The following is a 230,686-nucleotide window of genomic DNA, read 5'->3' on the forward strand; positions in this document are numbered from 1 at the left end:
ACTCGCGGACCCGGTTGCCCTTGACCAGATCCTGCACAATCTGTTGCTCAATGCGCTGCAGGCAATGGAAACAAGTGCTGTCGGCAATCGCCATCTGCATATCGGGATCAGCCATCGCGGTAGCGAGGTCATGCTGGCGATCGCGGACTCCGGGCCGGGCATACCGCAGCATCAGCTCGCACAACTCTTCGAGCCCTTCTTTACGACAAAGACCGCCGGCCTCGGGCTCGGACTCACACTGTGCGAACGCTTGATAGAAAGCATGGGTGGACACATTATCGCGACCAATCGTGAGGCGGGCGGCGCTGAATTCATTGTCCGTTTTGTTCAACCTGCGATGGACGCACAAACATGAGCACTATCCTTCCCGTGGTTCATCTTGTGGATGACGACGATGCCGTCCGCCGCGGACTGTCCTTGCTGTTGTCGACTGTAGGCATGCGCGTGCTGCCGCATGCAAACACCGATCAGTTCTTGCGCGAATTCGATCCGGATCGTCCCGGTGCGATCGTCCTTGATGTACGCATGCCTGGTGGAAGCGGCATGGCACTCCTTGACCGGCTGGCCGCGATGGGTGTGACGCAACCCATCATCATCCTGACCGGCCACGGCACGGTGGATCTTTGCCGGAGAGCTTTCAAGGCCGGAGCAACCGAGTTTCTTGAAAAACCGGTCGACGATGAAGTCTTGATCGATGCCTTGCAGCGAGCGCTCAGCGATCACTTGCTGAACCGCAGTCGCAAGGAAGCGGAGCGAACAGCGCGCGAACGGTTTGCGCGTTTGTCCGCGCGTGAGCGTGAAGTGCTCGAACTGCTGGTGGCCGGCATGACCAATCGGGAAATCGGCCATGCGCTCGACTTGTCGCCGCGCACCGTGGAAGTGCATCGTGCCCATGTCATCGAAAAGCTGGAAGCGGAAACCCTTGCACATCTCATTCGCCAGTATGCGCCTTTGATAGAAAGCTGAGGTTGAGGCAGCGGCTGAAGTTGGGCCCGAGACAGAGAAAGGAACGTGCACTACGTAGAGTTACGTAACAAATCACGGTGCTTACCGGATTGGGCGGTACGCCAAAAATCTCTACACTGCGGTCACGGCTCGAACGAGCCGATTGCCAATCTATTCGTGGAGATTTCAATGATTACTTCCAGCAAAGCCCTGTGCGCCGTTCTGCTCTGCAGCGCCGTCACCACCGCATTTGCGCAGGTCCGTACGGAACGCAATATCAGCCTCTCGCTTGCCAGCCAGATTGCCTCGGCGGGTGTCGCCGCCTGTGCCGAAAAAGGCTATGCCGTCGCAGTCACGGTGGTTGACCGCAGTGGACAGGTGAAAGCCATGCACCGTGCAGATAACGCAGGGCCGCATACGCTCGCATCGAGCCAGCAGAAGGCGTACACGTCGGCTTCAGCAAAAAGCGCCACGCTCGCAATGATGGAAGGCGCCCAAAAGAACCCGGGTGCTGCGAATCTCGTCTATCTGCCGGGATTTCTGTTGCTGGGTGGCGGCTTGCCGATCAAGGCAGGCGATGAAGTGATCGGAGGAATCGGCATCGGTGGTGCGCCCGGAGGACATCTGGATGACCAGTGTGCGCAGACGGCGCTGGAAAAGGTGAAGGATCAGTTGAAGTAACGCCACACCCGTACGAGCGAGGTGCGCTCATCATGAACGCACCTCGTGGATGATGAATCAGAACCGGTGACGCACGCCAATACCAAAGCTTTCGGAACGGCTAAACGCAGTGATCTTGTCCGACATCAGCACCGTGTAGATATCGGTACGCTTCGATACCAGGTAGTCGTAACCCACCGACACGGTATCACGCTTGAGTTCGGTGCCTACCAGGCTGCCATCGCGCCTGGTGTTCGCGTAGCCAAGCAGGACCTTACCCGGACCGACCGGTGCGCTCATGCCGAGACTGAAGGTCTTGTCTTTCATGCTGGCAGCGGTGGCGGTGTCATCGTCATTGATCTGGTAGGTGGCAAACAGCTTGGCGATATTGAAGTCGTAGCTGCCGCCAACAAAGAATGCTTTCTGACGCGTGATCGCGCGGTAGTTGACCGGTGCCGCAGTTGCATCGATCAGCGCCGCGCCGGGATTCGGATTGCTGGCTTCGGCATCGTGATAGAAGGCCGACAACCCGAGCGGTCCCTTGAAGTACAGCAGGTTGAGCGCGACATTGTTGGTGCTGTTGCGACCCGCAACTTCGCCGAACTGATAATGAACGTTCGCGCGCAAGCCATTGAAGTCGGGTGTCGAGTAAATGATCTCATTGCTCCAGCCGCTGTCGGACGCGTTCGATGCAATCCAGTTGCGTGCGCCAAACGCGCCGGCCGGCACATAAGCATGCAGCACCAGCGGCGAAAAGGTGAACGAGTCGGCGAAGGGATTGAACAATACGGTAGGGAGGAAGCTCGGCGCCAGACCACGTCCGAACTGAATCTTGCCGAAACTTCCAGCTAAGCCGACGTTGGCATCTCGCGAGAACAGGTTGTCGCCGCCGAAACGACCGGACGTGCCGGTATCGCCCTGAAAAAATCCGTTGAGCGCAAATTCCGCCCTCAGTCCGCCGCCCAGGTCTTCACTCCCCTTGAAGCCGAAGTAAGACGTGGTCATGCCGCCGCTATTGACAACGGAGCGGCGGCTCGGGTCGCCACTGTATTTCAGCGAACCGGCGAACAGGTCGACCGCGCCTTGCACGGTCACGTTGGTTTGGGCAAATGCGCCCTGGATGGCGAGGCAACCGACGGCTGCCGCAATTGCGGTGGTTTTTTTCATTTTGTCTCCCGAAAAGAAAGGTGGTTATGCGCCTACCCGACATGCGGTTTTTCAACCGCATGCCAAGATTGATATTGTTATTGTTTTCTGGTCCTGCGTCGTGTTCTTGTTGAACACGCTTATTGCACAGCGTCCGCAAGGCGGAATCCGCCGATGCGAATGATCTGTTCTATGCATTCCTTTGCTTCCACATCACGTTCATTGGCAAGGCGCCTTTCAAAGTTCTGCAGAATGCTTTGGCGATTGTGTCCCTTCACGGCAATCACAAACGGAAATCCGAATTTCTCGTTGTAGCGATTGTTGAGGTCTTGCAGCTTTGCGAATTCCTCGGCGCTGCACTGGTCGAGTCCCGCACCCTTTTGTTCACGCGTCGATTCCTCGGTGAGCTCGCCGCGCACCGCCGCCTTGCCTGCCAGTTCGGGGTGGGCACGGATGAGCTGGATGCGTTCCGCCTCACTGGCGTTGCGGACTGCATCGGCCATGGCAGCGTGCAACTGCTCGACGCTGGCAAATGGCCGTTTGGCCGCTGCGCGCTCCGCCACCCAGGGCGAGTGTTCAAAAATTGCGCCGAGGGCCGACGTGAAATCGGCGGTCGACATGGTATTCAGGCTGTCGAGAGAAAAATGTTTGGTCGTCATTTTGCTTGGTATGGATGAGTGTTGATCCAGTGGTTGGCGATATCGATGCGGCGGCAGATCCAGACATTGTCATGGGACTGCAGATAATCAAGGAAACGTTGTAGCGCGCGGAAGCGTCCCGGCCTGCCAAGCAACCGGCAGTGCATGCCGATCGACAGCATCTTCGGCCTGTCCTGCCCATTTGGATCGCCTTCCGCGTACAGCACGTCGAAGCTGTCCTTCAGGTATTGATAGAACTGCTCGCCGGTGTTGAAGCCCTGTGCCGTTGCAAAGCGCATGTCGTTGCTGTCAAGCGTGTACGGCACGACCAGGTGCGGCCTGGTTTCACCTGCGGAGGTGTCGACTTCGGTCCAGAACGGCAGATCGTCGCCGTAGTAATCCGAGTCATAGGTAAAGCCGCCCTGCTCGACCACGAGCCTGCGCGTATTGGGCGAATCGCGGCCGGTGTACCAGCCGAGCGGCGCGCTGCCCGTCAACTGGCGCTGGATATCGATCGCAATCCGCATATGCTCGCGCTCGGTGGCTTCATCCATATGCTGGTAATGAATCCAGCGCCAGCCGTGGCAGGCAATTTCATGACCAAGTTCGACGAATGCCTGTGTCAGCTCGGGATGCCGCTGCAAGGCCATTGCGACACCGAATACGGTCAGCGGCAACTTGCGCTGCTCAAACTCGCGCAGGATGCGCCAGACACCGGCGCGCGAACCGTATTCGTAAATCGATTCCATCGACATGTGGCGCGCCTCGAATGCCGCCGCGCCGATAATCTCGGACAAGAATTGCTCCGAAGCCTTGTCACCATGCAGCACGTTGTTTTCGCCGCCTTCTTCATAATTCAGGACGAATTGCACCGCGATGCGCGCTTGGCCGGGCCAGCGTGCGTGGGGAATCTGCCGGCCATAGCCGACGAGGTCACGGGGATATGCGTTATCTTTCTGCATGGTGAAGTGGTAGTAAGTGAATTATTCGCTGCCGTGGGTATTGGCTTTGGCCGCAGCCTCTGCCTCGTCCTGGGAAGCGATGCCATTGAAAAACAGGTTAAGCAACACCGCGACAATCGCCGCCAGCAAAATCCCGCTATGCAGCAGCGGTGACAGCGCCTTGGGCATATGCTGCGCATAGCGCTCAGCCACCAGCGGCAGCATGCCGAAGCCGATAGAGATGGCGACGATGAACAGGTTGTTGCGGTTGCTCTTGTAGTCGACCGCTGCCAGGATGCGGATGCCGGTTGCGGCAACCATGCCGAACATGACCAGGCCGGCGCCGCCAAGCACGAATTGCGGCACGGCTTCGGCGGCTTGCGCGATCTTTGGAATGACGCCCATGATGATCAGGATAATGCCGGCGGCGACACAGACCCAGCGGCTCTTTACACCCGTCACGCCAACCAGGCCGACGTTCTGCGAGAACGAGGTATACGGGAAGGTATTGAAAATCCCGCCGATCACGGTACCGAGTCCATCGACGCGCAAACCGCGACTGATGTCGTCCCTGCGGATCTCCTTGCCCGTCAGTTCTCCAAGCGCGAGGAACATGCCGGTCGATTCGATCATGACGACGAGCATGACCAGCGTCATCGTCAGGATCGCGACGACGTCGAAGGTCGGCATGCCAAACTGGAAAGGCGTGACGAGGGCGAATGTCTTGGCCGTCGCGACTTTAGCGAAGTCCACTTTGTCGAGGAAATAGGCGACCACGGTACCGGCGACAATGCCGGTCAGTACTGCGATATTGGCAAGAAATCCCTTGCCGTATTTGGCGACCAGCAGGATGACAATCAACACGAACAGTGCAATGCCGAGATTGTCGAGCGCCGCGTACTGCGGATTGGGAATCATCGGAGCCGGGCCGGCGGGCAACGCGGTCCCCGCTGCCTTTGCAGCGGCGACAAGTTCGGCAAACGCGGGATCGGGAATCGTCGCCATGTTCGGTGTGCCGCCCATGGCCCAATTGACACCGACGCGCATCAGGGAAATGCCGATCACTGCGATAATCGTGCCGGTGACGACCGGTGGAAACAGGGCAAGCACCCGACTGACAAAGGGCGCGATGAATATTGAAATGACACCTGCCCCGATAACGGCACCGAAAATGCCGGTGATGCCCAGTGTCGGATTAGCGGCCATGGCCAGCATCGGACTGACTGATGCAAAGGTCACGCCCATCATGACCGGCAAGCGGATGCCGAACAACTTGCCGATACCGAGCGACTGAATCAGGGTCACCAGGCCGCAACAGAACAGGTCCGCACTAATCAGCGCAGCAACCTGTTCCGGCTGCAACTTGAGCGCACGGCCAATGATCAGCGGGACGGCAATTGCGCCGGCGTACATCACCAGGACATGTTGCAGTCCCAGTGTCGCCAGCTTGCCGGCAGGTAGACGTTCGTCGACCGCATTACTGGCCGGTGGAACGGAATTGGCTGCCGGCGAGGATGCCACGGCAGTATGTGATGTGCTCATCATGTCTTCTCCAAAACTTGCGGGGTGAGAGGAATATTGTTGTTATGGTTATGGTTTGTGGTGGTAACTGCCCTGCTATGCGTCCGGTTTACCTAATGCCGAACGCAAATCGAATCGCCTGTCGGAACGCTTGAGCATCCGGCAGGCACATTGCTCCAGGTGATGCGCCATTTCATGTTGCGCACCAGCGTGGTCTTTCTTTTCCAATGCATCGACAACCGCAAGGTGCTCATCGAATGAGCACGGCTGCTGGCCTGTTGTCTCGGTCGTTGAAATCAGCAGTGTGGTGCGCGATACCAGGCGACGCAGCATGTCGACTAGCAACGCGTTGCCGGCAAGCTTCGCCAGTTCGATATGAAAATCAGCGGAAAGCCGTATCCACAACGGGCGGTTTCCCTGCATGTAGGCTTCGCGCTCACTGTCTATCATTCGACGCAGGCGCGCAAAGTCGGCTGACGTCGCACTGTGTGCCACTTTCTGCATGGCCATCTGTTCCAGTGTCTGACGCAACTCGAACATGTCATGTGCTTCCTGTTCGGTAGGGCTTGCAATATATGCACCGCGATTGGGTTCAAGATCGACCAGGCCGTCGGCGGCCAGCTTGACAAGGACCTTGCGTACGTTATGGCGCGCCAGGCCGTAGATTTCCGTGAGAGCCTGCTCGGTCAATTTAGTGCCTGCCGGCAAGCGGTGCCCCATGATGGCGTCGTAGATTTCCAAATACATACGTTCATCCGATGCAAGGCGAGATTCTTGCGGTATGGGAGAGGCGCTCACTAGTTTGGGACGTGCAGCCATAATCATCCGGTCGTGGTTGGACGGTGTTCATCAAAGCCGGGCTTTGCTCACCGTTGCGGGCTTTAAACAAACTGCCACGCTTTCAATGTTGACGAGGATGCCAACGGCCCATAGAATTGTCAACAATTTGTTATTAGTTTTGTTCAATCTCTCGAGCAGCTGCAGTCACCCGTCGCGGCGGCACCTCATGCTCAACGCTGGCGCCGTTTCTGGCAATGCCAGGTTTTATCCCAAATAATCATGGAGTTATGATGAGTCGTCTGACTACACACGTGCTGGATACCGCGCACGGTAAGCCTGGCCAAGGCATCACTGTCGATCTTTACGAAATTGTCGACAATCGTAGAAATAAATTGCTGTCAAAAGTTACCAATGCCGATGGCCGCTGCGACGGTCCGCTGCTGGAAGGAAACGCTTTCCACGCCGGCGTTTATGAGCTTGATTTCCATATCGGGGCCTATTTCGCCGGACTCGGACTGGCCTTGCCCAAGCCGGCCTTTCTTGATGTGGTCACCCTGCGCTTCGGCGTGGCCGACGCCAGTCAGCACTACCACGTGCCGCTGGTAGCCAGCCCCTGGAGTTATTCAACCTACCGTGGCAGCTAATTTGACGATCAAGAAGGAGACATGACAATGGAAGGTTATTTGCTCGACTGGGCCAATTTGCTGCTGCGCTGGCTGCACGTGATCGTGGCAATTGCGTGGATTGGTTCCTCGTTTTATTTCGTATGGCTGGACAACAGCCTGCAAGCTCCCAAGGATGCGGAGCTGAAGGAAAAAGGCGTAGGCGGCGAACTCTGGGCCGTGCACGGGGGTGGCTTCTATAACCCGCAAAAATATCTCGGTGCGCCACGTCATTTGCCGGACGACTTGCATTGGTTTTACTGGGAGTCATATAGCACCTGGTTATCCGGTTTCGGCCTGTTCTCGGTGCTGTACCTGTTCAATCCCAAGGTCTTCCTGATCGATCCCAATGTCGCGAACCTGACACCCACTGTGGCCGTCATTCTCGCGCTGGCATTCCTGGTGGTTGGATGGCTGGTGTATGACGTGCTTTGTCGTGCGCTGCAAAAGAAGGAAGGATTGCTTGCGGTGCTGGTGGTTGCCTACGTAGTCATCGCGTCATGGGCGGCCTGCAACCTGTTCTCAGGGCGTGCTGCATTTCTGATCATCGGTGCGATGATCGCGACCATCATGAGCGCCAATGTGTTTTTCTGGATCATTCCGGGACAGCGCAAGGTCGTCGCGGCAATGAAAGCAGGCCAGCCGGTCGATCCGATCCATGGCCAACGCGCCAAGCAGCGCAGCGTGCACAACACCTACTTCACGTTGCCCGTGCTGTTTGCGATGCTGTCGAACCACTACAACATGACCTACAGCCACCAGTACAACTGGCTGGTGCTGGTACTGATCATGGTGGCCGGCGTATTGATTCGCCAATTCTTCATCCTGCGTCACAAGGGCGTCGTCAACGTTGTCTATCCCATCGTTGCGGTCGCATTGCTGGCCGCCGTCGCCGCGTGGATTGCACCGTCCAGGCCGGCCGCTGCGGTGGCAGGGGCAGCCGCACCCGCCGTCGATGTCGCACAGGTCAAGCAGGTCACGGACAAGCACTGTATTCAGTGCCATGCGGCCGCGCCCACGCTAATGCCGTCGCCGGCAAAAGGCATGATGTTCGACCAGCCTGAGCAGATCAAGGCCCATGCGCAGCAGATCTATCAGCAAGTCGTTCTGCAGAAGGCGATGCCATTGGGGAACATGACGAACATGACCGAGGATGAGCGTGCATTGATCGGTCGCTGGTTCGAAGCCGGCGCGAAGTAAAGTTCTGCAAACGTAGCACATGGCAGGCGCGCCCTGCCTTGCTCCACACAGGGATCCCTGGAATGGCGTCGCCGTACAGGGATCCTTTTTTATTTATGCCGCATGTTATGCCCCACCGGGGGGCGCTGCTATCTGTGCGATTCAGCATGGCTTCGGCTGTGCGCTGTGCGCCGTGCCTCAACATGCTATATTCGTCCTTGGCTGCAAAGCCAAAACGTTCTCAGGGCGGGGCGAAACTCCCCACCGGCGGTAATGATGCCTGCGCATCTAGCCCGCGAGCGCCTGCAAGACGCCAACGTACGCGCGTAGGCATTTCGCAGGGTCAGCAGACCTGGTGTGATCCCAGGGCCGACGGTCACAGTCCGGATGAAAGAGGACGGGATTCATCAATCTGACTGCGAGAACGTTTGCGTTCCCTGCGGCGTAGCGATGTCCTCACACGCCTGGAGCTGCCAGTGCGAACTGAACGACCGCGTCGCGACCACATGGGCAAAAGCCTACCCGCATGTCATTGCCATCCCGTGCGCCCTATTTATTTTTCTCGTAAATAGGAGCTTCAGAATGTCTTACCCGTCACATCCATCACGTAACACCACTTCCACTCCCGGTTCGGTCACTGGAAAACGCATTGCCTTCGTTCAGGCTTGCTGGCATCGCGATATCGTCGATCGTTGCCGCGTCTCGTTTGCATTGGAAATGGAAAAGCTCGGTACCGATGCGAACCTGATCGATTACTACGAAGTGCCCGGTGCATATGAAATTCCGTTGCATGCCAAACTGCTGGCACAGAGCGGCAAATACGAGGGTATCGTTGCCGCCGGACTGATTGTCGATGGTGGCATTTATCGGCACGAGTTCGTTGCACAGGCCGTCATCTCCGGCTTGATGCAAGTGCAGCTTGAGACGATGGTGCCCGTGTTTTCCGCTGTGCTGACACCGCATCACTTCCACGCGGGCGATGAACACCAGCGTTTCTTCTACGACCACTTCGTTGTCAAAGGTGCAGAAGCGGCGCATGCCTGCGCAAGCACCCTCGGCAAGTTGCGAATTGTGCGTGACGCGGTCAATCCAGTGCCGCTTGCAAACGTCGCATAAGCAGGAAAGTGCCGTAGCGCTCATTGCGTGAGCACTACGGCGGCGCACTCTTCGCCGCCTACGGCAAGCTGCGTAATGCCGTGGCACAATCAATAAGCCGTTGATGAACAATGGCCGGAAAAATGTGGAGGGACCGTGGTCAAACAGGATCAATTGCTGACGCTGTCCGGCAAGTTTTACGAGGGCATTCTTGCTCCTCAAGGCTGGCAGGACGCGATGATGCACCTGGCCGGTGTCACTGCATCGGAAATGGTGTCGCTGCTGCTATGGAACCGCATGCACGACCAGATCATCATCGGTGATGCCGTCGGCATGGATCCGGCGCTGCGCAACGATTACGAGACGCACTATCAAGCACTCGACCCTGGCAAGGAATTCGTGAACCGTGCCCGCTTCGGCGAGTGGTATCTCGACGAGCGCGATGTTGCTCCACAGATCCGCAGCGGTTCGGCCTTCTATCAGGACTTCATGCGCCGCCATCGCATTTCGGGTGTCATGGCGACGCCTATCCTGCGCGCCAGGAGCGGAACAGACGGCTTGTTGTCACTGGTCGGGCAGCGCCCTCACAACAGCCTGGTGCAGGTCGCCAGCAGCCTGTCGCCGCTGCTTCCGCATATTCAACAGGCAGCAAACCTGCGCTGGAAGCTGATCGAGTTATCCAGCCAGCTTGACCTTGCAACACGTGTGCTCGACCGCGTCCGCTTCCCGCTACTGGTAATGAACGCCGCGGGCGACGTCAGGATGGCCAACACCCTTGGCCAGCAATGGCTTTCCTCATCAAGCTGCCTGCCCGGCCAACGCGTCGAAGAGGATGACGCCAGGCAACGCTTGCAGGCGGCGATCCGGGCAGCATGCGGCCTGGCCGGACCAAAACGTGCTTCTGGCGCAAAACTGGCGCGGCCGGACGGTAGTCCCTGCGTCGTCAGCACGGTCCCCTTACCGGCGCAGGCGGAGAGCATGCTGCACAGTCTCGAACCGCTGGCGCTATTGCTGGTCAGCGAGCCGCAGTCCGGTGCTGGGCCGGCAAACGACTTGCTGAAAGAAGTTTTTTATTTAAGCCCGGCCGAGATTCGCGTTACCCGCATCCTGTTGCGTGGACTTACGCTGAAGAACGCCTGCGAGGAACTCACTATATCGATTGAAACCGGACGCAAGCACTTGAAGTCTGTCTTCAACAAGGTTGGTGTACATCGGCAATCCGATCTGCAGCGCGTACTTGGTTCGCTCGATCTGATTTAGCGTAGGTTGTGCATTGTTGCGTGGCCGGATCTGCCTTGTCATCAATGCATGACCTCACATCTCACGCTTCCGGAAGCACGACAAACGTTCCTGCCAGCCGACCTGCCTGCTTGCCCTCGCATTCCAGCACGGACTGCACCGTGATGCGGGCCATGCGCCCGCGACGTACCGCATTGAACAACCGTTCCCAAGGCTGCTCATCGCCAGATGAAGCGATGGCGCTGAATGCCGCGCTCATCGGTTTCTGATACAACATGTTGTTTGCCTGAATCACCACGCGTCCGGGCAATCCTGACGCCTGCAGTCGCAGATAGACCAGTGTCCAGGCGGACAGAATGGCGACCGCGGATGCACTACCACCAAAGACGGTAGCTTCATGATTGATGTTCGGGCCAATGGGAGCGCGTAGTTCGACACGCTCCTCAGTAGCCGCGTGTACCAGCACACCCATTGCCTGGGACAGCGGAATTTGCCTGTGAAGGTAAGACTGCAGTGCAGTGATTTCAATTGTGTTCATGTATTTGCCAAGGTATCCAGGAATGGCCTGCACTGGCCAGAGATTTCAATGTACCGTGTTTACAGCAAGCATGCTCTGGCCGGCAGCGAAGCAAACCTTTCTTCTTGCTGCGTGTCTTTTGATTTACTTCGTCAGCAGCAAGGGCGCATGCGCCTATTGTTCAATTCTTTAGTGCTCTTGCGAGCCGCGCTGAACGGCCGCCAGCAAACCTGTCTTGCAAAAAGAAACCCATATGGAAATTGAACTCAAGCTTTTGTTGACACCGCAGGCCGCGCAGTCCTTGCGGACCCATCCCTTACTGAAGAAGTACGGCATCGGAGAGCCACGGGAAGAAAAATTATCAGGCACCTATTACGACACCAGCAACTGCGACCTGCGTCGTGCCGGTGCCGGACTACGGGTCAGGCAAGTTGACGGCCACTGGGTACAAACCATGAAAGCGGGTGGTGGCGTGGCGTCAGGCCTGCATAGCCGCCACGAATGGGAATCCCCTGTTGCCGGGCCGACTCCTGATTTGGCCGCCCTGCGCGAACTGGTCGATCACGGATCGTCATGGAACAAACTGCTGAGATCCAGGGAAGTCGAGCAAGGGCTTTTACCCGTCTTTATGACTTCAGTAACACGCACGATATGGGATCTCCGCCTTGCGGAAGGCACCGAAATCGAATGTGTACTGGACCTGGGCAGCCTTGAACGTGGCAAGGATAAGGAGGCAATCTGCGAAATCGAACTGGAATTGAAATCCGGTAATGCCGATCAGCTTTATGGATTGGCGCTGGAATTGCTCGAATCAATTCCCATGCAGATCGGAAACGCGAGCAAGGCTGAACGGGGCTATGCGTTGCTGGCTCCTGTGCCTGCGCGCGCCGTGAAAGCCGAGGCACTTGTGCTGTCCCGGCATATGAATATCGAAAAAGCTTTTCAGCTTATCGTGGCAAACTGCAGGGCGCAGATACAAGCCAATGAAGACGGCGTGATGCACAGGCATGATCCGGAAAGCCTCCATCAGATGCGCGTCGGCATACGCCGCCTGCGTTCTGCTTTCAGCCTGTTTGCGCCTGTGCTGCAGGTGCCCGAGGACATGCGGGAAGACCTTAACTGGATCGCAACGCAGCTTGGCGCGGCGCGTGATTGGGACGTACTGGCCGATTCAACTCTGTCACGACTTGCCGATGCACCGACGGATGCTGCGCTGATCGGCATGGTCCACAATGCGGCTCAGAAACGGGCGCAACAACTGCATGGAGAGGCCGCGGCGGCAGTCACTTCGCCGCGATATACGCGTCTGGTGCTGCGCTTGTCGCGGTGGATGCGTGCTTGCGACTGGCGCGAGACGCCGCCGCGACAAGCGAGCGCTCGCCTGCGCGACCCGGTGATCCGCTTCGCCGACGATATGCTCGATCAACTCGATCGGAAGTTGCGCAAGCGCGGACGGCGCTTGCATAAAGCGACGCCGGAGGCGCGCCACCGTGCGCGCATTGCGGCGAAAAAAACACGCTATGCCGCCGAGTTTTTCCAGTCGCTTTATAACGGACGGAAGCTGCGGCGATATGTCAATGCACTTTCACACTTGCAGGACGAGCTGGGATTTCTTAACGATGCGGCGGTCGCGGACCGGTTGTTGCAGGATCTTCACGGCAAGGATATCGATCTTGCAAGTGGGGTTGGATTTGTCCGCGGTTATCTTTCTCGTAGCGCCGATACCGATGCAGGCGTGATTCGCAAGCGCTGGAAGAAATTAAAACGCTTAAGCACACCCTGGTAAATGGATATTCGCATGCAGTGATCAGCCGCAGAAAAACGCTTCAGCTGGCACCGACATCAAAATCATCGTCGAGCCGGTAGACGCCGCGATGGAAGGCATCGATGACTGCGACCGCTTCACGCTCGCGATCGGCCGGCACCAGCACGCGTACGCCGCCCAAGGCCGGCGTGAGGAGCGAATGCAGCTGCACCAGATTATCGTCGGCCACCATAGCGGGAATGCCCGCGGCGGCCAGGCAGGAGCGGACGATATGCGCCTCAGTCGGAATAAAATAGCGCGCTACCGCGACCATGTCGTTTGCACCGGCATCATGCGTCATGAATTAACCTTCCTGCGGCGTGCGCCGCATGTAGTATCAATCTCAACCCGTAACGCAACATGACATCGCGTCTTTTTCCGGGGCGCCGAGCCGCCTGCGCCTTGCCAGTCAAAAAAATCCATCGATCTCATTGGTCACGTTACAGGTCGGAATTGGTACAAGCTCCGGAAAATACTTCCGATTTTGCGGACACGCCTGATACCTCTGACGATGCAGTGGATGCAGACGTATCCCGGACATTTCAATTCCCTTCGGGTATCCAGCGCAGTGTCAGCACGGTGCACTCGGCATCGACCGAATAACGGTGATAGATACCTGCACCCCACGTTGCAAAATCACCGGAGTCAGACAGCACAATCTCCCGCGTGGCATCGGGTGGAAAATCCTTTGACCCGGAAAACGCGATACGGAATCTGCCGCTGCCAATCAGGATGGACATCGTTCGCCCCTCACTGATCGGTTTATCAATGCCGCGCGGATCGCCGGCGGGATGAACCATCCATTTCATGCACAAGCCGTGCGACCGGCAATCGACCGGCATATGACGCAAGCTGCCGGCGCCGGCCTCTGCAGACTGTGTCCATTCGCTGAAGCCGAGAAACCAGCCTGTTCCTTGTGTATCAAGCTTACCCGCATTGCCAGTTTCAATCTGCAAGGAACACCTCCGAAGTACGGTGAAAGTGCGGTGAAGGATAACCGGTAGACCGGACGCACACCTTAGAACGCTTTTGCTTTAAAAGTTGAACTGCTTTCCGATCCCTATCATAAGCGTCAATACCGGCGAAGCGATTGTCGGCCGTCACAAGCCATCCAAACGCCCCTGGTCGGACGCAGTAATCACACGCAACCGACATTACAAAATACTTTGTTATCTGGCAATTTTCGTTGTCTGTCCGTCTATACTTTCGGGTATCGGACATTCCGGTCAACTATCCTTACCGTCTATCATCATGAAAAACACTTTGTCCCTTGCGGCAGCCGTCGTGATATTGGCCGCATGCGGCTCCACCACCAAGCCCGGCGCGGTAGGCGTCACCCGTCCGCAATTGCTGCTCGTTTCTGCTCCTACCGTTGAGCGCATGGCGCTTGTCAGCTACGCGCAGCAAGCGGAAAAAGCGAAGTCGGAAGGCAAGCTGATTACGTCAGGCCCGGAATACGATCGCCTGCTGCGTATTGCCAACCGCCTGAAGGCGCAGGTCGGCATATTCCGTGAAGATACCTTGCAATGGAAATGGCAATTGCTGCTGATCGATGCGCCAGTCCTGAATGCAAGTTGCGCACCGGGTGGCAAGGTGACGTTTTACACCGGCATTGTGCGGCAACTGAAGCTGACCGATGACGAGATCGCCGCCGTGATGGGTCATGAGTTTGCGCACGCCTTGCGCGAACATGGACGCGAGCGGGTATCTCAGGCGGTCGCCCAGAACACCATTGCCAGTGCTGCCCTTGCCGGCGCCCAGAACCGGCAGGCGCAGGTCGCCCTTGCCAACCAGTTTGCGCAATATCTGTTTGTGCTCCCCAATTCTCGCCAGAACGAAAGCGAGGCTGACAGCATCGGACTGGAACTTGCCGCGCGCGCCGGCTTCGATCCGCGCGCCGCCATCACGCTGTGGCAAAAGATGGGTGGCGCGGCGGAAGGCAAGAGTCCACCGGAATTCCTGTCCACCCATCCGGCAAATACGACGCGCATTGCCGAGATCGGCGCCGTGCTTCCTACGGTCATGCCCTTGTACGACGCGACGAAAAAGGAATAAGCCTCGCTACGGCGGCAAGCCGGAATGCCCTGAAGAAAGCCTTACTCATTCGGCGAAGCAGGACGCTTTCGCTCACGTGCCCCGTGACTGGTAAAAAATTTGCTTGCGCCTCCCTTGCGCCATCCCCACGGAGTTGATTCCTCCATCCGGTAGGATGGAGGTTTTCGTCATGTCCACGGTACTAACCGTTTATCCGAGATAACAATGAATAATCCGCACTTGCAACACAAGACCTTCCTCGCATTGCTTATCGTCGTATCCATTGCGTTCGGCTGGATCCTGTTGCCGTTTTACGGCGCCGTCTTCTGGGCGGCGGTACTGGCCATTCTGTTTGCACCGTTTTACCGGCAGCTGCTGACCAAGATGCACGGCCGCCGTAATCTGGCGGCGCTCGCAACGCTGCTCCTCTGTCTGCTCATTGTGATTTTCCCGCTGTCGGTGATTACCGCGTCCCTGTTGCGCGAAGGGAGTGCGGTGTACGAGCAGATACGATCCGGCCAACTGGACTTCGGTGCGTATTTCGAGCAGGCGCTCAATGCGCTGCCGCCATGGATCGTCCAGCAACTGGATCGATTCGGCCTGACCGATTTGTTCAGCTTGCAGAACAAACTGTCCGGTGCCGCCGCGCAGGGCAGCCAGACCATCGCCACCCAAGCGTTCAGCATTGGTCAGAACACTTTCGACTTCCTTGTCAGTTTCGGCATCATGTTGTACTTGTTGTTCTTCCTGCTGCGTGATGGCGTTGCCCTGTCGGCACGCATCAGGCAAGCCATTCCGCTCAGCGTTGAACACAAGCGCAGTCTGTTCAGCAAGTTCACGACCGTCATCAGAGCCACCGTGAAAGGCAACATCGCGGTCGCCGCGACCCAGGGTGCCCTGGGAGGCGTCATGTTCTGGTTTCTCGGTATCCAGGGCGCGGTCTTGTGGGGCGTATTGATGGCTTTCCTGTCGCTGCTACCGGCGGTCGGTGCGGCCCTGATCTGGGGCCCGGTCGCCATCTACTTCCTGTTGACCGGCGCGATCTGGCAAGGTATCACGCTGATCGTGTTCGGCGTGGTGGTGATCGGTCTGGTGGATAACATCCTGCGCCCCATTCTGGTGGGCAAAGATACGCAAATGCCGGATTACGTGGTGCTGATATCGACGCTTGGCGGCATGGCCTTGTTCGGGCTGAATGGCTTTGTGATCGGGCCCGCAATCGCGGCACTCTTCATCGCCACCTGGGATTTGTTTTCGGCGGCGAAGGAAGAATATAACCAGTAAACGCCAAGCGAGCGGGCCATTGAATAAATTGCAAACAATGCAATTTCGTATAAATGTATTTTGTCCCCTTGAAACGCAAACGCCTTATCCCTATATCCGAATCAGCGGATGCTCAATGGAGGTCCGCGAATTTCATATCGCTTACTAATGAGGATATTGCAATGCGTACTTACGACTTTACCCCCCTGTATCGCTCGGCCATCGGTTTCGACCGCCTGGCACAACTGTTTGACGAAGCCGCTCGCACCGACGCGCAGCCGAGCTACCCGCCGTACAACATCGAACTTGTCGGTGAAGACAAGTACCGTATCACCATGGCCGTTGCCGGTTTCGACCGCTCCGAACTGGAGATCGAAAGCGAACGCGACCAATTGAAAATCGTCGGTCGCAAGCAGAAGGACGAAACCAAGCGCACCTTCCTGCATCGTGGCATCGCCGCACGTGATTTCGAGCACCGCTTCCAGCTGGCAGACCATGTCAAGGTCGTCGGGGCCAAGCTCGACAACGGCTTGCTCAACATTGAACTGGTGCGTGAGATTCCTGAATCGCTGAAGCCGCGCAAGATTGAGATTAATGGCGACAACGTGCAGTTGCTGCAACGTGAAGCCGCCTGAATGACGCTTGATTAAAGCCCGCTTGCCGGCATGAGTCGGCGTAGCATTCGGATGACTCATGATAAACGCCGGAAGCGTTACCGCTTCCGGCGTTTTTTCGTATCTGCCAGTCTTGTGTAACAGGCGGACGGTAAGGTCAGCCAAAGTACGCCGCCTACTCTTACCGCAAGTCTAGGTTTCCAGTTTTGCGTCGAGGGTAATGGTTGCGTTCAGCACCTTGGATACCGGGCATCCGGCCTTGGCCTTATTCGCAGCCTCTTCAAACGCTTTCTGATCGCCGCCGGGAATGCGCGCAACCAGCTCAAGGTGCACCGCCGTAATCGCAAAGCCGCCTTCCACCTTGTCGAGCGTGACGGCCGCCTTGGTCGTGAGGTTTTCTGCGGTAATACCGGCCTCACCCAATTGGGCGGACAAGGCCATCGTGAAACATCCCGCGTGCGCGGCCGCAATCAACTCTTCCGGGTTGGTTCCGGGCCCTTCTTCAAAACGCGAAGCAAAGCCGTAACGTGTATTGTCGAGTATGCCGCTCTGGGTGGAAATGCTGCCTTTGCCGTCTTTCAGGCCGCCACTCCATGATGCCGATGCCGTGCGTTTCATTATGGGTTCTCCTGGTGATGTTGAATGAAGACACAAGAAACAAATTCGCTGCGTTTCCTTCTCCTGCATGTTATCGCCGTTCATCGCCATTCCTGGCGCAGGTGATTGAACACGAAAGCCGACAGGGGTTGTGGCCCAATGAAGGAAATCCGCGATCGACCTGCGGAAGATCAAACACATTGCCGCTATTCAACCTGGTGTAGGCGGAGCCTCGGGAAGCGTGCTTTCAGGCATGGTGACAACCGACGTTGATTTGCTATCCTCACGGGAACCGAAGATCATCTCGGTCATCCAGCTGACCAGTAGTGACGTGTAGGCCCGCTGGTAACTTTCTTCGGATAAACCATGGTCCGCACCTTTGATCACGCGATAAGTCATCGATCGCGGTTCGGTACATGCTTCCAGGTAGCTGGTAATGACTGCATGCGGAATGATCTTGTCGCGTTCGGATTCGACCACCAGTACATCGCCGCGAAAGTCCGAGCATGCGCGCAGCGCCCTGTTCTCCTCCGCTGGCACTTGGCTCTGCCGATATTCGCCAAGATCCTGCCCGTTGTGCAGTTCGCGTTTCGGCATTTCCCAGTTGCTGTCCCGGTAGAGGGCGGGAACGCGCAGTGCAAGCCACTTTACAGGTCGCATCGATGTCAGTATTGCCGCGAGATAACCGCCATAACTGCTGCCTACCACGGCTACCGAGGATGGATCGACGCCACGCTGCGAGACCAGCGTATCGTAGGCGGCCAGCACATCATGCAAATTGTTTTCGCGCGACACCGTATCCTGCTGCGGCAGAGTTTCCGCATGTCCGCGCAGATCGAAGGTCAGACAGACACATCCGAGCGCCGCGATTTCGCGCGCGCGCGCGAGATACTGTTCCTGGCTTCCGCCCCAGCCGTGGACAAACAGCACGGCTGGCATTTTCCGTCCGGGTGTGACCAGCGTGCCGTCGATCGTTTCGCCGTCCACCTTTATTTTGATGTTGTCGTTATGTATCGGCATAGTCTTCTAGTCGCGCATATTTCAAAATTGGGCCCACCTTTTCATCGTGCCCATGAAAATAGATCACTACATTGTCTGGCAGTTCGACATCGGGGCCATACAGTTCTACTGTGGAAGCCCTCACCACATTTAACGCGGGATCCGCATGAAAGGCTTCCAGTGCGGCAATCTCCGCCCCGCTGGCGCCGCCGACCCGCCACGATTGCTCCAGCACGCCGGAGCGCCACTGCCCGCGCTCATCCCTGCCTTGCGCAATATCGTAATTGCAGCGCGATGCAAACAAACGCGGGAAACAGGACATGGCTGCGTTGTGATAAGTGCAGGCTTGGGATACCGCGGTACTCACGTCGGGTGTAAGACCGAGTGCCAGTAGCGCATCGAAATCGCCGCGCGCTACGGTGAGCGTGGAACCGCCGTACACTTCTTCGCCGCGATTGTTACGGGTCAGTTTTTGCACACCATAGTAGGTGGCGACAAGTCCGTCCACCTTCACCTGCCCCACACTGAGTGTTGTGACGTCACTCAGGTTGCATTCGAGGACGATACCCTCCTGAATCGTATTGTCGGCATGCAGTGAATACAGCAAGTCGTCGAGTTCATGCGCACTGCCAACAACCCATTGACCCAAGCCGCCGACACCGCTGGACTTCTTGACGCGGACTGAACCGCATTCCAGCAAGCGCGTTCCGGCATCGCGTGCGCAATGCAGATCAAATGCAGAATAACCGGGCAGCACGACTTCCTTGACCTTGCTTGCGAAGCTGGATGACCATCCGTCCGGTGCAGTGGAAAAAGGTCCGGGCAAGCCATGCGTAATGGTCTTGGTCGCGACGAAGCCGTAGGGTACAACGCCGCCAAACAGATCCTGTTCAGCATGGATGTGCAATTCCTCGGCGCCGGCATTACCGACAAGCGTATCGCTAGGAACAAAATATAGACGGCCACGATGTCGTGTTTCCGCGTCGAATTCACCAGCGAATTCGCACCCTTTGATCGCAGCGAGCCGGCGTGCAATCTCCGCATGCGAGGCGCGTTCATGCGAGGCGCATTCGCCGATGGCTTTTCCCGGAAGAATCACCACGGCATCATGTGAAACACGTTGCCTGGCACCGGAAGACAGGATCTGTTGATCACTATCCGGAAATATTTTTTCCATACCTTCCGTCCCTTCTGCCTTTATCGGTTCCTGATCATTGCGATGGCTTGGTGCAGGGATGAAAAAGCAAGAAGCTTGCCGCAATTCCGTACTTGCATTCGAGAATGAAAACCTAGCCTGTGTCCTTGCGTGATGCCGCTTCGCTTCGATAGTACAATGTGCGCTTCAGATTGGCGGCATCGTAGGTCCGGCCAGAGTTACGCCAGACATGGCGCTTACCGTTCAATTCAATTCAGGATTGCATGAAAAAAACTTCCGCCGCGCTGCAAGCTTTGCGACAGGCAACCGGGGACATACACCAGCAACTCGAACAATCGCTGACCATCAACCGGCCCGGGGCTGGCAAGCGCGAATATCTTGCGTATCTCGAGGACTTGCGCGGATGGATGACGTCGTTCGACGCCGTATTATGGAATGCGCCATGGCCGGCAGAAATGGAGGCGCGTGAACGTGCCGACAAACTTGCATGGATCGATACGGATTTGCGTGCGGGCGGCATGAACAGCCATGCAATTCAGGCTATCCCTGTGGCAGGATTTACACCCGACCTCGCTTCGCTGCCGGCCCGATTCGGTGTTGCCTATGTGATAGAAGGTGCGCAACTGGGGACCAAGGTGCTGAGCCGGACGCTTGCTCCCAGTCTGCATCCATGGTCACCGCGCTGGCTCGAAGGCTATGGCGACCAGAACGCGAAAAGATGGCGCGTTTTCACCGATTGTGTGGAGCATTACCTCACGACGGATGAGGCACATCGTGTCGCGGCATCGGCAGCGAGAGAGGCGTTCACTTCACTGGCGGACTGGTTCGCGGCGCGCCGGCTGGCGCGCGAAACCGTTGTTGGAGAAGCGTGGTGAGCACACGGCGTGGCGCGCTTGGCAAGGGGATTGCGTACAAGTACGCGGAGACACCGCTTTCTACAGAATCCCGCTATGTTGCCGCGAACGTCGGCGACGTTTCATTTTTGTTTGGCAGAGTACATGGATAGAACAAGTATTGATTCGCTTCCTGTCGACCTGACGTCATGCGACAGGGAGCCCATCCGCATTCCAGGCAGTATCCAGCCACATGGTTTTCTGGTCGCCATCGCCAGCGACAGTCTTCAGGTCATCCAGGTCAGCGACAATATCGCCGCCTTTACTGGTACCCCGCTCGACAAGGTACTCGATCTTGGTCTGACGGAACTCATCGGTGAAGAAGCAGCCTCGCATATTCGCGTTGAAATAAACCATCAGCGGATCGCTGAACAACCGGCGTATCTTGGCGCCATCGAAGTATCCCATGGTGGATACTTCGAGGTGCTGGCCCACGTGCGGGACGGCTTGACGATACTCGAGTTTGAAGCGGTCGCGAGCAAGGTCCCGGCCAATTTCCGGCTGCTGTACTCGCTGATCGGCAACTTCATGTCGCAGTTGCATGACTCGGATACCTTGGCCTCGATCAGCAGTTTCGCCGCCGCAGAAGTCAAGCGGGTGACAGGCTTCGGCCGCGTTCTGGTATATCGCTTCGATGAGGACGGACATGGGCATGTGGTCGCGGAGGCGCGCGAGCCAGACTACCATTCCTACCTTGGTCAGCGCTTTCCGGCTTCCGACATACCGCGTCAGGCACGCGAACTTTACCTGACCAGCCGCGTCCGCCTGATCCCGAATGCCAACTATGCTCCTGCCAGGTTGCATCCGGAACACAATCCATTGAACGGCCAACCGACCGACCTGAGCTTTGCTGCATTGCGCAGCGTATCGCCGGTCCATTTGCAGTACATGCGCAACATGGGCACGCTGGCTTCGATGTCCATGTCGATCGTGGTCAAAGGCAAGCTGTGGGGATTGATCTCCTGCCATAACGCCGAGCCCTGTTTTGTGCCGTTCGAAGTGCGCGCCGCATGCGAGCAGCTGGCGCAGATCCTGGCGCTGCGTGTCGCCTCGCGTGAGGAAGGCGATGAATATCATTACCGTCTCGAATTGCGGCGCATGGTAGTGACCATGCTGGCGGGGCTGACGCAGGGTCCGGATTTTGTCGACAATATCAAGGCGATCGCGCCCGAGCTGTTGCGTTTTGCCAGCGCCTCCGGTGCGGCTCTTTCTTTTGAAGATCGTATCGTGCGTTTCGGTGATACCCCGGACGAACCGGCGATTCGCGACTTGATCGGATGGATAAGCACGCGCGCGCACGGCGACCTGTTTCACACCGACAGTCTCAGCACAGTGTATCCGCCAGGCGCAGCGTTCAAGCGTAATGCCAGCGGCATACTCGCCATCCCGATATCGCGCATTCACAATCACTACCTGATCTGGTTCCGGCCGGAAGTCATTCATACGGTGGACTGGGCGGGCAACCCACACCTGAAGTCCACTTCCGACTCACCGGTCAATCCGCTCACGCCTCGCATGAGTTTTGAGATTTGGCGCGAAACCGTCGTCGGGACCAGCATGCCGTGGCGCGCAAGCGAGATCGAGATGGCGTCCGAGTTCCGATCCGCCCTGCTGGGCATCGTCCTCGAACGTGCCGAGCAGATGGCTGAGCTTGCCGAAGAGCTCGGGCGCGCCAACAAAGAACTGGAAGCCTTTTCGTATTCCGTATCGCATGACCTGCGCGCACCGCTGCGTCACATCGTGGGCTTCAGTGACCTGCTACTGGAGTTCGAAGGCAATGATGCGCCTGAGCGGCGAGTGCGCTTCCTGAAAAATATCAAGGATTCGGCGCGCTTTGCCGGAAAGCTGGTCGATGATCTGCTGAGCTTTTCGCAAATGGGACGCGCTTCCCTGCGGCCCTATGATGTCAGCATGGCGGAACTCGTCAATGCGGCAAAAGACAAGCTGTCACTGGAGATCGGCGACCGGCAGATAGAGTGGCAGATCGACCCACTGCCAGTCATCCAGGCCGATCCGAACTTTCTCCAGCTCGCCGTGTACAACTTGTTGTCGAATGCGGTAAAGTACACAAGGCCTCGGGCTCACGCGATCATTCGGGTGAGCGCTGAAAGCCGCGACGATGAACATATCTTTCGCGTAGCGGACAACGGTGTGGGCTTCAATATGGAGTACGTGCATAAATTGTTCGGCGTGTTCCAGCGTCTGCATCGCATGGAAGACTTCCAGGGTACGGGCATCGGCCTTGCCAATGTGCGCCGCATCATCGAGCGCCATGGCGGTAGTGTCTGGGCCGACGGTACCGTGGACCAAGGCGCGACATTTTCGTTCTCCATCCCTAAAACCATCGCTCTCGATTAGAGGCCAGCATGTTAAAGCCGATTCTTCTTGTCGAAGATAATCCCAATGATTTGGAACTGACCCTGATCGCACTGGAAAAAAGCCAGCTCGCCAACGAGGTGATCGTGCTGCGGGACGGCGCGGAAGCGCTCGATTACCTGAACTGCCAGGGTGCCTTTGTCAGCCGGCCTGCCGGCAATCCCGCCGTCATTCTTCTTGACCTGAAGTTGCCGAAGGTTGACGGACTCGAGGTGCTGCGTCACATCCGTTCGACCCCTAGTCTCAAAAGTTCTCCGGTAGTGATGCTGACCTCTTCCAAGGAAGAGCAGGATCTGCTGCGCAGTTACGAATTGGGCGTGAATGCGTATGTCGTAAAGCCAGTCGACTTCCAGGAATTCGTCCGCGCCATTTCCGACCTCGGTATTTTTTGGGCAGTGCTGAACGAACCGCCGCCTGGCTCGGCACGTTACGTACGCAAGTCCTGATCTGATCCGCTACGATCCAGCGGCAGTCAGCGGATTTTGTGACGCCGCTGGCGCTCTCTACTCTCTAATGATCGTAATGATTCTTTGACGTAGTGGGCTATTGCAGCAGTACCGCCTTGCGTTCCCTGCGGCGCAGCAGGTGCCTGATTTTCTGCGACAGGGCATCTGCGCTATAAGGCTTGCGCAACAGGCTCACCCGCGGGTCAACCCTGCCACCATGGGCCAGAATACCTTCTGAATATCCGGACGTAAACAAGACCTGCAGATCGGGCAGCAAAGTTCGCGCCTTGTCGGCAAATTCCGCACTGCGCAGGGGTCCCGGCATCACGACATCGGTAAACAGCAAGTCAACGTGTGCACCACTTTCAATGATGGCAAGGGCAGACAGTGCATCTTCTGCTTGCAGGGTCATATAGCCCAGATTGGTCAGCAGTTCGACAGTCGTGGCTCTGACATCGGCTTCGTCTTCGACCACCAGGATGGTTTCAATACCGCCGAAAATCGGTCCGGATGCCGACTCATCGCCACTCGCTGCATCGCCGTCGACGCGCGGCAGGAAAATCTTGACCGAAGTGCCGCAACCCGGCTCGCTTTCAAGGCGGATATGTCCCCCACTCTGCTTGACAAAACCGTAAGCCATGCTGAGTCCTAGACCAGTACCTTGCCCGGCCGGCTTGGTGGTGAAAAATGGTTCGAAGGCGCGTTCCAGGACTTCCGGCGGCATGCCGGCGCCGGTATCGGCCACTTCAATCAGGACAAAGCGGCCGCGACTATTGTCAGGCTGTTCGCCGGGAGGTCGATCGGGTCCCGCATTGACTGCCCGGATAGTCAGCGTGCCGCCGCCGTCCATGGCGTCGCGTGCGTTGATCGCCAGGTTCAGGATGACATTTTCCAACTGGCTGGGATCAACCATGGTATTCCACAAGTCATCGGCGACCTCGGTCTTTACAGTGGTGAGGTCACCGATGGAGCGGCGCAGAAGCTCATCCATGCCGCGCAACAAGTCGCCTGCATTGACGATCACCGACTGCAGTGGCTGACGCCGCGCAAACGCGAGGAGGTGTGCGGCCAGCTTCGCACCGCGATCAACGCCGACCGATGCGGCGGCGATCCGGCTTTGCGCTGCCTGGTTGCCTTCGGTCAGCAGTCTGAGCAATTCGAGGTTGCCATTGATGACTTGCAGGACGTTGTTGAAATCGTGGGCAACGCCGCCAGTAAGCTGACCTACTGCTTCCATTTTTTGCGCCTGATGCAACGCGGCCTGGCTTTGCGCGAGTTCCTGCGTACGTAACAGCAGTTCTTGCTTGCTCTTATGCAATGACAGGAATGCGTCGTCGCGTTGCCGGTGCGCGATATAGGCACTGGAGTGATACCGGATGCGCGCGACCAGCTCGCGCTTGTCCGGCCATTTAACCATGTAGTCGTTGGCTCCCTCGGCAAACGCCTGGGCTTTGATCTCGGCATCATCTTCCGAAGACAGCAGCACGACTGGAATTTTCTGGGTCAACGGATGTGAGCGCAGACTTCGCGTAACGCCAAGGCCATCGACCGTTGGCATCCTGAGGTCGACCAGTACCACGGTCGGAGACACGTCCAACGCGATTTCAAGCGCATCTTCCGCGCGTGACGAATAATGCAGCCGGATATCGGGCTGGTCATGCAGCATGTGCCTGATCAGGTCTTCGGCGAGATGCTGATCGTCAATCAGCATGACATTGGGCGCGGTGTTTTCTACGGTCATGTTTCGGCGTGCTCGAGATCGTCGTGCAAACGGCTCTGTCGCAGGGCAGTCATCCCTCTACAGTATAGGCAGGCCCGCTTATCAGTTGAGAGGTTTCAGGTCAGTCGGTGCCGACGGTATTGATGTGCCCACGGAACCCGTGGCGGAAAGCTGACGATCGGCCCGCCGCACATCTTCGAGTACCGCCTGGATCTGCGCAAACTTCACGGGCTTGGAAAATACACGATCGAACCCGGCTTCACGGGCGCGGGTATGTGTTTCGGGCGTATCGTATCCAGTCACGGCAATCAGCCAGGTCTGGTCGAGCCGAGGGTTGGACCGGATCTCGCGGGCCACGTCAAAACCATTTTTTTCACCCGGCATGGTCAGATCGCAGAACACGAGGTCGGGCGGACTCTCGAAGGCCGCGCGCAATCCAGTTGCAGCATTCCATTCAATCTGAACCGTACAGCCGAGGACTTCGAGCAGATCGCCGAATAAGCGGGCGAGGTCGCAATTGTCTTCAACAATCAGGGCGTGAAGGGGTGAATTGGTAGTTGTAGCCATAAAGTTGAACGAGTTGAGCGCTATCCTGCCCGCTCGGTGCATCAGTACACAATTGATCTATATTAAATCATCTTTCCGTAGCGGCTTTGCTGTAGATTAAGATTGGTCGCGGAAATTTCAGGTTTGCATTGTTATTCCGTCATGCTTGGGTTGGCGGTGCGCGGTTCCACAAAAAGCAGTGTTCACATCTTGGTCACGGCGCACTGATGACTACTATCGTTTAATATACGAAGCCCTTTATCCATCCGGGCGGGCGCCGATGGAAAACCCATACCGATTACCTGCTGCTGCATGAACGATCCCATAGTGTTGTCCGTTTTTTCCACAACGCCGCTGGAACTGGTGTCCTTCCTGCTCGCCATGTTGACCGTAGTCCTCGACATCCGCCTGGTCCACTGGGCATGGCTGTTCGCCATCGCGTCATCGGCGACCTATGCCGTCGTGTTCTATGGCGCTCGCTTGTATGGCGACATGGGCTTGCAATGGGTGTTCATCGCGACTTCCGCCTGGGGCTGGTATCAATGGCTGCGAGGCCGGGGAACCGACACTGGATTGCGGGTCTCGCGTTTGTCTGTGGCGGGCCGCTGGTGGGCGCTGGCGGCATGGGCCGCAGGCTTCGTTCTGCTCTCGCTATTTCTCAAGTCCTACACGGATACCGACGTTCCGTATATCGATGGCTTTCTCACGGCGGGCAGCCTGGTCGGCCAGGTGCTGCTTGCACGCAAAAAGATCGAGAACTGGCATGTGTGGATTGTCGTCGATCTGCTCTATGTCGGATTGTATGTGTACAAGAACCTGATGCTGACGGCCGTCTTGTATGCCTTGTTTGTCGTGCTCGCCTGGGTCGGCCTGCGTGCCTGGAACCGGAGGCCGGATGTCGTGGCAGCGTGAAGCGATAGATACGATGGATACACGCCGCAATCCATGAAGCCGCCCCTTCGCATTGCCATTCTTGGCGCCGAATCCACCGGCAAGTCCACCCTCGCCGCGGCGCTTGCGCGGCATTACCGCAGCAGTTGGGTGCCGGAATATTTACGTGAGTTTGTCGAGTTGCAGGGCCGTACGCCGCGCGAGGAAGAGCAGATCGTGATTGCCCGTACACAAGTAGAACGCGAAGACCTGGTGGCCAGGTCTACCGGCACGTTGCTGTTTTGCGATACGACGCCATTGATGACTGCACTGTACAGTTGCTTTTACTGGGGACGCGTCGACCCTCAACTTGCGAAGATGGCGCGTGATCGATCCTATCACCTGACCCTGGTGACAGCGCCGGATACGCCTTGGGTTGCGGATGGTTTGCAGCGTGAATCAGAAGCGGTGCGTCAGCAGCTGCACGAAAAATTGCTGGAAGCGCTGACGCAACTCGGAATGCCTTATACCCTGGTGCAAGGTACGGAGCAGGAAAGGATGCAGCAGGTGATCCGGCTACTGCATCCCTTTCAACACTCGTAGAGCGGATTCCGATCTAGAAGTCGAACTGGGCCGACAGCTTGAAAGTGCGCGGCGCACCAGGAAAGAGGTAACCGCCGAGTGACTGGGTAACGTCACGCCAGTAAAATTTGTCCGTCACGTTATCGATACCAAAGCGGATCGTCGTGGACATTCCCGCTACTCGCGTGAGGTAGTGTGCGCCGACGTTGAACACGTGATACCCGGGGACCGTTACGCTGTTGTCCGGACTAAAGGCCTTGTTCGACGCGTAATGCCAGCTACCGTTCAGGGACAGTCCGGAGATCTTGGGGATAGTGTAATCGGCATAGACAAGCGACTTGAGTTTAGGGACATTGGTGACGCGTTTACCGTCCAGAGTCGGATCGCCGGTGTTTTCCTGACGACTGTGCAGGGCGGTCAGGCTTGCGCCCAGGGTGAGGTTGCGCGTCGCCTGGCCTTGCAGGCCAAGTTCGATGCCCTGATGCTCGGCTTCGCCTTGGCGCACGTAGGTATTGGATGCGTTCAGGAATTCAAGCGGTTTCCGGATCTGGAAAACGGCCGCGTTCAAATTCCAACCATCGACAAGACGCGCTTTTGTACCAAACTCAACTTGATAGGATTTAGCCGGATCAAGCGCCTGGTTAGCATTGTTAGTAAAGTTTGCGGGAATCCCACCATGCTCGAGACCTTCAGCGAAGGACCCGTACATACTTAGCGTCTGATTCGGGCTATACACCAGCGCGACATTGGGAAGCAGAAAACCCTTGTCGAAGGCACTTCTTGCGTTGCCATTTTCGTCAAATTGATGGCGATCGATGCGAACGTAGCGAGCGCCGGCATGCAATTTCAATGCGTCGTTGAGTGACATGACGTCGCGCGCGAATACGGAATGTTCATCGTCGCTGCGCCTCAGCAAGACTGGCCCGGTTGATATTGCCGAAGCAGGTACTGCAACGGGCGTATAGAGATTGCTTGTTCCATTCGGTGCACTTCCCAGACAATCGACGCTACCGTAGACGCAGTCACCGAATTTTTCACGACGACGCAGGCCGGAGACGCCCGCAACCAGTTCATGCTGCATCCTGCCGGCCATGAACTTTCCCTGGATCATAGCCTGCGTGGCAAGCAGGGATTTTCTTTCATTTTCGCTTTGGTAATCGTAGACGTCATAGTCACCGTTTGCACAAAACCCCGCGAAGATTCCGGCACTGGCGCATCCGAAGGGAAATGCAGCGAAGTCGTCGCGCCGCAAAGTATTGCGATTGACCGCGACCGACGTTGTCCAGTCCGGATTGAGTTGGTATTCAAAACGCAAACCGACGTTCGCGCTGTCGGTTTTCACCGGCCTGCTCCACGGCTGGTTGTTGAGCATGGTGCGCGCCGATACGCCGGTCGGCAAATCGGTTCCGTTGATCAACTGGAAACCGGGCGCAGTAAGCTGCGACTTGTGCTGGTAATCGACATCGAGTTGCAGCAAGGCCTGCGGCGTCAGTCTCCAGTCGAATGCGCCCGAGACGAACTCGCGCTCGCCATCGGCGCCGCGCACATAGGAGCGCAGCTTTTCGGCGGCAGCGTTGATACGATAGCCAAAGCGCTTGTCGTCGGAGCGGCCGCCAAGGTCGAGTGCGCCATACAGCGTGCCGCGCTCGCGCGCTTCGATGATCACCGACCGCAAAGGATCGTTGGTCGGACGCTTGGTGACGTAATTAAGAATGCCACCCGGCGTGGCGATTCCTGCCTGCAGGCCGGCAAGGCCTTTCAGTATTTCGATGCGCTCCTTGTTTTCCAAGGGTATCGATGCGTCGGCGGAGATTTCGAGCCCATCCTTGCGATAGCTTGCCGTGTTGTCGAGGGCGAAGCCTCGAATGGAGAATTGTTCTGCGTACCCGACCGCATTGTAGGATTCGTTGACGCTGGCGTCGAGTCGGGTAATGTCGGTAGTCTGCCGCACTCCGCGTTCACGCATCTGCTCGTTGGTGATGACGGTGATGGAGGCAGGCGTTTCTTGCAACGGTAGCTGACCAAAACCGCCGATCGCCGAAACGGCGGCGTTGTCGCCGGCAACGCGCGGCGCCGACACCGATACGGCCGGCAGCACGGTATCGGGTTGCTGGGCGCGCGCGGCGAGCGGAACAGCCAGGGCTTGCACGGCCGAAAGGACAAGAAGGGGGAAACGGGTGGTCGGTGTGGACATGTTTGGTTCGTTCGCAGTCAATACGGAGCCAGCGACGGAGCAAACAAAGTAATGTGTCTTTGCGCTTCCCTACGCTGGCATTATCCAGATCAGGTACGGAGGGTTTTTCTCACCCGCAGACAGTATGCTCCGGGACCCCTAGCGTGGAACGAATCCTACCATGAAGCAGCGGCGACAAGCCGGCTAACGCACTTTGACCCTGATTGGACCAGGCGAGGCCGAGGTAATTTTCCCGCAGCACAGCATCGACGATACCGTCGGGATGACAGTGCCTCAGACTGCAGAATGCATCTCATCATCGGTAAAGCAAGACATCAACCCTTGATGACCCCCAGATCTACCCGGCCCTTGTTGGGGTAACGCTGGTCTGCCAAAACCTGCTGTTCGTTCTTCATCCGTATCGCAAGGTCGGTCAGTTCGTAATCGGACGGCTTTTCCCATCCATCTTCCCAAACGGCATTGCCAAGAAATTTCAGGAACACCGGGCGCACGATCTGGCTGGCAATGCCCTTACTCTGGAAAGCCTTGCGGATGGCACCGGATACCGGCAAGGCTTCGCGCTCGAACCGAGCGATCCATTCAGCTTGATCGGCCTCCGGCATTTCCTGGAACATTTCGTTGAGCTGAGTCCGCTTCATCGCCATGAATTGCTCGATGAGCTTCATGCGCTCAGCTTTGGTGTCGTAAGTTTTACGCATCGGAGCAGCGGCCGGCTTTTCAGCACCAAACTGTCCGGACTGCAGGATGGCAGTCAGGTATTTCTCAGGGGTGCGGACCGGCTCCATATTGGTACGTCGATGGCGCTCGTTCATCACCGCAATTGCTTCATCGACCGCCTTGGCGCCATAGCGCAATAGCAGCTTTTCCGCACGGTCCTGAGGGATGCCGGCACGGATGATATTACCGATGGTCTTGAGGTCAACCGGCTCGATCGGACGCTCCGCAAGGCCGAGTTGCGGATGCTTACGGCGCACCTTGAACTGCAGATCCTGTACCGAGCGTCCGCTCTTATGTTCGATCAGTTCGATTTCGAGGTCGGTGACTTCATTGACCTTCTTGACCGCCTTCTTTACGACATCCCGATTGAAGATCTTGTATTCCTGGTAGGCGCTCGCGGGACTGTCGGGCGCGCCGGTGAGTACCGGTCGCCACCAGGCCCAAGCCTGTCGCGCGGTCAATCCGCCGGGATTATCAGCATAACGGCAGCAGATCTCATAAAGCACGAGCGACGCCATCGTATTCAGCGCTGCCAGTACTTGCAGCGACATTTTGGCGAAGCGCTGAGGGTCAAGCAATTCTTGCTTGATGTTGGGAGCGTAACTCCACTCAAGGGTCAACTCGTTACCACGCTGGATCAAATCGGCATGGGCGATCAGCGCCGAAATGCTCCAGCGTGCACCTTCACCTGTGGTCGGTGATTGCCATTCGACACCGGTGGTGGCCATTTGCCGGAAGTATTGCTTGATGACTTCCGTGTTATTGGAATTGAAGTCGATGCCAATCGCAATTTCGGAGAGCCTTGCGCGATAGCGCTCTTTCTCGACGCCTTGCCGCTGTGCGTACTGCAGCATGACGTTATAGATTTTGCGGGCGGTAACAGTGATCTTTTCTGACTTGGGGACGATCGCGAGCGTGTTAACGGGTTTGCGCAGCAGATAATCATGCTCGGCAGGTTTGCTGCTACGACTTCGCTTCGTTGGGCTTGCGGTCTCCGCCATGGTATTAACCAGTTGTACTGTTTACCGAAGTCTATAGTGAGTCCAAATGAAAAGCAAACTCACCTTCACTCCGGTTTGAGATTGTTTCAAGAATCAAGGTGAGAACAGTACGAGCTCACTCTCCCTTTTGTTCCCAAAAGTTCTCACCGAAAGGATTTTCCTATCCGCTCTCCCTGACGGGTGGCCGTTTCGGTGCCCATGCCCATATCCACTCACCTCAGCTCCCAAAACTACTCACCTTGCATCCCAAGGGCTTTCACCTATCATCCCAAAATCTCTCACCTAGGCAACCAAATGTTCTCACCCAAACCTTCATAAGTTATTGATTATAAATAGGAAATTGCATCCTTTAGATGTTATAGAAGTTATAGGTTTTTCATATTCTTTTAGCGGCATTTGCCTGATAGCAGGTGAAACTGCTACGTAAACCTCAGAAATTTTACGGATTTTGAAAAAAATATGAATTTCCACAAAATTTGTGGTTACCGAGAAATAGGTCTATAACGTAAAATACTGAATTACTTTGAAACTTACGGGAAAACTATGATCGCACCGACGGTTACGAATGCGCAGAAGATACATATAAGCGACATTGTGGATCAAGCTGAGCGCGCGGCTCAGATGGTGAATCAGATTCGATCCAGGATGCTGGCACCAAACGCCAACAAGAACCCACCGGTATTTTCGCTAACGCAACTGGCTAGCTTGTGTGGAATTGATAAAGGACAGGTCGCTTATCGTATCAGCAAAGGTGATTTGCCGGCAGGCCAGCTGAATGACAAAGGTTCGCGCAGGGAGTTTTCACTACAGGAAGCGCGTGTTTGGGTTCAACAATACAGAGCAGCTTACTTACGTCCCGAAGGCGCGCGCGCAATCACGCTTGCAGTGGGAAACTTCAAAGGTGGTGTGAGCAAGACAACCACGGCAATGGTGATGGCACAGGGGTTGAGCTTACGCGGGCATAAAGTCTTGGTGGTCGATGCGGATCCACAAGGCTCGCTAACTACTCTGTTCGGCATCATGCCGGATACCGAAGTGTCGGAGGAACAGACTATCGCACCGCTCGTGTACGGTGACACAACATCGATTCGACCTTCTATTCAGTCGACGTATTGGGATGGAATTGATCTGGTCGCAGCGTCAGCAAGCTTGTTTTCCGCAGAATTTGTGCTGCCTTCACGTCAAATGAAAGACCCTGAGTTTCAATTCTGGGACGTATTGAATCTTGGGCTTGAAGATGTCCGGGATGATTACGACATTATCATCATCGATACACCACCCTCGTTGTCCTATGTGACGATCAATGCATTCATGGCGGCAGACGGGTTGATGGTTCCGCTGCCACCAAATGCCTTGGATTTCGCGAGCTCCGCCCAGTTTTGGAGTTTATTCAGTGACCTGGCGTCTAACCTCGTCGAAAGCGCTGGAATCAGCAAGACATTCGATTTTATCCATGTGCTACTCGCACGTGTCGATTCATCGGATGTTGCGAGTGATGTGGTGCGCTCATGGATTTCGGCAACGTACGCTGAAAAGGTTTTACCCGTGGAGATCCCGAAAACTGCAGTCACGTCGTCAAGTTCTGCGGAGTTTGGCACGGTGTATGACATTAGCCGTTACGACGGCAGCATGAAAACTTATAGCCGGGCGCGTGACGCCTATGACAGAGTGAACGACCTTGTAGAAGTGTCGATCCGAAATTCCTGGATGTCCCAGTTAGCTTAAGGAGGCGGAGATGTCGATTAAGGATCGTTTGGCGAAGAAGACGGAGGGGCTTCTCGTACCAGGGAAAACTGACGGTGGAACTGGTGCAGCCCCGTTGCGCACCGGCCCTGGCCAAATGTTGATGGTTAACTCTTTAATGAAGGAAAGCAATGAAAAGCTGGCAGTTCTTGAAGCCCGGCTAAAAGAATTTGAAGGTGTCCTGCCTGTAAAGCTTCTCGATGCCGATAAGATTGTTCCTTCCAAATGGGCGAATCGGGATGTTCGTAGCTATGATCTTGTCGGGTTCAAGGCGCTAAAGGACGAGATTGCGGAAGCTGGGGGAAATGTCCAGCCGATCAAAGTGCGCCCTGTAAAGGGGCAGGTCGAGCAGTATGAGGTTGTATTTGGACATCGTCGCCATCGTGCATGTCAGGAATTAGGGTTGCCTGTACTAGCGCTGGTAGAAGAGGTCAGCGATCAGGACCTGTTCAAAGAGATGGATAGGGAAAATCGTACCCGCGCTGATTTGTCCCCATGGGAACAGGGTGTCATGTATCGCCGTGCGTTAAATGAACAACTATTTTCCTCGCAAGATCAGTTGGCTAAGGAAGTGGGAGTGGACCCGGGTAATTTAAGTAAAGCGCTTCGGCTTGCCGACTTGCCAGAAGCGGTGGTTCAGGCTTTTCCGTCCCCCCTGGATTTGCAGTATCGCTGGGCAAAGACACTTAACGACGCGCTGCAAAGTGACCCGGAAGGGGTGCTTGCGCGCGCAAAAGAACTGGCCGAAAACCGGGAGATGGCACAGGCACCGAAAGAGGTCTTCGAACTGTTATGTGGGCAAGTTGGGAATTCCCCCAATGTTGAAGAAATTGTTGTCGATGGAAAATTGGTGGCTAGAGTATCGACTACGGGCGGACGTGTCACGGTGCAGTTTTCAAAAGGTGTGCTCAAGGGAGACATGCCTGAAGCACTGACAGCATACATTAGGACGATGTTTGCTTCCTAACTGCTTGGTTCTATGAGAGCAAGGGAGTTGTACTGTACAACTCCTTTTTTTTCGTCTGCCGTTTCCTTGTTTTTGGGGTCGCTTGCAAACGAGTGGTTATTTCCCTTCTTCTCGGAACCGTTACTAACAGAGCGAACTTGTACGGTACAACCCTGTAGATGTCTTCCGCGCAAACTCCAAGACTGGCCCGGGCTTGGTTGCTGGCAATTAGCGCTCCTATGGATAAACCTTGCGTCCTTTGCTGGATCGTGCGCCCTTGTACAGTACAAGATCACTAAGATGACAAAGCAAGGTCATCCCAAATATTCTCACCGAATCATCTGAGGCTATTACATATTTCAGTCTCCATCGACGTACATAGAAGTGTCAGAGCCCATACTCTGTAATGACATACATGTTGGCCATAACGGACCAAACGGCCGGATTTCCGCTGCGAATTTTCAATGAATATCGGAAATCTTCAGCGTTACTGAAGTTTGACTTCCATGATCTTCGGTGATGTTGGATTCAAGGGCACACTACAATGCGGCAGACAGAACACATGACTGGCATGCGAACATTGAAGCACGCAAAGCGAATCTCAAGCGAGCCTCAAAGATTAGCCTTCTAAGACCGTGAGCCTGTTCGCAAGCACCTACGTGCCATTGCGGTTCTAATACGGTTGTTCCATCGCCTTGGTTTGCACAGCATCCGCAGGCAAGATCGGTAGTGTCTGGTGTGCCCGACGTCCTTGCTTGCACACCAAGCGATTGACTTTTCAGTAAACCGACTCCACATCAGAGTTCACTAGTGTTCTCTTAGAGCAGCCATCTTCATGAAAAATTTGGTACGTGGAAATCTCATGACTGCCAATAGGCCTCATTTTCAGTGAAAATGGTTTCCAAATGACCGGCGCTCCCGACAAATAGTAGCTGTCGCAAGCATGGTTATCTCAATAGCCAAGCCGACAGTAGCCTGTGTGAATCAAGCTTCTTTGTCCTACTGTTGAGGATAAGACTGCTTCGCGTATAGATGACGCATATTTGCGAATCGCTCGAAATAGGTGGTGGAAAAAGCCATGCTAGAGGTCGCTTACGAAAGCGTATCAAATTGGGCGCGGACTAATTTGTGTCAGATTTGGTTTTGTACGGGACTCAACATAGACGGGAAGCGGAGCGGCATTGGAGCACTTGGGCTAAGAACTTGACCCAGGCTGTCGCATTCATGTCAGAAGCTTTCAACGTGAAGCGGTGATTCAGGCCGTGACTCAATCAGCTTAACCAGGTCTACTCGGCGGAACCGAGAAGACCACGCGCAACAGGGCAGAAAGTGCCGCTACCTGCATGCCGAAATGCTCCAACAACGGAGCGCAGAACTAAACTCCATCTTGCAGGATAGAAGCGTAGTGATGAAACATGCGAGTTTTACAGTTGGGTACTGATCTACCTCTAGGTAAAAAGCTGTAGATAAAAAGCTGTAGATCAATTACTTACTCACGTCCCAGCGTATTCACCCGATGCGGAAAGCCGAACCGCATAACCTTTTCACAGCTTATCAACACACTTTCGCGGAAAAATCAGTGAGGTAACATGCTCCCAAAACCTCTCACCTTTCCTAAATGCCCGCTTACGTTCTCCCAATTAAAAAGCTTTACTTATCTCATTTTTATGGGAAACCACGTTCGATAAATGATAGCGTTTGAGCCGAACATATTTGAATCAAGGGCTTATAGTTGTACCGTACAAGCGTGTAAAGATCCCAACAGGAAATCTACGCGTTCTAGAGCTAACCCAAAAGTTCTCACCTAGCGATTAAGCCCATTCTGCCTACAAAACGCGTCGTTCCCAAAAGTTCTCACCATGGATTCGCACTGTCCCTCTGTCGATCGATATTGCAGGTAACGCAGCAATACCAGCAAATATGGTTAAAAAGTTCTTTGCTAAAACAGTGTGGACCTCCTGTGCGCGATGTCCTACACCGGCTCCAATCCCGGTCCATAACGCAATATGACATGGCATCAATTCCCGCTTATCCGCATTGCACTGGTCGTCAATAGCAGAACTATCGACGACCAGTGTGCCTTGGCGATAAAAAATCTGTGAATCTCGTTCTTTAGGTTGTAGGACCGAACTAGTCCTACTTATGCTGACATCAGCTCGATACCAGCGCTCTTCTTTTATAGCGCTCCACATCAGTCAAGGAACAGCACCGGGTTAGGGACTGAACGACCAAGACCAAATAATCTCGCACTAAGCCTTTGAATTTGAAGGAAAACCGATGAGAGGGCCTACCGATACTGTCTACTTGCAACATTTTTTACGATCAATGATAATGATGCGACACTGCACATGCAGCACTTAGTCATCAACTGTCAGCCTCTATGCCATCTCATCCTGTTCTCCCCGAGCCCATCAGAGAAACCAACGCCATACCAACGCGTAAACTCTCGCCGGCAGCACAGGCACAACTGCCCGGAGCCCGACGACTTCACATGGGACATTTCGCCTTCATGCGGGCAGTGGTTCAAGGACTCGACACACGCGATAGCTGGAATCGTTACTTGCGCATGGAAGGCGAGCACGACGACATCCGTAACGTCCGTCGCACCATTCAATGGATTCGTGACGAATTTGCCGCCGCTGCCCGCCGAAGCGAGCGTCATGGCATCGCCAGGCTGATTCAGATTGACGCAAACGTCATCGATGACAAAGCCGAAAAAATTCCTTCACTGGAAGATTTTGCAGCTGAACATGGACTGGAAGACTTTTCACAGGCAGAACAGATCGAACATTATCAAAGTCGTTACGGTAATGTTCAACCCAACCAGTCACGACGCAGGCGGCTGATCGTCCGGCAACTCGACGCTATCCGCTGGTTGGAAGAGCTGGCGGTGCAACCGCCACAGCCTGATGACCCGATTGCTACCTGGCTGAATCCAGACCTCGCAGCGCATCTTGAAAAATCCGGCATTAATACCTTACGACAACTGGTCGACAGAATTAACGGCATTGGCTATCGCTGGGCAGCGTCGGTCCGTGCGATTGGCCAGGGAAAAGCTGAACGTATTGTTTCATGGTTGCGCGCGCATGAGGCTACACTCGGATTGTCCATTGGTGAGCATGTGCTGAAACGCCGCAACGCACTTCAGCCAACGGAGCTGGCCGGGATTGTTGCACCGACCACCGCAATCGTTCCTTTGGAAAAATTGATCATCCCGGCCGCACTGGACGGGCGAAACGGCCACAATCGCTTGCCGCAAGCGGAATGCAGGATTACGGCCGACCATGATCTCGCAGCGGTACATGCGTGGATAGACGCAAAAGGAGGGACTGCAAGGCGAACGGAGCACCACGGAAGCGCTGCCGAGATTCACAATGCAGACTCTCCAGATACGTCGAACAGCAAGAGCGTGCCGCTCACGCATACCCAGCGGGCATATTTGAAGGAAGCTGAACGCCTGCTTTTATGGGCTGTCGTTCAGAGGAAAACGGCCCTGTCTTCCATGACTGCGGAAGATTGCGAGGCCTATCTGCAATTTTTAAGCGATCCGAAGCCCACCGACGTATGGTGTGGTCCAAGAGGCCGCGGAAAGTGGAGTCCATTGTGGCGCCCTTTCGAAGGCCCACTTTCGGGCGCTGCGCGCCGACACGCTGCAACAGTTTTGAAAAGCCTGTTCAGTTTTCTGGTCGATACGGGCTACTTGCAACATAACCCCTGGACTAGCATTAGACATACCTCGGCCGCCAGCGAACCACGAACGCAACAGCTTCAACGTCGTTTGAGTCGTGATCAATGGCGATTCCTGCACGACCGGCTTTCCGCACTGCCCGACACATCAGCAAACCGCCGACTCCAGTTTGGCTTACGGCTTATTGAAGCCACATCGCTAAGACTTTCAGATGCGGTAACGCTACGAGTCGACGACCTACAACACATTACAGCGTCGGATCAGGGACAGGCCACACCAGCAACATGGCGTGTAAAGGTCGGATCTGGTCCTAAGCAGCGAATAAGATATCTTGTGCTCGACAATAGCCTGATCGACCTGCTGAAAGCTTACCTTCAGTCGCGCGGCTTGCATGCCGATCCGCTGCATCCTGACAACAGGGGCGCACATCTGCTTGGGAAGGCAGTCGATATTGGCAAACAAGCTCCTTGGTCCGAGCCTTACCGAAAAGCTGTTGATCCCAAAGACGGAATTGCGCCCGGTACGCTATACGATCAACTCAAGGCGTTCTTTGCGGATTGTGCCGACGTCATCGCCGATAGTGCATCGGCTAAAAAACTGGCGGCGGCAAGTACGGACTGGCTACGATATGCTGAGGCCGACAGGGGCCTAGAGTCCTGATCACCGTAGTTCGATCGACATGCCGTAGGGTAGTATTTCCAGATGAGAAGCAAATGTTTGCCGCAATTCCTGGCAAGGCGGAACACGATAAAATGGCGGTTAGTTCGGAACATGGCCTACGTGGTTAGGGCAGCCATGCTCAGGTGTTTAACACCATCAAAATCGCGGCTGGCTTGAATTTGTTCAAATAAGCGCAACCTAAAGCTGTGCTCCATTCCCTGTAGATATATGCTGTTACGTTCATCGACAGCATATGCCTCATATCACCATGTTAGTAACCCGCTTTCATCATGACATTTGAAACGCTGCGCAGCAGACACATTCCCGCCATGCAGGCCGAAGTACAGGAGTACGAGGACAGCACGACGGGCGCCCGGCATATTCACCTTGCCACCAACGACGCAGAGATGGTTTTCCTGGTCGGTTTTCCTACCGTACCCGATGTCAGCGACGGCCGCGCTCACATTCTGGAGCATCTTGCGCTGTGCGGTAGTGACCGATATCCGGTTCGGGATCCGTTTTTCGCCATGTCCCGGCGCTCCATCGCGCATTTCATGAACGCGATGACGTACTCGGATAAAACCGTGTATCCCTTCGCAAGTACCGACAAAACAGATTTTTTCAACTTGCTTGACGTGTATCTCGACGCCGCGTTTTTCCCACGGCTGGATTACCTCGATTTTCTGCAAGAAGGCTGGCGCCTTGCACTGGAAGACGGCAAGCTCGCATACCAAGGCATTGTATTTAACGAAATGAAGGGCGCATTCGCTGATCCGGTACGCGCGCTGGATAGCGGAATAGCCGCCCGCCTTATGCGCGGTACCACCTACGCGGTAGAATCCGGCGGCGACCCGCTTGATATTCCTTCGCTCACGCACACGGCACTCAAAGAGTTTCACGCATCGCATTACCATCCTTCGCAGGCGGTTTTCATGACCGCCGGCGGCGTCGATCCACGCGAAGTGCAGGCGCTTATTGAAGAGCGTGTGCTGTCACGTCTGTCCGGACGCAGCCCGCGATTGCTGCCTGAGTTGGCTGACACCTGGACCGCCCCGGAAACCGCGGAACTGCAGATTCCCAGCCGCGACCATGGAGTACAGATTGCCTGGTTGATGGGCGAGTCGGTAAACCCCGTTGCTTATTACCGCGCAGAACTGCTGGAGGGTGGCCTGCTCGGCAACTCGGCGGCGCCACTGATGCGCGCCATGGAGTCGGCAGGCTTCGGCCGCCCGTCAGCCTTGAATGGTACCGACGCCGGAGGGCGCCAGATGGTGTTCCACCTTGGCATGGAGGGCCTGACCAAGGCACAGGTCGGCAAGGCACGAGATCGTATCTGGCAGGCATTGGAACAAACTGCGAAGGAAGGCGTTTCGCCGGACGTATTGCAGGCCACGCTGCGCGATATCCGTTTTCATCAGCGTGAAATCAGCGGTGGCTCGACGCCGCACCTGCTCAAGCGCTTGCTACGTGCCATGCCACACGAAATGTACGGTGGCGACATCATGAATGCGTTCGACAGTGAAGACGTTCTGCAGCAGATGCAGGAAGACATCGCCGACCCGGCATTCTTCAAGGGCCTGGTGAAGGAACTGCTGGCCAATACGACACGCCTCGATTCCAGTGTCCTGCCCGATCCGGACTACTTCCAGAAGCGCAAGCAAATCGAAGAAGAACGTCTCGCCACGCTGCAGGCGACCTTGCCAGAAAGCGAAAAGGAGCGCATCCGTACGGAATCCGTTGCCCTGCTCGAGCGTCAACGGCAACCGGTCAATAACGACTTGCTTCCGCGCATCCATCCCAGCGATGTCAGTGCGACGTCACCAGCTGCCTATCCACTTCCCCCAAACCACACTGGTACGGTCATCACACCGATCGCTTCGAACGGCATTACGTACGCACGCGTGTTGTACGACATTACGCATCTGCCTGAAGAGGCATGGCCCTGGTTGCAGCTTTACGTCGAAGTGGTGCCGGAACTCGGCGTAGCAGGGCGCACTTATGAAGAAACCGATGCCTGGCGGCATAAGCAGGTGCCGTTCTTCGATATCAATCTTCAGGTGTCGCAAGCGCAGGATGACAGGATGCTGCGCATCCATGCCGACTACTATGCGAAAGGTCTGCGCGAAGAGCAGCGCGCGATTGCCGAAGTACTGTCCGAATCGATCAGGTCGCCGCGCTTTGACGAACTGGAACGCCTTGCCTTCCTGATCGACAGCAAGGTGCAGGATATTCGCGACGGACTTGCCGATGAAGGCGATGATTACGCCCGCTATACGGCGGCCGCGGCCCTGTCGCCGCTGCGCCGTTTCGAAGACCAGGTGAAAGGCGTCTCGTCACTCGCCTTCTTCCGCACGCTGCATGAGAAGCTACAGTCCGAACAGGGCTTGAAAGACATTGCGTCACGGCTTGCCGAAGTGCATGCCAGCATCGTTGCCTCGCCATCGGTGCAGTTCGTTGCCGGTGATGAAACCGATGCCCACGCACTGGCGCAACTGCTGCACGTACCCCAGGGCGGGGAGAGTGTTACCCGCACGGCGGGCGATGAAGCCCCGGCAGCACCTGTGTCCGTCTCAAATGCCGCCGTTCACGCAGATGCCCAGGTGAATCACTGTTTCGCAGTCTGGCCGACACCGACACTGGCCCACCCCGATGCGGCCGCCTTATCGGTGCTTGGTGAACTGCTAACAAATGTCGTTCTGCATCAAGCCCTACGCGAAGAAGGCGGCGCGTACGGCGGTAATGCTTTTTACTCGCCAGCCACCGGCACGTTCTCCATGACCTCGTATCGCGACCCGCGCCTGGCCGCAACCTACCAGGATTTTGAGCGTGCGATCGCATGGGTGTTGAGCGCGGAACTAAAACGGGAAAACATCGAAGAAGCGATTATCTGCGTCATCCAGAATCTCGACCGACCGCGCTCACCCTATGGGAACGTGATGTGGGCCTGGGAGCAACAGCAGCAAGGGATTACTGAACAGATGCGCCAACAATATCGGGAAGGCGTTCTGCGCTGCACGGCCGACCGCCTGAAGCAGGTTGCGGCAACGTGGCTGCAAGACAAGCCATATAGCCGTGCCGCTTTCGTCGGCAACCCGACGCAGCCGCTGGCTGGGCTAGAAGTCATCGAGCTGGCAGCACTGGCAGGGTGAAGCAACGAGCAGACAAACCGCACATATCCGTGCCATGAATGTCTGCTATCACTAAAGGAAAGCAGACACACTTGATGCGCTGCATTAATCTTGCCTTGTCTCCTCCAACTCTCCTTGAATTGGATTTAACCCGCGTACCGCAAGGTTCGCGGGTTTTTTTATGCGCCGGCAGTGTCCTCGACGTCGTATTCCGCCATACGATCACCCGCTAACCGTTTCAGCGACCGGATACATTGGGAGCCTCCGGATGTATCGCACGGGAAAAGTCAAAATTTATCTCCGTTGTGTTCGCCACCATACCGAACTGCGTCGTCGTAAAGCGCAGAATACAAGATTCAATCAGTCTCCTTTCCGCAGCAGCCATGCGTCCCTTACCGCGAGGAATGTCCCAATCCTGGATCTTCGGATCGTTTGCAATGTATGCGCAAAACCCGTATGCGGCACGCGAAGCTTACGAACGTGTGAGAAACGAATCCTCACATTCCGAACCGTTCGGAACAGTTCTCCTCGATACCGGCGAAAAGGTCAACTGGGTCAACATCCGCTATCCGGCGTCGACACCACCGCTGTCGACCTGAGATGTGTTCAGACCGGCCTACATCAGGCAGGTAGGCGGGCGGCGCCGATGTGTCGAAACGGCACGCAACGGGCGCGCCGGTGCAACGTTGCGCGCCTTGGGTCTGCAACAGGGTATGCTTGCACATGTTTACCGCTTTCGCGCCTCACAAAACAGCATGACGGTGCCTCGCATGGAACCCGTTGCCGAGCGCCGCGTCCTATAAAAACCAAGCCCTTTTTGCCATACCAATCCAGCGCGATCCAGACTCCATCTCCATGACCGAAACCGATAACCCTCAGCTGCACCATCCACAAGAGGAACAACAGCCACAACAGCCACAACAGTCACAGGAGGCAACGGCGACAGGCCAGCCAGCGCATCCCTTGGCGGCGGAGCAGCATGTGCAATCAGTCGGCGCGGAACTGGTCAAGCTGGAAGGGCGCGTCATGGTGCGATACACAGGTATCGCGGAAGTCGATGGTCTTAACGTGCCCTATGATCTTGTGCCCGGCGATGGTGTACTGGCAAAAACCAGCAAGTGGCGCAACATGGGGCCGGACAAGCAATTGCAACTGGTCCGGGAACGCGTGCATACGCAGGCGCAGCAAAAACTGCATCAGGAAGTCTGTCGCTTCGTCGCAGGCCTGAGCAGTGAAGCGCGCGATTATGGTCTTGATCCGATGCAGTTCCTGCATGCTCTCGAAACCAAGGAAAGCGCCGTGCCCTTCGACCATGTGTTCGACCGGATAGGACAAAGGCTGGAACACGCGATTGAGCGGCAGCAGGAAGAGCGCCATGCGGCCCGCACGCGGGAAAGCATCAACCTCGCGGAATATCCGGAATCCTTTGAGCTCGCGCGGCGTCTGCCGCGGCGTATCATCGCCGTGCTCGGACCGACCAATTCCGGCAAGACGCATGAAGCGATGGAGGCATTGGCGCGCGCCAGGACCGGCGTGTATCTGGCGCCACTGCGCTTGCTGGCGCTGGAAAACTACGAGCGACTCGTGACCGTCGAACGCGATGGTGAACCGCTGAAAGTCAATCTCGTCACCGGCGAAGAGCGTCGTCTTGTCGAGGGGGCCACCCATACCTCGAGCACGGTCGAAATGCTGGACACCAACACCCGGGTCGATGTGGCAGTGATCGATGAAATCCAGATGCTGGCCGATCGGGATCGCGGCGCTGCCTGGACCGCTGCCGTTTGCGGCGCGCCGGCGGCGACCATCTATCTGGTCGGCGCGCCTGAAGCGCGGCGTGCGATCGAAGCCCTGGCGCAGCGGCTTGATTGTCCACTGGAGATACGTCTGCTCAAGCGCAAGGCGCCGCTCACCATGGAAGCCACCGCTGTTCGCAAGCTGCGAAACCTGCGCAAGGGCGATGCGGTCATCGCCTTCTCGCGCAGGGATGTACTGATGTGGCGCGACCTGATCACCGAGATCGGTCTTTCGGTATCGACGGTCTACGGCAATCTTTCTCCCGAAGTCCGGCGCGCGCAGGCGGCTCGCTTCCGCGACGGATCGGCTGACATCGTGGTCGCCACCGATGCGATCGCGATGGGGTTGAACCTTCCGATCCAGCGTGTGGTGATGACGACCGCCATCAAATACAACGGTATCGAGGAAGAAGAACTCAGCGCGGCGCTGGTCAAACAGATCGCCGGGCGGGCAGGGCGTTTCGGCGTGCATGAAGAAGGTTTCGTTGCCGGCTATGATGAACAGACGCATTACGTCATCCGTTCGCTGCTGCAGGAAAAAGCACCGCCGGTGCCGCCACTGGGATTTTCCGTCGCGCCGACGCTCGAACACCTGAATCGGATTGCCTCGGTAACGGGAGAACAGTCACTGTCCAAATTGCTGCGTCGCTTCGCGCACAACATTGATGTGCCGGATGGCTTTTTCACACCGCGTATCACCGAAGACCAGTCTGAACGGGCGCTGTGGCTAGATACCTTGCCACTATCGCTTGAGGACAAATTCACGCTTTCGCTGGTCCCCATTTCCTCTCGTATCCCGATCCTGCACGAAGCATGGCAGCGCTGGGCGAGGGCGCTGGCACGCCGGCAGGAAAGCAGGCTGCAGGCACTGGAACGAATGGAGAGCCGGCGCAACCTGCAGGAAGTCGAAGACGACTGCAAGTTATATTCGGCCTATGCATGGCTGAGCTATCGCTGCCCGGAATTCTTCCCGCAAGGAGAGGAGGCACAGGAGCGGGCACGCGATGCATCGGAGACAATCGACCAGATGCTGCAATCTCAGAATGCAGCACTGCGTCGGCGCTCAGGCAAGCGCGTTGCCTGAGCTGTCGTTCAGGATCCGCATCAAGTCCATTGCACGTAGTTGGGGAGGCCCGGATCAACGGACTCGACAAAATACCTGCGGCGGACCCTGTCGTCTGCTGGAGGAACTGCAGCATGCCGGCTGTCTTCACCGAGCCGGTATTCGCTGCGCCGGTCACCCATCCAGCTTCGCAAGGTGCGGATATTGATGCCCGACAGTTCGTTGATCCGGATCAGCAGCGACGGCGCCATCAAGGCCTCGCCGCGACGGATGCTCGAAACGAGGTAAGGCGGGATGCGTAGTGCCGCGCACAAGGCTTCGTCGCTGTCGAGATGCATGGTGCGGAGCAGGGCGTCGAACAAGCGGCTCGGATCATAGGTAGGCGTGGGCGGGCGTTCGGTCATCTTCATGGTCAACCGGCTTGGTAAGGAATGCGAGCAAGGAATGCAATCGTGGATGCGCTACAGATAATGACCATGTGCGCGAGCATAAATTCCCTTTCCAGTGCACGCATGCGCCGTCTTATGGCAAGTGCACCAGCCGGCACCAAACGCGACGGCGTGGTGCCCGATTGAAAATTGAACTGCCTGCTTTAATCAGTCTTCGGTCTTCTCTTCAATCACCGGTTACTACTAAACAGGGGAAGTGTATGAAATACGAACGCATCCTTGATGCACTTCTATGGGCTCAAGGTGAGCAACTTAAACGAAACGGAAATCTTCAGGTCATATGATGGCTTGTGCGTTGAAAACGCATCGGTGTTACCGCACCATGTGCGGGCTTGGTTCCATCACCCTCTATCCTCCAGACTAAACACAACATGCACGTATCCGATCTTCCAAGCCCACCGTCCGGCATGATGCTGGTGAGGACCGGTTGCGTGCTGACGTATGAAGCAAGCGAAGCGATCAGCCTGCTGCTGCTAATCCGGCCGCGACGCGGTCCGGAGCAGATGATGCTGCAGGAGTTGATGGACACCTCTTCGGTATTGCCACTGGAGGAACTCGGCGACAGCCATGGCAATGCCGTCGTTCGGACCACACTGCTGCCGGGAACAACCCGTTTCCGGCACGATGCATTATTCCTGGTCTCTGCGCAGCCTGATGGCGACAAGCCTGTTGCGACTTCGCGCACACCGGTCGCGCACCTCCCGGCTGACGCACTGAGGTATACCTTTGCCAGCCGTTATTGCGAATCAGACAGACTCTCCGGTTTTGCCGCATCCGAATTCGGCCACATTAGCGATGGCGCCGAACTGGCGCAGGCGATTTGCGAATGGACTTACCGGAACATCGAATACCGGTATGGATCGGGAAGCACGCTTCTTTCCGCGTGCGATGTCATCGGACGCGGCTACGGTGTATGTCGCGACTTTGCGCATGTGATGATTGCCTTGTGTCGCGCGCTCGACATGCCGGCACGCTATGTGGCCGGACACATGCCCTATCTCGGCGTGCCGGAAGCCGATATCGGTGTCGACTTCCATGCCTATTGCGAAGTGTATTTCGGCGGGCAATGGCATGTCTTCGATCCGCGGCATAACAAACCCCATCCGGCTCGCATCAAGATTGCCCACGGCATGGATGCAGTCGATGCGGCCTTTGCCACCATCTATGGCAATGCACGGCTGGTCGACTTTCAGGTTTGGGCGTATGAGGTCACCGGTACCGGCGAACAGCCAGGCGATGCCGTGACCGTGGTACGCGGCAACGACGGCAGTGCGATGAAACTTATGCAAGCCTGATCGTGAATAGTGCACAGTGAAACACTGGCGTTCAGGATGCCGGCGTCTTGCTGCGCACGACTTCATGGACAAAGCGCAGCTTGTCGATCACCGGTGTTGACAGCGCGAACGGATACGGGTCCGGCATGCCTACGCTGCGATTGAGGCTGTTGAGCACATAGGTCAGGGCAAACCATTCCCGGATGATGTCATCAAACGCATTGCTGCGCGCCGGATGCTCTTCGATGCGTAGCTCTGGTTCATCCGGCTTCTTCGGCTTGAGCATCATCCCGCACGCATAAGCGGTGTCCAGCGTATCCACCATGTGCAGGTAGTGCGCCCAGGTTTCCGCCCAGTCTTCCCAGGGATGCGAACTGGCGTAGCTGCTGATGTAGCGCTGTTCCCAGTCGGGTGGCGCGCCATTCCGGTAATGCTTTTGCAAGGCCTCGCCATAGTCCTGGCGCTCATCGCCAAACAAGGCACGATAGGGTTCCACCCATTTAGTACCGACAATCAGCCGGTCGAAATAGTAATGCCCGCTTTCATGGCGGAAGTGCCCGAGCAAGGTGCGATACGGTTCACCCATTTGTTCGCGAGTGCGTTCACGATGGGCTGGGTCCGCTTCGGCGATATTCAGGGTGATGAGCCCGTTCGCATGACCGGTCATCACCCGCGTGTCTGGCATGTCTTCTAGGAAGTGGAATGCGAGGCCGGTATCGGGATCATCGGCCTTCGGCGTGGGCCGCAGATGCAGCTCCCATAATGAATACAACAGGCGGCGCTTGGCCGCCTCCAGCCGTTTCCAGTACAAGCGGTTCTTTTCTGACGACAATGCAGGAATGATATGCGTCAGCTGGCAGGACGCGCATAGCTCATTCGACGCGTCCGCAGCCAGCATCCAGTTGCACACGTCCTCGCGTGAATAGTTGATGCACTGCTTGTACAGCAGGCCCGCGTTAGCCGGGTTGAGGCTGCGCCATACGCCTTCACCAGCGGGTTCGAAGGTGCTGATCGCACGATGCTCAGGCTGATAACCAAGCATGCCGCCACAGTTTTCACAACGTATGTTTTCAAAAAACACCTGCTGTCCGCACTTGTCGCAGTGAAACGTTTTCATCCCGGTTCTTTCTCAAAGTCGTAGGCCATTCGAGCCAGCCGATGGAGCCTTTCATGGGTTTATCGTTCCCGATCTTTATTTCCATCAAATAAAGATCGGCGATGCTTTCCTGCAAGTATTGAATTTTCCGCTATGCATGGCCGTTGCTAATTTGTCAGGAACCAACAGCACTTTTTTGTCTCTACATAGGTAACTTTTTGAACTTGTAGGGGTGCGGGCATGATGAGGTGCTCCTGCCGCAAGCGCATAGGAGAAGAGTAAGGTCCGGTGCCAATGAATACCATAGTGTACGGCTACCAAATGACACTACTCAGCGATTTCTTGCCGTATTGCCGCGGCGACATCACCAAAGATTTCTTCGATAACCCCACCCATCCACTCACTTCCATATCAGGAGCTCCTCCTCTATGTGCGGTATCGCCGGAGAAATACGTTTCGATAACAATTTAGCCGATATACGTGCGGTCGTTGACATGACGGAAGCACAGTCACGACGCGGCCCCAACGGTGAAGGCTTGTTCAGCCTCGGCACGCGCTGCTTCGGTCATCGCCGGCTCAGCATCATGGACTTGAGCCAGCGGGCTCATCAGCCGTTTATCGACAACATGCTGGGCATGGGCATCGTGTTCAACGGTGCCATTTACAACCATCACGAATTACGTGAAGAACTTAAAGGCGCCGGTTATCAGTTTGTCTCGACCGGCGACACCGAAGTCATCATCAAAGCCTGGCATGCCTGGGGTCCGAAGGCGCTGGACCGCTTTTACGGCATGTTTGCGTTTGCGCTGTGGGAGCGCGAAAGCGGCATCACCTATCTGGCGCGCGACCGCCTCGGCATCAAGCCCTTGTATTACACCAGCGATGCCAATCGTATGCGCTTTGCCTCCGCGTTGCCGGCACTGCTCAAGGCGGGCGGCGTCGATACCGCACTGGACATGCAGGCCTTGCATTTCTACATGAGTTTCCATGCGGTGGTACCGGCGCCGCATACCATCCTGCGCGGCGTACGCAAGCTGCCGCCGGGCAGTTACATGACCGTGCATCCTGATGGTGATTGCAACATCAAGGAATGGTGGCGTCTCGACTTTACCCGCAGCGAGGACGACGAAAAGCGCAGCTTCGAAGACTGGAAATCGGAAGTGCTCAGTGCCCTGCGCCTGTCAGTCAAACGCCGGCTGGTGTCCGACGTGCCCGTCGGTGTCCTATTATCCGGCGGGCTCGATTCCAGTCTGATCACGGGCCTGCTGGCAGAAGCCGGCACCACCGGCCTGCGCACCTATTCCATCGGATTCGAAGCGGTCGATAGCGAGGCGGGCGACGAGTTTCATTATTCCGACCTGATCGCACGGCATTACGGTACCGTGCATGAAAAGCTGCATATTCCGGCAAGCGATCTCCTGAGTGCATTGCCCGATACCATCAACGCCATGGCGGAACCGATGGTCAGTCATGATTGCGTTGCCTTCTACCTGCTGTCGCAAGCGGTTTCACGCCACAGCCGCGTGGTTCAGAGCGGACAGGGCGCCGACGAAGTGTTCGGCGGCTATCACTGGTATCCGCCGTTGACCGATGTCAGCGATCCCTCTAAAGGCGTCGAGGCTTATCGACGGGTGTTCTTTGATCGCACCCACGACGAATTACTGGGACTGTTGAGTCCCAATCTCAAGCTCGATGATGCCAGCGGTCAATTTGTTGCATCTCACTTTGCACGCCCCGGTGCCGACAGTGTGATCGACCGCGCAATGCGCCTGGATACCACGGTGATGCTGGTGGACGACCCGGTCAAGCGCGTCGACAACATGACGATGGCGTTCGGCCTCGAAGCACGCGTGCCCTTCCTCGATCATGAGCTGGTCGAACTTGCCGCGCGCATTCCGGCACAGCACAAGATCGCCAATGGCGGCAAGTACGTGCTGAAGGAAGCGGCCCGTGCCGTGATTCCGGCCGAAGTCATCGACCGTCCCAAAGGTTATTTTCCGGTCCCTGCGCTGAAATACCTGCGCGGCAATTTCCTGCATTTTGTGCGTGACACGCTCGATTCCCAGGCGGCACGCAATCGCGGCCTGTTCAGGCGGGACGTGGTCGACCGCATGCTGCAGGAGCCCGACAGCCACATTACGACCTTGCGCGGCTCCAAGGTATGGCAGATCGCCTTGCTGGAAGCCTGGCTGCAGTCGCATGGACTGTGAGCGGACCGGTTTCCCATCATGCGCGTGCGAAGGCATAGGCGCAGATGGACCAACGCATACCCAACATTTGACAGAAAGTCTCCAATGAGCGCACTTCAACACGATCCGTCTATCCAGGAAGGACAAGGGCATAACGCGGCAACACCAAATCTGTTCAACGACACCCCCGAGCTTGCCGGCCAGTCCCGTTTGCAGGTTCCAGCCAACGCAACACTGGAATGCGGCTGGGGCCGCCTGCTGTATGGACCGGCCTTTGAATCGCCGCAGGCGCTGGCTCAGGCGTTGCAGCAAGAAGCTCCCGGCAAGCGTGACATTGCCTTGCACGTCGAATCGCCGCAGCTGGTCCTGGCGGAGGCGCCGTCGGCGCTGTTTCTCGACCCTTCAGTGATTTTCCGGCGCCAGCTGGATGACACGCCGATCGAAGCGCCGCCACCCGGCGTGGTGATTCGCCCCTTGACTACACGCGCTGACATCGCCGCCATCAATCGCCTGTACAGCATGCGCGGCATGGTGCCGGTCGACCCGCGCATCGTCTGGAAGCAACGGCATTCGGAAGCGGTGGTGTTCCTCGTCGCCGAAGACGAGCGTACCGGCGACATCATCGGCTCGGCGATGGGGGTCGATCACTACGAAGCGTTCGGCGACCCGGAGCATGGCAGCAGCCTGTGGTGTCTCGCGGTCGACCCACAGACAGGTCTGGCGGGCGCTGGCCGCGCGCTGGTCAACTTCCTCATCGCTTACTACGCGGCGCGCGGACGCAAGTTCCTCGAACTGTCGGTATTGCATGACAATGAAACCGCCATTGGCCTGTACCAGAAACTGGGCTTTGAACAGGTGCCCGGTTTTGTCGTCAAGAACAAGAATGCCATCAATGAAAAGCTGTTCGTTGAAACCACGGATTTTGGCGGACTCAACCCCTATGCCCGGCTGATCGTGGATGAGGCACGCCGACGTGGCATCAGCGTCGAAGTGATCGATGCGCCCGCCGGCATCTTCAAACTGCGCTATGCCGGGCATGAAATGCTCTGCCGTGAATCGCTGACCGAGCTGACCGGCGGGGTTGCAATGACCTGGTGCCAGGACAAGGTACTGACCTCGCGTCGTCTTTCATCGATCGGCCTGCGGGTACCGCGCCAGCAGGTCGCCGGTGACCCGGAGGCGGATGCCGCCTTCCTGCGTGACTGCGGATCAGTCGTCGTCAAGCCGGCGCTGGGCGAACAGGGCAAAGGCATCAGCGTCGATGTCCGCACCGAAGATCATCTGGTCGAAGCGATAGAGCGTGCCGCACAGGAAGGCGGCCACGTCATTATCGAAGAGTTTTGCTCCGGACAGGATTTACGCGTTGTCGTCATCGGCTACAAAGTGGTGGCGGCGGCGATTCGCCGGCCCGCTGAAATCGTCGGCGATGGCAGCTCGTCCATTCTTCAGCTCATCGAGCGCCAGAGCGCGCGCCGTGCTGCGGCAACCGGCGGCGAAAGCAAGATTCCGATCGATAGTGAAACCGAGCGCTGCCTTGCCGGACAAGGCCTCAGCTACGACTCCGTCCTCGAATCAGGGCGTGCGGTGAAGGTACGAAAAACCGCCAACCTGCATACCGGCGGCACCATTCACGACGTCACCGCAGAGTTGCATCCCACGCTGCGCGATGTTGCCGAAACCGCAGCCCGTGCGTTGCGCATACCGGTCGTTGGTCTCGACTTCCTGGTACCGGAACCGAGCTCCGAGGAATACGTGATTATCGAAGCCAATGAACGGCCTGGCCTGGCCAATCATGATCCGCAACCGACTGCGCAGCGCTTCGTCGATCTGCTGTTTCCATTCACCACCGCCCATGCGTGAGGCGCCATGCACAAGTTAACAATCGATGTTGATTTCCTGAAGACGACACTGCTCGAACTGCTCCATATCCCGAGCCCGGCCGGCCTGACCGATGAAATCGTGCATTACACCGGGGCGACGCTCGACGCGATCGGTGTGCCCTACGAGCTGACCCGGCGCGGCACCATTCGCGCGGTGCTGCGCCGGAATATGCCGGAACGCCGCCGCACCAGTCCGGCCTGTGCGATCGTCTCGCATCTGGACACGCTGGGTGCAATGGTGCGCGAGATCAAGCCCAACGGCAGGTTGGCATTGACACCGGTCGGTACCTGGTCGAGCCGCTGGGCGGAAGGCGGCCGCGTCACGTTGTTTACCGAAACCGGTCGCTATCGCGGTTCGGTGTTACCCTTGTTCGCATCAGGGCATGTGTATAACGAACAGATCGATACGCAGCCGGTCAGCTGGGACCAGCTCGAGCTGCGAATTGATGAAGACATCGAGACTTCCGCCGACGTGGATGCACTGCGTATCCAGATCGGTGATTTTGTCGCCTTCGATGCCAATCCTGAAATGCTGGAGAACGGCTACATCGTCTCGCGTCACCTCGATGACAAGGCGGGCGTTGCGGCAGTCCTCGCCGCGGTAAAAGCGGTGGTAGATTCCAGGGTGCCGGTCCCCATGGATTGCCATGTCGTCTTTACCCTCACAGAAGAAGTCGGCTCTGGCGCGCGTGCCGTCATCCAGAGCGATGTCAGCGAGGTGATCGGCGTCGACATCGGTCCCGTCGCAGCCGGGCAGGGCGCGAAAGAGCGCGGCGTCACGATTCCGCTGATGGACTCCGCGGGACCGCATGATTATCACCTGACGCGCCGCCTGCTCAAGCTCTGCGAGCAACATGGCATCCGCAGCAACCGCGACGTGTTTCGTTTTTATCATTCAGACGCCAGCGCCGCGGTCAATGCGGGACATGACGTACGCACCGCGCTGCTGTGCTTTGGCGGCGATGCTTCGCATGGCTATGAACGCACACATATCTCGGTCCTCACCGATCTTGCGCAACTGATGACCTTGTACATACAGAGCGGGCCAACCCTGGCTGAAGATCGGCATCATCGTCTCGATTCGGTGGATTCGTTTTCGCATCAGCTTGATGCCGATCAGCTGGCTCCGGTGGAAACCAGCCAGCCCGACGTCAGTGAACTGGTAAGACTGAACGAAGCACGTGAACCCGCCGATCCTGAAGAAATCTGAGCGCAATTTTCACTACAGGAAACAACTTGCGTAGTTCGATCTGCGTCAAACAACGTGGCGAACTAAGCGGCGATAAATTGACCTGATACCTCGGTATCCGCGCTTGCGGTTGCCGTTTTTAAAGGAGAAATAATGAGTCGAGAAAACGATGTCAGCGCGCTGCTGCAACAATACGCAGCCGAAACCGGTGTACGTTCCGTGCAAAAGGTTGAACAGGACTTCGTTGAGGTGGCGCAACAAGTACCATCCGAAACACTAACCCATGGATTGTCGGAAGCGATCTACTCGGACCAGACCCCGCCTTTCGAACAGATGGTCGGTGAATCGTTCGAACGCGGCGATTCGCGCCAGCGTGCCGGCATGCTGAAAGAGCTGCTTGATGCAGCCGGTCCCGCTGCCGCACAGCCACTGATCGATAACGGCGTCTTGCCTGCCACACCGGATCATATCGAGACCACCGGAGGACTGGTCGATTCCGAGCTTGCAGGACGGCTGCAATCTTCACTGGTCGAGCAGGTTGCGTATGAAGCGGCACAGGAAGACCCGTCGGTGATCGACAGGATGAGTAGTCTGTATGCCGAAGATCCCGAACTCGGCAAGACGCTGGGCGGCGTGACGCTAAGCGTTGCGCTTGGCAAGATGGCGGAAAAGCGATAAATCCTATCGCCCGTAACACTAACATTGCACCGCACGGCGGCCATTGGCCGCCGTGCTCTACAGTAATTCGAGCATCGCTAATACCATCATCGCTATACCATTGGCGGCTGTCCGTTGGACGCGGTCAAACCACCATCGATCGGCAGATTGACGCCGTTGATGAAGCGCGCATCGTCGCTGGCCAGAAAGGCGATCACGCCAGCAACTTCTTCCGGCTCCGCCCCACGCGCAAGCGGAATCCGTTCACGAAACTTTGCCATCATGGCGGGATCGGCAAACATGTCGTCCGTCATATTGCTGCGCGTCAGGCTGGGACACACCGCGGTGATGCGTATCCCGTCCGGTCCGTGGTCCATCGCCAGCGCACGGGTGAAGTTGGTCACCGCGCCCTTGGCGGCATTGTAAAAACTTAGTCCCCAGTCGCCACCCAGCCCCGACACCGATGAGACATTGATGACCGAGCCCTTGGTCTTGATCAGTTCGGGTATCGCAACCCGGTAACCGTAGAACACGCCATCGAGGTCGATAGCCATTACCTGCCGCCAATCATCGACGCTGGCCTCGGTAATCTTGCCTTCGGGCGCGATCCCGGCATTGTTCACCAGCACATCCAGACGCCCGAAGCGTTGCAGCGTGTCGGCAACCAGGCCTTGCACATCGTCGAGACGTGACACATCGGTGACCCGGGCCAGAGATTTTCCCTGGGGCAGCCTGGCCGCTACGCTATCGAGCTTGTCCCGGGTGCGGCCAGCAAACACAACCAGCGCACCTTCGTCGGCGAACCGTCTCGCCGTTGCCGCCCCAATACCTGAGCCGGCGCCAGTAACAATTACCACTTTTTCGACAAATCTGTTCATGCCCATTCCTTCATAGATTGGTATGCATCGATGTAATAAAAATTCCACAGGTATGGATGCCGTTGCTGCGGAGGGAGTTCATGGGCCCGGCATGAAAATTGATTGCGGCTGAAGCAATGCGCGTGCTTGCATTTTTATTTTGTAGTTCCGATGCAGTACGCAATGCTGCCATTAGCGTTAACATTCCTGATCACAAGTCCGCATGATGGAGAAGAATAATGATGACCCGGTCACACACCTGCTTTAAACCCACGCTGGTGGCGTTCGTATTGCTACTTGCTGCCTGCTCGAAATCCAATGACGACGCGCCGGCGGCAGGTGTACCGCCACAGGCGCCTGCGCAGGTTCAGCAAGCACCGGCTCCGGCGCAGGGAGCAGCGGGCAGCGTCGCGACGCCGGCCACCGGCTCAGGCGTCGAACTGCCAAGCTTTGTCAACCTGGTCAAGCAGCAAGGTCCCGGCGTGGTCAACATCAGTGCAGTCCGGCTTGCTCGCAACCAGGGCGATGCAACGGGGCTGCCGGAAGGCCATCCCTTGCGTGAATTCTTTCGCCGTTTCGGCGGGCAGCCGGATGCCGGCGAAGCGCCTGCCGGCGGCCTCGGTTCCGGCTTTATCATCAGCCAGGATGGCTATGTGCTTACCAACGCACATGTCATCTCGGAGACTGATGAAGTCACGGTCAAGCTGACGAGTAAACGGGAATACAAGGCGAAGGTCATCGGTGCCGATCCCTACACCGACGTGGCGCTACTAAAGATCGACGCAACCGGGCTGCCGGTGGTAACGATTGGCGATCCATCCAGGCTGGAACCCGGAGAATGGGTCGCGGCGATTGGCGCACCATTCGGCTTCGATAATAGTGTCACCGTTGGCGTGGTCAGCGCAAAAGGCCGCATGCTGCCCAATGGAAGTTATGTGCCTTTCATACAAACCGACGTCGCGGTCAACCCCGGCAACTCGGGCGGGCCGCTGTTCAGTACACGTGGTGAAGTGGTCGGCATCAATTCGCAAATCTATAGCCAGACGGGCGGCTATATGGGCATCTCGTTTGCGATTCCGATTGATATTGCGATCGGCATCTCGGACCAGCTGCGTGCAACCGGAAGGGTCTCGCGCGGACGCATCGGGGTGCAGTTACAGGAACTGACTTATGACATTGCCACGTCGCTGGGACTCAAGGAAGCCAAGGGCGCGCTGGTAGCCGCAGTACAGAATGGCGGCCCGGCGGACAGGGCCGGCATCCGGCCAGGTGATGTGATTACCTCGCTTAACGGCCAGCCGGTACAGACGACAGCTGATCTGGCTCGCCTGATCGGCGGCACCAAGCCAGGCTCGACGGTCAATGCCGAGGTATGGAGCAGAGGGGCAACCAAGACCGCTACCGTCAAGGTCGACGAACTACGTGGTTGAGCGCACAACGCACAGGCGATGCCGTCATTGCCTGTGCGTTGCCAACGGCAACTTCAATCCAAAGTCCAGCCGACAAATCGCATTATTTCATCGAGGCACGCATCGCGTGCGGCATCGTTGAGCCACCTCAAGGCCGTGCGACTTTAGTCCTCGCCTCAGAGCCTATTCACTACGCTGTCCTATGCTGGGTATTAGCCTGGCAACCGCAGGGCCGCTGTCACAACCACTTCCTTTAACGTTGTACAGGTTCCTCTTTCTTTGGAAAACCGTCAGCAATGAAAGAAATCAACTTACCACGCCCTTTTTTTCGCAGGTATATCGCTACTCTCAGAGGGCCTGTCGCCTTTATATGCCTGATAGCAAGTGCAGGTCCGGTAGCTGCGCAAGTTGTCATTAATCCTGTAACCGGTTCCACCGTCATGACATGCCCGGAAGGGCCAACACACCAATGCAGTGGCAACAGTGTTTTGCGCGTTGATAACGGCGTGACGCTCACCAGCTCGGGCGTACAGGTATATGGGCGCTCGACCAGCGATCTTGCGCCAAACAATACCAACCTTACCGGCGCGACCGGACTGGCGCCGGCAAGCGGCGGTCTGGCAGAAGTCAGGCTGGCCAAGGATGCCAACGCTATTCCTTCAGCGCCTGTACTGTTGCTAAGCAACCTTGGACTAACCTGGAATGGCAGGACGGAGCGTCCGCCGATCATCGAAAATTTCGGGACGACACAGGGACGTACGCAACTGGCAGCCAATGGAACCGTTACGGATGTACCGCTGCCACCCCCGACAAACTTTAATTTCTTCGACTTTGCGCTAAGGGGAGCTAACGGGACGCAGGCTAACTATGCCAATAATCGCTACTTTCCACGTGCTGAGCCAATGCGTTGCCCGGCCGGTCAGCCTTGCCCGACATCAGAGTCAACCGGCATGAAAGTTGGACTGGGCGACTGGCGACTGGGAGGCGTGGTCAGCGATCTTTCGATTGCGAGCCGCCTGCATAGCGACGGCGACATCCGCGCGGGAGCAGCACAGGGTCCCAACGGCACTCCTGTTGCGTTTCCCGGTGGCGATGGCGGCATCGGACTTCCAAATGCCGGCACCAAGGGATATCGCAGCATCTCCACCTGGAATTATCATGTCGCAAATCTGGCTACCTGGGTGTCCCAGGATACGGTGGATATTGCGGAATGGGGTGGCGGCGTCGAGCACAACAAGAATCGGCGCGGTGTCGTCGCGTTTGGTGCAGTGACCGACCCTGCCGCCGTACCGGTTGCGGGTGCTGCCGGCTATGCTGCAATGGTCGTCGGCTGGTACACACCCAACAGCCAAACCGACCCCGTCCCTTTCCGCGGCACCGCTACGGTAATTGCCAATTTTGTGACACGCCAGCTGCAGGTCATCATCGGAAATTCAGTGTCCGATACTGAACCGGTCGTCCCGGTCCCAGCCACCATCGGAACCACTATCACCGCCGGGGCGGCGAACAGTAATGTCGCCAACTATGCGACCGGTACGGCGACTGCCGGCACACTGACCGGCGGGATCAGTGCCCGGTTTTTCGGCCCAGTCGTCACCACGGGTACGGAAGGTGTAGGGCCCATGGAAATCGCAGGCGCATTTCAGCTTTCCGATGCCCAGACGGGTGCCACGATCACGGGTGGTTTTCTCGGGCGCAAGCCATAAAAAGCAGCCTGCCGACTGGCGACGAGGTTCGGCTACAGTCCGCGCCGATACGGCTATCGTTCGGGTTGCCGGAACTGACTATCGATCCACTTGGCGGCCGAGGCCTTGTTTAACTTGAACGTCGGTGCAACGCGGACTTGTGCCAGTTGCACCGCGAACTCGTCATAAGCAGTCAGCGTGGCAGTCGCATTGTCTTCGTCGGGACTGATGTCGAGTGCCACCGTGACCATGGCGGAGCGGGTCGCCACCTTGACGCTTTTGTGCAGCATTGCGTGCAACTGTTTCTCGTGCTTGCGGCGTTCTGCGGCAGCATTTTTAATTAATGTGGCAACTGCCGTTACATCGAGCGACTTGGGCTCGTCGCTGCCGCGTTCCTTGGGCCAAGGCATAACCAGGGACGGACCGGCATCGCCATCCATCGTCATTTCGACAGCCCAGCCGTCGCTATTGTCATTCTTCGTGACCCGCGCAGTCCATCCGCTCTCGGACCACAGCCGTGGCTCCTGGATCACCGCCTGTAAGGCTTCTTCCGATCCCGCATCTGATTCGGGCCCATGCTCAGACTCAGACATAGATGCGGGTACAAATTCTGATGCCGGTGGCAATGCCTGTTCCGCCAACGTATCGTTCGCCCGCACTGGTGTTGAAACAGGCGAATGCGGAATGGTGGCTGGCCTTGTTGCTGCATCTGTTTCGTGCCGACGCTCCGTGTCAGGGCTGAACAGAAGCCCAAGCTCAAGCTGATTGGGATCGACAGTTTTTTTCCGCTTCATTTACCTTCCTACAAATCGCAGGCATTTCCGGAAAATTCCCGGCCAGCCGGCAGACTATTAAAACATTGATAACGACAGCGCGCCGCGTTGCGTCGCATTGGACGGTAGACCGACATGGGAGTTTCAGCCCTGCATCAGCGCTGCTGCACTAAAACCCCCGACTTGGCAACATTCCAGAATTGCCACTTAAGAAAGTTCCGGTCTGAGGTTGATCATTTCAGCGCGGTTACGAGCAAATTTTTTCGCTTGAATTCGTTACACAACTATTTCCGCGTTATATGATATTTACCAGAACAAAATCGAATTCTGCTTGGCGGAACAGATGGCGTTCGAGCTTAAGGCAGGGTCCAACACTGCCGCAAAACCCGATGTCCATCCGGATCGGATACACCTGCATCGGATAGCACGGATAGTACTGCAGAAGACGCTTGCTGGAGCAGTAAGCACCGCAGGTTTTAAAATTACTGGAGACAACAATCAATGAAGATTACATCAAGGCATACCGTCGGGCTGACACTGCTCGGCGCAGTAATGCTTACCGCTTGTGGCGGCAGCGATAACGGAGATAAGCGCGGCACCCTGCTCGAGACACCGCAACTTCTGGCGACGGTCACCGCCGCGCAGGTCGATGCCGGCACCGCATCATCCGGCCTGCAACCGGTTTCGGGCAAGGCTAAATGCGATGTACAGATCATCTCGCTCAACTATGCCACCGTGGGTGTTAACCAGGAGGAAACCAATTCTTCAGGCGTCATGCTGGTGCCGGCAGGAACCTGCGCCAGCAACAGTCTGCCGCTGGTAGCCTATGCCAAGGGAACCGATGTGCAAAAACCGCGCACCCTGGCAAATCCGAACGATCCGGAAACCTTCCTGCTGATGGCAATGTATGCGGCGCAGGGCTACGCTGTGGTCGCAACCGACTATCTCGGCTTCGCAAAATCAAGCTATTCGTACCATCCCTACCTGCACGCCGATTCCGAGGCCAGTTCCGTCATCGATTCCATCCGTGCCGCGCGCAGGACTGCCTCATCACGCAACATCAACCTGTCGGGCAAGGTGATGCTCACCGGTTATTCGCAGGGCGGTCACTCGTCGTTCGCCGCCCAGCGTGCGATCGAGCGCGACCTGTCCGGTGAAATTGGTGTTGTCGCCGGTGCGCACCTCGCGGGCCCCTATAATTTGTCCGGCTCGTTCAAGCTTACCGATGCCATTGCCGGCTATCAGTTTTTTGTCCCTTATCTGGTCACTTCATGGCAGAAGGCATATGGCAATGTCTACAGCAATGTAAACCAGGCTTTCAAGGCGCCTTATGCAAGTTACATTGAAAACCTGTTACCGAACCCGACGCTGAACTACACCACCCTGGTTACTTCCGGCACCCTGCCCGGCGGTCCGGGTGTGACGCCCAACCAGGCGCGCGATGCGGTATTCCAGCCGGCCTTCATTACCGATTCGCAGACCAACCCGAACAATGCACTGTTCCAGGCTGCGAAGCGTAACGACCTGCTGGGCTGGAATCCGAAGGCACGTACGTTGCTCTGCGGAGGCGCGGGCGATCCAACCGTGCCGCCTGCCGTGCACCGGGATGTGGCGCAAGCCGACTTCAGCAGCCGTGGCCTGACGAATGTGACATCCGTCGACGTCGACCCACAGGTGCAGGCAGCCTTTGGCGTCGGTGGCAGGGCACCGACCGATCCGACCAGTGCAGCATTTGCGACCTACTACGGTAATTACCACGGTATCTACGAGCCGCCGTTCTGCCATGCTGCCGCACGCGCCGTGTTTGATGCGCTCAAGTAGTTGACTGTTTTTCTGTAAAAAGAGAAGGCCCTGCGGGGCCTTCTCTTTTTTGTGTCGCTGGCAGTCGTTATTGCATCCTCTGGGCATCCACAGCTGTTGTGTCGCGCTCAACATTTGTCTTTCGGCCAGCAAGTCGCGCCGAATTAAGATATCCTTCATGATGCGTTGCGGCAATATTGCGCACGCCCAGGACGCCCTCAAAACATGCCGTCCTGACAATCTCCTGCGTGTATGCGCGTGACGATCGGCACCTGCCGGCCAACCGGCGGTCCAGATGCCGGTCGCCACATTGCTTGCATAGCCCAACAAGTTTCATCCTGCCCGTCTAATCGATGTGCTTTTCTCATCGACGAAGCATGGCCTCCATCTGCGTGCCCTAATCATGCCGCGCATTGCCGTATGACGCCGTATGTGGACACGCGGCGTCAATCTGTCGAACCTAATTTCGGGCGTCCGCTTCAGGCGGGCGACATGTCATGTTGCAAGGCTCCTATAGTTATCCGCTTGTCATCGCGTCTTTGTTCATCGCCACGATTGCTTCCTACACCACGCTGGATCTGGTGGGGCGTATTGCGACGCTGGGCAAAACCACTTATCGCAGCTACTGGTTAATTGGCGGCGCGATTGCGATGGGCCTGGGTGTATGGTCGATGCACTTCGTTGGCATGTTGTCCTTTTCATTACCCATTCCATTGGGATATGACCCGGCCATCACTTTTTATTCGCTGCTGATCGCCGCTTTCGTTTCCTACTTCGCCCTGAATCTGGTCACGCGTCGCGATCTCTCGTTCCGGCGGCTAATGTTCAGCGGCGTCATCATGGGATTAGGCATCGCCTCGATGCACTACACCGGGATGGCAGCCATGCGGATGGAACCCGAAATTGAATATACGATGACCATCCTGATTGCGTCGGTGATCATTGCCATCGTCGCATCGATCGCCGCCTTATGGCTGGCAAATGCGTTACGCGGGACCCAGCCGGGCAGACTGTGGTTAAGACGTCTCGGGGCGGCGCTGCTGATGGGCTTGGCCATCACCGGCATGCATTACACCGGCATGGCTGCGGCGAAGTTTCCGACGGACTCGATTTGTCGTGCTGCTTCCGACATCAGCGCAAGCTGGCTGGCGGTGTCCGTCAGCGGTGCGACGCTGAGCATTCTTGCCATCACCGTCATTCTCTCGGTGCTGGATGCGCGTCTCGAATCACGCACCAATCGTTTTGTGGAGCGGCTTCAGCACCAGGCCACCCATGATGCGCTAACCGGTTTGCCCAATCGCACCTTCCTCGTTGATCGCATGCAAGCGGCAATTGCTTCTTCGTCCACGGGCGGGAAGCGTTTCGCCGTGTATTTCATCGACCTTGATGGGTTCAAGTCAATTAATGATTCTTTCGGGCACAACAGTGGCGACGCCGTGTTGAAAGACCTGGCCCAGCGTTTGAGAAGTGTCGTTCGCAAGCATGACACCGTCGCCCGTTTCGGCGGGGACGAATTTATCCTGCTGGTGGAAGACATTCCGGACATCGGGGCCGCGGCGCAAATCGCCGAAAAAGTGCTGGCGAGTTTCTGGAATGATTTTGAACTGCCGGGCGTCCGCATGCCCATCTCGCCCAGCATCGGCATCAGCATCTACCCACATGACGGTGACAACGTGGATGACCTGCTCAGCCGCGCCGATGCGGCAATGTACGAGGTCAAGTCCAGCGGACGCAACAACTACCGTTTCTATGAGCGCAGCATGAATGCGGCGACGCTGCGCAAAATCACGATTCAGCAAAGCCTGGTATCCGCAATGAAGGATGGGCAGTTCTTCCTTCACTATCAGCCGAAGTTTACGTGCGCTGACCGCACCATCCTCGGTGCCGAGGCCTTGCTGCGCTGGCAGCATCCCGAGCTTGGCATGGTGTCACCGGTGGAATTCATTCCGATCGCTGAGCGTTCGGGACAAATCATTCGGGTCGGGCAGTGGGTAATCGAAGAAGTATGTCAACAGCTCAATGCGTGGCGGGCCAAAGAGCTGCAGATTGTTCGCATTGCGATCAACTTGTCCCAGATCCAGCTTCGCTCTCCATCGCTGGTGGAGGACATCCTTGGTGTGACCGAACGTTATGGCATCGTCCCTGCAATGCTAATGTTTGAGATTACCGAATCGGTTGCCATGGAAAACGCCGAAGAGACTCGCAAGACCATAGACAAGCTGAAAGAAGCGGGTTTCAACCTGGCCATTGATGATTTCGGTACCGGCTACTCCAGCCTGAGCCATCTCCAGGAGTTCGGTGTCCATCAGATGAAAATCGACCGGGCATTTGTCCAGTCCCTTGTCGCTGGGGATAAGAAAGGCAGGTCGATCGTATCCGCCATCATCGGCCTCGCCCATACGCTGGACATGGAAGTCGTTGCCGAAGGCGTCGAAACCCACGCGCAGCTGGAAATGTTGCGGGAACTGGGATGCGACCAGACACAGGGCTTCCTGCTGGCCAAGCCCATGCTCGGGGCGGATTTCATTCAACTATTGAATGCGCCGCCGGGTAACCATGCGGATGACATTGGTGGTCGCGCTGTAAACCCTACGTCTGCCAGCATGATGTGATTCCGCCTAGTATCAGGTGAAGCAGTGCCAGCGTACCAATCCGCAGCAAAAGGAAACAACAGCAGCAAGGATGTTGCATCTGTTCATCAAATTATCTTGTAAGTGATGGGCGCCGTTCTGGCAAAGCGGCAAATTCAGGGGATGGGATTATCACGGAATTCACCGCGGCGGCCACGGAACTCGCGTTTCGGCCCATAGCCATAAGACTTTGGCACACACGGCATGCTTAACGTTTCGCAAAAATGCACCTGCAATTAAGCCTATGCTTTTGTGATTGCCCCTCAACATGGCCCAGCGACATGCCCGTTGCAGCAACTCATGGACAAGCCTATAACATCCTCGGAAGGCGTCAACGGCGAGTCATCGCGGCGCAGGCGATTGCGAAGCCGAACAGGCGCCGTGTCGCGGGTTCTGTATATCCCCGTTATCTGGCTGGGAATCGGCATCGTCGTCGTTGCGGTAGGCTGGATATCGCTGTTGTCAATGCTCTCTGCGGAACGGCGCCAGGCTGAAAATTCCGCATTGGTCGAGGCAGGCATTCTTGCCAGAGGTTATGCAGGCCACCTCGCGCGGACGCTGGACACGGTCGACCAGTTATTGATGGTGCTGAAGTTGCAGTGGGAAAATAGCGAAGGCAAGCTGCGTCTCGAAGACTATAAGAACCGTGGCGTATTTCCTGAAGCGGCACCGTTCAATGTCAGCATCGTCAGCCGGGACGGCATTCGCCTGACGAGTACCTTCGGCCCAAACGTGGAACGCTCCAGTCCCGATGTAAGCGACCGCCCCTATTACATGGCACATGTAAACGCACCGGGCGATTTTCTATTCATGGGGTTGCCGACATGGGGACGTGCAACAGGCAATGCGGTCATCCAGTTTTCACGCCGATTGACATCGCGGTCAGGTGCGTTCGACGGTGTGGTGCTGCTCACCGTGAAGCTTGAATTCTTTACGGCAAATTACGACACCGTGACGCTGGGGGAACATGGCTTTATCGGAGCCATTGGTACCGATGGCCTGGTCCGCGCGGCACGCACCGGCGCCACGGTCTACGATCCGGCAACCAATCCCATTCCAGCGGCACCCGACTTCAGCATAGCGGCAGGCAGCAGGTATTTTGCTGAAAACACGATGTTCAGGGACGGACGCAGTCGATATGTGGGATGGCAGCAGCTGTCGGGTTATGACCTGATTGCCCTGACCGCGCTGGACGAGCAAACCTTCATGGCGCCGTACGGGCAACGCCGTACCAGCCTGATCAAGACGGCCGTCAGCCTGACGTTTGTGGTGCTGCTCCTGGCTTGCGCCGCGGCGCTCGTCGCGTTGCGGATGGCCGCCCGCAAACGTCAGCTGGAGATGGCGCAATCGACCTATCGGATCGCCACTGAGGCGGGCAGCGAAGGATTTTATATTGCACGACCAATCGCTGACGAATCGGGACGCATTGTCGATTTCGAAGCACTGGACTGCAACCGGCGTGGTGCCGGCTTGTTTCAGCTGCGGCAGGAGGAATTCATTGGTTCCAAATTATCTTACCTGCATGATCCGGTCAGCTTCCATCGCGCGTACCAGGCGCTGCTGCAAGCCATCGACAACGGTGAGTTCGAGGGAGAACTGGAGCTGTCGTCGAGGGATGAATCGTTACACCGCTGCGTTTATCTGAAGGCAGTCTATGCTGAAGGCAATCTGGCCATCACCATGCGCGACATTTCGAAGGAGAAGTCGCATGTGCGCGAACTGGAGCGGCGCGGCAACGAAGACGTGCTGACCGGATTGCCGAATCGTTTGTGGGTGCAGTCGTTTCTTCCCGATGCGGTTGCGCAGGCGTCACGCAGCGGCAAGAAGCTGGGCGTGCTGTTTATCGATCTGGATGGATTCAAGAAAGTCAACGACACCATGGGGCATGCCGCCGGCGATGAAGTATTGCGCATTGCGGCACGTCGCCTCAAGGATGCCGTGCGTCCACATGACAAGGTAGTGCGCTTGGGCGGTGACGAATTCCTGGTCATCGTTGAGAACATCGTTGTTGAGGATGATGCTGCGCATGTAGCGGAACGCGTGCTGCAAGGTTTCAATAAGGGTTTTCGCCTGCAGGAAGGCACGGCCAGTATCGGGACGTCCATCGGCATCAGCATCTATCCCGGCGATGCCACCGATGCAGGAAGTTTGCTGGAGCATGCGGACATCGCCATGTACTCCGCCAAGACAGCCGGCAAGCGTACCTACCGGTTCTTCGATGCATCATTTTTCGATGCCTTGCGTGCACGCCTTCACAGGGAAAGCGAACTCCGGCATGGCATCGAGCGTGATCAGTTCGTCCTGCACTACCAACCGCGCATTGAACTGGTTACCGGGAACACCTCCAGCCTGGAAGCCCTGGTACGCTGGGTCCATCCGTCGGAAGGTCTGCTGACACCAGTTGATTTCATTGACCTGGCTGAAGAATCGGGCCTGGTCGTGCAACTCGGGGAGCTAGTCATCGAGAAGGTCTGCGCTCAGATCGCCTATTGGGCAGCGCAGGGAAATTACGTCGTGCCGGTGTCGGTCAACGTTTCATCCCGTCAATTCAATGAGGCCAATATCTCTAAGGTATTTCAGCGCACGATCAGCCGCTACGGCATCGATCCGCGTCTGGTCGAGGTCGAGCTGACCGAGGCCGCGATGATGGAAGACAGTGAACAAGTGACGACTGCATTATGCGATATGCGCAACCAGGGAATGGCGTTGCTGGTCGATGACTTTGGCACCGGCTACTCTTCCCTTGCCAAGCTTCAGCAACTCGATTTTGACGTGCTCAAAGTTGATCGTGCCTTTACCACCCAACTCGGGAAGACCGATCAGGGCAACGTGTTCTTTGAAGCGATTATCACGATGGCACATGCGCTGGGCATGCGCGTCGTCGCGGAAGGCGTCGAAAAAAAGGAGCAGCTCACCATTCTTCGCCACCTCGGGTGCGACGAAATACAAGGATTCCTTGTCGCCAGGCCACTTGCACCAACCGCCAACCAGGCCGACCTGTTCCGGAAAGTTCTCGCAATGCCTACATGAACAGGCCGCGGCATGGTAAAACACCGACTTGGTGAATGTCGAAATCCCGGTTGACCATTTTCTTCAGTCAAATCAGCGAGGAGCCTTATGCAACAGAAATCACGCGCCGTTGTCTGGCGGGAAAAAGACCAGCCTGTGGTGGTGGAAGACATTCTTGTCGAAGCCCCCCGACGTGGTGAAGTCATGATCAAACTGGCGGCTTGCGGTGTCTGCCACAGCGACCTGTCGGCAACCAACGGGACCATCCCTTTTCCGCCACCGATCGTTCTCGGCCATGAAGGCGCAGGCGTGATCGTCGCGCTTGGTGAAGGCGTCGATGAGTACAAGGTGGGCGATCATGTTCTGAGTTCCTTTGTCAGCATGTGCGGCAAGTGCCGCTATTGCCAGACAGGACGCCCGCAACTGTGCGACCAGGCCGGAAAAGCCACCATGACACTGCCAGATGGCACCGTCCGCACAAGCGACCTTGCCGGAAATCCCTTGAGCGTTTTTTCGGGATGTGGCGTGATGTCGGAGTATGCAACGCTGCATATGGATAACGTGGTCAAGATCGATGCTTCCGTACCGCTGGAAAAAGCGGCGCTGGTCGGTTGTGGCGTGATGACCGGCGTCGGTGCCGCGATCAATACCGCCAAGGTATCGCCCGGAACGGTTGCCGTCGTGTTTGGTTGCGGCGGTGTAGGCTTGAACGTAATCCAGGGTTGTGTGATTTCCGGCGCGGCAATGATTGTTGCGGTCGACACTTCCGACATGAAGCTGGAAATGGCCCGCGAGTTTGGCGCAACGCATGTTGTCAATGCGAAGAGTACCGACAACGTGGTCAAGGCAATCAATAACTTGACGCAGGGCGGCGCTGACTATGCATTTGAATGCGTCGGGTCAGGGGAGATTGCCGCGCAAGCTTACGGCGTGCTCGGCAAGGGCGGAACCGCCGTCGTCGTCGGCGTTGCCGGACTCAAGGACATGACATCGATACGCACCGCATCGCTGACCTTCGGTGAAAAAACGCTGACCGGCAGCTACTTTGGCTCGGCGCGTCCGCGTGAAGATTTTCCGCGTCTGCTTCGCCTGTACAACACGCATCATCTCAAGCTGGATGAATTGATCACCAGGACGTATTCGATCGAAGAAGCGCCGCAGGCGTTCGCAGACCTGAACTCGGGCATCAATGCACGTGGCGTGATTGTCTTTTCCTGATACGTTTCCTGTTTGGTCTTTCATGCACTTGCAGGCTTCCCATTGATGTCGCGAGTGTGCACCGCCGTGTCGTCAATGGGGAAATGCAGCATGGCCGCAAACAGTCCTGCCGCAGCAGTCGCCGCCCATATCCAGGTATACGAACCGGTCAGGTCGAACACAAAGCCGCCCAGCCAGGCACCAAGAAAGGAACCGATCTGGTGGCTGAGAAAACAGATGCCAAACAAGGTGCCCAGATGCTGCACGCCGAATAGCTTGGCCACGAGTCCGCTGGTCAGTGGCACCGTGCCCAGCCAGGTCAGGCCCATCACGGCGGCGAACACGACGACCGATGTGGTTGACTTCGGCAGCAGGAAGAAGGCGGCAATCACAACTCCCCGGATCAGGTAAAGCCATCCGAGCACGGTTTGCTGCCGGATGCGTCCACCCAGCCAACCGCATGCCCAGGTCCCCACCATGTTGAAAAGACCGATCAGCGCCAGCGCGGTCGCGCCAAGGCCCGTCGGCATGTGGCACAGGAACAGATATCCGGGCAGGTGCGTTGCGATGAACGCGAGCTGGAAGCCGCAGGTAAAAAACCCCAGTGTCAGCAGCAGATAGCCGCGATGCTTGCTTGCCACCAGCAAGACTTCCTTCAATGAAAACGTAAGGGAACCGGCGGCAGGTAACACCTCCGTGGGCCCTGTGCCGCCAATATTGCGGCGATCAAGAAGAATGCCGAGTGGCGCGGCAGCGAGAATCAATCCTCCGAGCACCAGCAGCGAACCTGGCACACCGATCATTTCTCGTGTGGTCTGCGTTAGCGGAACCAGCAGGAACTGACCCAGCGATCCACCCGCGCTTGCCAGACCCATTGCCATGCTGCGCTTTTCGGCGGATGCGACGCGACCCACGGCGCTGAGTATCACGCCAAAGCTGGTACAACTGATGCCGATACCAACCAGCAGTCCCATGCCAATCACAAGGGCTGTGCCCGATTGCGCAATGGACGCAAGTGCCAGGCCGGACGCAAATGTGACGGCACCAAACCCAACGACCGGGGCCGACCCATAGCGATCCGCGGCAGCGCCGGCAAACGGCTGTGCGAATCCCCACACAAGATTATGAAGAGCGATCGCAAATGCGATCAGTGACACCGGCATGCCGCGATCAAACGAGAACGGCCCGATGAACAAGCCGAAGGTTTGCCGGATTCCCATCGCAGCGCTCAGGATGAGCGCGCCGGCGATGATGATGAGAGTCGTTCTGTTTTTCAGTGCTGCAGAATAAGTGGTGGTGCTTGCCGACATGATGTTGTCCTCCTGGGACAATGTTGGCAGCGGGATGCTGATGCAGCAAACGAAAAGTGTTTGATCACAGGTGAACTGGTTTCATCTGTTCGATCCAGCAAGAGTATGCGACGATGCGCTGTAGTCGAACGAATCAGTTCTGAGCGCTGCCCGCGTGGCGCTCCGCTGCGGCCGGGTTGGACGGCTGCGGGCTTTCCTTGAATGCGTCTGCCTCTTTTAGCAGCCATTGCTTGAAGCCTGCAAGGTCAGGCCGATGATCGACGCCTTCCGAACTTACCAACCAATACGCGGTGCGTACCGGAATTGCGTCCAGGCCGACCTCGACCAGTGCACCTGATCCGAGATCAGGATCCACCAGCGGCCGTCGTCCCAAGGCAACGCCAAGGCCGACCGCTGCCGCCTCAAACGCGAGCTGGATCGTATCGACACGCAGTCCGCCGGACAGCGCGACACCCTCCAGGCCGGTGCCTTCCAGCCATGCCTGCCAGTCCTCGCTGGCCGGATTGACATGGATCAGCGTGGCTCGCTGCAAGTCGGCCTTTCCGGTCTCGTCAAGCAAGGTGGCGCGATACGAAGGGCTGCAAACGGGAACCAGCTTTTCACCGAACAAGCGACTCCATGCGGCTCCCGCAACGGGCGCCCGGCTCATGCGTATCGCAAAGTCGAAGCCATCGACCGGAAAGCCGACCTGCTGGCGCGACGTATCGACCGTCACGCTGATGTTGGGCCAGCGCTGGCGAAAGCCATGCAGGCGCGGCAGCAGCCAGCGAGACGCGAGTGTCGGTGCGCAACTGACCGCAATGGTCTGGTGGGCACGGCGATTGGGCAGGCGCTGCGTTCCGGTGGCAATCAGGGAAAACGCTTCGGAGATGTAGAGCAGGTAATCCGCTCCCTCCGGCGTCAGCGAAAGTCCGCGCGGTTCACGGACGAACAGTTCGACGCCGAGGGCTTGCTCCAGGCTGACAATACCGTGACTTACCGCACTTGGCGTCACATTCAGTTCCGCTGCGGCCAGCTTGAAACTCTGGTGCCTGCCGGCCGCTTCAAAGAAACGCAGGGAAGAAAGCGGCGGCAGGCGAAGTGGCATGACACATCCTCGGTAGGGGCCGGTCACGCGTGCCGGATTACTCTCATGACGCGGCCCGGTTGCACAGGAGAAGAATTTTCATTCTACCCGATAGAGCAGCCGGCATTTTTGAGTGCGGGGCTGCAAGGGCCGCGCCGGTAGGCCCTCAAACCGCTACGTCGGTAAACACTTTGCTGACGATTTGCCATGTATTGCATGATAAGCGTCGACCAGGCCGGGCATGTCAGCCTGGCCGAACGTACGATCAGTGTGCGCATTCCCAAAGGCGTGCATGAAGGTCAGCTAATCCGTCTGGCGGGACAGGGCAATGCAGGGATGGGAGGCGGACCAGCCGGCGACCTGTATCTCGAAGTGCATTTTCGGCCCCACCCGCGCTATCGCACGGAAGGGCGCGATGTTTATGCGAACCTGCCGATCACGCCATGGGAAGCTGCGCTTGGCGCGGCGATACAGGCAAAAGTACCGGACGGTACCGTGGAGATCCGGGTGCCGCAAGGATCGCAAAGCGGTCGCAAACTTCGTCTGAAAGGCCGCGGCATTCTCGGTCCCACCGCCGGAGATTTCTATTTTGTGCTGGAAGTCATCGTGCCTCCGGCGAATACGCCACGGGCGCGTGAACTATATGAAGCGATGGCGCGTGACCTGGCATTCAACCCACGTAAAGATTGGGGAGCCTGACGATGCAGCATGAATTGATTGCGGTATTGCTGGAAGAAGTGCCTGTCACGCTCAACGAAGTCGCCATCAGTTGCACGGTGAGCCGGGAGTGGGTCATCGAACACGTGCAGGCTGGCGTCTTATTGTCAAACCCGGAAAGCGATCCAGACCAGTGGCGCTTTTCAGGGCGCGACCTGTTGCGGGCACGCCGTCTGCTGGAACTGGAGAGACAGTTTGATGCTAATCCCGAACTGGCCGGCCTGGTTCTCGACTTGAGCGAAGAACTTGATTTATTGCGTTCGCGGCTGCGTCGGCTTGGCGTGCCGGACGGCGTTGCTTGTCGCTTGTGTGGCTCGCCACACGGCACTTCGTGCGCCTTGCCCTGCACCCCAATTCGACCCGCTTCTCCGTACGCCACTAAGAAATCCCTCTGGCGCTTTCGACCTGACTGCTCCGCCGATGCCGGAAACCGGAACGAGAGAAAGGGAATGCGAACTGGAAAAGACAACTGGCGAGTCGGGTCAGCAAAATGACGAGCTAGCACAACTCCCCAACCGTAGGTCAAAGCAGGTGCAATCAGGCAAGGTTCATCAAATCCTCCGGCTGCCTGCAGGACCGTGAGCAGCTACTCCGAAAAAGAGCGATGCCGCAGTCAACCCGAAATTTTGCCCTGGATCAGCCACACACGGCTTTTCTTGCCTTGCAGAAGACTGCTGTTGACAATGGCTATGTTCCCGTCGCGGCTCACCGCAAGCTTGTTCATCATCAGTCCCTGATGGCTGCCGTTCGTTCCTTCGCTTGGGTCGCGGCTGCCAGGCACTAGCGCCGGCGCGGTAAAACTCTTGCCGTTGTCAATGGACACGCTGAAACCAAGTCCGCGCGGCCGTTCCCGGTAATCGGGGAATAATTCGTACACGACATATAGCCGGCCTGCAGCATCAATGCTGAATGAAGAATAGGCTGCACTTTCCACGCCCTTCGGCAAGGGGGTCGAAAGCACGCGTGGTGCATCAAACTTTCTCCCGTCGGCCGACCGCGTATACATCACCTGATACTGGTCGAAGGGACCGTCCCTGCTCTGGGCATACACAAGATGAAGCATGCCGTCCGGTGAAGCGGCAAGTTTGGGGGCATCCGAGTAGCCCTTGCCCGGCGCGACGATCTCCGGTGCGCCGAACCTCATTCCACCGTCGACAGAGCTTGCCACATGAATATCCGCATCGTCGTTCTCGCCCGTGGTCCATGCAAGGTAGACCCTGCGGTCACTGCCCAGCGCAAGCGACGGTGCACGTATTGGGGCGGTATTCTTGCCGCCGGCGACAAGTTGCGGCACTGAAAAGTTCTTCCCGCCGTCGATCGAGCGACTAAACCACAATGCTCCGTCGTACTCGGTCCACGTTGTATAAAGCGTGCCATCCGGTCCCGCAACCAGATCGTAGCTTCCGTTATGCCAGACCTTGGCATTGATCCGTCCCTTACCGTCACCGCCCATAGAACGGGAAAGGTTGAGAGGTTCGGAGAATGTCGCGCCGTTGTCCTCGGAGCGAGCGAACAGCATGTCGCCGCCGTGCGAGCCGCCCGAGAAAATAATTTCCTGCCAGAGAACATAAATTCGTTCTGGCGATTCCGTGGTACGCGCCATCCGTGGAATCCAGGAAAAGGTGTCCGGACTGCGCGACACGTTTACCGGTTCGGCAAGCTGCTTGCTGCCATCCGGTGATAGCCGCTGGAACAGGACGTCCTTGCGCGTCTGGTCGACCCAGGCCACGGTCACGTTACCGCGCTGATCAATGCTTACCGCTGGATCGTCAATATAGTTGTAGCGGGAATTGTTTTGCTCCCACGGCCCCTTGTCGCCGGGCCCTGTCGCGATCTCGGTCGTGCCTTTCCAGCTGACGACAGAAACGGGAGCCGCGGCAACAGCCACTGAAAGAAAAATTAAGGCAAGAAAGGCGTAAGGGTAATGGCGATCCATGAGTGCAATCGGTAGAAATGTATGAGGCCTCGCCCTGTTTGAAAACACGAATGGCAAAAGCTTCGTATCACTAAATCTATAACAGATCCGGATCGATAACCAGGATTTCCATAAAGCATAAGCAATCGTTCGGCATGGGATTGGGGCAGTATCGGCGAACGCAAAACCAATCGTGAAATCAATCGCAATCCCATGAGGTTTATTTCGCGTAGAGTGTGAGGCCTGCACATCATGCATTGCCGGCACGCCACACTTCGACAGGAGCCTTATTATGAAACCACGCATTTCCGTCATTACGCTTGCGGTAGAAAATCTGGAGACGGCAGTACATTTTTACCGAGACGGGCTTGGGTTGCCGACCGAAGGCATCATCGGCACGCAGTTCGAAAATGGCGCGGTCGCCTTCTTCGACCTGCAGGCCGGGTTAAAACTGGCGCTTTGGCCGCGCCAGAGCATGGCTAATGATTCCGGTATCGCGGTTGGTCAGACCGATGCTCTCCAGTTCAGCATTGGTCATAACGTGTCAACGCGGAACGAAGTCGACCAAGTCATGCGCGACGCGGAACGCGCAGGTGCGTTAATCGTCAAAGCGCCGCAGGAAACATTCTGGGGTGGCTACGCCGGTTACTTCCGCGATCCCGATCAACATCTATGGGAAGTAGTGTGGAACCCGGACTTGTTACCTGCCGAATAAGGTTACGCATGTTCACCGACAGCATGCTGACTTCATAGACTGTCATCCGCAGGTGTCATGGCGCGAGCCTGTTCAGCCATGTTGACGACGCTTTTCCTGATTCCTCAGCGATTTTTTCTTCGGCCTCGACTTCATCCGATACGTTTGCCTCAAGCCCTTGCTGATTTACGCCCGTGGCGGCGTCGTAGACCAGTTCCACCAGTACCGGGAAATGATCCGAGCCAAATGCCGGTAGCCGTTTGATGAATGACAGAGTGAAATGGCGGCTGTGAAAAAGATGATCCAGCGGCCAGCGCAGAAACCAGTAGCTGGCATGAAAGGTGTTGAACATGCCGCGTCCGACACGCGGGTCCAGCAATCCGCTGATCTTGCGAAAAAGCCTGGTCGTCGTCGACCAGGCGACATCATTCAAATCGCCCGCAACAATCGTCGGGTGATCAAGGCCAGCCACACGTTTGGCTACGATGAGCAGTTCCGCATCACGTTCTGTCGACACATCGTTTTCAGTAGGACTCGGCGGCGTTGGATGCAGGAAGTGCATTTGCACCTCCCTTCCAGAAGGGAGAACTGTCACGGTATGCATGGAGGGGATATCCGGCTGGACCAGAAACTGCGTTGTGCTATTTTTCAGGCGCAGCTTTGAATAGACGTGCATTCCGTACAGGTTTTCAAGCGGACATTTGATGGAATAGGGATATTCGCTCTCCAGCGCATCAAGTTGCTTCTCCCACCATCCATTTGACTCGAGCGTCACGAAAATATCAGGTTGGTAGTGTCGTATCAGGGAAAGGAGGGCAGCGGCATTCCGATTTGACTGGAGAACGTTCGCCGACAGAATACGAATACGTTCCCTTGGTTCCTCGCCGGCAAATAACTTCACTTCATTGGGAAACGGGCGTGTATAAGGAAGTATCCACCAGGCTTGATATAGAACGCAGCAGATTGTAGTCGCGACAATTACCTTGACGCCGAACGTCGAGAAATCCAGCAAGACTGCTTGCGCAAGGAGGAGGACGATGCCGGAACTGACAATTTGCAAACGCGGAAAATCCAGATCGCGTACCCACCACCGTGACGAGCGTGACAAAGGCAACAGTGTGGCAACTGTCAGGATTGAGGTACATATTGCGATGATGAAAAATGGCATACTCAAATTGTATGCATTGCATCGCGGAACGCGATGACACGACGCAATAAAAAACAGCATAAGATCTAACCATAAACAAACCCCGCATGCGAGAAAGAGATGCGGGGTTGTATGGGTTATTCCAGAGATCAACGAATTTTTGTTGATACTTAGATAGTAACGCCTGAATCTTTTCTAACGGACGGGGAATCGGTAGGTAAGCCCACGTAGGCTCGTAATATCCGTGGCGTGGTCCTTTGCACGTGCATTCTTCCTTGTACTCCCCATGTTACGCATTCTGGTCCAGTCCCACATCGTGCAAAGGCTGACCTTACCCCTTATCCTCTACCTGTTCCGCGCAGGCGAAGCGCATTCGTGATTACCGAAACCGAGCTTAGGCTCATCGCCAGTGCCGCAATCATTGGCGACAAAAGCTGTCCAGTAAACGGATACAACAGGCCTGCAGCCAGCGGGATTCCCAAGGCGTTGTATACGAACGCAAAGCCAAGGTTTTGGCGCATGTTGCGCACAGTGTCGACGGAGAGCATTCGGGCCTGAGCAATTGCACGCAGATCTCCCTTTACCAAGGTAACATGCGCGCTGTTGATGGCGACGTCGGTACCGGTTCCCATGGCGATACCAACATTGGATTTTGCCAGCGCAGGTGCATCGTTGATGCCGTCGCCGGCCATGGCGACCATCTTTCCTTCTCTCTGGAAACGCTCGACAAGGTCGAGCTTGTCCTGCGGTTTGACTTCACCATACACTTCCGAGATGCCTAAATGTTTCGCCACAGACCTGGCGGTAGTTACGCCGTCACCTGTCGCCATGACCACATTGAGCCCGGCCTCTTTCAAGGTCAGCAGTGCTTCCGGAGTCGTACTTTTGATTGGATCGGAAACCGCCAGCAGACCGACCAACTGGCTATCCGCAGCCAGATACATCACGCTCGCGCCCTCGGCGCGCAGTTCTTCCGCTTCGCGTACAAGTAAATTCCAGTCAACATTCTCGCGGTCCATCAGTGCGGTATTGCCAAGCGCAATTCGCCGTCCCGTGACCACGCCTCGTACGCCGATCCCGCTCGACGACTCAAACTTTTCCGGCTTGTACAGCGTGATGCCGCGCTTCCGAGCCTCCGCGACAATGGCATGAGCCAGAGGGTGTTCGCTGCCCTGATCGATGCTTGCCGCCAGCTGAAGCACATCTTTTTCAGTAGACCCCGGTGCGGCGATTGCGCGGTCGAAGGCAGGCTTGCCTTCGGTCAGGGTGCCAGTCTTATCGACGATGAGCGTGTCGATTTTGCGCATGGCCTCGATAGCCGCGGCATCGCGGAAAAGTATCCCTTGCGTTGCCGCGCGGCCTGTTGCCGCCATAATCGACATCGGCGTAGCGAGTCCCAAGGCACAAGGGCAAGCGATGATGAGCACTGCAACAGCATTGACGAAACCATACACCCAGCTTGGTTCGGGACCCAAAGTACCCCAGCCAAGCAAGGTCAAGGCGGCAATGGCTACGACTACCACAACAAAGTAGGCGGCGACCACGTCGGCAAGCCGCTGCATCGGCGCACGCGAGCGCTGCGCATTCGCCACCATCTGAACGATCTGGGAAAGCATGGTTTGGGAACCGACCTTCTCAGCCCGCATTACGAGGCTGCCACTGGTGTTGATGGTGGCACCGATAAGCTTGTCTCTAGCGCGCTTGGTGACCGGAACGGGTTCCCCGGTCAGCATAGACTCGTCCAGTGCGCTTTCTCCTTCGAGCACTTCGCCGTCGACGGGCACTTTTTCGCCCGGTCGTACCCGGAGCAAATCTCCGACATGGACATGGGTCAGCGGCACATCTTCCTCTGTGCCGTCACCCTTTAATCGGCGGGCGGTCTTTGGCGCGAGCCCGAGAAGTGATTTGATGGCAGCGGAAGTCTGCGACCGCGCCCTGAGTTCAAGAATCTGGCCGAGAAGGGTTAATGAGATGATCACTGCTGCCGCTTCGTAATACACGCCGACGCGGCCATGCATCTGAAATGCGGGAGGAAACAGTTCGGGAGCGATCGTCGCAATCAGGCTGTAGCCATACGCCGCACCTGTGCCGGTGCCAATCAGCGTCCACATGTTAGGGCTGCGATTGACGATGGATTGCGCCCACCGGACAAAGAATGGCCAACCGGCGTACAGCACAACTGGCGTGCTGAGAACCAGCTCTATCCAGTTTTGGCCCGGTATCCCTTGCGGGAATATCTGATGGCTAAACATTGCCAGAGCGGTCACGATGACCGTGAGCGGCAGTGTCCACCAGAAGCGATGACGAAAATCGACCAGTTCCGGATTCTCCTCCTCGTCGAGTGCAGGCATCATGGGCTCAAGGGCCATCCCGCACTTCGGGCAGTTGCCTGGTTTCGATTCCTGAATTTCGGGATGCATCGGACAGGTATATATCGTCCCTTCAGGCGCCGGCGTCTCGGCCCGTGCGTTTTCTTTCGGCTTTACGTAAGCCTCCGGATTCGCCCGAAACTTTTCCATGCAGCGCGCGCTGCAGAAATGGTAGGCGAGGCCATCATGGTCGAGAGTCTTCTCGGGATCAGCAGCAACCTTCATTCCGCAGACCGGGTCGGTGAAGGGTTTTTCCGCAGAAGCAGTGGCATCATGCCCTGCATGCGCATGGTGGCCATGTCCTGAACCGGCATGGCCGGTATGGGCGTGGTGGTGATCGTGGTGATCGCGGCTTCCGTGCTTTCGATGTTCCATGATTCCTCCTGGCGGGCAATTATTTCTGCATCGGCATGATCCCGTTAAGCGGCCTCGTTGGCCACCCTGGCCGGATAACCGGCGCTCGATATTGCCTGTACCAAGTCCGAGACCTCGGACGTCGAGGTCACGTAAATCCGCTTGGTCTTCAGATCGACATTGACCTTTGCATCTTCATCCTGGGACAGGACCGCTTTCGTTACCCGACTTGCACAACCTCCGCAGGTCATTTTTTCCACGTGAATCTCGACCATTTTTACCTCCTGTGTTGAACTTCAATTCACTGTAGACCTTTCCAGGGTGGGAAGGTCAAGACTTTATTACTCCCGATTCATTAGTGCCGGACTGCGCACTGTGTATCAAAGAAGTCCGCTTTAAATGGCCACGCCGCCAGCCTGTTGTCGTTGCCTCGTATTGACCGCAGTACCTGCGAGGATGGCGGCAAGCAGCAGCAACGCAGCGCCTGCACCGAATGCGGTGGTGTGGCCATAAGTCAGCGCCTCGCCAGCTTTTGCCACGATGAACGGATCGCCTCCTTGCTGCAAAAGCATGGCCGCCTGAGGCAACTTGCCGTCGGCTGCAGTCACCGAAACCGTGGTGAATAGGGCGAGGCCCAAAGCGGCTCCGATCTGCTGGGCCATGTTAACCACGGCGGAGGCGACACCGGCCCATTCCTCGGCTACGCCATGTACGGCGGTCAGCGTCATTGTTACGGCGCTCATCCCCAGACCGAAGGACGTGAGAAGGACGGCAGGCATGACATGGCCGACGTAGGGCGAATCAACTGTCAGTGTCGATAGCCAGTACATGCCGGCGGCACCCAGCAACAGTCCTGGCATGGCGACAAGCCGGGGCACGAGGCGTTCAACCAGTTTGGAACTGATGCCTGCGCCGAGGATAATGCCGACGCTGAAAGGCAGTGCGGCGAAGCCCGTTCTTGCAGGACTGAATTGCGCAACTTGCTGCAGAAAAAGCGTCAGCAAGTAAAATGTACCCATCAGTCCCGCGCCCGTGAACAGCATGGTGGCGTAAGACCCCGCGCGATTACGCTCGGCGAGCAACCAGAGAGGTAACATCGGATATTTGCTGCGTGTCTGAATAAACAGGAACAAAAGCAGCATTGCAATGGCAATGATGAAAGCGGCCACCGTCACCGGATCGGTCCACGCATGCTCGCCACTACGGGTCACGCCATAGGTAAGTGCAACGAGGGCAACGGTTCCGGTAATGGCACCGAATGTGCCGAGCCGCCCCGTATTGCGTTGACCTTCGATCAAATTGCCGGTTCCTGCCAGGACTCCGAGGCCGATGGGAATATTGATGAAAAAGACCCAACGCCAGCTCAGCATCCCGGTTAGAACGCCGCCCAGCAGCACGCCGACGGTGATCCCTAGTGCGGACATGCCACCGTACACCGCCATGGCAGAATTACGTGCTTTGCCTACGGGGAAAGTCGTCGCGATCAGCGCTAATGCATTGGGGGCAGCAAGCGCTGCGCCAATACCTTGCAGACCGCGTGCAGCGATCAGCGACTCTACATTGGGACCAAGGCCGCCAAGCAATGACGCACCGGTGAACAGGACAAGTCCCGTCTTGAACACGCGACGCCGGCCGAAAAGGTCGCCCACTCGACCGCCGAAGAGCAGCAAACTGCCAAAGGCGAGGATGTATGCGTTGACGATCCAAGGCAAGAGAGATGACGGGACAGAAAACTCCCGCTGGATGCTGGGCAATGCGATATTCGCAATCGTGTCATCGAGGACCAGCATCAGCTGGGCAGTGGCAATGACTATTAGGGCAACGCGCTGTTGTCGCTTGCCCAGAGGCTTTGCTTGAAGATTCGAAACAGACATCACAAACTCCGAAATACATTGTGGATGCCTGTATCATCAACCTTCCAACGATGTGAAGGTCAATGCTTAAATGACGGCTTTTGCTGCATTCTTTGTTGACCTTCCCACAAGCGCAAGGTGCATTCTCTTTCAAATGATTAACAAATGCGCTCTGCGCGGAAGCTGGAAATAATCCCCAATGGAATCTTTTACACTCGGACCGTTCGCATTGTCTTCTGGGCTTCTCCTTTTCTTTGTCACTATCCTCTTATCCTTTTTCGTCGGGGACCGGGTTGCGAAGCGATACGGGACCGACATCGAGGTCGCGTTGTGGTCCATCTTGTTTGTTGGGATAGCATCGGCGCGTCTTGCGTTCGTGTTGGTCTACTGGCGGAGCTATGTAAGCAGCCCGTGGACGATTGTTGACATCCGGGATGGCGGGATGAATACCATTGTCGGCATCAGCGGCGCCGTCCTCATGGCCATTGTGCTGGTGATAAAAGACCGAACACGGCGGCGTCCAATCCTTGCGTCACTGTTAACCGGACTGGCACTGTGGGGAGGAATGACGACGGCGCTTCAGGCAGGCAGGCCCGCCACATCCATTCCGGAAATCGTATTGCCTGACCTCGCAGGCGACCGTGTCTCACTCCGATCGTTAGTCGGGAAACCGGTTGTCATCAATCTGTGGGCATCCTGGTGCGGGCCGTGCCGCCGCGAGATGCCGGTACTTCAGGAGGCGCAGAAGATGCACAATGACGTGGTGTTCGTTTTCGCTAATCAAGGCGAATCTTCCAAAGTCGTGCGCGCGTACATCGACTCTGAATCCCTGCGGTTGGAAAATGTCTTACTCGACAGGGAAGGAACCATCGCAAAGCATGCAGGATCTGCAGGCTTGCCAACCACGTTGTTCTTTGATCGGCATGGAAAGCTGGTGGACACGCGAGTAGGCGAACTTTCCCGGGCAAGCCTCGAACAGCGGCTCACGCAGCTGCAAGGCCCGTGACCGTCGCAAAGCGCCGTCTGCACGGTTTGATGCGTTGCGCCGAGCACATAAGCGCATCGAGGACAGGTTGAGTGCTTCCCTCGCTCTGCGACAGCATTTCAGGGTTGCCTTTCGAACTTCCCATCAGCCTACCGTGCCTTGTATCGGCCAACCTCCGGAGGGGAACAGGATCGCAACGAACACCTCGCAGAAACAGCGCAATTCTACGTTGCTAACCTTGAGGTGATGGAAACGTGCGCTGCCAGCGACCCTGTGGCAATGCAGTCGTCATACGCCTTCCCTTGGCAAGGCAGCGATAATCCGAGCTGCGATCGCGCGAAGGTGGTCGAGGACTGCGGGAACTGCGCCATGTGGCTTTAGTGAATCCCCTTCCCATCTTGGAACCACATGAAAATGAACATGTGGCACAGTCTGGCCCGCCGCCTTTCCATTGAATTGGCCAATCACAATGCCAGGCGGGTTTAACGCAGCCTTTACTGCCGTTGCTACTCTTTGAGTGGTCCGGATACATGCGGCAGCACCCTGTGCGGAGAGATCAAAGATTTCGACGGCCGGTTCTTTTGGCAGAATCAGAACGTGTCCGTCGGCTTGCGGCATGATGTCCATGATCGCAATCGTGAAGTCGTCTTCGTACACCCTAATGGATGGCAACTCGCCACGTAAAATTCGTGCAAATGGGTTCTGAGAATCGTATTCCATGACGTTTTCAAGGTCGAAGTGCAATCGCCGGTTAGTTGTTCATGCGGCCCAATATATCTCAGCTGATTGATTTTCGCTATTTCTGCCGGAATCACTCGTCGCACCTCACTCCAATCCTCGCTTTCATTCATGGCTCACCGGCATCACACCAGCCCTAAAAGCAGATCACTGCCATGGTCTAACGCACTCAGATTGAGAAGACAGATGAAGAATATCACCGAACAATTGGATTAAGTGAAGGTGACTCCATTCTTTGAATGTCGGCTTTCGAGCATCGAGTAACTATTAAGACAGTCTGGTTATGGCCATGCGCGGCAGGCGATCCGCTGCGCACCGTTGGCTGGTGTCGACCCACAGCCGACTCTCGACCTTCTCTATACCGGACGGTCAACGTGTGTAACTGGAAATCGATAGCTTTATGCTGTCATTCCAAATCCGAAGGTGGATTTAAGGAGACGCTGAAGAAAGCGAACGTGCGCAATACTGGATCTTCTTGCGAGAACCGGAAAACCTGTTGTTCGACTATTGGGAATATCACTAAGTAGACTTCGATGCCGACATGGCGAAGCCGATCCGAAAACCCGGCGATGGTGGAGCGTTTGCAGGCCCTCTATGGTCGGCGCATTCGCGTCATCAATTCGAAATAGATGGCTTCGGTGGTGGTGATGACTTCCGGGACAATTGCGTCGTGTGCCTGCCCCTCGTTGTAATCTTCAGCCAGGTTCTTCCATCCTTTCGCCGCCGCAAACATGCCGAACGCTTCCGGTGCTTCCAGCACGATCAAGCCTGCATCTTGCAGATCATCGCCGGCAAGGCCGAAATCCGGTCCGACATAGCCGACGCTGCGCAGTCGGGATATGATTTGCCTGATTACAGCCGCGTCTTCATGCAGGCTGTGTTCTTCATCACTGGAAGCCAGGGCCGCATGCACATCGATCAGTCCATACCCTTCATCGTAAATGTACACCGAGGTAATACGATGCACACGACCCGCTGAGTCGGTCAGGTCGAAGGGGCCGCTCAGGTGGATCGTGTAATCATTACTCATCACTATTCTTTTCTCCTCGATTTTCATTGCTGCAATGAGCCGTGATCAATATACATCCATCAAAACTCGATCGTTGTCCTGGCTGGCCTAAACCGGCTGTCCTAATCAGGCAAACCCAAAGAAGTGTTCGATAAATGGATTCACGCCGCTTTTCATGCTTCGCAAATAAAAAGGTTTTTATATCCCTTGGGGAACACGATTATGTCAGGACATGCAGAAATACTCTCTGCTCTCGAAATACAAACGCGTAAATGGGGAAGCCTGCTATCCTGAAAAAGACTTATGACAGTTGGCGGTGTCTGAAGCAGTATATCTGCTTGCGCTTGCCGAGACGGTAAAGGTAAGCAATCGAGCTTTCGATTCTGGACGCGATCAAAAGGTGGTGCAATCATGATGTACGAGTTCCTTCTAAATAATCGCACCGCCCTGATAGAACGATGCAGAGCAAAAGTTGCCCAGAGGCCAAAACGAGCTGCAACGCAGCAGCAACTGCAAAACGGTATACCGATGTTCTTGAACCAGCTAATCAAAACTCTGCACATAGAACAGGGTAAGGATCCCATGGAAAGCCGAAAGGTGTCTGGGCCAGCCGGTGGCTCCGGAGGTCTGCCTGTGAGCGAAATCGGTCTGTCGGCGGCACAGCACGGTCATCAGCTGTTGAAACTCGGATTCTCGGTGGATCAGGTGGTGCACGATTACGGAGATCTCTGTCAGTCGATTACGGATCTCGCATTCGAGCGTGACGCGCCCTTCTCGGTAGACGAATTCAGGACGCTTAATCGTTGCCTGGATAATGCAATCGCCGATGCCGTTACAGAGTTCAACTATCAGCGCGACTCCATTCTGGCCGACAGGCAAGCCAACGACCTCAGGGAGCAACTCGGGAATTTTGCCCACGAACTGCGCAACCTCCTCGGTACGGCTTCGCTGGCATTTACTGCCGCAAAGGCCGGGAATTTGACCCTGACAGGCGCTACCGGAGCGGTTCTGGAAAAAAGCCTGTTAGGACTTGGCGCCCTGATCGACCGCACTTTGGCAGAGGTTCGGATTGCTGTCGGTCCGCCGCGAATACAAACTCGATTTCCGCTTGCGGCGTTCATTGCAGACACAAAGAATGCTGCGACCCTGGAAGCCCAGGCGCGCGGATGCAGACTCCTGGTTTCCGATGTCGATCCCCTGCTGGCTGTCGAAGCGGACCGCGATCTGCTATTCGCCGCAGTAGGAAATTTGCTCCAGAATGCATTTAAATTCACGCGCCCGCATACCGATGTCAGCCTGAATGCGCATGCACTCGGGGATCGCATCCTGATCGAGGTCGGTGATCACTGTGGAGGCCTGCCGCCAAGGAGCAGCGAAACGCTGTTCTCACCCTTCCATCAACAGAGTGACGACCGATCCGGACTTGGACTTGGACTGTCAATTGCAAGGCAAAGTGTCGAGGCTAGTTCGGGAATATTGAGCGTACGCGACGTACCGGGAACTGGATGTGTTTTCACAATCAGCCTGCCCCGATATTCGGCCCAATGAACTGTGCGGCATTGCGTACCTACGACGGTCAATCGATTGATATTGTGGTCCGACCAAGCCTTGCTAGTGATCAAATGGCAAAGTTAAAAAGGTGAACAGGCACCTTGGGTTGGCACTCGCGGCAATTGAACGGCCACAACCAGTCTTGGGCACCAGTACAAGGCCATGTCCTCAATATCTGCTTCTGGCCGAATACCGCGCTTGCTTGACAGTATGGTGCTGACTGCTTTGCACTACGTTCAAGCCCTTGGCTAGACGTCGGTGACAGACATAGGCAAGACGCAACCCTAACCTGTCTCTCGCGCTGTCCAAGCAATTAGTTTGCAGCACTTCTTCCTGCAATGTTCGTTGGATGAAAATTCATCCTTTCAGTGTTCTAGACAATGTTCCACACCTCTATACCTTTGGACCTCTATCCCTATGAACATCTTGCGGCCTGCTTGCCAGCTGCCCCTTGGTGCTGCTGGCAAGCAGTTCAGCGATAATCGACAGCACCTCCGGGTGATGCACTAAGCCCATATGACTCACGCCATCGAGTGCGATGGCATGATGGTTGGGCAAAGCGGTGGGTACACAGCCTTGCCATGCCACTACTCCATCAGACTTAGAGTAGATCGAGAATGCTGGCACCGCGGCAACTGCGTCAGCGTCGATATCGCTGAGGTTGACTGGTGCAGCGCCAATGTGGTGCAGTTCAGCATAGGGGGTGCCGAGTGTGATGATCTGACGCACGCAAGCTGGATAGCGTTCCAGTAGCGCTCGTGCATACAGGCCACCCAGACTCCAGCCAACTAGCGTCACGGTACGACCGTCTCGTGCTGCTAAGCTCCTCAATTGCTTCGCCAGCCGCGTAATCCATGCGTCCAGGTCGCCGCTTGGTAGCTGGTTGATGCCTTGTTCCCAATCATGGACTTCATAATCGAGTTGCTGCAAGCGTGTGCGCAACATTGCGGTGGCACCCCCAGACGCCCCGAGTCCCGGAAATACGATCACGGAATGCCCATCCCCTTTTGGCAGACGCTCGAGTGGAAGGGCTTGCCCTGCAAAAAAATCCATCATTGAACGCACTGGTTCGAAGGCGAACAGCATTGGAGAGGACGGTTGAATGTTAGTGATATGCATAATGCTCCATGGAAGCTCAGCTGAGCATTGAATTAAGATTGTCCAGTATGCTGCGACGCAGTATAAAAGGGTAATTTTTATTTAAGTAATTGGCTAGAATAAGATTGAACTTATGTCTATGCTGCATCGCACAAATATATATTGAACGTTTGACCAGATGCCGGTTCAGACCTTGTGTTAGCCCCTTATGCAGATAATCGTTTGCATAAAATGTTTCTTAGGAATACTTATGAATAACTTCTTCGCGTCATCATCTTCGCCCGCCGTAAAAGCTCAACTTGAGGCGCAATTTGCCTTCTATGCCGATGTGTCGAAAAAAATGTTCGACAGCATGCAAAAGCTGAATGAGCTCAACATCCAGGTGGGGCAAACGTTGATGGAAGAAACTCTGTCGACCACTCGGCAAGTGCTGCAGGCCGATGACCGTACCGAAGCCGTATCGATTGCGGCTGGTCAGGCACAGCCTGCAGCAGAGAAAGTCCGCGCCTATAGTCAGCATGTGCAAACCATTCTCGCTGAAGCTCAGGTTGGCATAGCGAAGACCGCAGAAACGCATATCCCGAACGCCACCCGCACTGCAGAGGCAGTTGTTCAGGAAGTCGCCCAAAAGGCATCTGAGCAGACTGCGAAGGTGACCCAGCGTCAGAAAGAATCACTGGAAAAACTCACCACGCCGATTCGTGGAGCTGGTGAGCGCAGTTCTTCGTCTAGCGGTACTACGCGCCCGCAATAAAGCTTTTTCGGGACGCATGTAGGCAAAAGGCCGCGGCAATTAATTGCCGCGGCCTTTTTTCGACAGTGCGGTGGAGACGTTCTTTGCCAATTCATATTTTGTGTTGAGCGAAATAATAAATGGTGTTTGCTATTCATATCCAGTCAGCGCATTGTGTACCCATCCAACGCTTCTTCTCGTCCGTCTTCGCATCGGCATTTCCACTCTCAAACAGACAGACGACTCCACTGAAGGAGCCGTCATCAGCGTCCCCGCCACTGATGACTTGGGCTTTAGCCTGAGTGCGTAATCCTAGAAGATTTATCCGACCTGTCACGCGTTCTCGGCAATTTTCTAATCCCCGCGCGGTTTATTACGTCGTAGCGGCACACTATAGGAAGGGATTGTGATTCTGTCCTGCTTCAACGTCGCGTACAAAGTCAGAGGTTGGGAGAAACTCGAGAACGAAGCCAGGCAGGTCATGGCGAACAACGAGGAGGAAGCACGTGCAAAGGTATTACTACAAGTACTTGCGTACAGAGATACTGCACCAGAAGCCATAGTACTCAGCACCCCTCCTGAGGCCGTGCTTTCACCCCTGGAATACAAGTGCCGGTCGGGGTCGCTGGTCGACTAGAGAGCGGCTCTTTTTTGAGATGACTACCGTGGCTTTTTGCACTGGAATCAAATGGACCCTTATAGGGCACTAGCGCTCAAAACAAGAGCACTTTGGAACGCCTATGTGTAAAAGCAACACCAATTGTGGAAGGTCTTCGACCGACCGGTATTGGCCGACATGCGCCTTAGGCGATAAATGACAGCGGCCGCTCTACACCGCATTTCTGGGCGTGCGCTTACGAATCGGAAACGACTGACTCAACCCGCTCCGGTCACTTGCACCATTCTCAAGTGAACAAGCGTACGTCACTGATTAGCACTTTGCCTGCTATCCACTTCCGTCAAGAGCAACTTTGTGACTCGAAGCTAGTCCCGGCTCAGTCTTTAGTTGTGTGGCCTGGGCGGCGATAGGGTACTTGTGCTGCTCCCTTCAGTGCTTCAAGGGTTTCCTCGACGGTCATAAGGACATGTGTTTCCTGTGACTTGATAGCGCCGCGGGAGGAAAGGGCAAGGGCGACGGAGGCCATCCTGACATTGTCAGGCGCTTCCCAGAGCGTATAGCCATCGTACTGGCCAAAGGCGTACCAGAAGCCGTGGAGCCTGCCGCCGACCGACTCGATGATCACGCGAGCCATATCCCGTCGGTCTTCCGGACGCTCGATCATAGCGCTCCAAGTTTCTGCCGTATAACTGAAGCGGGTGAGATATAAGGACATGGTGGCCTCCTTTCCTCATGATTCAGTGTTGATACAGCGTCTTTTCTTTGTCAAGCACAAATGAGGCTATGTTACTGGGGGACTGGCGCCGGCGTTGCCGGTGCTGAGAAAGCAACCAAGCTTAATTCGGTAAGAATCGTCATGGTTTCGCCGGCACGTACCGTCACACGCTGGCGCGAGGATTGTGGATTGAATCCTCTGACGGTAACTATCCGACTGATCGTGAGCGGTCCAAAGGGCGCTTCTGCAGTCGAACCTTTTTCCGAGAATAGTGCGCTTGTTCCCATCATGGTTTGAAACGCCGGATACTCCAGATCCGTCACTGGAGGACCGGCATACTCACTGTCGTCCGGCTTCGACCCCATGCCGATCACGTCAAGCGGGATATCAACGGAAGACTTGTTAATGACTTGTATCTTCTCGGAGATGCGTGACAAACCGCTTTCCGGCGTATCACCCTCCAGCGTGTAAATGATCCCTGCCAATACCTGGCCTGCAGGGACGCCGGAAATCCCGGGTGTATCCAAGATACCCTGAACGTGTATCTGATTCGGGCCGACATGAGCACCTGGATGTAAATGGTCTGCGTGAAAATTGAAAGTAAAGATTCCACCGGCCGGAAAAATCCAGATGTCTCCGCGGCCCTGGACGTTCCACTGAAGCACCAGAGGACGATTGTTGTTGGTTTTGTGGTATGTCAGGGTGGCGTTGCCGGAGACGGCGGTTGCAGACTGCGCCAGAGCCCAACAAGGGCTAAGCAGCAGGGCAATCACAAAAAGCAGGGTGGATTTGGTTCTCATGGGATTTCTCCATTAAAAGTTTAGAAATGTGGTTTGCTTTTTCACGAATGGAAGCGCGGCCAGCTTTCACTCCACTGCATCTGTTATTGCGCATGCGGGTCGTACTTGCAGCAAGCGTGCCAATATGCAGTGGGCGCGAGGGAGACGCTGTTAACCCCTTGAATATCCAAGGTATTCTTGTTGATGGGCTCGCGTCGAAAATGGACCAGGGCCCACATCCCCGGGTTAGGTATTGGACATTCCCGAACACTTTCGGGCGGCCGTTGGAAAACAGCCAACACGTAAATTGCTGGGAGGCCGAACATCCGTGTGGAGGTAGGGGAAAAGTAAGCGGAGTCGGCAACTAAAATTTGACCGGGCCCAGTTCAAGGGCGGTACTTTGCCTTTGTTCAAAATGACAACCGAGTTATCTGGCTACAGTGAGCCTAGAACGGAGGAAAACATGTCTAGCATATGGCGCCTGTCGGCTTCGGAGTTGGCTGCAAAAATCCAGGCAAAAGAGATCTCGGCGCGGGAGGCGGCGCATGCTGCACTGGAAAGGCTGGCTGCGGTCAACCCCTTGATCAATGCTGTGGTGGAATGCCGGCCGGAGGATGTGCTGGCGCAGGCCGAAAGCATCGACGCGGCCATCTCGCGCGGCGAAGCTCTGGGCGTCCTCGCCGGCGTTCCGGTCACGGTAAAGGTCAATGTGGATCAGGCAGGCTACGCGACCACCAATGGCGTCGCACTGCAGCGCGACCTGATTGCGCAATCGAACAGCCCGGTCGTGGACAATCTATGCAAGGCAGGGGCGATCATACTGGGACGAACCAATACACCTGCGTTCAGCTATCGCTGGTTCACAAGCAATCTATTGCACGGGAACACGCGCAATCCGCGCGATCCCGCATTGACCCCTGGCGGGTCGTCCGGCGGCGCGGCGGCAGCGGTGGCAGCGGGAATCGGACATCTTGCACACGGCACGGATATCGCCGGATCGATCCGGTATCCTGCGTACGCTTGCGGCGTGCACGGACTGCGGCCGACTCTCGGACGGGTGCCCGCCTATAACGCATCGTTACCCGAACGGGCGATAGGGCCTCAGCTTACGGCGGTCTCCGGCCCGATCGGACGTACCATTCAGGATGTGCGGCTCGGCCTTGCCGCGATGGCGGCGCCTGATCTGCGGGACCCATGGTGGGTGCCGGCGCCTTTGCAAGGTCCAGCAGCGCCGCGTGTGGCGGCGCTTTGCATACGGCCCGATGGTCTGCAGACACGGCCCGAAGTCGAGGCGGCGTTGGTTGAGGCGGCACAGCGGCTCAGGGAGGATGGCTGGCGCGTCGATGAGATTGATAATACTCCTCCGATGAAAGAAGCAGCCGAACTGCAGATTGTCCTCTGGCTTGGAGATGGCTTCGACGCAATGGAAGCCGCCGCCATCAAGGAAAACGACCCCGGTGCGCTAACCGCGCTTGCCGGGCATAAGGCGAGAGCGAAATCTCTCGATCTGTCCTCGTTCTCGCATGCGTTCACACGCAGGGCGACACTCTTGCGTCAATGGCGGCAATTTCTGGCCGACTATCCGGTACTGCTGCTTCCGGTATCGGCCGAACTACCTTTTCCCGACGGGCTTGACCTGCAAGGCGAGGCTTCCTACGCTCGTGTGTGGGACGCGCAAATGACACAGATCGGGATACCTTTCCTCGGCTTGCCGGGATTAACGGTTTCGACCGGAATGGCGGGAACGGCTCCGGTCGGCGTCCAGCTCGTTGCAGACCGGTACCGGGAAGATTTATGCCTGCTTGCCGGCGAGTCGATCGAGCGGGGTGGCGTACCGCCCGCACCGGTCGATCCGGCCTGATACGCCATGGTATGGCGTTTTCCGCTCATGCGAGAGCGCTGACACGCCGCCGTTTCGTGGCGACCTCGCGAGGTCGCCGTGCCTGAGTAGGGGTTATTCAACCCCAAGGTAAATCTGGCGGATACGGTCGTTGCTGGCCATTTCGGCCGCCGTCCCGCACTGTACGACACGTCCATGCTCCAGAACATAGACGCGGTCAGCAATGCGAAGCGCCGACTGCGCGTCCTGCTCCGCCATCAGGATGGCGACGCCGCTGTCGCGGATGGATTTGATGGCGCCGAAGATCTCCATCTTGAGGCGATGCGCAATGCCTACCGAGGGTTCATCGAGCAGCAACAGTTTGGGTGCGCCCATCAGCGCGCGGCCGATGGCGACCATCTGTTGCTGGCCACCGGACAGGGTGCTCACGATCTGCGAGGCACGCTCGCGCAAAATGGGAAACAGTTCCACCACGCGCTCGTAATCGCGGGCGATCGCATCACGATCCTTGCGTAGATAAGCGCCAAGCATCAGGTTCTTCCTGACCGACAACTCCGAGAACAGGCGGCGCCCCTCCGGACAATGGCATATGCCGCGGCCGACCACGGCATGCGCCGGCAAGGCATGCAGTGAGTCTCCGTTGAAACTCAGCTTGCCCTGGGCGGCAATCGAACGTGAAATGGCCTTGAGCAGGGTTGTCTTGCCGGCACCGTTGGGACCGAGTACCGCAATCATTTCACCGTCGCCAACGTTCAATGTCGCATCTTCCAGTGCCAGCGCCTTGCCGTAAGAGGCGGACAGGTTTTCAATTTCAAGCAGCATGTTCAGCCTCCTGCCGTCCGATATAGGCTTCGATGACGCCCGGATGGGCAACAATTTCTTCAGGCGTGCCGGCCGCGATCACCGCGCCGAAATCGATCGCCACCACGCGGGCTACAAGTTTCATGAATTCGCGTAGCTTGTGCTCGATGAGCAGGATGGTCAGCCCCTTCTCCGAATGCAGGCGGCGTATCAATGCCGACAGTTCCGCGATCTCGGAGGAGCCCAGGCCCGCAAAGGGTTCGTCGAGCAGCAGAATAAGTGGCTCAGTGGCAAGCGCACGCGCGATTTCCAGCCGGCGCTGGTCACCGTAGGATAATTGCTCCGCCGGGAAATCTTCCTTGCCCTTCAGTCCTACATCGGCAAGCAGACCACGCGCCCGGCTGTCGAGATCACCGGCGGGAACGCGCGGCCCGAGGCTTCCGACACGCACATTCTCCAGCACCGACATACCGACGAAAGGGCGGCAGAGCTGAAAAGTGCGTGCCATTCCCAACCCCACGATCTTGTGCGGCGCGAGGCCGCGCAGTGAACGGCCATTCAAGCGAATTTCGCCGCTGTCGGCAGGGATGAAGCCGGTGAGCAGGTTGTACAAGGTGGTCTTGCCAGCGCCGTTCGGTCCCAGGATACCGACGATCTCACCCTGCTCAATACTGATGCTGACGTTCTTGACGGCATGCAGGCCGCCGAATCGTTTGTCCAGGTCTTTCACCATGAGCAGACTCATGCCGTCTCCCTCCCAGATGCTGTACTGCCGATGTCACGGCGATCGGAAGCAAGGGCTCCGGAGGCACGCTTGCGCTCGAGCGAGGCCTTGCCGGCAAGCCGGTTGCGCAGCCATGTCCAGGCAGGTGCAACGAACCCGTTCGGCAGGAAGAACAGAATGGCGATCAGCACCAGGCTGTAAATCATCAGTCTCCATTCGCCGAAGTCCCGCAGCAATTCGGTCATCAGTGTCAGGAGCAGAGCGCCGCCGACCGCACCGTAGATCGACGTCATGCCTCCGACGTAGACCATCGTGATGACGGTAATCGACGTTACCACGGCAAACAGTTGAGGGCTGACCTGCAACTGGTAGTGTGCATACAAGGCGCCGCCAAGCCCGGCAAATGCTGCGCTGATCGCGAGCGAGGCAATCTTGTAGTACGTGACATTGATGCCCGCAGCAAGGCAGGTTGCTTCGTCGCCCCGGATTGCGCGAAGAATCAGCCCCCAGTTCGAGCGAGCCATGGCCAGCAGCAGCAAGGTCACGAGTGCCAGCGTCGCCAGCACCAGCCAGTAGAAGTGCAGTGGTGAACGCAGTAGCGGCTCAATGCCAGTGATGCCCTCCTCACCGCCGGTGTGTTCCCAGAAAATCAGCATCAGTCGCTGCATGATGACGGCGCCAGACAACATTGCCAGCGCAAAATATGGTCCTTTGAGCCGCAATGTCGGGAAACCCATGAGGAGGGCAAACAGCACCGCGACTACCATTGCCGCAGGCAGGCTCCACCATGGCCCCAACCCGAAAGATGTATTGAGGAAGCCTGCGGCATAGGCGCCGACGCCGATGAACAGCGAATGGCCGAAGTTCTCGCGCCCCGTCAAGCCCGACATGAAGTCCCAGCTTACCGCCCAGATTCCGTATATCGCCGCTACGGTGAGCACCCCGATCAGATATCCGCTTCCGAAAATCAAAGGAAGCACGGCGAGCAGCGCAAGCACGAAGCCCGCGCCGGCCAGATCAATCGTCTTGTCTCTCATATGTCTCCCGATGTTGATCAAGGGTCTAGAATGCGGCGCGCCTGCCGAACATGCCGGCGGGACGCAGCACCAGCATGAGCAGCGTTGCCAGCACCGATACGATCTCCGTCCACGACGTCGAGATCAGGTAGGCGACCAGCGTCTCGGCATAGCCGAGCATGAATGCCGCCAGAATGCTTCCGGGGATCGAGCCGAGCCCGCCCACCACGACGATTGCGAATGCTTTGACGAGGGGCAGCAGGTGCATCGACGGATTCACCGAGAGGAAGGGCCCGGCCATGATGCCGGCCAGAGCTGCCAGCGCAGCCGATAGCGCCATCACCAAGGAGAACACCCGATCAGCGGGGATGCCCATGTATTGCGCTGCTTCAGGGTCTTGCGAAATGGCGAGAATCGCGCTCCCCAGCCTGGACGTCTGAATAAAAAGATACAGCGCGCCAATCGCCACCGCGCCGACCGCCAGCGTCAGAAGCCGCTGCCCGGCGATATCCACGCCAGCAATCGTAAATTTCTCGTCGATGAACGCGGGCACGTTGCGGTATTCGGAGCCGAAAACCAGGAAAAGCATTTGCTCCACGATTAATGCCACGGCCAGAGAAATCATCAGTACTGCCAGCTGCGACTTTCGCATCGGGCGGATCAGGATGCGTTCGACGAGCACACCGAAAATCGCGACCGCAAGCACCGACAACGCGGCGGCCTGCCAGAGCGGCAGTCCGGCGACAGAAGTCAATGCATAGGTGCCATAAGCGCCCAGCGCGTAGAACGATCCATGCGCAAGATTGAGTATGCGGGCGACCCCGAAGATAAGCGTGAAGCCGACTGCGAGCATCGCATAGATCGAGCCGGTAACCGCACCGAATATTAGAATTTCTGACAAGGACGTCTCCCGGGCCGGAGCAGCCGTTGGCGCGCCAGCGCAAATCGGAATGCATGGAAATCCATTCCGGACACAATAGGGCAAACTGTAAATGCGAGGATCGGTATCCGGCGCCGGGCTCAGGCCCGGCGCCACTGCAGCCTTATTGCTTCATCCACGGAGGCATGATCATTTTCCCGGTCCGCAATTCCTTGGGCCACATGACCACGCGGTTGCCCTTGTCCTGCCACTGCGCGAACAGCAGGTTCATATATTTTCCGCCCGCCTTGACGTCATGAGACTCGTCATATTCCAGCGTGCCCGCAATGCCGGGCATCGACGTTTGTTCGAGTGCCTTGATGACCGCATCGGTATCGAAACTTTTCGCGCGTTCCACGGCTTGCGCATAAGCGTAAACCGAGTCATAGGCGCCGAACGCGGTATATACCGGCACGCGGCCGGTGCGTTTCTTGAACTCGTCGAAGAATGGAACTGTCTTGGGCGTCAGTGGCGCGCGGACTGCGAAGTTTGCGGCGATCTGGCTGATCGACTTGCCGCCGACGCGGTCGAAGAAATCGCCATCCTGCGATTTGACGTCGATGCCGCCGTAGGGAATCGGGACGCGCGCGTCATGCCATTGCTTGGCAAATGTGTCGCTTGATGCATGAGAGAGAATGACGATCAGATACTGGGCCCCGCTGGCGCGCACTTTCGACAGAAGCGGCGAAAAGTCCGATGTGCTGGTGTCGAAGAATTCGGTGAGCTTGATGTCGGCGCCAACTTCGCTCGCCCCCTTCTTGAGTACCGGCACCAGGTCCTGGACCCATTTGGCGTTCTCGCCAACGATGGCAATCTTCTTGAAACCCAGTTCGCCGATCAGCATGCCGGAAATGAAGTCGACCACACTTCTTGCCTGATGTGCCGCATTGATCGGGCCGGTGCGGAATATGTACTTGTAATTCTCGTAGTCCTGTTTCACCTTTGCGGTGATGGAAGGCGACGCCGCACCTATGCCGAGATAGATGGTCTTGGCTCGCGAGATGTGCGGCAACTGGGCCAGGGTCACGCCGCTGGTGTAGCCGCCAATCAGGACATCGGCTTTTTCATCGGCGGTCAATTTCTTGATCGCGCTGATGCCGGTCTCGGGATTCTCCGTTTCATCCGCAACCACCATCTCGAGCTTGCGGCCAAGAATGCCGCCCTTGGCGTTGATCTCATCCATCGCCATCTTGATCGCTTCTTGCGTGTCGCGTCCGACCTGTAGTTGCACGGCAGTCGGAACGCCGATCTTGATCGGTTTATCCTGAGCGATCGCAGGAACACCTGCCAGCGTCAGACTGGCCGCAACGGCGACCACGGCCATGCGGATGTTCATCAGAATCGGAATGCGCGAAACACGGGAAACGCGCATCGCAAGGCAGGGCGCGCCGGCCCACAAAGAATCGGTCATTTGTCTCACTCCTTCTATATTTATATATTGAAAGCCGTGACAAGCTTCGATCGCCGTCATGGCATCCCGAAGTAACGCAACCTCATTCTTCGCCGCTCTGCGAACAGGCCAACTGGAAAACGCGCGACATGCAAAGTGGCCTTACCAATGTATCATGGTAGTCGCTTCCAAGAGCTTGATTAAAGTTGCATCCGCATGCTGCGCCAGGCAATGTTTGGCCCGGCAGTTCCTATTATTGGATGCCCGGTTGATGACGAAGTTTGTTTTAAATCAAGGTCACGGCCTATAGCATGCGCCGTAGTAAAAGGCAGCGCGTAGCGGGAAGCTTCGGCAGCGCAATGCTTGATCGTCCATTCCTATAACAATGTTGAAATTGATTTCGAGGAGACAAATATGACGGTTCTTCAAGGCAGCATCGCCTGGATCACTGGTGCAGGGTCGGGAATCGGTTTGGCCGGCGCACAGGCCTTGGCCGAAGCTGGCGCAACGGTAGTGATGTCGGGGCGTCGCCCCGAACTGCTTAAAGCCGAAGCCGATGCCATCGTTGCCAATGGCGGGAAGGCAGAAATCGAGGTCCTTGATGTCACCGATTCCGAGTCAGTACGGCAGGCAAGCCAGGCCATCCTGGACCGGCATGGCCGCATCGATATCCTGATCAACAGTGCCGGTCTGAATGTACCGAACCGGTTCTGGAAGAATCAGGATGCCCGGGGCTGGAATGAAGTCATTCGTGTCAATCTTGACGGCAGCTTCTATTGTATTTCAGCGGTGCTTCCGTCCATGCGTGAACGCAAATCAGGCCTGATCATCAATATTTCATCCTGGGCCGGCAAGTACGATACCTATATGACCGGACCTGCTTACAACGCAGCCAAGCATGGGGTGGTGGCCATGACCGAGCACTTGAATCAGGAGGAATGCATCAACGGTATTCGTGCATGTGCTGTGTGTCCCGCAGAAGTCGCAACGCCGATCATGGACAAACGGCCGATACCGCCTTCGCCCGAAGAACGCGCGAAGATGCTGCAGCCGGCTGATCTCGGTCGCACCATCCGTTTCATTGCGGAGATGCCCCCACATGCATGCATTAACGAAATTACGATCAGTCCGACGTGGAATCGGATATTCCTTGGTGCGTCGGATATCAAGCGCGCCTGAGCTCGCACTACCGAAGCTCGGGAAGTACGGGAAAGCTCTTTGAACGAGGTTGCCTGAGCCGAAGTTGTCGCGCAGGCCACCCTTGTTCGCAGCGTTTCCTGCTCAATCGCTCATACCGGAAAAGCTGCGATGCCGGCTTTCCATTGAGCGGATTGGGACTGTCTGCACCTGGTATCGCTCAAATTCGGATTGTCCATGGAGGCTGTTCTTTGCGATGCATCAAGCCGGCCGGATTTGGTAAGAAGACCATATTCAAAGGCCTATCTTCTTGCCGCCCGGCATAAACTGGCGGGCTGCAAAATCGCTACCGTCTTCCCATGTTTCTCACCTATCCCACCCTCTCCTTTAGCTACTTACCTGGAGGTTGATATGGCCACTACCAATGCGTCGACCGGCACCAATGTTCATGAGATCGCTGACGGCATATATCGTATTAATACGCCGGTGGACATCGTACCGGGCGGGTTTTCATTCAATCAATATCTGATCCTTGATGACCAGCCCCTTCTTTTTCATACAGGCCCCAGAAAGATGTTTCCTCTGGTTCGCGAAGCCGTCGAAAGCGTCATGCCTGTCAGCCGTCTGCGGTTCGTTGCACTGTCACATTTCGAAGCGGATGAATGTGGTTCTCTGAATGAGTGGCTTGCTGTTGCACCGGATTCTGTACCATTGTGCAGCCGGATTGCCGCAATGGTGTCAGTGAATGATGTCGCGGATCGACCAGCCCATCCAATGGCCGACGGCGAAGAGATCACGTTAGGGAAGCATGCGGTAAAGTGGCTTGATGCACCGCATTTGCCCCATGGCTGGGAAACGGGCTATCTGATGGATACCGGAACCAAAACGATGTTCTGTGGAGACCTTTTCACCCAGGGTGGCATCGGCGCGCGTGCCCTGACCGGGGAGGATATTCTGGAGACAAGCGAGGCGTTTCGGAAGCCGCTGGATTATTTTTCGCATTCAACCAATACCCGCCAATTGATCGAAAAGCTGGCATCCGAATTACCCGACACATTGGCATGCATGCATGGGAGTGCCTGGAAAGGAGATGGAGCCAACCTGCTGCGCGCTCTCGGTGAACGACTCGTTAGCAGCTCATCGCAGCAATCGTGATTTCCTCCAGAAGGATTTGCTGAAAGGGCAGGTGCGTTCGCCCGCCCGCAAATAGCTGAATATCGCTGATTGCCGTTACGCGCCAGGTAAGATAATGGCCACCTGTACGCGTCTAACGCTGCGTCGACCGGCGTGCTTACGCTTGACGGTGGTTAGTGAATTCTGGAATCTGTATGAAAAATAAGCTTCGAGGCTACCGGCTCGAACTCATACATGTTTAGCGGTTTAACCAGATATTTGGTAATGCCCAGAAGATTGCTCCGGTATATATCCTCATCCGTCTTCGATGCGCTAAGGATAAAAACAGGGATGGCGGACAAATTAGGCGTAGTCCGAATCTGTTTAAGGACCTCAAATCCATCGAGATTGGGCAACTTCAGGTCAAGCAAAACAAGCGACGGATTCTGAGGCTGCCTGTCAGCGTAACGGCCTTGGCAGTTAAGGTATTCCATTGCCTCTATACCATCACGCACGACGTCAATTTGTGCAGTGAATCCACACGACTTAAGCACTTTCAGCGTGAGGTAGGCTGCTGTGTCGTCATCTTCAATGAGTAAGAGGTGGGATGTCATGCCTGCATTATAACGCTACGGGCGGCGCGCAAGGATAAGTAGCGTTTCAGGGTGTCGATGTAACCCGTGACGCGTTGCTTAGCTTGTCAGATGTATCTCGTAACCTGAGATCACCAGAAGACATCATCTACCAGTCGACAGCAATTCTGGATGAAACAACCGGTATGAGCGAGGAGGACAATGGAACCATTGACCCCAAGGCGTACCGCGCTTTGCAATGACGATGGCGGCCTACGCTTGCCTCCAATCTCTATAGAACGATAGCGGCAGACAGGCTTCGCAAAGCCCGCCCCTGCCGCTACCGTTACATCGCTTTAGACATTCATCACGGCGACAGCACGCACGTTCAGGTACGCGTCCACTGCCTCTGGGCCACCTTCGGAACCATAGCCGGAATCCTTGAGTCCGCCGAACGGCATCTCGGCCGACGGCAAGGCAGGCATATTCACCCACAGCATGCCGACTTCCACCTTGCGAGCCAGCAGATCGGCATTCTTCAGCGAACGGGTAAACGCATAGCCGGCCAAGCCATAAGGCAGGCGGTTGGATTCGGCGATCGCTTCGTCCAGGGTGTTGAAGCTACGGATCGCGGCCATCGGGCCGAACGGTTCGTCGTTGAAAACTTTCGCTTCCAGCGGTACATCGGCCAGGATAGTCGGCTGCCAGAAGTTGCCACCGTCGCCAATGCGTTCGCCGCCGGCAAGCACTTTTGCGCCGCGCTCGACCGCGTCCTTGGTGAACTCTGCCATGGCGGTCAGGCGGCGCGGATTGGCCAGCGGTCCCATCTGTGTGCCTTCGGTCAGGCCATCGCCAACCTTCAGACCTTGCGCATGCTTGACGAGTGCCTGTTCGAACTCGCTGCGAATGCTTTCATGCACCAGAAAGCGTGTCGGAGAGATGCAAACCTGTCCGGCGTTGCGGAATTTGGCGGCGCCGGCGGACTTCACCGCGAGCGCGATGTCGGCGTCTTCGGCAACGATGACCGGCGCATGGCCACCCAGTTCCATCGTCACACGCTTCATGTGCTGGCCTGCCAGTGCGGCGAGTTGCTTGCCCACGGGCGTGGACCCGGTAAAGGTAATCTTGCGAATGACGGGGTGTGCGATCAGGTAGCTCGAAATCTCGGCCGGGTTACCGTAGACCAGGCCCAGCACACCGGGTGGAATGCCCGCATCGATGAAGGCCTGGACCAGTGCAGCGGGACCTGCCGGCGTTTCTTCCGGCGCCTTGACCAGCATTGAGCAGCCTGCCGCGAGCGCGGCGCCGACTTTGCGTACCACCTGGTTGATCGGGAAGTTCCATGGTGTAAACGCGGCCACAGGACCGACCGGATCCTTCAGCACCATCTGGCGGATTGCGAGGTTGTTGCGCGACGGCACAATACGGCCATACACGCGGAAGCCTTCTTCCGCGAACCACTCAATGATGTCTGCCGCAGCCAAAGCTTCCCCCTTGGCTTCGATCAGCGGCTTGCCTTGCTCCTGCGTCAGTACGCGGCCAATGCTTTCGGCGCGTTCGCGCATGAAGCCGGCGGCCTTGCGCATGATTTTGCTTCGTTCTGCCGGCGTCATGTCGCGCCAGGTTTCAAAACCCTTTTGCGCCGCTTCCAGCGCCTTGTCCAGGTCGGCGCGGCCGGCGTGCGCGACACGGCCGATTTCCTGGCCGGTAGCGGGGTTATGTACAGCAAGCGTGCGGCCATCGGCGGCATCTTGCCACTGGCCGTTGATAAAGAGTTGGGTATTCGGATAAGTCATGTTGTACTCACTTTGGCCAACGCAGGACGAGTGAATCAGCAGATCAAGCTGTCGCGCTGGATCTGGCAGGCCTGCGCGAGCTACCAGATACATGGACGCGATCAAATGGTGTGGCGGTGTGCACAGGAGAAAAGCGCTTGCCTGCAACAACGCCTTGCTTGTCGGGATACCGCTTTGACGGTTCCCGTAGTTTATCAGTGACGGGCACAGGGCGTACGACAGCGCCTTGCAGTGCAATAAACCCTTGACATCGCCTTGCGGGTTATCGCCGCACCAGAGCGAGGCGCATGATTGCTGAGCGGCTCGGCAAGGTTGAACCGAAAGAATGGTTAGCGTTCTCATAGGTGCAGTGAAATGCACAGTAAAAAAACAGTTTTGCCCTCAGCAATTTTCCGTGACATCTCTATCGTCACAAAAATCCTGCTGCCGGGAAAATGTTTTCTCGTGCCCTTTCTATCCATTTGCGCTGCTTCAAACTTGCAAAAGGGATGAAGGGAGCATGGCAATATCGGCTGCTATGATCGGTACAGTGCCGCATGCAAGCAGCGCACATCGAACTATTGCACCTGCGCTATTCGGTATTTGTTATTGCCATAATTTTCCATACAGGCCGGCGCATAGGCGCATGCAAGAACAGGCACAAGGATATGACCCTTTCGTCAAGCAGGAATAACAGCAAACCGCTTTCCATCGGCCTGGTTGGTTTGGGCAAGATCGCCATCGACCAGCATATTCCGGCGATTAACGCCAACCCCAACCTGGAACTCGTGGCCGGATGCTCACCGCATGCGCGTCCCGAAGGTGTCCGGGCTTACAAAAACATGACGGAGATGTTGCAGGCCCATCCTGAAATAAAAGCAGTAGCCATTTGTACGCCACCGCAGGTCCGCCATGCGATCGCGAAGGAAGCCATCAATGCCGGCAAACATGTATTCCTGGAAAAGCCGCCGGCTGCAACGCTGGGCGAAGCCGAAGCCATCAGGCGCCTTGCACAGGAGAGCGGCATCACGCTGCTAGCCAGCTGGCATTCACGCTTTGCGCCGGCGGTGGAAACCACGCGGGACTGGATCGCGCAACGCAGTCTCCGGAGCGTACATGTCGTCTGGAAGGAAAACGTGCGGCAGTGGCATCCAGGCCAGACCTGGATCTTTGCACCTGGCGGGATGGGTGTGTTCGACCCGGGCATCAATTCACTTTCCATCCTGACGCGTATCCTCAGTGGCACGGTCATTGTGCAGAAAGCCGACCTGCATATTCCTGTCAATTGCGATGCGCCGATTCAGGTCGGCATGGACATGATGACTGACACCGGTGTAAGCGTGCGCGCAGATTACGACTTCCTGCAGGAAAACGAACAGACCTGGAGTATTTTCGTCGAGTCGACGAAAGGCGAAAAACTGGCACTGCACAAGGGCGGTACGCGCTTAGAGGTCGACGGCAAGCTCGTCATGCAGGAAAAGGAAGCCGAATATCCCGGCCTGTATGCCCACTTTGCAGAGTTGGTGCGCAATGGGAAATCGGACGCAGATTTCTCGCCGTTGCGTATCGTTGCCGATGCCTTCCTTGTAGGCAAGCGAATCGCCGCGCCCGAGTACATAGAATAAGGATTGAACAAGCCGCATTCCACAAACTGCCGGGATGGTGCAGCGGCGGGAATGACTTATTCGAGTGCACCGCCTGGTGTCTTTGACGTGGTGCCAGCTGCGGCCTCTATCCTGGCGTGATAGACCGTCTTGACGTTGACGAACTCCTGAATGCCGAACCACGATAGCTCCCGTCCGTAGCCCGACTGCTTGACGCCGCCAAATGGCAGGCGTACATCGGACTTCACGAATGCGTTGACGAACACGCTACCAGCTTCGATACGGCGTGCAAGCCGGTTGGCCCGCTCCTTGTCCCGCGTGAACAGCGCCGCACCCAAACCGAAGGACGACTGATTTGCCAGTTCGATGGCATGGTCTTCGCTGTTCGCTTCGATGATTGCCGCGACGGGGCCGAAAATTTCTTCGTCAAAGGCGAGCATGCCTGGTTTGACGTCGGTCAGTACCGTCGGTGGGTAGTAGGCGCCTTCGCCGGCCGGAATTTTTCCACCGGTAAGCAGGCGCGCACCTTGCCGTCTGCTTTCCTCAACCTGCCGATGAATTTCGTCACGCAAGTCGACGCGAGCCATCGGGCCGATGCTGGAGTTTTCATCGCGCGGATTGCCATAACGGATTTTTTCGAAACGCTCGGCATATGCCTTCTCGAACTGCGTGCGCAAGGATTTTGCGACGATAAATCGCTTGGCCGCGATGCAGCTTTGTCCGGCATTGATCAGGCGGCTCTTCACGCAGATGTCGACCGCAGCGTCCAGGTCCGCATCATCGAGCACCACGTAAGCATCGCTGCCGCCAAGTTCTAGAACCGTTTTCTTCAGTTCGGAACCCGCTGTCGCAGCCACCGAGCGGCCGGCCGGCGTGCTGCCGGTCAGTGTCACGGCCTTGATCGCCGGATGACGGATCACCCGTTCGACACGCGCGCTTTCAATGAGCAGCGAGGTAAACGCATGTTCAGGAAAACCGGCGGTTTGGAAAATGTCCTGGATGGCGAGCGCACAACCGGACACATTGGAAGCATGCTTGAGTACACCGACATTGCCGGCCATCAGCGCCGGCGCGGCGAAGCGGAAGACCTGCCAGAACGGAAAATTCCAGGGCATGATCGCCAGCACCGGCCCGAGCGGATCAAAGGCAATATAACTATCTTCGGCATCGGTCGGCACGGCATGACTCGCAAGAAAGCGCTGCGCGTTATCGGCGTAGTAGTCGCAGCAGCCGGCGCATTTTTCGATCTCGGCGATGCCGTCGCGCATGACCTTGCCCATTTCATCGGCCATGAGTTCCGCGAGTTGCTCCTTGCGGTCGCGCAGTGCCGTGCCGGCGGCTTTCATCAACTGCGCGCGGTCGGAGAACGAACTCTTTTTCCAGTCATGAAAAGTCGTTTCCGCTGCGCCGAGCAGACGATCGACTTCCGCATCGTCTTGCGGATCGTAGGAGCGGATTATCTGTCCCGAATGCGGATTGATGCTTTGCATGTTGTCGTCCTTCGCCAGAAGCATGGGTTTCGGTACGACTACCCCCCTTGCTGCAAGTTCCAGGATGTAAATGTCGATGGTGTACATCGGCACCCATCGCGGCATTGATCACAGGCGAGATCGTCAGTCTTCAGGCCGATGCCCTTGTCAGACGACCGATCATGGCCGGGTCGAGTTGCAGCCTGGTAGCCCCGATCAGTTCGTCGAGTTGCGCAATGCTGGTGGCGCTGGCGATCGGGGCAGTAATACTGGGATGCGCGATAAGCCATGCCAAGGCCACTTGCGCAGGCGTTGAGCGCGTATCGCGCGCCACATCATCGAGTGCTGCGAGGATGCGCATGCCGCGCTCGTCAAGATATTTGCTGACGCCTTTGCCGCGCACGCTTTTGCCGAGATCTTCCTTCGAGCGATATTTACCGGTCAGGAAGCCGCTGGCAAGACTGTAGTAAGGGATGACGCCAATGCCATGTGCAAGACAGGCCGGTTCCAGCGTGCTTTCGTATTCGCTGCGTTCGGCCAGGTTGTAATGCGGCTGCAGGCTTTGATACATCGGAAGCTTGTGCTGGCGGCTGACTTCGAGTGCCTGCTCCAGCCGCGCAGCACTGTAGTTGGACGCGCCGATGATCCTCACCTTGCCTTGCCTGACCAGGTCCGCATACGCTCCCAGCGTTTCCTCCAGCGGCGTGTCCGCATCATCGCTGTGGGACTGGTAGAGGTCAATGTAATCTGTCTGCAGGCGGCGCAGAGAATCCTCTACCGCTTGCTGGATATATGCCTTGCGCAAGCCCTTTCTGTCAGGTGCCATTTCCATGCCAACTTTTGTTGCAATGACGACGCGATCACGCTTGCCGCTGCGCTTTAACCACTTGCCGATGATGGTTTCGGACTCGCCGCCGGTATGTCCTGGTACCCACACCGAGTACACGTCGGCCGTATCAATCAGGTTCATACCTGAAGCGACAAAATGATCGAGCAACGAAAAAGAAGTTGCTTCATCGGCTGTCCAGCCGAAAACATTGCCACCGAATGCCAGTGGCGCGACTGCGATGTCGGAAGAGCCGATGTTGCGCATCATGGAAACATCCTTTCACAGCTTGGGTTGGTTGCGGTTAGACGTTCAAGGGTCAGTGTACGGCTAATCGAAAAAGCCTGCGTCATTGTGAAGGGATTCGGAATGCCGGTGTGCGTGGGTAGATGCGGGATGGAAATTAACAGGCGGCGGCATATGATCCGCAGTATCTTGTCCTAAGACGTCCTTGATGAGCCTTTTGTCCCGTGCCGATATGCACGGATACCCTTACTCAGGCATCGTGCGCATGTCCGCCAACAGGTCGACCACCTCGGAAATTTCATAAGGCTTTGCCAATAGCTGAACGCCGGGGATGCTGACACGCTGGTCGCTATAGCCTGTGGTCAGAATGATTCGCATGCGCGGGAAACGTGATTTGGCAAGGCGCGCCAGTTCGATACCGCTCAGTTGCCCAGGCATGACAATGTCGGACAGCATCGCATCGACCGACAGGCCGGACTGGAACATCGCTTCCGCCTGTTCTCCGGTTTCAGCGACGAGCACCGCAAAACCCGCCGCCTGCAGTGCGGGAATGACCGATTCCCTGACCAGCTGGTCGTCTTCAACAAACAGGACTACGCCATGTGCGTCCTTCGCCCCCGCCGTGTTCGATGATATTGCAGTAGTTGCTGCATGCCCGATCACATCGCTGCTTGTCTCGGCCGGCGAACTCGATACGGTGCCGCTTGCCCTTGGCAGGTAGATCTCTACGGTCGTACCTTGTCCTTCCACGCTCTTCAATATCAATGCGCCGCCGGCTTGCGTGGCAAAGCCATACGCTTGCGGCAAGCCCATACCGGTACCCTTGCCCACGGGCTTGGTCGTGAAGAACGGGTCCAATACCTTGGGAAGCAATTCGGCAGGGATGCCTGAACCGCTGTCGGCGACTGTAATGCGCACATACTCACCCGGCGGCAGTTCGTCCAGTGTTTCAGTCAGCGGCTGGTTGTCCGCAACCAGCCGCAAGCTGCCGCCGTCAGGCATTGCATCCTTTGCGTTCAGTGCAATATTGAGCAAGGCGAGTTCGAATTGCAGTGGATCGATGCGGACAGGCCACAGCTTGTCCGCCACATGAACGCTCAAGTCGATATTGCCGGGTAGCGTGCCCTTGACCAGTTGCAGGAAGCCATCGATCTGTTCATAGGGCTGCACGGTCACCAGCCGCGCGTCCTGCACGCGACCGAATACACTGAGTTGCCGCGTCAGCGCGGCCGCGCGTTCGACCGCCTTCTTGCCGGTCTCGATCAACGACTGTACCCGCGTCTCCGTCGAGGTTAGTTTGGCCAGCTCCAGCGAGGTGGAAAGTGTTTGCAGCAAATTATTGAACTCATGCGCAATGCCACCGGTCAGGCGGCCGAGCGCCTCCAGCTTCTGGCTTTGCAACAATGCGCGTTCTGCACGCGCGGTGGCGGTCACGGCTTCGGCGACGCGCTGTTTGAGATCGGCGGTGGAATGATGTATTCGCTTGCTGGCGTCCACGATGCTGCGGCCGACCAAGTCGACTTCATGCAGGCGCTGCGGTACGTACGTTACCTCGTCACCGCGCCCCAAGCCTTCGGCAGCCTTGCCGAGTTCTTCAATTGGCCGAATGACGCGATTGGCCACCAGGCGGGCGGCGACGACTGCCAGCACCAGCAAAATAATCATCAGTCCTGCAAGGAAGGCGGCGGCGCGTATGGAGCTGCGCTGCAATTCGCTTTCCGGAATGCTGATCAGGACTTTCCAATCGGCGAGCGGGACGTGGCTATAGAAAGCCTTGACCCGGATACCTTCGAGAGTCACGCTGGGGTAGGTGCCTTCCCGCGTTGTAGCCAGGCGATGGCGACTCTGGTCGCGAATGCGCTTGCCCGTAAACTGATCGTGGTCGCGTGAACGCGCGACCACGACGCCGTCCCGGTCAACAATGGTGCCAATCCATTGTTGCGGGAAACGCTGTGTGGCGAGCAGTTTCTGCATTTGTGACGTGCTGATCCCCATGATGAGGAAGTAGGCAATTTCATGACCGAACTTGACAGGAACTTGCACCGTGAAGTCATACTGCTTGCCGACTGGCGCAAAGAACAAGTCGGATACCAGTGTGTTATCTGCACCATGCTTGCGCATCAGTTCGGCGAGGTTGGACGAACGCCGGGTTGGCAAAGGTGTGCCCAACGGCACACGGGTATTCAGCAATTGTTCGCCGTTGGGTAATGCAAGGATGACCACGGTTTCTGGCGTCGGCGCCATTAGCTTCGCGTATTCATAGAATCCGTTCCAGTCACCCCGGACCAATATTGGCGAATTGGAAAGCGTGCGCAGGATGGCTTCCTTTGTCTGCAGTTCCTGGTCGACCAGCAATGCAAAGGCGCGCGCAGCTTCGTGCATCGCCTTCTCCTGCGATTTCTCTTGTTCCCGATAGACGTACGATACCGCCACCGCTGCAGCAATGAACGCGGGGATGAGAATCGACAGTACAAGAATCAGAAGACGGGTGCGAACGCGCATGTTGCCATGTCTTAATGCAAAACCCGTCAGTGTATAGGTTTTCCGTGATGCTCAATTAACAGAAAATTACTACCTTACAAAAAATCCTTGTTACCTGACATACGTCAACACGTGCATGCCATGTCGCAGCAAAAACTGCGATGTCGTCCATCATCTTTTCATGTCCGGAACTACTATTGCATGAGGTGCGGAAGCAGGGCCGTGCCTTCCATTCGACCAGTTATCCAGGCTGCGACCTTTGGGATAGTTCATAACAGGCGCTAGAGTTCCAACGGCTTCAGATCGCCAAGCAAGGTCGGAATCAGTTCTGCCACCGTCGGGTGAATATGCATGGCACGTTGTATCACCGTGTAGGGCGCGCCGGCATACATGACATCCAGCAGCAAATGGATCACTTCATCGGCCTCGATGCCGAGCAGCGTTGCGCCGAGAATCTTTTTCGTGTCGGCGTCGACCAGCACCTGCATGAAGCCATGTGTCTCGCCGCGTTCCCGCGCGCGTGCGACGCGGGTCATCATCATCTTCCCTTTCAGAATTTTTTTGCCGGACGCGCGTGCTTCCTTTTCATCCATGCCTATCCGCGCCAGTGGAGGATCGGTATATAAGGCATAGACCGGGATGCGGTCGCTCAGCTTGCGCGTATCATCGTCGAGCAGATTGGCAGCAAGGATTTCATAATCGTTATAGGCCGTATGGGTGAAGGCGCCACGGCCGTTGACATCGCCCAACGCATAGATGCCGGGTACATTGGTGGCAAGCCGGTCATCGACAACGATATAGCCGCGCTTGTCGGTCACGATGTCTGTCTGCTCCAATCCGAGATCATCGGTATTCGGCATACGGCCAGCGCCGATCAGCACATGTGAGCCGCTGGTATCGACTGGTGAGCCGTCGCATTCGGCATGCAGGGTCGTCGCGCTTCCCTTACCGGAAATGCGCATGTTGCTGGCGTTGAAGTGAAACCGGATTCCTTCGCCTTCGAGAATCTGCTGTACGGCTAGTGACACCTCCGCATCTTCGCGGCCAATGAGGTGGGGGCCGGCTTCGAATACCGTGACCGCACTCCCGAAACGGCGGTACATCTGCGCGAATTCCAGCCCGATATAACTGCCGCCGATGATCAGCAGATGTTCGGGCAGATGGTCGAGTTCCAGTATGGTCGAGCTGGTGAGATAACCGGCCTGGGTCAAACCTGGAATATCGGGAATGGCAGCCCGACCGCCTGCGTTGATGAAGATCTGCGGCGCTTCCAGCGTTGCGCCATTCACGATGACCGCATGGTTCGAGACAAAGCGGGCATGGCCTTCAATCACCGTCACCCCAGGCGTCGTATGCAGCCACTTGCGCACTCCGTCGCTGGATTGCCTGACTACGGCATCCATGCGCGCCTTGACTCGCGCCATGTCAACGCGCGGCGTGCCGTCGATCATCACTCCGTAGGCCTCGGCATGCCTGGCCATATGGGCGGCACGCGCACTGGCGACCAGCGTCTTGGTCGGCGTGCAGCCGACGTTGACGCAGGTGCCGCCATACAACTTGCGTTCGATGATCGCAGTCTTTTTTCCGGACTGCGCGAGACGCACCGCCAGAGAAGGGCCGGCCTGGCCGGTACCGATCACGATTGCGTCGAATTGTTCGTTCATGGCAAGCCCCTGTTCAAAGTCGTCACGTCTGGCATGACGTTGGTTGGCTGCTGCGATGGTGCACTCACGGTATGCTTGTCAAACTGCTTATCGATGGAAAGTTTGCCTGAGAGTGATGTGACGGTGCTGCATAACGTGTTGAGACTACACCAAAGTGCGCTTTGCGTTTGCCGAAGTGCCCGTCGCGCAGATCCATGCGGTTACGCTAGCTGCGCTGGCTAGCGGTTTTTCCACTGTGACGCCATCATTTCGCACTGCCTGATGTTTGGTGCCGGATCCCATTGGGTGATATTACGCGGCGATATATCTGCTATCACAGATAAAAAGCAGACAGCATGGCAACGGGAGCCTATCATTGCACCTGTCTCCTCCAACTCTTCTTGAATTGGATTAGCCCGCAGCCGCAAGGCGTGCGGGCTTTTTTTTGTCCTGTCAAAGATCAGGAATGGCGGAATGCTCGGCTGCATATGAAAACCGCGTGGCCGCGGTGATGCGACGACGGCCGTCCGTATCTGGAAAGCCGGTCGACAACGCTGATACACTTGCCATCACGCTTTCCCTCCACCATTCACATTCATCTCGCGCTTTCCTCAACGTGCCCACGTATTCCCTTGCTGCAGCAGTCAATGCGGAGCTAGACATCCGAAAGAGCAAATTCATTGCCCTCGTGGTGCCAGTTGCCGATCGTGTCTCGGCGATGCGCATTATTGACGGATTGCGTGCGGAGCACCGAGCGGCTTCGCACGTATGCTGGGCATTGATGGCGGGAGGACAATCAGGGATGTCGGACGATGGCGAGCCATCGGGAACCGCAGGCCGGCCGATGCTGGAAGTGTTGCGGCATCATGAACTTGACGGCGTGTTGGCAACCGTAGTCCGGTATTACGGCGGCGTGAAGCTGGGGGCGGGTGGACTGGTGCGTGCTTATACCGATGCTGTAGCAGCGGCCTTGAAAAATGCGGAACGCATCGAACGTGTTGCGCTTGCCAATTTGCAGATAGAGATTGATTACCCGGATGAAGCGCGTGTGCGGCGCTGGGTAGAGCAGCAAGCTTACATCCTCGCAGAAAGTAGCCATAGCTCAGTTGTAAGATTGCTGGTGCATTTGCCAGCGGGTGCGCTCGATGCAGCCAGCGCTGCGCTGCGTGACCTGACGCAGGGTCGCATCAGGTTCCCATCGTTGCTCCCATAGCGCAGGCGTCGACGTGAGCGTGTGGTACTGCACAGGTACGGCGCCACCGTGACGGTCTCTGCCTCCGACTGGATCCTTTTTAGATCAGCATCAGCGACGCCGCGAATCCTGCCATGAATTGCCATGCGTGCTCGGCACGCCGGCATGTGTCCCTGCATGATGGCCGCTCATCCATTGCATGAGCTTCGCTACTCCCACCGACAAAAGTCCAAAAAGCGTCATGAAAAGAATGACCACCCCGGTCAGCATGGCAAACAAGGTCAGCGATATCACCGCGAGAGTGCCGACACCGGCGACCTTCCACCGCCAGCGACGTCCCAGTACCGACTGCATCATTTGTCGAAACGATTTGCGACCATTCGGTGCGGACGGGGTATCGACGATTTCCCATTCGGTATGTTCAGGCATTTTTGCGCTCCAGCACTTAAACATTGAAAGTCCCTATCCTACCTGTGTCGCCGCATGGATAGAAGCGAAGAATTCAGTTGGCATTCTTCGAAAAAAACGAAGAAGGTCTAATGCATGATCAGGTCGAGCCGCAGTTTCTTATCAATTGGCAATCCTTTCCTTGTCTGTCTGCTGGATCTGATGCCAAAAGGTAAATCAAGATGCTTTGGCTGCGAGATTCAGCAACACGACACCAACCAGGATTGCAAATAAACCAATAAGCTTGATCGCGGTGACTGTTTCGCCAAACCAAATAACGCCAATCAGCGCAACGGATGCGAGACCGACACCGCTCCATATTGCATAAACAATGCCTACTTCCAGCGTTCTCAGAATTTGTGAAAGAAGATAGAGCGATATAGCGTAACCGCACACGGTCGCCAAAGAGGGCCAGAAACGCGTGAAGCCACTGGATAGTTTCATCGAACTCGTTGCGACCACTTCCGCGACGATGGCCAGAGCCAGCATGATCCATGCGTTATTCACTCTCTATCTGTCCTTTTTACAGTTATGCACATTTACACACTGACGGCATCGAGGGCAGATCTCCCAGCCACCATTTCCGTCATGCCCGGTTGTGCGTCAACGAGGCTTGAATTCGTAATGAACGACATAGGCATGCCCCGAGTAGATCGCAGAGGTACAGCGTTCTACGCCATTGTCGAGGTAAAGGATATTCACTTCAAGGCAGTCAGGCATGCCTGCCGGCAAAGCTTTTCGCACGGTGAAGGCATTGCGACGAGAATTCGCGGATGCCGGGAGTACCCATTCACAGGCGGGCAGAGACGCTTGCGCTCCTGCGGGAATATATGGTGCGTCCGGTGTAAAAATCTCTCGCATGATTTACCGTGTGACATGGAAGATGGAGGCACCTGGTGGCCGGTGTGCCGGTGTATTAGCCACGGCGTCGATGTCGATACTAAAAATGATTCGACATTTGCGCCGGGGTACTTCGTCAGTCAATGCGTTTGCGGTATTGCGTAGGTACGTGCATATAAACCTGCGCAACTGTCGGAAGAATAACTGGAAGTGAAATTCCGCATTGTCACGCCTCCCGGATATTGGCAACTTTTTTCACCGACAGGTTCCCTGGGAAATTGCAGTTTCCTCGCAATGCATTGTACTTCGCTGTGAGGTGGATGAGCCGATAACGGATAAATCGGCCCTGGAGTGCCTTATTGGCTTGGCACAATGCCGGCTAATGCTGAAAGACTGCCGCGGCTGGGATATCGGTGACAAATGACGATCAGGGTGTCCGTCACTACACTACGATGCCAAGCCGAGTAACAGAGGACAGACCCGGACGACGCGTGGAATAGGCGACAATCGCTGCAACCGGATGTCGCCCTGTCCGCATGGCCTGCGGCGCCTAGCCGCAATGCCGGACTTAGTGCCTGGTTTCGACGCCAAATACCGGCGGGTTCTCGTCCAAATCGCGCAAGGCTGTCTGTAGCCAGGCGCGAACAAAGTCGTCTCCCTCTACATCGCGTAGCAGGTTGTAATTGGTCATCATCAATACGCCGAGCGCGTCCGCCTTGGCGGTAGCATCGGGCATTCTTTGCAAGAGATTGCTTACTGCGTTGACTGCTGCGATTGCGACTTTGTCTTGAGCCATATTCTTTCTCCGAAATAAAATTAGAGAGCACGTTCTCGTCAGCGTAACGGCAGAGGCTCGTTAGCGTCTGCCGGGGTGAAGCTGAGGTGCTTCAGCCGTGCTATTCACGGACATAGTCCATCATTAGCAAACGCTGTGCCGGTCTCGCTAGCCAAGCCTAGATCTGCCGCAAACGGCGCCAAGCTGCGGCTCGGGCGCGCGGTGGTTTTTACACGGTGCAGGCAATGGCAAGGCCAGTGAATGTAATCCCTACAAGGACAGCGTAATGTCGGCGCAGCGCTGTTGTGGTTGCAGACAAAGTGCGGGAATCGGGCAATGCCGTAGAGCGCAATCCTGTTCACGCTTTCGCAGGCAAGGCGGGTTTGCCAGTTTTCGGTTTTTTGGGCTTCTTCGGTTTTTTCACCACCTGGCCACGCGCGTCCGTCATTGGGACACGATGATCTGGCTCAAAGCCAGGCTCCTCAAATCGTGGCAGGAGCTGTTGTGTCAGCGTCTCTATCGCGGACAATAATTGCACTTCGTCCGCGCATACTAATGAAATCGCTTCACCCGTTGCCCCCGCGCGACCGGTGCGACCGATACGGTGCACATAGTCCTCGGCAACGATCGGCAAGTCGAAGTTAACGACTTGCGGCAAATCGTCGATATCCAGTCCGCGTGCGGCGACGTCCGTCGCCACCAGGATCTGTACGTCCGCACGTTTGAAGCGTTCGAGAGCGCGCAAGCGCGCCGGCTGCGGTTTGTCGCCGTGGATAGAGTCAGCGCCGATGCCTCGGGCGCCCAGGACTTCAACCAGTTCTTCCACACCCCTGCGGGTTTTCACAAAGACCAGTACTTGAGTCCATGCCTTCTTTTTCAGCAGGTGACAAAACAGTTCGGTCTTGCGTTTCTTGTCGACAGGAACAATCCATTGTTTGACTGCCTTCGCAGTCGTGTTGCGCTTGCCGGCATCGATGCTGAGTGGGTCGACCAGCAATCTCGCTGCAAGCGCACGGATCGCCTCCGAAAAAGTTGCCGAAAAAAGTAAGGTCTGCCGGCGGATAGGCAAGGCAGCGAGCACTGCATCGATTTCTCTGGAAAAGCCAAGGTCGAGCATGCGATCAGCCTCATCCAGAACCAGGGTTTGCAACTGGTTGAAGCGCACGGCGTTTTTCTGATAGAGGTCAAGCAGCCGGCCCGGTGTCGCGACCAGGACGTCCAGCCCTTTGCGCAACTTCATCATTTGCGGATTGATACTCACGCCGCCGTAGGCGACATGGGTACGCAGCGGCAGGTTCTTGCCGTAGGCGCGAATGCTTTCATGTACCTGTTCGGCGAGTTCTCGCGTCGGCACCAGGATAAGTGAGCGTATTGAATTACTGGCAACTGGCGCACCTTCCATGCTCAGTCTTTGCAGCAGCGGCAATGCGAAGCCGGCTGTTTTCCCGGTGCCTGTCTGCGCGGCAGCCATCACGTCACGGCCGGCAAGAATGGCGGGTATGGCTTTGGTTTGTACCGGAGTTGGCTGCGTATAGTGCAAGGCATCCAGCGCACGCAGGAGTGGGTCGATCAGGCCAAGGTTAGCAAATGTCATCAGAAAAGTGGATCTTGCAAAAGATTAAAAATACAGGAAATGTGACGATTTCCTGTCTGGTTCATTAGCGCGCTGCGTCCGCTTCATGCCGGATAAACGGCAATCGTCCGTGTGCCGCCGGCAAGTGCCCGTGCTCTTAGCTGACCGCAACCGCCGTCAACTTCCTGCGCCGCCGAGTCGCGCAGCTTGCAAAGCACGCCGCGGCGATGCAGCCAGCGGGCGATATCGCGAGCACGCTCCCAGGATGGACGCTTGAACGCAAGATCCGGAATAGTGTTGTAGGGAATCATGTTGAGCACTGCATACTTGTCCTTAAGGAGCGCAACGATACCCTCCAGTTCGTCGTCGCCATCGTTGATGCCTTCGAGCAAAGTCCACTGGTATTGCACGGGGTAGGCCGTTGCGCGTGCATAGCGTTCGCCTTGTTCCACCAGTTCTTGCGGAGACAGACGCGGCGCGCGCGGCAGCAGCTTTTCGCGCAATGCCGGCTTGGTGGTATGCAGTGACAAGGCGAGCGCCGGCTTTACCGGGCCACGTGGCAGGCGATCGAATACACGTGGGTCACCGACTGTCGAAAACACCAGGTTCTTGTGTCCGATGTCGCCTTCCATGCCCATCAGTTCAATGGCGTCCATGACGTTATCAAGATTATGTGCCGGCTCGCCCATGCCCATGAACACGACCTTCGACACGGCACGCTGGCGGCGGGCAAGCGCAAGCTGCGCGAGGATTTCGCCGCTGCTTAACTGGCGTATCAGGCCGCTACGGCCGGTCATGCAAAACTGGCATCCCACCGCGCAACCAACCTGGCTGGAGACGCAGAGGCCGCCACGCGGCAGCAATACGCTTTCCACGGTTTGTCCGTCATGAAGCGCGACCAGCAGGCGCGCCGAGCCGTCTTCGGTCGGATGGGACGACAACAGCTTTGCCATACCCTGCAACTCGGCATCCATTACGGGCAAGGCATCGCGCAGTGACTTCGGCAAAAAGTCCTGGGGGCGTCGCCGGCCGTGATCATACGGCCGTGCCTGCAGCCAGTCGCGCAGCACGCGCTGCTCATGGGTCGGTTTGGCGCCGAGGGCACGCAGGCGCTCGCGGATAAGTTCAATTTGCATGGAAGGAAACAGGACCGGTGTTACGCGAAATGCGATTCGCGCCGGTCACGGCGAATCTCAGGATTGATGAGTCGGGAACAATGATGATCAGGTGCGCATGCCTGCAGCTCAAGGCAACTTATTGCAATCGGGGCCGGCCCTGCCGTCACGATCGATGATCGTCTGCGCATTGCCAAATTCCTGGTCGCGCTGCACAGTATACTGCCTTATGTTCCCGGTCCGCCCCGGGATGACACGACAGCCACCAGGGAGCAGTACGCTTTCGCAAGATGACGATGTTGCAAGCGCTTTCTTTTCCGATTCGCAAAGAGTGCCCGCCCGGTGCCTGCACCTGCAATCGTGAGCTTCTGCTCGCCGATCCGCATGCGGACTTGCGCGTCCTCCGCCTGACCAGGGAAGAGGAAAAGCGGCTCATCGAACGCATCGAACGCGTCTCCAGCCATGCGGAACTCTTGCATGTCTGTGAACGGATACAAGCTCAACTTGGTTTGGTCCTGAAGATTGCGCCAGGGTCGAATGAGGTGCGCACCGTGCGTGGACTGATTATTGAACTCGAAGACCGCCCCGGCTTGTGCCGGAAGATCCGGCAGTCGGTTCCCGCGGCAGTGCGGCGGTGCATGGATAGGCATCCTGAAATCGTCTACGCGATCCTTGATCAGCATGACCTTTTCAGGACCGGATGACACATTGCTAAGACAGCCCAACGCCAAATAACGTGTGGTTGATAGCGCTACCATCGGCATGCTCGGTATAATTCATGCATGGCCACCAAATCACTTCCTGATCAGACCGAAGAGCCGCGTGAACGACGTGGTCGCCGCAGTGGCGGTGGAATTACCTTGCGCGACGTTGCCAAGCTTGCCGGCGTCGCACCTATCACCGCATCGCGGGCGCTGAATACCCCCGACGCCGTGTCACCGGAGGTATTACGCAAGGTGAAGGATGCGGTCGAACGCACCGGCTACGTGCCCAATATGCTGGCCGGCGGCCTTGCCTCCAGCAAGAGCCGCCTGGTCGCTGCTGTCGTCCCCACGATCGCCGGTCCAGTCTTCCTGGAGACGGTACAGTCGCTGACCGAGGCCCTGGCCGAGCGGGGTTACCAACTGATGCTCGGTCAAAGCGGTTATCGGGACTCACGCGAGGATGCGCTGCTCGAAGCGATCATCGGCCGGCGTCCGGACGGCGTGGTCCTGACCGGCATCATGCGTTCCGCCGACGGGCGTCGCCGCTTGCTGGCCAGTGGCATTCCGGTGGTGGAAACCTGGGATCTGACCCCCACGCCGATTGACATGCTGGTCGGCTTTTCTCATGAAAAAATTGGCGTGGCGGTCGCCGATTTTCTTCATCGGCGCGGCAAGCGTTGCGTCGCTTCCATCAATGGCAATGACGAGCGTGCCATACGCCGCCATCAGGCGTTTTCGGATGCCGCGATGAGCTTGGGCATGTGCAATGAAGACCAATCCACGGTCCCGGCGGTGGTGGTGCCGGCGCCGACCACCCTGGGTAGCGGTCGCAGCGCTTTACGTGAACTGATGGAGCGGCAGCCCGCGGTCGACGCGGTGTTTTGCAGTTCCGATCTGATTGCCCTCGGTGTTCTGACCGAGGCACAGGCGAGCGGAATCAAGGTTCCGGAACAGCTTGCCGTCATCGGCTTCGGCGACTTGAGTTTTGCGCGCGACTTGCATCCTGCGCTGACAACGGTGCGCATCGACGGCACATCGATCGGACGCAAGGCAGCGCAATTCATCATTTCCCGCGCCGATGGCCAGGCCGTCCTGGATCCCATCCACGACATCGGCTTTTCCATCGTTGAGCGCGACAGTGCGTGATTTCAACCTGGTATGGCTTGTGTACCATGTATTTCATGGTTCCGGCGAGCGTCTGACCGCAGCCTTGTTCTGTCAAGCGCACTACCGGCTGGATCGCGCAAAACGCCGTAACGCGCGATGGGACGATCGCCATGCAACTTTATATCGGCCTCGAAGCTCAGGGACGAACGACCTCGCCAAGTCGTGAGAGCGGTTGCACAATCGCTACCCCACCTCTTGCGACAGCTTCGACAAGACCTCTTTCAGTTCTGCGAGGCCGAAAGGTTTCGGCAAGGAGAGCGCCTGAATTCCCCCGCTTTCGACTGTGCCATATCCGGATGAAAAGATAATTCTTATCGACGGATCAATGTTCAGGGCCTGTTTCGCCAATTCCGTACCGGACATGAATGGCAAGTTCACATCCGTCAGTAATACGTCAAAATCCTTTGAACCTAGTAGCGTGAGCGCATCTTCCGCATTCGATGCCCCCTCAACGGTGTGCCCCATTAGCGCCAACAGTTGGCAAAGCATTTGCTGAGCGTCTGCATTGTCTTCGACGACCAGAATACGATGCGATGGCGTGCTCGTGGCGCTGCGGGATGCGTCATCGCCAGCCTGCGACCGTGCCGCCTGCACAGGTGCTGCCTTCTTTTTTTCAAGCATGTGTCTAATTCGCTGAGCAAGCTGTTCGTGGCGATACGGTTTGCTGATCAATTGCACATCAGGATCCAGCTTGCCGCCATGAGCGATGGCGTCCCGGCTATATCCGGAGGTGAACAGGACTTCGATCTCGGGCAGCAGTGCTTTCGCCTGCCTTGCCACTTCGGGTGCCGGGATAGGGCCAGGCATCACCACGTCCGTAAACAAGAGATCAATGGCAAGGCCACTACGTAAGACGGTCAGTGCGCTTTCACCATCCTTTGCCTTGAGTACGTGATAACCCAATCCCGATAGCATATCCACGACCACGGCCTGCACAGCCGGGTCGTCCTCGACCACCAGGATCGTTTCCTTTCCGCCTGTGACATCGACGCTCCGTGTTTCGGCAATCGGTACTTCGTCCTGATGCGTACGCGGAAAGTAAAGCTCGAACGTGGTGCCGTTGTGGAGGTCGCTCTGTACGTTGATGTGACCGCCGCTTTGTTTGACAAAGCCAAAGACCATGCTCAAGCCGAGACCTGTTCCTTCACCTTGCGGTTTGGTCGTAAAGAAAGGCTCGAATGCGTGTTCCAGGATTTCCGGCGACATGCCCGAACCGGTATCGGTCATTGACAGCATTACGTATTGACCGGGAACCGCGCCCGCATGCGTTTGCGCATAATGTTCGTCCAGCATGGCGTTGCCAACGTGTATCGTCAGCTTGCCGTTGCCGTCCATCGCGTCGCGCGCATTGATGGCAAGATTGAGAACGACGTTTTCGAACTGCCCCCGGTCTATCGTTGCGTTCCACAAGCCACCACCTACGATCAGTTCAATGTTGACCATCTCACCCAACGCCCGGCACAGCAAGTCCTCCATTTCGCGGACAACCCGCCCGAGGTTGGTTGGCAAGGGTTGCAAAGGCTGGCGGCGTGCAAAGGCCAGTAGTTGCGCGGCAATTGCCGCGCCGCGTTCGACGGCCTGAGTGGCGTTTTTCAATCGGCTCTGTGCGTGGAGGATGCCGGCGAAATCCCGCTTCAGCAAATCAAGATTGCCCGAGATGATCTGCAGAATGTTATTGAAATCATGGGCAACCCCGCCGGTCAGCTTGCCTATTGCTTCCATTTTTTGGGACTGGTGCAGCGCTGCTTCTGTCTTCTGCAGCGTTTCCACCTGTGTCCTGTCGTCCGTCACGTCGCGCCCGACTGCATAGATAAGCTCGCCTTCAGGCATGATCGTCCAGGAAATCCATCGATAGGTGCCGTTTTTGTGCCGGTAAGGCATTTCCAGACGATTGATGGGAAGTCCCGCCAGCAATTGCACGCGTGCGGCCCCCAAGGCCTGGAGATGTTCGGGATGCACGAGATCGCAGCAAGTCATGCCGTCGAGCTCTTCATCAATCCAGCCCAACGTGCGGTAGAAGGCCGGATTGGTCCTGATCAGTTTTCCCTGGGTCGTGGCGACGACCAGCATATCGCGCGACATGCGCCAGATACGGTCCCGTTCCTGGGCTTGCTGCGCGACACGCTCCTCAAGCGAAGCATTGAGTAGCTTTACCGCGTTCTGCGCGTCTTCGGCCTTGCGTTTTGCGCGGCGCAGTTCTTCTTCATAGGCACGCCTTCCACGGGCGTCGAGAAGCGTTATCCGGATAACCAGCGGATTGCCGGTACTATCACGCTTCAGTGTGGAATTGAGAATGATCGGGATGCGCTGCTGGTCGGCACAGACGATCTCGAACGCAAGTTCTTTGGCGAAGCCCTGCATCAGCAATAAGGGATGGAAGTGCGTGTCATAGAACATGCGCCCGACCAGCGGCAGCAATTCCTGGAAGCGCTTCTTGCCAATCAGTGCGTCGCGCCGATAACCGGTCCACGTCAGAAGGGTCGCGTTGGTTTTAATGATGGTACCGTCTGGCAGAATCGACAGGTATCCGCAAGGCGCATCCTCGTAAAGCTCCGCAGGGTCATCCTCGAACAGGTAAGGATCTGGGTTTGGTTGTGGATCGACACTCATCAACGCGAACGGCTAAGGTAACTTTTCATCTCGCTCACTGTTTCTTCCGGAGCGCTCAGATTAGGGCAGTGGCCTGTTGCTTTCATTTGTACGAAACTGCTGCCTGGCATCCGCGCATGCATGTAGCGGCCTACTACGTCCGGAGCAATCACATCGTCAGAGCATTGCAGGATCAATGCAGGTACGGCAAGTTTGGGCAGGTCGTCGCGATGATCGGACAGAAACGTCGTGCGTGCAAAATGTTGGGCAATGGCCGGGTCGGTGCGGCAAAAACTATTTTCAAGCTCATTTGACAAAGCAGGACGGTCAGAGTTGCCCATGATTGCCGGTGCCATCGCACTGGACCAGCCTAGATAATTCCTATCCAGGAATTCAAGCATTTCTTCGATATCTTGCCGGGTGAATCCACCGGTGTAGCCGTCATCGTTGATGTAGTTGGGGGAGGGGCCGACAAGGATAAGATGTTCAAACAGAGCCGGTTCCGCGATAGCTGCGAGGATGCCAACCATGGCGCTGACCGAATGGCCGACAAAGATTGCCTTACGCGCATCCACTGCGTGCAGGATGTCCAGGATGTCTTGCGCATAGCCGTGCAGTGTTGCGTACTTGCGCGTATCGAATTTGGAGACGTCGGAATCCCCTGCGCCCACGTTATCGAAGGTAATCACCTTATAGTCGTCCTCGAACGCTGGCGTCACATGTCGCCACATATGGTGATCGCAGCCAAAGCCATGCGCAAACAGCATCACTTGATTGCCTTTACCTGTGATCATGACGTTGTTGCGATGGAAAACTGTGGCGGAAGAAGGGGTTGTCATGGTCGACTATACGGACGAAGCAATCGCAATTGCAGGGTTATCGATCGGAACGCTGGCTAAAAGATTTCATTGCGGAAATCAAAGTGTTTCTTAGATTTGGGCATCATGTATTTACATTGAAAAGACACCCGGCCGGTGCGTGTGGTCCCAACGATTATAAGGGAATTGCCAAATACGCCTGGAATACAGGACAAGTAAATAGTGACCAGCAATCAGGCAGATTTCATATCGCTGCCAAGCATGATCCTGTGGTGAGCAGGTGGCCCGCCTTTGCTGCGGACACGAAACCTGAGGCGCTAGTTTGCCTCTGCCGGTAGAGGTAATCGCTGCTGCGTCAGATCACCTTTAAACGGCCAGACTTGTGCACAACAAAAGTTACCATAAACATGGTAGTTGTATTTTGATCAGCCTCTATTGGTACCAATAAATACCATTGACTTAAGTCATTGATTTTTATCAGATCTTTCCTGTGCTCATAATTTAGCCATTCTAAGAGAAACCCGCATGGAATCTAGACTTTCCGGTTGTCAATATACAGTTGTTCACAAAGTTATCCACAGGGAATGTGGATTAGTTAAAAAGTGTTGAAGTTACAAGCACTTACAGACGAATCTTAAACATTTAGGGTTTTTCCTACAGGAAACCTGATTCGCAAGGGCGGTTTCTGTAACGGTTTTCCGGTAGGTGAGGGCGCGACGGATCCAATACCGATCGGGCACCTTCTGCCGAAGGCTGCCCGCGGCTTACCGCAACAGAAGCGCATCGCACTTGCGGTGAAGAGCTTGATTCGCAGTCACCCGTTAATGCAAAAGGTTTTGCGCGCTGCTCACGTTCTCGGCACCTCTCGCAGTACCGGAGCATAAGGAACCAATCCAAGGGAGCAGCCATGTTTCCCGGCGGTCAGGACAGGGCGTTTTCAGCTTTGAGGTAACATGCCAATGACTATCCGCTTCACGTTCAGAAAGTGATTGATCGTTGGCCAGGGTGAGGGCCGTTACGCTTTTTGGGGGGCGGAAGTTTTGCTGCTTCAAGCACGCCCTTTCTTTCATGTAGTGCATGATCGCTGCAGTGCCTGTGGCGGGGCATTGCAGTCACTACATGATGGCCGGGTGGCTTCTGAAGAATTTCTGGTCCGTTCATTGATCAGGCGATGGTCGGTTTCGGACTACAACGACAGCCGTTTCATTAGGAACCTATGAAGACACGAATCACTGAACTATTCGGCATCCAGCATCCCATCATTCAGGGCGGCATGCACTTTGTCGGCTATGCTCAACTTGCTGCGGCGGTCTCCAACGCCGGTGGACTGGGCATCATTACTGCCCTGACCCAGCGCACCCCTGCAGCACTCGCGGACGAGATACGTCGCTGCAAGGAAATGACGGACAAGCCCTTTGGTGTCAACCTTACCTTCCTTCCCGCAGTGAACTCGCCCGACTACCCGGGTTATATCAACGCCATTATCGAAGGTGGTGTGAAGGTGGTCGAGACCGCCGGAAACAATCCTCAGAAGTGGATGCCGGCGCTCAAGGAAGCGGGCATCAAGGTAATCCATAAGTGCACTGCGGTCCGCCATGCGCTCAAGGCCGAGGCCATTGGATGTGATGCGGTGAGTGTCGACGGCTTTGAATGCGGTGGACATCCGGGTGAAGACGACGTGCCTAACTTTATTCTTCTGCCACGCGCAGCCGAAGAACTCAGCATTCCATTCGTCGCTTCCGGCGGTATGGCCGATGGTCGCTCCCTGGTGGCCGCACTCGCGCTGGGCGCCGACGGCATGAACATGGGAACGCGCTTCATCGCCACGAAAGAAGCGCCGGTGCACGACAACGTCAAACAGGCGATTGTCGCCGCGAGCGAATTGGACACGCGTCTCGTCATGCGCCCGCTGCGCAATACGGAACGCGTGCTGGTCAACGACGCCGTGAAGCGATTGCTGGAAAAGGAGCGGGAGCTCGGTGCATCGCTGAAGTTCGAGGACATTGCCAATGAAGTGGCGGGCGTCTATCCACGCATCATGCTGGAGGGTGAGATGGATGCAGGCGCGTGGTCTTGCGGGATGGTGGCCGGCCTGATCCGTGACGTCCCCACCGTCAAGGAACTCATCGACCGCATCATGGCAGAGGCTGACGGATTGGTTCGCCAGCGTCTGGCAGGGATGCTGGCCGGTTGACGCTGACCTGGTAGCCAGACCTTGAGAATGCCCGCCTCACGGCCGCGGCCTTGCCTATAACGCGGGCGCTGTTCCAATACCATCCGGAGACACCATGCCTTTGCCTACTCTTGAAACGACTCTTTACAGCGTTGACCGGGGCGTTGCCACCATCACGCTCAATCGGCCCGAAAAACTCAATGCCTACAATGCAAAGATGCGCGAAGAACTTATCGCGTTGTTCGACGAAACCGATGCGGACGATGACGTACGCGTGGTCGTCATCACCGGTGCCGGCAGGGCTTTTTGCGCGGGCGCCGATCTGTCTTCGGGTGGCGCGACGTTCGACCGCCAGGCCAACCCCGGCGATCTCTCCCGGGAATCCTTGAAGGTCGGGGACGTGTACCGCGACGGTGGGGGCACAAACACCTTGCGCATATACCAGAGCCTGAAGCCGGTCATCGGTGCAATCAATGGTCCGGCCGTAGGCATTGGCGCCACCATGCAGTTGCCCATGGACGTGCGGCTTGCCTCTACCGAGGCGCGCTTCGGTTTTGTCTTCGCGCGACGCGGCATCACGCTGGAAGCGGCATCGTCATGGTTCCTGCCGCAGCTGGTGGGAATGCAAACGGCGCTTGAGTGGTGCATGACCGGCAGGGTATTCGGTGCCGATGAGGCGCTTGCGCGCGGTCTGGTGCGTTCGCTGCATGCGCCCGACGAGCTGCTGCCTGCTGCGTATGCGCTTGCCCGTGAAATTGCCGACAACACAGCACCCGTATCGGTTGCCTTAACCCGCCAGATGTTATGGCGCATGGCGGCCGCACCGCACCCGATGCACGCCCATCGCATCGATAGCCGCTCAATCCAGGCACGCGGACAGTCTGCCGATGCTCGAGAGGGCGTAACCGCCTTCCTGGAAAAGCGCCCGGCAGTATTTCCCAACAAGGTGTCCACCGACATGCCGCCGTTCTTCCCCTGGTGGGATGAGCCACCGTTCGCATGAAGCTCCTCCCGATATCCACGATCAATTATCTACTTGTGACATCACACGCCAATGAGCTTTGACACTCCACTTTCACTCTGCGGGCCATTACGGCAACCGCAACAGATGCTGGCCGAACAAGAGTACAGCGGCCATACCTCCATCCATGACGATGCAATGGCCGAGAAACTCGGCTTCCGGGCCGGGCCTATCGAAGGGCCAACACACTTCAGCCAGTTCGTGCCCTTGCTGACGCAATTGTGGGGCAATGCCTGGTTCGAGCGTGGCTGCTTCTCGGCGCACTTCCAGAATATGGTCGTCGAAGGAGAGTCCGTACGGGCTTTCGTGGAGCTACCTGCGCCGGGCGCCACACGGGCTCGCGCATGGGCTGAAAAGGCGGATGGCACCCCGGTGCTGGAAGCCAGCGCAAGCCTGGGCCCAGACCATGGAACGACGCTGCTGGAAGAACGCATGGCAAAGCTTCGTCCGCCCGAGAGGCTCGTGATTTTATCGGACCTGCATGTCGGCATGACCGGTGCCGAAGATGAGCCGGTGCGCATGGATGCGGACCAACATATGGGAAAACTCTATCCGTTCTCGCTCAAGCAAAAACTTGCCCGGATCACCGAGAGTTCACCCTGGTATGTGGACGGAACCACATCGCCGTGGGGCCGCGCGGTTATTCCACTTGAAATGGTCAGTGTTCTCGCCGAGTACAGCAGCCCCAAGGCGAAATTCCCCGTAAAGCAGCCTGTCGTCGGCCTCTTTGCCGATCAGGAAATCCGCATGATCGAGGGCCCGCTCTTTGTCGGCGAAGACTATCTGATCCGGCGTGAAATCGTGGCTTTGTCGGAGAGCAAGCGAACAGAGTCCTACTGGGTGCGCACGCGCATCTACGACGCGGGCGGACAGCGCCTGAAAGCAGAAATGCTGCTCAATCATGCGACGCTGAAAGAGTCGTTCGCAGGATACGGCGCAGCAGGGAAAGACGCATAGAAGCAGAGGTGCGTTTCAGGAGAATCAATGACGGCTCGCACCGCCGGCGATTCTCCAAAATTAGCCAGGGAAGCGCATGCGAAATCAATTGCATGCAACATCAATTCGAATGGCGCACAATGGCAAAGCACGGGTGCCTGGCTGGTTAGCGCATTAGCGCGCCGCAGGTGTGAAGGTCCACATCACTCGCCAGCGTATGGTCGGAAGCATCGCCCGACACAGTGGTGTGTACATAGCAGCCGGAGTAACGACCGGTCATCCGGGCATTTGCCGATGGAAATTGTCAAAATTGCCTGATATGCGCATATCAATCCTCTGCCTGCATGACAATTTGCCGTGTTCTCCAGGGACTGATGAACAGAAGGTTCATGTCTGTCAACTCATTATTGGTACGACTCCCACGTCCCGTTCGTTTGAGTTTCCATTCCTCCACGATATAATCGCGGCTGGGCATGTGCGATGAAATGGCCGCCAGAAGTGGTTCGGATTCACTAGCGACCGGCCAAAGCAAGCGGCCATGCGGATTCCGCGTGAAGTACCGAAGTACCATTCCCAGTTTTTTCAATTTTGATCGCACCTGCATATGACGCGAGTTTTGCCGCGTACAAATTTCCACAGCTCAGAACTCATTCGTTGTCTTACCGACCTGGCTATTGCAGATCCTGCCGAGCCCGAGAATGCATTCGCTGAAAAACTGGGCTTGTGGATTCACTTTACCGACGCCATCACGCTGTCTGCCGTGCACGGCGACGGCATTGCAAGCTCGCCAGGCAGGCGGTTGCAATCGCGATCCGTTACGCGTATTGACCTGAATACTGAATTCGACCGGGTACGGGAGTTTCTGGTCAATTCGATCAGAAAAAGTTGTTTGCCCGCTTCGGGCAAGACACACATAGCGCTGCCTACGCCAAAACTCGAATTGCCGATAGATCTAGTGGCGGCGTATGTGCCATATCGCCGGTTCTATGAGGCACATCAACGCGACATGGAGCTAAGCATTCAGCCGTTACGCGTCAATGCGCGGGAAGCACTTGCGCAAGCGTCTTCAGCCCTCAAAAAGCTCGCCGAACTGGATGCAGCGCTTGAGAAAATACTGCGCGATCGCGAGGCTAAATTGCTCCCGAAGTTACCGGTGCTGCTCAAAAAACGTTTTGAGCATTTGTTTAAAGCACACCAGCAGATGCTTGTTGATACTCAGCAGGCTGACGACCCTGCCAATTGGACGCAAGCGGGAGGCTGGCTGGCGCGCTTTTGCAATGACATGCAAAGGCTGCTGCTGGCTGAACTAGACCTGCGCCTGCAACCGACCCTAGGGCTCATTGAAGCATTCAATAGCAAGATATGTAATGAATAGACATTTATTTAACGCCGCCTTCTTTCTGGGTGCGTTTGCGGTTATTTGGGTGGGTGTCGGATTTATCGACTCCAGTTTCCTGGCAATCGCCATGACGGCTATCATTGGCGCCGTCTATGGTTTTGGCGCTCTGGAACTACGTCAGTTTCGGCATGCAACGTCTACATTGACAAAGGCACTGGCAGCGATTCCTGAAAATCTCACAGACCTCGGCGACTGGCTGGGCAGCGTGCATGCTTCATTGCGAAACCCCGTGCGCTTGCGCATCGAGGGAGAACGTGTCGGTTTGCCCGGTCCCGCCCTCACACCATATCTGGTCGGCCTGTTGGTAATGCTGGGGATGCTCGGTACGTTTCTGGGCATGGTAGTCACGCTCAAGGGCGCCGTCTTTGCATTGGAAAAAACCACCGATCTCGAGGCGATCCGCTCCGCGCTTGCAGTGCCGGTCTCGGGTCTGGGGTTGGCATTTGGTACTTCGGTGGCCGGAGTCGCCGCATCTGCGATGCTGGGTCTGATGGCAGCGCTCTGCCGACGCGAAAGGATGCTGGCAGCGCAAGCGCTGGACACCAGAATTGCCACCGTATTACGTCGCTTTTCACTTACGCATCAGCGTCAGGAAACCTTCAAGGCCTTGCAGTTGCAATCTCAGGCCTTGCCCGAAGTCGTCGATAAACTGCACGCGATGATGGCGCAGATGAATGGCATGAGCCAACAGCTCAACCAGCGCCTGCTCAGCAATCAGGAAGACTTCCATAGCAATGTCAAAGTGGTCTACACCGACCTGGCATCCGCAGTGGACAAATCCCTGCGCGAAAGTCTGAGCCTGAGCGCACAGGCGGCCGGCGACAGCATCAAGCCCGTCGTCGAAGCTGCGATGAGCGGCATCGCACGTGAAGCGACGGCGATGCACGAACGCCTGGCCCAGACAGTACAGCTGCAGCTCGATGGCTTATCTGAGCGGTTTAGCGACACCGCAACCAAGGTTTCAGCCACCTGGACCGTGGCACTCAAGAGTCACGAACAGGCAAGCGCGGGCATTGTCACGAGTGTGGGACGTTCGCTGGATGCATTCAACGAAACATTCGAACAGCGTTCAAACGCTCTTGTAACTACCGTCGGCGAGACCTACGCCAGCCTGCAAACCGATCAGGCGGAGCGTGATAAACAACGACAGCAGGCGTGGACCCAATCCCTGGAAGCGATGGCAGTGACGCTGAAACACGAATTGGCGCAGACGGGCGCGCAGACACTTGCACAGCAGCAGAAAATCTGCGAGACCCTGACGCAGACCGCGCAAGACATCACCAAGCAGGCACAGGCGAGCGCCAGTAATTCGCTGGCTGAAACCACGCGCCTGATTACCTGTGCTGAAGAATTGATGCGCTCCCGCATGGCCGCCGAAGCGCACTGGATCGACCAGCATCGCGAACGCATGGATCAATTGACCAAGCTGTTACGTACCGAACTCGGCGCCCTCAAGGATGAAGAAGCCTTGCGTGGCAATGCGGCGGTCGAAAGGCTGGGTGAATTGCAAACTGCACTGACGAGCCATCTGACAACGCTGGGCACGGCACTGGAAGAGCCGATCACACGACTGATCGAAACGGCATCGGAAGCACCGCGTGCAGCGGCGGAAGTTATCGGGCAATTGCGTCAGGAAATCTCCAGCAGCGTTGCGCGCGACAACGAACTGCTGGAAGAACGCAGCCGTATCATGGAAACGCTCAATGCCTTGCTCAATGCAATCAATCATGCTTCCGTTGAACAGCGCTCGGTGATCGATTCCCTGGTGGCTTCCTCGGGGGTGGCGCTTAACGCAGCCGCCAACGCGTTCTCTGAAAATGTATCGACCGAAGCCGCCAAGCTCTCCGACATTGCCGCACACGTGACCAGTAGCGCCGTGGAAGTATCGAGCCTGAGTGAGGCATTCAGCTTTGCAGTACAGGCTTTCGGTGAAGCCAATGAAAAGCTGATCGCCAACTTGCAGCGCATCGAAGGCGCGATGGACAAGTCGATGTCGAGAAGCGACGAACAACTTGCCTATTATGTAGCGCAGGCACGTGAAATCATCGACCTCAGCATGACATCCCAAAAAGAAATGCTGGAAGAGTTGCGCCAGCTGCCCGCAAAGCAGGCTGTGCTTGCGGAAGAGGTCAGGTAATGGAAGACATTGACGCAGGTGTGGAGCACACCGCGCCGGTGTGGGCTGTCTTTGGCGACTTGATGTCTGGCTTGCTGGGCGCTTTTGTGCTGATACTGATGGGCGTTGTGGCCGTCCAGATGGAATTGACCTCGCACTTGCAAGATGAAGTCAAGAAGCGCCAGCTTGAAGAGCAGCGCCGGATGAGCCTGGAAAAAGCGCTGGCGATCCCGCTGGCGTCTGGCCGTATCACCTTGAATAATGGTCGCATCGGCATCAGTGGGCAGGTACTGTTCGCAGTCAATTCAGATCAGCTGCAACCCGAAGGCCGGCAGCTGCTAAATAGCCTTGTTACACCGCTGCGTGCGTATCTGGGCGCACGCAATGAAATGCTCATGGTCAGCGGCTTTACCGATGACAAGTCCATACGCAGCGGCCGCTTCGCGGACAACTGGGAATTGTCCGCGCAACGCGCCTTGACCGTCACGCGTACCCTGATCGACGAAGGAATGCCGTCTTCCATGGTATTCGCGGCCGCTTTCGGTTCCGAGCAGCCGGTCAAGCCCAACATCGATGAAGCGGCGCGTGCGCAGAACCGGCGGGTGGAAATGGCGCCGGTGCCGAAGACCCCCAATGCCAATACGCCACCTCATGGATGAATCGGATTTCAGGGAAATTGCGGATGCGTCATTGGACTCATCTCGTGATCTGAACGCATTGATCGTTTCCCTGCGCACTGCAGGTGCGGACCGTTTCGATCCGGTGCGTTTGCACTATATCGACGTGCTCGCCAAACGTGCCATGGCGCATCAGGGGAGCGTCAGGCGCATGCTCGACGCAAAGTTGGCAAAAGCGCTGGCCGCGTTCAGGGAACGCTTTGAACAAGCGCAGTGCGACGCCAGGGAAGCCGTGGGCCGCAACGTGCAGCAGTATCCGCACGCGGCCAGCGATCTGCAGGCGCTCTTGGACGCGGGTGACTTCAAGGGATTGCGGCAATTTATCGCGACACTGAAGGCGCGTGAACAATGCGCTTCATTGAGCGCGCTGGTGCACCGGCTTGAGCATCATTCTCCGGAAAGTGCTGAAAGTGCATATACGCGTGCGGGGACGAAGTTCGGAATGCATGCCGAGATGCATGCCGAGACGCCGTCCAGGACGCGATCGGAACTGAAGACAATACGCAAGTTCAGGAATACCTGGTCAAAACTGAGCGCTGACAAACAAGTGGCGCAGGCACTTGAGCAAGCGCCAACCAATGCCGGGCCGATTAACTCCCATATGCTGGTGCTGCGCTCACTGGCATTGATGCGCGATATCTCACCGGATTATCTCAACCGGTTCATGTCGTACGCAGATACCTTGTTATGTCTTGATCAAGGCGAGAAAGAAAAGCCTGCCATTCCAAAAAAGAAGGCGGCAAAGGCGTCAAAGAAATAATTTTTCGTGTTTGTGATATTGCATCCGGATGAATATACGGACGCAATAAGCCCAAACCAATAACCGGTTTCAGCCTGCTACCTCGGGTTCATTCGTTGCCGGTATTCGCCGGGCCCAGTTCCTGTCCATTTCTTGAATGCGCGATGAAAGGCGCTGGGCTCCGCAAAGCCGAGCTCCATCGCGATGTCCATCACGCTCTTGGAGGTGTGGCAGAGATAGTCGATCGCCATATCACGACGCAGCTGGTCCTTGATGGCCTGGAACGACTGACCTTCGTCTTCCAGGCGGCGCCTGAGCGTCGATGGAGTCATGTGGAGGCTTTGCGCAAAGCTGTCGAAGTCCGGCCATTCCGTGCGCGCGGCTGAACGCAGGCGGCGTCGAATCTGCGCGGCGAGGCCAGTCGTGTTCTTGTATTTGAGCACGATATTGGCTGGCGCCATACGCAGGAAATCCTTGACCGTGACTTCGTTCTGAATCACTGGCAGGTCGAGATAGCTGCGGTCGAAACTAAGCTCGGTGGCATCTTCGTTGAAGCGCAATTGCTGCGAGTACATGAACGGATATTCGGCGCTGCGCGAAGGTTCGGGATAGGCAAATGCCGCCGACAGGATAGGAATGCGCCGGCCAACCAGCCAGCAGGCGACGCCGTGCTGCATCATCAGCAGCGTCTCGTGGCCGAACACGCGGGGGGCGCGCGGTCCCGGCTTTTCGCGAATCATGAAGCGGCCATGCCGTCCGTCTTCTTCCAGGCTGCAATGAAAATCATCAAGAATCAGGTTGAAGAATTGCGCCATGCGCTGCAGCGCCTCATTCAGCGTGGGGGAATGTACGAGAAGATGACACATCATCGCGAAGCTGCCGACTTTCATGCGCCGTGTATCCTGGGCGAATAGTTCGTCATCGAGCGCACGGGCAACGCCCAGCCATAAGGCGCTGAAGTTCTGTGCCGTCACCCGTCCTTGCGGGCTGTGGAGCAGGGCGGGCGAAATCCCCGCATTGCGCAGGATGGCTTCCGCATCCAGGCCGCGTTCCACGATGGGATCGAGGGCAGAGTGGACGAAGTAAATCGAGATACTTCCCTTTTCCATGCGCTAGTTCAAACTCAGAAAAATGCTGTTGGGATAGATTTTATCCCGGATGGCGAACCATGCCTTGTGTTGCGACCGGAAACTGGCAAATACTTCCAGCGATAATGGCATTTTTGGACATGGCTGTGGGGCCGTGGCTTCCCTATACTCAAAGCCGGGCCGGCGTCGCGACAGCGGCACATGTGCACAACAAGAGCCATCGACACCCTGGAGCGCCGCCAGGCGCCAGGCATGTTACTCAAGGCCGCGCCGCACCACGCCGGAAGTTCGTTTATGTTCATCTCGGAGACAAGGTGAAAGCATGAAGGCCACACAGGCATTTTTAGAAGCCCGCGATTTCCTCCAGCGCCATCGCGAAGACTACGACACCGCCTACCGCGATTACCAGGCACCAATCCTCGACAAGTTCAATTGGGCGCTCGATTTCTTTGATGTGCAGGCCCGCGGCAACCAGACACCTGCCTTGTGGGTGGTCGATGAAAACGGCAGCGAGCAAAAAATCAGCTTCGCCGAGATGGCCGAACGGTCCAACCGGGTCGCCAACTATCTGCGCGGACTGGGTGTCGGCCGGGGTGACAAGGTGCTGCTGATGCTGCCAAACCGCGTCGAACTCTGGGAAACCATGCTTGCCGGCATCAAGCTCGGCGCCGTCATGGTGCCGACCACGATGCTGGTGTCGACGGAAGACCTGGCTGACCGACTTGAACGTGGCCAGGTGCGACATGTGATTGCGCAGGCTTCCGAGACCGCCAAGTTTGCATCGCTTACCGGCAGCTATACCCGGATCAGCGTCGGCGGCAAGACAGAAGGCTGGCATGCAATCGAGGACAGTGCCGCAGCCAGCACTGAATTTGTTCCGGACGACGAAACACCGGCGACCGATCCGCTGCTGCTCTATTTCACTTCCGGCACCACCTCCAAGCCCAAACTGGTCTTGCATAGCCATCAAAGTTATCCGGTCGGCCATTTGTCTACCATGTACTGGATAGGCTTGAAAAAGAATGATGTTCACTGGAACATTAGCTCTCCAGGCTGGGCCAAGCATGCGTGGAGCTGTTTCTTCGCGCCATGGAATGCCGGCGCCACGGTATTTGTTTACAACTATGCGCGCTTCAGTGCGAAGAATTGCCTGGACGTGATCGCACGTTGCGGCGTCACCTCATTGTGTGCGCCACCGACGGTGTGGCGCATGATGATCCAGGAAGACCTTGCCGCCTACAAATTGCCGCTGCGCGAACTGGTCGGCGCGGGTGAACCGCTCAATCCGGAAGTCATCGAACAGGTTGAACGCGCATGGGGCATCCGCATCCGTGACGGCTTCGGCCAGTCCGAAACGACCGCGCAAGTCGGCAATACCCCGGGGCAGTTGCTGAAACCGGGTTCCATGGGCCGGCCGCTGCCGGGATATCGGATCGCATTGCTCGACCACAATGACCAGCCTGCCGATGAAGGCGAAATTTGCATCGACACCGGCGCCCGCCCGGTCGGCTTGATGCTCGGCTATGAAGGCGATGCCAACAAGACCGCCGAAGTGATGCGTGACGGCTACTACCATACCGGCGACACTGCCACCCGCGACGCCGATGGCTATTATTTCTATGTCGGCCGAAATGACGATGTGTTCAAGTCGTCCGATTACCGCATCAGTCCCTTTGAACTGGAAAGCGTCCTGATCGAACATGAAGCGGTGCTCGAGGCTGCCATTGTTCCCAGCCCCGATCCATTGCGTCTGTCCGTACCCAAGGCGTTCATTTCACTGCGCGAAGGCCATACGCCGAGCCGCGAACTGGCATTGTCTATTTTTGAGTTTGCACGCGAGAAACTTGCGCCTTACAAACGGATTCGCCGGTTGGAGTTCAGCGACTTGCCGAAAACGATTTCCGGCAAGATACGCCGCGTCGAATTGCGCAAGCATGAACAGGCGCGGAACAGCGGTGACCAGCGCGGTACAAACGAATTCTGGGAAGAAGACCTGGGTTGAAACGAAGGCCGACAGTCACCTGACAGGGCAGAAAACAGCAAAGGGATGGGGACGATATGGCAAATCCGCGCAAACTCTTTGACGCTTTCCGGCATGGCGGGTGACGAGCAGACTTTTTATACTTGGTCCAAGCCAGTTTCCGACCGCCCCTACTGCCCTTTGCGCCTTCAGCAGATATAAACCGGAACATTTGCAACATTTGCAACGTGCCTAACATTCGCAATAAGGATCATCATGACCGACCTTTCCATCGCTCAAAAACTGACCGAATACAAGCCCGCGAACAAGGTGCGCTTTGTTACCGCCGCATCGCTGTTCGATGGCCACGACGCCTCGATCAACATCATGCGCCGCATCCTGATGGCCAATGGCGCTGAAGTGATCCATCTTGGCCACAATCGCTCGGTCGATGAAATCGTCACTGCGGCGCTGCAGGAAGATGCACAGGGCATCGCCATTTCCAGCTACCAGGGCGGGCATGTTGAATACTTCAAGTACATGATCGACCTGCTCAGGGAGCGCGGCGGCGCCCATATCAAAGTCTTCGGCGGCGGCGGCGGCGTGATCGTGCCCGCCGAAATCGCCGACTTGCATGCGTATGGCGTAGCCCGCATCTTCTCGCCGGAAGACGGCCAGCGGCTCGGTTTGGTCGGGATGATTCTGTCGATGATCCAGGTCTGCGATGTCGACCTCTCGACCTATGCACCTGCGTCGCTTGATGTCCTTAAGCAAGGCAGTATCGAGGAGCGTCAGCGTCCGCTGGCTCAGCTGATCACTGCGCTGGAAAACGACAAGGTCGCGCCTGCACTGAAGACCGAACTGCACAAGGCCGCTGACGTCATCCAGACCCCGGTGTTTGGCATCACCGGTACTGGCGGCGCGGGCAAATCGTCTCTGACCGATGAATTGATACGCCGCATCCGCCTCGATCAGGATGATGCGCTGAATATCGCCGTGGTGTCGATCGACCCCTCACGTCGCAAATCGGGCGGCGCCTTGCTGGGCGACCGCATCCGCATGAACGCGATCAATCCCTGGAATGGCCAGTCACGTGTCTTTATGCGTTCGCTCGCCACCCGCGAGGCTGGATCGGAGATTTCGCAGGCATTGCCGGACGTGATTGCCGCCTGCAAGCTTGCCGGATTTGATCTGGTCATTGTGGAGACATCCGGTATCGGCCAGGGCGACGCAGCAATCGTGCCGCATGTCGATCTGTCGATGTATGTAATGACACCTGAATTCGGTGCAGCATCGCAACTGGAAAAAATCGACATGCTAGACTTTGCCGATTTTGTCGCAATCAACAAGTTCGATCGCAAGGGAGCGCAGGATGCATTGCGCGATGTCGCCAAGCAGTACCAGCGCAACCGCGAATTGTGGAGCAAGAAGCCGGACGAGATGCCGGTCTACGGCACCCAGGCGTCGCGTTTCAATGATGACGGCGTCACCGCGCTTTATCAGGGCCTGCTGCCGGCGCTGATCAATCTGGGCCTGAAGGCCAAGCCGGGCAAGCTGGCACCGGTCTCGGTGCGCTTCTCGTCGGGCAAAAACGCCATCGTGCCGCCGGCACGCACGCGTTACCTGGCAGAGATCGCGGACACGGTGCGCGGTTACCATCAGCATGTCGGCAAGCAAGTCACGCTGGCCCGCGAACGCCAGCACCTGCAGGAGGCGGCGCGCATGATGGAGGCGGCCGGCAAGACGATCGACATGGCAGACCTTATCAGTGACCGCGACAACCGACTTGATGCCGAAGCGAAGAAGCTGATCGCAATGTGGCCGGACATGCAAGCCGCGTATGCAGGCGACGATTACGTCGTCAAGATCCGCGACAAGGAAATCCGCACGCGCCTCGTGCAAACCACCTTATCCGGGACCAAGATCCGCAAGGTCTCGCTGCCGAAATTCCAGGACCACGGTGAAATCCTGCGCTGGCTGATGCTGGAAAACGTACCCGGCTCCTTCCCTTATACCGCCGGCGTGTTTGCCTTCAAGCGCGAAGGTGAGGACCCGACGCGCATGTTCGCGGGCGAGGGCGATGCCTTCCGCACCAACCGTCGCTTCAAGCTCGTGTCCGAAGGCATGGATGCAAAGCGCCTGTCAACCGCCTTCGATTCGGTCACACTGTACGGCGCGGATCCCGCATCGCGTCCCGATATTTACGGCAAGATCGGCAACTCCGGTGTGTCGATTGCCACGCTCGATGACATGAAAGTGTTATACGACGGCTTTGACCTCTGCAATCCCTCGACCTCGGTATCAATGACCATCAACGGGCCGGCGCCGACCATACTCGCGATGTTCATGAACACCGCGATCGACCAGCAGATGGACAAGTTCCGCGCCGATAACAAGCGCGAGCCGACCGCTGACGAAGCCGCCAAGATCAGGGCATGGGTGCTGCAGAATGTGCGCGGCACCGTGCAGGCCGACATCCTCAAGGAAGACCAGGGCCAGAACACCTGCATCTTCTCGACCGAGTTTTCGCTGAAGGTGATGGGCGATATCCAGGAATATTTTGTTCATCACCAGGTCCGTAATTTCTATTCGGTATCGATCTCCGGTTATCACATCGCCGAGGCCGGTGCGAATCCGATTTCGCAACTGGCGTTCACGCTGTCCAACGGATTCACTTTCGTCGAAGCCTATCTGGCGCGCGGCATGCACATCGATGACTTCGCTCCCAACCTGTCGTTCTTCTTCTCCAACGGCATGGATCCGGAATACACAGTGCTCGGCCGCGTGGCGCGCCGCATCTGGGCGGTCGCGATGCGCGAAAAATACGGCGCCAACGAACGCTCGCAAAAACTCAAGTACCACATCCAGACGTCAGGCCGTTCGCTGCATGCACAGGAAATCGACTTCAACGATATCCGCACCACGCTGCAGGCTCTGATCGCAATTTACGACAATTGCAATTCGCTGCACACCAATGCTTATGACGAAGCAATCACGACACCGACCGATGAATCGGTGCGCCGCGCATTGGCGATCCAGCTCATCATCAATCGCGAATGGGGACTGGCAAAGAACGAGAATCCGAACCAGGGTTCCTTCATCATTGAGGAACTGACCGATCTCGTCGAAGAAGCGGTGCTGCAGGAATTCGAGCGCATCGCCGAACGCGGCGGCGTGCTCGGCGCGATGGAAACCGGCTATCAGCGCGGCAAGATCCAGGAAGAATCGATGTACTACGAACAGCTCAAGCACGACGGCACGTTGCCCATCATCGGCGTCAACACCTTCCGCAACCCCAAGGGTGATACGACGCCGCAGACGCTGGAACTGGCCCGCTCCACCGATGAGGAAAAGCAATCGCAGCTCAAGCGGCTTGCCGAGTTCCATGCGCGCAATGCAGACCGTGCGCCAGCCATACTGCAAAAGCTGCAGCAGGCCGTGATTGAAGACAAGAACGTGTTCGAAACACTGATGGATGCGGTGCGTGTCTGCTCGCTTGGTCAGATCAGCGGCGCGCTGTTCGAAGTCGGTGGACAATACCGCCGTTCGATGTAAGCGCGCTCTGGCATCATGAAACGGGAAGCGATCCGTCAACTCAAGCGCGCCGTATCGGATGGCAATGACGCGCAAGCCATGCAAGCGCTGCTTGAGCGTTCAGTCCGGTTTGGCCACAAACGCCTGGCACTGCTGCGCTGCCTGCAGGCGGAGCACCTCGGCATCACAGTGATGCCGGACACGTTACACTATTGCCAGCAAGTCGCCGACCGCATGGCACCCGCTGAACTGCAGCGCATTATTCGTCAGGCGATGACCTCGACCGTGCGAGGCAAATTGATCAATTAAACAATTAAGCTGGGCCGGACCCGGCACGCCATGGTAGAACATTGGCATTCAGAAAGGGATGTATGCAAGAAGATCTGGTATTGACCCGCAAGGAAGGCCGCGTAGGCATTCTCCAGCTTAATCGTCCAGCCCAGTTGAATGCGCTCAACGACGCATTGATGGATGCACTCGGCACAGCGTTACTGGCGATGGAGCAGGACAACGACATCGGCTGCATCGTACTGACCGGCAGCGCCAAGGCATTTGCCGCCGGTGCGGATATCGCCGCCATGCAACCGATGAACTACATCGACGTGGTGCGTAACAACTTTATCGGGCGCAACTGGGAAACGATTCTTCAATTGCGCAAACCGGTTATCGCCGCTGTTGCCGGCTATGCGCTCGGCGGTGGCTGTGAGCTTGCTATGATGTGCGACTTCATTATCGCCGCCGACAATGCCAAGTTTGGCCAGCCGGAAATCAAGATTGGCATCATTCCCGGTGCAGGCGGTACACAGCGTCTGCCGCGCGCCATCTCAAAATCCAAGGCAATGGACATGGTACTGACCGGCCGCATGATGGATGCTCAGGAAGCAGAACGTGCCGGCCTGGTATCGCGCATCGTGCCGGCAGACAAGCTCGAACAGGAAGCGATCGAAGCGGCCACCATCATCGCCGCAATGTCACTGCCGAGCGTGATGGCAGCCAAGGAAGCCGTCAACCGGGCCTATGAATCGACACTGACGGAAGGTGTGCTATTTGAACGCCGTACCTTCCATGCCTTGTTCGGTACACAGGATCAGAAGGAGGGGATGAAAGCCTTCCTCGAAAAGCGCAAGCCGGAGTTCAAGCATGAGTGAAACCGATGACCGCTCGATGTTGCGGATGGCAAACGAACTGATCGGTGGACGCCGATCGGTACGCGCCTTTCGGTCGACCCCGATCGACAAGACAACAATCACGTCCATCCTTGAACTGGCAAGCCGGGCGCCTTCGGGCACCAACACGCAGCCCTGGAAAGTCACCGTGGTAACCGGCGCGACGCAGCGCCGCGTGATTGACGCACTGGTCGCCGCATTCAACGATCCTGAAGCATCGACCAAGTATCGCGAGGAATACCCGTACTATCCGCGTGAGTGGCAGTCCCCGTATATTGAACGCCGCCGCAAGGTGGGATGGGACTTGTACAGCTTGCTCGGTATTGCCAAAGGTGATAAGGCGCGCATGCATGTACAGCACCGGCGCAATGTGGAGTTTTTCGGTGCGCCGGTCACGCTGTTCTTCACGATTGATCGCATTATGGAACAGGGCAGCTGGCTCGATTACGGCATGTTCCTGCAAAACGTGATGCTTGCCGCACGCGCCCATGGACTGGAGACTTGCCCGCAGGCAGCCATCAATGATTTCCACTCAATCTTGCGCGAGCTGCTGCAATGGCCGGACAACGAAGCCATGGTGTGTAGCATGTCGCTCGGCTATGAGGATACTGACGCGATTGAAAGCCGGTTGGTTACGGAACGCACACCGGTGGAAGAGTTCACCCGCTTCTTCGATTGAAATAACGACCTCGAACATCGCAGGTACTGGTACTGCCGCCAGTATCAGTACCAATGATGGCTCTTCTTGTGCCGACCGCTGATACTTTGCTATCCGCTACTTGCTACTGACCGAGTTTTTCCTGCACCAGCTTTTCCAGTGCGGGTGAGCTTTTCGTCGCCAGGCATCCGACCGCACCGCTGCCGCCTTGTGCGCCCAGCGTCGTGGCGGCCACATCGCAGACCTTTGCCGCCACCTCAAGTGGGACCTGTACCGTGAGTGGAATCTGGCTGGGTTCCACGCGCAGGTTTTTTGCGACGTCGAAAGAAACAGCTTTGATGTCAACGACAACTTGTAGCGATTCCTCCGCGAATGTGGACGAAACAAGTCCAATAACGAGCATAGCGGGAATTGCTGAAGCGAGAAAAGTGCAGTGCGCATTCATTTCACGTCCTCAATGCAACAGTGTGGACCATTGTGGACCAGTGTGGAAAAAACATGCCAGGCTACATGGGGAAGGCATGTTCACTCACCATTCAATATCGGTGGCGATACGCTAAACCCCAAAGCCTGTTACGTCCACTTACATCGATCGTGCCGGAGTGGCCGCCGAACTGATTTGTTTTTCGGAATAAGGTCCTGCCACTATCCAGGTATAAGAATTTAGTACCGAAAGTCGGCCACAATCCACCAGTGGCGGTTTCTTCGACTTCAAAGGTCGGGTTCGCGATACTCCATGCACCGCAACCAAGCAATGGAGAAAACATGCAAGTCCTTATTCAACGTGATACGCGCATGGGTAATATCGCATTGAAACCGTGACCGTGGTTTCGGTGTTCGAGTGGCTGCAGCGAATGAAAATGAGCGGTGCGCCTGTGCTTTGTTCGCTGAACGGGCGCAACTGCAGCCATGCTTGCAGGCAGCTAATTTGTAATGTCAGAAAATAACTGGCGTTATGCTGTGCCATTCTGATGCAGCTCATCAACGATGGCGCTGAAATCGCTACCATTCCGCCGGGGTACGCAAAGCAGCGGCGAGCGACCTTGGCGGCTTCAGCAACTGTTCTTCCATTGCTAAACCGGAATTGATCACATTGGCTACGTCGGTGACGCGCAACTCTGCACAAGCCACGATAGCACTAACATGAGAAAACCGAATCACTCCGACCTCCTGCTGTCCCTTGCTTCAGGCACTGTACTCCTCGGCTTCGCGGTCAATGCATGCGCGCAACAGGAAAAGCAGCTCGACGCGGTTGTCGTATCGGCCAGCCGTACCGAACAAAAACGCTTTGATGCCGCTGCCTCGGTTGACGCCGTGGCGATCGACCCATTTCGCACGGCCTCTCCATTGGTCAATATGTCGGAGCTGCTGTCGGCTGTGCCTGGCATACAAATCCGTGAGCGGCAAAACTATGCGCAGGACTTGCAGTTGTCGGTACGCGGTTTCGGTACGCGTTCCACTTTCGGCGTGCGCGGTGTGCGCATTCTGATTGATGGCATTCCGGCGACCATGCCGGACGGGCAGGGGCAGGCAGCCACCGCGACGCTGAACTCTACCCGCAGCATCGAAATCCTGCGTGGCCCACTTGCGCAGTTGTACGGCAACGCGGCCGGCGGTGTAGTTCAGGTACTCACCAACGATCCGCCGCTCGCACCGCAACCTCCCATGGCCAGCTTGTCGCTTGGTGCCGGCAGCTACGGCCAACGCCAAACCGGTTTTACCGTCGCTGGTGGCCGCAGCGTACTCGGCGGCCTCCTGGATGTGTCTCATTATGAGACTGACGGTTATCGCGACCACAGCGCGGCCGAACGCACCCAGCTCAACGGCAAAGTACTATGGCGCCCTACGAATAACACCAGGATAACCGGCGTCGTCAATGTGTTCAGGCAGCCACTGGCACAGGATCCGTTAGGGCTTACACGCGCACAGTTTGAGCAGAATCCGCGTCAGGTCGTCCCTGCGGCGCTGACTTTCGATACACGCAAATCCGTTGAGCAGCAACAGGCTGGCCTTGTCATCGAACACAAGCTTGATCGCAGCAATACCCTCAATGGCCGTCTTTATGCGGGAACCCGGCAGGTCCATCAAACCCTGGCCTTTAGCGGCGCGGCAGCAAACTCTTCGGGCGGCGTGGTCGATCTCGACAATCATTATCGCGGCATCGGTGTGAGCTGGACGCATGCCACCAAGGCCAACGGCATGCCGCTGAACTGGACCATCGGCATGGAAGCAGATGATCTCGATCAGGCGCGCAAAGGGTTCGTCAACAACAACGGCACCAGCGGCGCATTGCGCCGCGATGAGCTTGACGGCGCGCGCAACGTCGACCTCTTCGGTCAGTTGGACTGGACATTCGCGCCGCAGTGGAAGGCGACCGCCGGTGTGCGTTCGAGCCGCGTGCGTCTGTCGGTGGATGATCGTTACGTTACCGTCGCCAGCCCGAACGACAGTGGTAGCGTCGACTATCGCAACACAAGTCCGGTCCTTGGCCTTGTCTGGTATGTCAATAACGACCTAAATATCTATGGCAACCTTGGCCGTGGATTCGAAACCCCGACACTGGCCGAGTCCGCCTACCGTGCCGGCGCGACCGGCCCCAATCTCGGATTGCAGCCTTCGCGCAGCCTGCAGGGCGAAGTCGGCATGAAATGGCGTTCTGGCGCACAGAGCCTGGACCTTGCCCTATTCAATGCGCGTAGTCGCGATGAGATCGTTCCGCAGACAACGGAAAACGGCCGCTCGATCTTCCAGAACATTGACAAGGTGCAGCGTCGCGGCATTGAAGCCAGCTGGCGCAACGACATCGGGCGGTACAGTACGCAGCTGGCCTATACGCTGCTCGACGCGCAGTTCCGTCAAAGCTTCCTGACAGGACAAAACACTGTCGTCGCAACAGGCAACCGCCTGCCTGGCGCCCCAATGCACAGCCTCGTCACGCAACTGGAATACCGGCCCGCGTCCGGGCTTAGCACGGCAATTGAAGTGCGACTGGAAAGCAGAGCCTATGTCGATGACCTCAATACCGAGGCCGCATCGGGCTACGGGGTGGTCAATCTGCGCGCCGGCCAGGAATTGCGCGCGGGTGCCATGAAATGGTACTTGTACGGCAGGCTCGACAATGTATTTGACAAGCAATATGCCGGCTCGGTGATTGTCAACGATGGTAACCGCCGTTTCTTCGAACCAGCAGCAGGACGCCGCGTGTTCATCGGAATGCGGGCGATGCTCTAGTTCATATTCTGTCATCCAGTTGACTTCCATTGTTCACGTCCGGCAACCGTGGGCATGAATGCTACGGTCTCGTCGCCAGGGAAACGTATTTTGCGAGCGCATCAACTTGTCGTTGAAACCATTTATATCAACAGGGAAAGCTTGAAAACATACTATCCTCGCACACGCGTCCGATGCATTTTCTCTGGGCGGCCAAGGTATCCAATCACCAACAAGGAATTGCATGAATCGACGCTGGGAGCTCGACTTACTACGTGGTCTGATGCTGGTGCTGATGTTCATTACGCACCTGCCGACCCGGTTCTCGAGCATGCTGGGTCAGCCATTCGGCTATGTATCCGCCGCCGAGGGTTTCGTGATGCTGTCCGCTTTCATGGCGGGGATGATCTATACCAGCAAGGCTGAACGCGATGGTATTCCTGCGATGCGGAATGCGTTTCTGGCACGTGCCCTGAAAATTTATGCCTGTCATGCGGCACTGTTGCTGCTTCTGTTTACCGTGATTGCCGCAGTGGGCGTCTCGCGCGATGAGCCCGCGCTCAAGAACCTGATCGGCTTTTATCTGGAGCAACCTCTCGCTGGCCTGACTGGCGGCTTACTGTTGATTTACAACCCGCCGCTGCTCGACATCCTTCCTTTGTATATTGTGTTGATGCTGGTCAGTCCCATGGTGCTCGAGCGTGGTCTCAAGCATGGCTGGGGTGGAATACTTACTATCAGCATTGTGTTATGGGCGGTATCCCAATTCAATGTTTCCGAAAGTATGTACGCTACGTTTGTTTCGGTGACCGACCTGCAGGTGCCCTACAAGGAAACCGGCGCCTTCGAAACCTTTGCCTGGCAGTTCCTCTGGATACTCGGCTTGTGGATGGGGGCGCTGACCGCTACAGGCCAGCTGAAGGACCGCAAACCGTTCTCACCGGTGTTGATCACTGCGTGCCTCGCAGTCGCTCTTCCCTTGCTGCTCTGGCGTTATATTGCCGGACAGGTTCCCGTCGAAGGTGAAAGCATCATCAATCATCTTTTCGACAAATGGCATCTCGGCCTCTTCCGGCTGCTCAATTTCTTCGCCTTGCTTGTATTGATCATGCACTTCGGAGATTGGCTAAAGGCCCATGTGCCACGCCTGCGTTTTCTTCAAACGCTGGGTGCCGCATCGCTTCCTGTGTTTTGCATGCACCTTGTGGTGGTCCTGCTGGCATTGTCCATGTTTGGAGAAAGCACGCCTGAACGATCGATACGGACCGATCTCATGCTGCTGTTCGGGGGACTTGCCTGCCTGTACGTTGCCGCGCTGATTACCTTGCGCTTCGATGCCGAAGCGAGGCCGAAGACGAGAGCGGCGCCCGGCTAGACACTCACGCTATGTCGTCGTTATCGTATGTAGGAAGAAATAACCGAGCGCCATAGCGCGTAGCCGGTGGTATTCAGGTGCAGCGCATCTTCCCGGAACAGTTCCTTGCGCGGAGTGCCGTCGACGTCCAGCATCGGGGTGAAGATATCGATGAACTGAAGGTTGCTGTCTGATGCGACGTAATCCTTGATTAGCGTATTGGCACGCTGAATCTTGCCAAGCAGTGCCTCACGCGCGGGGCTAGGCTTGATGGAAATATAAGCGATGCGGGTCTGTGGCAACTTTGCATGCACGCCCTTAACAAAGTCGACAAAGCTTTGTCGCACCTGTTCCGGTGTACGTCCCTCCGCAAGGTCGTTATCGCCTGCATAAACAAGTACCATTCGCGGCTTGTACGGAACAACCAGGCGACCAAGATAAGTTTTGCAATCTTCCATCCTGGAACCACCAAAGCCGCGCTTGACTACTACCGGCAAAGCACTGAACTGCGTTTCAAGTCCGTCCCACAAGCGGATCGATGAACTACCAACAAACAGCACCCCGCCTGGAGGCGGCGTTTTCTCCTTGTCAGCTTGCTCAAAAGCTGCAAAGCTCGGTGCCCATTTTGGGTCAATTGCGGCAATACTGTTTCCCACCTGCGAATGCGTAGCGGACGTCTGCGCAATGGCAGGCGCAGCAATAAGCAGTGAAAGACTGGCAAACAAAAGGGCGCGTGCACGGATCACGGGCATCTCATCAAGGTGGGTGTTGGAAAATCGGAATGGATTGGCATCCATGATAAAGACGATCGCGGCAAAGTAGAAGTGCGTGACTGATTTTGACGACAAATCAGGAAGCCATTGCGGCGTACAGACAACGATTGAGGGTGAAAAGTTTCAGCGCGTAATTTGTAATCGGTAAGATTATGTCGATACTGTTGCGTTCAAGAATATTGAGTCAACCCACCGCTGCTATCATTCTCCTTTATTCGATTTATGGGATGCAATCGTAGACGGTGCGGCGCACCGAACGTGGCTGCATTGCCTTACAAAACTATCGTGCCATGAATGAGCTGGAAAGAATCAATGCCATTTTTGAATGGCTCGGCAACGGGGGCCGAGTGAAAATGGTGCGAGAATTAAAGACCAACGCTGGTCAGGTATTTGCAGCGGGAGAAGAGTTGCGATTGGTACGGCTCGAACCTTCACTGGTCGATCATTCCTTTATCGCTGTGTTTGAAAGCGAAGCCATTGCGGCAAAGATCATTCGCATACGAGAGACCAGCTTTGACCGGCTTGAGCCGATCTGATGCAGCGACGCGTAAGCATGCACGTAAGCAAGTCCACCCGCAGTCCACTTGGCTACGATCAGCAAGCGCCTTTTTTTGCCTGTCCGGGAGGACAGAAGCCGCCACCTTGTTCCGGTGCGCAGCGGCCCTTTTTTGCCTGGCCCGGTGGGCAGAAGCCACTATCGTTTCCGCTACTGACCGGAATCGGGACAGGTATTACGGCACAGCCACCAAGAGCTGTGCCCACAACCAGCGCCACGACCGTAGCGGCGCTGTGCAATATCTTTCGCATGGGTGTCCGATCAAGCGGCAAGTTTCACCGTTCCACGAACTCCGTTCTTTGACGGTGGTAAACGACGCAAGGTCTTTAGCGTGTCCGGTTCATGGATAGTGACGGTCTTTTGCTCAACAGAAATGAGACCGAGTGCATTGAATGCTGACAGTGTGCGGCTGACCGTTTCCAGTGTGAGACCAAGGTAGCTGCCAATTTCCTGACGCGTCATGCGCAGGTTGAACTGCTTGCTCGAAAAGCCGATTTCCGCAAAGCGCTCGGACAACGAAATCAGGAAGCGGGCGACGCGTGCTTCAGCACCCAGCGAGCCGATCGAACTGATCATGCGCTGTTCGCGAATCAGTTCGCGACCCATGGCACCCCACATTGCCTGTTCGACGTCGGGCGATGCCTTGCCGATCGTCAGCAGGGTTTTGAATGGGATAAGGATCACGTCGCAGGTGGACAGCGCAACGACTTCGGAGGTGTATGCCTTGCCGTGGATGCCATCGATGCCGAACATGTCGCCCTTCATCGGAAAGCCGAGCACCAGCTCGTTACCGGATTCATCAATCGCCACGGTTTTGAGGAAGCCTGAGTACACCACATACAGCATGTCAAATGGCTGGCCAATGGTGTAAATACGCTGGCCTGCGCGGAACTGCATATGCTGAAAGCGGATCGTGTCATCAGCCTGCGATACCGGCACTTGCATTAGCTGGCATACCTCTTCGAGGGAAGACCAGAGCTTGGTCTGGCGTGTTCCGTTCGGCAGTGCCTGCGCAGTGTGCGAGGAAACGAACTGGTTGGACGGTGTCTGTGTCGCGAACATATGGGCTCCTTGTTGTTCGTACGGGGATGGGGTACGTGATGGAAGAGAGTATCCAGCTTTGGCGCACAGAAATAAATCGGAATGCACGGAATATCGTGTAGGCAATTTCCGAATTACAAATGGTTGCAATTGATAATACGCAGACTGTCATGCCGGATGGAAATGAAGCTTTAGCTTTTCCTCCAGGCTAAGGTATCGACGTCACCTGCTACGCGCGTAGAAAAACGTATACTGTGGTCAATACTTTTTCTTTAAGGGCTGATTACAGCGAATGCTTGCATCGGTGCATCATCGTGGCCGTGTCATCAAACCTGAATAAGTAATCATCACCTTGATGGGAAGCGCAAAAAATGAAAGTGGAACTCGATCTCGAACGTCTCGAAGACATGCTCGACATGTGGCGAAAATCAGTCGACCTGCAGGTTCCGATGATGGACGATTTCAAGATACGCATGATGCAGAACCGTCGTCAGATTCTCGAAAATCTCGTGCAAACAGCAACAGGCTGGAACCTCATGCTCAACTGCATGCATGCGCCTGACGACACGGCTCTTCTGCACGAAATGAAATCCAAGGTATCGAGTTTCGTAACGTGGGCGGCCGGCGAAATCGATGCACTAGACGCAATCGGTTGAGTGTCACGCCCAGCAGTTGTATTAATCTGCGCCGATTCAGCTTGCGTATTGCAAAGAACAAAGCCGGGGCCGGATAAAATAGCCGTGCTTCGTCCCCGAGACTTCCTATGTTCATCCGCACTCCCTTGTCAATCTGCCTGTTTGCCTTTTCCCTGTTATCGCAGCCGGAAACGGCTATTGCAGCGGACTGTGGGGCACCACAACGCAATGTTGCATTCGCCACCAGGCTTGTCGCGCTTGCCGACCTCGAATATCGCGAGTTTAACGGTCATCGCATCGGCGACGACGGCCATCTTCTCAAGTTCGGTTCCGCTGAATCCGAAACCGAGCTGTTGCATGACCCAGTGTCCGGTGACGCGTCGCCGACACAATCCGGTCGCTTTGCGTGGCGCAGGGTATGGGAGTACTGGATTACATTAGGTCGCCATGTCGATGGCGAACCTTTGCATCGGAAGCTAGTGTTCGTACCAGAACTGCTCGACGACCCGGGCACGCGTGAACGAACCAGGGAAATCGAACTGGCAAAGGTGTTTGAAGGTTTGGTCGCAGAGGACGATCGTGTCCGCAGTGCCTTGCGCGAAGCCGCGGTACGCGCAGCGCTCAATGACTCGGCATGGTCAGCCGCATTCATATCCTTTCTAATGGATCGCGCCGGCCTGAGCGGTGAACAGTTCCGCTACACCGCCACACATTCAGACTATATCAAGGCCGCGTTTGATGGGTCGGACAGCTACGCGTATCGGGCATGCAATCCTGCAACAGTGAAACCGCGTATTGGCGACCTGCTGTGCTACTCGCGCGGCAATCGTCCGCTGAAGCGCTTTGCTGACTGGATACGGGCTGTTCAGTCGGCACGTTTTGTCAGTGCCTCGCATTGTGAAGTCGTGGTCGATGTCGATGCGTCCGCGCGCAAGATCGACACGATAGGAGGAAATGTCCTGCAGTCCGTCGCTCGCCGAAGACTCAGGCTCAACGAAGCCGGAGTCCTTTCACGGAACCACTCTCCTGAAAGCTTTCCTCAGGCGGAGGAGAAGGATTGTCTGACCAGCAAATACTGCAAGCGGCAAAACTTCAACTTGCAATACTGGAGCGTGCTGCTGCAGCTGAAATAGCGCGTTTGGCAAGGACTCTGTCTATTACATCAACTGCGCGCTCGTTATGAACGTTATCTCGTGCTGGTGTATTGCGACATGCTGCGTCGATACAACGTGGAAGCCGTCATTGAAATGGACGAAGCCTCTTATTTCGCCTTCGTGACCGTCATCACAGATACGCGGGAGGCCTAGCCATATATTGAAGGTCCCAGCAGTAAAAATGATCTTATGAACCCGCTGCCGCAAGGCAAGCGGGTATTTTTTTGGATCGGGACCCCAGGTCCGAGCTTATCTTCCACCTTCCCAAAAAGGATGGATTTGGCCCGCTACCGGCAACGGCTAGCGGGCTTTTTTTGCAATGCCACTCTGGTCATGGCTTGTTGCGCATTCGCCGGTGCTACGAAGTCACCGACGTTCGCTTGTTTCGTTTGTCTGCTTCAGGTTGCCACAATCACCATCCAGCCAACACCGAAGCGATCCGTCACCATGCCGAAACGGGAGGCGAAAAATGTTGTCGACATCGGCATCGTCACCTTGCCGCCTTCGGACAGCGCTGCAAAGAGTTGCTCCGCTTTCGCATCGTCCTGTACCGCAACCGACAAGGAAATGCCCCCGAAGTTGCTGTTCCCGCCACACATGCCATCCGATGCCATCACGGTTGTGTCACCGATGCGGAAGCTGGCATGCATGACCTTGTTTTCCCAGCCAGGAGGCAGCATGCCCGGGGGATGCGGTTTAGGGCTGTCCTTGAAACGCATCAGTTGGGTCACTTCAGCATCCAATGATTTACGGTAGAACTCAATCGCCTCTTCGCACTGGCCATTAAAAAACAGATACGGCTGGACATACATGATGCCTTCCTTTCATGGTGAGGAAATCGCTGGAACCTTGCCGCGGTTCTTGTACTTGACGGCGAGGAGGTGAGGACAGTATAGCAATCTACTTGCATGATGCAAGTGTGTTAGAATGGCTGAATGAAACGCGCTGAAAATAAATCGCATTGTCCGGTCAACTTTGCGCTGGAAACCTTTGGGGATGCCTGGTCGCTGCTGATTGTGCGCGATATTGTCTTTTGGGGAAAACATACGTACGGAGAGTTTCTCGATTCCGACGAAGGCATCGCGACGAATGTTCTGGCCGCACGGCTTGCGCACCTTGAGAGCAAAGGGATACTAATCAAGGGACCACACGAATCGGACCGTCGCAAGGAAGTGTATGCATTGACAGAAAAAGGTCTGGCTTTAATCCCCATCCTCCTTGAAATGTCAGGATGGAGCGCCACCTATGATCCAGAGACTACGGCGCCCCAAAAGTTTGTCGATGCCGTGTATGCCGATCGTGCTGGCATGTTCACTCGCATTCAGGATCTGGTCCGGAGTGGCGGATCATTGTTCGGTGGTGAACGGAGCATGGTGAAACCTTAGGATTTCCTTAAGCTTATCTTGATTTAATCCAAACTTGCGCTTGTTTTTTGTCCGTCATTCGAAAGTTTATGCATGCATTCCGTGCGGTATCGGCAACTTGTCGTTATCATGCACGTAAGTGATGGTCGAACAAGACTGGTAAAAGAAGCCGAAGATGGTGAATGTCGATGTGTGGGCCGAGCAGTATGTCGTCGCCTGCTTTCCTTATTTTCTGGTAGAGCCCATATCGCGCGGTGCATTCCGATTTGTTAAACGCCTTCCAACCGTAGAGAAGCCAAACGGGCGCAGTCGTAATTTTGTTGTCGTTGTTACACCGTTTGTCATCGGTGCGCTTGCCACCGCTAGTGAAGAGCGTGCGATGGAAATGGGTCGACGCGCGATTCGCTTGATTCAGGACGCAATGACCAAGGTCGATCTTGGTGAAGTCGGCGATGCGCCTATCATCATCAACGTCGATGAAACAGTCCTCGCTTGAGCGAGCGATGCAAAATCGAGGAAACAGTCATCATCTGCCATCCACCAGAGCGCGTTCGATCTGTATGTGATAAACTAGCTCGTCTGTTTTCATAGGCAGTATTTTGGTGTTAGTGCTGCTTACTTTTCTATAACCCCTCATTCCACGGTCGCGTTTCCTCTCTGCGCGGAATCACGGCAGTCCTGAAGTTTCACAGTACCGTCCGCGTGCGTCACGCATGATACACGCAGCGATGCAAGTGCCAGATCCGGCTCGGATATCGGTACGAATCTTCGTACCGGCCAGCCACGGCCTGTGATCCTGTTACGTACCCTTGGCGACAAGGGCCGCATCACCGCATTACCAGCCGAGCCTCGAACTCATTGGGATCTATGGACGGTTGCGTTTTATATTGGATAAAAAATGGCTAAAGAAGAACTTCTTGAAATGCAAGGTATGGTTGAAGAGGTATTGCCGGATTCACGTTTCCGCGTCAACCTCGAGAACGGCCACCAGTTGATCGCTTACTCATCCGGACGGATGCGCAAGAATCACATTCGTATCCTTGCCGGCGACAAGGTTTCCATTGAACTTTCGCCCTACGATTTGAGCAAGGGACGGATCACCTTCCGCCATCTGGAAAAGCGTGGACCGGCTCCCGACATGCAGCATCAGCGTCGGCGATGAGCCGGTATGCGGCTGCATTGAATTTGCAGCCGCCATTTTCAATTTGATCGCGCTACGGTCATCTCATGAATTCGCTGGTGTCCGCGAAAGACCGGTAATCAACCGGCACATGACATCATCGAATCGCGTCGCCACACGGTGACGCCATTCCTCCTCATCCACCACAAAAGCTTGCTTCATTCGTTGCCGGATCTGTTCGCGCCGCCATGGCTCAACGGTGGCTGCATGATTGCGGCACCACTGGTCCGCACGCAAGGCATTCAGCACGGCTAGTCCCGACACGGTCCCGAACTCCAATCCCACCGCATAGCTTTGTCCATCGAGCGACCTGTCAAAACCCTCCGTCAGGGTTCCCCGAATTGCCGCGCTCACTGATTCACCGTTCTGCATTGAATGCAACTCGCCGTCGAACCAACCGGACATCGCTTGGAAGTCCGCTGCGTCCGGCGGCAAATAGCTGATCAACTCGCCCGCGCCACGCTTACCCAGGCCGGTGTGCAGGTCGAGCAGAAAAACCCGCTCGCGATCCGTTGCATAAGTTCGCACAATGTCTTCCCAAACCAGACGACTGATCGTAGGTGCAGAGCCGCCATAGAACAATCCATCGTCACAATCATATTGTCCGGCCGTTACCGCCGCCTGCAGTTGCCGTCTGCTATGGCGGGTCAATCCATGCCACAGCAACGATAGTTCATTCCATAGGCCTGCTGGAAGTGGCCGAAATTGCGATACCAGTATGTCGTGATAATCACGGTAAATTGAAGGCGTCGTTGACTCCAGGGGAAAATCGACAAAATTGCGATTCAGGTCGACGCCTTCCGGCGTAACGCGGCGGCAATGCAAATACCCCCAGGGATTGACCGCATGCACAAGCAGGTAAGCAATATCGCGTTTCTCAAAGTGCTCGCGATAAGCTTGCATGAAATGTAATTGACAGGCAGCTCCCGCGTAGCCTTCCACGCCGTGCGTGCCGCTTGAGACAATGATCAGCGTTGCAGCATCCCTGGCGCCCAGATACACCACATCGGTCGTGAGCACATTTGCCGCAACCGCATCGGATGCATGATAAAAGTGTTGCGCCTGCACGCCCAGGCGAAGGCCTTCTGCGATGAAGCGTTCGCGTGAGTCCAGGTAATCGGAAGGAATAGTGAGCGATTTGCATCCGGTAAGTGGCATTGTCCATTCCTCGAAACATACAAGCGCACTCGCAGTGCTATAAGCGCCTGCACCCTCCCGCCACATGCGATGCTCCACAACACCAGGCAGGCAAAGTGGGAATATATGGCATGCTGAAATTTCAGATGTGGCGCAACGTAACGAGTTCCATTCTTCAAAGCAGCTTTCAAATCTTCATCGGCGCTTTTGCGCGTCTCGCGTCTATCGTATTGCAAAATGCCAACGTGCATAGGCTGAAACGGAGAGCCGGTGACGACAAAAAGAACGTTCCGTCCAATGCGGTGCAGCCTATCGAGACACTGCTGCATTCCATTGCCACGCTGTTATATCTTCCGGTGCCGCCAGTGGCCTTTGCTCTGGACCTCTATCTGCTCAGCGCCATCGTAGCATTCGTACCCGCGTTTTCGGGGATGAAGCGTCGATGGTAACCAGTGGCCTCACTCAGACTGGCAGTCCGCTTTCGATGCCTGTCTTGAGCGCTTTATTCAACGAGGCGGAATACGAGATTTGCGACGGCTGGACGGTGGCGCGGCGCAAGTGTTGGTACGATGGATTTCGCGGGCGGCTCGGTGGAGGCATCACGCTGGAGATGGCGGATGTCGATAACCTGGTTGGAACCCTGCGAGATGTCGTGGTCGAGCTTCAACGGATTTATCCTCAACACAGTATCGAGTTCCTACCTGAGGACATTGGCACGCAACGCTGTAGTTCGGACAGGATCTCGCAACTGTTTGACAACTTGCGGAATAATGCGTTTACCCATGGCGCATCCGATCAGCCGGTCCATACATCCATCCGACGGCAGGAAGGAACGTTGGTCATTGCGGTGATTAACCATGGGACGCCGATCCCACCCGAAGTACTGCCACATCTGTTTCAACCGCACTGGCGGGGTTCAAAAAAGAATCCTCATGCCGGCCTAGGACTAGGCTTGTACATTGCCTCCGAAATCGCACACTCGCATCGTGGAGACTTGCATGTGCATTCAAATGAAGAGGCCGACCTTTACTTTCAGGATGCCTCTGCACGACGCGGAATAAGGGGGCGAGAATGCCATCGAAGTCGCGGAAAGACGCGATTGACAGCATTTTGAAAAATCCTTCTTTGCGTTCCGCAAGACTTCGAGTAGAATGGCGCCCGCACTCAGCACAGGTTTCTGTCCCCATCGTCTAGAGGCCTAGGACATCACCCTTTCACGGTGAGTACCGGGGTTCGAATCCCCGTGGGGACGCCATATAAACCGGCGTCGGCAACACGATCCTGCTGTGGATTGTCATGGTTGCCGATGCCCGGTTCGGTAGGCAGGGTCATCGTTCATTGCCGTTGTCAATGTGACTCAATCTCAGTAGTACTCCCCTTCGACAAATGCATCCGGTAAGTTGGCCTGATATTTTCTGTTCGTCCTCTAGATTACGTCTGGTATGCACCGACTTCGCGGCTTAGCCTCACTTAAATCGAAGCACATTTTCCTTCCGGCATGCGTTCCCCCAGCCAAGTCTTTTTCCGCGTATTCTGGCAATATACTCTTGCAAACTCGATTTAAAGGAAGAATCCGATAATCATGGATTCATCTGATCCAATCCGAACCCGCAACTGCTACCGGCACTGCTTGCCGTGCCGGTGATTCGCGGAGGAGAATATGACGATACTATGAAGTGGTACGGGCTGGGTGTGGTCCTCCATTCCAACCCTGACCGGAATTTTCTCAAGCCGCATCAATATGGATAATGCGTCCTTGCGGTTATCATTGTCATCGCCGTCATTTCGACGTCCCTCGCGGACCATGGACCAACCCCAATTAAACAGAGCGATGCAAGCATGAACATACGGTCCGCCGCTGCCCGGTTGTTTCCTTTCCTACGCTGGCCTCGCCCGTCACCTGCTTCCCTGAAAGCGGACATCTGGGCAGGTATCAGTGTCGGTCTCGTGCTGATTCCGCAGGCACTGGCCTATGCCACGCTTGCCGGCATGCCGCCACATACCGGCTTGTACGCTGCAATGCTGCCCACCGTTGTCGGTCTGCTTTGGGGATCTTCGGCGCTGTTGGCGGTCGGTCCGGTCGCCCTGACGAGCATTCTGGTATTTGGCTCCCTATCGTCGATCGCAAATCCGGGCAGCGCCGAATGGATCGCGCTGGCGATCTGGCTCGCCGTCTATTCGGGACTTATTCAACTCCTGCTCGGCGCCTTCCGACTCGGCAAAGCAGCGTTCCTGGTGTCGCAGCCCGTGGTGCTGGGTTTCATCAACGCCGCTGCGGTGATCATTATTCTGTCCCAGCTACCGCACCTGCTGGGCATCGACGTTAAATCACGTCATGCCGCCGAGATCGCAAACCAGTTGCTGATGCCATCATCACGTACCTTGATGACTTCGGCATTTGGCTGTACGGCACTGCTTCTGCTGCTTGGGTTCAAGCGCTTCTTTCCACGATTGCCCGGTATCCTGATTGTCACAGTCGTCGGCATTGCAGCCAGCAAGGCGCTCGACTATGCTTCATATGGCGGCGCCATTGTCGGCGCGCTTCCCGCCGGGCTGCCAGCGTTGTCTTTGCCTCCGGCGATTTCTTTTGATAGTCATCGCGAACTCTGGCCTGCCGCGCTGATTTTGGCGGTGATCAGTTTCACTGAAGCGATGTCAAGCTGTCGGGTGCTGGCTCGCAAGACGAATGAGCAATGGGATGAAAACCAGGAACTCATTGGTCAAGGTCTGGCGAAAATCACCAGCGGTTTTGTCGGCGCATTCCCGGTCAGCGGTTCGTTTTCACGATCAGCATTAAACCTCTACGCCGGCGCTACAAGTGCATGGGCGTCGCTGGTCGCCGCGCTCTGCGTCCTGTTAAGCCTGTTGTTCCTCACCGGGTTCATTTTTTACCTGCCGTACTCAGTACTGGCTGCGATGATCGTTGTGCCGGTGCTTAACCTGATCGACATTGCAGGGCTGCGCCGCTTGTTCCGCATATCGCGCGATGATGCCTGGGTGGCGGCGGTAACTTTTATCGTGACCCTGACATTTACCCCCAAGCTGCATTACGGTGTATTTGCCGGACTCGGGCTGACCATGGTGTCATTCCTGTATCGTCGCACGCATCCCCGCATTATCGAAGTTGGCAGGCATGGGGACGGCACGCTGAGAGATCGCCAGCGCTTCGATCTGCCGCCGCTGGCCCCCGATGTGCTGGCAGTGCGCATGGATTCGGCGCTCAATTTCTTGACTGCTGCGACCCTGGAGCGTTTTATTATCGACAGACTCAATAGTGACCGCGTAGTTCGACGCGTATTGCTGGGTGCATCGGGCATCAATGACATTGACGCGTCCGGTGTGGAAATGCTTGAGTCGCTGGGGCAAACCCTCCGTGGCCAGGGTGTCGAACTGTATCTGTCTAATGTGAAGAAGCAGGTGTGGGACGTCCTGGAGCGCGCAAGCCTGATTAAGGCGATCGGAAAGGAAAGAATTTTCTCCACCGATATAGAAGCAATCCAGGCCATGACCTCGACTTCACATCCTGATCAGGTAATGGCCGAGGCTTCTGTCGTACGCTAATAGGGCCGAACGCTGATTGTTCCGTTGCCGGTTAACCTCGCCCGCATCTTCTGTTCCGGCGCCAATATCTTTATGCTCGGCAAGTCGTCGCATGCGTGGAAAGTCAACTTCTGCAAGTTCACCAATGAAACCCGCAACGGTCTGGAAGACCATTGGTTCAATAAAAATAATGATCGCGAGGACATCTCAATGACAAGCACACTACCCGTAGAAACCAGCAACTTCCGTGTCGAGATTGACGAGCAAGGCATAGCACACATGGTGTTTCAGCCAGCTGGCGGAATGCCGGTAACGGATGCTCAGGGACATGCCGAACTTGCCGGCGTCTGGACAAAATTGTCGGCGCATCCACAAGTGAAAGTTATTCTGGTGCGTAGCGAAGGCAAGGCATTCTGCGCAGGTGGCGAACTCGGCATGGTTGAAGAGATGCTCGCATCAGAAGCGGTTCGCCAGCGCGTGATGCGTGAAGCACGCGATATCGTGCGCGGCATGATCGATTGCAGCAAGCCCATTGTTTCCGCTATTAATGGCGCAGCGGTGGGTGCGGGACTGGCGGTAGCGCTGCTGGCGGATATCTCGGTGGCGGCACGCAATGCCAAACTGATCGACGGCCATACCAAACTTGGTGTCGCAGCCGGTGACCATGCGGTTCTAATCTGGCCGCTGCTCTGCGGGCTGGCGAAGGCGAAATATTATCTGCTCTTGTGCGAAACCGTCAGCGGTGAAGAAGCCGAACGTATCGGCCTCGTCAGCCACGTCGTCGATGCTGATCAATTGCAGGCGGAAGCGCTGAACATTGCGCATCGACTTGCCGCCGGCAGTCAGTCTGCGCTTGCCGGCACCAAGCGCTCGCTCAACCACTGGCTGCACGCGGCATGGCCGGCGTTTGAAGCCTCGCTGACAGCGGAAATGATGGATTTTGGCCAGCGCGATGCACGCGAGGGCGTGAACGCAATCAAGGAAAAGCGCACTCCCATGTTCGGCAAAGCGTCATCCTGACGTTCGCACATATTAACTCTGTCCCGCACGCATGGCCTGATCATCGCAGCACTGCAGGAAGCCGGTTTTCCGCAAGGCGTGGTGAATTTCATTACCAACGCACCGCATGATGCATCCGCCATTGAACGGTCCAACCGTGCATGATGAAGCGCAGATGCCCTTCGGTGGCGTCAAGGGTAGCGGTATGGGATGTTTTGGCGGCAAGGCCGGCATCGCGGAATTTACCGACCTGCGCTGAATTTCATTACAAACCACACTGCGGCAGTATCCGTTTTAGTTTCTCTCTTTCATTTTGCGGCGGCCTGCACAATGGGCTACCGGCGATGATTAAACTTGCCCCATCGGTGATGGTCTGACCTACATCAGCGGATCACAGGAGAAAGCATGCCGGCCAACGAAGCAAAAGACGCAATACGCTTTCTGCAGCAGGAAATTTCCGTGCAGATTGATCAGAGTGAAAAGGGCCGCGTCGCGCGCAGCGAGGCCAACCTCGATGGCGCATCCCATCTTGGCGCGATCATCGTGTCAAGCGATGAGCCAGACTCAGGTAATGGACTCGCCTTTCGTGCAGTAGTCGAACTGTACGACGATGCCGGGCATCAATACGAAGCGGAAATCCAGGGCGCTGTCCAGCGTGCGGGCAACGGTGGCTGGACACTCGCGCGCTTAAGCGTTGTGGATGCCGGACCCTTGCCGAAAGGCGGATAGGCCTATGGCTGTACAACCCGTCGGTCCACGCGGACAGTTTCCCAGTGCTGCAGGTATTTTCTTTGGACTTGGCTTGGGCGGATTCTTCGATGGCATTGTATTGCACCAGATATTGCAATGGCACCACATGGTCACCAGCGCCGGCTATCCGCCCGATACGGTGGCCAACTTAGAATTCAACACATTGCTCGATGGTCTCTTTCATGGCGCAACCTACATTTTCGTTGTAATTGGTTTAATCCTGCTCTGGCGAGCTGCCCACCGTGCGCATATCTGGTGGTCCGGCAAGATGCTGATAGGGACCATACTAATGGGGTTTGGGTTATTCAACGTAGTCGAGGGCATCATCGATCATCACATCCTGGAACTACATCATGTGAACGAGACCGTGCCTCCCGAGCAATGGATTTACTGGGACGTCGGATTCCTGGTTTGGGGAGCATTAATGCTCGGTGGTGGCTGGCTGCTGCATCGTTCGGGGAAGCACGCTACACGCGAAGCGTCAACCGGTTTGCGGCGCGTGCATTAAACGTCCTTGCGATACGACCAACGTCAGGGCGTTTTTGTGCCGGTCAAAACGCGTTTTATTTGGTCGCTGAATGTCTATACTCGCTATCGTTGGCGCCCTTATTTTCCAGACTTACGAAGCATGACCTTACCTAATCTGAAATATGAACTGTTGATTTTCGATTTCGACGGCACGCTTGCTGATTCCTTCGAATTTTTCATTGCGGTATTCGACCGCCTCGCCGACCGGCATGGGTTCAGACGCATTGCAGGGGAGGACATCAACGTGCTGCGTGGCTATGACGCCCGCCAGATCATGGAGCATGTCGGCATCCCACTTTGGAAGATACCTGGTGTGGCACATGAGTTCAAGACACTGATGGCGAAGGATATCTCACGCGTCGCCTTGTTCGAAGGCGTAAGCGACATGCTCCATTCGCTTGTCGCGCAGGGCGTACGACTGGCAGTACTGACGTCCAATTCAGAAAGCAATGTCAAGGCGGTGCTTGGCCCGTCCAATGCTGCACTGATCAGTCAGTATGAATGCGGTGCGGCCCTGTTCGGCAAGCGCAGCAAATTGCGGCGCCTTGTATCAGCCAGCGGCATCGCGCGTCATCGCATACTGTGCATCGGCGATGAAACGCGTGACGCAGAAGCGGCGCGTGCCGAGGGAATTGCCTTTGGTGCGGTGTCATGGGGCTATACGCGGCTGGACGCGCTTCAAGCCAAGTCGCCGGAGCTGATTTTCGCCTCGGTGAGCGACATACCGCATCAGCTCGGGATGCAATGCATCCAGCCTCCGGAAGAGCGCTAAACGCGCGAGCCCGGAACTCATTGCCAATTGCAGCATTGCTGCTTAGCTTGGCCATTAATAAGGATAAACATGCTGCAAACCCGTCATGACGCCTATCAACTGCTGGCAGCGCTTGGCGCATCCGATCGTCTCTTGCTGCATGTGCACCTGGTTGGTGAAGCTGCTGCGATGTTGATGAAAGCGTACACACAGCTTGGCATGCGGTACGATGCCCGGCTGATCGAGCTGGGCGTGGCGATACACGATGCCGGAAAAATCCAATACCCCGCTGAACTTGATGCGCCAGGTTCCCGGCACGAACCGGCAGGTCAGACCTTGCTGCTCGCGCATGGCGTCGATCCGGAAGTCGCGCGCTGTTGTGTCTCCCATGCTGCCTGGCAGGCGGCCGGTGTATCGTTCGAGGAAAAGTCGGTGGCGCTGGCTGACAAGCTCTGGAAGGGAAAACGCGAGGAAGCCCTGGAGTTATCGATCATCGATGAGATTGCCTCGCGATTGCACGTCGATCGCTGGGACGTGTACACGCAACTCGACGCCGTATTCGAAGACATTGCCGCCGGCGGCGCCGACCGCCTCTCCCGAAGCAGAATTGCCTGATTTTTCAATGCCAGCAGTTACAGCTACGCAAAACACAAAATTGTTCAGTCGTACTCAACCTGTTTTGGTAATTTAGGCGTTTATTGCGTGCTATCACCGGTAGAAGTACCACCAGCAAAGGCCAAGGACAGAAATCCATATCAATACGATGCCGATTGCGCCTGCGTAGCTGGCCGGCTTGGCCTTTTCTTTTTCCATCCATGCTTCAGCTTGTGCCCGGCACTCCTGGATGACATGTTGTGGAAGAAGTCGGACAGCAAGCCAGATAAACGACGGCAGCAACAGCACGTCGTCAACGTACCCAAGGACCGGGATGAAATCTGGAATAAGGTCTATCGGACTCAGGGCATACGCCACGGTGAAAATGCATAGGGCTTTTGCCAGCAAGGGCGTATCCGGATGGCGACGTGCAAACCAGAGCATGACGGCATCCCGCTTGATGCGCCTGGCCCAGGTTCTCATGGATTCCGCTATTGCCATTCTGACAGACCTTTCATTGATCCCGGGTTGATCTATCGCTTGCGTCGTAAGCTGCTTACTTTGCAGTTGCTTGCAATCGATTTGTCTTGATTTGTCTGGTCTTCATAACCGGATGGACGTCGCGTTGCATCGGCACTCGTTGTTGAAACCGGGTCGACATCGGTGCATATTGAAATCATACTTCAAACTCACCAAAGCATATGCCAGCGCCGCAATATCGCCCGCATCTGTTATCTTTTCCGTCTTGCAGTATGCCAAACAGAGCTCGCATTCCGGACCTATAATCGAAGCACAATAATTTATCCGGAGACTGCATGAAACGTATTACTGTCGGTGCGCGCCTGGTTCGTCCTCTGCTCTTCCTGCTGGTGTCGCAAGGTGCAATGTTGTCGGCCGCCACAGTTGCTGCGGCTGCTGCCGATACACAGTTACTCGAGGCGGCTCGACGCGAGCAACCCGCGCTCATCGCAAGCCTCAAGGACATGGTGGAAATCGAGTCGCCGAGTGCCGACGCGGCTGGCCTGTCAAAGATGGCCGACTACACCGAAAAGCGCCTGCATGCACTTGGCGCAAAAATCGAACGACGTAAAGGCACACAGGGCCCGGGCGAGATCGTGACAGCTACGTTCACCGGTAGCGGCAGCAAGCGTATCCTGCTGATTGCTCACATGGACACTGTCTACCCGGTTGGTACACTGCAGTCACAGCCTTATCGTGTCGAAGAAAACCGTATCTATGGTCCTGGGATTGCCGACGACAAGGGGGGGATCGCACTCATCCTGCATGCGCTGAAGATGCTAAAAGAGACTGGATGGCGGGACTATGGCCGACTGACGGTGATGTTCAACGCTGACGAAGAAACGGGTTCCATGGGTTCGGGTGAACTGATTGCCAATGTCGCGGCGGAACACGATTATGTGTTTTCCTGTGAGCCGACTCCGGACAAGCCCGAAGGAATTCTGCTCGGCACCAGTGGAACCGGCACGGTCCACATGCAAGTGCGTGGTCGCGCGTCGCATGCAGGGGCGTCGCCGGAAATGGGACGGAATGCGCTGATTGAGCTGTCGCATCAGTTGCTGCAGACAGAGGACATTGCCCAAGACGTACCAGGTACACAGCTTAACTGGACGATGGCGCAGGGCGGTGTGGTACGCAACCAGATTCCGGAACGCGCATCCGCGACAGGCGATATGCGCCTGACCGTAGCGGACGGTTTTGATCGCCTTGAAGCGGCGCTAAAGGAACGCGTCAAGAACAAGCGGGTACCTGATACAGAGACCACCATCAGTATCGAACGGGGCCGGCCGCCTTTTGTGGCATCGGACGCAGCACGTGAACTGGCGAGGAAGGCCGAAGCAATCTATGCGGAACTCGATCGTTCGCTGACTTTGATTCCGGGTACGGGCGGCGGCACGGATGCCGGCTTTGCGGCGCGTTCAGGCAAGGCAGTTGTGCTGGAAAGTTTCGGCCTCGCGGGCTTCGGCTACCATGCGCGCAATGAGTACATTACCGTGGACTCGATCGTACCTCGGCTGTATCTGATGACACGCATGCTTCAGGAAGTGTCGAAACCGTAAGCACCGTCGGCCCTTAGGGTATGCCGCCGCGCCAATTTGCCGGGCGCGTGTTGACTCAAATGCTCGGTGAGTCCGGCACGGTGGCAAAGTCAGCGGGCATGACAATCTCCAGCAATTCCAGATCGTCGGAATGTCCCAATTCGGTATGCCGTATTCCCGGCGGCTGGTGCACGCAGGTGCCGGGCACCAGCAAGACTTCGCCTACGCCTTCGTAGTCGAAACGTATCCAGCCCTTCAGGCAATAAATCATCTGGAACTCCAGTTCATGCCGGTGGCGACCTCCGCTCACCGCTTCGCCAGGGCTCGCCCTGATAACGTGCGCGGCAATCTTGCCGTCGGTCGCCTCGCGGATGCCAAGGTCGCGGTACTCGAAAAAGGCGCGCAAGCCCTGCTTTTCGAAGCCGGAATCTGCTGCGTGACTCACGGAAAATTTCATCAGTGACTCCTGTTGTTATACAGTTAAGTTATGCAATCAAGCTACCCGGTTAAGGCATACCGGAGTGCGCTTTTATCAGTAGAAGAACAAGTGTGATGGTAGCCAGAAACGGCGACACCGGTACAATCACGGTAATTTCTTTCTCTTTCCCATTCATCGTGCCGAATCGTCTTGCTGTCTTGCACCAATACCTGTTACCAAAACAGGCCATGACCGTCCTCGCCGGAAAAATTGCCGGTGCCCGTGGCGGCGCTTTCACCACCGCGCTGATCCGAGCCTTTGTCAATTTTTACGGCGTCAATATGCAGGAAGCGGCGAACCCGGATATCGGCAGCTACGCAAGCTTCAATGAGTTTTTCACAAGGCCGCTGCGGGAAGGTGCAAGGCCCTTTGCCAATGCCGATTTCCTGTGCCCGGTCGATGGAGCGGTGAGCCAGTTCGGCCGTATTCACAAGGACAGGATATTCCAGGCCAAGGGCCATGAATATTCCACTCTCGCGCTGGTCGGCGGGGACCGCCAGCTTGCCGGATTATTTGAAGACGGTGAATTTGCGACGATTTATCTCAGCCCCAAAGATTATCACCGCATTCATATGCCATGCGATGGGCGCCTGACGCGAATGATTTATGTGCCGGGCGACCTTTTTTCCGTGAATCCAACCACGGCACGCGGCGTGCCGAATTTGTTTGCGCGCAATGAGCGGGTGGTCTGCGTATTTGATGGCAAGGACGGCCCGTTTGTCATGGTGCTGGTTGGTGCGACCATCGTCGGCAGCATGGCGACCGTCTGGCACGGCGTAGTCAACCCGCCGCGCACCGCTGATATTCGCGAGTGGCGTTACGATGACAAGCCGGTCGATATCGCACGCGGGAAGGAAATGGGACGTTTCCTATTGGGCTCAACGGTCGTCATGCTGTTTCCCAAGAACACCGTCAATTTTAATCCGGACTGGAAGCCGGAGCGCCTCGTGCAGTTGTGCGAGGCGATGGGAACGCGGCGCACTGATGCTTGAACTCTCAAATGATTTGCTCCACCTCTATGTATTTCCGCAGGAAGCGATAGAGGTGAAGTCTGCGTACTGCATCTTTGGCCCGGATAGGTAGCGCCGCGCCTTACTTTGAAAGGGATGCAGCTATTGCGGCGAAGGCGCGATCTGTTAACGGGATATTGCCAAGATTGCTGGCCACCGGATGTGAAGAGAACTTGGCTATGACCATCTCCGCAGCAGGATCGATATAGATTCTCTGTCCATGGATGCCGCGTGCATCAAAGACACCATGGGCGTTATTGGAAATCCACCACATGCTGCGGTAAGCGTATGCCTTGCCGTAGCCAGGCACGTCCGGATACCCTGCCTTCGCAAATCTCGCCTGGTCGCCACCCTTACGGATATCCTCAATTACAGCCTTAGGTACGATTTGCTGGCCGTTAAATTTGCCGTCCAGGCGCATCATTTCCCCAAAGCGTGCCATGTCGCGCAGCGTCAAGCTCATGCCGCCGCCACCGGATTCGACGCCAATCGAATCTACCTGAAAGTAGGCATCGCTTTCCGTGCCCAGCCGGCGCCAGATCTTCTCGGAAATTAAATCAGAAACCGGCTTTCCAGCGACGCGTCGCACTACCCATGCCAGCATTTCCGCATTGGATGTCTTGTACGCGAAGGCCTCGCCGTGCTGTCCTTCTTTTTTCAACGTGCCGAGAAAATCATAGAAGTTTTTTGGGCCGGTGTAGGTTGGTGGAACAGGCGCCATACTGCCCGCGCGCGCATAGTCCCACACTTCAGCTTTCTGGTCTGCGTAGTTTTCGGAATAGCGTACGCCGATAGTCATGTCCATGAGCTGGCGCACTGTGGCGTCGCCATAGGCGGATTCCTTTACTTCAGGGACGTACTTGCTGACCAAAGCATCCGGATCGAGCTTGCCTTCGTCTACCAGCATGGCAGCCATCAGACCGATGAACGATTTGGTTACCGAGAATGCGGAATGCTGCAAATGCGGTGCCGCTGCGCCAAAGTATTTTTCGTAGACCACGCGCCCTTTGTGCATCACGATAACGCTATCGGTGTATGTCCGTTGCAGCATATCGGCCCAAGTGGCTTGCTCCCCTTTGTCGTCCACGAAAGTTATTGCGTCCAGGTTGAGCAAAGCCTGCGGCATTGTAGAGACAGCACCATTACCATGCCAGACATTTATTGTCGGACGCAGTTCGCGGATATGCGAGAAAGTCCAGCGAATCTGCGGAAAGCGATAGAAGGACCCGTCTTCAAAGCGGATAATCTTGTCCGCTGCCGGCGGCGAACCATGCATCCAGCCGAGCGCAACGGGATCAGTGGCGGCCGGATTAGGTAACGCGGGCGCCTGAGCGTACGCCCCGGCAGCGAGAGTAGCGATGGCGAGCACAGGTATAACTTTCTTCATGTTGGTCTCCATGGATAGGTTTTCGTATGCACACATTGGACTACAATGCACGTCATAATTCCAATGCATTATGTGCAGCATTTCAATGCATAATGCGCATTAAACCCATTTGCGGAACCCGAATGGAAACCAGCCTGCGCCAACTACAACATCTCGTCGCCCTCGCCGAAGAGCAATCCTTCGCTCGCGCTGCGCAGCGCGTACATTTGAGTCAGCCAGCCTTAAGCCGCAGTATCCAGGCGCTGGAACGTGACCTTGGCATCCTCCTGCTTGATCGTGCCGCGCGACGCGTGACCTTGACTGCTGCCGGCAAGCAGGTCTTGGAACGTTCTCGGCGAGTCCTGTTCGAAGCACGCTGCCTCAAGCGCGATGTGGACCTAATCAAGAGCCATGAACTCGGAGAAGCCCGGTTTGGTGTCGGACCGCATTCCGCGGCAATCTTCCTAGCCGACGTATTAGTCTCTCTGCGTGCAACCCATCCACGTCTGCATCTTGTCCCCGAGGTAAATAGCTGGAATGTGCTGCATGAGAAGCTGCAAAAGGAAGCTATCGACTTCTACATTACCGACCTCAAGTCAATTCCGCAGGATGACACGGTCGAGATCCGACGGCTTCCATTGCTGAGCGCTGGCTGGTACGTTAGACGCGGCCATCCGTTACAGCGTAAACGCAAAGTGTTACTGGCAGATTTGCACCCGTTTTCTTTCGCCTTCGTACCGTTGCCGGAACCTCTCGCGCGGAAGGTGTCCAAGGCGTTGGAGTTGGATCAGGAGCTGCATGTTCATCGACTGATTGAGTGCAACAATTTCTTTGTGCTAAAGGACATGGCGGCGTCAAGTGATGTGGTGCTGTATGCAGCAGACGCCGCGGTGTGCAGTGACGTTCGCGGCGGAAGACTGGCCAGGTTGACGAATGCGCCGCTCCCTGCGCCGGATCTTGATTTGGCATTCGTTTACCTGAGCCATCGCACTTTGTCACCCGAGGCCCAGGTTGCAATGCAAACCATTTTGCTCTGCATGGAAAAATTAACGTCGACTCATCGTCGGCCCGCAAGATCGTCGATGGCTTAAAGGGCAAGGGCAGGGAACGGATTAACGTCCATCAAAGGGCTTGCCCGGATGAGCATACCTTTGCGACCAGGTAGCTTTTCGCTTCCGTAGGATTTTGCATGGTAACGCCTCAAGTTTTGCCATGTGCGGCTCAACCGGCTGTTATACGCCAGTGATCGAATGGTTGCCAACCCGAGTCTTGCTTGTTACCAGGCACGCCTTAGCCGAGCTGCTCGGCAAGCGCGACGATGATGCCCTCAGGCCCGCGGATGTAGGCTAGCCGGTAGGTGTCCTCATACTGCATTTCGCCAATCGTTGTCCATCCGTTTAATCGTCATATCCTTCCCTCGTTTCACGGCCGACGCCCAGACTTGTCGTACCTGACGTATAACGACTGATTTCACCGGCCCTTGGGGCGGTGTGTAACGTCGAGTTAGCACTGTTAAACGCTACAACTGGGTGGTTGAGTTTCCCGTCTCCGTATGCACGAATAATTTCTGAAACGATGATTTGATAGCCATTGAGCCAATTGCTCTGCAACCGTTTTGCTTCGACATGTTTTGGGTGGGTCATTAAAGCCTGCAGCGCTTCAAGTGACTCCCAGTAATACACATTAGAAATAAGGCCTGTAGCCTCGTTTGTCCAAGTCTCTTCCCCCAGGTACCCAGGAATTTGCTTCGCAGCCTCTGCGATTGTCTCGTCGAGTCGATAGAACTCCTCGTCATACTGACCTTTAAGGAAAATGAAAGTTGATGAATACATAGGCTTCAAACATTGGAAAAATACAGATGTTCAATATCGCCGAAAGGAAAAGCGAAGAAATGCCTTTGCTTTCAGAACTGCTTCAACCGGTGATCGCATTTCAGAACCGCATCTCTTCAAGTCTGAACTTTTCCCGGTAAGATCGGCGCGCTCTTGGAGGTGAAGGATGCAAGCGTCGGCTTTGGACGGGTATGATGAAGCCCCAAGTGATCGTATGCCCAACCCGGAAATTTGGCCAGTTTCAGAGCGCGGCGAAATCGGATAGGAGTAAGCAGGTTGAGTGTGGTTTACTACACCTTAAGGGGCGTCGCAGGAGCATGAATCAGCGCGGCCTGCTGTAGCCGCTTTCAATCCAGGCTTCGGCGCTTGCACGCGTCAGCTTGAAATTGGGTGCCACACGGGCCTCGGCCAGCCGTTCGCCACTTTCATCTTCCGCACTCAGGGTTGCATAAGGATCATCCTCGTCCGGTACGATGTCGAGCATGACCGTGATCGATGCCGAGGCGGTGCTGACGGTGATGCTCTTATGCAGCATCGCATGCAACTGCTGCTCATGCCGGCGCAGGACCTCCGAAGCGGTTTTCACCAAGGTCTGGAACGCACTCGCGTCGAGCGGTTTCGGATTCTTCTTGTCGCGACCCATGGTCCATGGACCGACGAGTGCCGGCTCGCGCTCGCCGTCCTTGATCATCGCGACGGCCCAACCGTCGTCGTCTTCATTCTTGATCACACGTGCAGTCCAGCCGTCGTCTTGCCAAAGCCTGGCCTCGTGGATCGTGGTCGCTTCGTTGCCGTGACTTTCTTCGTCGGTGGACGGGTCATGTTGCTCGTTGTTCATTGCTGAGTTGCCTGCAGGGGTTCGGGCAAACATCATAGTCCAAATCACGGCGCTCCGCGTCGGCTTTAACACCCGCTGCAGGTCAGAGCTTAGACGCTCTGGCTCGTTCGGCTAAACGGAGCGGCCGTCGAAATGCTGGACCGGCAGCGATGGAAGATCGACGCCGTCCAGGCAGCGTACATTGATCGCCGCCATCGCGTTTCCCTTCGGATCGGCCCCTTCGCCAAAAGCATGAATGCCGCAGCTTTTGCAAAAGCGATGCTGGATCACATGCTTGTTGAACGTATAGGTACTCAATGCTGTTTCCGGCGTAAGAAGCGTCATCGCACTGCGCGGAACAAACCACAGCAGGGCTCCCTTGCGCGAGCAGATCGAGCAATTGCATTCCATCACTCCCTTGAGATCGCCTTCGACCTGAAAGGAAACCTGGCCACAGTGGCAGCTACCGGTATATGTCATCTTCGTTGTCCCCTGATATCTTGCGCGTCACCGCGCGTCTATGGAATGCGCTGCCAGTATGTTACATCGTGCTGGCCATCAAACTCGAAAACCAGCTCGCCGAGGTGGGGTATCTTCCAGCAAACCACGCTCTCCCTTGGCCCTTAATCTGCGTTCTTTCCATGGATAACGACCATGGCTACACCGCCGAGAATTGCCGCGCCCGTCAAGAGCAAACGCAACGTGACCGGCTCAGATAAAAACAGGGTGCCGCCGCCCGCCGCGAGGACAGGCACAAAGAGCTGCACGGTGGATGCTTCGATCGCACTCAAGCCGCGCAAAGCCATGTACCAGATGACGTAGCCAAGGCCGGAGGCCGTGCCTCCAGATATGGCGGCATAGGTCAGTCCGGCAAGGTCAATCGACAGGGAAGGAAGCATAAACATGCTCAGGCCAAGTGCTAACGGCAGGGCACGCATAAAGTTTCCAGCCGTGGTCGCGGTCGGGTCTCCCACACCTTTAGCCCTCAATGAATATACCGCCCACGCCGCGCCCGACGCCAGCATCAGCAACGAGCCACCCAGCGAGGGCCGAGAGGCACCAGGCAGCAGCAGTGCCAGCAAGCCGCAAGCCGCGATAAGAAAACCTGCACGACGCATGCCGCGCAGCCGCTCACCGCGAAAGAGGCCATAGCCGATCATCGACGCCTGGACGGCACCGAACAGAATCAGTGCGCCGGTTGCCGTCGACAGGCTGACATAGGCAAAGGAAAACGCCGCCGCATACACGAAGATCGCCATCGCGGAAAGCCAGTTACCTACAATACGCCTGTTTCCACCTCGCAGCGTGACGATCAGCCACAGGACCAGTGCCCCGGAAAGGATGCGTACCGTCGTAAAGCTGGCCGGATCGATCGCCGTGTATTTCAACGCCATTCTGCACAGCAGCGAATTAGCCGCAAAGGCGATCATTGCAGTCAGCGTGAGGCCGATCACCGACGTCCTCGACAAGGGTTGCGGTGGTGTGATCATTTTCCGTCAGGCTTCGTCAGGCGCCCATTCGGGGCAGAAGCCACCAAAGTTTGGCTGCTACGTTTTGCAGATGTTGCCTGCTTAGCTTCCCATGCCGCCAGCGCTTCACGGTAACGGTCCATGGCCATTTGATACGCATCGAACACGCAAGGGTCGCAGCCATTGCCGCAACAATCTTCAAGTTGCGGTTCGACAGGCGGCGTAGGGCGCGGATCCGGCGCGGTCTGATCTTTAGGCTTCGACATGGACGAGCGGTATCATGGTGGAAAACATGAGTGTACTGCTATCGTGCTGACGTCACCTGAGCCGTACGGCAATGCAGTCTGGAACTGTTCGCGGCCAGGGAAATCAGACAGGACCTTGCTATCGAGGTGTATCCGCTGCGGCTATCCAGGACCAGCCTTGGCAGTGACAAACGATTAATGACAACATCACCATGCATCTTGATCTTGATGAATACGAAATCAGTGTTGCCCATGCACTGGCAACGCTAGGCATTTCCAGCGAAGACATCGCGCGGACGCGCCTGCCCTTCCACCGCGAACCGGCTGAACTCGCACTTGCGGAGCGCGGCATGGACGGCGCCGAGCATTACCTGATACCGGAAGCCGCCGTTGCGTGGAAGGAAATGAAAGCCGCCGCGAACGGCAATGGCATCGAGTTGTATATCGTGTCAGCCTTTCGCGACCTGGACAGTCAGTCCGATATCGTCCGTGAAAAGCTGGAGCGCGGCATGTCGCTCCCCGCTATTTTTACTCTTAGCGCGCCACCCGGTTACAGTGAGCACCACACCGGTCGCGCAGTCGATATCAACACGCCAGGCAGCATTCCGCGCGAAATACCGTTTGAAGAGACCACAGCGTTCGCCTGGCTGATGACGCATGCATCCCGCTTCGGCTTCGTCATGTCCTACCCGAGGAACAATGCGCTCGGTTTCAGCTATGAACCCTGGCACTGGTATTTTGTGCGCAAGGCAAGCTCTTGAGGAAGGAGTTACGGGCGATGAACGAGGTCAGTGCGTCAGCTTGCTATCAGCCTGCCAGCGAGCAGTACAAAGACGGTCGGCAACAACCATCTTTTGACAGGCGAAGCGGCTTTTGCACCGACGTTACGACCGATGCTGCGACCGATTTTTGCAGCCAACATGGAATAGGCCGCATCGAAAGCAAAGCCCGTAACAACCAGAATCACGCCAAGCCAGAGAAACTGCATTAATACCGGGCCATGACCGGCTGAAACAAACTGGGGAAGAAACAAACCGCAAAACAGCAGGGCTTTCGGGTTCAGCAAGTTCGTGAAAAAACCACGCGCGAACGTCGATATGGCGGAGGCCTCTGTACGCTGTGCGGCATCGACGCGCATGTCGGCGCGCACGACTTGCACCGCCAGAAACAGTAAATAGGCGGCACCCACCCATCGCACAATGTCTAGCAACACCGGATTCGCCGCCATCAGCGCGGCAAGGCCCAGTCCCGACATCAGCACATGCGCGCCGCGCGACAAGGCAATGCCGATGCTGGTAATCAGCGCCATGCGCACACCGCGTGCCGTAGCAGTCGCAATGACAAGCGCCATGTCAGGGCCCGGCAGCAGGTACACCGCAACCAGTGCGGAAAGATAGAGAGAAAAGAGGGTGAGGTCCATCGCGCGGTTCCTTGATCGGTACGGTGGTGCAGGAAATTTCGTATCGAAATTATCCCGCTTGCGCGCTGGATTTTTCTTGCGAAAATTTACTGAAGAATTATTATATTGAGCAGATTCTTCTCTATTGCGTGGCAAATAAGATGAAAACACCTCAGGAAATGCTCGATGACGTGGATCTTCGTATCCTAAGCTTGTTGCAGGACGAGGGCCGGATGTCTAACGCGAGGCTGGCCGAGCACTTGCATCTGACGGAAACCCCGGTCTGGCGTCGCCTGCGGCGGCTGGAGGAAGACGGCTATATCAAGGGCTATGGAGCGCGGGTGGACCGCCACAAGCTGGGTTTCGGGTTGATCGCCTTTGTGCAGATCAATTTTGCCAATCACACCGGCGAGCAACCGGCCCAGTTTGAAGCGGCGATCCAGTCGATTCCAGAAGTGCTGTCCTGCCACAACGTCAGCGGCGAGGCGGATTATTTCCTGCAAGTCGTCACGCGCGACCTTGAGTCGTACGGCGACTTTGTTACCCACGTGCTGCGCAAACTTCCCGGCGTGACGTCGATCCGTTCCAGCCTGGCGATGCGCGAAATCAAATCGACTTCGCGCTTGCCGGTGCGCTAGTTTGTCACGAGTGTGTGCTACGTCGGCTGCGTCTCCACAAGATGCTGCAAATGACGGAAGCCGGCATGCCGTGCAAAATCCTTGAGCGCCCAAAGCTTGCCATTTATGCTCCAGTAGCCGTCGTCCACTTCGTTGAACATGCACGACGTCAGGATGCGCCGCTTTTCACCAGGTAATGCAGCAATGATTGCCTCGTGCACGCCCGCCGCATAGCGGGAACGTGCGTCCTCGTCGAGTACGCCGGAGGGCAGGTGTATCACAGCGAGTACTGGAATGGCCATATCCGTCGCATCGGCGCTGCCGCAAGTCCAGTTTCCTTTCGCGATTTCTTCAATGAGTATCCAGCACATGGCGCGGCTTCTCGGGTCATCCCCGATTTGCTCCACTTCTGCTGCGACGACATTTAGACGGGCAACCAGCTGGTGTTTCGACGCGGGCGGCAAGATTCCTTCAGGGATGCTGATGACGATGTTCGGCATAGGGAACTCCATGATTAAGGGGCTCCAGTGTGTCGCCTTCAATGTAAGGAGAGAATGCCTTAAAGTGACATTTATCATGCCAAAATGGACAAAACACAACGCTCTTGCTAGGCAAGTAGCAAGAGCGTTTTCCAAGCACTTTATGCAGGCCTTTACCGCTGCACGCTGCTCGCCTACGCAGAAAATCCACCGTCGATCGACAGGCTGGCACCCGTAACATAGCCTGCTTCGGCGCTTGCCAGGTAAGCGACAAAACCCGCGATTTCGTCGGCTTTTCCATAGCGGCCCAGCGCCATCATGCCCTTCAACATCTCCGCAAAATCGCCGCTGTCCGGGTTCATTTCAGTATCGACGGGCCCGGGTTGCACATTGTTGACCGTGATGCCGCGAGGGCCGAGGTCACGCGCCAAACCACGGGTCAGGCCAACCAGCGCGGACTTGCTCATCGCGTACGCTGCGCCACCCGAAAACGGCATACGGTCGGCATTGGTGCTACCAATGTGAATGATGCGGCCGCCATCATCCATGTGCCGTGCCGCTTCCTGTGAGGCGACAAACACGCTGCGCACATTCACTGCGAGCGTGCGGTCGAAATCATCAAGGCTGAACTGGTCCAGAGGGGCGACAGCCAATACCCCGGCGTTGTTAACAAGAATGTCGAGGCGGCCCAATTTTTCAACCGCGGTACGGATGGCGGCGGTCAGTGCGCCTGCGTCGGCGCTGTCTGCCTTGAGTGCGATGGCGCGTCCGCCTGCGGCTTCGATTGCGCTAACCACAGCCTGCGCTTTTTCGGCAGCATTGACGTAGGTAATGGCGACTGCGGCACCATCAGCGGCGAGGCGTTTGGCAATGGCCGCGCCGATACCACGTGAACCGCCCTGGATGAATGCAACCTTACCCGATAAACCTGTTTCGATCGACATGAGTAGACTCCTTAAATGTTGAAATGGGTGCCCAGTATTGATCGATCATTACGTCGCGAATAGGCGGTAGTTGCTATATTCTGTTCATACCAACGGTTTAAAATCAGTTATGGAAACCTTGAACAGTATTGAATGCTTTGTCCGTAGCGCCGAAGCTGGCAGCTTTTCCGAAGCGGGACGCCGGCTTGGTCTGACATCTGCTGCGGTCGGTAAGAATGTCGCCAAACTGGAGGCAGGCGTGGGGGTGCGGCTATTTCACCGTAGCACTCGGCATCTGACCCTGACAGAAGCGGGACAACGCTTTCTCGCGGAAGTCAGTGGAGGCCTCACCACTATCCAGACAGCGGTTGCCAATCTTGGGAGCGCTGCCGGCGAGCCGTCCGGCACGCTGCGCGTGAGCATGGGCAATTCTTTCGGCCTTACCTATATCGTGCCGTTGCTGGATAAATTCCTGACGCAATATCCGCGTATCTCGCCCGACTGGCATTTCGATAATCGCCCGGTTGATCTCCTTGGCGAGAACTTTGATGCCGCCATTGGTGGCGGCTTCGATATTGCGCCTGGGGTAGTGGCGCGTGATTTGGGTCCGGCGCACCGCGTACTGGTCGCGTCGCCGCAATATTTGAGGGAACGACCGTCGATTACCGGGCCAGATGGCCTGGCAGAATGCGACGGCATCCTTGTGCGTTCTCCGCAAACCGGCCGAGTACGCTCCTGGCCCCTGCGTAATCGTGCCGGCCAGCAAGTCCCTATCCAGCTTCGCCAGCACATCACAATGAGCGACGCAGAAGCGGTTTGCCGGATTGCCGAAATGGGAATGGGAATCGGCCTGACCAGCATGCCGCATGCAGTGCCGTATCTCGATAGTGGCCGGCTGTTACGGGTACTTCCGGACTGGTACGTTGATGGCGGTATGCTGGCACTCTACTTTCCGGCGCAGAACCTGCTGCCGGCAAAGACGCGGGCCTTTGTTGATTTCATTGTCGCGCATTTTCGTCAGCACAAACTGGCACACCGTTTTTCCGCCATTCGGTAAGAAATAATTTGCTCATGACACCCAACGGTCGCATTTGCTTGCTGCGGGAGTTGCTGCAATCTCGATTGTTAACGCGACCGTCCGGCGTTCTGAGGAGTCCCGGAATTCCGTTTCTGACCGCTTCCGTCTGCTTCGGACGGAGAGGGAGTTAATGCGGCGAACTCTAAACTCTCCATTTGTCCAACGGTATGCCGGGCTTCCGAAATTAACCACTCCCGGAATATTGCAGCTTCGGGACGCGCATCCGGTAGGGCGTCAACCAACCAATAGGCGTAGTCGCTTTCCCCGATCTTATTTATTGGCACGACGACCAAGCGTCCATCCATCAACATGGGGAGAACCAGTGGGACGCGTCCTAAAGCAACGCCACGACCATCTACAGCCAATTGAACTAGCTGATTGTATTGATTGCAATGAAGGTATGCTTTGGGTTTGGCATCTGCCATGCCGGCGACGGCCAGCCACTCGGACCAGCGCAGCCAAGGGCGTGCACGCGGTTCATCGTATTCCAGTAAAACTTCATTCAATAAAGCATGCGGGCTCTTAAATGCTTGTACTGCGACAGCTTTGCTTGCAATCGGAACGATTCGTTCACCAAATAACCTGATCGCTCCTGAAGGAACGTTGGCTTCACGTGCATACCGGATCGCAAGATCAATGCCTTCTTGTTTCAAGTCCAGAACGTGGGTAGTCGCTGTGACTCTGACATCAATGTTCGGATTGGCATCCTGAAAGACAGCAAGTTTGGGCAATAGCCACAAGGCCGTGACGCCAAATGAGGCGGTAATTGTAATAGAACGGGTATGGCCATTGTTTCGGACAGATTGCGTAAATTCAGCCAGTCGATCCATCCATGGGGATGCCAGCGCCATCAAGCGCTCACCCTCTTCAGTCAAAGCAATCGCTCTGTGCTTCCGGACAAGAACCGGTGTGCCCAGATACTCCTCCAGTGCCAGAATTTGCCGACTAACGGCAGACTGCGTCAGGCAAAGGTCATTTGCCCCCTGCGTAATGCTCATACGCCTTGCAACTGCAACAAAGCCGCGCAATGCATCCAGCGGGGGGAGATTCAATAACGGATTATTCATGCGCGACTCTCATGTCATCAAAGCAAATTTATTATCTGTTCTGGTTAGATTACTTGCAATGACCAGTCGGGCTGATAACGGCAGCGGCTAAACCTGTTTAAATGTTTGCCATGCAGTGAGCGAATGCCAGCCATGCATAAATACCGGTTGAGTTGAAATTCTCGAATCTGTTTAATACGGAAGAGACGGGAAGAATTTCGCCGTATTGACCACACAGCACACCAGGAGATATGGATGATTATCGTCTTTACTGCATTCACTTTGCCAAAGCCAATTACTCGCGAGGAAGCGCGCAGCATCTTCCTGAGCACCGCGCCAACGTATCGTGGCGTACAAGGTTTATTCCGGAAGCACTACGTGCTCTCCCAGGACGGCGTAACAGCGGGCGGCGTCTACCTGTGGAACTCGAGGGCAGAGGCAGAAGCAATGTACACAGAATCATGGCACACATTCGTTCGTGAGAAGTACGGCACCGATCCAACAGTAAGCTACTTCGATAGTCCTGTGGTGGTCGACAACGTGGCTCAGCAGGTCTTTGCCGATCCTGCTGAATGAGGCTGTCACTGCCGCCGTGCTTGAGGCTGCTTGCTTGTGCATTTCCCGCTTTCGAGGTAAACCTCGGGCGGGATAGCGTAGCTACATGTACCCATTGCCTGGGTCACACGGTTGTACTTCTCTTCGGCTTCCGTGTACTGTCTCGCAAGCTCCTGCAGCTTGCGCTCGTTAGAAACTGCAGTTGAATAGATCACGAAAGACTGGGGACCTCCACAGGGCTTTGATCCAACTGGAATAACATGGCACTGCTCAATGCGTTGCGCGGAGGCGTCTCCCACTTCCCGCGCCATCAAAAGTCGTATTTCCTGCATCTCCGACTGAAGCCCACCGGCAATCGATTGTCGACCTTCGGTCCCGGTGTACCCGCATGCTTGTAATCCTCCGCAGACAAGCAACATTGTAATGATTGTCTTTTCCATAGAGCACGGCATAGTTTTCTCTACCTTTTCAAGCCTTGTCTGGATAAGTCTATAGCAATAGCAGCTATTGACTGGCCAGGTACAGCAAGCTTTAAACCACGCTGCCATTGCCAAGCAGTGAGATTTGCAGGTTGACAATTTTGCGGTCCGTAGGCGCGTCCAGATTATTTTATACGTAGTGGCATCTGTCCTACGCACAATGCGGCGGTATGGGCATTAAATTGCCCGGCTCAATGTTTATGGACCAAGCTTCGTGAGCGTTCCATTGAGCGATGGCCCAGGCTCAAGCAGTTCAAACAATTCAAGCAAGCGCACGTTGAGAAGGATATTTTTGTTGTGCCAAGTGGCCTATTCAGGATCTGTTTGCGCAGGTGGTATCTCCATCCGTAGATCCCTTCGCAGGGGAGCGATCTGCCAGTACATCTGGCGCGGGTCGCGTCACCGGGCACGGACTCCTTCATGTGTGCGGCGGTGCCGGCTTCAGGGCACCGGCATCGAGACAGGTTCGCCACTGTTCTTCAACAGGACGACCAGAAACTTGGCGGGTTTAGTGAGGCTAGCATTGCGCGAAACCGTGTGTATATCGTCCGGGCCTTCGTAGAAGGTCTGGCCCGGAGTCAGCGTGATGGTTTTGCCGCCGCGCACACCCATCACAATCGACCCTTCCAGCACATAAACGAATGCGTGCGCATTGTGACGATGCACGGAACTTGCTCCGCCGGGCGGATAGTCGACCGTGATAACCAGTCCCTCTTTACCTGGATAGTCGATGAGCGCTTTGGTCATCAGCGGTGTTACCTGCGCCTCAGAAGATGCCTGCTGCGCACTGGCAGCGCCGGTTGTCAATAACAACAGCATGGCGATGATGTTAAAAATAGGCATGGCTTGTTCCTTGTTGTCGGACTGTAAAAGGCAGTTGAAGTGGGAGGTATCGGCGCAGCAGCTTTGCCCGGCTGCGCCGATACCGGGTCAGGACAGGCCCGACTTGTCTACGCCGAATGCCTTGTCGTACGTGCCGGGCGCGACACGGAAACCCACATTGACGCGATTCCAGGCATTGATCGACATCACCAGGAAGGTCAGGTCCGATAATTCCTTCTCGGACAACTGCGAGCGAACGCGATCATAGACGTCATCCGGCACGCCCTGGGCGGGAATCTGGGTGAGGGCTTCTGTCCACGCCAGGGCAGCGCGCTCGCGCGCACTGAACAGCGTCGACTCGCGCCAGGTGGCGACATGATGCAGCCTGAGCGGGCGCTCACCATGTATCGTCGCTTCCTTGACGTGCATGTCCAGGCAGAAGGCGCAGCCGTTGATCTGCGATGCCCGGATATCCACGAGATCGCGGATCGACGTCTCGATGGACGACTGCTTGAGGGCAAGGCTGAACTCAACAAACTTCCTGAACAGCTCAGGAGATTGCTTTTGGTAATCGATGCGTTGGGTCATAATGGTTCCTCAATGTAAAAAACGTAGAAAACGCTCTGGAGCGACCTATGAGCCACAGGCTCATCCTCGCGATGGTGCACGGCTGAGCCAGTTGTGGAAACGTGTCGGACCGATGCGTGCGTTCTCACCCGTGACCAGAGATCGATCATCCAGCTCGCTGCCGAAGTAGCGCGCATGCACATCGGCGATTACCTGCCGCTTGTCGCCGCGTGCGGCGAGAAACTTGCGCGCAAGTTCGTCGAGCGGGAAGCGATCAGGCCCGCCCACTTCAACCATGCCATTGACTGGTGTCGCCACCGCAAGTTCGGCCAGCACAGCCGAGACGTCATCCGCTGCGATCGGCTGGATCAGGGCAGGCGAAAGACGAATCGTGCCGCCGTCGTCACCCGAGTTGATAATGCCTTCCATGAACTCGAAGAACTGGGTCGCGCGCAGGATGGTGTAGGGAATCTTTGATGCCTTGACGAGCTTTTCCTGGGCGACTTTGGCTCGGAAGTAACCATTATCCGGGAGCCGGTCGGTGCCAACGATAGAGAGCGCGACATGGTGCTCCACGCCAGCGTCAGCCTCGGCGGCAAGCAGGTTGCGACCAGAGGTTTCGAAAAATTCCAGTACCGGCCGGTCTTCAAAGGAAGGCGAATTTGCCACGTCGACGACGACCTGGGCACCTGCAAGCGCTTCGGACAGTCCCTGCCCGGTGATGGTGTTCACGCCCGTACTCGGCGATGCCGCTACGGTCTCATGACCATTCAGACGTAGCCGGTTTACAATGTTCGACCCGATCAGCCCGCTGCCGCCAATAACAACTATTTTCATGTCCTGCTCCTTGATTCAGTGTTTATCATCTTCATTGCTGCGATTGATGGATTCAGTATGCTGGTCCGTTGCGCGCAACGCTTTGCCGATGCCTTGGATTTTCATTGAATTTGGCTTGGGTATTTGTCCAGAAACCCGCGTGGTTACACGGAACAGGGAGCCGTGAATGCGATTCGTATTTGAGGACTGCGTGCTCGACCTGGACCGGCGGGAACTGTTCCGGGCATCCCGGGTTGTCGCCACCGCGCCCCAGGTCTTCGACCTGCTGGCCTATCTGGCGAAGCATCGCGAGCGCGTCGTCAGCAAGGACGAACTCATCGATGCTGTATGGTCGGGTCGAATTGTTTCGGAATCGACTTTGGCCAGCCACATTAACGCGGTGCGCAAGGCGGTGGGCGACAGCGGCGAGCAACAGCGTGTGATTCGCACCGTTGCGCGCAAGGGGTTCCGGTTCACCGCCGATGTCAGCGAGGTCAAGTCACCGGACAACATCGACCTTTCTGGCGCCGAGTCCGCCACATCAGTGCCAGCCCCTGCAGCCGCGCCGGCCTTGCCGGCCAAACCCTCGATCGCGGTCTTGCCGTTTGTGAACTTGAGCGGGGACCCTGAGCAAGACTACCTAGCCGACGGCGTGGTAGAGGACATCATCGCGGCGTTGTCGCAGTATCGCTGGCTGTTCGTCGTCGCGCGCAATTCGAGCTTTACCTATAAAGCCCGCGCAGTGGACATCAAACAAATTGGGCGAGAACTGGGGGTGCGCTATGTGCTGGAAGGCAGTTGGCGCAAAGCAAAAAATCGTGTGCGCATCACGGGCCAGCTGATCGATGCGACAACCGGCGCGCATCATTGGGCAAGCCGCTTCGAAGGCGTGCTGGATGACATCTTCGAATTGCAGGACCAGATTACCGAGAGCGTGGTCGGCGCGATCGCGCCCCAGCTCGAGCGAGCGGAGATCGAACGTGCTAGGGACAAACCAACCGATAGCCTCGACGCCTACGACTATTATCTGCGCGGCATGGCCAAGTCGCATCATGGCACCAAGGAGTGCGTCGACGAGGCGCTGCCGCTATTCCATAAGGCAATCGAGTTCGATCCGGATTTTGCGTCCGCCTACGCGACGGCGGCATGGTGTCATTGCTGGCGCAAGGTCAACGGCTGGATGGCTGACCCTCCAAGGGAGATCGCGGAGGGTATCCGACTGGCGCACCGGGCTGTGGAGTTGGGCAAGAGTGATGCCGTCGCGCTCACCCGAGGCGGCCATGCGCTTGGCCATCTTGCCGGCGACCTCCAGGGCGGCATTGCCTTGCTGGACAAGGCACTCGTGCTCAACCCAAACCTTGCAACAGCGTGGTTCCTCGGCGGATTCCTCCGACTCTGGCATGGTGAAACCGAGGCCGCCATCGAGCATCTCGCGCATGCTATGCGATTGAGTCCCCTCGACCCTGAACTGTATCGGATACAAGCCGGCATGGCGGTCGCGCATCTATTTCTGGGGCGCTTTGATATGGCGTCGTCATGGGCGGAGAAAGCGTTCCGGGATTTGCCGAGTTTTCTGCTGGCCGTCGCCATTCTTGCGGCCAGCCATGCGCTCGCCGCAAGAATGGACGAAGCGCAGCGCGCAATGGCTCAGTTGCGCCAGCTCGACCCGACGTTGCGTCTGTCCAATGTCACAGACTGGTTGCCGATCCACCGGTCTGAGAATCTCGCGACATTGGTGGACGGTCTGCGCAGAGCGGGGCTGCCGGAATAAACGCGTTCTGCAATGGTTTGCCCGCGAATCTAAGATTCGACATTCATCCCTCTGCTGCACAGGATTTGAAATGACGTTTTTCATGTCAGAATAGACAAATGAAAACGCTTCTGATCCTCGCGCTGGATGGTGTCATGGACTCCAGCCTCGCCATCACGCTTGACACGCTCAAGGCAGGACAGGGCTTCCTTGCCCGTTCCCGTCAGCCAGCGGCCATACGCATTGCGACCGTCGGTTATGGAAAGTCAGTCAGTACAGGTGCAGGACTGAAGCTGACACCTGATATGATCTTCAATGAAGTCGCCGCCCTAGACACCGTGCCAGACTGGATTATCGTGCCCGGCCTTGGCCTGGCGTCAGACGCCGAGATCGAGGCGCGTTTTGCACGGCGCGATGTCAGGGCGGCCATGGATCTGCTGCAAGAAGCGGCAGGGCGTAAGGTAAAGATCGCTGCCTCCTGCTCGGCGGTCTTTCTGCTTGGGCAAGCCGGCGTATTAAACGGCCATCAGGTTACGATGACATGGTGGCTGGCGTCGCTATTTCGCTCCCGCTTTCCCACTGTGAAGCTGGACGAAAGCAAGATGCTTGTGCGTGACCGTGATTGCCTCACGGCAGGATCGGCCTTTGCCCAGCTTGACCTCGCGCTGGCCATCGTAGCCGACACCATGGGCAGTTCGGTCGCGCAGTTATGTTCACGGTATCTGTTAATTGACCAGCGGCCTTCGCAGGTGCGCTACATGATTCCTACCCATCGGCAGCACACTGACCCGACTGTCGTCGCCGCGGAGCGATGGGTCGACAAGCATCTGTCCGAACCGATCAGTGTCGCCCGCCTGTCATCCACCCTGGCCGTGTCGCCTAAAACACTGGGACGTCGCATCGAAGCAGCTACCGGTGTATCACCAGTGAAATTCATTCAGCGCAGACGCCTGATGCGCGCTGCGCACCTCATCGAGACGACTTCGCTATCGATCGATGCGATCGCCGAGCAAGTCGGTTACCAGGACGGTACCGCGCTGCGCAAATTGGTCAAGCGTGAGTTTGGCACGACCCCCGGCGCGCTTCGCTGACCTGTCAGACAGTAAATCGACTGTCGCTTCATTGTGCTTGCTCATGACATCGCATTGCGTATCGCGCTATCGTGGTGCGGGTTCCCGGTTGTTAGGCTCACACTGCCGAATCGACTGCCATGTCGCCACATCAATTCGATGACTTGCTGCAAAACAAGAACGTGCGTATCGCGCTTGCGGTGGTGTGCGCCTTCCTGTGCGGCCAGGGCATTCATTTGCTGATGTATGCGCGTAACGGTGTCGACGCGATGCGTGGCGGCGGTGAGCTGCTGTTGTGGGGTAGCCTTGCACTGGCCAATATGGCGCGTCTGCATAGCGACGGCATTCCCGGCATACGGCTGGCCATCTATGTCGGTGCAGGCCTTATTATCGCCAGCTGGCTGATCTAGCTATCCGCAAGTCGCGCACGACGACAACGCCTATCTCCATGCATCGGACTTTACCTGCCATCCTGTTCGGCGCTTTTGACCGGCACAACTTCGGCGATATGCTATTCCCGCATGTGATTGCGGCGCTGTTGGGGGATAAGCATCTGCGCTTCGCCGGGCTCGCGGAACGTGACTTGAGCGTGAATGGCGGTCATCACGTGATGCGCCTGCAGCAGCATGTCGAGTCGTTGCGCGAATCCCCGTACAAGATTGTTCATGTCGGGGGCGAGGTGCTGAGCTGTAGCGCATGGGAAGCGGCAGTCATGCTATTGCCCGCAGCCGAGGCAATGGAGGTTGCGATACGCCTGGACGGAGATCATGACGCGCAACTGTCGTGGGCAAGAGCCTGCCTGGGCACCGATGCACTTGTCCCTTACGCGGTATCGCGGGCGCAATATCCTGACGCAGCGGAAGTAATCTATCATGCGGTAGGCGGTGCCGATCTCGTTGCACGGCACCCCGCACAGCGCGATGAGGTCATGGCCAAGCTCAGCCTTGCAGATGTCGTCAGCGTGCGCGACGCCACAACGCAGGCACACTTGCACAATGCAGGTATCGTCGCACGGTTACTCCCCGATCCTGCTGTCATGGTCGCCGAACTCCTCGGTACGCAAATCCTGGCGTACGCGAGAGACGGCGAGGCCGCAAAACTGCAAGCTCTCTTTCCGGCAGGGTATGTCGCGGTACAGTTCAGTAGCGAATTCGACGACGATGCGAGCCTCGACACAATGGCGACGCAGCTAAAACGTCTCGGTGCGAAAACCGGCTACGGCGTAGTCTTCTTTCGTGCCGGCGCCGCGCCCTGGCATGATGACTTGCAGGCGTATCGCCGTATCATGGCGCAAATGACGGTACCTCAGACATATATCGTCACGACACTCCAGCTATGGGACATCTGTGCAGTGATTGCTTCGAGCAAACTGTATATAGGCAGCAGCCTGCATGGTCGTATTCTTGCAATGGCTTATGCCTTGCCTCGGCTGAACATCCGACATGCCACGCATTCCCCGTACGGTAAGCAATGGAGTTATGCGCATACATGGGAAATGGCCGGCATGCCGGGCGTGGTGACGCTCGATGGCATCCACACAGCGGCGTTGCAAGCGCTCGCGGTGGAGCCATATCGCATGCGGCAAACAGCGGCCGACCTCGCCAGCGCATATCGGCGTGGCTTCGCACTGGATTTCGCGTCTCGCCGCTGACAGGCAAACAAAAAATTGCTATGGAGCCGGAGGCACTATGTGCGTTGCGCATATAAGGCCTTCGCCGCGGCTTCCCAGTTGGCTCCGTCGAACTTCCGCACTGGCAGCGCTGCAAGGTCTACGTCATCAATGCAGCATACGTTGACCACCCATTTGCTCGGATCCAGTCTCGGCCGGCTGAATGGTCGTATGCCGCAGTGCTTGCAGAAGTAATGCTTCGCCGTGCGGGTATGGAATTGATATAGAACCAGGTCCTCTTCGCCACTCAGTATGCGAAGATATTGATCCGCCGTGCCGTGCCACAGCGCTCCGCCGCGACGGCACACCGAACAGTTGCAATCCATGACATAGTCGAGTTTTGCTTGCAGCTCGAAGGTCACGCGTCCGCAGTGGCAGGCGCCTCGATAGGTGTGGTACATGTTGTTCTCCCTACAGAAAAGTCGGCATCAAGATCAGCGGCATATGACAGGAACGTGAAGTCCATGCATCATCGGCGTTGCCGCAGATATTCGGTAAAGCGGCTTCAGTCTGCCTGTTCATGCGCTGGCGCACCATGGCTGAGCTGGACTACTTTCATGTCAAATCGGACAGACCCATATCAGGCGGGCCAGTGGTGATAGAGCGGCATGCCTGTGCAGCCTATGTACCCACGCAACCATTCGGAAGGGCATGGACCGTCAAGGAAATACGTGGCTACCGTTGGCAAGCTAGTCCGAAATCTTCCCTCGCATCGACTTGATGTGCCCGCGCATAATTTTGGTGTCCAGCCGCTTGCGTTGCGAACTTCGCGTAGGTTTTGTGGGAATTCGTGCGCGAGGAGAAACGGCAACGCTCGCAATCAGTTGCTGCAAGCGTTGCAGCGCCTCTTCCTTGTTCTTTTCCTGGCTGCGATGTGATTGGGCCTTGATGATCACTACGCCTTCCCTGGTGATCCGCTGATCATTCAATGTGAGCAGTTTATCCTTCAGGTGCTCCGGTAGCGACGAAGCGCGGATGTCAAAGCGCAGGTGGACCGCGCTCGATACCTTGTTGACGTTTTGGCCGCCCGCACCCTGGGCACGGATCGCATTGAACTCGACCTCTTGCTCGGATACGACAGGAATATGCATGGGTGCGTTTCTATCAATGTGACGGTAGGGCGTTCAACGCGCGCCCGTCATCTGCTTGTCCAGTGCGGTCAAGATCCGATAGGCCGCGGTGACCCGTGCAGCGGCGGGATAGTTCTTGTTCGCCAGCATCACAATGCCTAATTTTTTGGCGGGAATAAAAGCGACGTACGCTGCAAAGCCGTTCGTGGAACCGGTTTTATTGATCATCACATTTGTAGCCAGCGGCATCGACCCATTCAGGCTTGTCACCGGCGTCGACTCGTACACCATGGCATCGGAATTACCCGACAGAACCTGTTTCAAATCGATCGGATAAGGATATTGCTCCCAGATCAGGTCCTGCGTCATGTCCCCCGCCTTGAAATAACCAGCATGCGTATCGGTCAGGGCCCTTTGCAGTTTCGGATCGAGCGCGAGCATTTGCATGTTGGCTTCAATGAAGCGAATCATATCAGCTGCACTGGATTTCACTCCGTACGCTTCTGATGCGAGTACGCCAGGATTCAACCTGACTGGCGCGTCCTTCCTGGTGTAGCCCTGTGCGTAATGCTGTGTTCGGTCAGCAGGCACGCGAATATAGCTATGTGTCATGCCAAGTCCGGGGAATAACTTCTTTTCAATTGCGTCCTCAAACGGCAGACGCATACTGGCAGCGGCGACCACACCCAGCAGTCCGATGCTGATGTTGGAGTAGCTCCTGTGTGTGCCGGCACCAAATGCAGGACGCCATTGCCGCAGATAGTTCATCAATTGATCGTTGCTACGGATGTCGTCAGGTACCTGCAGTGGAAGTCCGCCAGCCGTATGCGTGGCCAGGTTGAGCAAGCTGATGTGTTCAAAACTGCTACCGCTCAGCGCGGGGAGATGTTTGCTAATTTTGTCATCGAGGGAGAGTTTGCCATCCTGCTGAGCATAGGTAGCCAGCGTTGCGGTGAAAGTCTTGCTGATGGAGCCGAGTTCGAACAGCGTATTGCTTGTAATGGGATGTCGCGTTTCACGCGACATCACGCCGGCATGATAGAAATAACGCTCCCCATCCTTGGTGACGGCGATTGCCATTCCTGGCACATCGTATTGCTCAATGACGGGCCGGACCGCATTGTCGATAATTGACCTGAGCTGCGAACGATCAGTGTCCGCCGTGGCGTGACTGCTGCCGAAGAGAAAACAGCAGAGAATCCAAAATAGTGGAAGCGCGCGCATACCTGAAGATACCTTCGACCAGAACCGGTCGTTTGCCAATGGCACGCCAGTATATCGTGGCACCGCAAACCGTTCCTGACGCTGGTGCAAGAACCAACAAGGCCGCGCTGACAACATGGGCCATCAGACGTGGCCGGGAATGAGTCCTTACAAACCTGGCCGCAACCGCGAGATCAATAAGGCCGATGCGCATTCAGTCCGATGGGATCTAGGAAGACAAGGTCTTGCTCAGGTGACGCAGATGCTGACGCAAGAAGCATTGCAGCAACTGCAACGGTACCATTTTGACCTTTTTGGCGAGGGAAGATCGGAACGGGCGACGACGGCTACGCTTCATCCCACTGGCCCACTTGAAAGACGGCAAGAACTGCACGGAAGTGGCAGCCGCCTTGCGCTCCACCGCCAACCCGTCGCGCGCTGGGAGAAATGGTTCGAAAACGAAGGTCTCAAGCGTCTACGAGGCAAGCCGCACCACTGGTGCAATCAGAGACTACCTCACGTAAGAGCGAGTCGTTGTTACGATCCTCCGACCGCCATCGAGATATTCAGACAAAAAATGACGCTGCTTCCGCCAGAATCGACTATGGTGAAATTGGCGCACAATCGCAATAACGCCGTGAAAGACAGGGAGGTGTTTGCTTAACTTGGTTGGAGGATATTATGCGTGTCTCAGAAGTAATGACGCCCAACGTCCAGTTGGCCGCCCCTGATCAGAGCATTATGGACGCAGCTAAAATGATGGCCGATGCCGATTGCGGTGCATTGCCGGTGGGCGAGAACGATCGCTTAGTCGGTATGGTGACGGACCGCGACATCGTCGTGCGCGCCCTGGCGCAGGGCAAGACGGATTCGACCATTCGCGATGTGATGACGGAATCGATCGAATACTGCTTTGAAGACGACGACATTGACGATGTGGCAAATCGGATGGGCGACTTGCAGGTACGCCGCCTACCCGTGCTGAATAACGATAAGCGTTTGGTTGGCATCTTGAGCCTTGGTGATATCGCGATAGCCGGCGCGGATCAGCCCGCGACCGACGCACTGGCCGGTATTTCAGAACCGCAGCCAGGCGCCCCCATGCATTAGGCGCTCATCGTCTTTCATCTGCACCTGCGCCCCGCCGATGATCCGTCACATTCACTGTTACGGATGCAGTAAGCGAGGCGCTTGCGCCGCTTAGTTGCACTGGTACCACGCCAGGCGGCGTGAACGTCACACCAGAGCAAGCCCCAGGTAATTCTTCTTGTGCCACATCATAGTCGGCGCCATCTTGCCCATGCCGCTGTGCGGTTCGTCTTGTAAAGGTAATTGGCTGTAACTAGACTGCCAAAACGACTTGTCGATAACCGCGCGTCCGATGGGCGGGCCGATTTCTCGTCACCCCTCCCAGCTTATTCCGGCCCTAGCGGACCTTCTGTCCTACGCGCATTCCTGGCACCTGCACCGGGACTTTTGGCAGCACAACGATTCCCTTGGAGACAATGATGAAACGGATTTCTGTACTGGCGTTGGCCATGTCACTGGCCGCGTGCGGTGGTAGCGATGGTGACGGCGGAATTATCGCAGGTGGCACTGGAGGCAGTTCCACCCTTTTGCAAACAACGGATACCAGCGGAGCTGGGTTAGGTGGAACAGTAACAACACCGGCAACTCCAGCAACGTCAGCCACCGGGGCCTCGCCCGCAGTAGGCACGCCGGCAGGGGCATCACCTGCTGCGACACCTTCCGCAATGACAACGCTGGTACCCGCGGCAACCACCACTGCGACCGCAGCGGCAACCGCTTTTTTCACCGCAGCCTACCAGGATGGCCTTGCAGAGATCCGATTGGCTCAGCTCGCGCAGACACGTGCGCAAAGCTCCGGGGTGAAAGAATATGCGAGCAGAATGATTGAACAACACACGATCGTTAATTCCCAGATCCAGCAGCTTGCGCAACAGAAGAACGTGACATTGCCGACCGATATCTCTACCGAGCAGTCCGCTGAGATAACAAGGCTATCGGCCCTGACTGGCGAACAGTTCGATCGTGATTACATGTGGCAAAACGTTGTCACGCATAGCGCCGATGTGGCTGAAGCGATGCGCCAGGCACGCACCGGTGACGATCTTGATGCACGCTATCTCGCTGCGATCAGTGCTCCCCTCCTCAAGACGCATCTGGCGTTCGGGGAAGATCTTCTGCAACGGCTCGATCCGGCTGCATTCGTGGCGTTCACCTATCAGAGCAGCCTCGCTGAAGTCGAATGGGCGCAAGTCGCCCTGGAGCGCGCTACCGATGAGGACGTCCGGCGCTTCGCGCAAAGCATGGTCGACGAACATACCGCGGCGAACGCCCGCATCGCCACGTTCAGTGGCGACAAGGAATTGCCTTTGCCCACAGCAATCAATCCCGAGCAGCAAGCCATTGCCGAGGATCTTGCCCGATTCTCTGGCGCCGATTTCGATCGCGCCTATATGGATGTCAATGTCATTGCGCATGCGAAAGCAGTACGGTTTGCACGTACGCAGATGACCGGGGACGGACGCGACGTCGATGTCCGCGGCTTGGCGCGGTCCCTGGAACCTGACCTTGCGGGGCACCTGTTCAGGGCTTCGGAACTGGCAAGGAACATCACGCCGAGTTTCTTATATAGCGCAGCGCAATTTAATCTGGCTGAAATCCGGCTGGCCTACCTTGGTGCCTTAGCGTCCACGGACGCCAGCATCAGGGCATATGGCCAGCGCATGGTAAGCGAGCACACACCGGTCCAGCTGCAGATCGAGCAGCTCGCCCAGGCCAATGGCGTGATTCTCCCAATCGAACTTTCGCCAGAGCAGCAACTGGCATACAGCGCGCTGGTGGTTGCCCAGGGCCAGACATTCGATGCTGGCTTCGCCGCGTATAACGAGCGGTTGCACGACAAGGCGATCGAGCGGTTTACCGAGGAAATACAGCGGCCGACCAATCCGCAGGCGCAAGGGTTCGCCCAATCGCTGCTTCCCACACTAACAGCCCACCGCGATGACGCCCGGGTGTTGTTACGCGGACTCGGAGGCCAAGTGTTGACGTTGCTACAGCAGGTACAAGCGCTGCGTGACGCGCTTTAACAAGACAACGCCGCCCCTTTCTCTACAGGGGCGGCGTTGCAATACAATTTGCCACTGCGCCACTGCAGTTAGTCGGTCCTGAAACGGTATTGTCACATCAAGATCTGAATTAAGAACCGAAGCTGGTGGAGTTGAGCGATGAAGATAGCCAAACAGCTTTATCGTCGCCATTGTTTTTTTGCGATTTCCTCATCGGTTGCCCAATGCGCCGGCTGCGACCGCTTGCTTGCGCCGTCTTGCCGCAGGGATATTCAGGGTCCAGATCGATGCAAACATCACCGGGATAGTGCAGCTTCTGTCTACGGCACCGCTGTAGGTAATCGTGAAGCCATAACGATACGGCATCTACCCAAAGCACCACGCGCTCCTTGACATTCATCATGTTCGAGCGGGTGTAATCAACAGAGGAATCGCCGCCAGAGAACTACGCCTTGTCAGTTCGATCATATCGATATGACACGCGCACCGAAAATCGCCCTTGGCATCGTCGCAGGCATCATTGCCCTGCTGGCACTGGTCGCCGTACTGCTTTCCCATGCCGACCTGAACCGTGCCAAGCCCTGGATCAATGAGCGCGTAAGCGAGGCGACCGAGCGTTCGTTTGCAATCAATGGCGACCTATCGCTAAGCTGGACCAAGCCGCTGAACCAGCAACAGGGCTGGCGAAGATATGTACCCTGGCCGCATTTTCAGGCCAAGGACGTCGTGCTGGGAAATCCCGACTGGGCAACGACTGGTCCGGAGATGGCTCGCATCGGCCAAGTCGATTTCGGCATCAATTTACTGGCCCTGCTGCGCAAGACCATCGTCGTGCATTCACTCACGATTTCGCAGGGCAAATTAAATCTTGAACAGGAAAAAGACAGCGACCAGAACAACTGGACGTTTCCAAAGAAAGATGAGGAAGAATCGGAATGGCAGTTCAAGGTACAGGACTTGGCGATTCGCGATGGCAATGTCCGTTATGTCGATCCTGGCAAGAAGGCCGATGTCGCAGTGCAGGTCGATACCGATCAGGATCAGAGTGTTACCTTCAATGCAGGCGGAAAATTCAATAACGAAAAGGTCAGCGGGAAGGGCAAGGTGGGAAGCCTGTTATCCCTGCAAGAGAAGAACGTCAAATTTCCGGTGCAGGCCTTGCTCAAGGTCGGTGAGACCACGATCACCGCCGATGGCACGCTGACCGAACCGGCACACCTGAGCGCGCTCGAACTGGATCTGAAAATTCTCGGCGCCAGCATGGCGGACCTGTTTCCCCTGAGCGGCGTGCTGTTGCCGACCACCCCGAAGTTCTCGACTGAAGGTCGCGTCGTGGGCAACCTGGCGCCCGGCGCGATGCGGCTGAAGTACGAGAAATTCAAGGGCAAGGTCGGTTCCAGCGATATTGCCGGCACCCTCGAATATCATCAGCAAAAGCCACGTCCGACGCTGACTGGTGAGGTCGTGTCGAATTATCTTGATCTTGGCGACCTCGGCGAACTGATCGGCGCCGGCGACAAGGATGGTCCGAAAAAGAATGCATCCGATGTCAAGCAGCCGCCGGATAAGGTGTTGCCGGTATCGCCTTTCAAGACCGAGCGATGGAGAAAAATCGACGTGCAGGTGAAGTTCACCGGGCGCAAGATCGTCCGGGCGGAAAGCGTGCCTATCGATAACTTGTTTACCAAAATCGACATGAAGGATGGCGTGCTGTCCCTGGCGCCACTCAACTTCGGCGTGGCTGGTGGCAGACTGACGACCGAACTCAATATCGACGGCCGCAAAGATCCGGCCAACGCACGGATGAACGTCACCGCACGCGGGCTCAAGATCAAGCAGATGTTTCCTAAAGTCGAATCCATGCAGGCCAGTCTCGGTGAACTGAACGGCGACGCGAAGCTGTCGGCAAAAGGTAATTCGATCGCCACGTTGATGGCGTCCGCTGACGGCGAAGTCAAGTCGCTGGTGACGCAGGGCAGCGTGAGTAAGTTCATTCTTGAAGCGATGGGGCTCAATGTCGGTAGCGCGGTGATTGCAAAGGTGTTCGGCGACCGGCAGGTCCAGCTGAATTGCCTGGCTGCGGATTTCGGCGTGAAAGATGGCTTGATGGAAACCCGCGCCTTTGTTGTCGATACCCAGGACGCGACTATCGTGGTGGATGGCCATATCAACTTCGATACCGAAGAGATGAAGCTCAAGATCCGGCCCGAGAGCAAAGGCATCCGCATTATTTCTCTGCGTTCGCCGCTGCATGTCGAGGGCACATTTAAAAATCCCGATGTCGGCATCGATAAAGGCGTGGTGGCATTGAAGGCAGGCGCAGCGGTTGCGCTGGGAACGATTGCCGCACCGGTAGCGGCCCTGCTGGCGTTAATCAATCCTGGCCCGGGGGAAGAAGCGCCATGCAAGGAACTACTGGCCGAAGCAGGCAAGAAGCCGGTTGCACCACCGCCAAACAAGGCGCCGACCACGGCGGACGCCAAGCGCACAGGGGAAACGCAAAGCTCTTCCGGCCGCTGAGCGAGCGGCTCAAGGATCGCGTCCATACCTTAGCAACGTTGAACGGGTAAAATGCTGGTTGATGTCAGGAATCAACACTGACATGCGTGTAGATATATGAAAGCCGCATCCGGCTCCGCTCCGTGTTAAGAAAATTGTAATGGCCCGCCTCAAGCTCGAATTTCCGGAAGACCAGTTCTACTACTCCACCCACCTGACGGTTCGCGTCACCGATATCAACGGTGCCAATCATCTTGGCAACGATTCGATGATTTCCATGATCTCGGAAGCACGTGCGCGTTTCCTGTATGACTTCGGGATTGAAGAAACACAGGAAGACGGTGTCGGCATCATCGTGACCGATCTGGCTACGACTTACCGCAGCGAGGCGCATGCACGCGACCAGTTATTGTTCGAGGTGGGCATCATGGACCTCAACAGATATGGCGGAGACATCATGTTTCGCATTACGCGGCCGCGCGATAACGCGCTGGTAGCGATGGCCAAATCGGGCTTCGTGTTTTTCAATTACAAGCAGACCAAAGTGGTGCCGATGCCGGAAGCTTTTTACCGGAAGTTTGAACGGGTCAACTGGGTGGACCGGGATTGAGGCGCAAATGAATCGCGTCGTCGCACCAATCCTCTGAAGTCGGGCACCGGCCCGACCCGCTGTACCCGCTGAACCAATTGCAGCCGCTTCAAGTCCGACCAGAGTGAGCGTGAAAGGCCTGCAGCGCCATTCCGGTCGCCGAAGAATTTACAGAGTCAGCGATGAAAAAAACACAGCATACGGTACGGCGCGCCGAAGATGACGCCGCGAACATTGGTGGATCCGCTGTAGCGCACTGGCGCGGACTGCCTCTGCTGCTGGCCGCGCTTGCCATGCTCGGCCCGTTTTCCGTCGACACTTATTTGCCGGCCTTTCCAAACATACAGGCCAGCCTGAATGCCAGCGCGATCGAAGTCCAGCAGACGCTTACCGCCTACATGTTTTCGTTTGCGGTGATGATCCTGTGGCACGGTGCGTTATCCGATGCATTTGGCAGGCGCAACATCATTCTCGGCTCGCTTGCCGTATTCTGCGTCGCGTCACTGGGCTGTGCCGCCGTACACAGCGTCGAATATCTATGGGCGTTCCGCATTCTGCAAGGCGTGTCCGCCGGTGCCGGTGTGGTGATCGGGCGCGCCATCATCCGCGATCTCTATTCCGGTGCGCCGGCCGCAAAACTGCTGTCGCTGGTCACCATGATTTTTTCGGTTGCCCCTGCGATAGCGCCCATCCTCGGTGGATGGATCGTCAAGATCCGCGACTGGCGAGCGATTTTTCTGTTTCTTTTCCTTTATACCGCGATCCTGATCTGGTGCTGTTACAAGCGCTTGCCGGAAACCCTGCCGCCGGACAAGCGCCAGCCGTTTAGCCCGCACGCACTGGCCGGAAGCTACAAACGGGTATTTGGTTCGCCGTTATTCCACTTGAAGGCCGGTACCGTCGCCTTCAATTTCGCGGGTCTGTTCTTGTATGTCGCGGCCGCGCCGGTATTCATCACCCAGCACCTGGGGCTCGGTCCGGACCAGTTCGGCTGGCAGTTTGTCCCTACCGTGGGCGGCATCTTCCTGGGGGCACTCACAGTCAATCGTCTCGCAGGCATTATCACGGTGCCACGACAAGTAATCCTCGGGTTCTGCTTCCTGATCGGCGCGGGCGTGGTGAATGTGCTTTACCATGCATTCTTGCCGCCGGCCTTGCCATGGTCGGTTGCACCGCTGTTTTTCTATACCTTCGGCATGTCGATTGTTGCGCCCGGTGTGACGCTACTGGTGCTTGATCTGTTTCCCGAGATACGCGGTCTCGTCGCATCGTGTCAGTCATTTACACAAACCATGCTGGCTGCGATTGTCTCCGGTGTGGTCGCACCTTTTCTCTCGCATTCGGTGCTGTGGCTGGCAGCCGGCCAGTTGGCCTGTGCCGTGATCGCCCTGATTTTCTGGCTCGGTGGTCGGTCCTATCACCAGGCTCAGCAGGAAGCCCTACGCAAGGCAGGGGTCAATGCCTGGGAAACTGTGCCGGTTGAGTAGGCGGTAAGCGGCCATGCAATTACGTGAGCTGGTCAGCCGCTTCCCGCGCCCGGGAACGGTCACCGGCATCCTGGTGCGTCCCGCCCGTCGGGCCGACACCAGATCGGTGGAGGAAGTGCTGGCCGTAGCAGGGCAGGGGCTTGATGGCGATCATGTCAGCTTGCGTAGCGGGCGCGGGAGTGGAAAGCGACAGGTCACCCTGATCCAGGCAGAACACTTGCCGGTGGTTGCCGCATTGTGCGGTCTTGAGCACGTCGATCCGGGCTTGTTACGGCGCAACCTCATTGTGTCTGGCATTAACCTGATTGCCACGCGCAGCCTGTTTAATGACCAGCCTTTTCTGTTGCGCATTGGTACGGATGTCATCCTGTCGGTCACCGGTCCATGCGAGCCATGTTCACGTATGGAAGAAGTACTTGGGCCGGGCGGCTACAACGCCATGCGCGGACATGGCGGGATGACTGCACGCATCATGTCGGGTGGCATCGTGCGGGTAGGCGATGCGGTGCGTTGCGAGCCTGCTGCTTCCTGACTGCAATGAATAGATGAAATCGATGACGGGGCGAATGCGGAAACTGTCATCGCGGTCGTGACTCTATGGTTAGAGCGGATCTGGTATTGCCATACTGTCGTGCCTTGTTCTTGCCTTGTACGCCAGGCCAGGATCAGCTCTGAATCTACCAACGCTATCCGTCAATGGAACCCACAATGAAAGTACAAGTCTTCCATGAAAGCGCCAACGGCGCACGTACAGACCTTGGCATGTTCGAACTACCGCACATGCCACCGATCGCCGAACCCTTTCCTGTCAACAGCCAGACCTTCTATCTCGCCAAGGCCTATTTCGGGCCGGACGAGGATGGCATGTACCAGTTGATTCTGGAAGGCGAACCTGGTCACATGCAGTAGGGACGGTCAAGAACATCCAGGTCCGCTGATTCTTGCTCAGTTATCATGGTGCGGACCTGCCTTTGCCGGACTTACACAAGTGAGCAAGAACTAAATACTCATGGCGGAGCGCGAAGCCCGCAATGCGTGTGTCCGCTTGAATGTTCTGTTGGACGGCCTCATCGAAACGAAAACATGTTGACGAGTAGCCCATTTGGGTCGGCAACCATAAGCATCTCATCCCAAAGCTTTCAGGACACAGCCCATGTGTGATACAAAAACCGCGCTGATGCGCTTTTCAAATTCTTTCGTCTAACACCACCAACGGGACGCTTTAGCTGTTTTTAGCTGTTGTGCCGATGGCGCCGATGACACACTCGGCGCCGGCGCAGTAGGAGTGTGGGACTCTACCGCAGAGTTGGACTCGTCCCCGCCGCAGCTATCTGACGCTACGGTTCAGACACATGCCACGCCGCGTCAGCTGGAGCTGCCTCTCAGGCATTTCCCTCTTCATGGTCTCTTTGGACAATGTCAACGCCAATGCCATTGGGATCGACAATGACAAAATGGCGGTCACCCCAAGGTTCGTCGCGCAATTCAGCCTCAATAGGCACTCCCAACGATTTGATTCGTTGGTATTCCGCTTCCACGTCAGGTACGTCTACAACAACCCACACACCTTTGCCTTGAAACGCGGGGCGGAAGATCGGGGCCTGCGTTTCAAGATTGGGCTTCATGAAGCCCAGTTCCGTGCTGCCAAGTTGCAGCAAGACGAACCAGCCACCTTCCCCTTCGTAGAGTACTTCACAGCCGAACAGACGCACATAGAAATCTCGCGACTCCATCACTTTCTCGGTGACCACGCCAGACCAAATTTTCATAGGAACCTCCACACATGAATTGACTAGGAGTCTCCATGTTGACGAATAAGTGATGCCTGGTCTTGTAAAAATACGACACGAGCCCGCGCGAGTTCCCCTGGTGTCAGGCCTGCAAGGCGCCTGAAATCATGGGTCATGTGGCTTTGATCGGAATACCCTGCGTCTGCCGCGATGCCGGCCAACACTGCCAATGGCTGCTTCATAAGTGTGGTCGCATGCCAGAAGCGCTCGATTGCAGCGAAACACTTTGCTGAAATCCCCACGGTTTCAAGGAATATGCGCTCGAACTGGCGCGCACTTTTTCCGTAAACTTCAGCAACCTCTTGAATACGGCCGGTACCGCGAGCCGCTTGAATAATTGCGATCGCATCGTCAATCCCGACACGCTCCGGTGGATGACTTGCCAAGTGACGCTCGAGAAGTTCGTTCATCCGAATAAATACATCCGCATTTCCGATCCGTTCCGGCATGTCATCGAGAGAGAACTGGAGAACATCCTCCGAAAGAATTCGGTCGTTGGTTAACTCGCGCGCCGGTATCTTGATGAAGTGACGACTCTGTCCAGGTTTAAAGCGAACGCCAAGATAATGGTCGTGCAGTCCAAGGGGCAAATCGGTTCGTTTCGTCGTAGTGCCGTATAGCCAACTAAACGCGGATTCACCACTAACCTGAATGACAAGATCGACTGCGCCATCTGGAAATGCCATGTAAGTCGAATCCAGATTGTTGAGACTTAACCAGTAGTGACTGACGAAGTCTCGAAGCGGCTCCGAAGGCGGAACAACCGCTGCATTCTGAGCACTGGTGGTTGGGTTCATGTCGAATACCTAGCGAAGGTGTTGAACGGCACCAGAGGTGTTTTGATCAAGTAGTAAGTTAACCATTGACCGTCATATTCATACAAGCGATTGAGGCCGATACCGCGCCTGGAAAATAGCAAATAAGGAACGGCAGGCTATTCTGTCCCTGCAATCCGTCTCGACTAACGCAGATGGCTTTGCCTGCTTCAATGTAAGGATAGCGTAGCAACGTCCACCAGTAGACCCCACTTGACCATAAAAATATGAGGCCAAAGACGCTGACTACCTCGGAAGCGGGATGGTCTGTACGGTGCATTAACAATGCAAGCAATGCAAATGCCGTTGCCCATGGCAACAGTGCCAAGCCGATTAGTGGATGACAAAAGCGTATCAAATGATGCGGTAGAAATTCGCGCATACGAGATGGCTGACGATCCAGATAACTGGCGGTAATTCCGTCGGAATGGACTACTGAGTTATACATGCTCCGTTGTCTTCCTATGTCTAAACACATACCGCAGGACAGAATGGCGGTGTTCGAAAAAACGCTTAACGAATAGTCCAACTAACGCTGCGGCAAAGCGTGGAGAGAATTCCAGCATATCAGTCACTAATGCGCCTGCCCCGGTCGGGATGATAACCCTTTCGTGTCGCCACAGTCTCATGCTGACCATCGGTGATTGTTCGACAAAACGGCCTTGCTCGACTTCGAGTATTGTCAAGTCCGACCGGTCAATTGGAAGTACACCAAAAAGAAGAATCCAACTACGGAAGAGCGGCTTACCCGGTACAACTTGAACGTCAAGAATGCTGGTCTTGCCCTTCGGGAAAGTCATCTTCAGAATGGGATGCATTTCAGCCCTGAGGCCACTGACCGATGTGGCCCATGACCACACCTCATCCGCAGAAGCGGCAACCTCCGACTCGAATGTGAGTTTCAATGTCTTCAATTTAATCGCGTTCTTCAAATGACTAACTAGGTTTATACGGGAGGGACTGCCTATTAAGCTGGGAAGCTGTCTGATAAATAATCTCGCTTGATCCTCATGACTGAGCATGGGGAGCCTGCAGAAATGGGCCCAGGGACACTCCATGGAGATTCAGTTGATGTCTACCGGCTGCGCACATTTCTCTGTGTGAATCTGCGTCGATTTGTCATGCCGGATGCCCAGTATTCGACTGAACTGAACTTCTACGATCCTGTAAAATTCACAAGCCGTGTCCTCAAGTCCTACCCGATTAAGGCTCAACATCTTCCCTCTGGTGTACCTGATAAAACCAGCTTGCTGAAACGCATTTGCCACCATGCTGACACTTGGCCGATGCACGCCAAGCATCTTCGCATTAACTCTTGGGTGAGGTAGAAATGATCATCACCGACGTGATCATGCGTCATCAGTATCCATCTGGAAAACAGGAGATTACGGTTTCTGAGTGTGGAAGGAATTGACGCGGGCATGGGCGTTCCCCCAATTTGGTGTTTGAGACACCGAGGAAAAAAGCCCAATCCAGCGGCGCAGACGCTGGACGCCGGAACAGAAACTGTAATGAGTAAGAAAGACTATGGAGCTGGGCATGTCGGCATCCTTGGTGGCCCGCGAAGCTGGCATCACAGCTATCCAGTTGTTTCAATGGCGCAAACCTGTACGGAAGGGTAACTGGCAGCAGCAGGTGCCAACGAACCAGTCGTTCCGGCGTCGAAGCTGCAGGAAGCCATGAACGCATTAAGGAACTTGGGGCAGCATTGGGACGGCAAGACGTTGGAGAACGACATCCTTAAGGAAGTCGTAGATTTCGCCAAAGCAAAAAGATGGATTGCGCGCTCGCTGCTGTTGCCCGGGGGCGATCAATGAGGACGATTTGCTCAACCCTTGGCGTGGCGCGCAGCCATATTGAGGTATTGCTGAACCGACCTGCCAACTAGGCGGACCGTAGCACCGCAGGCACAGCAAGGACGACGCATAACGCATTGCCGTAATACACGAGGCTCTGATCCATATCATGGTGCGATAAAGCTGATCGAACCTTACATAAGCACGCACCATCGCAAAACCTAATGGGCAGTTCCCTGGATAGCCTTGCAACGCAGTCGATTTCCGATGCATGTGTTATTCCCTGTTCATCGGATCAGAAAGAGCGGCCATGCACAAGATGATGCAACGCACACAAGTCTTTCGCATATCCATATCAGCCCGATACGCTGACTTCGTCACTAACGACGAGCCGGGTACCGGAAACTGACATGGCAGACCCCACGCCGACGCTCAAGTCCTCGGACGCGACCTCAGCACAGGCACTCCCTCGTCCGACGCTCGGTCTGTTCGAGGCGATCACGCTGATTGTCGGTGTAGTGATCGGCGCAGGCATTTTCAAATCGCCGGCGCTGGTTGCAAGCATGACGGGCAGCGTCGAATGGATGTTCGGCGCATGGATTCTCGGCGGCATTGTCTCACTGGCCGGCGCCCTTTGCTATGCGGAACTTACCACCGCCTACTCGCATGCCGGTGGAGATTATCACTTCCTGGTGCGCGCCTATGGCCGATCTGTCGGATTCCTGTTCGGCTGGGCCCGGCTTTCGGTCATTACGACTGGATCGATCGCCTTGCTGGCATTTGTCTTCGGGGATTATCTGCACGGTTTACTACCGCTTGGCGGTGTGGGAAACACATGGGGGCCAGTGGTCTACGCGGCGTCATGCGTCATTGCGCTTACGTGGATCAATCTGTTCGGCATTCGCGCCGGATCAGTGACGCAGACATGGCTTACCGTGCTTGAAGTCCTTGGCTTGCTGGCCATCGTCGTTGCAGCAAGCGTGGCTGGTGGTCTCCGGGAAGAAAGTGTCACGGTCACGATGCCGGCTACATCTTCGTTTGGGATGGCCATGGTGTTCGTCCTCCTGACGTTCGGGGGGTGGAATGAGGCCGCCTATATCAGCGCGGAAGTCAAGAACGGCAAGCGCAATTTGGTAACAGCCCTTACCGCTTCCATCGTCATTATTACCATGCTGTATCTGCTGGTGGTCTGGGCATTCTGGAAAGTGCTCGGCATGGAAGCCATGGGCAAGTCCGGTACGGTCGCGGCGGACCTGATGCGGTCTTCCTTTGGTGTCGGCGGAGAAAGCTTCATTGCGGTGCTGGTACTCGTATCCGCAGTGACGTCCATCAATGCGACCATGATCGTCGGTGCACGAACCAGCTATGCACTGGCATGCGACTGGCCGATACTGGGGCGACTTGCTGCCTGGGATGCGCATCGAGACAGCCCGGCAACAGCGATGCGGGTGCAATGCATTGCTGCGTTGTGCCTGCTGTTCATCGGCGGCCTGGTCGGCAACGGGTTCAAATCCATGGTGGAATTTACTGCGCCGGTATTCTGGGTGTTCTTTCTCCTGTCCGGGATGTCGCTGATTGTCCTTCGCATGCGCGAACCACATACGCCGCGTCCTTTCCGTGTCCCTTTCTATCCGCTGTTGCCATTGATGTTTTGCGTCACATGCGGGTTCATGCTGTGGTCCAGCCTGTCGTATGTGTACAGCCAGGAACTTGGCGGATGGAATGCGGCATGGATAGGCGTTGCCGTCTTGTTCGTGGGCATTGTTCTTCTACTTCTGATGCAACGCCTTCCTTCAGGCTCGTCAATGCGTTCGGTACGATCCGGTATGCAGTCAGGCATACAAGCCCAATCGCTTTCTTCAATTCCAGAGAAGGAGTAGCGCCATGCATTTGCGTCGATCCCCCTATCAAACGATCTACATGATCTCTTTCAAGTACGGACCGCTTTCCGTTTTCCTGATGTGCTTGGTGTGTGCCTTGCTTGGTACGACACATACGCAAGCGCAAGCTCAGGCCGGACCCAAGCTCGATGTTCCCTATGTGCCTACTCCTCCGGAGATCGTCAATCGTATGCTTGATCTGGCCAAGGTCGGTAAGGACGACGTGCTGTATGACCTTGGTTGTGGGGACGGGCGCATCGTCGTCACCGCCGCGAAAGAACGCGGTGCCTCTGGTGTCGGAATCGATCTCAATCCGGCACGCATTGAGGAAGCCAAGGCAAATGCCAAACGGGCGGGCGTGGAAGACCGGGTTGGTTTCCGTGTGGGTGACCTGTTCAAGGCTGACGTATCAAAAGCCACCGTCGTGACCCTGTACCTGCTTCCCGAAGTCAATCGCAAGATCCGGCCCATGTTGTGGAGACAGTTGAAAGTCGGTACCCGAGTCGTATCCCATGATTTCGATATGGGACCGGAATGGCCGCCGGAACGCGAAGAACGAATCGGCGGTAAAACCATTTACTACTGGACGATCACGGAGGCAAATAAATCTGCAGTGGGATCAAAGAAGGCTTGAACCGCCCCAGCGTGGTGCGATCGCCTGTTGTAACAACATCGGATCTGTGAGAGAACCCCACAACCGGGCACTGTGACATTGTCCCCAATGTCAGTCAGGAAAAAGGGGCGGCCAGATGGCCGACCCATTCTTTTGCGCTGGTCGCATCACTGTCAAACGTCAATCGCCAATCGCCACGGAGTAATGCCAGTCGCACTAACTTTGGCGCTCGACACCGCACGCGGCGCGTGTGTTGTCGACAACACGCTGAAGATTACCTCGGCGTGGTCCGATCGTTACCTTTTGAGGAGGCAACCAGATCAGCGTACTCCTGATGTTTGCCGATATAGCCTGCAATGAACTGGCATGCGGGAATGAGATTCTGCCGGTTTGCCTTGAGCTGGTCTAGCGTCTGTTTTGCCAGTGCGGAGCCATAGCCTTTACCTTCATGGGCCGGGTCGATTTCAGTATGGGTAATCGTCACGGTGTCGCCCGACATTCGGTACTGGGCAAAGCCCACTACTTCGCCATTAGCTATCAATTCATAACGACGCGCGTCTTTATTGTCTTTCAGCGTTGAGCCTTCCATGGGTTTTCCTATCATTAGTCGTGTCAATAAGCGGTTAGACCGTTGTCCCGCCACGTGTGTCCGGCTGAAACAGTAGCAACAATTTCCTCAGACAGGCAAAGCCCGCTGGTGTTCGCGCTATCGCCCTGCTCCGAAACGATTCGGCGTCTCGCGGTATAGTAACAAACTCGATCATTCTTGATTACTGGCCAGCACACCGATGTCACACTTCAATACCTTGTCCGCGTTTTCTGTCGCGCGACTGCCGGAAATTCGTTTTGGCGCGGGACGCATCGGTGAAATCCCCGACGTGGCAGCACAGTTTGCCACGAAAGTTTTACTCGTGACCGGTGGCAAGTCTTTCATATCGACGCCGCACTGGGGTGCACTGCAGTCCGGACTGGCACGGCAGGGCATCAGTTGGGAATGGTTGCAAGTCACTGATGAACCATCTCCCGAACTGGTGGACGAGGCTACCGCGCGTTTTGGCGGAACTGGTATCGGACTCGTGATCGCCATTGGTGGCGGCAGCGTGCTGGATGCCGCCAAAGCGATCGCTGGACTGCTGGAGGTGCGCAATTCTGTCATGGATTATCTGGAAGGTGTAGGCAAGGGCCTTGCCTACACCGGACCTGCCGTTCCCTTGCTCGCGGTTCCGACTACGGCCGGCACCGGCAGTGAAGCGACCAAGAATGCGGTGCTCAGCGTGCGCGGTCACCAAGGTTTCAAGAAATCGTTTCGCCATGATCTGCTGGTGCCGCGTATTGCCATCGTCGATCCGTCGCTGCTAGCTTCCTGTCCGAAAGATCTGATCGCTGCCAATGGCATGGATGCCTTTACGCAGCTGCTCGAATCGCTGGTCTCAACGCAGGCGAGCCCATTTACCGATGCGCTCGCGATGTCTGGCCTGGCGTCCTTCCGTGATGGCTTCTGGTCTGCATGGGAAGCAGGGCATCCTGATGAAGCAAACGGATTGCAAGCTTTGGCCTATGCATCCATGTTATCCGGTATCACGCTGGCGCAAGCGGGGCTGGGCTCGGTGCATGGTCTCGCTTCGCCGCTTGGCGCGTATTTCCCGATACCGCACGGCATTGTATGCGGCACGCTGGTCGCGGAAGCAACCGCTGTGAATATTCGCGCATTACGCGAGCGGGCACCGCAGTCGCCGGCCTTGCGCAAGTATGCCGATGCCGGGCGCTTACTCACGAATGATCCCGCTCTGCCTGATAGCGACGCCGGCGAACAGTTGATTGATTTATTACGGGGCTGGACTCGACGTCTGAATTTGCCGCGGCTTGCAAGTTTTGGCGTTGGAGAAGCGGATATCGACCGAGTGGTAGCTGGCAGTCGCGGCGGAAGCATGCGAACCAATCCGCTGGTTATTGAGGATGCGGAATTGTCAGCGTTAGTCAGAGCCAGGTTGTAGTAACAGACTTCTCATTGTGGGCAGAGTGGTGCGATGAAAGCGGATTTCCGCACGACGTCAAACTGTATTTACATCAAGTCCAGGATCTCAAATTCATCAACAATGTGACTTCTATAACAATAACGGAGACGAACATGCATCATGGCAGACGAGATTTCGTGCAGGGATGCACATGGATGGCGGCAGCCGGCATGGCTGGACTATCGATCATGGCGAGTGGGTGTGCAACCGCGACCGGTGGCTCGGCCGGGAAAAGAGCTTGGTCTTCATTCCGGGCAAAGGACGGTGCCGAGATTCACTATCGGGTATGGCAAAAAGCCGCCACGCCGAGGCTCGCGGTGCAGATCGTCCATGGCGCAGCCGAGCATAGCGGACGCTATGACCGCTTCGCCGAGGCGCTGGTCAATGAGGGCTATGCAGTCTACGCAAGTGATCATCGCGGCCACGGAAGAACCCGGATCCGTTCCGGTCAACTCGGCGACGCCGGCCCGGACGCATGGAACCGCTTTGTCGACGATGAAATAGCGCTCAGCCAAATCATTCGACAACAGCATCCGCAAGCAAAACTGGTGCTGTTCGGGCATAGCATGGGCTCCTTCATCGCCCAGGACTACATCACCCGCACAAGCCAGCTTGACGGTTTGATCCTGAGCGGTACCGCGTACAGTCCGCCGCCGCCGCCGGAACTCCTGACCGCTCTCCTTGCAGCGACCAAAGCAGCACCGCTCGAGCCATCGCAATTCTGGGCGGGGCTCTTCACGGACTTCAACAAGCCGTTCACCGGCAAGCCGGGATTCGAATGGCTGAGCCGCGACGCCACTGAGGTTCAAAAATATCAGCAAGACCCGCAGGCCGGTTTTTCATTCAGCAATGAGCTTGTCAGCGATTTTTTCCAGGGCATGGCTGCGTTACGCGATCCGGCACGTGAGGTGCGCATTCCAAAGGTATTACCGGTGCTGGTCATTCAAGGCGCGCTGGATCCGGTAGGCGCGAACCTGCAGTCGACACAAGCCTTGCTCGACCGCTACAAGGCCTTGGGCATGTCGCATCTTGACCATCGCTTTTACGAGGGCGCGCGCCACGAACTGCTGAACGAAACCAATCGCCAGGAAGTGCAGCGCGATGTCCTGGGCTGGCTGAAAGGCATTGCCTGACTTGTCATTGCTGGCCCGGTTGGGGTTTGAGGTGCAATCACTCTCCGTTGATCGGGCCGTAAACGTGGCAGGCCTGGCCCATTTACAATGCAGGCATGAATTTCACGAGCGAGCAAATCGGTGTCATCAACAGTCAGGCCGCCAACGTCGTCGTCAACGCGTTCGCTGGCACTGGCAAAACCACAACTCTTCGCGGGTATGCCGCTGCACGCCCGCAGCGACGCATCCTTTATCTTGCCTTTAACAAGGCCATGGCGACCGAGGCCGCCGAATCCTTTCCGCCGAATGTAGATTGCAAGACGATTCATTCGCTGGCGTATAGTGTCTTTGGTCATCGCTTCAGGCACAAGCTTGGGCAACTGCGCCCGACCGACATCATGCGTTACTACACGGACGTCAATCTTCCTGTAGCGGATGTCCTCGTCAAGACGATTGAAGGCTTCATGTACTCGGCCAATGCATCCGTCGGTCTGGACCATGTGCCAAGCGAGCTTGCCCTGTCGGATCGCCAGCGCATCGTCGGTGCCGCGCAGCGCCTCTGGCACGATATGGCCGATCAGAACAAGCCGATCCCCTTGCCCCATGATGGTTACCTGAAGCTGTTTCAGCTTTCCAGGCCAGTATTGTCGAAACGCTACGATGTCATCCTGCTGGACGAGGCACAGGATACCAATCCAGTGACGGCGGATATTGTCTTTAGCCAGGCATGCGGGAAGGTGCTGGTCGGCGACAAGCACCAGGCGATCTATGGATTCAGGGGGAATGTGAATGTCATGGATTTGTTGCCTGAGGCAGAGCAGCATTACCTCACGCAGTCCATGCGCTTCGGTGCTTTGGTCGCCAACGCTGCAACGACGCTTCTGACCTGTCTAAAAGGTGAAAACCATGTCATCGTCGGACGTGCCCGGATGGCGGCCCGGCCTGACTGTATTGATTATTCCCAGCCTTTTGCCATCATCAGTCGTACCAACGCCGGGGTTTTTGCGCAAGCCATTCAGATGCTTGGCCAGTACAGGATCCATTTCGTCGGTGGTCTGCAGAGTTACCTGTTCGGGAAATTGCGGGATGTCTACAGCATGTGGAGCGAAAAGAAGGATCAGGTACAGGACAGCTTCTATCGGGAATTCTCCGATTTCGACGCGCTGGCAACGTATGGTCGGGACTCCGGAGACAAAGAGATATTGTCGCTCGTAGCCGTTGTCACCAGATACAGGGAAAAACTGCCCGGCCTGATTGAACAAGTGATGCTCCATGCCTGTGAAAATCCCGAGGAGGCGCAGGTACTGTTAATGACGGCACATCGATCCAAAGGTTTGCAGTTCGATCAGCTTGTACTCGATGACGATTTCCATGATCTGGTGGATAAAAGAGGCAAGCCAAATCGTACCGAGCACATCGATTTTGAGCAGGAGGTCAATCTGCTCTATGTAGCCATGACCCGCGCAAAACAGGCCATACGCTTCAACAAGCAATTCCTGGCATTCATGCAGGCGGTGGACGCCGGCAAACTTCCTTTGCATGGCGCTCCTGTTGTCACGCTAAAGCCGACGGGTCGCAGCGTCTGAGTTATTGACTTTCTCTTCCGCGCTCGATTGACAATCACAGTCATTGCAAAACCTGCCGGGTAGTGTAAAGGGTGGGTCTGGGCCACAGCGCGCACCGGCGAATGAACTGTACCTTGAAAGCGCCAGGACAACTGCGGTAAGTCCGGCGTCCAGAGACGCACATTGCGACTCTGAGACGGCGGAACTTTGCCTTGGCCGCATCTATAATGAGGCCAAGGCAAAGTTCCGGCCGCGCTGTGCGGCTGTGCACTGGACCAGATTTTTCAGGTTGCACACCGGCAAGACACTTTGCGACTGGAACAGAGTCTATGGAGGGCCCGGCTGTATCATGGGCTGCATTCTCAATCGATGGAGTTTTCATGCCTGATGCCACATTTCAAGCCGATACCCGGCGCAGAAAGGTCCTCGCGTTGACCCTCCTTGGCGGGATGGCTTCTTCCTTCTCGCTGGCAGGCAAAGCCGTCGACAAGACGCCCGTCGTCATCGGCATCGATGGTGAATTCGGACTTGCCCACAGTACCTCGGCCCAGGCAGTTGAGTTCGGCGTGCGCGCCGCCGTCACTGAAATCAATGAAGCGGGCGGTGTGCTGGGTGGCAGGCCGCTGGAAATACTGACAAAGGATCATCGCTCGATGCCGGCGCGTGGAATTCGCAACATCGAAGAATTCGCCGCCATGCCGAATGTGGTCGCGGTATTTGGTGGACGCTTCAGCCCGGTCGTCATCGAGCAACTACCCAAGCTGCGCGAGACTAAGTTGCTGTTCATGGCAGTCTGGTCTTCGGCCGACGTTATCGTCGATAACGGCATGAAGCCGAACTATATTTTTCGCCTGTCATTGCGCGACAGCCTTGCCATGCCGACCATGCTGAAAAGCGCGGAGGCGCGCGGCCTTAAAAATGTGGGACTGTTATTGACCAATACCTCGTGGGGGCGCAGCAACCTCGCCGCTGCGGAAAAATACTTGGAGAGCGTCGATGGTCCCAAGATTGTCCAGACCACGTGGTACAACTGGCGTGACACGACCCTTGTCGATAAATACAACAAGCTGCTCAATGCAGGCGCCAAGGCCATGGTCCTGGTGGCCAACGACGATGAAGCGGCGGTTCTGGTACGCGAAGTCGCCGCACTGCCGCGGGAGAAGCGCATTCCCATCATCAGTCACTGGGGCATCACCGGTGGCGAATTTGTCAAGCAGGCCGGCCCTGCGCTCAATGACGTTGACTTCTCGGTCATCCAGACCTTCAGCTTCTTTAATGCCGACAAGCAGCCGCTGAGCCAGTTCATGCGTACCGCGGCGAAGATATCGGATGTGCGCAAGGTGGACGATATCAATGCGCCGGTCGGTGTCGCGCATGCTTATGACATGATGCATATCCTGGCCCGTGCCATTAATCTTGCCGGTACTGCTGACCGCCCAGCGGTACGCGATGCGCTGGAGCGGTTACCGGAATACCGTGGCCTGATCAAGCGCTACAAGCCACCGTTCACTCCCACCCGGCATGAAGCGCTCGGCCCGGGCGAACTGATCATGGCCCGCTACCGGCACGATGGTGTGCTGGTGCCGATGAAGAAGTAGTGCATGATTTTCCGTAGACCGGCCGCTGGCAGCCTCGCACGGCGCTTTGCCCTGGCAAGCGCCGCACTGGCGACGTTTGCGTTGATCTTGACGACTGCATCCTCGTGGTGGCTGGTGACCCGGCAACATGGTGCGGCGATGCATATCCTATCGCAGAAGGAGGTCGATTTTCATGCTGCGACGATGAGCTCCACCTTGCACGCAATCTCGTCACGCCTGTCGGAAGTTGCCAGCAGCAGCATTCTGGCCGCCGGGCTGGTCGATAGCGCGGGCCGTGAAACCTATATCACGCCCTATCTCAACAGCATGCGTCAGATCAACGGGGTACCGATTCAGGTGCTCTTTACCGACTTTTCCGGCAAGGAAATTTCAGGGAACGGCATTGCGCAGTTTACTGACAGCGACATGCGGTGGCTGGTGCGTCATATCAACAGCGGCCAGCGCGGCGCGGACATTATCGAGGGGCCGAACGGGCCCGAACTGATCGGTGTTGAACTGCTGGTGTATGCGCGGACGCAAACGCCCGAAGGAGCCTTGTTCTACAAGATACTTCTGCGCGATTTGCAACCCAATGACACGGCGCGGCTGACTTGGGGTACGGCGGCATCTGCGGCGGCGCGCACGCGTATTCCTATGGTCAAGGTAGCGGTTAACTCGCCGCCCGTCTTCAAGCATCTGAATTTCCACATCGTCGAGCCGCCGGGTGAGACGTCGGCTGCGGACCTTGCACCGCAATTCGCGACGATCTTCATCATTGCGCTGGGACTGGCCGGCACGGTGCTGGTGCTCGGTTCTCGCCTCGCAGTCAAACTGACCAGGGACCTGCAAAAGCTGGAAGCGTTTTCGCGCAGCGTGGTCAGCGAGGGCTTTAGCCGACAGCGTGCCGAGCCCGGACGCAGCACCGAGATCGCCAGTCTCGCCGGATCGATCAACCACATGCTGGATCGCCTGTACGAACAACATGCGGAATTGCAGCGAGAGCGTGAAAAATTTCTTCAACTGGCCAATACGATTCCGCAGCTTGCCTGGATCGCCAACCCGGACGGACGCATCCATTGGTATAACGACCGCTGGTATGAATATACCGGCACCCAACCTGAGCAGATGGAAGGCCTGGGCTGGCAGTCGGTGCATGACCCGGCAATGCTGCCACACGTGATCGAACGCATGCAGACAAGTATCGACACGGGACGGCCATTCCAGATGACTTTTCCGTTGCGCGGTGCGGACGGCGAATTCCGGCCCTTTTTCACGTCGGCCGCACCCCTGCGGGACGGGGCAGGACGGATCGTGCAATGGTTTGGCACCAATACCGATGTCTCGCAGATCGAACGTGCTGAACGCGCCGTGCGTGAAAGTGAAGAGCGGCTGCGCGAAGGCCTGGTTGCTGCGCGCATGGCGGTGTGGGATTGGGATCTCGGCAGCGGCCAGCTACGCTTTTCCGCGAATGCCGCCGACATTTTCGGCATCGCAGCCATGGCAAACAACGCCGCATGGGATGCCGTGCATCGCGAGGATTTGCCTGCGCTGCGCAAAGCAATCAATCGGGCTGTCCGGGAACGCGGTCATTTCGATCAGGTGATCCGGATGGTCCGCTCTGACACGGGTGTGCTCATCTGGGTCGAGGTCAGTGGCAGAATCATCAGCAACGATCGCGGTAATCCACAATCGATGCGCGGCATCATGCTCGATGTGACGGTAAGAAAACAAGCGGAAGAAGCATTGCGGATAGCCAATCGGCGCAAGGACGAGTTCCTTGCGATGCTCGCCCATGAATTGAGGAATCCTCTCGCGCCGATCAGCACGGCGGCGGAAATACTCAAGATGGCACATCCCGACCCGGAACGTGTGCGCCTCACCAGCGAAATCATCACCCGCCAGGTCGATCACATGACCAGTCTGATCCACGACTTGCTGGACGTCTCGCGCGTTACGCGTGGACTGGTGAAGCTTGAGCGCGAGCCGGTCAATATTGCCGAGGTCATCTCGGGAGCCGTCGAACAGGTGCGTCCACTGATCCAGTCGCGTAAGCACATGCTCAGGATCGGGTCGCAGAGCGAAGCCGCTTATGTGACCGGCGACCGCACGCGCCTGGTGCAGATCGTGTCCAACCTCTTGAACAACGCTGCCAAATATACGGCCGAAGGCGGCGACATCGTCATCGCCGTTGGCCTGAATGCCGGTTCGGTCGACATCAGCGTCCGGGATACAGGAATCGGCATTTCGCCCGACCTGTTGCCGCATGTGTTTGAGCTGTTCACCCAGGCCGAACGCTCGCCCGATCGTTCGCAAGGGGGACTCGGACTTGGGCTGGCGCTGGTACGTAGCCTGGTCGAACTGCACGGCGGCAGTGTCGACGTCTACAGCGAAGGGACAGATCGGGGAAGTTTGTTTACGATCCGCCTGCCGCGCCTCGCGGTGCAGGACAAGCTCAGTACGGTGAAGCCGGAAGCGGCGGTAGGTGCGACGCGTCCAATGGTAGCGCTTGAACTCATGATTGTTGATGACAACGTCGACGCGGCGCGCAGCCTTGCGGTCCTGATGGAAGCCGAAGGACATCGTGTCACTGTCGCACATCGCGCCGACAAGGCGCTGGAAGCGGCGCGGCGACAGCCTCCGCAGGTATTCCTGCTCGATATCGGCCTGCCTGAAATGGACGGTTATACGCTGGCCGCCAAATTACGTGAAATGCCGGAAACCCGCGCTGCCTTGTTGGTCGCAGTGACCGGTTATGGGCGCAAGGAAGACCGTGAAAAGTCGGAAACCGCCGGCTTCGACTACCACATTGTAAAACCCGCGACGCGGGAAGAAGTCGTGGCAATTCTCGCGCGAGGGCGGCGTGAGCATAAGAAATACGCAAGCTGACGATCAGGTTTCCGACCGCAAACCTGGACAGGCTCCACGTACGGACGGAGACGCCACATTTTTCTCCGCCCGTTTGTGTTTAGGCCTAATGTTTCGGCGAGCGCCCTTCGATACCATCGACGAGAAACTTCATCCCGTTCAGTTCTTCATCACTCATGACCTTACCCTTGGCGACGCGTTCCTTTCCTTCCTGGTCGACAATGGGACCTGCAAAGGGATGAAGCTTGCCATCAATAATTGCACGCTCGGCTTCCTGCAGCTTTTCGCGGACTGCGGGCGGCACAGCATCGTTTAGCGGCGCCATCTTGATCATGCCTTCACGCAGGCCGCCAAGTGTGTTCGCCGACTTCCACCGTTTGGCCAGCACGTCTTCCACCGTCTTGATGTAGAACGGTCCCCAGGTTTGCATGATGGAAGTCAGATTGGTTTTCGGCCCAAACTTGCGCACATCGGAGTAGTACCCGAGCGTGTAAACGCCTTTATCTTCAGCGGCCGTTACGATAGACACGCCGGATGTGTGATAAGCAAGCACGTCGGCACCTAGTTTGATCAAAGTGCCTGCCGCGTCACGTTCCTTTCCCGGGTCATACCAGGTATTGGCCCAGATAAGCTTCACAGATGCTTTAGGATTAACGCTTCGCATACCAAGGGTAAATGCATTCAGCCCCTGCAGCACTTCCGGTATGGGGAATGAACCTACATATCCGGCAATGCCACTTTTGCTCATGTGCCCAGCCAATACGCCTTCCAAATACCGACCTTCGTAATATCGCGCGTTGTACACACCAACATTGGCAGCGGTCTTGTAGCCGCTGCCGTTCATGAAGATAACGTCGGGCGACTGGCGAGCCACCTTCATGACCTGTTCCATGAGGCCGAAGGAAGGCGCGAAGATCAGCTTGCATCCGTCCTTGACGAAGTTACGTAACACACGTTCACCGTCCGGGCCTTCAGCAATGTTCTCAACGTACTGAGTGGTGATTTTGTCGCCCAGTGCAGCGACAAGCTCCTTGCGCGCAAGTTCGCGCTGGTAGATCCAGCCGCTCTCACCAATAGGTAGGTTGTAGAGAAAACATGTCTTTAGCGGCTCTGCCGCATGAGCGGCGCCGGTGCACACGGTCAAGGCCGTGATCAACGCCGCACTGAATTGGCGTAATGCGACCGCTCTGAAGATTGAAAGCTCAGGGTATGGCATGATTTGTCTCCTAGTTCGTTAGAATTATTCAGCACTAGAATCGGTGGTCTGTGGCGACGCGCCAGTGAGCAATCTCCTACCAAACCGCGGCGAAATTACGCTGCCCCCGTAAGGCTGATCGCTTATACCCACTTACGGACTAACTTATAAGGTCAGCCAAAATGGCTGTCAACGACATGTGCGTGGATATCGGATCAGCCGATCAATTTATCGGAAGCTCGATGCGGCATAGCTTCCATGAAGCTCACAGACTAAGGATGCCTATCAACATGCCGCTTGCTGCATTGCCGGTCAGTTTGTCGCCGTCGATAACAAACATGTCGGACCCTATTAATCCTCGGCGATCGCCGATAAGTCGGGAGCGATAAAAAATCCCGGCGAATAAGCCGGGTTCCGCGGCGCGTCACATCAAAGTTGATTTTACGCAATAGACTTCGCAAGCCGACGTTTTATTGTGGCGAGACTCGGTATTTCCATTGGCCTATTTCAACTTCTTGGGCGAAGACATAGTCAGTACGCTCAGAGGGTGTTAAGTCTCCAAGTCGGCACGTCGCGTTAGCCTGTACAGGCAGGCCCGCTTTCGTGCGCCCGGAAATGCCGCTCCATTTAACAATCAGGGAGCCATAACCTTGAACGCCCGTGTCTTGCTCGTCACATCCGAAGCTGTTCCACTCGTAAAAACCGGCGGGCTCGCCGATGTCATTACCTCGCTTGCACGGGCGCTACGCCGGCGCGGGGTCGACGCAAGCGTGCTGATGCCGGGCTATCCTGCGGCGATCGAGCGGGCAAAGGATGTACAGGCGGTCGGGGAACTGACATCACTGCCCGGCGGGCCCGGGCGCCTGTTACGCGGCACAATGCCCGACAGCGACGTGCCTGTTCTACTGCTCGACACCGCGTGCATCGCAACGCGCACCGCCAACCCCTACGTCGATCATCAGGGCCAGGAGTTTGCCGACAATGCCTTGTGCTTCGCTTCGCTGGCGCATGCTGCTGTCAGCATCTGCGCAGGTGAGACCGCGCTTCCGGCGCCGCATATCGTGCATGCCAATGACTGGCATGCCGGCCTGATTCCGGCATTGCTGCGCCTGCGCGGGATATCGGATGTGGGCACGCTGCTGACGATTCACAATCTGGCGTTCCAGGGCAATTACCCGATGGACCTTGCAGCGACGCTCGGTATCCCGGCTCACATGCTGACTCCCGATGAACTCGAATTCTGGGGCAAGCTGAGCTTCCTCAAGGCCGGTATCCGGCATGCCGACCGCATATCGACCGTGAGCCAGTCCTATGCCGGCGAAATCCTTACACCGCGCTTCGGCCACGGGATGGACGGCTTGCTGAACGCACGCAAGGATGATCTCGTTGCGATTCGCAATGGCGTCGACCTCGATGCCTGGGACCCGGCGACCGATAGCTTGATTGCGCGACCGTTCAGCCTTTCCGACATGCGTGGAAAGAGCAGCTGCAAGCGCGACCTGCAGCATTTGTTCAATCTGCCGATCGACCCTTTCGCCCCCATCCTTGCCATCGGCAGCAGGATTACCCACCAGAAGATGGCGGATGTCGCCCTGGCGTCGCTGCCGGAAGTATTGCATCGCTATCCGCGCGCCCAGCTTGCCGTGATCGGGCGTGGAGACCGGGAATATGAACAAGGTTTTGTGGCGTTGGAAGAGCAATTCCCGGAGCGCGTCGGTATCTACATCGGCTACGACGAGCGGCGTGCACATGCATTGCACGCCGGTGCGGATATGCTGTTGCACGGCACACGCTTCGAGCCGTTTGGCCTGACCCCTTTGTATTCGATGCGCTATGGCACCATCCCGATCGCTTCACGCGTCGGCGGCATGATCGATTCCATCAGCGACAGTGGCCTGACCGGCGTAACGCCGGAATACGCCAATGGCATTTTGTTCGACGGTGAAACGGCGGAAGACATGATCGCCGCGGTCAGTCGGGCGTTCGAGTTATATGCGCGGCCAAATGAATGGCATCGTATGCAGCGTAACGCGATGTCGGCAAACTTTTCCTGGGACGAGCCTGCTGACCAATACATGGGGGTTTATAAAGAGATCGCGCCTGAAGCGGCCGGGGAACTGTTCGCGCCGGTGGCGGAGCCACTGGTCGAGGACGTTCCGCAATACATGACTGCCTGAGCCGGTATCCGCAGTCATGCGGGCGCGGTAAAGATTGTTTTGCGCGCGCCCTGCCTGCCGCCGCGACCGGGCATCGTATTTCGGAAAGAGCTGACACATGTTTTTTGAGATCCCCGATCGCCTTCTGCCAGGACGCCCTTATCCACTGGGAGCGACCTATGACGGGCAAGGCGTCAATTTCGCGGTGTTCTCGGCAAACGCAGAAAAAATGGCGCTCTGCATTTTCGACGCGGCGGGACGCAAGGAAGTCGCCCGGCTGCCATTGCCCGATTGCACCGACGAAGTCTGGCATGGTTATCTGCCCGAAGCCTCGCCTGGCTTACTCTACGGCTTTCGCGCCTATGGTCCGTATGACCCGCATCGCGGTCACCGCTTTAACCATCACAAGTTGCTGCTCGATCCGTATGCAAAATTACTGTCCGGCCCGTTGCGGTGGGCCGATGCGCTGTTCGGCTACCGGCTCGGTTCGTCACGCGCCGACCTGAGCTTCGATCGCCGCGATAGTGCGCCGGCCTTGCCAAAGGCCGTGGTGGTGGAAGAGACATTTAACTGGGGCGACGACCGCCGCCCGCTTGTTCCATGGGCGAAGACTGTCATTTACGAAACACATGTGCGCGGTATTTCGATCTTGCGCGACGACTTGCGCACGGACTTGCGTGGCACCTTTGCGGCGCTTGCCAATCCGCGTTTCATCGAGCACTTGCTCAAGCTCGGCGTCACTACGGTGGAGCTCATGCCGGTCAACGCCTTCATGCAGGACCATTTCCTGATCGAACGCGGCCTGCGCAACTATTGGGGCTACAGTCCGCTTTCCTTCTTCGCACCCGAACCAGGCTATCTGTCAAAGGGCGGTCTGAACGACATGCGGGTCGCCATACGTCGTCTGCATGCAGCAGGCCTGGAAGTCATCCTTGATGTGGTCTACAACCACACGAGCAGCGGCAATGAACTGGGTCCGACCATTTGCTTTCGGGGCCTCGACAATGCCAGTTACTTTCGCCTTGTCCCCGGCAACGAGCGCTATTACATCAATGAAACCGGTTGCGGCAATACACTCAACGTCTCGCATCCGCGCGTGCTGCAGATGGTCATGGATTCGCTGCGCTATTGGGCGGAGTCCTTCCATATCGACGGCTTTCGTTTCGACCTCGGTGCTACGCTCGGGCGTGAAGGGACCGGCTTCGATCAGGGATCAGGTTTCTTTGATGCGATCATGCAGGACCCCGTGCTGTCGCGGTTAAAACTGATTTCGGAACCCTGGGACATTGGCCCGGGCGGCTATCAGCTTGGCAATCATCCACCCGGCTTCGCGGAATGGAATGACAAATTCCGGGATGGCGTGCGGCGATTCTGGCGTGGCGATTCCGGCCAGCGCGCTGACTTCGCCGCACGCCTGAGCGGATCGGCGGACCTGTTCAACAAGCGCCGCCGCAAGCCCTGGGCATCGATCAATTACGTTGCCTCGCATGACGGCTTTACGCTGCGGGATGTGGTCAGCTATACCGAAAGACACAATGAGGCCAACGGCGAAAACGGCAATGACGGTCATTCGGAAAACTTCAGCGCAAACTGGGGCGTGGAAGGCGAGACGGATGATCCGGCGATTGTGGATCTGCGTAATCGGGTGCGCCGCGCCATGCTGGCTACGATGATGTTTGCACAGGGAACGCCGATGTTGCTTGCCGGAGATGAATTCGGCAGAACTCAGCGTGGCAACAATAATGCGTACTGCCAAGACAATGAAATTTCCTGGGTTGACTGGGCGATGGCCCAGAGTCCCGATGGCCAGTCACTGAGCGCCTATGTCGGTCGACTGATCTCGCTGCGACATAGTTTTGAGTCGCTGCAGGCGCAACGCTTTCTGCATGGCGAAGAACTGGAACCGGGAATTCGCGACGTCGCATGGTTCGATGAACGCGGCGAAGAATTATCTTCCGAAGCGTGGCAAAATCCGGAAGCACGGGCACTGACCGTACAACGCGCAAGCTTCAATGGCGGTGGCCTCATCGACATGGTGTTGATGCTTATCAACGGTGGGCATGAGCCTTTGCTGTTCAGCTTCCCGGAGCCATCGCGTACATGGCATTTACTGCTCGACAGCGCGCTGGATGAGACGCAGAATCGCGAGATTACGGAGAACACCATTGAAGTGCAGGGCCACAGTGTGATGGTGTTCGGCACGCGCATTCCCAAGGCCTTGCGCTAAATCAATTGCAACGGGCATCGATCTTGCGTATCAAACGTGCTGAGGCAAATTACCCCTCGGCCATTCGATATGTAGTGTGCTTGCAATCGGAACATATGTTTCCTTGCCGTATCTTCCTTTGACTTTGTTCAATCTCTTCTACGGCAACACGTGTTCTCCTTTAGGTCATACACATTACCTGTGTAATCGAACAATTCTTCAAGGCTAAATAAATATGAAAGCAATGATTCTCGCTGCCGGTAAAGGCACTCGTGTACGTCCGCTGACTTATGACCTGCCGAAACCCATGATTCCGGTACTCGGTAAACCCGTCATGGCCTATATCGTCGAGCATCTTGCAAAGTGCGGCGTGCAGGACATCATGGTCAATGTCAGTTACTTGCATGAAAAGATTGAAAGTTATTTCGGTGAAGGCAGCCAGTTTGGCGTACGCATTGGCTACTCATTTGAAGGTTACATGACGGAAAGTGGCGAGGTTATTCCGGAGGCACTCGGGTCCGCCGGTGGAATGAAAAAGATTCAAGAATTTGGTAGGTTTTTCGATGAAACCACCATCGTCCTGTGCGGCGATGCAATTATCGACCTCGACATCAACGCGGCCATCGCCGAACACAAGCGTAAAGGCGCGATCGCCAGCGTGATTACACGTGAAGTGCCCTGGGACAAGGTTTCCGATTATGGCGTCGTTGTCAGCGATGCGGATGGCCGTATCCAGAAGTTTCAGGAAAAGCCGAAGCGCGAAGACGCCTTGTCGAACCAGGTCAGTACAGGTATCTATATTTTCGAGCCGGAAGCAATCGACATGATCCCGTCGGGCGAAGTCTTTGATATCGGCTCGCAGCTGTTCCCGTTGCTGGCCGAAAAGGGTATGGCCTTCTATGCGCTGAACCATGATTTCCAGTGGCTGGACATTGGCAGCGTTACCGATTATTGGGGTGTCTTGCAAAGCCTGATGACCGGAGAGGTTCCGAAGATGCAGGTACCGGGAGAACAGGTACGTCCGGGTGTGTGGGTGGGACTCAACACGCGCATCGACTGGGAGGACACGATAATCACTGGCCCGGTGTACATCGGCGCGGGTTGCCATATCGAAGCCGGCAGCAAGATTCTCGGCCCGACCTGGATCGGCCATGGCAGCCATATCTGCGCAGGCGCGACGGTGACACGCAGCATTCTGTTTGAATACACGCGTGTACTGCCTGAGGCGAACCTGCACGAACTGATCGTATGCAACGAGTATGCGGTCGATCGCGACGGCAACATGTCGCGGTTCTCCGAGGAAGAAGACCTCGGATTGAATAATGCGCGGGATCGTCGCTATGCGCGTCGGACTAAAGACTCGGCGGATGCCGCCGACGAAGTGGACGTGGAAACTGAGGTCGACGCGGCGCCGCTTGGCGTGGTGGCGTCGGTTGAGCAGTCGAAGCTGTCATATGCGCAGTAAGCGTCAGTACGGGTTTCGCAACACGTGCATGCTGCGCGAATCTGTACTATCGCAAATCGGTAAGGCCTTGAAGGGGAAGAGGCTAAACGCTAAACGCACTTGCCGTAGTGTGTGATGGTATGCCCCGGGAGGCGCGGCCATAGGGGACATATAGGGGAAATATCTTCAGCGCATAAGCGACATAAATTATTTATGTCGCTCGTGCCAACTCTTCCCTAAGGTGGCTTAACCCTGCAAAAAGCAGAACCCGCTGACCTCCAGCATCACCGAGCGGTTATCGATGCGTGCATGCCTTCCGAACACCATCTCGCCAAACTGCATCGACGTCACCTTCTTCGGCGTCACGTCCATATTAAAGAGACAGATCATTTCCCGATGCTCATGCTTGCGCGAGAAGGCGAGCACGCCTTCCGGCGCATCAATCAATTGAATGCTTCCCTTGTCCAGCTCCGGATGCGCTTTGCGTAATGCCAGCACTTCGCGCGCAAACTTCAGTACCGAATCCGGCTGTTCTTCCTGGCGTTCGACGTTCATGTCGATATGCACGGGGTCGACCGGCAGCCACGGTTCGGCTTCAGTAAATCCACCGTGGTGCGCGTCGGTCCACGGCATGGGAGTGCGGCAGCCGTCACGCCCCTTGAATTTTGGCCAGAAGGTAATGCCGAACGGATCCTGCAAGCGTTCGAACGGCACATCCGCCTGCGGCAATCCCAATTCTTCACCCTGGTACAGGCAGATGTCGCCGCGCATCGCTAACAGCAGGGCCAGCATTTCCTTTGCCGTCTCATCGCGGTCGCGACCGTTCTGCCAGCGTGTCGCCACGCGTGGCTTGTCATGGTTGCTCAATGCGTAGCAGGCCGCACCCGGCGCCCTGATACTGTCTTCCAGGGTCGTGATCACATTACGCACATGTGTCGCGCTGCTGTCCGGCCCCATCATCGAAAAGCTGTAGGCGGAATGCAGTCGGCCCGGATGCGTGTACTGCCCCATCAGTTTCAGTGCATCATGCCCGCCGACTTCGGCAAGACTGAACGCGCCGTAGGCATCGAGCAGCTTGCGAATCCTTTCCAGGAAGGGCAGCATCTCCGGCCTCGCCTGGTCGTACACGTGCAGTTGAAAGCCATACGGGTGCAGCGCCGCGCTGGTATCTTCGCGTGGCGGGTTATTGCGCAGCAGCTGGTCCTGGAAGATGTGATTGCAGGCATCGAAGCGGAAGCCCGATACGCCCATGTCGAGCCAGAAATCCATCTCCGCCAGCACCGCGTTCTGCACATCGGGATTGTGCATGTTGAGATCGGGCTGGCTGGAGAAAAAGGAATGAAAATAATACTGGCGACGCTCTGCATCCCAGCGCCAGGCCGTACCACCGAAGACCGATACCCAATTGTTGGGTGGGCTGCCATCCGGTTTCGGGTCGGCCCACAGATACCAGTCCGACTTGCCATTTTGCTTTGCACGGCTTTGCTTGAACCAGCTGTGTTCTTCCGATGTATGCGAGATCACCATGTCGACGATCACGCCGAGTTGCAGCGCCTTTGCGCGCTTCATCAGATTCTTGAAGTCGTCCATCGTCCCGAAGATGGGATCGACCGCGCGATAGTCGGATACGTCATACCCGAAGTCCTTCATCGGCGACTTGAAGAAGGGACTGATCCAGATGGCGTCGACACCAAGGCTTTTAATGTAGGAAAGCTTTTGTTCGATACCGGCCAGGTCGCCGATGCCATCGTTGTTGGAGTCACTGAAACTACGCGGATATACCTGATAAATAATCATTGGCTGTCTCACAAAACAAGTGCGCCCAAGTATGTGGAATTGCGCTGCGGGCCGTGAAAGTGCCGCCTGCACAAAGGGCGCGATCAATTTTCTTGTTGCCTCCCGGCTTGACATGGGCGGTTGTCACGTCATCAAAGCTGAACAAGAGCGGCAATTAATCCGTGTTCTTGTGCTTTCGCAGTGGAAGCGACCATGAACCATACTATCTGTTGCTTCGAGGAATTTCGCAATGTCGTATAGGCAAGAAGACGCGGATTTGTGCCCTGTGCGCAACTTTGCTTTCGTGAATGCGCAGGTGATATACCGGCGCCCGCTGACGGGAACGGCAAACTTGCGATTTATGAATGCCTCTTTGCGAACAAATTGCCGTTTTGAGTGCTCTATCTGAAAAGTTCGCAGGCCATCAGCCGGGACACAGCTAATCGGCCTTTTCATCCCTGGGACCAGTTCAGAACAATGCCAATAATGCCAACAACGACAACCACGCCGCCTTTTCTCCCTAGAATCTATTATGTCGACCCGCTTCTCGCGGGGCCGTCGACCGAAATTGAAAGCGTCCTGCAGCGATGCGTGGCGATGGGCTTTGATCACGTGCTCATGCCGCAACCCGCATCGGAACAATCGTTGCGACAACTGGCCGAGGCCTGCGCGCAGCGGCAACTCCGCCTGCTGGTCGACTTTGACGCCGGCGGCCTTGGCGCGGATGAAACGCTGGCGGCAACGCATCCGAACTGGTTTTCCGCTATCGGGCATGACGATGACTTGCCAGACCCCCGACGTACCCAGCCCTTGCGAACGACGCCCCGGTTTCGCTATGAGGACCCGAAGGTCATGCAGGAAGTCGCGGCGTACTGGCATCCGCGCATGCAGGCCATGCTCGATGCTGGTGTCGCGGGCTTTCGCTGCATCCGGCTTGCGGAGCCCAACGTGTCGTTCTGGTGTCACTTGATCAAAGTGGTGCGCGACGGCGCGCAGGCGAGCGGCAAGCCCGTGCGTTTTCTCGCGTGGACACCGGGCTGCACGCCGGAACAGATTGATGCGCTGGCCGGCTGCGATTTCGATGCGAGCTTTTCATCCGGAGCATGGTGGGATTACCGTTCGCGCTGGCTGGTGGAGGAACAGCAGCGGCTTTCACGCATCGGCCCGACGATTGCGTTTCCCGATAGTCCCGATGAGCCTGTCATCGGACGCGTTGCCGGCAACGAAGACGCCCCGGTGCAACAGCAAATTTATCGCCGCGCCTTGCGGCTGGCCGCGGCGACTGGTAACGGCATCCTGATTCCCATGGGATTCGAGTTCGGCGCCTCCGGTCTCACCGCGACAATTCCCGGCAACCGGCCGGATGAATTGCCGCAGGTACAGGCCAATGCACCTTTCGATTTGTCGGCCGAGATCGCCGAAGTCAATGCCTTCATTGCTGCCGATGGGGCGGCCTGCTACGGTCAGCCGGTACGGCTGCTGAGCAGCGTCGATGCCGACATCGCGGTCCTGCTGCGCGAGGCTGTAGATACGAGCGCATCCGACCGTGCGCTGATGATGGTGGCCAATGCCGATGCCCTGCACAGCTGCGTCCTGAACGAAAGCCAGTTGCTGGAACGCGCCGACGGTTATGTTCGCTATCAACGCTTGTGGCCACAAGGCGAGTCCGACCAGGGCAACCCGCAGCCAGAAACGCATCCACTGGAAATCGGCGGAGCAGACTTCCAGTTGTTTGCCGCCCATCGCATCCCGCCCATCCTGCTGCCGGTGCAGCGTGGCAAGCAGTCCATCACTGCCGCCGCACGTTTGCCGCGCATTGCCATTGAAGCGATTGAGCCGACGGTCGATGGCGGCAAGTTTCCGGTCAAGCGGACAATCGGTGATTCGGTAACCATCGAAGCCGACGTCTTTGCGGATGGTCATGACAAGCTCGCGGTGGCGGTATTGTGGCGCCCGGCCGATGAGGCGGAGTGGCGAGAGATTCGCATGCACCCCACTGAAAACGATCGCTGGGCCGCATCGCTGCCGTTGACCCGCATCGGCCGTTACCTGTTTGCCATCGAGGCATGGCGCGATGCTTTTGCCACCTACCGCGATGAACTGGAAAAGAAAACCGCCGCCGGTCTGAATGTCTCGCTGGAACTGGAAGAAGGACGCCTGCTGGTCGAATCCGCGCTGGCCCACGCGGAGCAAACCGATATTGGCGCGGCGCTGCCGACGTTGAAAGCGCTTGCCAAGTCACTCAAGGTGACCCAGACCCGCGACCAGGCCAAGGCCGCATCGAAAGATGCGGAAAGGATCGCGGCACTGCTGTCCGAACCGACCGCCGAAGCAATGCGCCTGGCCGATGCACGGCCCTTCGTCGTCCGTAGCGAACCGGTGATGCGGATCGACGTGGAACGCCGCGCGGCACGCTTTTCGAGCTGGTATGAACTGTTTCCCCGTTCACAGAGCGGTGACGCGGCGCGGCACGGCACGTTCGCCGACGTCGAAAAGCGCCTGCCCGCGATCCAGGCGATGGGCTTCGACACGCTTTACTTCACGCCTATCCACCCGATCGGCAAAAAGCACAGGAAAGGCCGCAACAACAGTCTGACACCCGGACCTGACGATCCGGGCAGTCCGTACGCGATCGGTTCCGAGGACGGCGGCCATGATGCGATCCATCCGCAGCTTGGCACGCTGGACGATTTCCGGCACCTGCGCGATGAAGCGGCACGCCATGGGCTGGAGCTGGCGCTCGACTTTGCGATCCAGTGTTCGCCCGACCATCCCTGGCTGAAGGAACATCCGGAATGGTTTGCATGGCGTCCCGACGGGTCGATCCGCTATGCGGAAAATCCGCCGAAAAAATATCAGGACATCGTCAACGTCGATTTCTATGCGGAGGGTGCGATACCCGGTCTGTGGATTGCGCTGCGCGACGCAGTGCTGTTCTGGGTCAGGGAAGGCGTACGCGTATTCCGCGTCGATAATCCGCACACCAAGCCGCTGCCGTTCTGGGAGTGGATGATCGCCGATATCCGCGGACGCTATCCGGACACCATCTTCCTGTCGGAAGCCTTCACCCGGCCGAAGATGATGTATCGTCTCGCCAAGGTAGGCTATTCGCAGTCGTACACGTACTTCACCTGGCGCAATACCAAGGAAGAGTTCATCGAGTACATGACCGAGCTGTCGACAACCAATGTGAGGGAATACTTCCGGCCGCACTTCTTTGTCAATACCCCCGACATCAATCCGGTCTTCCTGCAAAAGTCGGGGCGGCCCGGTTTCCTGATCCGTACCGCGCTGGCGACCACCTTGTCCGGCTTGTGGGGCATGTATAGCGGCTTCGAGTTGTGCGAGGCGACACCGGTACCGGGCAAGGAGGAATACCTGGATTCGGAAAAGTACGAGATACGCGCCTGGGACTGGCAGCGCCCCGGCAATATCATTCATGAAATCACGCAGCTCAATCGCATCCGTTCCGAGAACCCGGCACTGCAGACCCACCTCGGTATCCGCTTCCTGAACGCGTCGAATGACAATATCTTGTTCTTCGTCAAGTCCACGCCCCCTGCTGACAGCTGTCAGCATTTCGGTGACAACGTGATAATGGTAGCCATTAACCTGGATCCGTTCGCGGCGCATGAAGCGACGCTGGAACTGCCGCTATGGGAATTCGGCATTGCCGACGACGGAACACTGGAGGCCGATGACCTCGTGACCGGCGCGCGCATCGCCTGGCATGGCAAGTTCCAGCAACTGCGGCTGGATCCGTTTGTTTGTCCGTATGCCATCTGGCGCGTTAGACACAAGGGAGCTTAAGCATGGATCGCCGCAAGACAGCCCGTCCGACTACTGGTACGGCCACCGTCATATCGCCCAAGCGTTTCAGCGATGATCCGCACTGGTACAAGGATGCGGTCATTTACCAGGTGCACGTCAAGTCGTACTTCGATTCCAACAACGACGGCATCGGTGACTTCGCCGGCCTGATCGAGAAGCTCGACTATATTGCGGATCTTGGCGTCAATACGATCTGGTTGCTGCCGTTCTATCCGTCCCCGCGCCGTGACGACGGCTACGATATTGCCGAGTACCGCGGTGTCCATCCCGATTACGGCACCATGGCCGATGCGCGCCGCTTCATCGCGGAAGCGCATCGGCGCGGCCTGCGCGTCATTACCGAACTGGTCGTCAACCATACCTCGGACCAGCACCCCTGGTTCCAGCGGGCGCGCAAGGCCAAGCCCGGCTCGGCGGCACGCAATTTTTATGTCTGGTCCGACAACGACCAGGCCTACAGCGGCACGCGCATCATTTTTTGCGATACCGAAAAATCCAACTGGACCTGGGACCCGGTCGCCAACGCGTTTTACTGGCACCGTTTCTATTCGCACCAGCCGGACCTGAACTTTGACAATCCGCAAGTGCTGAAAGCCGTGCTGAGCGTGATGTCATTCTGGCTCGATCTTGGCGTCGACGGCCTGCGGCTGGACGCCGTGCCTTACCTGATCGAGCGCGAAGGCACCAGCAATGAAAACCTGCCGGAAACGCATGCCATCCTCAAGCGCATCCGCGAAGAGCTCGACCGTACCTTTCCGGGCCGGATGCTGCTGGCCGAAGCCAACATGTGGCCCGAGGACGTGCAGCAGTATTTTGGCGACAACGATGAATGCCACATGGCCTTCCATTTTCCGCTGATGCCGCGCATGTACATGGCGATCGCGCAGGAAGACCGCTTTCCGATCGCGGATATCCTGCGGCAGACGCCGGAGATTCCGAAGGACTGCCAGTGGGCGATCTTCCTGCGCAACCATGACGAACTGACCCTGGAAATGGTGACCGACCGGGAACGCGACTATCTGTGGAACCACTACGCGTCCGAGAAGCGCGCACGGATCAACCTCGGAATCCGTCGCCGGCTCCTGCCACTGCTGGAACGCGATCGTCGGCGCGCCGAACTTCTCAATAGCTTCCTGCTGTCGATGCCCGGCACGCCGGTCCTCTACTATGGCGACGAAATCGGCATGGGCGACAACATCCATCTGGGCGACCGCGATGGGGTGCGTACGCCGATGCAATGGACACCGGACCGTAACGGCGGCTTTTCGCGCGCCGACCCGGCGCGGCTGGTACTGCCGCCGATCATGGATCCAATGTATGGCTATGAAGCGGTCAACGTCGAAGCGCAGATGGGCGATCCGTATTCGTTGCTGAACTGGATGCGCCGCATGCTGGCGGTGCGCAAGCAGCATTGCGCATTCAGCCGCGGATCGCTGAGCCTGCTGAATCCGAGCAATCGCCGCATTCTCGCTTACCTGCGCGAATACCATCCCGAAGAAAGTGACGCAACCGAAACCATCCTGTGCGTGGCCAACGTATCGCGCTCCGCGCAGGCGGTCGAACTCGACCTGTCGAGCTATGCCGGACAAGTGCCGCTGGAAATGATCGGCGGCTCGGCATTTCCACCGATCGGCCAGTTACCCTATCTGCTGACGTTACCGCCTTACGGCTTTTACTGGTTCCTGCTGGCGACCAAGACCCGCATGCCTGCATGGCATACGCCCGCGCCCGAACCGCTGCCGGAACTGGCGACGCTGGTGCTGCGGCAGGGCATCATGGAAATCCTCGATCCGTCACGCCGTGCGATCCTGGAAAACGAAGCACTGCTTGCCTATCTGCCAAAACGGCGCTGGTACGCGGGCAAGCAGGAAAAACTGCGCTCGGTGCGCATTGCATTGGCAACCGGTCTGCCCGCTTCGCAGGTCCGTCCCAACATCATGCCCACCATGCTGGCGGAGATCGAAACCAAAACCGCGCATGGCACCGAGCGCTACCTGATGCCGCTCGGCTTTATCCGGGAAGAAGACATTGTCACCGCATTGCCGCAGCAGCTCGCGCTTGCGCGTGTGCGGCGCGGCCGTAACGTCGGATTGCTGACCGACGGTTTCGTGCTCGACTCCTTTGCTTACGTCATCATCGAATTATTGCGGGCGCAGGCAAAGGTTGCCTCGGAAGACGGCGAAATCTGTTTCATCCCGACTGGGGAACTGGACAAGATCGATATCGGCAAGGAACCGACGGTGCGGCGCATGTCGGCGGAACAATCCAACAGTTCGCTCATCCTTGAAGATGCGATGGTGCTCAAGGTGATCCGGCACATCCAGCCCGGTGTCCATCCGGAAGCGGAGATGGGTCGTTATCTCACCTCGCTCGGCTACGCCAATGCGCCACCCATGCTGGGCGAGGTCACGCGCATCGCCACCGATGGCACCCCGTACACGATGATCATGCTGCAGCGCTTTATCCACAATCAGGGCGATGCCTGGCAATGGATACTCGACACGCTGACACGCTGGATCCAGCAGACCACGATCACGGAAACGATCAGCGGTACCGAGACGACCACCGAACTGGCGGAGATGTCCAACCCGGGCGACGATCTGGTCGAAATTTCTGCAGTGCTTGGCCGTCGCCTCGGCGAAATGCACAACGCTCTGGCGACGCCGACGGATAACCCGGATTTCGCACCGGAGGCCGCGACCGCCGATGATGCGGAGGAATGGGCCGTTGGCGCACGCCGCCAGATCGAAGCGGCGTTTGCCGTCATGGCCAGCACGAAGGAGTGGAGCAATGACGCGGAAGCCAAGCGCGTGGAGCGCCTGATTGCTCAGCGCGAGCGTATCCTCGAGCGTGTCGACGCGTTGGCGGCGGCCGGTGTCGGCACATTGCGTATTCGTATCCATGGCGACTTCCATCTTGGTCAGGTGCTGGTAGCGCAAGGCGACGTCTACATCGTCGACTTCGAAGGCGAACCCGCCAAACCGCTTGACCAGCGTCGCGGGAAATCCAGCCCGCTGCGCGATGTTGCCGGCCTGTTACGCTCGTTCGACTATGCCGCTGCGTTTGCCGGCACATCCGGCCCGGCTGATCTGAGCGAATCGGCAGAGTTGCGCAAGCAGCAGATCCTGCGTGACTTCGGTCCGATGTGCCAGGACGCCTTCCTGCGCGGCTATCACGACGCGGTGTCGAATGGGCCGATGCAGATGTCCGAAGCGGCCGAGCGCAGCCTGACCCAGTTGTTTGTCCTGGAAAAAGCCGCCTATGAGGTGTGCTATGAGGCCGCCAATCGTCCGACCTGGATTCCGGTACCGGTCAATGGACTGGCGAAAATCGCTGACCAGCTACTAGGCAATCCAGCTACGACCGGTACCACCAGCACTACAGAAGGAGAACAGTCGAATGACTGATCGCATTGAAGAATTGACCGACGTTCACCAGAAGACGCTTGACGCCGTTTTGCATGGCTGCCTTTCCGACCCCTTTGCGGTGCTCGGCCCGCATCGCATGGAGGATCGCACAGTGGTGCGCACCTTCCAGCCGGGCGCGCGCGCGGTGGACATCGTTACCCGCGTGCCGGGCAATGACACGGCCGGCGAGCTGATCGAATCCTTGTATAACGTCAACCAGGCAGGTTTGTTCATCAGCGCGGCACCAGTCTCCATCAGTGGCGGCAATTATCTTTTACGCATTACCTGGCCCACCGCATCCGGCGGCGAGCATGTGCAATACACCGAAGATCCATACAGCTTCGGTCTGCTGCTGGGAGACCTCGATATTCATTTGCTGGCGGAAGGCAATCACCGCGAACTTGGACGTTGTCTTGGTGCCAATCCAATGGTGATTGGCGGCGTGGCGGGCACCCGCTTTGCGGTATGGGCGCCTAATGCGCGCCGCGTTTCGGTCGTCGGCGATTTCAATCTCTGGGATGGACGGCGTCATCCGATGCGGCGACGCATCGAAGCCGGGGTCTGGGAATTGTTCATCCCGCGCCTGCGCAGCGGTACCCGCTACCAGTACGAGATTGTCGGCGCTGACGGTAACGTACTGCCGCTGAAGGCTGATCCGGTCGCACGCGCGACCGAAGCGCCGCCGTCGACCGTTTCTGTTGTCGCCTCCGATGTGCCGTTCCGCTGGACCGACGACGCCTGGATGGCCGAACGCGCTCGGCGTCACGATATCGCCGCACCGATGTCGGTCTACGAGGTCCATGCTGGCTCCTGGCTGCGCATTCTTGAAGAAGAAAACCGCAGCCTGAACTGGCACGAACTGGGCGATCGCCTGATTCCATACGTTACCGGTATGGGGTTCACGCATATCGAATTTTTGCCGATCATGGAGCACCCGTTCGGCGGCTCCTGGGGTTACCAGCCGCTCGGCCTGTTTGCACCCAGTGCACGTTTCGGTTCACCGGCCGCCTTTGCTTCCTTTGTCGACCGCTGCCATGCGGCAGGCATCGGCGTGATCCTCGACTGGGTGCCGGCGCATTTCCCCTCCGACGAACACGGTCTCGTGCGCTTCGATGGTACCGCGCTGTACGAACACCAGGACCCGCGCGAAGGCTTTCACCAGGACTGGAATACGCTGATCTACAATCTCGGCCGCAATGAAGTGTGCGGCTTCCTGATCGCCAGCGCGCTGGAGTGGCTGGAGCATTACCATGTCGACGGCATCCGCGTCGACGCTGTCGCCTCCATGCTGTATCGCGACTACAGCCGCAATGCCGGTGAATGGATACCCAATATCCATGGCGGCCGGGAAAACCTGGAAGCTGTGGCTTTCCTGCGCAATCTCAACCAGGTGATACGCCAGCGCTGTCCGGGCGCGGTGATGATCGCCGAAGAGTCGACCGCATGGCCGGGCGTCTCCGCGCCGGTCGAAGAGGGTGGGCTCGGGTTTACGCACAAGTGGAACATGGGCTGGATGCATGACACCCTGCGTTACATGTCCTATGACCCGCTATATCGCCAGCATCATCATCACGACATGACTTTCGGCATGATCTACGCGTTCTCCGAAAAGTTTGTGCTGCCGATATCGCATGACGAGGTGGTGCATGGCAAGGGTTCGCTGCTCAACAAGATGCCTGGCGCCGATGTCGTGCAGCGACTGGCGAACCTGCGGGCCTATCTGGGCTTCATGTGGACCCATCCGGGCAAGAAACTACTGTTCATGGGTTGCGAGTTTGCCCAGGAAAAGGAATGGAACCACGACGCTTCGCCAGAGTGGAACCTGCTCGACGATCCGCGCCACCGTGGCGTGCAACGACTGGTACGCGACCTGAACCGTGTGTATGCGGCCGAGCCGGCACTGCATAAGACGGACTGCGTATCCGAAGGCTTTGCATGGGTCATCGGCGACGACAATTCCAACAGTGTCTTTGCCTATTTGCGCAAGGGTAATGAAGGCGATGCGCCCTTGCTGATTGTGCTGAACATGACTCCCGTCATGCGCGACGGCTATCGCATTGGTGTGCCGGAAGGACCGGGATTCAAGGCGGCGAGCTGGCGTGTCATCCTCAATTCGGATGCGGACGTGTATGGCGGTACTGGTGTCGACCGGGTCGAGTCTTTCGAAGTCGACAACCATCCGGCGCATGGCATGGCGCAATCTCTGGTATTGCGGCTGCCGCCGCTGTCCGCGATCGTCCTCAAGCCTGTGCATTGAACATGGTCAGTGTCCCGCTTCCCTTGCCTGCAATCGAACCGGGGGCATCGTATCCACTTGGCGCCACCTACGACGGCCAAGGAACCAACTTCGCTGTCTTTTCCGCCCATGCGGTCAAGATCGAGCTTTGCTTCTTCGATCCCAGTGGCAGGCACGAAGTCGCGCGTTGTGCACTCCCGGAATGCACCGATGAAGTCTGGCATGGCTACCTGCCCGGCGTACATGCGGGCGTGTTGTATGGCTACCGCGCCTACGGACCGTACCAGCCCGAACAGGGGCATCGCTTCAATCCGAACAAATTGCTGCTCGACCCCTATGCCAGAATGCTGCGCGGACAGGTGCGCTGGAGCGATAGCCTGTATGGCTATCGTTTTCATTCACCGCGCGCTGACCTGTCATTCGATCATCGCGACAGCGCACCGGCAATGCCGAAGGCGGTCGTCACCGATGCCAGCTTTCACTGGCATGGCGACAAGCCGCCCTCCGTGCCATGGGAAAAGACGGTGATCTATGAAACCCACGTGCGCGGCATGACACAGCTTGCGGAGGCGATTCCCGTTGGTGAGCGCGGCACGTTTTCCGGCCTGGCAAATCCCTACATCATCGATCATCTCGTCAAGCTGGGCGTGACGGCCGTCGAGCTGTTGCCGATCCATGCGATCCTGCAGGACCGGCGACTGGTCAGCAGCGGCCTCAGCAATTACTGGGGCTACAACACCCTGTCGTTCTTTGCGCCCGAGCCGCGTTATCTTGCGAGCGGCGCGCTCAACGAAATGCGGCACGCGGTGCGCCGGCTCCATGCAGCGGGCATCGAAGTCATTCTCGATGTGGTCTATAACCACACCTGCGAAGAAGGCGAGCTGGGGCCGACGATGTCGTTTCGCGGTTTCGACAATGCCAGTTATTACCGCTTGCATGCAGACAACCGCCGCCGCCATATCAACGATACAGGCTGCGGTAATACGCTGAACATGTCGCACCCGCGTGTGATCCAGATGGTAATGGATTCGCTGCGCTACTGGGTGCAGGAATTCCATGTCGACGGCTTCCGCTTCGATCTGGGCGCGACACTCGGACGTGAACACCATGGCTTCGACCCGGGGGCCGGTTTTTTCGACGCCTTGTTGCAGGACCCGGTATTGGCGAAAGTGAAGCTGATTTCCGAACCCTGGGATATCGGTCCGGGTGGTTATCAGGTCGGTAACCATCCGGCAGGCGTGGCCGAATGGAATGACCGTTTCCGCGATGATGTGCGTAGCTTCTGGCGCGGCGATGCCGGCATGCGCGGCGCGGTGGCCGGGCGCCTGCTGGGTTCAGCGGACCTGTTCAATCATCATCGCCGTCGCTCCTGGGCATCGGTCAACTTTGTGACTGCGCATGACGGATTTACGCTGCAAGACCTGGTGAGCTATACGCATAAATACAATCAGGCCAATGGCGAAGACAACCGCGATGGCACCAACGAAAACCGCAGTGCCAACTGGGGCAAGGAAGGACCGACCCATGACCGTGCGGTGCTCGCCACGCGGGAAAAAGTCAAGCGCGCGATGCTGATGACGCTGCTGCTTTCCCACGGCACGCCGATGCTGCTTGGTGGCGACGAATTCGGCCGCACGCAGATGGGCAATAACAATCCGTATTGCCAGGATAACGAGATCTCCTGGTTCGACTGGAGCCTGGCCGACACTCCGGAGGGCAAGGCACTGCTCGATTTCACGCGGCGCTGCATTGCCGCCAGACGGGCACTGCCGACCTTGCGTAATAGCCGGTTCCTGAAGCCGACATCGAAAACCCTGCACGGCCTGCCCGATATCAGCTGGTTCGATGAAACCGGCAACGAGATGACTCCGGAAAGATGGCATTTTGCCGAGGGTCGTCTGCTTGCGCTGCGGCGCATTTCCAGCAACATGCAATCCGGATCGCTATCCGCATCCCTGTTGTTGCTGAACGCGTTTTCGGAAGACCGGGATTTCACCCTGCCGCAGCCCACGATGCCGTGGCGCCTGCTGATCGATGCCGCCGAACATAGGCAGCACCACGGAATGCTCGGTAAACCCGAAAGCAACATGATCAACGTCGCCGCGCATAGCGCGGTCTTACTGGTGGCCGACAATGTCAACATTTGAGTATTCCTATGGCGCGCAATTGATGGCGCCGAACCGCACCCGCTTTCGCCTCTGGGCACCAAGCAAACAAAAGATCAATGTCGAGATCGACGGCATGCCGCCGGTTGCCATGAACAAGCTGGACGATGGCTGGTTCGAAGCGGAGGCTGCCTGCGGCGCCGGCACGCTTTACAAGTACCGCGTTAGTGACGACCTTGCGGTGCCCGATCCTGCATCGCGTGCGCAGGCCGGCGATGTGCATGACGCCAGTATCGTGTGCGACCCGCACTTCTACCAATGGCAGTGCAAGGACTGGAAGGGGCGTCCGTGGCATGAAACCGTGCTGTATGAATTGCACGTCGGCGCGCTTGGCGGCTTCGAGGGCGTCAGTAACCAGCTGGCGGCACTGGCCGACCTCGGCATTACCGCCATTGAACTGATGCCGGTCGCCGATTTCCCTGGCCCGCGCAACTGGGGTTACGACGGTGTGCTGCCGTATGCGCCGGACAAGGCGTATGGCACACCCGAGCAACTCAAGGCACTGGTCGATAAAGCCCATGACCTGGGGATCATGGTATTTCTTGACGTGGTGTACAACCATTTTGGTCCTGACGGCAATTACCTCGGTGCCTACGCGGAAGCGTTCTTCCGCGATGACATCAAGACACCATGGGGACAGGCAATCGATTTCCGGCGCAAGCAGGTGCGCGATTTTTTCACCGAGAACGCGATCTACTGGCTGCAGGAATATCGCTTCGACGGATTGCGCTTCGATGCGGTGCATGCGATCAGTGAAAAGGACTGGCTGATCGAGATGTCAGAACGCGTCCGTGCGGCCATACCGCGCGACAGGCACATACACCTGGTGCTCGAGAATGACGACAATTCCGCCATGCTGCTGGAGCGCACCGCAACCGGTTTGTTCGATGCGCAATGGAATGACGACATGCATCATGCTCTGCATGTGATGCTGACCGGCGAAAAGGAAGGCTACTACGCGGGCTACATCAATCAGCCGGAAGAAAAGCTGGCGCGCGGACTCGCCGAAGGTTTCATATATCAAGGCGAGACCTCGCTGTACCCGGGTGGCGCGCTGCGTGGCGAACCGAGCGCGCATTTGCCGCCGACTTCCTTTGTGAACTTCCTGCAAAATCACGATCAGATTGGCAACCGCGCCTTCGGCGAGCGCTTGACTACGCTGGCCAATCCGCATGCCTTGCGCGCGGCAAGCGCCTTGCTGTTGTTGGCGCCGCAGATTCCGATGCTGTTCATGGGAGAAGAATTTGGCGCCACCCAGCCCTTCCTGTATTTCACCAGCCACCTGACTCCGGAACTGGCGGATGCGGTGCGCAACGGTCGCCGCGAGGAGTTCGCACGCTTCAATGCATTCAGCGATCCGGCCTTGCGCGAGCGTATCCCCGATCCAAATGCCGAACAAACCTTCCTGAATTCGATACCTGTTGCCGACAGCGAACTCGCGGGATCCTGGCGCGACTGGACGAAAGCCATGCTCACCATCCGGCGAGAGGAAATTGTTCCGCGCCTGCAAGGCGCACAGTCGCTCGATACACGGATCGTCGGTCCGCGGGCGATCAAGGTACGTTGGACCATGGGCGATGGCACCGTCCTGATGATCGCGGTCAATCTGTCGGATCAACCGGTCGTCATCAGCTATGACCATCTGGCCGATGGCCAGGGTGGGACCATCCTTTACGCGAGCGATGGCGTGGAAGACGCCGTTCCCTCCAACCAGTTGCCGGCGCACGCCTGCATCGCCGTGCTGGAAAAAGAGCAAGGGGCGGAATCATGAGCGATCAGCACGTACTTGAACTGGCGCGCGCTGCCGGCCTGGCGCAGGACTGGACCAGCGCGAATGGCCAGCCGATGAAGGTAAGTCCGGACGCACTGCGTACCATCTTGGAAGCGCTCGGTTACCCATGCACGACAGAGCAGCAGTGCCATGACAGTATGGCCGCGCTCACCGCCCTCAGCAGCGGCGACATTATTCCACCATTGTTGACAGGCACAGTCGGGCACGGGTTGCGCATCGGCCCGGTGAACCGGCTTGCCGGTCTCAATTTTCACATCGAACTGGAAGACGGCGAACAGGTTGACGGACGCTTTCCCGACGATATGTCGTCGGGAGCCGAACTGCCAGCGATCGACCGATTCGGCTATCACCGCTTGCTGGCCGGAGACTCGGAGATCACCCTGGCGATTGCGCCGCCGCGTTGTTTCGGTGTCGCCGATGCGCTGGCTGGTACCGATACCACTGCCGACCCGCGCCTGTGGGGACTCGGCGTGCAACTGTATTCGCTTCGTCGGCAAGGCGACGGCGGGATTGGCGATTTCACCGGCTTGTCCACGCTGGTCCGCGCGGCCGCCGCGAAGGGCGCGGCAGCGGTCGCCATCAGTCCCGTGCATGCAATGTTCAGCGCAGACGTTCACCGCTTCAGTCCTTATGGTCCGTCGAGCCGACTGTTCCTGAATGCTCTGCATATCGATCCGGCATCAGTGCTTGGAGGGAACGCCATGAACGCCGCGCTCGATGCATTGGGCAATGATGCACGTACGCGCCTCGCGCATCTCGAACAGGAAGAATTAATCGACTGGCCGGTTGCGGCGGAATTGCGATTGTCCATCTTGCGCAAGTTATATGCGCAATTCCAGTCCGGCGCAGCGGATGCGGAGTTCGAGGAATTTCGTCGCGCCGGCGGCGGCGCCTTGCAGGACCATGCGCGCTTTGAAGCCTTGCATGCATGGCGGCTGGCGCGTGGCGAGGACGGCTACTGGCAACACTGGCCGGAAGGCTTGCGCAATCCACGCGCCGCCGATGTGGACGCCTTTGCGCGGCAGCATGCAAGCGAAGTCGGGTTTCACGAATTCCTGCAATGGCAGGCCGCACGCGGATTGCAAGGCGCGCAGCGGGCAGGTCGCGACGCCGGCATGCCCATCGGCCTGATCGCCGATCTTGCCGTTGGTGCAGATACCGGAGGAAGCCAGGCATGGAGCCGGCAGTCCGAAATCATCAACGGCTTGTCGGTCGGCGCCCCGCCGGACCTGCTCAACACGCGCGGACAGAGCTGGGGACTGGGTGCCTTTTCACCGCATGCGATGAAGGCCAAGGGATTCGGCGCGTATATCGAAATGTTGCGTGCAACCTTTGCCTATGCGGGTGGTGCGCGAATTGACCATGTGCTCGGGCTTGGCCGCCTGTGGCTGGTGCCGCACGGTGCAAGCGCTGAACATGGCGCCTACCTGCAATATCCGATGCAAGACCTGCTGCGCCTGATCGCGCTCGAATCCTGGCGGCATCGCGCCATCGTGATCGGTGAAGACCTCGGTACCGTCCCGGAGGGTTTCGATACCCAGCTGGCACAGGCGGGATTGCTTGGTATCCGCGTACTGATGTTTCAGCGTCATGGCGACCGCTTCCTGCGGCCGGACGAATGGCCGCGTCACGCGATCGCAACCACCACCACGCACGACTTGCCGACCATCGCCGGCTGGTGGCAGGAGCGCGACATCGACTGGCGCACCAAACTCGATTTGCATGAGCCGGGGCAAAGCGATGCGGACGCACGCCAGATGCGCGCGCACGAACGCAGCTTGCTGTGGCAGGCGATGAAGGAAGCCGGGCAGGCGCATGGCGACGTGCCCGATGTGCAGTCACTGGCTGCGCTGGACGCAGCAGTCGGATTCATGTCCGCCACCCCCGCGCCGCTGGCCATGCTGCCGGTGGAAGATGCGATTGGCTTGCCGGAGCAACCTAACCTGCCTGGCACCGTCGACATCCATCCCAACTGGCGCCGCCGCCTGCCGCAGCCGGTTGATGTGCTGATGGACGATCCCGCGGTCGCGTCCCGGCTTTCCATTCTGAATCAGACACGTTCAATCAAGAGGCAAACCTGATGTCCATCCCGCGCGCCACTGCCCGATTGCAGTTGCATAAAGACTTTACGTTCGACCAGGCGGCCGAAGTGTTGCCGTATTACGCATCGCTCGGCATCAGTCATATCTATGCATCGCCCATCCTTACCGCGCGCAGCGGCTCGACGCATGGCTACGATATCGTCGATCCGACGCGCATCAATCCGGAACTCGGCGGCGAAGAAGGCTTCCGTCGCTTTGTTGCCCGCATCCGTGCGGCCGGCATGGGGCTGATTCTTGACATCGTGCCCAATCATATGGGAGTCGGTCCGGAAAACCCGTGGTGGCAGCATGTGCTCGAATGGGGGCAGGGCAGTCCCTATGCGCGCTGGTTCGATATTGACTGGCACCCGGCCGACGAGACGCTGCAAGGCAAGGTGATGGCGCCTTTTCTCGGGCAACCCTATGGCGATGTACTCGCCGCCGGGGACATCAAACTGCAGTTCGATGCCACGCGCGGCAAGTTCTTCGCCGCTTATTATTCGCACCGATTTCCGATTGGACCGGCAGGCTATGCCGGCGTCCTGCGCTCGGCCGGATCGGACAGCCTGATATCTGCGATTGCCGCGTTTGAAGAAGGAAGAGACGAAAACGGTGGCATTAGCCAGCAGAATGCCGATATGGGCTTCGGTCAGCTGCGCGAGGCCGGTCGCACGCCGGAAGGCGCTGCCGCGATTGAGGCTGCGATCGGCGCGTACGACGCGACCACGCCGCAAGGCTTGAATGCGCTGCATGCCTTGCTGGAACAACAGCATTACCGGCTCGCGTGGTGGCGTTGCGCGGCCGATGGCATAAACTGGAGGCGCTTTTTTGAGGTGACCGACCTTGCGGGTGTCAGGGTTGAGCAGGATGACGTGTTCGAAGCGACGCATGCCCTGATTTTCCGTCTTTACACCGAAGGCCTGATCGACGGTGTGCGCATCGACCATGTCGATGGACTGGCCGACCCCGGTGCCTATTGCCGCAAGCTACGTCGCCGGCTACAGGCGCTGACTTCCCAGCGTCCGCCTGAACTACCGCCCGCACCGGCCTACATCATTGTTGAAAAGATTCTCGCCAATAACGAGCACCTCAGAGAAAACTGGGAGATCGACGGCACCAGCGGCTATGACTTCATGGACCGCGTTGGCGCCTTGCTGCACGACCCTGCGGGCGCGGCGCCGCTGTCCGCGCTATGGACAGAGCTTACCGGCCAGGACAAGGATTTTCATGCGGAAGTAAGGGAAGCCCGGCGGCAATTGCTGGCCAATAATCTGGCAGGGGAATTTGAAGCCGCGTCGCGCGCATTGCATGCCGTGGCCCGCACCGACCTGCGCACGCGCGACTTTTCGCTTGGCGCGATCCGCCGCGTGTTTCACGAATTGCTGGTGCATTTTCCGGTCTATCGGACCTATGCGGATAGTAATGGCCGTGACGATCTCGACCAGGAAGTCATCGATCGCGCGCTGGAGCAGGCACGCCACAGTGTCGACCGCACCGAAGGTCCGCTGCTCGATGTGATTGCACGCTGGCTGGGCGGCGACGCACCGCGCGATTCGGCCAATCCGCGTGTGCGCAACCTGCACCAGCGCGCCATCACCCGCTTCCAGCAACTGACGCCGCCGCTGGCCGCCAAGTCGGTGGAAGACACGGCGTTTTATCGCTACGGAAGACTGTTGTCACGCAATGAAGTCGGCTCCGACCCCGAGCAGTTTTCCGTCGATGTGAATGAGTTCCACGAAGGGAACAAAATTCGCGCAACGCGGTTTCCTTCGTCCATGCTGGCGACGGCGACGCACGACCACAAGCGAGGCGAAGATGTGCGTACCCGGCTCTCGGTGCTGAGTGAACTGCCGGAGGAGTGGGCAAAGCGGGTGCGTGAATGGATGCACATGAACGCGCCGTTACGCAGCAGCGCCACGTCTGACAACGGGGCCGATCCTTCGACTGCGCCGCACCCCGCCGATGAACTGATGCTGTATCAGATGCTGGCCGGTGCCTGGCCCATCGGCCTTGATCCGAATGATAGTGACGGTGTCGCGCAATTCGCCGAGCGCATTGAACGCTGGCAGACCAAGGCACTGCGCGAAGCGAAGCAGGTGAGTGACTGGGTGCTGCCGAATGAAGAATACGAGGCGGCATGCAAGCGCTTTCTGTACGCGGTACTCAAGGCAGGGCCGGGCAATAGCTTCCTTTCGCAACTGGTGGCTTGGGTGAATCACATTACGCCGGCGGGCGCTGCGAAAAGCCTGACGCAGAGCGTGTTGCGAATGACCTCGCCGGGTATGCCGGACCTGTACCAGGGAACCGATTTCTGGGACTTCAGCCTGGTCGATCCGGATAACCGGCGCCCGGTGGATTACGCAGCGCGCACGCAGGCCTTGTCCGCTGCGGATAAAAACATCACCGATATCGCAGGATGGCAGTCCGGCGCGATCAAGCAAGCGATCATCCGGCACACCCTGCAATTGCGCGCACGAGAACAGGATCTCTTTGCGCGCGGGACCTACCTGGCGCTGCAGATAGAGGGTACGGCTGCACGGCATGTCATGGGATTCGCGCGGCAGATGCAGGAGCGCACGGCGATCGTTATCGCTGCACACCGGCCGGCGACGCTGATGGGTGGCAGCGCAGGCCCGGTTATCCCGGTAGACGCGTGGCAGGATACGATGCTTCTGTTTCCTGCCGCTGCCAGTTCGACGTGGATGGACATCTATACCGGACGTACCATCAAGGTCGAGTCCGGCAAACTGCGGCTCGGTGAAGCGCTTGCAAGTCTGCCCGTTGCAGTGCTCGTCCCGGCGTAGTGGTCTTAATGATCAAAGGCAGTCAATCGAGCGAGCAGGCCGGCAATCTCCTTCTTGCATGTCGGCGATGCCTGCAACATGGGCGCACGCACTTCGTCGCTGGATAGTCCGAGCAGCGCAAGCGCGGCTTTCAGCGGTCCCGGATTGGGCTCCGCAAACAAGGTATCGATCAATGGCAGCAGCGCAAAATGCAGGCGGCGTGCTTCATCCAGCCTGGATGCGGCAACGGCATTTGCCATACGCACGAACAAGTCGGTGCGGATATGCGCGACGGCAGTGATGGCACCGGCGCCTCCCAGGCATAGCGTACCGAAAATCTGGCTGTCTTCTCCTGCCAATACGGCAAGGCGCCGATCGGCGATCAGCTGCATGGTCAGCGCAGAGTCGCCGCCGCAATCCTTGATGGCGGCGACTCGTGGGTGTTCTGCGATACTGCGTATGGTGGCAAGCTCCATGGCGACGCCGGTACGATAGGGTATGTTGTAGAGGATGACAGGGACTGTCGACGCATCGGCAATCGCGTTGAAATAGCTAACGATGCCGTGCTGGGAAGGCCGGACGTAATACGGCGCCGGGATCAGTACGCCGGCAAGCGGACGCTGCTGTATCTCGCGCAGTCGGTCGATGACCGCCCGCTGGCTACTGCCGCCGAGCCCCATGATCACCGGACACCCGGGCACGGCGTCGATCACCTTGTCCAGCACGGCGAGCTGCTCGTGATCGCTCAGTGCGGAAGCTTCGCCCGTAGAGCCACAGACGACGAGCCCTGTTGCCCCTTCGCCGTACAGCTTGCGCGCCAGCAGCGCAAGCGCAGCATAGTCGATTTCTCCATCGCGGAAAGGCGTTGCCAGCGCAATCCAGATACCTGTAAATCCATTCATGATGACTCCTGTGAGCAATGACCGTCCGGTCACTGTCAGGAGCTGCTGGCTGGCATATGCAAGTAAAGGAGGGTGAACGCATGTGCTGTCCTGTCAGCTCACCTGACAGGACAGTGCGCCCCGGTCAGGTGAGCGACTGTTTCTTCGATTTGCCATTGCCGGTTACCCATGCGGCGGCCTCGGACATGGAGCCCTGTGCGTTTGCGTAGTAAAAGGAAATGGCAACCATATTAAGCACGTTAATGCCTGAGAATGCAGAGTACGAAATACGAATGCTTCGATTATCTGAATTCCTTGGAGCCCGGTCAAGGCCGGATTGCACATTGGCTTAGACAGGTAGAGCCCAACACCGCAGCGGATCAAACGTCAACGGCCGGCGTTAATTCACGTCCGCTGGTATATTCGAGCGTGGCATCGGCAGCCATCGCTTGACCGTGTAACCCTGACTTATCCACCGTTGCCGGCGCCGCTTATAATCATCAGTAATTC

At 56.8% G+C, this 230,686-nt stretch carries 195 protein-coding genes, 1 tRNA gene, 3 pseudogenes and 2 riboswitches (1 of these 201 cut by a window edge); of the genes and pseudogenes, 114 read left to right on the forward strand and 85 right to left on the reverse strand.

Annotation, left to right across the window (positions count from 1 at the left end; genetic code table 11):
- The 3 genes from ACFQUU_RS01305 to ACFQUU_RS01315 form a co-directional block, all read left to right on the forward strand.
- A protein-coding gene (locus ACFQUU_RS01305; RefSeq protein WP_382241492.1) for a sensor histidine kinase crosses the window boundary here: on the forward strand, positions 1 to 355 show its 3' end. It extends 1,121 nt beyond the left edge of the window; only the last 355 of its 1,476 coding nucleotides appear in the window; its start codon lies off the left edge, out of view; the stop codon is at positions 353 to 355.
- The gene (locus tag ACFQUU_RS01310) at positions 352 to 966 is read left to right on the forward strand and encodes a response regulator transcription factor (RefSeq protein ID WP_382241495.1); all 615 of its coding nucleotides are present in this window, start codon (positions 352 to 354) and stop codon (positions 964 to 966) included. Before ACFQUU_RS01305 ends, ACFQUU_RS01310 begins: the two co-directional genes overlap by 4 nt.
- 168 nt (positions 967 to 1,134) lie before the next feature.
- Positions 1,135 to 1,626, forward strand: coding sequence for a heme-binding protein (locus ACFQUU_RS01315; RefSeq protein WP_382241498.1), 492 nt, complete (start codon positions 1,135 to 1,137; stop codon positions 1,624 to 1,626).
- Between the two features lie 57 nt (positions 1,627 to 1,683).
- Here the strand turns inward: ACFQUU_RS01315 and ACFQUU_RS01320 are convergent, their stop codons facing one another.
- From ACFQUU_RS01320 to ACFQUU_RS01340, 5 genes are all read right to left on the reverse strand, one after another.
- Positions 1,684 to 2,772, reverse strand: a complete 1,089-nt coding sequence (locus tag ACFQUU_RS01320; protein WP_382241501.1) for a porin — start codon at positions 2,770 to 2,772, stop codon at positions 1,684 to 1,686.
- Positions 2,773 to 2,891: 119 nt separating this feature from the next.
- Positions 2,892 to 3,410: a 2-oxo-4-hydroxy-4-carboxy-5-ureidoimidazoline decarboxylase gene (gene uraD, locus ACFQUU_RS01325; protein ID WP_382241503.1), complete on the reverse strand. Its 519-nt coding sequence runs from the start codon at positions 3,408 to 3,410 to the stop codon at positions 2,892 to 2,894.
- Positions 3,407 to 4,351 (reverse strand): allantoinase PuuE, encoded by a 945-nt coding sequence (gene puuE, locus ACFQUU_RS01330; RefSeq protein WP_382241506.1) that lies wholly within the window; start codon positions 4,349 to 4,351, stop codon positions 3,407 to 3,409. Before puuE ends, uraD begins: the two co-directional genes overlap by 4 nt.
- A 21-nt stretch (positions 4,352 to 4,372) precedes the next feature.
- Positions 4,373 to 5,872, reverse strand: coding sequence for a nucleobase:cation symporter-2 family protein (locus tag ACFQUU_RS01335; protein ID WP_382242161.1), 1,500 nt, complete (start codon positions 5,870 to 5,872; stop codon positions 4,373 to 4,375).
- A gap of 75 nt (positions 5,873 to 5,947) precedes the next feature.
- The gene (locus tag ACFQUU_RS01340; RefSeq protein ID WP_382241509.1) at positions 5,948 to 6,670 is read right to left on the reverse strand and encodes a GntR family transcriptional regulator; all 723 of its coding nucleotides are present in this window, start codon (positions 6,668 to 6,670) and stop codon (positions 5,948 to 5,950) included.
- A gap of 251 nt (positions 6,671 to 6,921) precedes the next feature.
- Between ACFQUU_RS01340 and uraH the strand changes: the two genes are divergently transcribed.
- From uraH to ACFQUU_RS01360, 4 genes are all read left to right on the forward strand, one after another.
- Complete coding sequence (gene uraH / locus ACFQUU_RS01345; RefSeq protein ID WP_382242164.1) at positions 6,922 to 7,275, forward strand: hydroxyisourate hydrolase; 354 nt, start codon at positions 6,922 to 6,924, stop codon at positions 7,273 to 7,275.
- A gap of 27 nt (positions 7,276 to 7,302) precedes the next feature.
- Positions 7,303 to 8,493 carry a urate hydroxylase PuuD gene (locus ACFQUU_RS01350; RefSeq protein WP_382241512.1) on the forward strand — a complete coding sequence of 397 codons (1,191 nt, stop codon included), beginning with the start codon at positions 7,303 to 7,305 and terminating at the stop codon, positions 8,491 to 8,493.
- Positions 8,494 to 8,705: 212 nt separating this feature from the next.
- Positions 8,706 to 8,875: riboswitch (FMN riboswitch) on the forward strand.
- Positions 8,876 to 9,054: 179 nt separating this feature from the next.
- Entirely contained in the window at positions 9,055 to 9,588 is a 534-nt protein-coding gene (locus tag ACFQUU_RS01355) for a 6,7-dimethyl-8-ribityllumazine synthase (RefSeq protein WP_382241515.1), read from the forward strand.
- A gap of 135 nt (positions 9,589 to 9,723) precedes the next feature.
- Positions 9,724 to 10,827 carry a helix-turn-helix transcriptional regulator gene (locus ACFQUU_RS01360; RefSeq protein WP_382241517.1) on the forward strand — a complete coding sequence of 368 codons (1,104 nt, stop codon included), beginning with the start codon at positions 9,724 to 9,726 and terminating at the stop codon, positions 10,825 to 10,827.
- Between the two features lie 61 nt (positions 10,828 to 10,888).
- Here ACFQUU_RS01360 and ACFQUU_RS01365 read toward each other — a convergent pair whose 3' ends face one another.
- Complete coding sequence (locus ACFQUU_RS01365) at positions 10,889 to 11,344, reverse strand: YiiD C-terminal domain-containing protein (RefSeq protein WP_382241520.1); 456 nt, start codon at positions 11,342 to 11,344, stop codon at positions 10,889 to 10,891.
- A 232-nt stretch (positions 11,345 to 11,576) separates the two neighbouring features.
- On the opposite strand from ACFQUU_RS01365, the gene ACFQUU_RS01370 reads away from it, so the two are divergent.
- Entirely contained in the window at positions 11,577 to 13,109 is a 1,533-nt protein-coding gene (locus ACFQUU_RS01370) for a CHAD domain-containing protein (protein WP_382241523.1), read from the forward strand.
- A 40-nt stretch (positions 13,110 to 13,149) separates the two neighbouring features.
- Here the strand turns inward: ACFQUU_RS01370 and ACFQUU_RS01375 are convergent, their stop codons facing one another.
- Both ACFQUU_RS01375 and ACFQUU_RS01380 read right to left on the reverse strand, forming a co-directional pair.
- Positions 13,150 to 13,428, reverse strand: a complete 279-nt coding sequence (locus ACFQUU_RS01375) for a putative signal transducing protein (protein ID WP_382241526.1) — start codon at positions 13,426 to 13,428, stop codon at positions 13,150 to 13,152.
- Positions 13,429 to 13,669: 241 nt separating this feature from the next.
- Positions 13,670 to 14,083, reverse strand: a complete 414-nt coding sequence (locus ACFQUU_RS01380; protein WP_382241529.1) for a hypothetical protein — start codon at positions 14,081 to 14,083, stop codon at positions 13,670 to 13,672.
- Positions 14,084 to 14,378: 295 nt separating this feature from the next.
- Here ACFQUU_RS01380 and ACFQUU_RS01385 point away from each other — a divergent pair, with 295 nt between their 5' ends.
- The 3 genes from ACFQUU_RS01385 to ACFQUU_RS01395 all read left to right on the forward strand — a co-directional run bounded on the left by ACFQUU_RS01385 (position 14,379) and on the right by ACFQUU_RS01395 (position 17,059).
- The gene (locus ACFQUU_RS01385) at positions 14,379 to 15,182 is read left to right on the forward strand and encodes a M48 family metallopeptidase (protein WP_382241532.1); all 804 of its coding nucleotides are present in this window, start codon (positions 14,379 to 14,381) and stop codon (positions 15,180 to 15,182) included.
- 204 nt (positions 15,183 to 15,386) lie between these two features.
- Positions 15,387 to 16,445 carry an AI-2E family transporter gene (locus tag ACFQUU_RS01390; protein WP_382241535.1) on the forward strand — a complete coding sequence of 353 codons (1,059 nt, stop codon included), beginning with the start codon at positions 15,387 to 15,389 and terminating at the stop codon, positions 16,443 to 16,445.
- A gap of 161 nt (positions 16,446 to 16,606) precedes the next feature.
- On the forward strand, positions 16,607 to 17,059 hold the full coding sequence (locus ACFQUU_RS01395) for an Hsp20 family protein (protein WP_057289131.1): 453 nt from the start codon (positions 16,607 to 16,609) through the stop codon (positions 17,057 to 17,059).
- A gap of 171 nt (positions 17,060 to 17,230) precedes the next feature.
- Here the strand turns inward: ACFQUU_RS01395 and ACFQUU_RS01400 are convergent, their stop codons facing one another.
- The 3 genes from ACFQUU_RS01400 to ACFQUU_RS01410 form a co-directional block, all read right to left on the reverse strand.
- The gene (locus tag ACFQUU_RS01400) at positions 17,231 to 17,656 is read right to left on the reverse strand and encodes an OsmC family protein (RefSeq protein ID WP_382241538.1); all 426 of its coding nucleotides are present in this window, start codon (positions 17,654 to 17,656) and stop codon (positions 17,231 to 17,233) included.
- 189 nt (positions 17,657 to 17,845) lie between these two features.
- Positions 17,846 to 18,655, reverse strand: coding sequence for an alpha/beta hydrolase family protein (locus tag ACFQUU_RS01405; protein ID WP_382241541.1), 810 nt, complete (start codon positions 18,653 to 18,655; stop codon positions 17,846 to 17,848).
- Positions 18,642 to 19,811: a DUF3182 family protein gene (locus ACFQUU_RS01410; RefSeq protein WP_382241543.1), complete on the reverse strand. Its 1,170-nt coding sequence runs from the start codon at positions 19,809 to 19,811 to the stop codon at positions 18,642 to 18,644. Before ACFQUU_RS01410 ends, ACFQUU_RS01405 begins: the two co-directional genes overlap by 14 nt.
- A gap of 242 nt (positions 19,812 to 20,053) precedes the next feature.
- On the opposite strand from ACFQUU_RS01410, the gene ACFQUU_RS01415 reads away from it, so the two are divergent.
- From ACFQUU_RS01415 to ACFQUU_RS01425, 3 genes are all read left to right on the forward strand, one after another.
- Positions 20,054 to 20,665 carry a biliverdin-producing heme oxygenase gene (locus ACFQUU_RS01415; protein ID WP_382241546.1) on the forward strand — a complete coding sequence of 204 codons (612 nt, stop codon included), beginning with the start codon at positions 20,054 to 20,056 and terminating at the stop codon, positions 20,663 to 20,665.
- 123 nt (positions 20,666 to 20,788) lie between these two features.
- Entirely contained in the window at positions 20,789 to 23,041 is a 2,253-nt protein-coding gene (locus ACFQUU_RS01420; protein WP_382241549.1) for an ATP-binding protein, read from the forward strand.
- 8 nt (positions 23,042 to 23,049) lie between these two features.
- Entirely contained in the window at positions 23,050 to 23,505 is a 456-nt protein-coding gene (locus ACFQUU_RS01425; protein ID WP_382241552.1) for a response regulator, read from the forward strand.
- A gap of 97 nt (positions 23,506 to 23,602) precedes the next feature.
- Here ACFQUU_RS01425 and ACFQUU_RS01430 read toward each other — a convergent pair whose 3' ends face one another.
- Positions 23,603 to 25,246 carry a response regulator gene (locus ACFQUU_RS01430; RefSeq protein ID WP_382241555.1) on the reverse strand — a complete coding sequence of 548 codons (1,644 nt, stop codon included), beginning with the start codon at positions 25,244 to 25,246 and terminating at the stop codon, positions 23,603 to 23,605.
- An 81-nt stretch (positions 25,247 to 25,327) separates the two neighbouring features.
- The gene (locus ACFQUU_RS01435) at positions 25,328 to 25,792 is read right to left on the reverse strand and encodes a response regulator (RefSeq protein WP_382241558.1); all 465 of its coding nucleotides are present in this window, start codon (positions 25,790 to 25,792) and stop codon (positions 25,328 to 25,330) included.
- Between the two features lie 291 nt (positions 25,793 to 26,083).
- On the opposite strand from ACFQUU_RS01435, the gene pnuC reads away from it, so the two are divergent.
- Together pnuC and ACFQUU_RS01445 are read left to right on the forward strand one after the other, a co-directional pair.
- Positions 26,084 to 26,683, forward strand: coding sequence for a nicotinamide riboside transporter PnuC (gene pnuC / locus ACFQUU_RS01440; RefSeq protein ID WP_382241561.1), 600 nt, complete (start codon positions 26,084 to 26,086; stop codon positions 26,681 to 26,683).
- A 33-nt stretch (positions 26,684 to 26,716) separates the two neighbouring features.
- A complete protein-coding gene (locus tag ACFQUU_RS01445) occupies positions 26,717 to 27,244 on the forward strand; it encodes an AAA family ATPase (protein ID WP_382241564.1) in 528 nt (175 codons plus the stop codon).
- Positions 27,245 to 27,257: 13 nt separating this feature from the next.
- Here ACFQUU_RS01445 and ACFQUU_RS01450 read toward each other — a convergent pair whose 3' ends face one another.
- A complete protein-coding gene (locus tag ACFQUU_RS01450; protein ID WP_382241567.1) occupies positions 27,258 to 29,417 on the reverse strand; it encodes a TonB-dependent siderophore receptor in 2,160 nt (719 codons plus the stop codon).
- A 49-nt stretch (positions 29,418 to 29,466) separates the two neighbouring features.
- Positions 29,467 to 29,567: riboswitch (TPP riboswitch) on the reverse strand.
- A gap of 164 nt (positions 29,568 to 29,731) precedes the next feature.
- Positions 29,732 to 31,135, reverse strand: a complete 1,404-nt coding sequence (locus tag ACFQUU_RS01455; protein WP_382241569.1) for a replication initiation protein — start codon at positions 31,133 to 31,135, stop codon at positions 29,732 to 29,734.
- Between the two features lie 543 nt (positions 31,136 to 31,678).
- Here ACFQUU_RS01455 and ACFQUU_RS01460 point away from each other — a divergent pair.
- From ACFQUU_RS01460 to ACFQUU_RS01485, 6 genes are all read left to right on the forward strand, one after another.
- Entirely contained in the window at positions 31,679 to 32,860 is a 1,182-nt protein-coding gene (locus tag ACFQUU_RS01460) for an AAA family ATPase (protein ID WP_382241571.1), read from the forward strand.
- Between the two features lie 10 nt (positions 32,861 to 32,870).
- Positions 32,871 to 33,845, forward strand: a complete 975-nt coding sequence (locus ACFQUU_RS01465) for a ParB/RepB/Spo0J family partition protein (RefSeq protein ID WP_382241574.1) — start codon at positions 32,871 to 32,873, stop codon at positions 33,843 to 33,845.
- A 2,470-nt stretch (positions 33,846 to 36,315) separates the two neighbouring features.
- Positions 36,316 to 38,172, forward strand: a complete 1,857-nt coding sequence (locus ACFQUU_RS01470) for a phage integrase family protein (RefSeq protein ID WP_382241577.1) — start codon at positions 36,316 to 36,318, stop codon at positions 38,170 to 38,172.
- 290 nt (positions 38,173 to 38,462) lie between these two features.
- Positions 38,463 to 41,321 (forward strand): insulinase family protein, encoded by a 2,859-nt coding sequence (locus ACFQUU_RS01475; protein WP_382241580.1) that lies wholly within the window; start codon positions 38,463 to 38,465, stop codon positions 41,319 to 41,321.
- A gap of 383 nt (positions 41,322 to 41,704) precedes the next feature.
- Positions 41,705 to 41,899, forward strand: a complete 195-nt coding sequence (locus ACFQUU_RS01480) for a hypothetical protein (protein ID WP_382241583.1) — start codon at positions 41,705 to 41,707, stop codon at positions 41,897 to 41,899.
- 256 nt (positions 41,900 to 42,155) lie between these two features.
- Positions 42,156 to 44,177 carry a helicase-related protein gene (locus ACFQUU_RS01485; protein WP_382241585.1) on the forward strand — a complete coding sequence of 674 codons (2,022 nt, stop codon included), beginning with the start codon at positions 42,156 to 42,158 and terminating at the stop codon, positions 44,175 to 44,177.
- A gap of 20 nt (positions 44,178 to 44,197) precedes the next feature.
- On the opposite strand, the gene ACFQUU_RS01490 is transcribed toward ACFQUU_RS01485, so the two are convergent.
- Positions 44,198 to 44,566: a hypothetical protein gene (locus ACFQUU_RS01490; protein WP_382241587.1), complete on the reverse strand. Its 369-nt coding sequence runs from the start codon at positions 44,564 to 44,566 to the stop codon at positions 44,198 to 44,200.
- A gap of 410 nt (positions 44,567 to 44,976) precedes the next feature.
- Between ACFQUU_RS01490 and ACFQUU_RS01495 the strand changes: the two genes are divergently transcribed.
- The gene (locus tag ACFQUU_RS01495; RefSeq protein ID WP_382241590.1) at positions 44,977 to 45,900 is read left to right on the forward strand and encodes a transglutaminase family protein; all 924 of its coding nucleotides are present in this window, start codon (positions 44,977 to 44,979) and stop codon (positions 45,898 to 45,900) included.
- Between the two features lie 31 nt (positions 45,901 to 45,931).
- Here ACFQUU_RS01495 and ACFQUU_RS01500 read toward each other — a convergent pair whose 3' ends face one another.
- Positions 45,932 to 46,996, reverse strand: a complete 1,065-nt coding sequence (locus tag ACFQUU_RS01500; RefSeq protein WP_382241593.1) for a putative zinc-binding metallopeptidase — start codon at positions 46,994 to 46,996, stop codon at positions 45,932 to 45,934.
- Between the two features lie 407 nt (positions 46,997 to 47,403).
- On the opposite strand from ACFQUU_RS01500, the gene ACFQUU_RS01505 reads away from it, so the two are divergent.
- The 4 genes from ACFQUU_RS01505 to ACFQUU_RS01520 all read left to right on the forward strand — a co-directional run bounded on the left by ACFQUU_RS01505 (position 47,404) and on the right by ACFQUU_RS01520 (position 52,911).
- On the forward strand, positions 47,404 to 49,185 hold the full coding sequence (locus tag ACFQUU_RS01505) for an N-acetylglutaminylglutamine amidotransferase (protein ID WP_382241595.1): 1,782 nt from the start codon (positions 47,404 to 47,406) through the stop codon (positions 49,183 to 49,185).
- An 84-nt stretch (positions 49,186 to 49,269) separates the two neighbouring features.
- Positions 49,270 to 51,024: an N-acetylglutaminylglutamine synthetase gene (ngg, locus tag ACFQUU_RS01510; RefSeq protein WP_382241598.1), complete on the forward strand. Its 1,755-nt coding sequence runs from the start codon at positions 49,270 to 49,272 to the stop codon at positions 51,022 to 51,024.
- 6 nt (positions 51,025 to 51,030) lie between these two features.
- Positions 51,031 to 52,254 carry an osmoprotectant NAGGN system M42 family peptidase gene (locus ACFQUU_RS01515; RefSeq protein WP_382241601.1) on the forward strand — a complete coding sequence of 408 codons (1,224 nt, stop codon included), beginning with the start codon at positions 51,031 to 51,033 and terminating at the stop codon, positions 52,252 to 52,254.
- Positions 52,255 to 52,386: 132 nt separating this feature from the next.
- Positions 52,387 to 52,911 (forward strand): hypothetical protein, encoded by a 525-nt coding sequence (locus ACFQUU_RS01520; RefSeq protein ID WP_382241604.1) that lies wholly within the window; start codon positions 52,387 to 52,389, stop codon positions 52,909 to 52,911.
- A 92-nt stretch (positions 52,912 to 53,003) separates the two neighbouring features.
- Here ACFQUU_RS01520 and ACFQUU_RS01525 read toward each other — a convergent pair whose 3' ends face one another.
- Positions 53,004 to 53,768 carry an SDR family NAD(P)-dependent oxidoreductase gene (locus ACFQUU_RS01525; RefSeq protein ID WP_382241607.1) on the reverse strand — a complete coding sequence of 255 codons (765 nt, stop codon included), beginning with the start codon at positions 53,766 to 53,768 and terminating at the stop codon, positions 53,004 to 53,006.
- 218 nt (positions 53,769 to 53,986) lie between these two features.
- Here ACFQUU_RS01525 and ACFQUU_RS01530 point away from each other — a divergent pair, with 218 nt between their 5' ends.
- Both ACFQUU_RS01530 and ACFQUU_RS01535 read left to right on the forward strand, forming a co-directional pair.
- Complete coding sequence (locus ACFQUU_RS01530) at positions 53,987 to 55,177, forward strand: Do family serine endopeptidase (protein WP_382241610.1); 1,191 nt, start codon at positions 53,987 to 53,989, stop codon at positions 55,175 to 55,177.
- Positions 55,178 to 55,662: 485 nt separating this feature from the next.
- The gene (locus tag ACFQUU_RS01535) at positions 55,663 to 56,862 is read left to right on the forward strand and encodes a hypothetical protein (RefSeq protein WP_382241613.1); all 1,200 of its coding nucleotides are present in this window, start codon (positions 55,663 to 55,665) and stop codon (positions 56,860 to 56,862) included.
- Between the two features lie 53 nt (positions 56,863 to 56,915).
- Here the strand turns inward: ACFQUU_RS01535 and ACFQUU_RS01540 are convergent, their stop codons facing one another.
- The gene (locus ACFQUU_RS01540; protein ID WP_382241616.1) at positions 56,916 to 57,635 is read right to left on the reverse strand and encodes a hypothetical protein; all 720 of its coding nucleotides are present in this window, start codon (positions 57,633 to 57,635) and stop codon (positions 56,916 to 56,918) included.
- Between the two features lie 480 nt (positions 57,636 to 58,115).
- Here ACFQUU_RS01540 and ACFQUU_RS01545 point away from each other — a divergent pair, with 480 nt between their 5' ends.
- From ACFQUU_RS01545 to ACFQUU_RS01560, 4 genes are all read left to right on the forward strand, one after another.
- Entirely contained in the window at positions 58,116 to 59,435 is a 1,320-nt protein-coding gene (locus ACFQUU_RS01545; protein WP_382241619.1) for a lipase family protein, read from the forward strand.
- A 476-nt stretch (positions 59,436 to 59,911) separates the two neighbouring features.
- On the forward strand, positions 59,912 to 62,026 hold the full coding sequence (locus ACFQUU_RS01550) for a putative bifunctional diguanylate cyclase/phosphodiesterase (protein ID WP_382241621.1): 2,115 nt from the start codon (positions 59,912 to 59,914) through the stop codon (positions 62,024 to 62,026).
- 318 nt (positions 62,027 to 62,344) lie between these two features.
- Positions 62,345 to 65,074, forward strand: a complete 2,730-nt coding sequence (locus tag ACFQUU_RS01555) for an EAL domain-containing protein (RefSeq protein WP_382241624.1) — start codon at positions 62,345 to 62,347, stop codon at positions 65,072 to 65,074.
- A gap of 87 nt (positions 65,075 to 65,161) precedes the next feature.
- Positions 65,162 to 66,271, forward strand: coding sequence for a zinc-binding dehydrogenase (locus ACFQUU_RS01560; RefSeq protein ID WP_382241627.1), 1,110 nt, complete (start codon positions 65,162 to 65,164; stop codon positions 66,269 to 66,271).
- A gap of 20 nt (positions 66,272 to 66,291) precedes the next feature.
- Here ACFQUU_RS01560 and ACFQUU_RS01565 read toward each other — a convergent pair whose 3' ends face one another.
- On the reverse strand, positions 66,292 to 67,560 hold the full coding sequence (locus ACFQUU_RS01565; protein ID WP_382241630.1) for an MFS transporter: 1,269 nt from the start codon (positions 67,558 to 67,560) through the stop codon (positions 66,292 to 66,294).
- A 133-nt stretch (positions 67,561 to 67,693) separates the two neighbouring features.
- Positions 67,694 to 68,647 (reverse strand): LysR substrate-binding domain-containing protein, encoded by a 954-nt coding sequence (locus tag ACFQUU_RS01570; protein WP_382241633.1) that lies wholly within the window; start codon positions 68,645 to 68,647, stop codon positions 67,694 to 67,696.
- Positions 68,648 to 68,833: 186 nt separating this feature from the next.
- Here ACFQUU_RS01570 and ACFQUU_RS01575 point away from each other — a divergent pair, with 186 nt between their 5' ends.
- Both ACFQUU_RS01575 and ACFQUU_RS01580 read left to right on the forward strand, forming a co-directional pair.
- Positions 68,834 to 69,325 (forward strand): DnaJ C-terminal domain-containing protein, encoded by a 492-nt coding sequence (locus ACFQUU_RS01575; RefSeq protein WP_382241636.1) that lies wholly within the window; start codon positions 68,834 to 68,836, stop codon positions 69,323 to 69,325.
- A gap of 2 nt (positions 69,326 to 69,327) precedes the next feature.
- Positions 69,328 to 69,837 (forward strand): chaperone modulator CbpM, encoded by a 510-nt coding sequence (locus ACFQUU_RS01580; RefSeq protein WP_382241639.1) that lies wholly within the window; start codon positions 69,328 to 69,330, stop codon positions 69,835 to 69,837.
- A 119-nt stretch (positions 69,838 to 69,956) separates the two neighbouring features.
- On the opposite strand, the gene ACFQUU_RS01585 is transcribed toward ACFQUU_RS01580, so the two are convergent.
- Positions 69,957 to 71,279: a sialidase family protein gene (locus tag ACFQUU_RS01585; RefSeq protein ID WP_382241642.1), complete on the reverse strand. Its 1,323-nt coding sequence runs from the start codon at positions 71,277 to 71,279 to the stop codon at positions 69,957 to 69,959.
- 271 nt (positions 71,280 to 71,550) lie between these two features.
- Here ACFQUU_RS01585 and ACFQUU_RS01590 point away from each other — a divergent pair, with 271 nt between their 5' ends.
- Positions 71,551 to 71,973 carry a VOC family protein gene (locus ACFQUU_RS01590; protein ID WP_382241644.1) on the forward strand — a complete coding sequence of 141 codons (423 nt, stop codon included), beginning with the start codon at positions 71,551 to 71,553 and terminating at the stop codon, positions 71,971 to 71,973.
- A 55-nt stretch (positions 71,974 to 72,028) separates the two neighbouring features.
- On the opposite strand, the gene ACFQUU_RS01595 is transcribed toward ACFQUU_RS01590, so the two are convergent.
- From ACFQUU_RS01595 to ACFQUU_RS01610, 4 genes are all read right to left on the reverse strand, one after another.
- Positions 72,029 to 73,120, reverse strand: a complete 1,092-nt coding sequence (locus ACFQUU_RS01595; RefSeq protein ID WP_382242167.1) for an endonuclease/exonuclease/phosphatase family protein — start codon at positions 73,118 to 73,120, stop codon at positions 72,029 to 72,031.
- 317 nt (positions 73,121 to 73,437) lie between these two features.
- The gene (locus ACFQUU_RS01600) at positions 73,438 to 75,843 is read right to left on the reverse strand and encodes a heavy metal translocating P-type ATPase (protein WP_382241647.1); all 2,406 of its coding nucleotides are present in this window, start codon (positions 75,841 to 75,843) and stop codon (positions 73,438 to 73,440) included.
- Positions 75,844 to 75,887: 44 nt separating this feature from the next.
- A complete protein-coding gene (locus ACFQUU_RS01605) occupies positions 75,888 to 76,097 on the reverse strand; it encodes a heavy-metal-associated domain-containing protein (RefSeq protein WP_382241650.1) in 210 nt (69 codons plus the stop codon).
- Positions 76,098 to 76,217: 120 nt separating this feature from the next.
- Positions 76,218 to 77,696 carry an MFS transporter gene (locus tag ACFQUU_RS01610; protein ID WP_382241653.1) on the reverse strand — a complete coding sequence of 493 codons (1,479 nt, stop codon included), beginning with the start codon at positions 77,694 to 77,696 and terminating at the stop codon, positions 76,218 to 76,220.
- A gap of 178 nt (positions 77,697 to 77,874) precedes the next feature.
- Here ACFQUU_RS01610 and ACFQUU_RS01615 point away from each other — a divergent pair, with 178 nt between their 5' ends.
- On the forward strand, positions 77,875 to 78,681 hold the full coding sequence (locus tag ACFQUU_RS01615) for a prolipoprotein diacylglyceryl transferase family protein (protein ID WP_382241656.1): 807 nt from the start codon (positions 77,875 to 77,877) through the stop codon (positions 78,679 to 78,681).
- Positions 78,682 to 78,948: 267 nt separating this feature from the next.
- On the opposite strand, the gene ACFQUU_RS01620 is transcribed toward ACFQUU_RS01615, so the two are convergent.
- Both ACFQUU_RS01620 and ACFQUU_RS01625 read right to left on the reverse strand, forming a co-directional pair.
- Entirely contained in the window at positions 78,949 to 79,380 is a 432-nt protein-coding gene (locus ACFQUU_RS01620; protein ID WP_382241659.1) for an HIT family protein, read from the reverse strand.
- Positions 79,381 to 79,990: 610 nt separating this feature from the next.
- Complete coding sequence (locus tag ACFQUU_RS01625) at positions 79,991 to 80,428, reverse strand: hypothetical protein (protein ID WP_382241662.1); 438 nt, start codon at positions 80,426 to 80,428, stop codon at positions 79,991 to 79,993.
- A 390-nt stretch (positions 80,429 to 80,818) separates the two neighbouring features.
- Here ACFQUU_RS01625 and ACFQUU_RS01630 point away from each other — a divergent pair, with 390 nt between their 5' ends.
- Positions 80,819 to 81,955, forward strand: coding sequence for a sensor histidine kinase (locus ACFQUU_RS01630; RefSeq protein ID WP_382241665.1), 1,137 nt, complete (start codon positions 80,819 to 80,821; stop codon positions 81,953 to 81,955).
- A gap of 396 nt (positions 81,956 to 82,351) precedes the next feature.
- On the opposite strand, the gene ACFQUU_RS01635 is transcribed toward ACFQUU_RS01630, so the two are convergent.
- A complete protein-coding gene (locus tag ACFQUU_RS01635) occupies positions 82,352 to 83,077 on the reverse strand; it encodes an esterase/lipase family protein (protein ID WP_382241668.1) in 726 nt (241 codons plus the stop codon).
- 229 nt (positions 83,078 to 83,306) lie between these two features.
- Between ACFQUU_RS01635 and ACFQUU_RS01640 the strand changes: the two genes are divergently transcribed.
- Complete coding sequence (locus ACFQUU_RS01640) at positions 83,307 to 83,810, forward strand: phasin family protein (RefSeq protein WP_382241671.1); 504 nt, start codon at positions 83,307 to 83,309, stop codon at positions 83,808 to 83,810.
- Positions 83,811 to 84,784: 974 nt separating this feature from the next.
- Here ACFQUU_RS01640 and ACFQUU_RS01645 read toward each other — a convergent pair.
- Positions 84,785 to 85,123, reverse strand: coding sequence for a GYD domain-containing protein (locus tag ACFQUU_RS01645; protein ID WP_382241674.1), 339 nt, complete (start codon positions 85,121 to 85,123; stop codon positions 84,785 to 84,787).
- Positions 85,124 to 85,194: 71 nt separating this feature from the next.
- Complete coding sequence (locus ACFQUU_RS01650) at positions 85,195 to 85,923, reverse strand: hypothetical protein (protein ID WP_382241677.1); 729 nt, start codon at positions 85,921 to 85,923, stop codon at positions 85,195 to 85,197.
- Between the two features lie 442 nt (positions 85,924 to 86,365).
- On the opposite strand from ACFQUU_RS01650, the gene ACFQUU_RS01655 reads away from it, so the two are divergent.
- Positions 86,366 to 87,763, forward strand: coding sequence for an amidase family protein (locus ACFQUU_RS01655; protein WP_382241680.1), 1,398 nt, complete (start codon positions 86,366 to 86,368; stop codon positions 87,761 to 87,763).
- A 93-nt stretch (positions 87,764 to 87,856) separates the two neighbouring features.
- Here the strand turns inward: ACFQUU_RS01655 and ACFQUU_RS01660 are convergent, their stop codons facing one another.
- From ACFQUU_RS01660 to ACFQUU_RS01680, 5 genes are all read right to left on the reverse strand, one after another.
- Positions 87,857 to 88,564 carry an ABC transporter ATP-binding protein gene (locus ACFQUU_RS01660; protein WP_382241683.1) on the reverse strand — a complete coding sequence of 236 codons (708 nt, stop codon included), beginning with the start codon at positions 88,562 to 88,564 and terminating at the stop codon, positions 87,857 to 87,859.
- Positions 88,554 to 89,288 carry an ABC transporter ATP-binding protein gene (locus ACFQUU_RS01665; protein ID WP_382241686.1) on the reverse strand — a complete coding sequence of 245 codons (735 nt, stop codon included), beginning with the start codon at positions 89,286 to 89,288 and terminating at the stop codon, positions 88,554 to 88,556. The genes ACFQUU_RS01660 and ACFQUU_RS01665 overlap by 11 nt, the downstream gene beginning before the upstream one ends.
- A complete protein-coding gene (locus ACFQUU_RS01670; RefSeq protein WP_382241689.1) occupies positions 89,285 to 90,304 on the reverse strand; it encodes a branched-chain amino acid ABC transporter permease in 1,020 nt (339 codons plus the stop codon). The genes ACFQUU_RS01665 and ACFQUU_RS01670 overlap by 4 nt, the downstream gene beginning before the upstream one ends.
- Before the next feature lie 25 nt (positions 90,305 to 90,329).
- Positions 90,330 to 91,184 carry a branched-chain amino acid ABC transporter permease gene (locus ACFQUU_RS01675; protein ID WP_382241692.1) on the reverse strand — a complete coding sequence of 285 codons (855 nt, stop codon included), beginning with the start codon at positions 91,182 to 91,184 and terminating at the stop codon, positions 90,330 to 90,332.
- A gap of 142 nt (positions 91,185 to 91,326) precedes the next feature.
- A complete protein-coding gene (locus ACFQUU_RS01680; protein WP_382241695.1) occupies positions 91,327 to 92,613 on the reverse strand; it encodes an ABC transporter substrate-binding protein in 1,287 nt (428 codons plus the stop codon).
- A 393-nt stretch (positions 92,614 to 93,006) separates the two neighbouring features.
- Between ACFQUU_RS01680 and ACFQUU_RS01685 the strand changes: the two genes are divergently transcribed.
- The gene (locus tag ACFQUU_RS01685; RefSeq protein ID WP_382241699.1) at positions 93,007 to 93,771 is read left to right on the forward strand and encodes an SDR family oxidoreductase; all 765 of its coding nucleotides are present in this window, start codon (positions 93,007 to 93,009) and stop codon (positions 93,769 to 93,771) included.
- A 369-nt stretch (positions 93,772 to 94,140) separates the two neighbouring features.
- A complete protein-coding gene (locus ACFQUU_RS01690; protein ID WP_382242170.1) occupies positions 94,141 to 94,884 on the forward strand; it encodes an MBL fold metallo-hydrolase in 744 nt (247 codons plus the stop codon).
- A gap of 152 nt (positions 94,885 to 95,036) precedes the next feature.
- Here the strand turns inward: ACFQUU_RS01690 and ACFQUU_RS01695 are convergent, their stop codons facing one another.
- The gene (locus ACFQUU_RS01695; RefSeq protein ID WP_382241702.1) at positions 95,037 to 95,456 is read right to left on the reverse strand and encodes a response regulator; all 420 of its coding nucleotides are present in this window, start codon (positions 95,454 to 95,456) and stop codon (positions 95,037 to 95,039) included.
- Between the two features lie 314 nt (positions 95,457 to 95,770).
- Entirely contained in the window at positions 95,771 to 97,210 is a 1,440-nt protein-coding gene (locus ACFQUU_RS01700) for an NAD-dependent succinate-semialdehyde dehydrogenase (RefSeq protein WP_382242173.1), read from the reverse strand.
- Between the two features lie 647 nt (positions 97,211 to 97,857).
- On the opposite strand from ACFQUU_RS01700, the gene ACFQUU_RS01705 reads away from it, so the two are divergent.
- On the forward strand, positions 97,858 to 98,814 hold the full coding sequence (locus ACFQUU_RS01705) for a Gfo/Idh/MocA family protein (RefSeq protein ID WP_382241705.1): 957 nt from the start codon (positions 97,858 to 97,860) through the stop codon (positions 98,812 to 98,814).
- 56 nt (positions 98,815 to 98,870) lie between these two features.
- Here the strand turns inward: ACFQUU_RS01705 and ACFQUU_RS01710 are convergent, their stop codons facing one another.
- From ACFQUU_RS01710 to ACFQUU_RS01725, 4 genes are all read right to left on the reverse strand, one after another.
- On the reverse strand, positions 98,871 to 100,370 hold the full coding sequence (locus tag ACFQUU_RS01710; protein ID WP_382241708.1) for an NAD-dependent succinate-semialdehyde dehydrogenase: 1,500 nt from the start codon (positions 100,368 to 100,370) through the stop codon (positions 98,871 to 98,873).
- Between the two features lie 43 nt (positions 100,371 to 100,413).
- Positions 100,414 to 101,358: an aldo/keto reductase gene (locus ACFQUU_RS01715; RefSeq protein ID WP_382241711.1), complete on the reverse strand. Its 945-nt coding sequence runs from the start codon at positions 101,356 to 101,358 to the stop codon at positions 100,414 to 100,416.
- Positions 101,359 to 101,580: 222 nt separating this feature from the next.
- A complete protein-coding gene (locus tag ACFQUU_RS01720) occupies positions 101,581 to 103,836 on the reverse strand; it encodes an ATP-binding protein (protein ID WP_382241714.1) in 2,256 nt (751 codons plus the stop codon).
- Positions 103,837 to 104,096: 260 nt separating this feature from the next.
- Positions 104,097 to 105,479, reverse strand: coding sequence for an FAD-containing oxidoreductase (locus tag ACFQUU_RS01725; protein ID WP_382241717.1), 1,383 nt, complete (start codon positions 105,477 to 105,479; stop codon positions 104,097 to 104,099).
- A gap of 595 nt (positions 105,480 to 106,074) precedes the next feature.
- Between ACFQUU_RS01725 and ACFQUU_RS01730 the strand changes: the two genes are divergently transcribed.
- A complete protein-coding gene (locus ACFQUU_RS01730) occupies positions 106,075 to 106,671 on the forward strand; it encodes an IMPACT family protein (RefSeq protein WP_382242175.1) in 597 nt (198 codons plus the stop codon).
- Between the two features lie 90 nt (positions 106,672 to 106,761).
- On the opposite strand, the gene ACFQUU_RS01735 is transcribed toward ACFQUU_RS01730, so the two are convergent.
- The 6 genes from ACFQUU_RS01735 to ACFQUU_RS01760 form a co-directional block, all read right to left on the reverse strand.
- Positions 106,762 to 107,079, reverse strand: coding sequence for a hypothetical protein (locus ACFQUU_RS01735; protein WP_382241719.1), 318 nt, complete (start codon positions 107,077 to 107,079; stop codon positions 106,762 to 106,764).
- 195 nt (positions 107,080 to 107,274) lie between these two features.
- Complete coding sequence (locus ACFQUU_RS01740; protein WP_382241722.1) at positions 107,275 to 107,604, reverse strand: DMT family transporter; 330 nt, start codon at positions 107,602 to 107,604, stop codon at positions 107,275 to 107,277.
- A 96-nt stretch (positions 107,605 to 107,700) separates the two neighbouring features.
- A complete protein-coding gene (locus ACFQUU_RS01745) occupies positions 107,701 to 107,958 on the reverse strand; it encodes a hypothetical protein (RefSeq protein ID WP_382241725.1) in 258 nt (85 codons plus the stop codon).
- Between the two features lie 547 nt (positions 107,959 to 108,505).
- Positions 108,506 to 108,733: a hypothetical protein gene (locus ACFQUU_RS01750; protein WP_382241727.1), complete on the reverse strand. Its 228-nt coding sequence runs from the start codon at positions 108,731 to 108,733 to the stop codon at positions 108,506 to 108,508.
- Between the two features lie 337 nt (positions 108,734 to 109,070).
- A complete protein-coding gene (locus ACFQUU_RS01755; protein ID WP_382241730.1) occupies positions 109,071 to 110,306 on the reverse strand; it encodes a DEAD/DEAH box helicase in 1,236 nt (411 codons plus the stop codon).
- Between the two features lie 83 nt (positions 110,307 to 110,389).
- A complete protein-coding gene (locus ACFQUU_RS01760; protein WP_382241733.1) occupies positions 110,390 to 111,421 on the reverse strand; it encodes an RNA methyltransferase in 1,032 nt (343 codons plus the stop codon).
- 275 nt (positions 111,422 to 111,696) lie between these two features.
- Here ACFQUU_RS01760 and ACFQUU_RS01765 point away from each other — a divergent pair, with 275 nt between their 5' ends.
- Both ACFQUU_RS01765 and ACFQUU_RS01770 read left to right on the forward strand, forming a co-directional pair.
- Entirely contained in the window at positions 111,697 to 112,104 is a 408-nt protein-coding gene (locus ACFQUU_RS01765; protein ID WP_382242178.1) for a hypothetical protein, read from the forward strand.
- A 78-nt stretch (positions 112,105 to 112,182) separates the two neighbouring features.
- Entirely contained in the window at positions 112,183 to 113,250 is a 1,068-nt protein-coding gene (locus ACFQUU_RS01770) for a LacI family DNA-binding transcriptional regulator (RefSeq protein ID WP_382241736.1), read from the forward strand.
- Between the two features lie 204 nt (positions 113,251 to 113,454).
- On the opposite strand, the gene ACFQUU_RS01775 is transcribed toward ACFQUU_RS01770, so the two are convergent.
- On the reverse strand, positions 113,455 to 115,881 hold the full coding sequence (locus tag ACFQUU_RS01775; protein ID WP_382241739.1) for a response regulator: 2,427 nt from the start codon (positions 115,879 to 115,881) through the stop codon (positions 113,455 to 113,457).
- On the reverse strand, positions 115,881 to 116,654 hold the full coding sequence (locus tag ACFQUU_RS01780) for an alpha/beta fold hydrolase (RefSeq protein ID WP_382241742.1): 774 nt from the start codon (positions 116,652 to 116,654) through the stop codon (positions 115,881 to 115,883). Before ACFQUU_RS01780 ends, ACFQUU_RS01775 begins: the two co-directional genes overlap by 1 nt.
- Positions 116,655 to 117,894: 1,240 nt before the next feature.
- On the opposite strand from ACFQUU_RS01780, the gene ACFQUU_RS01785 reads away from it, so the two are divergent.
- The 7 genes from ACFQUU_RS01785 (at position 117,895) to ACFQUU_RS01815 (ending at position 125,760) form a co-directional block, all read left to right on the forward strand.
- Positions 117,895 to 118,872, forward strand: a complete 978-nt coding sequence (locus ACFQUU_RS01785) for an NAD(P)H-dependent flavin oxidoreductase (protein ID WP_382241745.1) — start codon at positions 117,895 to 117,897, stop codon at positions 118,870 to 118,872.
- 94 nt (positions 118,873 to 118,966) lie between these two features.
- Positions 118,967 to 119,854, forward strand: a complete 888-nt coding sequence (locus tag ACFQUU_RS01790) for a crotonase/enoyl-CoA hydratase family protein (RefSeq protein WP_382241748.1) — start codon at positions 118,967 to 118,969, stop codon at positions 119,852 to 119,854.
- 51 nt (positions 119,855 to 119,905) lie between these two features.
- The gene (locus ACFQUU_RS01795) at positions 119,906 to 120,829 is read left to right on the forward strand and encodes a hypothetical protein (protein ID WP_382241750.1); all 924 of its coding nucleotides are present in this window, start codon (positions 119,906 to 119,908) and stop codon (positions 120,827 to 120,829) included.
- A gap of 583 nt (positions 120,830 to 121,412) precedes the next feature.
- Positions 121,413 to 122,183, forward strand: coding sequence for a DUF3348 family protein (locus ACFQUU_RS01800; protein ID WP_382241753.1), 771 nt, complete (start codon positions 121,413 to 121,415; stop codon positions 122,181 to 122,183).
- A complete protein-coding gene (locus ACFQUU_RS01805; protein WP_382241756.1) occupies positions 122,176 to 124,344 on the forward strand; it encodes a DUF802 domain-containing protein in 2,169 nt (722 codons plus the stop codon). Before ACFQUU_RS01800 ends, ACFQUU_RS01805 begins: the two co-directional genes overlap by 8 nt.
- A complete protein-coding gene (locus ACFQUU_RS01810; protein WP_382241759.1) occupies positions 124,344 to 124,982 on the forward strand; it encodes an OmpA family protein in 639 nt (212 codons plus the stop codon). The genes ACFQUU_RS01805 and ACFQUU_RS01810 overlap by 1 nt, the downstream gene beginning before the upstream one ends.
- A complete protein-coding gene (locus ACFQUU_RS01815; protein WP_382241762.1) occupies positions 124,957 to 125,760 on the forward strand; it encodes a DUF2894 domain-containing protein in 804 nt (267 codons plus the stop codon). The genes ACFQUU_RS01810 and ACFQUU_RS01815 overlap by 26 nt, the downstream gene beginning before the upstream one ends.
- Positions 125,761 to 125,837: 77 nt before the next feature.
- Here ACFQUU_RS01815 and ACFQUU_RS01820 read toward each other — a convergent pair whose 3' ends face one another.
- Positions 125,838 to 126,848 carry an AraC family transcriptional regulator gene (locus tag ACFQUU_RS01820; RefSeq protein WP_382241764.1) on the reverse strand — a complete coding sequence of 337 codons (1,011 nt, stop codon included), beginning with the start codon at positions 126,846 to 126,848 and terminating at the stop codon, positions 125,838 to 125,840.
- Positions 126,849 to 127,149: 301 nt separating this feature from the next.
- Here ACFQUU_RS01820 and ACFQUU_RS01825 point away from each other — a divergent pair, with 301 nt between their 5' ends.
- The 5 genes from ACFQUU_RS01825 to ACFQUU_RS01845 all read left to right on the forward strand — a co-directional run bounded on the left by ACFQUU_RS01825 (position 127,150) and on the right by ACFQUU_RS01845 (position 134,166).
- Complete coding sequence (locus ACFQUU_RS01825; RefSeq protein WP_382241767.1) at positions 127,150 to 128,829, forward strand: AMP-binding protein; 1,680 nt, start codon at positions 127,150 to 127,152, stop codon at positions 128,827 to 128,829.
- A gap of 234 nt (positions 128,830 to 129,063) precedes the next feature.
- A complete protein-coding gene (gene icmF, locus ACFQUU_RS01830; protein ID WP_382241770.1) occupies positions 129,064 to 132,342 on the forward strand; it encodes a fused isobutyryl-CoA mutase/GTPase IcmF in 3,279 nt (1,092 codons plus the stop codon).
- A gap of 15 nt (positions 132,343 to 132,357) precedes the next feature.
- Positions 132,358 to 132,630: a hypothetical protein gene (locus ACFQUU_RS01835; protein ID WP_382241773.1), complete on the forward strand. Its 273-nt coding sequence runs from the start codon at positions 132,358 to 132,360 to the stop codon at positions 132,628 to 132,630.
- Between the two features lie 62 nt (positions 132,631 to 132,692).
- The gene (locus tag ACFQUU_RS01840; protein WP_382241776.1) at positions 132,693 to 133,469 is read left to right on the forward strand and encodes an enoyl-CoA hydratase; all 777 of its coding nucleotides are present in this window, start codon (positions 132,693 to 132,695) and stop codon (positions 133,467 to 133,469) included.
- A complete protein-coding gene (locus ACFQUU_RS01845) occupies positions 133,462 to 134,166 on the forward strand; it encodes a nitroreductase (protein WP_382241779.1) in 705 nt (234 codons plus the stop codon). Before ACFQUU_RS01840 ends, ACFQUU_RS01845 begins: the two co-directional genes overlap by 8 nt.
- Positions 134,167 to 134,269: 103 nt before the next feature.
- Here the strand turns inward: ACFQUU_RS01845 and ACFQUU_RS01850 are convergent, their stop codons facing one another.
- Complete coding sequence (locus ACFQUU_RS01850) at positions 134,270 to 134,548, reverse strand: hypothetical protein (protein WP_382241782.1); 279 nt, start codon at positions 134,546 to 134,548, stop codon at positions 134,270 to 134,272.
- A 740-nt stretch (positions 134,549 to 135,288) separates the two neighbouring features.
- On the opposite strand from ACFQUU_RS01850, the gene ACFQUU_RS01855 reads away from it, so the two are divergent.
- Together ACFQUU_RS01855 and opgC are read left to right on the forward strand one after the other, a co-directional pair.
- Positions 135,289 to 137,376 (forward strand): TonB-dependent receptor family protein, encoded by a 2,088-nt coding sequence (locus ACFQUU_RS01855; protein ID WP_382241786.1) that lies wholly within the window; start codon positions 135,289 to 135,291, stop codon positions 137,374 to 137,376.
- Between the two features lie 223 nt (positions 137,377 to 137,599).
- A complete protein-coding gene (opgC, locus tag ACFQUU_RS01860; protein ID WP_382241789.1) occupies positions 137,600 to 138,730 on the forward strand; it encodes an OpgC domain-containing protein in 1,131 nt (376 codons plus the stop codon).
- A 20-nt stretch (positions 138,731 to 138,750) separates the two neighbouring features.
- Here opgC and ACFQUU_RS01865 read toward each other — a convergent pair whose 3' ends face one another.
- Positions 138,751 to 139,557 (reverse strand): SGNH/GDSL hydrolase family protein, encoded by an 807-nt coding sequence (locus ACFQUU_RS01865; protein ID WP_382241792.1) that lies wholly within the window; start codon positions 139,555 to 139,557, stop codon positions 138,751 to 138,753.
- Positions 139,558 to 139,772: 215 nt separating this feature from the next.
- On the opposite strand from ACFQUU_RS01865, the gene ACFQUU_RS01870 reads away from it, so the two are divergent.
- Positions 139,773 to 140,018 carry a hypothetical protein gene (locus tag ACFQUU_RS01870; protein WP_382241795.1) on the forward strand — a complete coding sequence of 82 codons (246 nt, stop codon included), beginning with the start codon at positions 139,773 to 139,775 and terminating at the stop codon, positions 140,016 to 140,018.
- Positions 140,019 to 140,299: 281 nt separating this feature from the next.
- Here the strand turns inward: ACFQUU_RS01870 and ACFQUU_RS01875 are convergent, their stop codons facing one another.
- On the reverse strand, positions 140,300 to 141,100 hold the full coding sequence (locus ACFQUU_RS01875) for a Crp/Fnr family transcriptional regulator (protein WP_382241797.1): 801 nt from the start codon (positions 141,098 to 141,100) through the stop codon (positions 140,300 to 140,302).
- Positions 141,101 to 141,450: 350 nt separating this feature from the next.
- Here ACFQUU_RS01875 and ACFQUU_RS01880 point away from each other — a divergent pair, with 350 nt between their 5' ends.
- Both ACFQUU_RS01880 and ACFQUU_RS01885 read left to right on the forward strand, forming a co-directional pair.
- A complete protein-coding gene (locus ACFQUU_RS01880) occupies positions 141,451 to 141,735 on the forward strand; it encodes a hypothetical protein (RefSeq protein ID WP_382241799.1) in 285 nt (94 codons plus the stop codon).
- A gap of 107 nt (positions 141,736 to 141,842) precedes the next feature.
- A complete protein-coding gene (locus ACFQUU_RS01885; RefSeq protein ID WP_382241802.1) occupies positions 141,843 to 142,847 on the forward strand; it encodes a DUF2272 domain-containing protein in 1,005 nt (334 codons plus the stop codon).
- A 419-nt stretch (positions 142,848 to 143,266) separates the two neighbouring features.
- Here ACFQUU_RS01885 and ACFQUU_RS01890 read toward each other — a convergent pair whose 3' ends face one another.
- Entirely contained in the window at positions 143,267 to 143,680 is a 414-nt protein-coding gene (locus ACFQUU_RS01890; RefSeq protein ID WP_382241805.1) for a VOC family protein, read from the reverse strand.
- Between the two features lie 123 nt (positions 143,681 to 143,803).
- Between ACFQUU_RS01890 and ACFQUU_RS01895 the strand changes: the two genes are divergently transcribed.
- The 3 genes from ACFQUU_RS01895 to infA all read left to right on the forward strand — a co-directional run bounded on the left by ACFQUU_RS01895 (position 143,804) and on the right by infA (position 145,394).
- Positions 143,804 to 144,253 carry a winged helix-turn-helix transcriptional regulator gene (locus tag ACFQUU_RS01895; protein ID WP_382241808.1) on the forward strand — a complete coding sequence of 150 codons (450 nt, stop codon included), beginning with the start codon at positions 143,804 to 143,806 and terminating at the stop codon, positions 144,251 to 144,253.
- A gap of 154 nt (positions 144,254 to 144,407) precedes the next feature.
- Positions 144,408 to 144,728, forward strand: coding sequence for a hypothetical protein (locus ACFQUU_RS01900; RefSeq protein WP_382241811.1), 321 nt, complete (start codon positions 144,408 to 144,410; stop codon positions 144,726 to 144,728).
- A gap of 402 nt (positions 144,729 to 145,130) precedes the next feature.
- Positions 145,131 to 145,394, forward strand: coding sequence for a translation initiation factor IF-1 (gene infA, locus ACFQUU_RS01905; protein ID WP_382241813.1), 264 nt, complete (start codon positions 145,131 to 145,133; stop codon positions 145,392 to 145,394).
- 63 nt (positions 145,395 to 145,457) lie between these two features.
- Here the strand turns inward: infA and ACFQUU_RS01910 are convergent, their stop codons facing one another.
- Positions 145,458 to 146,570 carry a DUF2817 domain-containing protein gene (locus tag ACFQUU_RS01910; protein WP_382241816.1) on the reverse strand — a complete coding sequence of 371 codons (1,113 nt, stop codon included), beginning with the start codon at positions 146,568 to 146,570 and terminating at the stop codon, positions 145,458 to 145,460.
- 110 nt (positions 146,571 to 146,680) lie between these two features.
- Here ACFQUU_RS01910 and ACFQUU_RS01915 point away from each other — a divergent pair, with 110 nt between their 5' ends.
- Complete coding sequence (locus tag ACFQUU_RS01915) at positions 146,681 to 146,998, forward strand: hypothetical protein (RefSeq protein WP_382241819.1); 318 nt, start codon at positions 146,681 to 146,683, stop codon at positions 146,996 to 146,998.
- A gap of 53 nt (positions 146,999 to 147,051) precedes the next feature.
- On the opposite strand, the gene ACFQUU_RS01920 is transcribed toward ACFQUU_RS01915, so the two are convergent.
- Entirely contained in the window at positions 147,052 to 147,216 is a 165-nt protein-coding gene (locus tag ACFQUU_RS01920; RefSeq protein ID WP_382242198.1) for a hypothetical protein, read from the reverse strand.
- Between ACFQUU_RS01920 and ACFQUU_RS01925 the strand changes: the two genes are divergently transcribed.
- The 9 genes and pseudogenes from ACFQUU_RS01925 (at position 147,160) to ACFQUU_RS01965 (ending at position 153,732) form a co-directional block, all read left to right on the forward strand.
- Entirely contained in the window at positions 147,160 to 147,663 is a 504-nt protein-coding gene (locus ACFQUU_RS01925) for a sensor histidine kinase (RefSeq protein WP_382242181.1), read from the forward strand. The genes ACFQUU_RS01920 and ACFQUU_RS01925 overlap by 57 nt on opposite strands.
- 65 nt (positions 147,664 to 147,728) lie before the next feature.
- Positions 147,729 to 147,804: transfer RNA gene (locus ACFQUU_RS01930), tRNA-Glu, on the forward strand.
- Between the two features lie 584 nt (positions 147,805 to 148,388).
- Positions 148,389 to 150,110 carry a SulP family inorganic anion transporter gene (locus tag ACFQUU_RS01935; protein ID WP_382241822.1) on the forward strand — a complete coding sequence of 574 codons (1,722 nt, stop codon included), beginning with the start codon at positions 148,389 to 148,391 and terminating at the stop codon, positions 150,108 to 150,110.
- Between the two features lie 189 nt (positions 150,111 to 150,299).
- Entirely contained in the window at positions 150,300 to 151,109 is an 810-nt protein-coding gene (locus ACFQUU_RS01940; protein WP_382241825.1) for an enoyl-CoA hydratase/isomerase family protein, read from the forward strand.
- A gap of 121 nt (positions 151,110 to 151,230) precedes the next feature.
- Positions 151,231 to 151,347 (forward strand): annotated as a pseudogene (locus ACFQUU_RS01945) (aldehyde dehydrogenase family protein); the annotation flags it as partial.
- A 146-nt stretch (positions 151,348 to 151,493) separates the two neighbouring features.
- A complete protein-coding gene (locus tag ACFQUU_RS01950; RefSeq protein ID WP_382241828.1) occupies positions 151,494 to 151,817 on the forward strand; it encodes a hypothetical protein in 324 nt (107 codons plus the stop codon).
- 4 nt (positions 151,818 to 151,821) lie between these two features.
- Positions 151,822 to 152,346 (forward strand): DUF2243 domain-containing protein, encoded by a 525-nt coding sequence (locus tag ACFQUU_RS01955; RefSeq protein ID WP_382241831.1) that lies wholly within the window; start codon positions 151,822 to 151,824, stop codon positions 152,344 to 152,346.
- 120 nt (positions 152,347 to 152,466) lie between these two features.
- Positions 152,467 to 153,138, forward strand: coding sequence for an HAD hydrolase-like protein (locus tag ACFQUU_RS01960; protein ID WP_382241833.1), 672 nt, complete (start codon positions 152,467 to 152,469; stop codon positions 153,136 to 153,138).
- A 69-nt stretch (positions 153,139 to 153,207) separates the two neighbouring features.
- Entirely contained in the window at positions 153,208 to 153,732 is a 525-nt protein-coding gene (locus ACFQUU_RS01965) for a hypothetical protein (protein WP_382241836.1), read from the forward strand.
- 93 nt (positions 153,733 to 153,825) lie between these two features.
- Here ACFQUU_RS01965 and ACFQUU_RS01970 read toward each other — a convergent pair whose 3' ends face one another.
- Complete coding sequence (locus ACFQUU_RS01970; RefSeq protein WP_382241838.1) at positions 153,826 to 154,212, reverse strand: YkvA family protein; 387 nt, start codon at positions 154,210 to 154,212, stop codon at positions 153,826 to 153,828.
- Positions 154,213 to 154,526: 314 nt separating this feature from the next.
- On the opposite strand from ACFQUU_RS01970, the gene ACFQUU_RS01975 reads away from it, so the two are divergent.
- Positions 154,527 to 155,789 (forward strand): M20/M25/M40 family metallo-hydrolase, encoded by a 1,263-nt coding sequence (locus ACFQUU_RS01975; RefSeq protein WP_382241841.1) that lies wholly within the window; start codon positions 154,527 to 154,529, stop codon positions 155,787 to 155,789.
- Positions 155,790 to 155,844: 55 nt separating this feature from the next.
- Here the strand turns inward: ACFQUU_RS01975 and ACFQUU_RS01980 are convergent, their stop codons facing one another.
- Positions 155,845 to 156,225, reverse strand: coding sequence for a cupin domain-containing protein (locus ACFQUU_RS01980; RefSeq protein WP_382241844.1), 381 nt, complete (start codon positions 156,223 to 156,225; stop codon positions 155,845 to 155,847).
- A 209-nt stretch (positions 156,226 to 156,434) separates the two neighbouring features.
- Here ACFQUU_RS01980 and asd point away from each other — a divergent pair, with 209 nt between their 5' ends.
- Positions 156,435 to 157,238: an archaetidylserine decarboxylase gene (gene asd, locus ACFQUU_RS01985; RefSeq protein ID WP_382242184.1), complete on the forward strand. Its 804-nt coding sequence runs from the start codon at positions 156,435 to 156,437 to the stop codon at positions 157,236 to 157,238.
- Between the two features lie 100 nt (positions 157,239 to 157,338).
- Here the strand turns inward: asd and ACFQUU_RS01990 are convergent, their stop codons facing one another.
- Positions 157,339 to 158,643, reverse strand: a complete 1,305-nt coding sequence (locus tag ACFQUU_RS01990; protein WP_382241846.1) for a serine hydrolase domain-containing protein — start codon at positions 158,641 to 158,643, stop codon at positions 157,339 to 157,341.
- A 122-nt stretch (positions 158,644 to 158,765) separates the two neighbouring features.
- Between ACFQUU_RS01990 and ACFQUU_RS01995 the strand changes: the two genes are divergently transcribed.
- Positions 158,766 to 159,713 carry a LysR family transcriptional regulator gene (locus tag ACFQUU_RS01995; RefSeq protein ID WP_382241849.1) on the forward strand — a complete coding sequence of 316 codons (948 nt, stop codon included), beginning with the start codon at positions 158,766 to 158,768 and terminating at the stop codon, positions 159,711 to 159,713.
- Positions 159,714 to 159,912: 199 nt separating this feature from the next.
- On the opposite strand, the pseudogene ACFQUU_RS02000 reads toward ACFQUU_RS01995, so the two are convergent.
- The 6 genes and pseudogenes from ACFQUU_RS02000 to ACFQUU_RS02025 all read right to left on the reverse strand — a co-directional run.
- Positions 159,913 to 160,020, reverse strand: a pseudogene (locus ACFQUU_RS02000) (VOC family protein); the annotation flags it as partial.
- Between the two features lie 128 nt (positions 160,021 to 160,148).
- Positions 160,149 to 160,454, reverse strand: a pseudogene (locus ACFQUU_RS02005) (antibiotic biosynthesis monooxygenase family protein); the annotation flags it as partial.
- Positions 160,455 to 160,776: 322 nt separating this feature from the next.
- Complete coding sequence (locus ACFQUU_RS02010) at positions 160,777 to 161,292, reverse strand: hypothetical protein (RefSeq protein ID WP_382241852.1); 516 nt, start codon at positions 161,290 to 161,292, stop codon at positions 160,777 to 160,779.
- Between the two features lie 111 nt (positions 161,293 to 161,403).
- Complete coding sequence (locus tag ACFQUU_RS02015; RefSeq protein ID WP_382241855.1) at positions 161,404 to 161,751, reverse strand: GFA family protein; 348 nt, start codon at positions 161,749 to 161,751, stop codon at positions 161,404 to 161,406.
- 143 nt (positions 161,752 to 161,894) lie between these two features.
- Entirely contained in the window at positions 161,895 to 162,761 is an 867-nt protein-coding gene (locus ACFQUU_RS02020; protein WP_382241858.1) for a DMT family transporter, read from the reverse strand.
- On the reverse strand, positions 162,758 to 163,006 hold the full coding sequence (locus ACFQUU_RS02025) for an oxidoreductase-like domain-containing protein (RefSeq protein ID WP_382241861.1): 249 nt from the start codon (positions 163,004 to 163,006) through the stop codon (positions 162,758 to 162,760). Before ACFQUU_RS02025 ends, ACFQUU_RS02020 begins: the two co-directional genes overlap by 4 nt.
- Positions 163,007 to 163,197: 191 nt before the next feature.
- Here ACFQUU_RS02025 and ACFQUU_RS02030 point away from each other — a divergent pair, with 191 nt between their 5' ends.
- Positions 163,198 to 163,746 carry a D-alanyl-D-alanine carboxypeptidase family protein gene (locus ACFQUU_RS02030; RefSeq protein WP_382241864.1) on the forward strand — a complete coding sequence of 183 codons (549 nt, stop codon included), beginning with the start codon at positions 163,198 to 163,200 and terminating at the stop codon, positions 163,744 to 163,746.
- 35 nt (positions 163,747 to 163,781) lie between these two features.
- Here the strand turns inward: ACFQUU_RS02030 and ACFQUU_RS02035 are convergent, their stop codons facing one another.
- Positions 163,782 to 164,405: a LysE family translocator gene (locus tag ACFQUU_RS02035; protein WP_382241866.1), complete on the reverse strand. Its 624-nt coding sequence runs from the start codon at positions 164,403 to 164,405 to the stop codon at positions 163,782 to 163,784.
- 140 nt (positions 164,406 to 164,545) lie between these two features.
- Between ACFQUU_RS02035 and ACFQUU_RS02040 the strand changes: the two genes are divergently transcribed.
- On the forward strand, positions 164,546 to 165,022 hold the full coding sequence (locus tag ACFQUU_RS02040; RefSeq protein ID WP_382242187.1) for an Lrp/AsnC family transcriptional regulator: 477 nt from the start codon (positions 164,546 to 164,548) through the stop codon (positions 165,020 to 165,022).
- A 17-nt stretch (positions 165,023 to 165,039) separates the two neighbouring features.
- On the opposite strand, the gene ACFQUU_RS02045 is transcribed toward ACFQUU_RS02040, so the two are convergent.
- Together ACFQUU_RS02045 and ACFQUU_RS02050 are read right to left on the reverse strand one after the other, a co-directional pair.
- Positions 165,040 to 165,501 (reverse strand): 4-oxalocrotonate tautomerase family protein, encoded by a 462-nt coding sequence (locus ACFQUU_RS02045; RefSeq protein ID WP_382241869.1) that lies wholly within the window; start codon positions 165,499 to 165,501, stop codon positions 165,040 to 165,042.
- Between the two features lie 173 nt (positions 165,502 to 165,674).
- A complete protein-coding gene (locus ACFQUU_RS02050) occupies positions 165,675 to 166,424 on the reverse strand; it encodes a 3-oxoacyl-ACP reductase family protein (RefSeq protein WP_382241873.1) in 750 nt (249 codons plus the stop codon).
- 109 nt (positions 166,425 to 166,533) lie between these two features.
- Between ACFQUU_RS02050 and ACFQUU_RS02055 the strand changes: the two genes are divergently transcribed.
- Positions 166,534 to 167,460, forward strand: coding sequence for a LysR family transcriptional regulator (locus ACFQUU_RS02055; protein ID WP_382241876.1), 927 nt, complete (start codon positions 166,534 to 166,536; stop codon positions 167,458 to 167,460).
- Positions 167,461 to 167,528: 68 nt separating this feature from the next.
- On the opposite strand, the gene ACFQUU_RS02060 is transcribed toward ACFQUU_RS02055, so the two are convergent.
- Positions 167,529 to 168,548, reverse strand: coding sequence for a LysR substrate-binding domain-containing protein (locus tag ACFQUU_RS02060; RefSeq protein ID WP_382241879.1), 1,020 nt, complete (start codon positions 168,546 to 168,548; stop codon positions 167,529 to 167,531).
- 234 nt (positions 168,549 to 168,782) lie between these two features.
- On the opposite strand from ACFQUU_RS02060, the gene ACFQUU_RS02065 reads away from it, so the two are divergent.
- Positions 168,783 to 169,103 (forward strand): hypothetical protein, encoded by a 321-nt coding sequence (locus ACFQUU_RS02065; RefSeq protein WP_382241882.1) that lies wholly within the window; start codon positions 168,783 to 168,785, stop codon positions 169,101 to 169,103.
- Positions 169,104 to 170,002: 899 nt separating this feature from the next.
- Here the strand turns inward: ACFQUU_RS02065 and ACFQUU_RS02070 are convergent.
- The 3 genes from ACFQUU_RS02070 to ACFQUU_RS02080 form a co-directional block, all read right to left on the reverse strand.
- Positions 170,003 to 170,404 (reverse strand): cupin domain-containing protein, encoded by a 402-nt coding sequence (locus tag ACFQUU_RS02070; protein ID WP_382241885.1) that lies wholly within the window; start codon positions 170,402 to 170,404, stop codon positions 170,003 to 170,005.
- An 87-nt stretch (positions 170,405 to 170,491) separates the two neighbouring features.
- Entirely contained in the window at positions 170,492 to 170,971 is a 480-nt protein-coding gene (locus ACFQUU_RS02075) for a carboxymuconolactone decarboxylase family protein (RefSeq protein WP_382241888.1), read from the reverse strand.
- A gap of 60 nt (positions 170,972 to 171,031) precedes the next feature.
- Positions 171,032 to 171,787 carry an SDR family oxidoreductase gene (locus ACFQUU_RS02080; RefSeq protein WP_382241891.1) on the reverse strand — a complete coding sequence of 252 codons (756 nt, stop codon included), beginning with the start codon at positions 171,785 to 171,787 and terminating at the stop codon, positions 171,032 to 171,034.
- 166 nt (positions 171,788 to 171,953) lie between these two features.
- Here ACFQUU_RS02080 and ACFQUU_RS02085 point away from each other — a divergent pair, with 166 nt between their 5' ends.
- From ACFQUU_RS02085 to ACFQUU_RS02100, 4 genes are all read left to right on the forward strand, one after another.
- On the forward strand, positions 171,954 to 173,537 hold the full coding sequence (locus tag ACFQUU_RS02085; protein ID WP_382241894.1) for a winged helix-turn-helix domain-containing tetratricopeptide repeat protein: 1,584 nt from the start codon (positions 171,954 to 171,956) through the stop codon (positions 173,535 to 173,537).
- Between the two features lie 98 nt (positions 173,538 to 173,635).
- Positions 173,636 to 174,607 (forward strand): GlxA family transcriptional regulator, encoded by a 972-nt coding sequence (locus ACFQUU_RS02090; RefSeq protein ID WP_382241897.1) that lies wholly within the window; start codon positions 173,636 to 173,638, stop codon positions 174,605 to 174,607.
- Between the two features lie 119 nt (positions 174,608 to 174,726).
- Positions 174,727 to 174,996, forward strand: coding sequence for a hypothetical protein (locus tag ACFQUU_RS02095; RefSeq protein WP_382241900.1), 270 nt, complete (start codon positions 174,727 to 174,729; stop codon positions 174,994 to 174,996).
- Positions 174,997 to 175,034: 38 nt separating this feature from the next.
- Entirely contained in the window at positions 175,035 to 176,237 is a 1,203-nt protein-coding gene (locus ACFQUU_RS02100; RefSeq protein ID WP_382241903.1) for a polysaccharide pyruvyl transferase family protein, read from the forward strand.
- 35 nt (positions 176,238 to 176,272) lie between these two features.
- On the opposite strand, the gene ACFQUU_RS02105 is transcribed toward ACFQUU_RS02100, so the two are convergent.
- From ACFQUU_RS02105 to ampC, 3 genes are all read right to left on the reverse strand, one after another.
- Complete coding sequence (locus ACFQUU_RS02105) at positions 176,273 to 176,656, reverse strand: GFA family protein (RefSeq protein ID WP_382241905.1); 384 nt, start codon at positions 176,654 to 176,656, stop codon at positions 176,273 to 176,275.
- 288 nt (positions 176,657 to 176,944) lie between these two features.
- Positions 176,945 to 177,346: an alternative ribosome rescue aminoacyl-tRNA hydrolase ArfB gene (gene arfB / locus ACFQUU_RS02110; protein WP_382241908.1), complete on the reverse strand. Its 402-nt coding sequence runs from the start codon at positions 177,344 to 177,346 to the stop codon at positions 176,945 to 176,947.
- 33 nt (positions 177,347 to 177,379) lie between these two features.
- Complete coding sequence (gene ampC, locus ACFQUU_RS02115) at positions 177,380 to 178,549, reverse strand: class C beta-lactamase (protein ID WP_382242190.1); 1,170 nt, start codon at positions 178,547 to 178,549, stop codon at positions 177,380 to 177,382.
- 139 nt (positions 178,550 to 178,688) lie between these two features.
- On the opposite strand from ampC, the gene ACFQUU_RS02120 reads away from it, so the two are divergent.
- The 3 genes from ACFQUU_RS02120 to ACFQUU_RS02130 all read left to right on the forward strand — a co-directional run bounded on the left by ACFQUU_RS02120 (position 178,689) and on the right by ACFQUU_RS02130 (position 181,641).
- Positions 178,689 to 179,192, forward strand: coding sequence for a hypothetical protein (locus ACFQUU_RS02120; protein ID WP_382241911.1), 504 nt, complete (start codon positions 178,689 to 178,691; stop codon positions 179,190 to 179,192).
- Positions 179,193 to 179,206: 14 nt separating this feature from the next.
- Positions 179,207 to 179,638, forward strand: coding sequence for a CBS domain-containing protein (locus tag ACFQUU_RS02125; protein ID WP_382242193.1), 432 nt, complete (start codon positions 179,207 to 179,209; stop codon positions 179,636 to 179,638).
- A 395-nt stretch (positions 179,639 to 180,033) separates the two neighbouring features.
- The gene (locus ACFQUU_RS02130; RefSeq protein ID WP_382241914.1) at positions 180,034 to 181,641 is read left to right on the forward strand and encodes a DUF4142 domain-containing protein; all 1,608 of its coding nucleotides are present in this window, start codon (positions 180,034 to 180,036) and stop codon (positions 181,639 to 181,641) included.
- A gap of 109 nt (positions 181,642 to 181,750) precedes the next feature.
- On the opposite strand, the gene ACFQUU_RS02135 is transcribed toward ACFQUU_RS02130, so the two are convergent.
- Positions 181,751 to 182,023 (reverse strand): hypothetical protein, encoded by a 273-nt coding sequence (locus ACFQUU_RS02135; RefSeq protein ID WP_382241917.1) that lies wholly within the window; start codon positions 182,021 to 182,023, stop codon positions 181,751 to 181,753.
- Between the two features lie 71 nt (positions 182,024 to 182,094).
- Between ACFQUU_RS02135 and ACFQUU_RS02140 the strand changes: the two genes are divergently transcribed.
- From ACFQUU_RS02140 to ACFQUU_RS02160, 5 genes are all read left to right on the forward strand, one after another.
- Positions 182,095 to 184,140: an AsmA family protein gene (locus ACFQUU_RS02140; RefSeq protein ID WP_382241920.1), complete on the forward strand. Its 2,046-nt coding sequence runs from the start codon at positions 182,095 to 182,097 to the stop codon at positions 184,138 to 184,140.
- Positions 184,141 to 184,279: 139 nt separating this feature from the next.
- Positions 184,280 to 184,729: a thioesterase family protein gene (locus ACFQUU_RS02145; RefSeq protein ID WP_382241923.1), complete on the forward strand. Its 450-nt coding sequence runs from the start codon at positions 184,280 to 184,282 to the stop codon at positions 184,727 to 184,729.
- 161 nt (positions 184,730 to 184,890) lie between these two features.
- Positions 184,891 to 186,195 (forward strand): multidrug effflux MFS transporter, encoded by a 1,305-nt coding sequence (locus ACFQUU_RS02150; protein WP_382241925.1) that lies wholly within the window; start codon positions 184,891 to 184,893, stop codon positions 186,193 to 186,195.
- Between the two features lie 13 nt (positions 186,196 to 186,208).
- Positions 186,209 to 186,727, forward strand: coding sequence for an MOSC domain-containing protein (locus ACFQUU_RS02155; RefSeq protein WP_382241928.1), 519 nt, complete (start codon positions 186,209 to 186,211; stop codon positions 186,725 to 186,727).
- A gap of 176 nt (positions 186,728 to 186,903) precedes the next feature.
- Entirely contained in the window at positions 186,904 to 187,104 is a 201-nt protein-coding gene (locus tag ACFQUU_RS02160; RefSeq protein WP_382241931.1) for a hypothetical protein, read from the forward strand.
- A 473-nt stretch (positions 187,105 to 187,577) separates the two neighbouring features.
- Here the strand turns inward: ACFQUU_RS02160 and ACFQUU_RS02165 are convergent, their stop codons facing one another.
- The 4 genes from ACFQUU_RS02165 to ACFQUU_RS02180 are packed head-to-tail and all read right to left on the reverse strand — an operon-like array spanning position 187,578 to position 189,714.
- Positions 187,578 to 187,964 carry a VOC family protein gene (locus ACFQUU_RS02165; protein ID WP_382241933.1) on the reverse strand — a complete coding sequence of 129 codons (387 nt, stop codon included), beginning with the start codon at positions 187,962 to 187,964 and terminating at the stop codon, positions 187,578 to 187,580.
- A gap of 23 nt (positions 187,965 to 187,987) precedes the next feature.
- Positions 187,988 to 188,782, reverse strand: coding sequence for a DUF6597 domain-containing transcriptional factor (locus ACFQUU_RS02170; protein ID WP_382241936.1), 795 nt, complete (start codon positions 188,780 to 188,782; stop codon positions 187,988 to 187,990).
- A gap of 58 nt (positions 188,783 to 188,840) precedes the next feature.
- Positions 188,841 to 189,248 (reverse strand): hypothetical protein, encoded by a 408-nt coding sequence (locus ACFQUU_RS02175; RefSeq protein ID WP_382241939.1) that lies wholly within the window; start codon positions 189,246 to 189,248, stop codon positions 188,841 to 188,843.
- A complete protein-coding gene (locus ACFQUU_RS02180) occupies positions 189,241 to 189,714 on the reverse strand; it encodes a hypothetical protein (protein ID WP_382241942.1) in 474 nt (157 codons plus the stop codon). The genes ACFQUU_RS02175 and ACFQUU_RS02180 overlap by 8 nt, the downstream gene beginning before the upstream one ends.
- A gap of 613 nt (positions 189,715 to 190,327) precedes the next feature.
- Between ACFQUU_RS02180 and ACFQUU_RS02185 the strand changes: the two genes are divergently transcribed.
- The 4 genes from ACFQUU_RS02185 (at position 190,328) to ACFQUU_RS02200 (ending at position 193,110) form a co-directional block, all read left to right on the forward strand.
- Positions 190,328 to 190,483, forward strand: coding sequence for a hypothetical protein (locus tag ACFQUU_RS02185; protein WP_382241945.1), 156 nt, complete (start codon positions 190,328 to 190,330; stop codon positions 190,481 to 190,483).
- Positions 190,480 to 190,617, forward strand: a complete 138-nt coding sequence (locus tag ACFQUU_RS02190; RefSeq protein ID WP_382241948.1) for a hypothetical protein — start codon at positions 190,480 to 190,482, stop codon at positions 190,615 to 190,617. The genes ACFQUU_RS02185 and ACFQUU_RS02190 overlap by 4 nt, the downstream gene beginning before the upstream one ends.
- 389 nt (positions 190,618 to 191,006) lie before the next feature.
- Complete coding sequence (locus ACFQUU_RS02195; RefSeq protein WP_382241951.1) at positions 191,007 to 192,476, forward strand: APC family permease; 1,470 nt, start codon at positions 191,007 to 191,009, stop codon at positions 192,474 to 192,476.
- Between the two features lie 4 nt (positions 192,477 to 192,480).
- Positions 192,481 to 193,110 (forward strand): SAM-dependent methyltransferase, encoded by a 630-nt coding sequence (locus tag ACFQUU_RS02200; protein WP_382241954.1) that lies wholly within the window; start codon positions 192,481 to 192,483, stop codon positions 193,108 to 193,110.
- A gap of 253 nt (positions 193,111 to 193,363) precedes the next feature.
- Here ACFQUU_RS02200 and ACFQUU_RS02205 read toward each other — a convergent pair whose 3' ends face one another.
- Positions 193,364 to 193,678, reverse strand: a complete 315-nt coding sequence (locus ACFQUU_RS02205; RefSeq protein WP_382241957.1) for a GNAT family N-acetyltransferase — start codon at positions 193,676 to 193,678, stop codon at positions 193,364 to 193,366.
- A 199-nt stretch (positions 193,679 to 193,877) separates the two neighbouring features.
- Here ACFQUU_RS02205 and ACFQUU_RS02210 point away from each other — a divergent pair, with 199 nt between their 5' ends.
- The 5 genes from ACFQUU_RS02210 to ACFQUU_RS02230 all read left to right on the forward strand — a co-directional run bounded on the left by ACFQUU_RS02210 (position 193,878) and on the right by ACFQUU_RS02230 (position 202,244).
- The gene (locus ACFQUU_RS02210) at positions 193,878 to 195,083 is read left to right on the forward strand and encodes an iron-containing alcohol dehydrogenase (protein WP_382241960.1); all 1,206 of its coding nucleotides are present in this window, start codon (positions 193,878 to 193,880) and stop codon (positions 195,081 to 195,083) included.
- A 134-nt stretch (positions 195,084 to 195,217) separates the two neighbouring features.
- Positions 195,218 to 196,237 carry an alpha/beta hydrolase gene (locus ACFQUU_RS02215; protein WP_382241963.1) on the forward strand — a complete coding sequence of 340 codons (1,020 nt, stop codon included), beginning with the start codon at positions 195,218 to 195,220 and terminating at the stop codon, positions 196,235 to 196,237.
- Between the two features lie 95 nt (positions 196,238 to 196,332).
- Positions 196,333 to 197,802, forward strand: coding sequence for a UvrD-helicase domain-containing protein (locus ACFQUU_RS02220; RefSeq protein ID WP_382241966.1), 1,470 nt, complete (start codon positions 196,333 to 196,335; stop codon positions 197,800 to 197,802).
- A 359-nt stretch (positions 197,803 to 198,161) separates the two neighbouring features.
- The gene (locus tag ACFQUU_RS02225) at positions 198,162 to 199,379 is read left to right on the forward strand and encodes an ABC transporter substrate-binding protein (RefSeq protein WP_382241969.1); all 1,218 of its coding nucleotides are present in this window, start codon (positions 198,162 to 198,164) and stop codon (positions 199,377 to 199,379) included.
- Between the two features lie 3 nt (positions 199,380 to 199,382).
- Complete coding sequence (locus ACFQUU_RS02230; RefSeq protein ID WP_382241972.1) at positions 199,383 to 202,244, forward strand: ATP-binding protein; 2,862 nt, start codon at positions 199,383 to 199,385, stop codon at positions 202,242 to 202,244.
- 85 nt (positions 202,245 to 202,329) lie between these two features.
- Here the strand turns inward: ACFQUU_RS02230 and ACFQUU_RS02235 are convergent, their stop codons facing one another.
- Positions 202,330 to 203,439, reverse strand: coding sequence for a BMP family ABC transporter substrate-binding protein (locus ACFQUU_RS02235; RefSeq protein ID WP_382241975.1), 1,110 nt, complete (start codon positions 203,437 to 203,439; stop codon positions 202,330 to 202,332).
- Between the two features lie 629 nt (positions 203,440 to 204,068).
- Between ACFQUU_RS02235 and glgA the strand changes: the two genes are divergently transcribed.
- The 3 genes from glgA to ACFQUU_RS02250 all read left to right on the forward strand — a co-directional run bounded on the left by glgA (position 204,069) and on the right by ACFQUU_RS02250 (position 209,245).
- Positions 204,069 to 205,595 (forward strand): glycogen synthase GlgA, encoded by a 1,527-nt coding sequence (glgA, locus tag ACFQUU_RS02240; protein WP_382241978.1) that lies wholly within the window; start codon positions 204,069 to 204,071, stop codon positions 205,593 to 205,595.
- 97 nt (positions 205,596 to 205,692) lie between these two features.
- On the forward strand, positions 205,693 to 207,801 hold the full coding sequence (gene glgX / locus ACFQUU_RS02245) for a glycogen debranching protein GlgX (RefSeq protein WP_382241981.1): 2,109 nt from the start codon (positions 205,693 to 205,695) through the stop codon (positions 207,799 to 207,801).
- A 214-nt stretch (positions 207,802 to 208,015) separates the two neighbouring features.
- Entirely contained in the window at positions 208,016 to 209,245 is a 1,230-nt protein-coding gene (locus ACFQUU_RS02250) for a sugar phosphate nucleotidyltransferase (protein ID WP_382241984.1), read from the forward strand.
- A gap of 225 nt (positions 209,246 to 209,470) precedes the next feature.
- Here ACFQUU_RS02250 and ACFQUU_RS02255 read toward each other — a convergent pair whose 3' ends face one another.
- Positions 209,471 to 211,021 (reverse strand): alpha-amylase family glycosyl hydrolase, encoded by a 1,551-nt coding sequence (locus ACFQUU_RS02255; protein ID WP_382241987.1) that lies wholly within the window; start codon positions 211,019 to 211,021, stop codon positions 209,471 to 209,473.
- A 465-nt stretch (positions 211,022 to 211,486) separates the two neighbouring features.
- Between ACFQUU_RS02255 and ACFQUU_RS02260 the strand changes: the two genes are divergently transcribed.
- The 7 genes from ACFQUU_RS02260 to treY are packed head-to-tail and all read left to right on the forward strand — an operon-like array spanning position 211,487 to position 229,316.
- Positions 211,487 to 214,810, forward strand: a complete 3,324-nt coding sequence (locus tag ACFQUU_RS02260) for a maltotransferase domain-containing protein (protein WP_382241990.1) — start codon at positions 211,487 to 211,489, stop codon at positions 214,808 to 214,810.
- A gap of 2 nt (positions 214,811 to 214,812) precedes the next feature.
- Entirely contained in the window at positions 214,813 to 218,238 is a 3,426-nt protein-coding gene (treS, locus tag ACFQUU_RS02265; protein WP_382241993.1) for a maltose alpha-D-glucosyltransferase, read from the forward strand.
- Complete coding sequence (glgB, locus tag ACFQUU_RS02270) at positions 218,231 to 220,495, forward strand: 1,4-alpha-glucan branching protein GlgB (protein WP_382241996.1); 2,265 nt, start codon at positions 218,231 to 218,233, stop codon at positions 220,493 to 220,495. Before treS ends, glgB begins: the two co-directional genes overlap by 8 nt.
- A 2-nt stretch (positions 220,496 to 220,497) precedes the next feature.
- The gene (gene glgX, locus ACFQUU_RS02275) at positions 220,498 to 222,621 is read left to right on the forward strand and encodes a glycogen debranching protein GlgX (RefSeq protein WP_382241999.1); all 2,124 of its coding nucleotides are present in this window, start codon (positions 220,498 to 220,500) and stop codon (positions 222,619 to 222,621) included.
- On the forward strand, positions 222,608 to 224,410 hold the full coding sequence (treZ, locus tag ACFQUU_RS02280) for a malto-oligosyltrehalose trehalohydrolase (protein WP_382242002.1): 1,803 nt from the start codon (positions 222,608 to 222,610) through the stop codon (positions 224,408 to 224,410). The genes glgX (ACFQUU_RS02275) and treZ overlap by 14 nt, the downstream gene beginning before the upstream one ends.
- A complete protein-coding gene (gene malQ, locus ACFQUU_RS02285; RefSeq protein WP_382242005.1) occupies positions 224,407 to 226,512 on the forward strand; it encodes a 4-alpha-glucanotransferase in 2,106 nt (701 codons plus the stop codon). The genes treZ and malQ overlap by 4 nt, the downstream gene beginning before the upstream one ends.
- Complete coding sequence (gene treY, locus ACFQUU_RS02290; RefSeq protein ID WP_382242009.1) at positions 226,512 to 229,316, forward strand: malto-oligosyltrehalose synthase; 2,805 nt, start codon at positions 226,512 to 226,514, stop codon at positions 229,314 to 229,316. The genes malQ and treY overlap by 1 nt, the downstream gene beginning before the upstream one ends.
- 5 nt (positions 229,317 to 229,321) lie before the next feature.
- Here treY and dapA read toward each other — a convergent pair whose 3' ends face one another.
- Entirely contained in the window at positions 229,322 to 230,197 is an 876-nt protein-coding gene (dapA, locus tag ACFQUU_RS02295) for a 4-hydroxy-tetrahydrodipicolinate synthase (RefSeq protein WP_382242012.1), read from the reverse strand.
- Between the last annotated feature and the right edge of the window lie 489 nt (positions 230,198 to 230,686).

The sequence above is a fragment of the Herbaspirillum sp. GCM10030257 genome (assembly GCF_042666555.1).
Taxonomy (GTDB): domain Bacteria; phylum Pseudomonadota; class Gammaproteobacteria; order Burkholderiales; family Burkholderiaceae_D; genus Noviherbaspirillum.

Excerpts from the sequence above, each read along its gene's own strand:
- ACFQUU_RS01640 (WP_382241671.1), top strand. The coding sequence starts at position 83,307 with ATGAATAACTTCTTCGCGTCATCATCTTCGCCCGCCGTAAAAGCTCAA.
- ACFQUU_RS01995 (WP_382241849.1), top strand. The coding sequence starts at position 158,766 with ATGGAAACCAGCCTGCGCCAACTACAACATCTCGTCGCCCTCGCCGAA.
- ACFQUU_RS02105 (WP_382241905.1), bottom strand. The coding sequence starts at position 176,656 with ATGTACCACACCTATCGAGGCGCCTGCCACTGCGGACGCGTGACCTTC.
- ACFQUU_RS01545 (WP_382241619.1), top strand. The coding sequence starts at position 58,116 with ATGAAGATTACATCAAGGCATACCGTCGGGCTGACACTGCTCGGCGCA.
- ACFQUU_RS01490 (WP_382241587.1), bottom strand. The coding sequence starts at position 44,566 with ATGAAGATGACCGAACGCCCGCCCACGCCTACCTATGATCCGAGCCGC.
- ACFQUU_RS01735 (WP_382241719.1), bottom strand. The coding sequence starts at position 107,079 with ATGCCTGAACATACCGAATGGGAAATCGTCGATACCCCGTCCGCACCG.
- ACFQUU_RS01645 (WP_382241674.1), bottom strand. The coding sequence starts at position 85,123 with ATGTCCTTATATCTCACCCGCTTCAGTTATACGGCAGAAACTTGGAGC.
- ACFQUU_RS02160 (WP_382241931.1), top strand. The coding sequence starts at position 186,904 with ATGAAAGTACAAGTCTTCCATGAAAGCGCCAACGGCGCACGTACAGAC.
- ACFQUU_RS01555 (WP_382241624.1), top strand. The coding sequence starts at position 62,345 with ATGGACAAGCCTATAACATCCTCGGAAGGCGTCAACGGCGAGTCATCG.
- ngg (WP_382241598.1), top strand. The coding sequence starts at position 49,270 with ATGAGCGCACTTCAACACGATCCGTCTATCCAGGAAGGACAAGGGCAT.
- ACFQUU_RS01530 (WP_382241610.1), top strand. The coding sequence starts at position 53,987 with ATGATGACCCGGTCACACACCTGCTTTAAACCCACGCTGGTGGCGTTC.
- ACFQUU_RS01430 (WP_382241555.1), bottom strand. The coding sequence starts at position 25,246 with ATGACCGTAGAAAACACCGCGCCCAATGTCATGCTGATTGACGATCAG.
- glgX (WP_382241999.1), top strand. The coding sequence starts at position 220,498 with ATGGTCAGTGTCCCGCTTCCCTTGCCTGCAATCGAACCGGGGGCATCG.
- ACFQUU_RS01405 (WP_382241541.1), bottom strand. The coding sequence starts at position 18,655 with ATGCCGATACATAACGACAACATCAAAATAAAGGTGGACGGCGAAACG.
- ACFQUU_RS01470 (WP_382241577.1), top strand. The coding sequence starts at position 36,316 with ATGGGACATTTCGCCTTCATGCGGGCAGTGGTTCAAGGACTCGACACA.
- ACFQUU_RS01815 (WP_382241762.1), top strand. The coding sequence starts at position 124,957 with ATGCCAATACGCCACCTCATGGATGAATCGGATTTCAGGGAAATTGCG.
- ACFQUU_RS01805 (WP_382241756.1), top strand. The coding sequence starts at position 122,176 with ATGAATAGACATTTATTTAACGCCGCCTTCTTTCTGGGTGCGTTTGCG.
- ACFQUU_RS01560 (WP_382241627.1), top strand. The coding sequence starts at position 65,162 with ATGCAACAGAAATCACGCGCCGTTGTCTGGCGGGAAAAAGACCAGCCT.
- ACFQUU_RS01565 (WP_382241630.1), bottom strand. The coding sequence starts at position 67,560 with ATGTCGGCAAGCACCACCACTTATTCTGCAGCACTGAAAAACAGAACG.
- ACFQUU_RS01785 (WP_382241745.1), top strand. The coding sequence starts at position 117,895 with ATGAAGACACGAATCACTGAACTATTCGGCATCCAGCATCCCATCATT.
- treS (WP_382241993.1), top strand. The coding sequence starts at position 214,813 with ATGGATCGCCGCAAGACAGCCCGTCCGACTACTGGTACGGCCACCGTC.
- ACFQUU_RS02165 (WP_382241933.1), bottom strand. The coding sequence starts at position 187,964 with ATGAAAATTTGGTCTGGCGTGGTCACCGAGAAAGTGATGGAGTCGCGA.
- ACFQUU_RS01340 (WP_382241509.1), bottom strand. The coding sequence starts at position 6,670 with ATGGCTGCACGTCCCAAACTAGTGAGCGCCTCTCCCATACCGCAAGAA.
- ACFQUU_RS01925 (WP_382242181.1), top strand. The coding sequence starts at position 147,160 with ATGGCGGATGTCGATAACCTGGTTGGAACCCTGCGAGATGTCGTGGTC.
- ACFQUU_RS01625 (WP_382241662.1), bottom strand. The coding sequence starts at position 80,428 with ATGAGTAATGATTACACGATCCACCTGAGCGGCCCCTTCGACCTGACC.
- ACFQUU_RS02215 (WP_382241963.1), top strand. The coding sequence starts at position 195,218 with ATGCATCATGGCAGACGAGATTTCGTGCAGGGATGCACATGGATGGCG.
- ACFQUU_RS02030 (WP_382241864.1), top strand. The coding sequence starts at position 163,198 with ATGCATCTTGATCTTGATGAATACGAAATCAGTGTTGCCCATGCACTG.
- ACFQUU_RS01685 (WP_382241699.1), top strand. The coding sequence starts at position 93,007 with ATGACGGTTCTTCAAGGCAGCATCGCCTGGATCACTGGTGCAGGGTCG.
- ACFQUU_RS02225 (WP_382241969.1), top strand. The coding sequence starts at position 198,162 with ATGCCTGATGCCACATTTCAAGCCGATACCCGGCGCAGAAAGGTCCTC.
- ACFQUU_RS01500 (WP_382241593.1), bottom strand. The coding sequence starts at position 46,996 with ATGAAAACGTTTCACTGCGACAAGTGCGGACAGCAGGTGTTTTTTGAA.
- uraD (WP_382241503.1), bottom strand. The coding sequence starts at position 3,410 with ATGACGACCAAACATTTTTCTCTCGACAGCCTGAATACCATGTCGACC.
- ACFQUU_RS01420 (WP_382241549.1), top strand. The coding sequence starts at position 20,789 with ATGGATAGAACAAGTATTGATTCGCTTCCTGTCGACCTGACGTCATGC.
- ACFQUU_RS02185 (WP_382241945.1), top strand. The coding sequence starts at position 190,328 with ATGGAGCTGGGCATGTCGGCATCCTTGGTGGCCCGCGAAGCTGGCATC.
- ACFQUU_RS01480 (WP_382241583.1), top strand. The coding sequence starts at position 41,705 with ATGTCCCAATCCTGGATCTTCGGATCGTTTGCAATGTATGCGCAAAAC.
- ACFQUU_RS01820 (WP_382241764.1), bottom strand. The coding sequence starts at position 126,848 with ATGGAAAAGGGAAGTATCTCGATTTACTTCGTCCACTCTGCCCTCGAT.
- ACFQUU_RS02130 (WP_382241914.1), top strand. The coding sequence starts at position 180,034 with ATGATGAAACGGATTTCTGTACTGGCGTTGGCCATGTCACTGGCCGCG.
- ACFQUU_RS01710 (WP_382241708.1), bottom strand. The coding sequence starts at position 100,370 with ATGTACACCATCGACATTTACATCCTGGAACTTGCAGCAAGGGGGGTA.
- ACFQUU_RS01885 (WP_382241802.1), top strand. The coding sequence starts at position 141,843 with ATGTTCATCCGCACTCCCTTGTCAATCTGCCTGTTTGCCTTTTCCCTG.
- ACFQUU_RS02080 (WP_382241891.1), bottom strand. The coding sequence starts at position 171,787 with ATGAAAATAGTTGTTATTGGCGGCAGCGGGCTGATCGGGTCGAACATT.
- ACFQUU_RS02120 (WP_382241911.1), top strand. The coding sequence starts at position 178,689 with ATGAGTCCTTACAAACCTGGCCGCAACCGCGAGATCAATAAGGCCGAT.
- ACFQUU_RS01460 (WP_382241571.1), top strand. The coding sequence starts at position 31,679 with ATGATCGCACCGACGGTTACGAATGCGCAGAAGATACATATAAGCGAC.
- ACFQUU_RS02255 (WP_382241987.1), bottom strand. The coding sequence starts at position 211,021 with ATGATTATTTATCAGGTATATCCGCGTAGTTTCAGTGACTCCAACAAC.
- puuE (WP_382241506.1), bottom strand. The coding sequence starts at position 4,351 with ATGCAGAAAGATAACGCATATCCCCGTGACCTCGTCGGCTATGGCCGG.
- ACFQUU_RS01790 (WP_382241748.1), top strand. The coding sequence starts at position 118,967 with ATGCCTTTGCCTACTCTTGAAACGACTCTTTACAGCGTTGACCGGGGC.
- ACFQUU_RS01615 (WP_382241656.1), top strand. The coding sequence starts at position 77,875 with ATGGAATCTTTTACACTCGGACCGTTCGCATTGTCTTCTGGGCTTCTC.
- ACFQUU_RS01745 (WP_382241725.1), bottom strand. The coding sequence starts at position 107,958 with ATGCGAGAGATTTTTACACCGGACGCACCATATATTCCCGCAGGAGCG.
- ACFQUU_RS01800 (WP_382241753.1), top strand. The coding sequence starts at position 121,413 with ATGACGCGAGTTTTGCCGCGTACAAATTTCCACAGCTCAGAACTCATT.
- ACFQUU_RS01455 (WP_382241569.1), bottom strand. The coding sequence starts at position 31,135 with ATGGCGGAGACCGCAAGCCCAACGAAGCGAAGTCGTAGCAGCAAACCT.
- malQ (WP_382242005.1), top strand. The coding sequence starts at position 224,407 with ATGAGCGATCAGCACGTACTTGAACTGGCGCGCGCTGCCGGCCTGGCG.
- ACFQUU_RS01385 (WP_382241532.1), top strand. The coding sequence starts at position 14,379 with ATGAAAAACACTTTGTCCCTTGCGGCAGCCGTCGTGATATTGGCCGCA.
- ACFQUU_RS01660 (WP_382241683.1), bottom strand. The coding sequence starts at position 88,564 with ATGCTGCTTGAAATTGAAAACCTGTCCGCCTCTTACGGCAAGGCGCTG.
- ACFQUU_RS01895 (WP_382241808.1), top strand. The coding sequence starts at position 143,804 with ATGAAACGCGCTGAAAATAAATCGCATTGTCCGGTCAACTTTGCGCTG.
- ACFQUU_RS01855 (WP_382241786.1), top strand. The coding sequence starts at position 135,289 with ATGAGAAAACCGAATCACTCCGACCTCCTGCTGTCCCTTGCTTCAGGC.
- ACFQUU_RS01890 (WP_382241805.1), bottom strand. The coding sequence starts at position 143,680 with ATGTATGTCCAGCCGTATCTGTTTTTTAATGGCCAGTGCGAAGAGGCG.
- ACFQUU_RS01465 (WP_382241574.1), top strand. The coding sequence starts at position 32,871 with ATGTCGATTAAGGATCGTTTGGCGAAGAAGACGGAGGGGCTTCTCGTA.
- ACFQUU_RS02250 (WP_382241984.1), top strand. The coding sequence starts at position 208,016 with ATGAAAGCAATGATTCTCGCTGCCGGTAAAGGCACTCGTGTACGTCCG.
- treY (WP_382242009.1), top strand. The coding sequence starts at position 226,512 with ATGTCCATCCCGCGCGCCACTGCCCGATTGCAGTTGCATAAAGACTTT.
- ACFQUU_RS01835 (WP_382241773.1), top strand. The coding sequence starts at position 132,358 with ATGAAACGGGAAGCGATCCGTCAACTCAAGCGCGCCGTATCGGATGGC.
- ACFQUU_RS02205 (WP_382241957.1), bottom strand. The coding sequence starts at position 193,678 with ATGGAAGGCTCAACGCTGAAAGACAATAAAGACGCGCGTCGTTATGAA.
- ACFQUU_RS01700 (WP_382242173.1), bottom strand. The coding sequence starts at position 97,210 with ATGACTTATCCGAATACCCAACTCTTTATCAACGGCCAGTGGCAAGAT.
- ACFQUU_RS01955 (WP_382241831.1), top strand. The coding sequence starts at position 151,822 with ATGGCTGTACAACCCGTCGGTCCACGCGGACAGTTTCCCAGTGCTGCA.
- ACFQUU_RS01650 (WP_382241677.1), bottom strand. The coding sequence starts at position 85,923 with ATGAGAACCAAATCCACCCTGCTTTTTGTGATTGCCCTGCTGCTTAGC.
- ACFQUU_RS01950 (WP_382241828.1), top strand. The coding sequence starts at position 151,494 with ATGCCGGCCAACGAAGCAAAAGACGCAATACGCTTTCTGCAGCAGGAA.
- ACFQUU_RS01845 (WP_382241779.1), top strand. The coding sequence starts at position 133,462 with ATGAGTGAAACCGATGACCGCTCGATGTTGCGGATGGCAAACGAACTG.
- ACFQUU_RS01505 (WP_382241595.1), top strand. The coding sequence starts at position 47,404 with ATGTGCGGTATCGCCGGAGAAATACGTTTCGATAACAATTTAGCCGAT.
- ACFQUU_RS01590 (WP_382241644.1), top strand. The coding sequence starts at position 71,551 with ATGAAACCACGCATTTCCGTCATTACGCTTGCGGTAGAAAATCTGGAG.
- ACFQUU_RS02085 (WP_382241894.1), top strand. The coding sequence starts at position 171,954 with ATGCGATTCGTATTTGAGGACTGCGTGCTCGACCTGGACCGGCGGGAA.
- ACFQUU_RS01485 (WP_382241585.1), top strand. The coding sequence starts at position 42,156 with ATGACCGAAACCGATAACCCTCAGCTGCACCATCCACAAGAGGAACAA.
- ACFQUU_RS01520 (WP_382241604.1), top strand. The coding sequence starts at position 52,387 with ATGAGTCGAGAAAACGATGTCAGCGCGCTGCTGCAACAATACGCAGCC.
- uraH (WP_382242164.1), top strand. The coding sequence starts at position 6,922 with ATGAGTCGTCTGACTACACACGTGCTGGATACCGCGCACGGTAAGCCT.
- ACFQUU_RS01755 (WP_382241730.1), bottom strand. The coding sequence starts at position 110,306 with ATGACATTTGCTAACCTTGGCCTGATCGACCCACTCCTGCGTGCGCTG.
- opgC (WP_382241789.1), top strand. The coding sequence starts at position 137,600 with ATGAATCGACGCTGGGAGCTCGACTTACTACGTGGTCTGATGCTGGTG.
- ACFQUU_RS02210 (WP_382241960.1), top strand. The coding sequence starts at position 193,878 with ATGTCACACTTCAATACCTTGTCCGCGTTTTCTGTCGCGCGACTGCCG.
- ACFQUU_RS01665 (WP_382241686.1), bottom strand. The coding sequence starts at position 89,288 with ATGAGTCTGCTCATGGTGAAAGACCTGGACAAACGATTCGGCGGCCTG.
- ACFQUU_RS01425 (WP_382241552.1), top strand. The coding sequence starts at position 23,050 with ATGTTAAAGCCGATTCTTCTTGTCGAAGATAATCCCAATGATTTGGAA.
- ACFQUU_RS01605 (WP_382241650.1), bottom strand. The coding sequence starts at position 76,097 with ATGGTCGAGATTCACGTGGAAAAAATGACCTGCGGAGGTTGTGCAAGT.
- ACFQUU_RS01400 (WP_382241538.1), bottom strand. The coding sequence starts at position 17,656 with ATGAAACGCACGGCATCGGCATCATGGAGTGGCGGCCTGAAAGACGGC.
- pnuC (WP_382241561.1), top strand. The coding sequence starts at position 26,084 with ATGAACGATCCCATAGTGTTGTCCGTTTTTTCCACAACGCCGCTGGAA.
- ACFQUU_RS01600 (WP_382241647.1), bottom strand. The coding sequence starts at position 75,843 with ATGGAACATCGAAAGCACGGAAGCCGCGATCACCACGATCACCACCAC.
- icmF (WP_382241770.1), top strand. The coding sequence starts at position 129,064 with ATGACCGACCTTTCCATCGCTCAAAAACTGACCGAATACAAGCCCGCG.
- ACFQUU_RS01915 (WP_382241819.1), top strand. The coding sequence starts at position 146,681 with ATGCTGAAATTTCAGATGTGGCGCAACGTAACGAGTTCCATTCTTCAA.
- ACFQUU_RS01840 (WP_382241776.1), top strand. The coding sequence starts at position 132,693 with ATGCAAGAAGATCTGGTATTGACCCGCAAGGAAGGCCGCGTAGGCATT.
- ACFQUU_RS02230 (WP_382241972.1), top strand. The coding sequence starts at position 199,383 with ATGATTTTCCGTAGACCGGCCGCTGGCAGCCTCGCACGGCGCTTTGCC.
- ACFQUU_RS01350 (WP_382241512.1), top strand. The coding sequence starts at position 7,303 with ATGGAAGGTTATTTGCTCGACTGGGCCAATTTGCTGCTGCGCTGGCTG.
- ACFQUU_RS01595 (WP_382242167.1), bottom strand. The coding sequence starts at position 73,120 with ATGCCATTTTTCATCATCGCAATATGTACCTCAATCCTGACAGTTGCC.
- ACFQUU_RS01445 (WP_382241564.1), top strand. The coding sequence starts at position 26,717 with ATGAAGCCGCCCCTTCGCATTGCCATTCTTGGCGCCGAATCCACCGGC.
- ACFQUU_RS02150 (WP_382241925.1), top strand. The coding sequence starts at position 184,891 with ATGAAAAAAACACAGCATACGGTACGGCGCGCCGAAGATGACGCCGCG.
- ACFQUU_RS01575 (WP_382241636.1), top strand. The coding sequence starts at position 68,834 with ATGTATTGCATGATAAGCGTCGACCAGGCCGGGCATGTCAGCCTGGCC.
- asd (WP_382242184.1), top strand. The coding sequence starts at position 156,435 with ATGACCGTCCTCGCCGGAAAAATTGCCGGTGCCCGTGGCGGCGCTTTC.
- ACFQUU_RS01765 (WP_382242178.1), top strand. The coding sequence starts at position 111,697 with ATGTTGCAAGCGCTTTCTTTTCCGATTCGCAAAGAGTGCCCGCCCGGT.
- ACFQUU_RS02010 (WP_382241852.1), bottom strand. The coding sequence starts at position 161,292 with ATGAACAACGAGCAACATGACCCGTCCACCGACGAAGAAAGTCACGGC.
- ACFQUU_RS01900 (WP_382241811.1), top strand. The coding sequence starts at position 144,408 with ATGGTGAATGTCGATGTGTGGGCCGAGCAGTATGTCGTCGCCTGCTTT.
- ACFQUU_RS01810 (WP_382241759.1), top strand. The coding sequence starts at position 124,344 with ATGGAAGACATTGACGCAGGTGTGGAGCACACCGCGCCGGTGTGGGCT.
- ACFQUU_RS02065 (WP_382241882.1), top strand. The coding sequence starts at position 168,783 with ATGATTATCGTCTTTACTGCATTCACTTTGCCAAAGCCAATTACTCGC.
- ACFQUU_RS01580 (WP_382241639.1), top strand. The coding sequence starts at position 69,328 with ATGCAGCATGAATTGATTGCGGTATTGCTGGAAGAAGTGCCTGTCACG.
- ACFQUU_RS01850 (WP_382241782.1), bottom strand. The coding sequence starts at position 134,548 with ATGCTCGTTATTGGACTTGTTTCGTCCACATTCGCGGAGGAATCGCTA.
- ACFQUU_RS01965 (WP_382241836.1), top strand. The coding sequence starts at position 153,208 with ATGCTGCAAACCCGTCATGACGCCTATCAACTGCTGGCAGCGCTTGGC.
- ACFQUU_RS02175 (WP_382241939.1), bottom strand. The coding sequence starts at position 189,248 with ATGTATAACTCAGTAGTCCATTCCGACGGAATTACCGCCAGTTATCTG.
- glgB (WP_382241996.1), top strand. The coding sequence starts at position 218,231 with ATGACTGATCGCATTGAAGAATTGACCGACGTTCACCAGAAGACGCTT.
- ACFQUU_RS01415 (WP_382241546.1), top strand. The coding sequence starts at position 20,054 with ATGAAAAAAACTTCCGCCGCGCTGCAAGCTTTGCGACAGGCAACCGGG.
- ACFQUU_RS01620 (WP_382241659.1), bottom strand. The coding sequence starts at position 79,380 with ATGGAATACGATTCTCAGAACCCATTTGCACGAATTTTACGTGGCGAG.
- ACFQUU_RS02095 (WP_382241900.1), top strand. The coding sequence starts at position 174,727 with ATGTCGCCACATCAATTCGATGACTTGCTGCAAAACAAGAACGTGCGT.
- ACFQUU_RS01935 (WP_382241822.1), top strand. The coding sequence starts at position 148,389 with ATGAACATACGGTCCGCCGCTGCCCGGTTGTTTCCTTTCCTACGCTGG.
- ACFQUU_RS01495 (WP_382241590.1), top strand. The coding sequence starts at position 44,977 with ATGCACGTATCCGATCTTCCAAGCCCACCGTCCGGCATGATGCTGGTG.
- treZ (WP_382242002.1), top strand. The coding sequence starts at position 222,608 with ATGTCAACATTTGAGTATTCCTATGGCGCGCAATTGATGGCGCCGAAC.
- ACFQUU_RS02015 (WP_382241855.1), bottom strand. The coding sequence starts at position 161,751 with ATGACATATACCGGTAGCTGCCACTGTGGCCAGGTTTCCTTTCAGGTC.
- ACFQUU_RS02220 (WP_382241966.1), top strand. The coding sequence starts at position 196,333 with ATGAATTTCACGAGCGAGCAAATCGGTGTCATCAACAGTCAGGCCGCC.
- ACFQUU_RS02235 (WP_382241975.1), bottom strand. The coding sequence starts at position 203,439 with ATGCCATACCCTGAGCTTTCAATCTTCAGAGCGGTCGCATTACGCCAA.
- ACFQUU_RS01940 (WP_382241825.1), top strand. The coding sequence starts at position 150,300 with ATGACAAGCACACTACCCGTAGAAACCAGCAACTTCCGTGTCGAGATT.
- ACFQUU_RS02100 (WP_382241903.1), top strand. The coding sequence starts at position 175,035 with ATGCATCGGACTTTACCTGCCATCCTGTTCGGCGCTTTTGACCGGCAC.
- ACFQUU_RS01610 (WP_382241653.1), bottom strand. The coding sequence starts at position 77,696 with ATGTCTGTTTCGAATCTTCAAGCAAAGCCTCTGGGCAAGCGACAACAG.
- ACFQUU_RS02195 (WP_382241951.1), top strand. The coding sequence starts at position 191,007 with ATGGCAGACCCCACGCCGACGCTCAAGTCCTCGGACGCGACCTCAGCA.
- ACFQUU_RS02035 (WP_382241866.1), bottom strand. The coding sequence starts at position 164,405 with ATGGACCTCACCCTCTTTTCTCTCTATCTTTCCGCACTGGTTGCGGTG.
- ACFQUU_RS01910 (WP_382241816.1), bottom strand. The coding sequence starts at position 146,570 with ATGCCACTTACCGGATGCAAATCGCTCACTATTCCTTCCGATTACCTG.
- ACFQUU_RS01880 (WP_382241799.1), top strand. The coding sequence starts at position 141,451 with ATGAAAGTGGAACTCGATCTCGAACGTCTCGAAGACATGCTCGACATG.
- ACFQUU_RS01775 (WP_382241739.1), bottom strand. The coding sequence starts at position 115,881 with ATGAGTGTCGATCCACAACCAAACCCAGATCCTTACCTGTTCGAGGAT.
- ACFQUU_RS01795 (WP_382241750.1), top strand. The coding sequence starts at position 119,906 with ATGAGCTTTGACACTCCACTTTCACTCTGCGGGCCATTACGGCAACCG.
- ACFQUU_RS01335 (WP_382242161.1), bottom strand. The coding sequence starts at position 5,872 with ATGAGCACATCACATACTGCCGTGGCATCCTCGCCGGCAGCCAATTCC.
- ACFQUU_RS01980 (WP_382241844.1), bottom strand. The coding sequence starts at position 156,225 with ATGAAATTTTCCGTGAGTCACGCAGCAGATTCCGGCTTCGAAAAGCAG.
- ACFQUU_RS02070 (WP_382241885.1), bottom strand. The coding sequence starts at position 170,404 with ATGCCTATTTTTAACATCATCGCCATGCTGTTGTTATTGACAACCGGC.
- ACFQUU_RS02040 (WP_382242187.1), top strand. The coding sequence starts at position 164,546 with ATGAAAACACCTCAGGAAATGCTCGATGACGTGGATCTTCGTATCCTA.
- ACFQUU_RS01715 (WP_382241711.1), bottom strand. The coding sequence starts at position 101,358 with ATGATGCGCAACATCGGCTCTTCCGACATCGCAGTCGCGCCACTGGCA.
- ACFQUU_RS01585 (WP_382241642.1), bottom strand. The coding sequence starts at position 71,279 with ATGGATCGCCATTACCCTTACGCCTTTCTTGCCTTAATTTTTCTTTCA.
- ACFQUU_RS01570 (WP_382241633.1), bottom strand. The coding sequence starts at position 68,647 with ATGCCACTTCGCCTGCCGCCGCTTTCTTCCCTGCGTTTCTTTGAAGCG.
- ACFQUU_RS01395 (WP_057289131.1), top strand. The coding sequence starts at position 16,607 with ATGCGTACTTACGACTTTACCCCCCTGTATCGCTCGGCCATCGGTTTC.
- ACFQUU_RS01960 (WP_382241833.1), top strand. The coding sequence starts at position 152,467 with ATGACCTTACCTAATCTGAAATATGAACTGTTGATTTTCGATTTCGAC.
- ACFQUU_RS02140 (WP_382241920.1), top strand. The coding sequence starts at position 182,095 with ATGACACGCGCACCGAAAATCGCCCTTGGCATCGTCGCAGGCATCATT.
- ACFQUU_RS01780 (WP_382241742.1), bottom strand. The coding sequence starts at position 116,654 with ATGATCACAGGTAAAGGCAATCAAGTGATGCTGTTTGCGCATGGCTTT.
- ACFQUU_RS01875 (WP_382241797.1), bottom strand. The coding sequence starts at position 141,100 with ATGTTCGCGACACAGACACCGTCCAACCAGTTCGTTTCCTCGCACACT.
- ACFQUU_RS02020 (WP_382241858.1), bottom strand. The coding sequence starts at position 162,761 with ATGATCACACCACCGCAACCCTTGTCGAGGACGTCGGTGATCGGCCTC.
- ACFQUU_RS01760 (WP_382241733.1), bottom strand. The coding sequence starts at position 111,421 with ATGCAAATTGAACTTATCCGCGAGCGCCTGCGTGCCCTCGGCGCCAAA.
- ACFQUU_RS01390 (WP_382241535.1), top strand. The coding sequence starts at position 15,387 with ATGAATAATCCGCACTTGCAACACAAGACCTTCCTCGCATTGCTTATC.
- ACFQUU_RS02170 (WP_382241936.1), bottom strand. The coding sequence starts at position 188,782 with ATGAACCCAACCACCAGTGCTCAGAATGCAGCGGTTGTTCCGCCTTCG.
- ACFQUU_RS01515 (WP_382241601.1), top strand. The coding sequence starts at position 51,031 with ATGCACAAGTTAACAATCGATGTTGATTTCCTGAAGACGACACTGCTC.
- ACFQUU_RS02155 (WP_382241928.1), top strand. The coding sequence starts at position 186,209 with ATGCAATTACGTGAGCTGGTCAGCCGCTTCCCGCGCCCGGGAACGGTC.
- dapA (WP_382242012.1), bottom strand. The coding sequence starts at position 230,197 with ATGAATGGATTTACAGGTATCTGGATTGCGCTGGCAACGCCTTTCCGC.
- ACFQUU_RS02055 (WP_382241876.1), top strand. The coding sequence starts at position 166,534 with ATGGAAACCTTGAACAGTATTGAATGCTTTGTCCGTAGCGCCGAAGCT.
- ACFQUU_RS01355 (WP_382241515.1), top strand. The coding sequence starts at position 9,055 with ATGTCTTACCCGTCACATCCATCACGTAACACCACTTCCACTCCCGGT.
- ACFQUU_RS01990 (WP_382241846.1), bottom strand. The coding sequence starts at position 158,643 with ATGAAGAAAGTTATACCTGTGCTCGCCATCGCTACTCTCGCTGCCGGG.
- ACFQUU_RS02145 (WP_382241923.1), top strand. The coding sequence starts at position 184,280 with ATGGCCCGCCTCAAGCTCGAATTTCCGGAAGACCAGTTCTACTACTCC.
- ACFQUU_RS01770 (WP_382241736.1), top strand. The coding sequence starts at position 112,183 with ATGGCCACCAAATCACTTCCTGATCAGACCGAAGAGCCGCGTGAACGA.
- ACFQUU_RS02050 (WP_382241873.1), bottom strand. The coding sequence starts at position 166,424 with ATGTCGATCGAAACAGGTTTATCGGGTAAGGTTGCATTCATCCAGGGC.
- ACFQUU_RS01525 (WP_382241607.1), bottom strand. The coding sequence starts at position 53,768 with ATGAACAGATTTGTCGAAAAAGTGGTAATTGTTACTGGCGCCGGCTCA.
- ACFQUU_RS01725 (WP_382241717.1), bottom strand. The coding sequence starts at position 105,479 with ATGAACGAACAATTCGACGCAATCGTGATCGGTACCGGCCAGGCCGGC.
- ACFQUU_RS01970 (WP_382241838.1), bottom strand. The coding sequence starts at position 154,212 with ATGGCAATAGCGGAATCCATGAGAACCTGGGCCAGGCGCATCAAGCGG.
- infA (WP_382241813.1), top strand. The coding sequence starts at position 145,131 with ATGGCTAAAGAAGAACTTCTTGAAATGCAAGGTATGGTTGAAGAGGTA.
- ACFQUU_RS01450 (WP_382241567.1), bottom strand. The coding sequence starts at position 29,417 with ATGTCCACACCGACCACCCGTTTCCCCCTTCTTGTCCTTTCGGCCGTG.
- ACFQUU_RS02060 (WP_382241879.1), bottom strand. The coding sequence starts at position 168,548 with ATGAATAATCCGTTATTGAATCTCCCCCCGCTGGATGCATTGCGCGGC.
- ACFQUU_RS02025 (WP_382241861.1), bottom strand. The coding sequence starts at position 163,006 with ATGTCGAAGCCTAAAGATCAGACCGCGCCGGATCCGCGCCCTACGCCG.
- ACFQUU_RS02135 (WP_382241917.1), bottom strand. The coding sequence starts at position 182,023 with ATGATGAATGTCAAGGAGCGCGTGGTGCTTTGGGTAGATGCCGTATCG.
- ACFQUU_RS01870 (WP_382241795.1), top strand. The coding sequence starts at position 139,773 with ATGAATGAGCTGGAAAGAATCAATGCCATTTTTGAATGGCTCGGCAAC.
- ACFQUU_RS01320 (WP_382241501.1), bottom strand. The coding sequence starts at position 2,772 with ATGAAAAAAACCACCGCAATTGCGGCAGCCGTCGGTTGCCTCGCCATC.
- ACFQUU_RS01975 (WP_382241841.1), top strand. The coding sequence starts at position 154,527 with ATGAAACGTATTACTGTCGGTGCGCGCCTGGTTCGTCCTCTGCTCTTC.
- ACFQUU_RS01370 (WP_382241523.1), top strand. The coding sequence starts at position 11,577 with ATGGAAATTGAACTCAAGCTTTTGTTGACACCGCAGGCCGCGCAGTCC.
- ACFQUU_RS01750 (WP_382241727.1), bottom strand. The coding sequence starts at position 108,733 with ATGGCTCAAGACAAAGTCGCAATCGCAGCAGTCAACGCAGTAAGCAAT.
- ACFQUU_RS01655 (WP_382241680.1), top strand. The coding sequence starts at position 86,366 with ATGTCTAGCATATGGCGCCTGTCGGCTTCGGAGTTGGCTGCAAAAATC.
- ACFQUU_RS01310 (WP_382241495.1), top strand. The coding sequence starts at position 352 with ATGAGCACTATCCTTCCCGTGGTTCATCTTGTGGATGACGACGATGCC.
- ACFQUU_RS01705 (WP_382241705.1), top strand. The coding sequence starts at position 97,858 with ATGACCCTTTCGTCAAGCAGGAATAACAGCAAACCGCTTTCCATCGGC.
- ampC (WP_382242190.1), bottom strand. The coding sequence starts at position 178,549 with ATGCGCGCGCTTCCACTATTTTGGATTCTCTGCTGTTTTCTCTTCGGC.
- ACFQUU_RS01365 (WP_382241520.1), bottom strand. The coding sequence starts at position 11,344 with ATGAACACAATTGAAATCACTGCACTGCAGTCTTACCTTCACAGGCAA.
- ACFQUU_RS01540 (WP_382241616.1), bottom strand. The coding sequence starts at position 57,635 with ATGAAGCGGAAAAAAACTGTCGATCCCAATCAGCTTGAGCTTGGGCTT.
- ACFQUU_RS01630 (WP_382241665.1), top strand. The coding sequence starts at position 80,819 with ATGATGTACGAGTTCCTTCTAAATAATCGCACCGCCCTGATAGAACGA.
- ACFQUU_RS01670 (WP_382241689.1), bottom strand. The coding sequence starts at position 90,304 with ATGAGAGACAAGACGATTGATCTGGCCGGCGCGGGCTTCGTGCTTGCG.
- ACFQUU_RS01315 (WP_382241498.1), top strand. The coding sequence starts at position 1,135 with ATGATTACTTCCAGCAAAGCCCTGTGCGCCGTTCTGCTCTGCAGCGCC.
- ACFQUU_RS01690 (WP_382242170.1), top strand. The coding sequence starts at position 94,141 with ATGGCCACTACCAATGCGTCGACCGGCACCAATGTTCATGAGATCGCT.
- ACFQUU_RS01375 (WP_382241526.1), bottom strand. The coding sequence starts at position 13,428 with ATGACGCATGATGCCGGTGCAAACGACATGGTCGCGGTAGCGCGCTAT.
- ACFQUU_RS01550 (WP_382241621.1), top strand. The coding sequence starts at position 59,912 with ATGTTGCAAGGCTCCTATAGTTATCCGCTTGTCATCGCGTCTTTGTTC.
- ACFQUU_RS01720 (WP_382241714.1), bottom strand. The coding sequence starts at position 103,836 with ATGCGCGTTCGCACCCGTCTTCTGATTCTTGTACTGTCGATTCTCATC.
- arfB (WP_382241908.1), bottom strand. The coding sequence starts at position 177,346 with ATGCATATTCCTGTCGTATCCGAGCAAGAGGTCGAGTTCAATGCGATC.
- ACFQUU_RS02075 (WP_382241888.1), bottom strand. The coding sequence starts at position 170,971 with ATGACCCAACGCATCGATTACCAAAAGCAATCTCCTGAGCTGTTCAGG.
- ACFQUU_RS01680 (WP_382241695.1), bottom strand. The coding sequence starts at position 92,613 with ATGACCGATTCTTTGTGGGCCGGCGCGCCCTGCCTTGCGATGCGCGTT.
- ACFQUU_RS01695 (WP_382241702.1), bottom strand. The coding sequence starts at position 95,456 with ATGACATCCCACCTCTTACTCATTGAAGATGACGACACAGCAGCCTAC.
- ACFQUU_RS01825 (WP_382241767.1), top strand. The coding sequence starts at position 127,150 with ATGAAGGCCACACAGGCATTTTTAGAAGCCCGCGATTTCCTCCAGCGC.
- ACFQUU_RS02190 (WP_382241948.1), top strand. The coding sequence starts at position 190,480 with ATGAACGCATTAAGGAACTTGGGGCAGCATTGGGACGGCAAGACGTTG.
- ACFQUU_RS02090 (WP_382241897.1), top strand. The coding sequence starts at position 173,636 with ATGAAAACGCTTCTGATCCTCGCGCTGGATGGTGTCATGGACTCCAGC.
- glgX (WP_382241981.1), top strand. The coding sequence starts at position 205,693 with ATGTTTTTTGAGATCCCCGATCGCCTTCTGCCAGGACGCCCTTATCCA.
- ACFQUU_RS01475 (WP_382241580.1), top strand. The coding sequence starts at position 38,463 with ATGACATTTGAAACGCTGCGCAGCAGACACATTCCCGCCATGCAGGCC.
- ACFQUU_RS01410 (WP_382241543.1), bottom strand. The coding sequence starts at position 19,811 with ATGGAAAAAATATTTCCGGATAGTGATCAACAGATCCTGTCTTCCGGT.
- ACFQUU_RS02260 (WP_382241990.1), top strand. The coding sequence starts at position 211,487 with ATGCCAACAACGACAACCACGCCGCCTTTTCTCCCTAGAATCTATTAT.
- ACFQUU_RS01435 (WP_382241558.1), bottom strand. The coding sequence starts at position 25,792 with ATGGCTACAACTACCAATTCACCCCTTCACGCCCTGATTGTTGAAGAC.
- ACFQUU_RS01635 (WP_382241668.1), bottom strand. The coding sequence starts at position 83,077 with ATGCATATCACTAACATTCAACCGTCCTCTCCAATGCTGTTCGCCTTC.
- ACFQUU_RS02045 (WP_382241869.1), bottom strand. The coding sequence starts at position 165,501 with ATGCCGAACATCGTCATCAGCATCCCTGAAGGAATCTTGCCGCCCGCG.
- ACFQUU_RS02200 (WP_382241954.1), top strand. The coding sequence starts at position 192,481 with ATGCATTTGCGTCGATCCCCCTATCAAACGATCTACATGATCTCTTTC.